Raw genomic sequence first — 230,686 nt, forward strand, 5'->3', positions numbered from 1 at the left:
TGCTTTAGTATATCATTACTTATTTTAATTTAGCTTTTATGTCACAAACTTGGTCACAATGTTTAAACACTCTTAGAGACAGTATTCCCCTTTCTCAATATAGTGTATGGATACAACCCTTAAAAGCACTTGAAAACAACAACACCTTATCTTTATTAGCACCCAATTCACAAGTTCTTAATTACATTAATAAACACCTAAAAGCTCAAATCAAAAATGCGGTTGCACAACACAACAAAAATTTAAAAATTTTTATAAGTATTGCATCTAATCAAAATACCCAACAGCATATCACTCCTTTATTTGAAGACTATACATTTGATAATTTAATACTGGGCAATGCCAATCAAATGGCCTATGGCGCAACTAAACAAATTGCTGAAAATATAAAAACCTCGCCCTATAATCCTTTTATTATCTATGGAGGCTCAGGACTTGGAAAAACACACTTAATGCAAGCCGCTGGACATTTATCAAAAGAAAAAAATCAAAATATTAAAGTGATTTACGTACCCTTGATGGATTTTGTTAGAAATATTACCTCTAGCCTGAGGCACAATACTATTGAAAATATTAAAACTTTTTATCAGTCTGCTGATTTATTATTGGTTGATGATATTCATTTAATTGCAGGAAAGGAAAAATCTCAAGAAGAGTTTTTTCATATTTTTAATTTCCTATTTAATGGTAAAAAGCAAATTATTTTTACCTGCGATCAATCGCCTAAAAACATAAAATCACTAGAAAATCGTTTAAAAACTCGATTTTCACAAGGTTTAAACCTACATTTAACTCCCCCAGAATTAGAGATGCGTGCTGCTATTTTGCTTAAAAAATCACAAAATAAAAGAATTAACATCAACTTAACAGAAGACACTGCTTTATTTATTGCTACTCATATTGCTTCTAATGTTAGAGACCTTGAAGGGGCTCTTCTTAAACTCAAAGCTTTTGTTGATTTTTCAAAAATAAATCATGATTTTATTTCTAAAGAGATTGTCGAAACAGCCTTAGGTGATTTAATCAAACCCCAAATTAAAAACATTGATATTAATGATATACAAAAAGAGGTGGCTAAACATTATGCTTTAACCATCTCTGATTTAAGTTCAAAATCTCGTAAACAACACATGGTACTTGCCAGACAAATGGCAATATTCATTTGCCATGAATTAAGTTCTTTATCACTAAGTAAAATTGGAAAACATTTTGGAAATCGAGATCATTCCACCGTTTTACATGCAATTAAAAAAATCAAAGAAAAACACCTAGAAAACATTGAAATAAAAAATGATTACGAGTTAATAAAATTAAAACTAGCTAACTTATAAACATATATACAACCAACTTATCTAACTAACTATGAACAACACTAATAACTTAAACACTTTACAAAATTTATACACATATCCACATTTTTTTACATAAAATACTTAAATTTTATCAATAGATTAAAACTTTATTTTTAAAAGAAAAATAACCATTATCAACATAAAATAACTACACTAATAATAATAATAACTTTCTAAAAAGGATTTTTTGATGAACATACAACTCACCGTTAAAGAACTACTTACCCCATTGCAAATAGTTATTAGTGTAGTTGAAAAAAAACAAAAATTACCTATTCTTTCTCATGTCCTTATCCAACTTAAAGATAATTTACTAACTTTAACTACAACCGACATGGAAATTGAAATAAGAGCCTCTCAAATTATAAAAAACCAAGAAGAAATTTCTTTTACTATTTATGCAAAAGACCTAATTGATATTATAAAAAAATTATCAGAAGATATAATCATTGAATTTATCATTGAAAGTTCTAAAATTTACATCAAAGTTAATAAAAATTCATTTGAACTCAACACATCCAATCATCAAGATTTTCCGTCATTACCAAAAATAAAAAACAGCGATATTATTAAAATAAAACGACATGTTTTAAAAGATTTAATTGAAAATACTAGTTTTTCAATGGGTAGCCAAGATATTAGAACTTACTTAAATGGTTTATATCTCGAAATTGACAAAAATAGCATTGTTGTTGTTGCAACTGATGGTCATCGACTTTCTATTGGAAAAGTAAAACAAACCCATAACTTATCCAATAAAAAATCAGTCATTTTACCAAGAAAAGCAGTGTTCGAATTAACCAAACTACTTAACAAAAATGGATATAAAGAAATTGACATTCATTTATCAGATAATTATTTTTATCTTATTAGTAATAACACGACTATTATTAGTCGATTAATTGATGGCAATTTTCCTAACTATTTACAAGTACTTCCAACAAATTTTAACAATATTATCATTATTAACCGCCTAGCTTTTCTAAACTCATTACAACAAGCCTCAATTTTTGTTGAAGAACGAACTAAAGGAGTTAAATTAGTATTTAAAAACTCTAAATTACATATTTTTTCACATTCTGAAAGAGGACAAGCAAAAACGCAAATTAATATTAAAAATTTTGATAAAGAAATTGAAATTGCATTTAATATTAATTACTTAATTTCAATTTTAGAAAAATTACACACCAATGAAATTAATATGATAGTTCCGGATGGAAAAAGCCAATCCTGCTTATTAAGTAGTATGAATGATGATATTTACCAATATGTTGTCATGCCTATGCGTATTTAATATTTGAATTATGATTGAAAAAACTAATGAATTAGTACACGAAAAACAAAATACCATATCTTTTTATATAAATTATTTTATTTAATTAAAATCAGATTAAACCAAAAAGTTTATACATTATATTATCCAAATTTTTAAATTAAAGCCATCATAAAAACAGTTTTAAATTTTTATTTAATTTAAAAGAAATATTTTGATAATATACTACTTTGTCCATGTTAAACATAACAGTATAAACCATAAGCAAACAGGATCTATCTGTTTGCATGGTATAATTATTTTATTTATTTACAGCGCTTATGTCGGAAAAACAATCACAAGAATATCAAGCTTCTAGTATTAAAATTTTAAAAGGATTGGATGCAGTTCGAAAACGTCCTGGCATGTACATTGGTGATACAGATGATGGTACTGGATTGCATCACATGATATTTGAAGTTGTTGATAATGCTATTGATGAAGCTTTAGCTGGATTTTGTTCAAAAATTAATATTACTCTTCACGAAGATCTATCAATTTCTGTTAACGATAATGGTCGTGGTATTCCTGTTGATATTCATCCTAAAGAGGGAATATCTGCAGCAGAAGTAATTATGACTATGCTCCATGCAGGAGGTAAATTTGATGACAACTCTTATAAAATATCAGGTGGATTACATGGCGTGGGTATATCTGTTGTTAATGCACTGAGTGAATGGGTTGAATTAACTGTGTACCGTAATGGTAAAATTTATTTTCAACATTATAATATTGGTGTACCTAATGAACCTATAAAAGTAATTGGAAAATCAGACAAAACAGGTACAACCATTCACTTTAAACCCAATGTTGATATTTTTTCAATTACTGAATTTAAATATGATATTTTAGTAAATCGTATTCGTGAATTATCTTTCTTAAACTTAGGTGTTCATATTCAAGTTAAAGAATTATCAACAGGAAAGAAAGATTTTTTTAAATATAAAGGTGGTATTAAAGAATTTGTAAGATATCTTAACAAAGCAAAAAATCCAATTTTTAATAATATTATTACAATCAATGCACAACGTGATGATATTGAAATTAATGTAGCATTACAATGGTCTGATTCTTATCAAGAAAATATTTATTGTTTTACAAACAACATTCCACAAAAATATGGGGGTGGTCACTTGGCTGGTTTTAGAGGTGCATTAACCAGAACATTTAATAATTATATTAATAATTCCAGCATTGCTAAAAAAGAAAAAATTTCAATTACAGGTGAAGATACTCGTGAAGGCTTAACAGCGATTATTAGTATTAAAATACCTAATCCAAAATTTTCATCACAAACCAAAGATAAATTAGTATCAAGTGAAGTTAGAGCACCTGTTGAATCAGCACTGAATGAAAAATTAAGTGACTATTTATTAGAAAATCCAATAGAAGCAAAAATTATTATTAGAAAAATTTTAGACGCTTCACATGCGCGTAATGCAGCTCGAAAAGCAAGAGAAATAATCCGTCGTAAAGGTATGCTCAATATCGCTGATTTACCTGGAAAATTAAGCGATTGCCAAACAAAAGATCCTACTAAAAGTGAAATTTTTTTAGTTGAGGGTGATTCTGCAGGTGGCTCTGCTAAACAAGGCCGTGATCGGCATACACAAGCTATTTTACCTTTAAAGGGAAAAATATTAAATGTTGAGAAAGTTCGCTTTGAAAAAATATTATCTTCAATAGAAGTGGGCACTTTAATTACTGCACTAGGTTGTGGTATCGGAAAAGAAGAGTACGATATTACTAAGTTGCGTTATCATAAAATTGTAATTATGACAGATGCGGATGTAGATGGTGCACATATTCGCACTCTATTATTAACCTTTTTCTATCGTTATTTACCAGAATTAATTGAAAATGGATATTTGTATATTGCACAACCACCTTTATACAAAATCAAAAAAGGTAAGCAAGAATGCTATTTAAAGGATAATCAAGAATTAAATGATTATTTATTACAAGAAGCAATTAATGATGCATATTTCTTTTTATCAAAAGAAACGCCTGCTATTTCAGGCATGGCATTAGAATCTTTAGTAAAAGAATATTACAAAATAAATACCATTATTGATAAATTGTATAAACGTTATAATTTAGCTCTACTCAAAGTAATTGCAAGTTCAACACCTATTGATGATTTAACCAATCAAAAAAATATGAACACTTGGTGTGCAAATTTAACTGAAAAATTAAACAAAGATATAACGCCAGCACAAAAACATATAGTTACTTTTAATGCTATTTCTAATGAAGTTGAGCATACATTATGCGTGTATGGAGTTAATACTGAACATAAAACACTAAATGCAGCATTCTTCAGTTCTCTTGATTATCAGGCCATTAAAGATTTTTCTAAAAAAATTGAAAGTATGATTACTCAAGAATCTTATATTGAAAAGAAAAATAAACAAGTCAAAGTTGATCGTTTTAGTCATGTAGTTGATTTTTTGATTAAAGATGCTAAAAAAGGTCAAAGTTTCCAAAGATACAAAGGTTTAGGTGAAATGAATCCTGAACAACTTTGGGAAACTACCATGGATCCTGAACAAAGAACCCTACTTAAAGTTAAAATTGAAGATTCTATTGTTGCTAATGAAGTTTTCTCAACCCTAATGGGTGATAAAGTCGAACCTAGAAGAAACTTTATTGAGAACAATGCCTTGTTAGTTGATAACTTATATTTTTAAAAAAAATAAAATACAAATAAGGAGACAAATATGTCAAAAAAACACCCAGTTATTGTAGTAATAGGCTCATCAGGTGCTGGAACAACCTTTATTAAACGTGCCTTTGAGCATATTTTTAGAAAAGAAAGTATCAATCCTTTGATTCTAGAGGGGGATAGTTTTCACAAATATGATCGAACCTCAATGAAGGAAAATGTTAAAAAACAAGAAGATTTAGGTAATAATTTCTTTTCTCATTTTGGTCCAGATGCTAATTTATTTGAAAAAATAGAACAAACTTTCAAAGATTATGGAAAAACAGGTAAATGTGACCGTCGTTATTATTTACACTCTGAAGAAGAAGCTGTCGAATACAACCAACGTTTAAGTACCTATTTAAGCCCTGGAGAGTTTACCCCCTGGAAAAAAGTAGATGATACTACGGATTTATTATTTTATGAAGGTTTACATGGTGCAGTAGTTACAGATGATATAGATATGGCACAACATGGTGACTTAAAAATTGGCGTTGTTCCCAGTGTGAATCTTGAATGGATTCAGAAAATTCATCGTGATAATGCAGAAAGGGGCTATTCAGAAGAAGAAATAGTTGATACCATTTTACGTAGAATGCCAGACTATATTAACTATATAACACCACAATTCTCTCAGACAGATATTAATTTTCAACGTGTTGCAACGGTAGATACGTCCAATCCTTTTATTGCTAGAGACATTCCAACACCAGATGAAAGTTTTGTGGTGATTCGCTTTAATGATTTAAACAAAACACCAGTTGATTTTGTATACTTATGTAGTATGATTAACAACTCATTTATGTCCAGACGCAATACTATCGTTGTTCCAGGTGGAAAAATGAGCATAGCAATGGAAATTATTCTTTATCCGATTATCAAAAAAATGATTAAAAATAAGTAAATTTTTCTTTTAAGCAGATACAAACAACATGAATCCATTTGAAACTAAATTTTAGTGATACTTTTAGAAAAATATCTTACTGTTAATATTTATTTCAAACTTCATTATAAATTAATTTTTCCTTATATTTTTTAGATCTGCTTAGACACACAATACTTTAAAAAAGTTCTATATAATATAGCTAGGTTTTTATAAAAGAGACACTCAGTGCTTATTATCCATAACTATCTATATTTATCAAGGTGCAACAATTAAGTAAATTTTGAGTGCGCAGATTCAAGTTTTTCTGGAACTTTAGTGATAATTTTTTCACATTTTTAACGCCATTTATGATTATAAATTTAGCTTTGTTCTTGCTAATATTATGTCAGATTGAATTTTTCTTTCTATTACTACACTATTTCTCTTAAAAGCAGAATTATAAGCGTTATAACAGTCAATATAAGTGAATAAATATTCAATGATGTTTATAGTTGTGGATAAAAAGAACTTGTTCAATATTACAATTTTCTACAGAAAGAAAAACCATATTAAAACCTTAGTCACGAACTTTCTTACAACTGAGAATTTAAACATAAAACACTTCTACTTTTTAAAGTAAGTCCTTGTTTTATATGTATTCAATAAAGACTTATTTAACAACAATATTAACTAATTTATTAGGCACGATAATCACTTTAACGATAATTTTACCTTTAGTAAATTTGGTAATATTCTCATTTGCCAATGTTTGTGCTTCAATTTGTGCATTATCTACATCAGTACTGAACATTAATTTAGTACGTAATTTTCCATTGACTTGAACAATGATTTGCATTTTATCTTGAACTAGTGCTGATTTATCAACATTTGGCCATGGTTCATTGATAATTGCTTTTATATTGCCTAATTTTTTCCATAAATAATGGCAAAGATGAGGTGCAATTGGACTTAAAGTTTTAAGTAGAATGTGGATAGATTCTTGACGGATCGCCATAGAAGTTTTGCTGGTATCATTAAATTTTGATAAGGTGTTACACAGTTTCATGAGTGCGGCAATAACGGTATTAAATAAATATCTACGGCTCATATTATCGGTAATTTTACTAAGTGTTTGATGGGTTTTTAGGCGTATGTCCTTTTGAGCTTTGTCAAAATTATTCAAAGTACCAATAGCATGACTTTTATGATCTTGGATAAAATCCATAATCAAGCGGTAAACCTTATTAATAAATCGATGTACACCTTCTAAGCCTGAATCACTCCATTCTAGGTTTTGGGTTGGTGGTGCGGCAAATAAGATGAATAAGCGCACTGTATCAGCACCATATTTTTCAATCATTTGTGCAGGATCAACAGTATTACCCTTGGATTTACTCATTTTAGCACCATCTTTGAGCACCATCCCCTGGGTGAGTAAATTTTTAAAAGGTTCGTCATTTTTAATAAAACCTTCATCACGCAATAATTTATTAAAAAATCGAGCATATAGTAAGTGTAAAATAGCGTGCTCAATGCCACCAATATACTGATCTACACCACCATTTGCTAGCCAATAATTAGCACGCTTATCTAACATTTTATCGTTATTATCTTTGCAAGTGTAGCGGGCAAAATACCAAGATGATTCAAAGAAAGTATCTAAAGTATCAGTTTCTTGTTGTGCCATCTTGCCACATTTTGGGCAAGTAGTTTGATAAAATTCTGGCATTTTTTTGATGAGCGAGCCAACACTATCAAAACTCATTACCTCAGGTAAGACAACTGGTAAGTCAGCTTCAGGCACTACCACTATTCCACAATTTTGGCAGTTAATAATGGGGATTGGACAGCCCCAATAACGTTGACGTGATATACCCCAGTCCTGTAGGCGGTAGTTTGTTTTTTTCCTACCTAAATTTTTATCTGTTAAGGTCTTAGCAATTTCGTTAAAGGCTTGGTCAAAATTCAAGCCGTTAAATTCACCTGAATTAAACAATACACCTTTATCTGTCATAGCATTTTTATCAATACTTATATTTTCATTAATAACTTTTTTTATGGCAATACCATATTTTTTTGCAAATTCATAATCCCTTTTATCGTGTGCAGGAACACTCATAACTGCACCCGTACCGTAGCCAATTAAAACAAAATTAGCAATCCAAATAGGCACATCATCGCTTGTAATTGGATGTATACATTTTACTCCTAAGTCAATACCTTTTTTATCTATGGTTTTCATTGTTTCTTTGGTGATTTGTATGGTTTTGCATTCGTCAATAAAAGCTTGAACTTGTGGATTATTTTTGCCAGCCTCAAGCGCAATAGGATGTTCACTAGAGATAACTAGGTAGGTAACACCCATGAGTGTGTCTGGACGAGTGGTGTAAACTTTAATCGAATCGGCATTATGTCTAGGAAAGTCAACCTCTAGGCCAACAGATTTACCAATCCAATTTTTTTGCATAGTTTTAACCGCATCTGGCCAACCATCGAGTTTATCTAAACCATAAATTAATTCATCGGCATAATTTGTGATACGCATAAACCATTGTGAGATTTTTTTTTTCTCAATCAGTGCATTAGAACGCCATCCACGCCCATCAATCACTTGTTCATTTGCTAATACGGTTTGATCAACAGGGTCCCAATTAACAATAGCATTTTTCTTATACACCAAGTCTTTTTCAAATAATTTAATGAATAACCATTGTTCCCAGCGATAATATTTTTGGTGACAAGTAGCAATTTCTCGTGACCAATCATAGCCAAAACCTAGTTTACTTAACTGATCTCTCATATAATCTATATTTTCATAAGTCCATTTGGCTGGAGAAACTTTATTCTCTAATGCAGCATTTTCAGCCGGTAGACCAAACCCATCCCAGCCAATCGGTTGCATGACATTTTTGCCTTGCATTTTTTGATAGCGAGAAATAACATCGCCAATACTATAATTACGCACATGACCCATGTGCAAGCTCCCAGATGGGTATGGAAACATACTCAAGCAGTAATATTTTTCCTTTGAAGTGTCTTCACTAACTTCAAAAGATTTATTTTCTTGCCAATATTTTTGCGCTTGCGCCTCAATTTTTTGAGCGTTATATTCTGAGTTCATAAGGTATTTTTGTTCATATTAGGATCACAGACTTATATGGATGAATTGAGCTCTAATATACCAACTAAATCACCAATATTGTTTAAGTTATTTTCGTTTAAATATTCACTAATACCATCATTGATTTTATGACACACTAATGGATCATAAAACAGTGCTGTACCTATGCCAATAGTTGCTGCACCTGCGATGATAAATTCTATTGCATCGTTAGCAGTGGTAATGCCACCTTGACCAATTATGGGCACATTGTAATGTTTACTAACTTGATAAACTTGATGTACTTTTAACAGAGCGATTGGTTTAATAGCAGGGCCAGATAAACCACCTTGATTATTACCAATGATTGGTTTTTTGGTTTTAGTATCAATACTCATACCCATAAGTGTGTTAATCACTGCTAAAGCATCAGTACCTGCATCAATACAACGTTGAGCGTTTAAAGCAATATCAGTTTGGTTGGGTGATAATTTAGTGATAATTGGCTTTGAGGTATTTTTCCGACAAATATCAACAACTCGATAAGAGATATCTGGGTCATTACCAAATGTTACGCCGCCTTCTCTAACATTTGGACAAGAGATGTTAATTTCAATTGCGTCAATATTTGTGTTATCAAAGCGTTTAGTAATTTCGCCATATTCCTCAATGGATGAACCAGAAATATTAATAATAAAATGTGTTTCAGTTTTATCTAAATTCGGTATAATATCGTTAATCACCACATCCGTACCTGGATTTTGCAAACCAATAGCGTTTATCATACCACTAGGCGTTTCACATACTCTATGAGGGATATTGCCAAGTCTTGGCTCTAGAGTTGTACTTTTAAGACATATAGCACCTACATCGGTATTAGAAAATCCATCAATTCGTGTATACTCTTCACCAAAGCCAACACAGCCTGATAAAAGGACAATGGGTGAGTTTAATGAAAGTCCGCAGAACAGGGTTTTTAAGTTATTTAGCATGGGTGGTATTATACATTTTTGCTGTTAAAATTATTATTCATGAAAGGATTATTCATTAGTGGTAGTGGTACCAATGTTGGTAAAACATTTGTTGCCCAATATTTAATTAGATTATTGTCAAACACTCTTAAGGTTAGTGCTAGAAAGCCAGTTGAAAGTGATTGTGAAAATAAGAATGGGCGGCTAATTCCAAAGGATGCCTTGTTATTATCCAAGGCTTGTAATATTAATGAGCCAATTGACAAGGTGTGCCGATATAAGTTAGAATCGTGTAGTAGTGCGCAAATGGCAAGCCAAGACTCGGGATTAAAACTTACTTTAGATGATTTAGTTGATGCTTGTATGTCAGATGAATTTGTTATTGTTGAAGGGACGGGTGGATTACTTTCTCCAATAGCGAGACAAGCATTAAACAGTGATTTAATTCAAGCACTTGATATGCCAGTAGTGCTAGTGATTAAAGATGAGTTAGGTGCAGTTAATCAAGCGTTACTTAGCATTAACTCTGCGCAGAGTTGCGGGCTTAGTATAAGCATGTTGGTGTTGAATCAGATTCAACCTAATTTTTTGAAAAATGCACAAGCAATCAAGCAACATACGGATATTGATATCAATGTGTTTAATCAAAATCATTTAGCGTCATTTGAAAGAAAAGTTAAAAAAATCCTATTAGTGATTTAATCAAACAGTTTTAAGTTTGGTTTCAATTTAAAAAAATATACCTTCGTCATTTTTTACCTGTATAAATGATAGCAATCGCATTGATAGGCATAAAGTGTTAACTTATTTTTTAGAAAATATTACTTTAAAGCTAAGATTATAATTATTATAGGTTATAGATTGTGTTTCTAGTAATATTTAGAATAATCTGGTTGTGTTAAAATTTCTTTAACACAACCAGTAAAAAATAGGTGATGGAGTTGCGTGATAAGCTTTAAGTAGAACACAATACAGACATGTTTTTTAGTTGTATTCTCTTTCACAATCGGTTAGACTTATTTTGAAGCTTTCTCTAGAAAAAAGTCTATTTGCATAATTTGTAACGGCTTTTCCTGGTGTGCCTAGCACAATATCAAGTTTTTTTAAACGCCATAATAAAGCGCCTAGACAAGCATCAACAATAGTCATATTGTCACTCTTAAAGAAGGCTTTATAAGCAAATAAAGGCACCAATTCAATTAGATTATTTTTTAGAATTTTACGTGCTTTGTTGGCGTCTTTTTTGATGCCTAATTCAATGTTGTTTACCAATTCAAACAAACAACCAGGTGCTCTGGTAAATCTAAAGATAAGCAATCTTTTCTCTGATTTTTCAATAGGGTCCACAGGTAGTAATGGTGGGAACGGAAAACGTTCATCAAGATATTCCATCACCACTGAAAGGTCGTATAAAACAATACCTCTATCAAACAAAGTAGGCAATGATTGATATGGATTAAGCTCTAGAATTTCTTCAGGAATTTCTTCAAGCTTTAAATTTAATACCCCTCTTTCAATATTTTTTTCAGCCATGATGAAGCGTACTGCATGAGACTGTATATCTTGTGGTGAAGAATAAAGCGTTGTTGAAGATGGATTAGGTTTTGTTAACATAATAATTATTATTAAAAAATAATAATAACAGTGTTTTTTAAGACGCTGTTATAGAGTGAACTTTACTTGTATTAGAAATTAATTTTTAGTACGCCATTTGCCGTACTTAATATCTTTCCAATATTCTTTTTTCATTAAATAGGAGAAAATGAACAAGATAAACAAAAAGCCCAATACTTTAATACCAAGGTCAAATCGTACTAGTTTAGCTGGCTCACCAACATAGTCTAGAAAATTGCTAATATCTCTGATATCTTGTTCAAATTCTTTGCTAGATTTGTTTTGTTTCAATTGCCATAGAACATCTGGCATGGAGGCGTTTTCTAGTATATGGTTGTTTACACCAAACACACGTGAATCGTCTTTATAAAATCCACGTAAATAGGAATATATCCAATCTACGTCTTTTGAACGTGACACTAAAGACAAGTCTGGATTACTGCCAAACCATTGTTTTGCATTAGAAATAGACATGGCTGAAGTAATTAGTGAACCCACTTTTTCGTTGGTAAATATTAGATTTTTTTCAACCTCTTTATCAGTGGCTTTCATTAAGTTTTCTTCAATTTCTTCTTTAGAAATTTTTTTTAAAAAACTTTTAGCTTGGTCGGGGCTAGTAATTTCACTATCAAGTGCTCTTGAAAGAGCCACAAAATCATCATGTTTTAGTGATTGATTATTTAACACAGCTATTTTTGCTTTCTCATAAGCAGCAATGACATCATCTAAGAATAAGTCCTTTCCAATACGATTGTAGCGCATAAATTGGATTGAATGACAACCAGAGCAGTAATTCATAAATAACTTTACACCTCTTTGTAACGATTTTTTATCATTTATGTCAGTATTAGCATGATCTAAATGAACTTCAGTTGATGCTAAGACATTAAAATAGAAGGTTATAATCGATATTATAAGTATTACATGTAATTGTTTTTTCATCATTTACTCCGTTACTCTTGTTGGCACTATTTTTGTTTTTCCAATGGAGGTAAACCAAGGCATTAAGATAAAGAATCCAAAATAAGTGACTGTAAATATTCTTGCTAATAGTGCATTAATTGGTGTTACTGGCTGCATGCCTAAGTAACCAAGTATGACAAAACTGATAACAAAAATTCCTAGAGCGACTTTATAAGGCCATGAGCGATAACGGATTGATTTCACGCTAGATTTATCCAACCACGGAAGTGCAATTAAAATTAATAATGCTGAAAACATGCCAACAACACCTGGGAATTGTGAACTAAACATAGGCGGAATGGCTCTTAATACTGAGTAAAAAGGTGTCAAGTACCAAAGTGGTGCAATATGACTAGGTGTTTTAAGTGGGTTTGCTTCAACAAAATTAGCATTTTCTAAAAAATAGCCATTCATTGCTGGGGCGAAAAATACAACAGCTGAGAAAATCATTAAAAATACTATCACGCCAACAATATCTTTAACACTGTAATATGGATGAAATGGAATGCCATCTTTAGGAATGCCATCTTTGTTTTTATTTTTCTTGATTTCTATCCCGTCTGGATTATTTGAGCCCACTGTGTGTAATGCCACAATGTGCAAAAACACCAAAATAACTAAAATTAACGGTAAAGTAATCACGTGTAATGAAAAGAATCGATTTAAAACAGGGTCGCCAACTGCATAGTCACCTAAGATAAAGGTTAGAATGTCTGGGCCAAATACGGGCACAGAGCCAAATAGTGAGATAATCACTTGTGCGCCCCAATATGACATTTGTCCCCATGGTAATACGTAGCCCATAAAGGCTTCTGCCATTAATGCAATATATAGTACCATACCTAAAATCCAAATCAATTCACGCGGGGCTTTGTATGAGCCATAAAGTAAACCACGATACATGTGCAAATAAATAACAATAAAAAAAGCAGAGGCGCCTGTTGAGTGTAGATAGCGAATGAGCCAACCCCAGTTAACATCACGCATAATGTATTCAACTGAAGCAAAGGCATGTATTGCATCAGGTTTAAAGTGCATAGTTAAAAAAATGCCTGTTACAATCTGCATGACCAATACTAACATAGCCAATGAACCAAAAAAATACCAAAAATTAAAATTTCTAGGAGTGTAATATTCTGCTAAATGCTCGTTCCAAACTTTGGTTAGTGGGAATCTTTGATTAATCCAGTTTTTATTGTTATTCATCCTATTCTCCTGATTATGCTTTTGGGTTAATGCCAATTCTAATGAGAGAATCTGCGACAAAATAATAAGGTGGAATAACCAAATTTGTTGGTGCTGGAACGCCAGCATAAACTCTACCTGCTAAGTCAAACTTAGAGCCATGGCAGGGACAGTAAAAACCACCTTTCCATGTATCTCCACCAAGATCGGCAGAGCCTAGTTTAGGTCGATAGGTTGGCGAACAGCCTAAATGGGTACAAACACCAACAATAACGGCAATATTAGGATTAATTGAGCGATAAATATTTTTAGCGTATTCTGGTTGTTGAGAGAGTTTATTACTGTCAGGGTCGGTTAAGATACTATTCAACGTACTTAAATTTTCAATGGTTGTTTTATCACGTTTAAAAATCCAAACGGGCTTTTTTCGCCATAGAACCCTAACTAATTGTCCATTATCCAACTTACTAATATCAACATCAACTGGTGCGCCAGCAGCTTTTTCTCTTGCTGAAGGCATCCATGATGATAAAAATGGCACCAACACAAAACCAACACCTACTGCACCAATTACGCTTGTAGCGCCCGTTAAAAAACGTCTTTTTTTTAAGTCTATCTCTTGTTTTGACATAGGGTTACAATCCTTTATTTTGAAAAATCGAAATAAAATCTAATTTTAGACCCAAATCATTATAATGTATATCAGCTTTATATAATAGATAATTGTTATGAGAGCTATTTGTTGATATTAATTTTGATTTCTACGTGTGTTATAGACACAAGCGCTGGTATTTGTATCAAAAGTTCTAGCAATGTCACTAATTGCTTTTGAGCTCTAAAGGCAATGGCTTGGTTATGAGTTATTAATGTTGCTGTGTTATCCCTAATTAAACATAATTCAAGTGGTTTTAATGTATCTTGTAAAAGCTTAGCCAACTCAATGTTGATTTGATTATAGGTCTTTGCTTGGGCAAATAGTTGCCCAAGTTGGCCACTAGGCATAAAACTTGCAAGATTTGTTAGGGCTTTATACTGACACATTTGTATATCTATGAGAAAATGGGTTATTTAAATTAATTTAAACATATCCTATATGAGTATTTTAAATAAAGTTTTATCAAAAATTATTGGTTCTAGAAACGATCGATTCATTAAGGTATTGTACAAAACTGTTGATAAAATTACTGAATTGGAGTCAAAAATGCAAGCACTTAGTGACGAACAACTCAAATCTAAAACCCAAGAATTTAAAGATAGAATTAACAATAAAGAGACCCTAGATTCAATTCTTGTTGAGGCGTTTGCCGTGATTCGTGAGACATCAACACGAGTATTAGATCTTAGACACCATGATGTGCAACTCATTGGTGGCATGGTACTTAATGATGGTAATATCGCAGAGATGGGCACAGGCGAAGGTAAAACTTTAGTGGCAACTCTACCTGCCTATCTTAATGCGCTTAGCGGTAAAGGCGTACACATAGTCACTGTGAATGACTACTTAGCAACTCGTGATGCACAATGGATGGGCAAAGTATTTGATTTTTTAGGCATGAGTGTGGGTGTTATTGTCTCAAATATGGCACATGAAGACAAGCAATCAGCCTATCTGTGTGACATTGCTTATGCAACTAATAATGAGTTGGGTTTTGATTATCTTCGTGACAATATGGCATTTACTTCTGAGCAAAAAGTGCAACGTATACTTAATTTTGCCATTGTGGATGAGGTGGATTCTATTTTAATTGATGAGGCTAGAACGCCTTTGATTATTTCTGGTCCAGTGGATGATTATGCACAAATTTATCAGACTATTAACCATATGATTCCTAATTTTACAAAGCAAATAGAAAATGGAGAAGGCAAAGAAATAGTCATTGAAGTGGCGGGTGATTATACCGTTGATGAAAAGCACAAGCAAGTGTTTTTGACTGATGATGGTCATGGTAAAGCTGAGCACTTATTAATTGATGCTGAAGCCTTACCAGAGGGTGTTAGTCTTTATGATGCGAGCAATATTTTACTAATGCAACATATTAATTCAGCATTACGTGCGCATATTTTATTCCAAAAAGATGTGGACTATATTGTGCAAGATGACGAGGTTGTGATTGTTGACGAATTTACTGGCAGGACTATGCCAGGTCGTCGTTGGTCAGAAGGGCTACATCAGGCTATTGAAGCTAAAGAAGGAGTGAGCATTAAAAAGGAAAACCAGACGCTTGCCTCAATTACTTTTCAAAACTATTTTAGACTTTACACAACACTTTCAGGTATGACAGGTACTGCCGATACTGAAGCTGTGGAATTTCAAGATATTTATGGTCTGGAAACCTTAGTTGTTCCACCTAATAAACCGTCAGCACGTGCAGATAAATCAGACAAAATTTATTTAACAACACAAGAAAAATTTGAAGCTATTGCATTTGATGTTGCCAATTGCCAGCAAATTGGACAGCCAGTTTTGGTAGGTACTAGCAGTATTGAAAATTCAGAATTAATTTCAACCCTATTAGAAAAAAACAATATCAAACACGAAGTTTTAAATGCTAAACAGCATGAGAGAGAGGCAATTATTATTGCTAATGCCGGTAGTATCGGTGCAGTGACCATTGCGACTAATATGGCAGGTCGAGGTACGGATATTGTACTTGGTGGTAAATTGTCTGAAGAGGCAACTGATAAGCAAAAAGTTGATTGGAAAATTCAGCATGACGACGTTATTAAAGCAGGTGGCTTACATATTGTGGGCACAGAACGTAATGAGTCACGTCGAGTGGATAATCAATTACGTGGTCGTGCTGCCCGTCAGGGAGATGTTGGTTCAACGCGTTTTTATTTGTCATTAGAAGATAATTTAATGCGCATTTTTGCCAGCAAAAAAATGGCATCTATGATGCAAAAATTGGGCATGGAAAAAGGCGAGGCGATTGAGCATAAAATGGTCAATCGAGCTATTGAAAACGCCCAAAGAAAGGTAGAAGGTATGAACTACGATGCACGTAAACACCTTTTAGAATATGATGATGTTGCCAGTGATCAAAGAAAAGTTATCTATCAATTACGTGATGATTTGATGAGTGTCAGCGATGTTCAAGATCGTTTTATTAGTATTAGAGTAAAAGTCATTGAGCAGTTTTTTGCAGACTATATTTCAGCTGAATTGATGGAAGAGGATTGGGATGTTGAAGGCTTACATAATGCACTAAAATTAGACTATTCAGCTGATTTTCCATTAAAACAATGGCTTGATGAGGGTATTGATATTGATGAATTACAATTAAGAATTATTCAAGGACTCAGTACAATTTGTGACCATAAAGAAAAAATCGTTGGTACTAAACCTATGCGTGAATTTGAAAAATCAGTTATGTTGCAGACTCTTGATCACTATTGGAAAGAGCATTTAGCAGCTATGGATTATTTACGCAAAAGTGTTAATTTACGTGGTTATGTGCAAAAAAATCCAACGCAAGAATATAAGCACGAATCGTTTGCTATGTTTACCTCGATGCTAGACACCATTAATATTGAAATTGTTAAATCTCTATCAAGCGTTACTATTAATGAAAATACCAATGTATCAGATGTTGAACAGGAAAATAATGAAGGTGTGCAGGTTCAGCATGAAGAAGTTGAAACCTTGGGTGTTAATGACGCTGAATTAGAAATTGCGAAACAAAATAAATTTCAAAAAAGAAAGAAAAAAGTAGGGCGAAATGATCCTTGTTCTTGTGGTTCAGGAAAAAAATATAAAAAATGTCATGGCTAACTACATCGGCTTAATGTCTGGTACTAGTCTTGATGGTGTTGATGGAGTTATTATCAATGGAATGGGTAGGAAAGTACTAACACAAGCTTATTTACCCTATTCTGACAAGCTAAAGAAAAGCCTATTAGAACTTACCCAAAATTCAAAAACTTTATTAGAAAATCTGGCTAATATTGACATTCAAGTGGCGAATTGTTTTTCTGATACAGTATATTTATTATTGCAACAAGCAGGGCTTAAGGTAAAGAATATCAAAGCAATTGGCTCACATGGTCAAAGTATTTTCCATAAGGGTGGTAAGTATTCAATGCAAATTGGACATGGTGCATTGATTGCCGAACAAACAAGTATTACCACAGTGGCTGATTTTCGTATGCAAGATGTAGCCGCTGGTGGGCAAGGCGCACCACTCACACCGCTTTATCATCAGCATATACTTAATGGCAAAGACGGCGTAATTATTAATCTGGGTGGTATTGCTAATATCACTCATAGTTTTAATGGTGGAGTAGTCGGGTTTGATACAGGTCCTGCTAATACATTACTAGATAACTGGATAAAAAAGAACAAAGGATTGGATTATGATCAGGACGGTGTTTGGTCGCGTTCTGGACTAGTGAATGAATCCTTATTAAATTCAATGCTTGCAGATGATTATTTTTATCAAGGCTACCCTAAAAGCACAGGTCCAGAATATTTTAATTTAGACTGGCTCTCGCAACATCTAAATGGCACTGAGCAACCTGAAGATGTACAAAGAACGCTAATAGAGCTCTCAGTGATGAGTATTTCTGCAAACATTCCCTTAGGTGCAGATACGTATTTATGTGGTGGTGGTGTACACAATTTATTTTTATTTGAGCGTTTGGTTTATCAAAACCCTGATAGCAAAGTTACATTAACTAATGATTTGGGTGTATTTGTGGATTATGTAGAAGCTGCTGCATTTGGTTTTTTTGCTCAACGAACTTTAGCAGGTTTACCGTCAAATTTACCGTCGGTAACAGGCGCTAAGAGCGAAAGGGTATTAGGAGCAATTTATGCAATTTAAAATGATTCAACCGGATGATTGGCATTTGCATGTGCGTTCAGGTGCAGCATTAAAATCAATTATTGGTATGACAGCAGCGCAAATGGGTAGAGCAATTATTATGCCTAATTTAAACCCACCTGTGACTAACGCTCTTCAGGCATGCACTTATAAAGAGGAAATTTTATCTGCTCTGCCAAAGGGCAGCAAATTTAACCCATTGATGGTTTTATATTTGACTGACAATACCACACCTAAAGACATTCAAGAAGCGATTGATAATAGCGTTGTAGCAGCTAAGTTGTATCCTGCAGGGGTAACGACTAACTCTGATAGTGGTGTGACCAATATTGCCAAACTGTATCCGACACTGGAGAGTATGCAAAAATTAGACATACCACTTTTGGTGCACGGTGAAGTAACGCGTGCTGAAGTGGATATTTTCGACTGCGAGGCAGTTTTTATTGATGAGGTCTTGAATCAAGTGGTGAGTGATTTTCCTGAGTTGAAAATTGTATTTGAACATATTACCACTAAAGACGCCGTTGATTTTGTTTTGGCAAGTCATCATAAAATAGCAGCAACTATTACACCACATCATCTTTTGCTCAATAGAAATGATATGTTGATGGGTGGTATCAAGCCACATTATTTTTGTTTGCCAGTTTTAAAGCGTAAGAATCCTCATCAATTAGCACTATTAGACGTTGTAACTAGTGGCAATTCTAAATTTTTCTTAGGTACAGATTCTGCACCACACACTAAGGCGAATAAAGAGTCTGCTTGTGGTTGTGCTGGTATTTTTACCGCACATTGTGCCATTGAACTTTATGCGATGGTTTTTGAATGCCAAAATTCAATAGATAAGTTAGAAGGATTTGCCTCAAAATTCGGTGCAGATTTTTATAATTTACCCTATAATATACAAACCATTACACTTAAAAAACAAGATTGGACTGTTCCAGAAAGCTATCCTTTTGCATATAGCGATATTGTGCCATTTATGGCAACTAAAACACTTAGCTGGAAACTTATAGGATCGTGAATAATACCAGTACCAGTTAGATAGGCCAATCACCATTAGTGGATTATTCTTATGTGTTTTCATTTTTATTGCCTGCTCTTAAAATAGGTGCAATGAAATATGTTAAGTTTAGATAATTAATTCATATACCACTTTGTGTAAGTTTTGACTTGAATAAAAAAAATAAATTAGATTTATCTCAAAGAGCTTTAGCGAAAAAACTGTAAGTAGCACCTACGTTTATTTTAAAAATTAAAATAGTTGTATATTTAGATATTATAAAGCTTTAAGACTTAACTCTTATCAAGTTATTGATTTATTTTCTCAACTTGATAAAAAAATTCTTAAAGAAGGCTACTCAGAGTCCAAAAAAGTTTTTGGCATCTTTAACGTCTGACTTTATTTGTCGTTTTAGTGCTGAAAAAGAATCAAATTTTTGTTCATCACGAATTTTATATTTGAATACAGTCTTGGCATTTTCACCATAAATCTGGCTGTTAAAATCAAATAAAAAAGCTTCTAATAAAATTATTTCGCCCCCAATTGTGGGGCGTTTACCAAGATTGCATACACCGTTATAAATCTTACCATTTAATTCTACATTAACGGCAAACACGCCTAATAATGGGCTTATTTTTCTTTTAATGAGAATATTAATGGTGGGAAAATCGATAGCTCTGCCTTGTTTTTGGCCATGAATGATTTTTCCTGAGATTGAAAATTCTCGTCCTAATAGCTGATTTGCTAAGTTAAAATCACCTTTTTTAAGTGATTGTCTGATTTTTGAACTACTAACTCTGTGAAAGTTGTGAAGCACGGTAGGTGTTTTTTCTACTTCAAAATCAAAAGTTTGTAGTAAAGAAAAATCACCTGTTCGGTTGGCGCCAAAACGAAAATCATCGCCAACTATACAGTGTTTAATATTGAGTTTTTTTAGCAGAATCTGCTGAATGAAGGCATCAGCAGAAAGTTGTGAGAATGGCGTATTAAAGTTAATTAACAAGTATTCCTCTAGTCCAAGATTTGTAAGCAAGGCGTGTTTTTGTTTAAAACTACTTAATGTGGCTTGCATATGTCCAAAAAAGTGTTGTGGCGTTGGTGAAAATGAAATAAGCACTGATGGTAAATTCATGATTTGTGCTTTTTTAACCAAAGTTTTGATAATTTTTTGATGTCCTATATGAACACCATCAAAGTTGCCAATGGTAACGACACTGCCAAAATGAGATTTTAAATTTTGTAAGCCACGAATGAGTTTCATAAACGTTTATTTTAGTTTAATTGGCAGATGATGTTATCAACTGGTTTTGGTACGCCAATATTTAACCGAGATAAAGATTTGAATTCACCTTTGACATCCTGGCAGTGAATGAGTAAATGATAGTGGGTGAATCTGTGTTTAAAAGTGATTAGATTTTTTTTTACCATAGCTGATGGGTGAAGATCAGCTATGGTTTGCTGAATGTCTTTGTCATTATCTGCGCATTCTACAAAGCTCCATAACCCACCACAAATGCCATTGTTTGGGCGTTTTTGTAGATAGATATTGTGTTCATCTTTAAAAATTAGCATGGCAATTGAGCGTGTGGCTTTGTTTTTCTTTGGCTTTTTCTTTGGGTATTTATTTTGAGTGTTAGTTTGTTGTGCCAAGCAATCAGATCGGATTGGGCACTGTTCACAATCTGGTTTACGTTGGGTGCACAGGGTTGCGCCTAGATCCATGATGGCTTGTGTATAGTCTGCATTGTGTTCATTAGGCGTATGATATTTGGCTAAGTGTCAAAGTTCTTTAAGTGTTTTGCTTTGTCCGTAATGACCTTTAACTTGATGGTATCTTGAAAGTACACGTTTAACATTGCCATCAAGTATGGCATAGTTTTGATTAAAGCTAATGGATAAAATAGCACCTGCTGTGGATTCGCCCACACCATGCAAGTCAATTATTTGTTTAAATTTAGTTGTAAAATTGCCTTGGTATTGGTTCATGATAATATTGTCAGTTGTGTGTATGTTTCTTGCTTTGGAGTAATATCCTAAGCCTGCCCATTGAGCTAATACTGAATCTTCAGAAGCTCTGGCTAAGGAGACCAATGTTGGAAAATGCTGAATAAAATTATTAAAATAATCAATAACCGTTGTTACTTGAGTTTGTTGCAACATGATTTCACTCAGCCAAACATGATAAGTATTGTTTGGCGTGTCTTGTTCCGTTTGCCAAGGTAGGTAATGACGACCAAATTTATCAAACCATTTCAGTAGTGGCCTTGAGATTGGGCGCACTATTTTAAATTAAGCGGGTCGTGTGGATTAATACCATCCATAAATGGCTTATCAATGTCTTCATGAGTTACTTGATAAACGCAACCAATCCAATTATTGATGATAACATTAGTGGCGTTACTCCAAGTATTATTTAGGGTTTTACTAATTAGTTGCTCAGGAAAATCTGTAATGCTAAATTCTGAGGATAAAAGTTTGGTTTTGTACTCATTGAGAATAGCTTTACTTTGTTCGGTTAAATAGTGTTCAGGAAAAGGTGGATAGTCATCTCGTGTTTTTTTTAAAAAGGCAATAATATCACGTTTGTATTCTTTTAATAAGCTAATAGTGTCGTATTCTGGATGGCCTTGGAAAAATACAATTCTTAATAAATCTTCGCTAACTCCTAAGTGTACACCAATTTTACTTTCAACCAAAATTTTAACCCCAGTAGTATCAAATTGTGTTTTTGAAATTTCATTAAAGCGAGAATGTGGAACATCAAAGCGTGTATTCACGCCATTCATTAAAGGGTGTTGTCGGTCTAGTACTTGGTGTGGAAATACACCCCAACACTTTTCACCAATGGCTTGACGTTTTTGTCCATATCTAAACTCCAAGACGGCATGCGTCGCTAAACACGAGCATAATGTTGAAGTAACGTGGTTATACGACCAATCAACTACTTCTTTTAATTCTTCATAGAAAGGTGCTTTTTGTAAATCTTCTTGTTCAATATGTGCGCCTGTAATAATCAGCGCATCAAGTCCTTGGGTTTTAATATCTACGAAAGTTTGATAATGTTGTTTGACGTGTTTACTTGTTGTTTTTCCGTGCTTGATTGACAATAGTGTAAATGGATGTAGATAAAATTGTGCAATTTGGTTAGAATGCCCAACAAGGCGAAAAAATTGGCGTTCGGTTGTTTCAAGTGCAGCATCTGGCATCATGTTTAATAAGCCAATATGTAATTCACGAATGACTTGGTTGTTTGCCCTGTCTTTTGATAGAATGGTTTCACCTTCATCTTTAAGGCGTGAAAAAGCAGGCAAGTTTGAATGTGCAATTAGTGGCATTAGTTCATTGCTCCATAAATAAGCTCAAAGACTTCATCAGCATTCTTGCACCGATACAGGCCCTCACTATCAATGGTGTAACCATATTTTTTAGCAATGGCTTCATATTTTGGCTTGCGGTGTTCAAGCAAGCGTGGAAATACCCAGCGTACAAACTCGTTTGGATCTATTTGTGCGACATAAATTAACTGGTTTTTTTGTAGGTAAATACTCAATTGTTGTTTCAGAAAATTAGCCTGATAATACAAAGGTTTTGGATGTGTTTGTGCACATTCAACCAAAGCGGTTTCGTTGGTTTTGCTGGCTCTAATGTAGAGAATTACTGTGTTGTTAGCTAGGGTTTGATATACCTGCTCATTGTCTAATTCACACAGGCTGCCACCTGCATCATTAATAAAATGATTAAATCCTTGTGTTTTTGCTTTTTGTATAAATTGTGGTACGTCAAGCATGGCCTTTGTTTCTGCGTTTAAGTGCATCGTTTGACGGGCAATAAAAGTGCCAATTGGTGTACCACCTAACTCAGGATTACCAGCTTTACCTAAAAAAGCAGATACTGATGATAAATTATCAAAGGTAATGTGATTTTGAATGCTGATAGATTCGTTATCCAGCAGGTCTTTTAGCCATTTGTCTTGTCGGATGTAGTTCTTTATGTTGTCTAAAATTTTATCATTCAAATATTCAGCGCCAATGCGATAATCTCCAGAATAATGAAAGTATTTATCTTGATAGCTAAGGAGTTTTGCTAAGTGTGTTTTACCCACGCCTGACATACCTAATAGCGTTAAGCATTTATGACTAGAGTTTTTGAATTTAATGGCTGATAGTTTCATGATTTTGAATTTGCATCAAATTCGTTTTTATAGCAAGCCATCTTGTCTAAACATTTCGCGAATGCCTCGGATTGCTTGGCGGGTTCGATGTTCATTTTCAATCAGTCCAAAACGTACGTATTGATCGCCATAACTTCCAAAACCGATGCCAGGTGATACGCCAACTTTTGCGATTTTTAGCAGTTTTTTGGTAAATTCTAATGAGCCCATGTATTGATAAAATTCAGGAATTTTTGCCCAAACAAACATCGTGGCTTTAGGCGGTGTCACCACCCAACCAACTGATCTCAAACCACCACAAAGAACATCACGTCTGTCTTGGTACATATTAGATATTTCTTTTACACAGCTTTGATCTCCTTCTAGCGCTTCAATAGCGGCGATTTGAATGGGAGTGAACATGCCATAATCTAAGTAAGATTTAATTTTTGCAAGCGCATCCACTAAGGTTAGGTTGCCCACCATAAAGCCCACACGCCAACCTGGCATGTTATAGCTTTTTGACAACGAGAAAAACTCAACAGCAATCTTTTTAGCGCCTTCTACTTGTAAAATACTAGGCGCTATGTAATCATCAAATACAATGTCTGCATAGGCCAAATCCTGAACCACCCAAATTTTATGTTCTTTGGCAATTTTTATAACTTTTTTTAAAAAGTCCAATTCAGCACATTGTGTGGTTGGATTGGAAGGATAATTTAAAACCATAATTTTTGGCTTTGGCCAAGTGTTTTTAATAGAACGTTCTAATTCTGTTAAGAAATCATCATCCGGACCACAAGGAACATGCTGAATATCTGCACCTGCAATCACAAATCCATACGGATGAATAGGATATGCAGGATTAGGCACTAATACCGTATCGCCACTACCCACAACTGCCTGTGCTAGATTAGACAGCCCTTCTTTAGAGCCAATAGTAACAATGGCTTCAGTTTCTGGATCAATATCAACATCAAAGCGTCTTTTATACCAATTGGCAATGGCTTTTCGTAATCGTGGAATACCGCGGGAAGTAGAATAACGATGAGTGTCTTTACGACGTGCTGCTTCTACCAGTTTTTCAACAATATGATCAGGTGTTGGCTGATCTGGATTGCCCATGCCAAAGTCAATAATATCTTCACCACGAGCTCTAGCCTTGGTCTTTAGTTCGTTAGTAACTGCAAAAACATAAGAAGGTAGTCTTTTTATTCGTGGGAAATCATCGTTCATTGTTGTTTGGTTTGTATTAGTTAGGATGAATTATTGAATGGCTAATAATTTAACTTCAAAAACTAGTGTAGCATTTGGTGGAATAAGATCGCCTGTACCCTATTATCTCTCCATAAGCTAGTTTTGAAGGAATGGTGAGTTTACGCTTACCACTAACGCGCATACCATTAATACTTTGGTCCCAGCCAGCAATGACTTGTATAACACCAAGTTTAAAATCAAAAGGCTTGTTTCTATCAATACTAGAGTCAAACTTTTTGCTATTGGTGAGCCAGCCAGTGTAATGCATTGAGACAGAATCGCCAACTTTGCAAATAGCACCTGTACCAGTTTCTAAATTTTGTATTTTTAAATTAGCCATGTTTATTTTCCTAATAAATTAATGTAATATGATATGAGCTAAATTTTCTAATGTTTAACACACCCGTATCAAGCAATAAGTATTGTCCTTTAATGCCTTGCAAAATACCTTCAATTTTAGGGGTTTTATCAAAATTTAATGAGCTAATTTTGCTAGGGTATTTTACCACAGGGTAGTTAATTTCTAGAGCTTCATTATCTAGCATGATTGCGCTCAAAGTATCAATTAAGTGAGATATTGTTTTGAACAAATCATCGCGTTTTGTACTTAAATTGGTGTGTTCCACCTCGTTTTTTAGCATTTTTCTCCAGTTGGTTTTATCATTGACATAATCTTTAAGTGCCATTTCAATTTTGCCTGATTTGAGTCGATTATTCATCTCAAGTATTGGCAGTGCAGTAATTGCTCCTTGATCAATCCAACGGCTAGGAATGTTGCTTTTACGAGTAATACCAACCTTTATCCCAGATGAATTGGCTAAATAAACAATATGCGGATTAAAGCAATTATTTAACCCCCATTGTGGTTCACGGCACGTACCAAGGTGATGATGGCAAGTTTCAGGTTTCATAATACACAAATCACATCTGGCTAAACGTTGACAACAAGGATAGCAAAATCCTTGAGAGTAACTTTTATTGGTACGTTCTTTGCAATTTGAGCAAACAATTTCACCATTAAATTCAAGGCTAATTGATTGATTGATTAAATCATTCATATTTAGCAATTTATCACCCATTGGCAGTTGATACTGTACTACACCACTATTTAAGTGGGTATGCATTTTTGCAATAAGTCCATTAATTTGCATGGTTTTTAATCTTGCATCAATCGTTGCTGAACTTCTTTGTATTTGTTAGCGATTTGTTGAATAATGGATTGTGGTAGTGTTGATGCAGGCGGGCTCTTGTTCCAATCTAGTGTTTCTAGATAATCACGCACAATTTGCTTGTCAAAACTTTTTTGGCTAGTGCCTACTTGATAATCAATCTTTGACCAAAAGCGTGATGAATCAGGTGTTAGTACTTCGTCCATTAAGGTTAATTGATTGTGTTCATCCAAACCAAATTCAAATTTGGTGTCAGCGATAATAATGTCACGCTCTAAAGCATAATTAGTAGCAAATTGATAAATTTTAAGACTTACTTGCTTGACTTGTTCAGCTAGGCCTTGACCTAAAATTTTAACCGTTTTATCAAAATCAATATTAGCATCATGTTCGCCTAAATTTGCTTTTGTGGAAGGGGTGTAGAATGCTTTAGGTAACTTTTCGGCTAGTTGTAGATTGGTGGGTAGTTTTATGCCACAAACCTTGCCTGTTTGTTGATAGTCTTTCCAACTAGAGCCAATAATGTAGCCACGAACAATAGCCTCAATAGCAAGTGGGTTGAGTTTTTTGACAATAATACCACGACCTTTGATTAGAGTTGCTTCTTTGGTATTTAGAATACTATCAAGTGGCTCAAGGGTTAAGTGGTTAGGTATGATATGCCTGGTTTTTTCAAACCAAAAATTTGCTATCTCGGTTAAGATGATACCTTTATTGGTAATAGGATCGTCAAAAATAACATCAAAGGCACTGAGTCGGTCGGTGGTAACAATTAGCATGCGTTTATCATCAATGTCATAAATATCTCTAACTTTGCCTTTTTGAATTAGTGGTAGGCTTAGGTTTGTGTTAAATAGTGTTCCCATGGTTTACGTGTGCGTAAGTTGCTTAATTTAAGTATCATTTTAATCAAATATATGGCTAGGTTTGCAAATTCTTATTATTTGCGTATACAGCCTTCAGTAATTGCCTTAACGTTGTTATAAGGTGTATTACGATTTATTAAAATTGACCATGAAATTGGTTCGAGCAATGCAGCAAGGGGACAGTCTTTTTTGTTTTAAGGTTCTTTTAATTTAGGTGATTTCTATGCCATGTATGAGTATGTCTTAAATTTGTTTGATGGCAATGATGGTTTTATTAAAAATGAGTTTTTGGTATCAAATTTTTTGAAGAGTCTTTTGAAGTGCATGACAATGCAAAATCTGCATTAATAACAACTATTATTCGTAATAAATTGTTTGTATTTTGCACTAAAAAATATAATATTAAACCGTATTGCAGAGACCGTAGATATATCAAAAAGTAATATATAAAGCTAGATTATTTATCTGACCTTAATCCACCTATCTGGCGTGTTTGAATTTATATTCAAACTATAAACTAGATAAAATCTTATTAACTTTGATTTTAAAGTCCTGTAGATTGGCACGGCTAATACCTTTTTGTGCGGGTAGTTTATAAGTGAGAGGGTTTCTTCTTTTACCTTTGTAATGTAACTCATAATGAAGGTGTGGACCTGTTGAGCGTCCTGTTGAGCCTACATAGCCAATTATTTGACCTTTTTTAACCTTTTTATCTTTGTACAGGTTATTGGCATATTTTGATAAATGTGCATAAACAGTGACGTAATCAAAACCATGTTGAATAATGACGACCTTGCCAAGTGCACCTTTTTTATCTTTAGTGGTGATTATGCCATTGGCAGTAGAATAAACAGGCGTACCATAGTTGGCTGCATAATCAACGGCCCGATGGGGACGCCAAGTTTTTAAGATTGGGTGGTAACGTCTGAGTTGAAATTTAGAGCTGATACGCTTGTATTTTAAAGGTGCTTTTAAAAAAGATGAACTCAGGGAGTGGCCAAAACGATCAAAATAACCGGTATGTCCATGTTTATTTTTATAAGCAAATGCCTCAATGGATTTATTTTTGATAATACTTTGGTAAATGATAGCCACTGGTTTGATATTATCATTATTAACAATGATAAATCGGTCGCCCTTTTTAAGGTCTGTATTAAAGTTTAGTTGCCGTGAAAGCGCTTTAACAATGAGATTGATAGTGCTAAAACCAATCCCTTCTTTTTGCGCATCAACACCAAAGGAGTGGTTAATTCTAACCACTGTTATGGACAAATTAATAGGTATTTGTTTAGATTGTTTTTTGAGAATAGTGGAAAAATAATTGTTGTTAAGTATAACATTTAGGTTCGTTTTACGATTTAACTGATAAGTTAGGGATTTAAACTGTCGATTATTACTCAGCCTAATGGTTAGCTTATGACCAATAGTAAGCTGGTTAAGCTTTTTATTGTTTTTATTGGCAAAAAGCAGATTAGCTAGCAACCGACTAGACAGTCCAAGCTTGGAAAAATATTGGCTTAGCGAGTCACCACGCTTAATAGTAAAGTGATATGCGTTGTTGTTAGCATAAGCAGATGCTATGCTAAAAGATATCAATATTAGTAATATATTTGTATAGAGCTTACCCATATTGCTTGATTATTTCACGGGTCATTTCACGAGCAACAAGGTCGTTATTGACAACCTCCTCTAAAGAGTTTGGTGTTGTGTGTTTCATGGCACTTAGTGTTTGGTCAATAATTTTTGGTATATCTAGAAAGTTGATTTGATGATTAAGAAAATATTCAACTGCAATTTCATTGGCTGCATTCATGGTAATCATAGCGTTGCCACCCTTATTTAGCGTTTCAAAGGCTAGTTTTAGGCAAGTAAATTTTTCAAAATCTGGCTGATAAAACTCTAAGGCAGGAGTATTAGTCAAGTCAAGCGCAGTAACACCAGAGTTAATACGTTGTGGATAACTCATGGCATATGAGATAACTGTACGCATATCTGGTTTACCTAATTGAGATAATGTTGAGCCGTCTTTATAATAGACTGATGAGTGCACAATGCTTTGCGGGTGTACCACCACATCAATTTGTTCTGGTGTAAGTGAAAATAAGTAATAGGCCTCAATCACTTCCAGCCCTTTGTTCATCATAGTGGCAGAATCAACCGAAATCTTACGCCCCATTGACCAGTTTGGATGTGCACAGGCCTGATTTGGGGTGATGTATTTAAATTTGCTAATCGGTGTATGCAAAAATGGGCCACCACTGGCAGTTAACTGGATTTTGTTTAAGCCTGATCTACCACTTTGTAGACATTGGAAAATTGCGCTATGCTCTGAATCAACAGGAATCAGTTCGGCATTAAATTCTTCTACTGCTTTCATAAAAATATCACCTGCCAATATTAACGATTCTTTATTTGCAAGCATAATGCGCTTACCTGCTTTAACGGCGCAAAGTGCTGAGGACATGCCAGCAGTGCCCACAATAGCAGCCATAACAAAGTCGGTATCTTGATGAGCAACAACTTTATCTAGCGCTTGAGTACCACTAAGTATTTGTGTATCAGTCGTAATGATGGTTGATAATTTTTCAGCAGACGACTCGTCTACCATGATTGCATAATTAGGTTGATATTTGTTACACAGTTCAAGCATTAATTGCCAGTTGGTATTGGCACTTAGAGTAAAAATGTTAAATTTATCAGAGTGTAAATCTACCACCGACAAAGTGCTTTTACCGATAGATCCAGTCGCACCAAGCAGGGTTATATTTTTCATATTAAGTCAAGTCCCAGTAGAAAGAATGGTGCCGCCGCTGTGAGCGAGTCAATTCGGTCTAGAATGCCACCATGTCCAGGCAGAATTTGTCCACTGTCTTTAATATTTGAGATACGTTTAAATAAGCTTTCAAATAAATCACTTAATACTGACACACTAGCAACTATAATGGTTAATAGTAAATAACTCAAATATTGTTTGGTAGCTATATTTTGATATTGTAAAAACATAACCATCACCACTAAGGCAACACCAATGCCACCAATCATGCCCTCGATTGATTTTCCTGGACTTACTTTTGGTGCTAGTTTCCGTTTACCAATTGCTTTTCCGACAAAATAAGCGCCAGAATCAGCACCCCAAATAATTAGCATGAGTAACAAGAAATATTTAGCGCCATATTGTTGTTGTAAAGTAATTAATGCAACCCACATAGGTACTAATAACAATACGCCACTTATGACACGAACAATAAACGGATTAAACCACAGATTGGTTTTATTGGGATAGCTTAATATCCAGTATAAATTAACTATCCACCATAAAATAGATAAGTAAAGCACAAACTCAATAATTTGTACGTTGTTTTGGATGATGAGAGCGCATGCAATAATACCAACCACCAATAATAGTCTAGCAATTAAGCGCTTAAATTTAATTAAATATGAGAATTCCCATGCGCCAAGTGCAACAAAAATTAAAAGCAATTGTGTAAAGTAATGACTGGACATGGAGAATATTGCCCAAACAAATAATGGCGCTAAAATGAAAGCGGTAATGATTCTTTGTTTTAGCATGATTTTTCTTTAAGTCTTATGCCAAAACGTCGATTACGATTATTAAAGTTGTTGATGGCTTTGTTTAATTCAAATTCATTAAAATCTGGCCATAGTGTTTCTGTGAAATAAAACTCACTATAAGCAATATCCCACAGTAAAAAATTACTAATCCTAAGTTCTCCACTGGTGCGAATTAACAAATCAACATTTGGTTCATCGGCTAATGACAGATATTGTGAAAAGCTATCTATATTAATATTGCTAGCTTTTATGTCGCCATCAATAGCTGCTTTTGCTATTTTAGCTGCTGCCTGAGCAATATCCCATTGACCACCATAATTAGCTGCAATTACTAGCGTTAAGCCAATATTGCTAGCGAGTAGTGCCTGTGCATCAAGTGCCGTTTGTTGTATTTTGGCAGGAAATAAGGACATATCACCAATTATTTTTAGTCTAATATTGTGCTCATTGAGTTTTTTAACCTCTTGTTTAAGCACGCCAAGAAATAGCTTAAACAACAAAGAGACTTCTTCAGTCGAACGATTTTTATTCTCACTGCTAAAAGCAAATAAAGTAAGTGTTTTAATACCACGTATTACACAAGCTTTAACAACACCATGCACCGCTTTAATCCCTTGTTGATGTCCTAGAATACGAGGCAAAGAGTGTTTTGATGCCCAACGACCGTTGCCGTCCATAATAATTGCGATGTGTTTAAGCGTGCTCATAACAAGCTGAATTATACCTATACAGAGCATAACAGTCCAAAACCTACTTTGGAAAAAGAAAATACTTTTTAAAAAATATAATCTACTGCTAATTGTTAAAAACACTTACAAATACAAGAAAAATATCCAATGTTACAAAATCTAGTAACAAGCACTTTCAAAAATACCTACAAGCTTCTAACACATATTTTTTTAATTTAGTTCCATAATCTTCAGTGTTTTTACTTACTATTGAAACACAATCCCTTGATAAATTTACCTACTTAGACTTAAATACACAATATACTTATAACCTCAACAGTACAGTCATTGTTTAAAAAAAGACAACAAAACAATAGTACCATAATGTGTAGTGCTCTAGATTCTACAGACTCAGATAATGTCAATCTAAAAAATAAAGCCGAAAGTTTAATTAACGATAAAGCTAATAAATTTTTCAATTAGTCTAGTTCTGGTAGCATGTAAATCAGCATTTAAGAACTTAATTCAAAAGAGATAGATTATCATATTAAAATCCATTAATTTAAGTATTGGTAAGCGTTACATAGTCCAAGGCTATGATATGTTTATCGATTTTGAAATCAAATCTGTACATATGTTTAAGCATCGGCTTAGAGTATCAATGTACCAATTTTAGTAGCGATATTAATATTTATGATCCGTTTTCAGATAAAAATTCATTGGCGATTGCTTTGAGTAAACCTTGACAGGTTATGATATTCAGCTCACTGTACAAACCCATTGCTCTCCTTAGGAAAAAATCAAAGGCACGTATTACTTTTGGATGTTAAAGCTGGAGACAACATCCAATGTATGGAGATTGAGCTTACCCTTTCAATTAGTTTTTAATTTTGGCAAGAAGATTCTAATACTACCCGGAGTGTAAACTATGACAAGTTAAATTTTAAATTGTCCTTTAATGACAACGAGTAGTTCATCAATTTTGCGATTACTGATAAGCCCTTGAAAACCAGTAGTAAGATGAATTTTCTTAGATTGAGTCCTAACAAAATTCATATTTATAAATACTAGTACTACTGATAGTGATGACAATGTTTGCTGTATATTACTGGATTGATTATTATAACTTGTACAGGCGGATATTTATATAGATGAAGCAACAGAGGTTACAATGAATGTTTCTGTGCTATGTGTTGCAGTTGATTATTAAGGTTCAGGAGAACTTAAGATAAGTGCCATATCTTTTATCAGGTGTTGCTTATCGATTAGCAAGTGGCGCTTAAGGCAGAAAATAGCAAACCTATTGTAAACATTGTCAAGTACGTCTGTCATGACGACTAAGAACACACGAGTGATTAAGTGGTGTTGAATTTAGCAGTATCATTCCAATTGATTTGAACACTCAGAAGTATGTCAATACCCCAAGATAATATTGGTTTGATGTTGATAATAAGTTCACTTTTTGAAAAAAATTCAGGCGATGTCACATTGTACACCATTAATATTTTAGTGGTTGATATGACTGATATTGATGGACGTGGTAATATCAGCATTCAAAATACTATTGAGGTATTTCAAGTAGGCATAATAGTAGCTACTATTCATACGACTAAAAGACTTTGGAAGACGTACTGGGTGAGTACAGCAGGGCAAAACAATTGAGGACTAGGTACACACAAGCCAAAGTACGCAATTTAAGGTAGAAGAGGAAGTAGTGGTTGAGACGTGTTTAGTGGGCAGCATGGTACACCTTTTCCGGTCAAGATATGCGTGTTTTTGTGGAATTCTGCTGAGAATGGGGCACCATAATCTGTCTACGGTTATACTCAAATGCGGAGCTACTCATTAAGAATTACGGCTTTAATGTTAGGCTTCTAAAAGACTAGGCGTCTCTTGAAGGTGTTAATTTGATTATTTTTTACTTAAACGAATTTTAAAGGTGTTTGTTTACTTTGTTTTTGGGTAATGCCTAGTTATTGATGATTCAGAGAAATTGTAAATAAGGTCAGAGTGTAATTTATTCAATATTTTTCTTTGGTTTTCTTAAAAAATACAGGAATAAGCTAAATTAAATGCAGAAATCTGTATAAGTTCAGAAGTTATTACCTTTTCTTCATTTTTGATAAAAGTAAAATGAACGGGGACAAATTATAGGTAAAAGTGCAATCATTATAGACGGATACAATGGAGAGTCTTTGGTTTTAGAATCAGTTATAATTTAAGATATTTTTACAATGGATAAGAAAAATGAATAACAATGAGATTTTAAACAAGGCGTTGCATTTAAGTGTAATTGATAAGTTTGTGTGGTTAATGTATTATTAAAAGCTTAAATTCGTATTGCTCATATAAGCGCTTAAATTCTTCTTGGTTGGCAAAAAAGCATCGTATAAAGCAGGACGTAGCAGTTAGAGATGCTTGTAAAAAAGTTAATACAAGGTTGGAATCTTGTAAGGTAGATCAGATGGAAGTTGCGTTTGAAGAATTTTTTTACTGATGAGTATTAAATATTTGAAACAAGAAAAAATAAAATTAGATGGTTCAGTAAAGTATTATGAAGCGCAGCAAGCTAGATTAGTCCTGTCTGTTCTAGACAGGTATTGAAGTATATAATATAGTATTAATACCAATTTTTAACATAAAATTTTGCATATTATTTTAGAAAAAATAGATATATTAATTGTTGCTATTGGGTATCAACATAAAACACCTGATTTTTGGCAAAATAGAATTTAAAAATGCCTTTAGCAAAAAGAATTATCCCTTGTCTTGATGTGTGTAACGGTCGCGTGGTTAAAGGCACTAAGTTTGTTGATATTAAAGATGCAGGCGATCCAGTTGAGGTGGCTAAGCGTTATGACTTTGAGTGTGCTGATGAGATTACTTTTTTAGACATTACTGCATCAATTGAAGGTAGAGATACTATGATACATATGGTTGAGGCGATTGCTGAGCAAGTATTTATTCCACTGACTGTGGGTGGTGGCATTCGTAAGGCGGTGGATGTTCGTGCGATGTTAAATGCTGGAGCAGACAAAGTTGCCATTAATTCTGCTGCTATTTTTAATCCCAATCTAATCAATCAGTTGAGTGAAGAATTTGGCTCACAATGCATTGTGATTGCGATTGATGCAAAAAAAGTTTCTGACAATAAATGGGAAATATTTACTCATGGTGGACGAAAATCTACAGGTATTGATGCTATTGAGTGGGCGGTTAAAATGACGAAAGGTGACAATGGTGCTGGTGAGGTGCTGCTTACTTCAATGGATTGTGATGGCGTCAAGACAGGCTTTGATTTGTTACTCACTAAGGCAGCTTCTGATGCGGTGGATGTGCCTATTATTGCCTCTGGTGGTGTGGGTAATTTAGAACATTTGTCTGAGGGTGTGTTACAAGGTGGTGCTGATGCAGTGTTGGCAGCTAGTATTTTTCATTTTGGTGAGTATACGATACAACAAGCCAAACAAGCCATGCAAGAAAATGGTATAGAAGTCAGACTATAATACTTGGTTTTTTAGTTTCTCAGTATTTTTAAGTGTATTATTAAGCGTTTTATACGCATAAGATTTTTATGAACTCTAAGAAAGAATTGTGGATATTGTTGGCATCCTTTGTATTGCCAATTGCTTTTGGAACGGCTTTCTTTTACTTAAGTCCTACTTTTTTTACTCAACATACGGTTAATTATGGTGAGTTTGTTAATCCTATTATTACCACTACAAAACAAGATATTACTTTTATTGACACCCAAAGTGGCTTGCAAGGTTTATGGACATTGACCTACACAACTAAAAAATGTGACAATATTTGTATAAAAGTATTACAAGATATGAGGACTGTTCGTATTTTGATGAATGAAGACATGCGCCGTATTCAAAATTTGCTGTTAATAACAAACAAAGCCAAAACGCAACAAGTAGATATATTAGTTGGATATGCTAGTGAGGTGTTTAATCGACAACTGAATCAGTTTCCAGAAAATAGTTTATTTTTGATTGATCCACTTGGTAATATGATGCTGCGTTACAATTCTAAAAATTTAGATATTAAGCGTGTTATTAAAGATTTAAAACGCCTATTTAAGTATTCACGTATTGGCTAATAAGAGATGATAATACCTTTAATCAGTGACTTACTAGCTCTGTGTAAACTTAAAGTAGTGGCATTGATATTGTTGACGGCAGAGGTGGGTATGTTTTTAGCTGTACCTGCGCCGTATTTACCTAATGGATTGTTGGTGCTGAGTGCTTCAATTGGTATTAGTATGGCAGCTGCTTCAGCTGCAGTGTTTAATCATGTGGTTGATGAACAGATTGACGCTCAAATGTCTCGAACTAACAAACGTCCTTTGCCACAAGGAAAAGTAAGCAGAAACCAAGCATTAATGTGGGGCGTATTTTTGGGACTTGTTGGTCTTGGTATTTTACAATTGTTTGTTAATACTATTACCATGGTGCTTACATTCGTTTCATTGATTGGCTATGCTATTATTTATACCTTGTATCTTAAACGCGCAACACCGCAAAATATTGTTATCGGTGGTGCAGCAGGTGCAGCACCTCCGGTACTAGGTTGGACAGCGGTATCTGGCACCCAAGGTATTGAGTATGCTTGTTTGTTGTTTTTAATTGTTTTTATTTGGACGCCACCACACTTTTGGGCATTGGCCATTCATCGGGTTGAGGAATATAAAAAAGTTGACGTGCCAATGTTACCAGTAACACATGGACTGGCCTATACTAGAACACAGATTTTATTATACACAGTGTTATTGTTGTTAGTTAGTTTGTTGCCTTATTTGGCGAGTATGTCAGGGCTTATTTATTTAGTAGTAGCAATAGCGTTAGGTATTAGATTTTTGATGTATGCGATTAAGATTTATAACAATCCAGATGATAAAAGAATTGCTTGGTGTACTTTTGTGTATTCAATTAATTATTTAATGTTGTTATTTGTTACACTATTATTTGATCATTATTGGCTAATATTGCCTTTGGAAGTTTTTTAAATGAAAGGTTTTGGGCAAGTATTTAAAGCGGTAACATTTGCCATGATTGGCGTGGGTAAAAAAGAAGACTTGGCTAAGGACTTTGCGCGTACTGAAAAACAAGGCCCATGGGCCTACATTATTGTTGGACTAATTATGACCTTTGTTTTTATTGGTTTAATAATAACGGCTGTTAAGTTGGTATTGCTTTAGTTAAGCTTGTTCAATAATGATATCAAGCGTAATTGCCATTTCTTTAGCGTGGTCCTGGTGTGGATTGATTAATAATCTAGTTAACAAAATTAGTATTGTCCACTTGTTTTTCCTTACCTATTTTCAGATATTTTTGGCTTAAATATAAAGAAATCCTAGGAGAAATTTATTCTTGTAAGTCTGTTAGTAATTGAGCGAGGAAAGTAAAAAATAAGCCAAGATAAGCATAATGACACTTAGTCCAAGGAGCAAATTACGTGTTCTTTTAATTTTCGTGCAGTCCAATTTGTCACTATAAGTGATAAATTGTTTGTTATTGTGATTTATTAAGTTTTTCATAAATATACCTTTTGATAGTTATTTATGTCGGCACTTTAAAGGTTTTATGCACAAGTTTAACAATACTAAGTAACAATAATAATGCCACTATATTATGCAAAACCGCTATTATTATTGGTAATAAAAGGACGACATTAAAAATACCAAGTGTGATTTGTATTGTTAATAAAATAGTAATTAATATTAAATTTGACCTTAAGTGAGTGTAATTTCTAAATAAATAAATAAGTAGCAGTATGAATATGGTAGTTATTAGGGCGCCAATACGGTGAATCATTTGAATGGCAGAACGTGCCGGGTTTTCTAATATACCGTATTCATAATTGATCTCAAATGGACCCCAGTACAATGCACCAGAAAAATCCATATCGGGCCACCAGACATTCAAGCATTTTGGAAAGTATTCGCCACAAGACAGTGCTGCATAGTTGGTACTAGTCCAACCACCGAGGGCAATTTGCAAACTCAGTGCACCCAGGGTAATTAATAGTATAAATTTATGTTTTTTTAGGGTGTGTTGGTAGATTGCCGGTGGTTTGCTTTGGTTAAGTAGCATCCAAATTAGCAATGTAGTTGTTACAAAGCCACCCATTAAATGTAAAGTGACAATGACAGGATGCACCAATAGGGTAACGGTCCAGATGCCAAATACGCCTTGCAGTATAACAAAAAATGCATTAAATCCAGGTAGTTTTAATGACTGATGGCGTTGTTGCTTGCCTTTTAGTACTAGGAAAAATAGGATAAGTATTATCAGACCAAGTGTGGAAGCAGTATAACGATGCAGCATTTCTTTCCAGCCTTTTGCAACCTCTAATGGGCGTGAAAACCCTTGAATGGTAGTACCATCTTTAACATCAGGAACACTTAATTGACCATAACACCCTGGCCAGTCTGGGCAACCTAATCCAGCGTCACTTAAACGTGTGTAGGCACCTAGAATAACAACAATAAATGCTAAGATAATTGATACTTGCAGTATTTTTCTAAACATTTATTACCGTAAAAACCATCTTGTATATTTTATAAAATAGGATTTTTGTAAAAGTGTTTCTAAAAAGAAATACGGAGCGTTTTTAATTGGTTGTTACTCTATTTTTCCAATCATAGATTTATAGGCATGCCAAGTGGCGTGAGCCAATATTGGGACAGCAACCACCATGCCTATAAAATATGGCGTTAATAAACCGGCTAAAACAATAACACCAACAATTGGCACCCATATTAACATTACAATTTTATTGGCTAATGCAGTTCTAATGCTGGCATTAGCAGCTGTGAATGGATCAACATCTTGATCCAATACCATAGGAAAAGAAAACCAACTAATCATGAAAGATATCCAAGCAATAGCAATAGTGAAAATGCCATAAACAATTAAAAATAATGGGTTATTAAAATTACTAATATCAGCCAAAATAGCTTCTATAATTGTCTGGCTTTGGTTAACAAAAGTGTCGGTGTTAAGCACTGCATAAATAAGTGGTGTAAACACCATCCATATAATTGCTAATACAATCAAAATTACAGATAAAAATAGTGAAGGACAAGAGCCATTAGCCTTGAAAGCGGACTTTATAACCATTAGTATAGAACCAAGAGAAAGATTTTCTCCAGCAGATAAACGTTTTGAGGCGTCATACATGGCCATGGCGGAAATAGGGCCAAATATAATAACTACAATAGCTAATAAAGGAGCTGAAAGGTCACCAAGTGTCGGTGAGTTTGATAAAAAATTCCAGTAAGAATAGGTAAATGAAGTAAATAGTGCGCCATAAAATAATGCCAATGTTGGACACTTTATAAAATCTTCTACACCTTGTTTTAGCCACACAAAAGGCGCACCATAACTAACTTGTTTAATATGAGCTTTTTTATTTAGGCCTTTAGCCATCCGCTGTGTTTGTAGCATTTTTTAACTTCCTCAATAGATCCAATGTCATCTACATTAAAACAGACCTTTTTATACCTGTCAAGAAAATAGTTAAATAATTGACTCAAATCAAGGAAGTTTACTATTATTTGTGAATGAGAAAAATAATTGTGTATCATATGGTAACAGTTTTCAGTACAACAATGCATAGATAATCTGTGATATTTGTTTATTTTTTAGGGAGAGATTTATGAGCAAATTGACGTCTCGATTGGGCGGGTTGATTGCGATAATGTCAGCAAATGTATTTGCTGAGTATGATTTTAACATGACGCAAGGGGTTACCTCAATTAGTCGTGATATTTATGGCTTGCACATGATGGTGTTTTGGATTTGTGTTGCTATTGCCGTTATTGTGTTTGGTGTTATGATTTATTCGCTGGTTGTACATCGTAAATCTCAAGGTGCAGTGGCTGCAAATTTTCACGAAAGTACAAAGGCTGAACTACTTTGGACGGGTATTCCTATTATCATCTTAATATCAATGGCAATTCCTGCTTCGACTGTACTGATTGATTTAGAAGATACTGCTAAAGCAGAAATGACCATTAAAATTACAGGGCATCAGTGGAAATGGCAATACGATTATCCTAAGGAAGGCATTAGTTTTATTTCTAACCTTAAACAAGACTCTAAAGATGTAATCTATTCTGGAAATAGGCGTAAAAATTATTTATTAGAAGTAGACAATAACTTGGTATTGCCAGTAGATACTTCTATTCGTTTTTTAATTACCTCAAATGATGTTATTCACAATTGGTGGGTGCCTGATTTTGGTGTGAAGCAGGATGCTAACCCAGGTTTTATTAATGATGCATGGGCGCAAATTGATGAGGTTGGCACCTATCGTGGCCAGTGTGCTGAGCTTTGTGGTAAAGACCACGGTTTTATGCCAATTGTGGTTGATGTGGTTTCAAAATTAGACTACGCTAAGTGGGTATTAAAGCAACAGGCAGCTAAAGCAGCAACACTTGCTAAGTCAAACAAAACTTGGCGTGAAGAAGAGTTAATAAGCCTAGGTCAAAAAGTTTATAATACAAACTGTTCTAGTTGTCACGGTATTACCGGCAAAGGTATTCCTGGTGTTTTTCCAGCACTTAAAGGTAGTTCTATTGCAACTGGTGATATCAAAAAACATATTAATATTGTTTTACATGGAAAAGCTGGAACAGCAATGGCTAGTTATAAAAACATACTAGGAGATGCTGATATTGCGGCGGTAATTACTTTTGAAAGAACTGCTTTTGGCAATCAAATGGGTGATTTAATTCAACCAGCACAAATTAAAGCGGCTCGATAACTAAAGAACATAGGAGAATATCATGACAACAGCAATAGCAACAGCAACAACTTACACTAACGACCATCACGGTCCTGAAAAAGGCTTAATGAGGTGGATTAAAACGACCAATCACAAGGATATTGGTTCACTATATTTATGGTTTGCATTTACTATGGTGCTTATTGGTGGTGCTATGGCAATGGTCATTCGTATGGAGTTGTTCCAACCAGGCATGCAACTGATTGAGCCACAATTTTTTAATCAGATGACAACCATGCATGGTTTGATTATGGTATTTGGTGCAATTATGCCAGCGTTTGTTGGTTTGGGTAATTGGCTCATTCCAATGATGATAGGCGCGCCTGATATGGCATTACCACGGATGAATAATTGGTCTTTTTGGATTCTACCATTTGCTGGTGGCATTTTATTAAGTACGTTTTTTATGGAAGGTGGCGCACCTGCATTTGGTTGGACGTTTTATGCACCATTATCAACAACGTTTGCACCAAATAGCACCGATTTCTTTATTTTTGCGGTGCATTTATTAGGCTTTTCATCTATTATGGGCGCGATTAATATTATTGCAACTGTGCTTAATATGCGTGCACTAGAAATGAAACTCATGGACATGCCACTGTTTGTATGGACATGGTTAATTACCTCATTTTTGTTGATTGGTGCGATGCCAGTACTTGCGGGTGCAGTTACTATGATGTTGACAGATCGTAACTTTGGTACGGCATTTTTTGATGCAACAGGTGGTGGTGATCCAGTATTGTTTCAACATATCTTTTGGTTTTTTGGCCATCCTGAGGTTTATATTATGATTTTACCAGCGTTTGGTGTGATTTCACATATTGTTCCAGCCTTTGCGCGTAAGCCTTTATTTGGTTATTCATCGATGGTTTATGCTACTGCGTCGATTGCATTTTTATCCTATATTGTGTGGGCGCACCATATGTTTTTAACTGGTATGCCAGTTGCAGGTGAGTTGTATTTTATGTACGCAACCATGTTGATTGCTGTACCAACGGGTGTTAAGATATTTAACTGGGTGTCAACTATGTGGCGTGGATCTATGACCTTTGAAGCACCAATGTTATGGGCGATTTCATTTGTATTCTTATTCACGATTGGCGGTTTTTCTGGTTTAATGCTGGGTATTGCACCGGCTGATATTCAGTATCACGATACTTATTTTGTGGTTGCGCATTTTCATTACGTATTGGTGACAGGTGCATTATGGTCTATTATTGCAGCAACATTCTATTGGTTGCCTAAATGGACAGGAAAAATGTACAATGAAACTTTAGCAAAGGTGCATTTTTGGTGGGCGGTTATTTCAGTGAATATATTGTTCTTCCCTCAGCATTTTTTAGGTTTGGCGGGCATGCCAAGGCGTATTCCTGATTATTCATTGCAGTTTGCTGATTTTAATATGATTTCTTCTATTGGTGGTTTTGCGTTTGGCACGTCATTTATTCTATTCACTTATATTGTGATTGATTGTATTCGTAATGGTAAACCAGCAGATTCTCGCCCTTGGGAAGGCGCTAAAGGTTTAGAATGGACTTTAGAGCCTAAGGCACAGTATCATAGTTTTAATACGCCACCAACAAGAACATTAATTGAGCAAGAATCTCAGCACTCTTAATGGCAAATAAAAATAATCAAGGTGTGGCAATTACTGTGGCAATTACTAGTGCTATTGTAATAATCGTGTTTGTAGCAACCATTGTATTATATGGCTGAAATGGAAAGCAGGCAAAAGATAACAAAAAAGTTTTGGATAAAATTAGTTATAGCTCCAATACTGATGTTTTTCTTTGCTTATGCAATGGTTCCTATTTATGATGTATTTTGTGAAATTACTGGATTTAATGGCACAACAGGCAGAGTGGATAGTGAACAAAAGTATGTTGTAGATGAGACGCGGAAGATTGAGGTTAGTTTTTTTGCTATGACAATGAGCGGCTTTCCAATCCAGTTTGGGCCTAAAGTAAGCTCAATGGAGGTAGTGCCTGGTAGGTTTTATACCACCAGCTATATTGCTAAAAATAATACTGATGAGGTTGTTGTCGGACAAGCAATTCCTAGTGTTGCACCGACAGATGCTGCATTGTATTTTAAAAAATTAGAGTGTTTTTGTTTTAATAAACAAGTATTTAAACCGCATGAGCAAGTTGAGATGACATTGCGATTTGTAATTGAGCCAGAATTGGACGAACGTATTAAAGATGTGAGTCTATCTTATAATTTTTTTAAACTTAAGAGCTAAAAAAGTGGGGAAAAAATATGAACGAACAAGATTATTATGTGCCAAGTGGCACTTATTGGCCCATTATTGGTTCAATTGGTATCGTTACTTTATTTGTAGGTTTTGCTAATCAAATGCATGGTGCTAGTTGGGGTGGGCCAATCATGGCTTTGGGGCTTGCTATTTTAGTGTTTATGTTGTTTGGCTGGTTTGGTCAAGTTGTGAAAGAAAGTACCAATGGAATATACAACAGCCAAGTTGATCGCTCGTTTCGTTGGGGTATGAGTTGGTTTATTTTTTCTGAGGTGATGTTTTTTGGCGCATTTTTTGGCGCGTTATTTTATGCAAGGCAATTATCAGTCCCCTGGTTAGGTGGTGCAGATAATAATATTTTCACTCCAGAGTTATGGAATAGTTTTAGTGCAACGTGGCGGCAAATTGCCTTCAACACGCCGGGTGCAATTTTACAATCAGGTATAACGATTTCTATACCAACACAACTGGTTGATGCTTGGGACTTGCCAGCACTTAACACTGCATTATTATTATTATCAGGCGCTACTTTAACGTTTGCACACCATGCATTGCGCTCAGATCATCGTAATAAAATTATTGGCTGGCTGATTGCCACCATTGTGTTAGGTGTTTTATTTTTAGGTTTTCAAATTACTGAGTATGGACATGCATATCATGATGGTCTAAAATTGACCTCTGGTATTTATGGATCAACGTTTTATATGCTAACTGGCTTTCATGGTTTTCATGTAACGGTGGGCGTGCTTATGTTAACGGTTATTCTTTATCGTGTACAAAAAGGGCACTTTAGTTCGAACAGTCATTTTGGTTTTGAAGGTGTTGCTTGGTATTGGCATTTTGTAGATGTGGTTTGGCTGGGTTTGTTTATCTTTGTATACTGGTTATAATTAGTTATAGAATCGAAAACAAAATTCAGTTTAGGGTCTTTTGTTTATCGTGTAGGAAGTTTAATGACACAAATTATTATTATCACCATTATTGTTACTATTTTTATAGCACTAGGTTTAGGTTTATGGGGTATGCTTAGAGGTGGGTCAGCCGGTTCAGATAAAATGTTTAAATCATTAGTGATACGTGTGGTCTTGTCCTTATTCTTGTTTATCTTAGTTATGTTTTCTGCATTTATGGGTTGGATAGAACCAAATGTGGTTATGATGGACGCATCCACACTTTAGTGACTAAACGTACCATTATACCTGCAGTTTTAATACTTTTAAGTATTTATGGGCTAGTATCGTTAGGATTTTGGCAACTTGAGCGTGCTGATGAAAAATGGGCAATTGAGCATGAGATTGTCTTGGCACAACAAAGTCCAGTACAATTGGTAACAAACGTAGATGAACTATTAAATAAAGAATATTATCAAGTTTTACTAAAAGGTCATTATGACGCCAATAAACAGTTTATTTATGACAATCAAATTGTTAAAGGTAATGCTGGTTATTATGTGCTTACGCCATTTGTGTTAAGTGATAAAACTGCTATTTTAGTAAATCGAGGCTTTGTATCTTGGCATGGAAAGCGCGAACAATTGACTGATATCAAGCTAGACAATTTGCCAAGAATTGTTAAAGTGGAGTTGATTAAGCCTGTTGAACGTATTAAACTCAAAAAACAACCAATCAAGTCAAATTTTCCGATATTAATTCAATCTTTGAACTTGGACGAACTATCCACGCTGTCTAATTATAAAATTATTGCCATGTTGGCACGTCTTGATATTAAAGCCAGTGATGGTTTTTTCAGGCAATGGCAGCCTTTTTACGGCAGTGCTGATAAGCATTTAGGCTATGCACTACAATGGTTTTTAATGGCCTCGGTGTTGAGTATTATTGCTTTAAGATTGTTGATAAAAAAAATAAAAAAAATTGATTGATATTAAGTAACTATGATATGGTTGACTGTATCATGAGCGTTAGTGTAGAATTCAGACCCCATTTCTTGTATTAAGGAACTAGGAATATTAACTAAAAATAAAGAGGGCTATTGATGAATTTAACAGAAAAGTATGATTTGGGTGTTGTTAAATGGTTTGCTATTATGGCATCTGTTTATTTAGTAGTAGGCACACTACTTGGAGTATACATTGCCTCTGAATTAGCCTTTCCGTTTCTTAATCATTTGGGTACAGATTTACCTTATTTTCAATTTGGTCGATTGAGACCTTTGCACACTAATACTGTTATTTTTGCTTTTGGTGGTTCGGTGCTGATGGCATCCGCTTTTTATATTGTACAGCGTACAAATCAAACTCGACTTTGGTCCAATAAAATGGCTTGGTTTACGTTTTGGTCATGGAATACTGTGATTGTTTTAGCGGTCATTACGCTGCCTTTAGGCTTGACCCAATCTAAGGAGTATGCAGAATTAGAATGGCCGATTGATATTTTAATTACTTTGTCATGGATCACTTATTTATATAACTTTATTATGACCATTCATATTCGTAATAGCAATAAAGTGCCACACGTTTATGTGGCTAATTGGTTTTTTATGGGCATGATGGTCATGGTTACTTATCTTCATGTGGTTAATAATTTATCCATTCCAGTTGGTGCCTTTAAATCCTATTCAATTTTTTCTGGTGTACAAGATGCAATGATTCAGTGGTGGTGGGGCCATAATGCTGTTGGCTTTTTCTTAACAGCAGGTTTCTTAGGTATTATGTATTATTTTGTACCAAAACAAGCCCAACGTCCTATATACTCTTATCGCTTGTCAGTGATTCATTTTTGGGCACTAATGTTTGGTTATGTTTGGTTAGGTGCGCACCATCTTCAGTATACAGCATTACCAGATTGGGCAGGTTCATTGGGCGCAACAATTTCACTCGCCATGATTATTCCATCATGGGGCGGCGCGCTTAATGGCATCTTGACGTTATCAGGCGCTTGGGATCGTTTACGTGAAGACTATATCTTACGTTTTTTGATTATGTCTTTAGCATTCTATGCCATGAGCACATTTGAAGGTCCAGTGATGGCGGCGAAGACGGTTAATGCATTATCGCATTACACAGATTGGACGATTGGTCATGTGCATTCTGGCGCATTGGGTTGGAATATTATGGTGGCAGCAGGCGCGATGTATCATATGATTGAAAAAATCTATAACATAAAAATGTCACAAAAACTCTTAGGTATCCACTTTTGGGTGCATACAATTGGCACGGTGGTTTATATTGTGGCAATGTGGGTATCTGGCATCATGCAAGGCTTGATGTGGAGGGCCTATGATGAGTACGGCACATTGGCTTATACGTTTGCCGAGTCAGTATCAGCCATGCATCCTTATTATGTCATGAGAGCTGCAGGTGGTACATTAGTATTAGTAGGTGCAATTATCATGTTAATTAATATTGTGACAACCATTCGTAGATCAGGCGCCGATCAAACATCTAACGTATAAATAGGGGCGGACTATGGTAAATAAAAACGTAAAAGAAAGTTTACAAGTCAAGCTAGAAAAGAATATTTTTGGCATGTATTTGTTTATGGCGCTATCAGTGTCACTAGCAGGCATTGTGGAAATTGTTCCTTTGTTTACTAATCCTGAAGCGGTCAAAGATAAAGTGATTGCAATTGATGGCAGTACAAAGAGTTTATTATGGCCTCGTTCTGAAGGTCAAACACTCTCTAATTGGGCTCCTGGTGATGGTGTAAGGCCTTTAACTGCTTTAGAATTAGCAGGTCGTGATATTTATCAGCGTGAAGGTTGTTATTTATGCCATTCACAAATGATACGTCCATTTAGAGATGAGAAAGAGCGCTATGGCCATTTTTCTTTAGCGGTGGAGTCAAAGTATGACCATCCGTTTCAGTGGGGCTCTAAAAGAACAGGTCCAGATTTGGCACGCGTTGGCGGTAAATATTCTGATGAATGGCATATTTTACATTTACGCCATCCACAAGAGGTTGTGCCAGAGTCGGTCATGCCAAAATATCGCTTCTTAGAAAGTGCTTTGGTTGATGGCGAAACAATCGCCACACACATGAGTGGTTTGTCTAAAGTTGGTGTGCCTTATACGCAAGCAGATATTGCACAAGCACCAGCTATGGTTGAAGGTAAAAATGAAATGGATGCAATGGTGGCTTATATGCAATCATTAGGCAGTATGATTAAATTTGAAGATGGCGTTGTTTACAGAGAGTAATGACCCTAGCCCTAGTTGACAAAATTGGCGTCATTGTGACGATTATTATATTTGTATTATTAACGATTGCTTATTTTTATACCTTTAGACCAAAAAATAAGAAAAAATTTGAAGACTTACGCAATTTTGTGAACGACAAAGACTGAGCTAAGAGGGGAAAATAATGAGTGAACATAAAAATCCACTCCCAGGTGAGAATAATACAGGGCATTTTTGGGATGAAGAAAATGACATTAGAGAGTTAAATAATCGCCCACCAAGATGGTATATGCTGTCCTTATATATTGGCATATTTGCTATTGTGGCTTATACACTCTACTACCCAACTATTCCTTGGTTTGGTGGGCATAATAAAGGCTTTGCTAGTTGGACGCAAATTAGCGAAATGAATGAAAGTATTACTCAATTAGAGGCTTATCGTGAAAAAAGATTTGCTGATACTGAAAAATCTATTGCTGAAAAATCATTAGAAGAAATTGTACTTGATGATGAGTTAAGAGCTTACGCCATAAAAACAGCTAAGGTTCTATTTGGTGATAATTGTGCAGCTTGTCATGGCTCTGCTGGTCAGGGAAATGTAGGCTTTCCAGTTCTGGCTGATGATGATTGGCTATATGGCGGTAAGTTGTCACAAATTAGCACAACCATTGCTAATGGCCGCAAAGGGAATATGCCAGCGCGTATGTTAGGTATTTCAGATGCTGATGCAAACACATTAGCTACTTTTTTAATTGAAACAGGCAAGGGTAAAAACGGTAATCCAGATCCAGCTTCTAAGGCTTTATATATGAGCAAAGGTTGTATTGCTTGTCATGGCCCTAATATGAAGGGTAATCAATTATTAGGCAGCGCTAATTTAAGTGATAGTATTTATCGTTTTAAAGCAGATAATCAACATGCATCAGTCGTGCGTACAATATTACATGGTGTAGGTCAAGTAAGTGATCCATTAACACAAGATGCTGTTATGCCAGCATTTGGTCATTCAAATGTTATTGATGCTGTTCAAATTAAAAAACTTACTGTTTATGTGCATCAATTAGGTGACGGTATTGTTGTTAAATAAAGTGCTTAATGCTTCTATTATGAGATTTTATTAAAATATTTATTAGCTTTGTAGGTATAATTCTCCATCTAATGCCGAAGTAGCACAGTTGGTAGTGCAACTGATTTGTAATCAGTAGGTCGCCAGTTCGAGTCCGGCCTTCGGCATCAAATTTTTTAAGATTATCACTTAGATAGCTATTTTTAACCTATACACAAGGTGTTTTATCAGCATTTACTCTTTTTAATATACTAAGTTATACTGAAAAAAATAGTAATATGAGTAAAAATATTTCTACCTACTTTTTAGACATACTTAATAAATTATTAGAATTTTTTACATTCATGATGATGGTTATTGTAGGCAGTTACGCTTTTTTGGTTTTCAAGATTTTTGCTCATCTTTTAGTAAGGATTAACAAAATGCGTAATATGATGAATGTGATTGGCAGATTAAGAAGGGTTATATTGGTGAGTCTTGGCAAAGCCAACCGCATTACTGTGTTCAATATTACCTGTACAAGTAGTAACTTGCCCACTAGAATCATTTTGATGATGAAGCTGAAATAATTATGCCTATACCGTATCCAAATAGTATCAATATCTATTCGTGTACCCTTTGTATGGGCTAATAAGCCTGTTTGGTTTATTTAGTAGTAGTTTAGAGAATAGTACTTATAATCAAACATTTATCTTTAGAGCTTTTTAGTATTATCTGCATTTGTGTTATGATTTTTAATCTCATCTTATACGGCAATACTGACTAACTAAAAATAGGATTAGTTTTTTTATTGGTGTACATATCGATTGATTTTAAAAGACGAGTAATTTTATCCAAATGTCATCCTTTTTAAGCTCTACTAGCACTTTTGAAAAAATTTTTGAATAGGGATATTCAAATATATTGTTAATTTTGTTGTGTATCAAGTACCGGTCTATTTTTTATTTAGTGGTTTTTAGTTGCAACACTTAGGCACTTAACTAAGCTGGTTGTACGTTATCAGTCAAAAATTGAATGAAAATTGATGATTTTTTGCCATTAAATTAGCTACTACTTTTCTGGAAAATACAACATGGTTGTTTTTAACAAAATTTGTAGATACATCGTAGTTATGGGAGGGGATATTGTCGAAACTACATCTTTTTTGCTGATAATATGCTACGATCTCATCGTCTCTTTCGTCAATTTTGGTTAATTTAAATAGCCCCTTATTATTAATATAAAGTTTAGAATATTCAGTTGCATTAAAAGCCATCATCTTATTTTTGTAAAATTACTCAACTTGTACGGTAGGCAGAAGTCTACTTTTATTATATCATCATATTCTATTTTGTGGTACTGTGTGTTTTTATTGTGGTATTATTTGCTTGAGGCTTGCAATATGGGTGGTGGCTTTTCTAAGAATGAAAAAACATTGGGCGTTGAGTAGCTTGTTTGAGTTGAGTGAGAATGTCTTGCTTAAAATAACAAAACCGTAATAGATAAAGATCAATTATTGATTCGTAACATTTGCATAATGTTTGATGCATATGTTGCTTTGAGCAAAACTCAATTTCCAAAAACTATCTAAGTACATCAAATTCTGGTGCAAGGTTTAGCTCAAAGGCGTTTATTTTAATGTTTGGGTTGATGGATATTGAATCAAAGTTGACTAAAATTGTTTGATCTAGTTTATTGTTAAACGTAATTGCTTGTAACACATCATCTTTAAAGCCAAAACTCAATTGGTTGGCTTGCTGAGTGCTATACCAATCAATCTTATCTTTTGTGTGTGTATATTGTGGCGTATGACTGATATCGCTAGGTTGACTAATCAGCCAATATAATGGTGTTTGTGTTAAGTTGGTTGCTTGTATTAAGCTGGCTTGTTCTAATTCAATATCGATTAGCCACAATTCAGTATTATTTAACAGTAGTATTCGCTCGTTTGGTATTAGTGTATGCCAAATAAGTTGTTGTGGGCGTTTAAATAGTAAAGTTCCAGAAGAACTGGCTAACAGTGTGCCTGTGTTGCTATAGGTGATTTGTGTAAAATTGGCACTTAAACGTTCAAATGAGTTGAAAAAATTAGAAAACCCGTGATTACTGTTAGCAAAGCTAAAATTAGAAAATATAAGTATTAGAGTGCTTAAAAAATTAGTCATTAGTCATTAGTTTAGGCGCTAATACTTGACGATTACCAGACTTGTTCATACTACTCACCACGCCACTATTCTCCATATCTTCAATAATACGTGCTGCACGGTTATAGCCAATACGCATGCGACGTTGTAGACTAGAGATTGAAGCACGACCTGATGAGGTTACAATTTGTACTGCTTCATCATACAAAGCATCAAGTTCACTTGAGGTGTCTAAAGTGCTGTTTGAGTCTTGTAAATTATCCGATTCACTATGTGTGTTGAGAATGTCATCTAGATAATTAGTTTCAGAGTTTTCTTTTAAGAAACTAACTACGCGCTCAATCTCGCCGTCATCAACAAAGGCGCCGTGTACACGAGTAAGGTGTGACATGCCTGGTGTCATATATAACATATCACCCATACCGAGTAATTGTTCAGCGCCACCTTGATCAAGAATGGTACGCGAATCAACTTTTGAAGATACTTTAAAGGCAATACGCGTGGGTATGTTAGATTTAATCAGACCAGTAATGACATCCACACTTGGGCGTTGCGTGGCAATAATAATGTGAACACCTGAAGCTCGAGCTTTTTGTGCTAAGCGCACAATGAGCATCTCAACACGTTTAGCCTTGGCGCGATCCTCTTGGGCAAGGGCGCCAAGCATATCGGCATATTCGTCAATCACCAGCATAATCAGCGGTAGTACTTCTAACTCAGGCACTGTTTCATCTTCATCGGCGGTGCTTGAATTAAATGATGAATCAAGCAGAGGCTTACCTTCATCCTTATATTTTTTGACCTTCTCATTAAAGCCTTCAATATTACGTACGCCAAACTTAGCCAATAATGAATAACGACGTTCCATTTCATTAACACACCACCACAATGCAGAAGCAGCTTGGTTCATATCTGTTATAACAGGCGTAAGTAAGTGTGGAATATCAGCATAACAAGCCAGTTCAACAATCTTAGGGTCAATCATAATAATGCGCACTTCTTCTGGCTTGGCTTTAAAAAGCACACTTAAAATCATTGCATTTAGCCCAACTGATTTACCCATACCAGTTGCACCAGCAACAAGCAAGTGCGGCATTTTTGATAGATTAGCAGTAATGGGAATGCCATTAATATTCTTACCCAGACCCATGGTTAAAATAGAACTAGATTTGATAAAATTTTCAGAAGCAAGAATTTCTTTAAGGCTGATAATTTCACGTTGTGTATTTGGAATTTCCAAGCCAATAACAGGCTTTCCAGGGATAACATCAACAATACGCACACTTTTAACCAATAGAGCACGAGCCAAGTCTTTGTTAAGATTCATAATTTGACTGACCTTAACACCAGGTGCAAGCGATATTTCAAATTGAGTAACTACAGGGCCAGGAGTAACTGTAGTAACTGACACATAAAAACCAAAATCTTTAAGCTTGATTTCAACTTGCTGTGACATCTCTTTTAGTGCTTGTTTAGAATAACCCATAGTATGTTCAGTTGGCTCGTCAAGTAAATCTAGGCTTGGTAAACCAGTAACGATTGTCGTGTTAAATAGATTATAAGAGGTACTTTTTTTAATGTTCTTATTTGATCTTTCCTTTCCTTTTTTTATTTTAGTAAGCGTGCTGGACTTGGAGGTGACAGAAGTTTTTATAGCTTTTTTAGTTTTAGACTGTGTTCTAATATCGAGTATTTTTGTAAAAATACGATTCAATATATCGCGAATAGAGGAGAAAATATTAATCCATGAAGTGCTACTAGCAATGCTAAAGCTAATCATCATAATACTAAGATAAATAATGAGTGCTGCAGAGCCAAATAAAATACCAAAGTAACGATGCATGGTAATACCAATATAACCACCAGATGTGCTCGTATCTACGAAGTTTTGAGTTAAAAATGCTGTGCTAAAGACAATCAACGTGACAAGTGCGATAAAACGAAGGGTGGTTACTGAATATTTTGGCTTTTCTTGATCGGTACGTTTGTGGATATTCCAGCCTAGCCATATTAATGAGATTGGTATTAAATAGGCACCATAACCCAAAATAGATAAAGAAATATCACTTAAATAAGCACCAAATACACCTGAAAGATTAGCAACTGGCGCAACCAGAGCAACATCTCCAGAATAAGGATTTTCGTTAGCAGAATAGGTAAATAAGGCAGATAAAAAAATAAGACCCACGGCACTTAAAAAGATAAATAGTATTTCACTGACTATTTTGGTACGAGGTTTTTTTGAGTATCTTTTTGTGCTTATTTTGTTAATTTTTTTCAAAGTGGTTTATAATGCTTGGAATGTGTTCACAAAGTATAAAGTATTTATATGAGCGAAAATAAACATTGTAAAGTATTGATTATTGGCTCAGGCCCTGCGGGTTATTCTGCTGCAGTTTATGCGGCTAGAGCTAATCTTAACCCTATTATTGTAAGTGGCATGGAGCAAGGTGGTCAACTAATGAGCACCATGGGTGTAGATAATTGGCCCGGAGATGTTGCTGGCGTTCAGGGTCCAGATTTAATGGCACGTATGAAAAAACATGCCGAGCGTTTTGACACACAAATCCTTAACGACACAATTACATCAGTTAATTTTACCAAGCGTCCTTTTGTTTTAAAAGGTGAGACAACCACTTACACAGCAGATGCAGTGATTATTGCAACGGGCTCAAGTGCACATTATTTAGGTTTAGAGTCAGAAGAAAAATTTAAAGGCAAGGGTGTGTCTGCTTGTGCAACGTGCGATGGATTTTTCTATCGTGGGCAAAAGGTGGCAGTGATTGGTGGCGGTAATACCGCAGTTGAAGAAGCGTTATTTTTGTCAAATATTGCCGATCACGTTACTATTATCCATCGTAAGGATAAATTTTCTTCTGAAAAGATTTTATCTAACCAGTTAATTGAAAAGGCAAAAATAGGTAATATTACGATCGAATATAATCATAACCTTGATAAGGTATTGGGTGATACCATGGGTGTAACAGGGCTTCGTTTAAAAGATAATGATGGCAAGACAAAAAACATTGATGTACATGGTGTGTTTATTGCCATTGGTCATACGCCTAATACAGCTATTTTTGAAGGACATTTAGAAATGTCTCATGGTTATATTAAAGTACAAAGTGGTACACAAGGTAATGCAATGCAGACTAGTGTAGAGGGTATATTTGCAGCAGGTGATGTGACAGACCATATTTATCGTCAGGCGATTACCTCAGCTGGGTCTGGCTGTATGTCAGCATTAGATGCTGAGCGATTTTTAGGCGAATAAACTTTTTAAAGGTATAATTCTCTTTTTGCCAAAAAAGAACATAAAGGCCACATAGCTCAGTTGGTAGAGCAAGGGACTGAAAATCCCTGTGTCCCTAGTTCAATTCTAGGTGTGGCCACCATATTCAATTAAGTGCACTAAAATGTGTTTTTTGTTAAAGCCAGTCAGAAGGCTATGTTTTACGTAAGTCATTATTTTATCAATTGTGTAGTTTAAAAAGTATCAAAGAAATGACGATGTTTTAGTGTATTAATTTATATTATAGTTTTATAATATAATATATTTGCAATATTATTATTTTATGATAAAATACTTGCATGTTGCCACTCTCCCCTATGAACCCTCTCCTCAAGAGACAAGGTGGCGACATATTCATTTAGAATATGTTTGTGAAAATAAAACGTATACTTCTATTAATCAAGTACAATTTAACAGGTCTAACCTAAGCCTTCTGTTAATAAATTGCATTTTTAGACTAGTGTAGTATTTCAGAGCTAATATAGTTTTATTTGTAGAGTTGGAGAATTTTTTGAATCAGTGATACGCTTCTATAAATTTAATAATTTCACTAAGATTTTGAGCGTTTTTTCATTGTCAAGTAAATTAGTAATCATTTCTAAGACGGTCTTTATCTATGGTTGATACTTTTATAAAGCATAAGCCTATTATAATAACCCTGACACACTATTAACATGCTGGATTGTGCGCCTAATTTCTCCTTTTCATTAGCAGTTAGCAATTGAAAATATAGAGTTTATTAAAAATTTATGTCAATGTTTCAAGGGCAAACTTTCATGAAGATTATTTAAATAAATATTCTCAAATACTTCATTTAACTAGTCATTAAGTTTACGCAAGCAAAATAAGCCTAAAACGTCATGTGCTAGAGATAACATCGTCTGTATTTAGATGATGTAACGTGGTTTTAATTGATCAAATAAGTTTTTTACTCATGATTTGTTAACAAGAATTTGCATGACTGCCATACGTACTGCAATGCCATTAGTGACTTGTTGTAAGATGATTGATTGATTGCCATCAGCCACATTTGAATCAATCTCAACACCACGATTAGTTGGGCCTGGGTGCATTACAATAGCATCTGGTTTTGCTAATGCTAGGCGTTTTGGCGTGAGTCCAAAATTATCAAAATATTCTTGTTCATTGGGAATATCGGCTTCAATCATACGTTCTTTTTGTAATCTTAATACAATCACCACATCGCAATTTTTAAGCCCTGGCTCAATATCATCAAAATGTTTAACTACTGAACAAGGTGCCAAATTATATTGTAAGACTTTTGGGGCAATGAGGCGAATATCAGTCGTACCTAGTGTTTTAAGTGCTTGAATATCAGAGTGAGCAACACGTGAATGAGTGATATCGCCCACAATAGCGACTGATAAATTCTCAAATGTTTTTTTGTGTTGGCGAATGCTAAGCATATCAAGTAGTGCTTGGGTTGGGTGTGCATTAATGCCATCACCTGCGTTTAGAATAGAGACATCTTTTAAATGTTGTACCACGTGGTGTGGTAGGCCATTTTGTTTATGGCGAATCACAAACATATCAATTTGCATAGCCTTAAGTGTGCGCATAGTGTTAAGCAAATCTTCATTTTTTTTGAGTGCTGAGTTTGCAAGGTCAACGTTAATGACATTGGCACTGCTGCGCATTGCGGCAATCTCGAATGTGTTACGCGTACGCGTTGATGGTTCAAAAAATAAATTAGCAACAAAAATATCATCTAGTGCTTTGGATTTTTTTAAATTACCAGAGACGTCAATCAGGCTATCGGCCGTATCAAGAATGTGAATTAAATATTGTTTAGAAAGACCCTCAAGACCTAGTAGATGAATTAATTTACCGGAGTCATCTAGTTGAATGTGGTTACTAATCAAATCTTTTTTCATTGAGCCATGTTTGTAATATTAACTGTGATGATTGTTTGTCGACATCGTCACGTTGCGCGTTGTGATGATGATGATTGTATTTTAAAAGTTTTTTGGCCTCATTTGAGGATAAATATTCATCGATAAACTCAACCTCAATTTGGTAGCGATTTTTTAACTTATTGCCAAACGATTTGGCAATAAAAGTCATTGTCTGCTCTTTACCTTGTTGGTTAAATGGCAAGCCAACGACGAACTTGTTAATATTATGAGCACTAATAACTTCATTAAATGCCACCCAATTGGTTGAGCCATTTTTATGGTGCTTAATTACCTTGATACCCGTTGCTTGCATGGTTAAACTATTGGCGATTGCAATACCAGTGCGCTTAGTGCCAACATCAAATCCCAAATAAGCGCTAATATTCACTGAAGTTGTTGTAATAATTGATAGCCAACGTAGCCATCAATCGGTAAGTCGTTTTCTTTTTGGTAGGCTCGCGCTGCATGACGGGTCCTGGGGCCTGGAATGCCATCAGGTTCACCTGTATCAAAGCCAAGTTGGTTTAGTGTGGTTTGAATTTGTTTAATATTATTCCGACTCAGTGAAGGCTCGGTAATAGATTTTGCAAATAATTGATTTGCACCGATTAAACGATCAGACAAATGTCCCACAGATAATGCATATAAAATTGAATGATTCCACCTAAGAATGGCGTGAAAGTTTTGATAAACTAAAAACGCTGGACCATTATAGCCCATAGGCAATATGAGCGAAGCTTGCATGGTTGAATTGGGTAAATTGGTGTTATAAATTGTACGTATACCTAATGTTTGCCATTCATTGACTGTTTTTTTAGTGCTTAAATTTGCCAGATGATAATTAAAAGCTTTAGGAATGTTAACCTCACGCCCCCAACGTTCACCTTGGTGCCAACCATTTTTTTTTAGAAAATGTGCTGCACTTGCAAGAATGTCTGCTTGTGTGTGCCACAAATCAATTTTTCCGTCAGTGTTAGCATCTATAGCGTAAGCGGCGACATTGGTGGGTATAAATTGCATATTTCCCATTGCTCCTGCCCAAGAGCCTTGGGCATTTAAAGGCAGTTTTTTTTCATCAATCAATTTGAGTAAAGTTAATAATTCATGTGTAAAAAACTCACGTCGGCGCTTGTCAAAACTTAATGTGGCAAGCGAACGAATTAGATGCATTTTGCCAACATTTTTACCATAATTGGTTTCTAAACCCCAAAAAGCCACAACAATTTGTGATGGTACGCCGTATTTTTTATAATTTTCTTGTAGGTATTTTTGGTATTGTTGAAGCTTTTCCATGCCTTTGTCAAGCCTATTTTGATTCACTCTTAAGTTTAGGTAACGCCAAAAATTAAGATTAAATTCTGCTTGGTTACGGTCATATTCTAATACTTTTGGATTTGGCGTTAAATCATTAAAAGCGTTATTAAGTGTGGTTTGCGAGATGCCTAATTTTGTAGCTTGAAAACGAATATTGCTTAAGAATTGTTCAAAACTATACGTATTAGATAAACCTTGGGTATCATCTGCATATACAAGAGATGTCATCAGTAAAAAATAAATAAATCTTAACATACCAAAATTATAATGCCTACATTATTGATAATTTTTATTTTTTTATTTTTAAGTGCTTGTAGTGCTGATGAAACAAGACAAACTATCACTGGTACTACAATGGGTACTAGTTATAGTATCAAAATCAACAATAACTATGTTTCACAATTAATGATTGATAGACGTCTTGATGAAATTGAGCAGATATTTTCTACTTGGAATGAAACTTCTGAACTTTCACAATTGAATAAAGCACCGATTAATCAATGGATAAAGGTATCAGATGAATTGTTTTTTGTTTTAAGTCAAGCAAAAAAAATACACAAGCAGACGCAAGGTTTTTTTGATTCTGGCATGGGTCGGTTGATTAATATTTGGGGTTTTGGTACTATCAAAGTACAGGAAAAGCCCAGTCTAGAGAAGATAGGCCAAGCACTAGCAATTTCATCTATTGAGTATTTACGTTTGGATAATTCACGGGTTAAAAAACTTAAAGATGTGCATATTAATTTATCTGCCATTGCCAAGGGTTATGGTGTGGATGTGGTGACAAATATCCTAATCAAGAAAGGACTTAAAAATTTTATGGTGGAAATTGGTGGTGAGGTAATGGTTCAAGGGCAGTGGACAATTGGCATTGAAAAGCCAAATCATAGCATGCCGATTGCCATTGAATTACAAAATCAAGCTGTTGCCACCTCAGGGGATTATCGCAATTATCTAAAATGGCAAGGTAAAAAATATCAACACATTATAAACCCCCATACTGGATTGCCTGCTAGTACTAACCTAAGTTCTGTTAGTGTGATTCACAATAGTGCTATGATAGCAGATGCCTATGCAACTGCTATGATGGCAATGGGTAGCCAAAAGGCTCAAATATTAGCACAACAACTTAATCTATCAGTGGTGCTTATTTTGAGCCAGCAGTATGATTTTAAAGTGTTGAAAATTCGTTGAAATAAAGCTTGAATATTTACACTGAACATGTCAGTGTTTTATTTAAAATAAAAACATGCCTAACCATAGATCACTTGCTGAAATCTTAAGACTAAAGGGCCTAGATGATTTTTTGGTCAATCATGTTAAACACTAGGCATCCATTTCGTCAAGAGATTGATAACCAACGATTACACTCAATAATTTTATGGGGGTCATCAGATACGGGTAAAAGCACTTTAGCAAGGATTATTGTCAGTCAAGTCAAAGGATATTTTGAACAATTAAGTGCCGTGATGGGGCGAAAGAATTACGATCAGTAGTTGAAAATACTAAAAAACTCTAGAAAATAGGAAAACAAACACTGCTATTTGTAGATGAGATTCATCGTTTTAATAAAGTCTAGTAAGATGGCTTTTACTACATATTGAGTCAGGTTTATTAGTGCTGACTGGTGCAATGACTGAAAATCCTTCTTTTGAAATTAATAAAGCGCTATTTTCACGTTTAAGTGTTTATACACTAAATGTGTTGAACGTACAGGAACTTGAACAAATATTACAAAGAGCGTTCAAGCATGAATCATTAACTTTACTGGATGAGACGCTTAGAATGCAAATTATTAGTGCAAACAACGGTGATACGTGCAGATTGATTAATATTGTAGAGCAAATTTCTTTATCAGAATTAACCTCATTAAATTCTGAATCAATTAATCAGCTGCTACAAGATAAAATTAGTACCTTTGATAAAGGTGGTGATATTTTTTATCAACAATTATCTACTTTTCTAAATCAGTACGTAGTTCGTCTCCTGATGGGGCTTTGTATTGGATGGCAAGAATGTTGGTTTCTGGATGCGATGCAAAAACGATTGCTAGACGTTTATTGGCAATTGCCTCAGAAGACATTGGCAATGCTGATCCATGTGTGCTAGAAATTACACTTAATACTTGGGATATATTTACGCGTATGGGCGCTAAAGAAGGCAATCGAGCGGGGCCAGCTGTGGTGTATGTGCAGTTGCACCAAAGTCTAATACCGTGTAAAGTATTTAACTGAGCGATGGCTGAAGTCAAAAAACGCCAGATTTGCTTGTGCAAAAATATTTGTGCAATACGCCGACTCAGTTGATGAATGAATTGAGTTATGGAAAAGAGTATCGCTATGCACATGATGAGTCTGATGCATTTGCACGTGGGAAGACATATTTTCCAAACGAATTTGGTGGGCAGGTTTATCAGCCTAGCAATCGAGGTTTAGAGATTAAAATTGGTGAAAAATTGAAACAACTAAGAGGTTTGTAATGAGTGTTTTGCTCACAATTCTATTAATTGGTGTCGGTGCAACTATTGGTGCTAGTATGCGTTATTATTTAATCCAATTAATGAACACTACACTTGGCTCAGGTTTTCCTTATGGCACTTTAGGCGTGAATGTCTTGGGCTCGTTTTTGGCAGGCATGTTGGTGGTGATTGTGCTTGAAAAAGCTGCCTTACGTGAAGCATACCGGTTGATGCTGCTGATCGGCTTAACTGGATCATTAACAACCATGTCAACCCTATCTTGGGAATCTATTGAAATGATTAGTCTTGGGCATTATGGACAAGCAGGGCTTAATATATTACTTAACGTTGTCCTATCTCTGTCTGCTGTTGGTATAGGCACAGCATTGACCCGATATTTATTGATTTCTTAGTAGCGATTAGTGCTAATTTTTTGTTCAATAACATTAAGTAATTCACCTGCAATATTAAGGTTAAATTGCGTATCTAGCTCGCGAATGCAAGTTGGACTGGTAACGTTAATCTCAGTAATATAATCACCAATGACATCTAACCCAACAAATATTAAGCCTTTGGTTTTAAGTGTAGGTGCGATTTGTTCGCATAGATATCTATCTCTATCACTTAATAGCTGTCCAACGCCTTTAGCACCAGCGGCAAGGTTGCCCTTAAAATTACCTTTGGCAGGAATACGGGCAAGTGCATAATCAACTGGTTTACCATTAATCAACAAAATACGTTTATCACCTTTGTCAATGTCGGGCAAAAACGCTTGAGCCATGATTGGGTGTTTACCGTTGTTTGTTAGGCGTTTTAATACGGCATCTATCGTTATATCATATGATTCAAGTTTGAAAATATCATATCCCCCCATGCCATCAAGTGGTTTAATGACAGCAGTATTTTGTGTTTTAATAAAGGCTTTAATCTTGTTTTGATTAGCACTGACCAGCGTTTTTGGCATACAATGTGGAAAATTAAGGGCAAATAATTTTTCATTGGCATCGCGTAAGGATTGGGGCTTATTAACGACTAATACACCTTTATTTTCAGCTTGCTCCAATAAATAAGTGCTATAAATATAGGTCATATCAAATGGGGGATCCTTGCGCATTAAAATGACGTCAAATTCATCAAGTGTCATAACTACATTAGTTTTTCTTTCAAACCAATGATCAAGATTATTACTAACTGTGGTTTTTGCACAATCGGCAAATACTAGGCCATCTTGAGCAAATAAATCAGTGGTATCAAAGGTGTAAATCTCCCAACCTCGTTTTGATGCTTCTAACATCATGGCTAAGGAAGAATCTTTTTTTGGATTAATAGTGCTAATATCATTCATTAATACGGCAATTTTTATTTTTTTCATATTGAAATATTATAGTGTATAATTTATACATTTTAGTGCGGGGTGGAGCAGTTCGGTAGCTCGTCGGGCTCATAACCCGAAGGTCATAGGTTCAAATCCTGTCCCCGCTACCAGTTAAGTTGCTTTTTTTATTATTTTATTAATGAAAGAGTTGATTAAGACCCCCTTTCCAGGGGGTTTTTGTTATGCGTAGAAAGGTGAATGAGTAGGAATAATATGGCAAGAGTGACTGACAAAATTACCCATTTAATTGAGCTTGTTATTAAGGACATGTGCTATGAATTGGTGGGTATTGAATACGTTGCTAGCGGCAAACATAGTATCTTGAGGGTTTTTATTGATACAGATAAAAAAGGCGTTGGTGTTAACGATTGTGAAAAAGTCTCTCGTCAATTGAGTAGTATTTTTGACGTGGAGGAACCGATTAGTGGCCAATACACCTTGGAGGTTTCATCACCTGGTATTGAGCGCCCATTGTTCCATAAGGAGCATTATCAGCGTTTTTTAGGCGCTAATGTTAAGTTACGCATGGTTAGGCCGATTGATGGGCGGCGCAATTTTTTTGGTGTGATTGGTTGTGTTAATGAGGCTGATAATACGTTTGAGTTGGTTGGTGAATTGGATCTGGTTATTTTGGATATTGATCTGATTGAAAAAGCAAATTTAGTGGTTGATTTTTAAGCCCAATTGGGTGATTTAGGAGAATAAAGACATGGACGGCAAAGAATTATTTTTGATGGTTGAGGCAATTTCAAACGAGAAAAACATTTCTAAAGAAGAGGTGCTTGAGTCGTTAGAAGAAGCATTGGCTATTGCTACAAAAAAACGTAATAATATTGATGCATATGTTGAAATTAACAGACAGACGGGCGAATTTTTAACCTTTAGGCAGTGGATGGTTGTGGCAGATGGTGAGACATTTGTTGATGATGATGGCACTGAGTTTGATTCAGAATTACATGTTTATGCAAAAGATGCGAGTGGTGTAGCGGTTGATGATTATGTACGTAAGCCAATTGAAACACAAAAGTTTGGTCGTATTGCAGCGCAAATTGTTAAGCAAGTGATTGTCCAAAAGGTTCGTGAGGCAGAAAGAGAGGTGATTGTTAATGATTATTCCTCTCGTATTGGCGAGGTGGTTATGGTCACGGTTAAACGTGTTGATAGAGGCAATGTTTATGTGGATACGGGTGGTGGCGTTGATGGCATGATTCCTAAATTTGACCTCATTCCTAATGAATCAGTGCGTAAAAATGACCGTTTAAGGGCCTATATTAAAGAGGTGAAACCCTCTGTTCGTGGTGCGCAAATTTTCCTATCACGTAGTATGCCTGAAATGATGATTGAGCTGTTTAAAATGGAAGTGCCTGAAATTTCTGAAGGCGTGATTGAAATCATGGGCGGTAGTAGAGACCCGGGTTTGCGCTCGAAACTAGCAGTTAGAGCTAAAGATAGACGTATAGACCCCATTGGTTCTTGCATTGGTATGCGTGGCGCACGTGTTCAGGCGGTGTCAAATGAGCTGAATGCTGAGCGTGTTGATATCATTCTTTGGGACGAAGATCATGCACAATTTGTGATTAATGCAATGGCGCCTGCGCAGGTGAGTTCAATTATTGTTGATGAAGATAAGCACTCAATGGACATCGCAGTTGAGGATGATCAGTTAGCATTAGCCATTGGTCGTGGTGGTCAAAACATTAAGCTTGCCTCTCGTTTAACTGGTTGGAGATTAAATGTGATGTCAACAACTCAAGCTGATGAAAAACAAGCACAGGAAACGTTAAAAATTAGCGATAAACTTGCCGACCAATTAGGCGTTGATTCTGAAGTGGCAGGCGTGTTAATTGAAGAAGGGTTTGGTAGTGTGGGTGAGTTGGTTGATGCAGATGCACAAGTATTAGAAAACATAGAAGAGTTTGACGCATCAATGGTTGAAGAACTTCAAGAGCGCGCATCAGATGCACAATTAGTGCAGGCTTTGGGAGATGCTGAGGCTTCTGAGCTACTAATGAGTGTTGAAGGAGTTGGTGAGGACTTGGCAAGTGCATTAATTGAAGCAGATATTGTTACTGTTGATGACTTGGCAGAGTTGTCTATTGATGACTTGCTCGATATTCAAAACATGGATACTGAAATAGCATCTAGTGTTATCATGATTGCAAGAGAAAATGAAGGATGGTTTTAATTTAGAGTTAGAATTTATTTTAAGTTAATAATTTTAAAAAAATATAGGCAAAGCTTATGGCACATACAGTTCAAACACTCTCTAAATTATTGAAAAAGACGCCTGATGAGGTAATCACAATTCTGGCTAATGCTGGTGTTGATGGTAAAAATTCAGATTCTGCCATTTCAGCAGAAGAAAGAAAAATTTTGATGAGTAGCCTTTCAAAACGTTCAAGTAGTAAATCTAGTATGTTTTCCTTTTCTAAGACTGGCATTAAGTCTAGTGCCAATTCAGCAAGTGGTGCCAAGGTGCAAGTTAAGAAAAAACGTCTTACAAAGTCAGCTACAGCGACTGATGAACAGCCTGAAATCGCTGTTAATGAAGTCGCTCAAGCCGTTCAAGTTGCCTTGGATGCTGGTCGTGATGCAGATAAAAAATTATTAGCCCAAGATGCTAAACGCTTGGAGATGGTACGTTTGCAAAAAACTCAAGCAGAAGTGCTAAAAGCCCAGAAAAAAACTGTTAAACAGGCGCAAGCGCAAGAAATTGAGAAAAAAGCTGAAAAACCAAAAATGATAGATAAGTTCAAAGAAGATAAGAAACCTAAACGCTTACGCAATACACTTAATGGCAATAATACTCGCAGGCAACTTCACGTTGCTAGACATAATCCAAATCGTAAACTAAAGAAAAAAGACAGAACACGCCTGTCACAAAAAGTACAAGAAGAGCAGGCGCAACACGCTTTCCAAAAACCTATTGAAAAAGTGGTTCACGAAATTGCTATTGCTGAAAATATTAAAGTAACCGAACTTGCACAAAAGATGGCTACTAAAGCTGGCGAAGTTCTTAAGGTGTTGATGGGTATGGGCGTTATGGCAACACTGAATGATGTGATTGACCAAGATACTGCCATGTTAGTTGTAGAAGAAATGGGACATAAAAGCATTGCTAGTGTTGAAGAAACCGTTGAAGATGTATTAATTGAGCAGTTAAAATCTAGTGGTAATGAAAAGGCCAGACCACCTGTTGTAACCATTATGGGACATGTTGATCATGGAAAAACCTCACTGCTTGATTATATTCGTCAAGCCAAAGTAACGCACGGTGAAGCTGGCGGTATTACGCAACACATTGGCGCTTATCAAGTTCAGTCAAATGGTAATACCATTACTTTTATTGATACACCAGGGCATGCAGCGTTTTCTAAAATGCGCTCTCGTAGCGCTAATGCGACTGATATTGTTATTTTGGTGGTGGCTGCTGATGATGGTGTGATGCCACAAACGATTGAGTCTATCAAGCATGTACAAACCGCAGGTGTGCCAATGATTGTTGCAATTAATAAGATAGATAAAGAAGGAATTGATATTGATAAAATTAAGCAAGTACTTTCAACGCATAATGTTATCTCTGAAGATTGGGGTGGCGATGTAATGATGATACCAGTATCAGCGTATACTGGAGAAGGCGTAGATGCTTTATTAGACGCAATCTCATTAACTGCTGAGGTTTTAGAATTTTCAGCTGTGATTAAAGCGTTAGCACGCGGTACTGTACTGGAAGCGCGTCTTGAAAAAGGCCGCGGCAAGGTTACTACTATTTTGGTACAATCTGGCACGTTGAATAAAGGTGATATCATGATTGCTGGGTTTGAATATGGAAAAGTGAAGCAAATTGTGGATGATAAAGGTAAAGTACTCAAATCAGCTACGCCGTCAATGCCTGTAGAGGTATTAGGTTTGTCTGGCGTTCCCAATTCTGGTGATGAAGTGTTAGTGGTGGATAGTGAACGTAAGGCTCGTGAAGTGGCTGATTTTAGAAAAGCTAAAAATCGTGAAGCGCAATTGCAAAAACAACAAGCATCGAAGATGGAAAACTTCCTAATGAAAATGGAGGAAAGCAATGTTTCAACCGTTAATGTATTGCTTAAAGCGGATGTTAGAGGTTCAGCGCAGGCATTGATTGAAGCCTTGGAAGGGTTGTCAACGGATGAAGCTAAAGTGAAAGTGGTGTCAAGTGGTGTTGGTGGCATTAACAATACTGACATTACATTAGCAGCAACTTCTAACGCTTTGGTACTTGGTTTTAATGTGCGTGCTGATGCTGTTGCACGTAAAACAGCTGACAATGAAGGTGTTCGTATTGAATACTATTCAATTATTTATAACTTAATTGATGATGTTAAAACGATTATGAGTGGTTTACTTAGCCCTGAACTTAGTGAAAATATTATTGGTATTGCCTCTGTTAAGAGTGTGTTCAGATCTCAAAAAATGGGTGATATTGCAGGGTGTATGGTTGAAGAGGGCGTGGTTAGACGTGACAGCCTAATCCGGGTATTGCGTGATAGTGTGGTTATTTTTGAAGGCTGGCTAGAATCACTAAGACGTTTTAAGGACAATGTTAATGAAGTGAAATCAGGTACTGAATGTGGTATTGGCGTCCTTAATTACACAGACATTCAACCGGGTGATCAAATAGAAGTTTTTGAACGTATTGAAAGAATACGTACACTTTAATTGAGCTTTTGATACAAGTGTTAGAACAGACCTCTTATAGAGTTGAAAGAATTAGTGAACTAATTCGTCGTGAGTTAACGTTATTATTAAAAACCACTACCAAAGATCCAAGGTTAAGTGGTGTGATGATTACTGATGTATTGGCAAGTCGTGATTTAAGCAGTGCTAAGGTTTTTTATACAGTCACTAAAGAAGATAGGACGGTAGTTGAACCTATACTTAGTAAAGCTAGTGGTTTTTTTCGTTCGCGTTTGTCAAAAACGTTAGACCTTCGCCACACACCTGCACTTGGATTTATCTTTGACTCTGCGTCTAATACAGGTGCAAGAATTGAACAACTACTGTCTAAACTTTAATGGACTATTGCGTTAGCTCATTTCATGTCGAGACGTAATCCAAAAGGTAGAGACATTAATGGTATTGTTTTATTAGATAAAGATGTTGGTCTAAGCTCTAATGCCGCTCTACAAAAAGTAAAACGACTTTTTTTTGCAAAAAAGGCTGGGCATACAGGCGCCCTAGACCCTTTAGCAAGTGGTATTTTGCCAATTTGTTTAGGCCAAGCGACTAAGATTGCACAATTTTTACTAGAGAATGATAAGAGTTATTTTGTGCGTAGTAAGCTGGGGCAAATGACTGATACAGGTGATTGCGAAGGCAGTATTATCAAAACCCAATCTTTTGAGCATTTAAATGAGCGTGAGATTGTTAATACGGCTATAAGTTTTATAGGTGATATTTTGCAAATTCCACCTATGTATTCAGCACTCAAAAGAGACGGACATCCATTGTATAAACTTGCCAGACAAGGTGTGGAGGTAAAAAGAGAATCGCGCCCAGTTACTATTCATAAAATGACTTATCTTGGTTATGCAAATGGCATACTTTCGCTTGAAATAACCTGCTCTAAAGGCACTTATATTCGTACTTTAATAGAAGATATTGGTAAAAAACTAGGTTGTGGTGCACATGTTGTTGAACTCAGACGCACAGGCTTTGCACATATTGACATCAGCCAAACTTTTAAATTTTCTGATCTTGAGGCACTAGCATTGGATAATTATCAAACACTGGATGATAAAATTCTTGCTAGTGAAGCTATGCTACCAAATCTTGAAAACGTTTATTTGAGTGAAGCTCAAAGTGTGAATATCAAGTTTGGTAGAGAGATTCAAACAGATAAGCAAGGATTGTTTAAAGTGAAATTATTTGATGAGAAAAAACAATTTTTTGGTATTGGAGAGTGTCAAGAAAATGGGACAATTGTACCAAAAAGGTTATTTATATGAGAAAAAAGCACCAGTTGTTATTTTTATAACAATTTAATGCGCTCTATTAAGGACAATAAAAGCTTGCGTGAAAGTGTTTATAATCACGAACGAGTTTTTAATATTGTAGATGAGTACTTGATAAGCTGTCGATGTTTGGCTATTTTTGCTACTTAAAATGGGTGCGTATCGTTTTGTTATAGGATTCAATAATGAAGAGTTGAGTGTTACATCAATATCAGTATTTGACCTGTTTAATACTGAGAATCATTTAGTAGATTATTTGTTAAAGCTTGACTATATTGATTTTAATAAAATTAACCTTTATGAAAAAGATAAGACCTTTGTCCTATTTTCAAAGGATTGGCAGTAGTTCTATATTGGATAGAAATCAAAAAATTCAGCAGCTAATTCATGAGGATGACTTGCATTTTATCTTGCAAAATATTTTATAATTACGCCTCTTGAGGGTTGTTATTTACACTCAATTATTATTAATTTGTTTAATTCAATCGTATTAATGTCGATTAATTACGATGGCATCGTGAGTTTTATCACATAAAAAATTTATTACGGAGTGCTTATGAAAGTTTTAGTTATTGGTAGTGGTGGTCGTGAACATGCTTTTGCTTGGCAGTGTGCTAAATTTGATACAGTCAGTCAAGTATTTGTTGCCCCTGGTAATGCTGGTACACAGTTAGAAAATAAGTTGACTAATGTTGGTATTGCTGCAGAGGATATGGAAGGTTTAATTGCTTTTGTAAAAGTCAATAAAATTGATTTAACCATTGTTGGTCCTGAAGCGCCATTGGTAATAGGCGTGGTTGATCGTTTCCAAGAAGAGGATTTGGTAATTTTTGGACCAACTAAAGCGGCTTCACAACTTGAGGGTTCTAAGGCATTTTGTAAGTATTTTTTAGAACGTAATAATATTCCAACAGCGTATTACGGCGTATTTACCAACGTAGATTCTGCCATTCAGTATGTTAAAAATAAAGGCACACCTATCGTCATTAAAGCTGATGGTTTGGCTACAGGTAAAGGTGTGATTATTGCTCATACGCAAGCTGAAGCCGAAGGTGTAATTATTAATATGTTACAAGACAATCGTTTTGGTGAAGCGGGTTCACGTGTAGTTATTGAAGAGTTTTTGAGTGGCGAAGAAGCAAGTTTTATTGTGATGTGTGATGGTAAAAATGTTTTGCCAATGGCAACCTCACAAGACCATAAAACCCGTGATAATGGCGATAAAGGCCCAAACACTGGTGGTATGGGTGCTTATTCTCCAGCGCCTATTGTTACCGATGAGATTTTTCAGACAATCATGACTAAAGTTATTTACCCAACTGTTGATGCAATGGCAGCAGAAGGAAATATCTACACAGGATTTTTATATGCAGGATTGATGATTGATCAAGATAATAATTTTAAAGTATTAGAATATAATTGTCGTTTTGGTGACCCTGAAACTCAGCCGATTATGATGCGTCTTAGATCTAATTTGGCAGACTTATGTTTATTAGCAACACAACAAAAATTAGACCAAGCAAGCATTGAGTGGGATGAACGCATTTGCCTTGGTGTAGTTTTAGCTGCAAAAGGCTATCCAAATGCTTACAATACTAGTGAATCAATTATTCTGCCAGAAAATAGTCAAGACGCTAAAGTTTTCCATGCAGGAACAAAGCTAGAAAATGGCAAGATCCTATCCAGTGGTGGGCGTGTTTTATGTGCGACAGCTTTGGGTGAAAGTATCTTAGATGCTAAAACTAAAGCCTACCAACTGGTGAAAAAAATCAATTGGAAGGGTGCTTATTATCGGGATGATATCGGTTTTAAAGCTGTTGATGGTTAGTAGAAAAATAAATGTTATTAAGCATAACATTTATTTTTTATTTGAATTCTTTTTAAGTGTGGAAGTTATCCTTTGAACACGTCTATGTTAGATTGAAGAGAGTGTTAATAATTATTGTGGGTGTAGTTATTTTGTCAAATAATTTTGATTTGCCTGAATTGACCGATTCAAAAAATCTTAGTGAGAAAAAGTGTGAGATTTTGTGTATGCGTTGATTGTTTATTAATGCTAATGGGCGGTGTGTGAAGTAAGTGTGATTGAAATTGATAAAATTAATACTTTGCAAACCACTATGTTGGTTATGCATCGTACTGTTGAGTGTCTAAATATCAAGTATGGGTGGAAGGTTATGGTATTAGAATGCATATTCTGGTGAAAAATTTGTCGCTGTAGTATTGCTACTTAATGCTCTAATTTGTCGCTGTAAGTCAGCTTTTTTTGTCTCAAGGTCGACTTGTTGTTTTTCAAATTCAGCTTTACGTTTATCTTCAAGTTCTTTAAGCTTATCACGTTCTATTTCAGCCTTTGGACGAGTTTTTAGATAATCAAATAACTTCACAACCTTGTAAGCACCTTTGGCTTTAGCAGCAGTTTTAGCAGCCATATTCGCTTCGCGCTTAGTTAAAGCGCCCATTAAATAAACCACCTGGTTTTCGGTCATTACCCGAACATGGATTGGATGAAACACTTCTTGGTTTTGAAATAGAAACTCTACTTGTATGGTGATAGCTGAATCTTTGACTCGACTGATTAACCCGCTTGAAGGTCCGAGTTTGATTTCATTAAATATTTGTGAAATATTTGGTACTTGAAGTTGTGCTTGTTTGCTAGCATAAATGCGTATTTCTGGTGTTGACACTTCTCCAGTAATGAGCACTGTTTTGTTATAAACCATAAAATTAAGATGCACATCACTTAGTGTTGGATCTTCACTGTACCAGATTAATAGCCTAGAAGCAATAGTCTTATCATCTAGTATTTTTCCAATACTGCGTCTATCATTACTTATTGAAATTACTGAACTAACGGTTGAGGCGCCTTGAATGACTGGTGCACAACCTATTAGAAATAAAGAGTTTACTATTAGAGATATTGATAGAATGATTTTTTTCATGATGTTTAGTTTTCGAAAGCGTCTTTTATTCAAAAAATCTTAGGGTATTTTAAATTAGATTCTAATACTTGAGCAGATAATCTTAATATTTTTTTTGGTGTCTTTGTAAATATAATTTAGCAAATGTGAATTATATTTTCTTGCTTTTGAAAGCGGCCGTTTCTATCGCAGTACTAAAACGAATATTAGTACGATAACGAACTTCAGTTAAAAATTAGTGTTTGACCGATTTTATCAAGCATAATGATACCTGTTTTACCCAACGGGGTTAAATAATTTTTTTCAATGAGCTTAAGATGCTATGTTGGACAAATATGCCAATGCAATACTTTTTGTCTGATTAGCAATTTTTCTTTTAAAACCGAATATGAACGGAACGCTTTATATTGTTGCCACACCAATTGGAAACCTAGATGATATCACTTTTAGGGCGATTGAAACGCTAAAAATAGTTGATATTATTTTGGCAGAGGATACACGTCATTCCAAACACTTGCTTAATCATTATGATATTACAACGTCTATGCGTGCTTTTCATGAGCATAATGAAAAACGTAAAACACCAGATGTAATCAATGAATTATTAGCAGGCAAACATATTGCATTGATTAGCGATGCAGGTACGCCACTTATTAGTGATCCAGGCTATATATTAGTGAGCGAGGCGAAAAAAGCAGACATTAACGTATCGCCAATTCCTGGTTCTAACGCAATGATTAGCGCAATTAGCGCATCAGGAATTGCCAGCGATAAATTTAGTTTTTTTGGTTTTTTACCCAGTAAGCAATCAGCACGTCTTAAGGTAATTCGCTCAATCGCCCATATCAATGAAGTGGCTATTTTTTATGAATCGCCCAAACGTATTCTTTCCTGTGCGCAAGATTTACAAGTAATACTAGGTAATGAACGTATTGTTTGCTTTGCCAAAGAGCTCACCAAGTTGTTTGAGACAATCAACACAAACACATTGCCAAAGTTGATTGATTATTTACAAGCGGATGATGCACATCAAAAAGGTGAATTTGTGATTCTTATTTCAGCAATGGATAAGGGTAATAAAATATCAGAAGAGGAGATATTGGACAAAATATTACCTATTTTGCTCGCTGAAATGGGTGCGGCAAAAGCTGCTAAACTTGTAGCTAAAATAACCGGTTTTGATAAAAAATACTGCTATCAGCGTGCTATTGATTTTTAAAGATTTTTTTGATAAACCTTTATATGCGGCATATTTTCTTTTGTAACAATATTTGTAAAAATGGTAAAACGTATTGTATAGCTTAAATCTGAAGCGATACATAGTTACGTTAAGAATGAATGTCACCAAGAAGGCAATCTAGGTGAGAGTAAAATTAGTGTCAGTAAGTCGTGCCGCTTGAGACGTTGTGAATATGGTTGTATGGTGGCTGTTTACCCTGATAATGTTATTGATGAAGGGGATGTTAATAACACTATCACAGAACACCTAATCAATCGTAATATTATTTAAAGATTACAAATTGGTTAGTTTTTTATACAATTGGTTAGTTTTTTGGGTTAAGTCAGCAATATCTAGGTTATTTTCAATAATATCAATAGGTGTTTTGTTACATAATTCTAAGCGTAGTAAATGATTAATTTGCGTAGAAATCATACTTTTTGCTTCTTTTAGACTAATATCGTTACGAGCAATTAATCTTTTTAATTGTTCTTCTTCATTACAACCAACAATGATTATCCTATCAAATAAATGAGTAAGGTTTTTTTCAGCTAATAACGGTATTTCAACCACTACTAGTTTACTTTCTAGTTTTTTAATTTCAGTTTGCATACGCATTAATATTTCTGGATGCAACATTGTTTCAATCAATTGTTGATTAGATTTACTTTCTAATAAAAGCTCACGTAAAGCGCTACGATCAAGACTTTTATCAGCATTAAGAATGTCATTGCCAAAGTGTTTTATTAGCTTTTTAAGTACAAGCGTGTCAGGTTTGACAGCTTGGCGTGCAAGTTTGTCAAGGTTAATAACATCCACACCCAAGCCACTTAAGATTTGACTTACCCTTGACTTACCACAAGCAATACCACCCGTTAGTGCTATTTTAATAATTGACATAGTAATTGATTTTATTAATATTACGTCTTATCTGTTGACATTTACGTTAAATCTTTCGATAATACTCCCTTCTTATTGGTTATGTAGCTCAGTTGGTTAGAGCACAGCATTCATAATGCTGGGGTCGGTGGTTCAAGTCCACCCATAACCACCCATACAATATTACGTATCTTGCTTTGTTTGTTATAAAAAACTAGCTTCATAATCGAGTCAGTGTTCCTATTGTGTGATTACTTGTTTTTATAAAACAATCATTTGAGAGCGCCTTGATTAAGGGTAATTTTTACGTATAATTATTCAATTTTTGAGCAAGGAATTTTATATGCCATCACGCAGAGATTTAGCAAATGCCATTCGTGCTTTAAGCATGGATGCAGTTCAAAAGGCAAACTCAGGTCATCCAGGTGCGCCAATGGGTATGGCAGATATTGCTCAGGTACTTTGGAATGATCATTTGAAGTATAACCCAATACACGCTAAGTGGGCTGATCGTGACCGTTTTGTATTATCAAATGGACATGGATCGATGCTAATTTATTCATTGCTACATTTATCAGGTTATGATCTTAGCATGAATGATATTAAAAACTTTCGTCAATTGCATGCTAAAACAGCAGGTCATCCTGAATATGGATATGCAGATGGTATTGAGACAACAACAGGACCATTAGGACAAGGCGTTACCAATGCAGTTGGTATGGCAATTGCCGAGCGTACATTAGGGGCACAATTTAACAAGCCAGGTCATGATATTGTTGATCATAACACCTATGTATTTATGGGTGATGGTTGCTTAATGGAGGGCTTGTCTCATGAGTCTTGCGCTATGGCTGGTACGTTGGGGCTTGGCAAATTGATTGCGTTTTGGGACGATAATGATATTTCTATTGATGGCCATATTTCTGACTGGATGGAAAAAGATGCAGCGGGTCGTTTTGAGTCTTATGGTTGGCATGTTGTTCGTGATGTTGATGGGCATGATGCTGATGCCATTAATGCAGCTATTAATGCAGCCAAAGCTGAAACTGCTAAACCTTCGCTTATTTGTACACGAACAACCATTGGCTTTGGTTCGCCTAATTTATGCGGTACACATAATTGTCATGGCGCCCCATTGGGTGATGATGAAATTGCTGCAACTCGTAAAGAGTTGGGCTGGGACTTTGCGCCATTTAAAATTCCTGCAGATATTTATAAAGGCTGGGATCATAAAGAAAAAGGTACTATTGATGAATCAGCTTGGGATGTTAAATTTGCAGCTTATAAGGCTGAGTTTCCAGCAGATGCTGCTGAGTTTGAGCGCCGTATGTCGGGTGATTTGCCTGATAATTTTGTAATTGAAATGGATAAATTCATTGCTAAAACGCAAGAAGAAATGCCAAGCATCGCTTCTCGTCAAGCCTCTCAACGTACGATTGAAACCATGGCTCCTTTATTGCCAGAAATGTTTGGAGGCTCTGCTGATTTGACCGGATCTAACCTAACTAATTGGTCAGGTACTGTTAAAGTGAATGCACAAAACGCGAATGGTAATTATATTTCATGGGGTGTTCGTGAATTTGGTATGGCACACATGATGAATGGTATGGTGCTTCATGGTGCTTTTAAGGTTTATGGTGCAACATTTTTTATGTTTATGGAATTTATGCGTAATGCATTGCGTATGTCAGCACTGATGAAAATTGGTACAATTTATGTTTATACTCATGATTCTATCGGTCTAGGCGAAGATGGTCCTACGCATCAGCCAATTGAGCAGTTAGCAACCATGCGCATGATTCCTAATTTCCAGTCTTGGAGAGGATGCGATGCAGTGGAATCAGCGGTATCTTGGAAAATGGCGATACTTAGAAATAATGCGCCAACAGGACTGGTTTTTTCACGCCAAACTTTAACGGCAATGGAGCGAACTTCTGAGCAAGTGGCAAATATTGAAAAAGGCGGTTATATTCTTAAAGATTGTGAAGGTACGGCTGATATTATCTTTATTGCAACGGGTTCTGAAGTGGGCTTAGCAGTTGAAGCAGCAGCAGCAATGGATGTCAAAGTGCGTGTTGTTTCAATGCCTTGTACAAATGCTTATGATGATCAAGGCCAAGCTTATAAAGATTCAGTTTTAACACCTGGTGTAAAGCGCCTTGCAATTGAGGCAGGTGTTGGTGATGGATGGTATAAATACGTAGGTCTAGATGGTGATGTGGTTTGTATGACAACCTTCGGTGAGTCTGCACCAGCGGATCAATTATTTAAAGCATTTGGTTTTACAATAAATAACGTCATTGCAAAAGCAATAGCTGTTATTGGTTAAAATAATAAATTTAAACATGGTAAAAGTTATTGATAATCTTTTTAGTGTTTTTAATGAGATTTATGCCTAAATGGTATAATGTAATTGGAGTAAAAAAGGAGTAAGAAAATGGCAATAAAAGTGGGTATTAATGGTTTTGGTCGTATTGGTCGCATGGTATTTCGTGCAATTGCAAAGAATTTTTCAGAACTAGAAGTAGTTGGTATTAACGACTTATTAGACAATGATTACTTGGCATATATGCTAAAGTATGATACAGTTCACGGTCGTTTTGATGGCGATATTGTAGTTGATGGTGATAATTTTGTCATCAATGGCAAAAAAATTCGCTTGTCAGCTGAACGTAATCCTGCTGATCTTGCATGGGGTGATATTGATGTAGATGTGGCAATTGATTGCACAGGTTTTTTCTTAACTGAAGAATTTTGTCAAGCGCACATTGATGCGGGTGCAAAAAAAGTGGTTCAATCAGCACCTTCTAAAGACAACACACCAATGTTTGTATATGGTGTAAATCACACTAAATATACAGGTCAGGCCATTATTTCAGCAGCATCTTGTACCACTAATTGTCTTGCACCAATCGCTAAAGTGATTAATGATAATTGGGGCTTAAAGCGCGGTTTAATGACGACAGTTCATGCATCAACAGCAGCACAAAAAACGGTTGACGGTCCTTCAATGAAAGATTGGAGAGGTGGTCGTTCGGTGTTTGAGAATATCATTCCTTCATCAACAGGTGCTGCTAAAGCAGTAGGTGTTGTATTGCCAGAGCTTAATGGTAAATTAACAGGTATGGCATTTCGTATTCCATCGGTTGATGTTTCAGTGGTTGATTTAACTTGCGAGTTAAACAAGAATGTAACTTATGAGCAAATTTGTGATGCTATGAAAGAAGCCTCAAAAAGCTCAATGAAGGGCACATTAGCCTACACCGAAGACTCAGTTGTATCAAGTGACTTCCGTGGTTTTAGCGCTTCTTCTATTTTTGATTCTAGCGCAGGTATTGCGCTGGATGATACGTTTGTTAAAGTTGTATCTTGGTATGATAACGAGTATGGTTATACTTGTAATATGCTTCGTTTAGTTGAGCATATTGCTTAAACTATTAAAAATACGGCTCGTATTACGAAGCTGTTCTTTTATGTCAGGTTTATATATTAAAAGCTCACAACTAAGTGTTAGTGGGGTAATTAAAAGACTTAAGAAAGCTGTTATAGACAACCGGTTTGATATTTTGCATATTTTTGATATTAAACAAACATTGGCTGACAGAGGAATGCCAGATATTCGAAATTTGTAATCCAAAAGTTGCAAAAGATATTCTTGAAAAGGATATTAATTTAGCCACAATGTTACCGTGTCGAATTTCAGTGTATACTCAGGATAATGTTACTAAAGTTGGTTTGGTATTGCTCTCTAAGCAAATTGTTCAACTGTTAAATGCTAATGAGCTATTATCATTGGTTGAGCCTGATTAAAATTGTTAATCAGTCTATTGCATAAAATAAATAGGAGAATTATTATGTCAGTTATTAATTTATTAGATTTGGATTTAAGTTCAAAACGAGTGTTAATTCGTCAAGACCTTAATGTGTCGATTTCTAATTGGATTGTTACCAGTGATAAGCGTATTAAAGCCTCTCTACCAACCATTAAAATTGCTTTAAAACAAGGCGCTAAAGTCATGCTGATGTCACACCGTGGTCGTCCAATTGAAGGTGAGCCAAGTGATGAATTTAGCCTGCAACCTGTTGCTGATCGTTTGAGTGAATTATTAAATACCACAGTGCGTTTAGAAAAAGACTGGCTGAATGGTGTTCAAATGAACAATGGTGAGGTGGTGCTTTGTGAAAACGTACGCTTTAATGCTGGTGAAATGGCTAATGACGATAACTTATCTAAGCGTATGGCTTTGATGTGTGATATTTTTGTGATGGACGCGTTTGGTACTGCGCATCGCGCTCAGGCTTCTACTCATGGTGTTGCTAAATATGCGCCCATTGCTTGTTCAGGTCCATTATTATCGGGTGAGCTTGATGCGCTTGGAAAGGTATTAGATAATCCTAAGCGCCCAATGGTTGCGATTGTTGGCGGCTCTAAGGTTTCAACAAAGTTAACCGTACTTGAGTCTTTATCTAAAATAGTAGATCAACTAGTTGTAGGTGGCGGTATTGCCAATACTTTTATTGCAGCTCAGGGTTTTAACGTGGGCAAATCTTTGTGTGAACATGATTTAATCCCAATGGCTAAAAAACTAATGGAAGATTGTGAAATCCCAGTGCCAACAGATGTGGTTTGTGGCAAGGAGTTTTCAGAGACTGCAGAAGCGCAAACCAAGGCTTCAACAGAAGTTTCTGATGATGATATGATTTTTGATATTGGGCCTGAGTCTATTAAGCAGCTAGCTAAAATTATGGAAAACGCAGGTACTATTGTATGGAATGGGCCAGTTGGTGTGTTTGAATTTGAGCAATTTGCTAGTGGTACCAAAACACTAGGTAAGGCAATTGCTGAATCTGATGCATTTTCAATTGCTGGTGGTGGTGATACATTGGCAGCTGTTGATAAATACGGCATTGAAGACAAGATAAACTATATTTCAACAGGTGGTGGTGCATTTTTAGAATTTTTAGAAGGCAAAATATTACCAGCAGTAGAAATTTTAGAACAAAGAGCTTCGGGTGTAGATTTTGCCTAGAAGAACTAAAATATTAGCCACGCTTGGCCCTGCAACGGACAAAGAAGGTGTACTAGATAGCATTCTTGAGGCAGGCGTTAATGTTGTGCGTATTAATTTCTCACACGGCTCAAAACAAGAACATTTAAACAGAGTTAAGGCAGTGCGTGCTTGGGCGCAAGTAAATCAGACTTATGTGGGTGTGTTGATGGATCTTCAAGGTCCTAAAATTCGTATTACTACTTTCAAAGATGGCATGAAAATTCAACTGAATAATGGTGATATTTTTGCACTTGATGCTGATTTGGATGAGAATTCAGGCAATCAATATTCGGTGGGTATTGTGTATAAAAAATTACCACAAGAGGTGCGAGTTGGTAATGTTTTATTATTAGATGACGGAAAAATAGTACTAGAGGTTATTGGTATTAAAGGCAATAAAATTAATACTATTGTGACACAAGGTGGTATCTTGTCAGATAAAAAGGGTATCAACCTTCGTGGTGGTGGTTTGTCTGCTAATGCATTGACTGAAAAAGATAAAAAAGATATCTTAATTGCAGCAAAAGCTAAAGCAGATTATGTGGCTTTATCGTTTCCAATTAGCGGTGATGATGTGCGTAAAACTAAGCAATTATTAAAACAAATGGGTTGTGATGCTGGTGTAATTTCAAAAATTGAACGTGCCGAGTCTTTGGTAGAGAGTGTTATTTTAGACATCATCAAAGAGTCGGCAGGCATTATGGTGGCACGTGGTGATTTAGGTGTTGAAATTGGTGATGCACAATTGCCTGCACAACAAAAACGCTTAATTAAGTTGGCTAGATCGAATAATCGAATTGTTATTACTGCAACGCAAATGCTGGAATCAATGATTACCAGTCCAATCCCGACTCGTGCTGAGGTTTTTGATGTCGCTAATGCAGTATTAGATGGCACTGACGCAGTGATGCTTTCAGCTGAAACAGCAGTAGGTAATTTTCCTGAAAACGCTGTTAAAACTATGCATGATGTTTGTATTGAAACTGAAAAAAATCCTATTGCTAAAATATCCCATCATCGTCTTGATGAAACATTTACTTATATTGACGAAACTATTGCTATGAGTGCAATGTATGCTGCTAATCATATGGGTACTAGGGTGATTGTGACCTTAACAGAAAGTGGTAAAACCGCCATATGGATGTCAAGAATTAGTTCAGGTATTCCTATTGTAGCGATGTCTGATAAAGTATCAACTTTGCAAAAAGCTACACTCTATAGGGGGGTTCATCCTTGTTTTTTGTCAACTAAAAAAGATTGGATAGAGATAAATAAGGCTGTCATTAAACGTTTACAAGTTGGTAATTTTGTTTATGATGGTGACAGCGTTATACTAACCAAGGGTATGTATAAAAATAAGTCAGGCGGTACAAATTTGATGAAAATTTTGACAGTTGGCGATTCAGAATATTAAAATAAATATAAATAGTTATAATCATTAAATAATAAGACACTAAACCTTAATTATCAAGAAAAAACTTAAAAAAGGAGAAAAATATGTTAATTTCATTAAGAGAATTATTAGATCATGCGGCAGAAAATGACTATGGCATGCCAGCATTCAATGTTAACAATATGGAGCAAGTTCATGCTATTATGCGAGCTGCAGATAAAACCAATAGTCCTGTTATTATGCAAGGCTCTGCTGGTGCAAGAGGTTATGCAGGTGAGCCGTTTTTACGTCATTTAATTTTAGCAGCAACCGAAATGTATCCACACATTCCAGTGGTTATGCATCAAGACCATGGTTCTGAGCCATCTGTTTGTTTGCGTTCAATTCAATCTGGTTTTTCATCAGTGATGATGGATGGTTCATTAAAAACGGATATGAAAACACCAGCCTCATTTGAATATAATGTTAATGTGACTGCTGAAGTTGTAAAAATGGCACACGCAGGTGGCGTTTCTGTTGAAGGTGAGTTAGGTTGTTTGGGCTCATTAGAAACTGGCATGATGGGCGAAGAGGATGGCCATGGTGCTGAAAGTAAATTAGATTTAGATATGTTGTTAACTTCAGTTGAAGAAGCCGCTGATTTTGTTAAAGCAACTAACGTTGATGCACTGGCCATTGCTATTGGTACCTCGCATGGTGCTTATAAATTTACCCAAGAGCCAACAGGTGATGTGTTACGTATTGACAGAATTAAAGAAATTTATACGCGCATTCCAGATACGCATTTAGTGATGCACGGCTCTTCTTCAGTGCCACAAGATTGGTTGAAGATTATTAACGATTTTGGGGGTGATATGGGTCAAACTTATGGAGTTCCTGTTGAAGAAATTCAAGAAGGTATTAAACATGGCGTACGTAAAGTTAATATTGATACCGATTTACGCATGGCGTCAACAGGAGCGGTTCGTAGATACTTGGTCGAAAATGCATCAAACTTTGATCCACGTAAATTCTTAAAAGAAGCAACTAATGCAATGAGTGATATTTGTGCAGCACGTTTTGAAGCGTTTGGCTCAGCAGGTAATGCTGATAAAATCACCGTGTCTTCATTAGATACTATGAGTCAAAGATATCTCTCTGGTGAATTGGACGTTCAAGTAAAGTAGATGCCTAATAATTAAGAATCAAAAAAGGCTCGTTTTAACAACGGGTCTTTTTATTTTAAGTTAATGAACATGGGACAAGCTAAGAGCTATTCAGTGATTGTTATTGGTGGTGGTCATGCTGGCACAGAAGCGGCACTTTCAAGTGCTCGTATGGGTGTTTGTACGTTGCTTATTTCTCATAACATTGAAACACTTGGGCAAATGAGTTGTAACCCTGCAATTGGCGGGATTGGTAAAGGACATTTGGTTAAAGAGATTGATGCGATGGGTGGTATTATGGCACGCGCGATTGATAAGTCTGGGATACAATTTCGTACACTAAATGCTTCAAAAGGTCCAGCAGTACGTGCGACCCGTGCGCAGGCTGATCGTATTTTGTATAAGGCACAGATTCGTTACACTTTAGAAAATCAAGACAATCTATCTTTATTTCAACAGGCAGTTGATGATTTAATCATTGAGCATGATCAAATTAAAGGTGTTGTGACTCAGATGGGGCTTGCTTTTATGGCGGATAAGGTGATTCTAACATCAGGTACTTTTTTAGGTGGTGTTATCCACATTGGACAGCGTAATTTTCAAGGCGGTCGTGCAGGTGATGCGCCATCAAACGCTTTGTCAGGAAAATTGCGTTCTTACGATTTACGTGTTAGTCGACTAAAAACAGGTACACCACCAAGATTAGATAATAGAACATTGAATTATTCCCTCATGCAAGTACAACCAGGAGACACACCATTGCCGACGTTTTCATTCATGGGTGTTAAAGAAGACCATCCAAGGCAAATCCCTTGCTATATCACGCATACTAACGAAAAAACTCATGATCTTATTCGTGATGGATTAAAAGACTCGCCCATGTTTACTGGCAATATCGAAGGTATTAGTCCCAGATATTGTCCGTCAATTGAAGACAAAGTGGTACGCTTTAGTGAGCGTGATTCACATCAAATTTTTGTTGAGCCTGAAGGGCTAACTACCAATGAGGTTTATCCAAATGGGGTGTCTACATCGTTATCTTATGAAGTGCAATTAAATTTTATTCGTTCAATTAAGGGTTTTGAAAAAGCGCATATTATACGCCCAGGTTATGCGATTGAGTATGATTTTTTTGATCCCAGAGGATTAAAACAGACACTAGAAGTTAAGAAAATCTCAGGGCTATATTTTGCTGGGCAAATTAATGGCACTACGGGCTATGAAGAAGCGGCAGCCCAAGGGTTGTTGGCAGGTGTTAATGCGGCATGTGCTATATTAGAAAGAGATGCTTGGCTACCAAAACGTAACGAGTCCTACATTGGCGTTATGGTGGATGATTTGATTACTAAAGGCGCTAATGAACCTTATCGGATGTTTACCTCACGCGCTGAATATCGCTTGTTATTAAGAGAGGATAATGCAGACGAGCGCCTTACGCCCAAGGCTAGAGATCTTGGATTGATTAGTGAGGTATGCTGGCAGTCTTTTCAAGTTAAATATGAAGCTATTACACAAGAAAAAAACCGTCTTAAAAATACTTGGATACAAGCGAGCGACACTCAAGCTGGTGTAGTTTTAAATCAAAATTTAAATCATGAATATTCTTTACTTGAACTACTTAAACGACCTAAAATTGATTATCAAATATTAAGTCAAATCGAATCTGGAAAACCGTTTCTAACGGATGCTACTTTAATTAATTCGATTGAAAATCAAATTAAATACGCAGGTTACATTAAACGTCAATTAGAGGAAATTGAAAAATATCGTAAGAATGAAAATACAATATTATCTGTAAATATAGATTATGACTCAATTAAAGCGCTCTCTTCTGAGGTCAGACAAAAACTTGAACTACATAAGCCAGAAACCATTGGTCAAGCAAGCCGTATCCAAGGCGTCACCCCTGCTTCTATTTCCATTTTATTAGTTTATTTAAAAACGTATCAGTCAAAATGAACTCTGAAGTATTGTTAATAGAAGGTGCCAGCTTGATGAATATTAAGCTTGAAAGTGAACAAATTAGCAAATTGATGAATTACCTTAAGCTAATTATTAAGTGGAATAAGAGCTACAATCTAAGCGCTATCAGAACCATGGAGAAAGGCGTTTACAAGCACTTATTAGATAGCTTATCAGTTATTGCGTATATTAAAGATAAGTCCTTATTAGATGTCGGTTCTGGTGCGGGCCTGCCAGGTATTGTGATTAGTATTATGAGGCCAGAACTTTTAGTTACTGTGCTTGATACAGTTGGTAAAAAATGTCGTTTTATGCAATTTGCTAAAACCCAACTACAATTGAAAAATCTTAATGTTATTAAGAATAGGGTAGAAAATTATCAAATTGAGTTTTGCTTTGAACAGATTATTTCAAGAGCTTTTTCAAAGGTTGAAAAAATATTGAAATTGACACAACATTTATTATGTAATAATGGCGAATACTTGCTGATGAAAGGAGCAGGTTTTCAACAAGAGACATTACCTTATGGTGTAGACATTCAGTCGTTATGCGTTCCAGAAATTTTGGGTAAGCGATATTTATTAATTTTTAGGAGAGAAAAATGAAAAAAATAGGGTATTTTTTAATAGGTTTAATCGTTATTTTAGCCCTTATTGTGACAGTTGCATTTGATCCGATGGGTAAAAAATATGCACAACAATATGCACAAAATTTACTCAAAATACCAGTAACTATTAGCCAATTTAGCACCAGTTTTTTAGATAAGCGTCTAAATATTGATTTTATTAAAGTGAAAAACCCCCCAAATTTTAACAATAAATATGCCTTTTCTTTGGACCACTTTGTATTAAAAATAAGTGATGAAAGCATCTCAGATTTGATTGTCATTGATGAGCTGTCTTTTGATGGAATAAGTTTTGTTTTGGAACAAAATAAGACCAATGTGAATTTAGTTACACTAATTGATAATCTAGATAAAACGAGTAGTGGCACTACTTTTTCTTTATCTGAAGAGATCCAAAATATCGGTAATAAAAGAATTAAAATTAATCAATTTTATGTCACTAATATCACATTAAAAATTGACACGAAGTGGCTTAAAGAAACCATCAAAGTACCTAATATTAACCTTCAAAAATTTGGCGGTGGTAGTGGTATTGCACTTAGTCAGGTTGGTCAAGAATTGATGACAGTTGTACTTAAAAATATAAAAGACGCTCTAGAGAAAAAAGGCATTGAGTTGGGTAAGAAAGAAATTAAAGAAACCCTAATGCATAAACTGAGAGTTGATAGTATTAAAGAAAAATTTAATTTAGATAAAATTAAAGACTCATTGAATTTTAGTGGCACAGAAGAGCTACAAAACAAAGCTAAAGATTTATTTAAGCAACTTGGCTTTTAATTAATCGTGCAAATAGTTGACTCGCATTGTCATATTGATAGAATAGATTTATCTGCTTTTGGTGGTAATGTTGAGCGTATGCTTGCTCATGCTAAAGAATTATCGGTAACGCAATTTTTATGTGTATGTATTGATTTAGAGCATTTTGATGAGGTATTTTCTTTGGCGAAAAATTACCCGCAAATTTATGCCTCAGTAGGCGTGCATCCTTGTGAACTAGAGGGCAAAGACCCAAGTGTGAAAGAATTATTAGTATTAGCAGAACATGATAAAATTATTGCCATTGGTGAAACTGGGTTGGATTATTTTCATGTTGAAAAGATAGCAGCTGATTGGCAAAGAGATCGTTTTAGGCGGCATATTAAAGCCTCAAATCAATCGGGTAAGCCGATGATTATTCATACACGCAATGCCAAAAAAGATACTATTGCAATTATGCAAACTGAAAAAGCCGAACAAGGTGTCATGCATTGCTTTTCTGAAAACTGGGAAACTGCCAAGGTAGTGCTAGATTTAGGTTTTTATATTTCTTTTTCTGGTGTTATTACCTTTAAAAGTGCTAAAGATTTGCGCGAAGTAGCAAAAAAAGTACCTAGCGATAGATTGTTGGTTGAGACTGATTCACCCTATTTAACGCCCGTACCTTATAGAGGCAAGCCTAATTCACCAGCTTATAGCTATTATGTCGCTGAAAAGTTAGCTGAAATTCGCGGCGTGAGTATTAATAATATTGCCAATACAACCACCAATAATTTTAAACAACTTTTTTTAGCATGAGTATAAGTTTTCAAATCGTTGATGAATTTTCAGAAGGCCAGCGTTTGGATAATTATTTGCTTAAAATACTTAAAGGTGTTCCTAAGTCGCACATCTGTAGGGTCATTCGCAAAGGCTGGGTGCGCGTTAATAAAGGTAGAAAAAAAGTAAGCTATAAACTTATTTTAAATGATATTGTACGTATTCCGCCAATTAAAGTGTCTATTATTAAGTCTATATATATTTCAGATAGCTTAAAAAAATTATTAATCGATGCTAAGTTGTATGAGGACAAAGGTCTGCTTATTATCAACAAGCCAAGTGGTTTGTCAGTGCATAGTGGTTCTGGAGTTGATGTTGGTATTATTGAAGCTCTTAGGCAAATATATAAAAAACCTATTGAATTGGTGCACCGATTAGATCGAGCCACTTCTGGGGTGCTTTTAATTGCCAAGAAGCGTAGCGTATTAAAAAACTTGCACGAGCAGCTAAGTCAACACACCGTTGAAAAACGTTATACAGCCTTGGTTAAAGGAGTTTGGTCAAAAAAATGTCATACTATTGATGCGCCACTTTATCAAAACTCAAGGTATATTATGGTGGATGCTAAAGGTAAATATGCAATTAGTCATTTTCAGCCACTTAAAAATTTTTCCGATGGAGGTTTTTCTGCTTCATTGGTTGAGATTAGCATTGAAACTGGACGCACTCACCAAATTCGTGTACACGCAAAGTATGCTGGACATGCGTTGGCTTGTGATGACAAATATGGTGACAAAGAATTTGATAGACAAGTTAAATTTAAAGGCTTAAAAAGATTATTTTTGCATGCACATCAGTTTATTTTTACAAATCCATTAACCAATGATATTCAGAAAGTGAATGCATCTTTACCAGTCGAATTAGAAGAATTTTTAGCTAAACTATGAGTAGCTTACAAACCAAGACTATTTCCTTCTGGAGGTATTTACGCCTGATGCGTTTGGACAAGCCAATTGGTATTTATTTGTTATTATGGCCAACATTATGGGCATTATTTTTGGCGGCAGAAGGAGTGCCTGATTTAAAATTATTATTGATTTTTGTTTTGGGTGTTATTTTAATGCGATCAGCAGGTTGTGTGATTAATGACTACGCAGATAGACATGTTGATAAACTCATAAAACGCACCAAACAAAGGCCTATTACTTCAGGCGAGATTAATCATAAATCTGCACTTAAATTATTTGTATTACTAATCATGTTGGCATTTATATTAGTGCTATTAACCAACTGGTTAACTATTCAACTTGCAATGATTGCAGCATTATTAGCAATCTTGTATCCATTTACTAAACGTTGGACTCACTTTCCACAATTTGTACTAGGGTTGGCATTTGCCATGAGTGTGCCAATGGCTTTTTCAGCAACTCTTAATACTATACCAACTACTGCTCTGTATGTATTCGCAGCAACGGTAATTTGGACAGTAATCTATGACACGATGTACGCCATGGCTGACCGAGAAGAAGATTTAAAAATTGGTGTTAAATCAACCGCTATTTTATTTGCTAAATTTGACCGATTAATTATTGGAATTTTCCAAATTGGACTGTTGTTAATTCTAATAAAAATATCAGACGTTTTTAATCTGACTATCCTTTATGATATTTCATTAGCCTTAGTTGCGTTGTTAATGATTTATCACCAATATTTTATTAGGCATCGTAAGAAGAGCGCCTGTTTTCAGATATTCTTACATAATAAATATATAGGCGTAGTCATTTTTGCAGGCATTGCGCTGTCTGTTGTTTTATAAGTATTTTGATGTATCAAAGTTTTTATTTTTTAATGAATTAGGTAATACTAAATAACATCCAAGAATTTGTGAATGAAAATCTGTGAACGCAGTAATTTGGGCTTATACGAATAGTATCATGGCTTTAGGCGTGTATGATACTGAAGTAACAAAATGCAAAAAATTTATCATGATAATTTAGCAAATACTACCTTTTCTTTAGTGTCTTTTGGTTGTATATTAATGATTAATGCCTGTAACTTTAGTAATATTTTCATTGATTTGTACATTGATTGTTAGGTTGCTTGAGTTTCCATAACCAGTAAAAATAATCTCTAAATTAGAATTGTTGATGATCTTAAAGATGCGGATACCCTCTCTAGCTCTTTTTAAACTAGTGTTGCCAATTTAGCTAAACAATGGCCAGATCAACATCTAAAGCATGAATGTATTCAATATTATTACTAACGTTATATTTTTGGTGAGTATTCCCTAGTTATTTTATTAAATTATTAGCAACTGATTGGTAGCTAAAAAATAACAAATAAGAAGAGAGAGACGCTTAAAAAGCTTTAGCTTTTGTGTAACAAGAGCTATATAAGACAAGTACCAAAGGTTAATATTAACTTAACAAAAAAAGTAATGAGCTTTTTGCTAAGAAAAGAAAGCTTATTTGTTGTTTAAATACCTCGTAAAAGTTCGTTGATTCCAACTTTAGAGCGTGTCTTAGTATTAACTTGTTTGACAATCACCGCACAATAAAGTGAATAAGCACCATCCTTGCTTGGTAAATTACCAGGCACGACTACTGAACCAGCAGGAATGCGTCCATACGTAATTTCTTTTGTTTTACGATTGAAAATTTTGGTGGATTGTCCAATATAAACACCCATTGAAATAACAGCACCTTGTTCAACAATCACGCCTTCTACCACTTCTGACCTAGCACCAATAAAACAGTTATCTTCAATAATCGTTGGACTAGCCTGTAATGGCTCTAATACACCGCCAATACCAGCACCACCTGAAAGGTGAACGTTTTTACCGATTTGTGCGCATGAACCAACCGTTGCCCAAGTATCCACCATCGTGCCTGAGTCTACATAAGCACCAATATTGATATAGCTTGGCATCAATACGGTGTCTTTAGCAATAAAAGAGCCTCGGCGTGCACTTGCTGGTGGTACTACACGAACACCTGTTGCATTAAATTCATCTGCTGACATATCAGCAAATTTAGAGGAGACTTTGTCAAAGTATTGAGTAAAACCACCTTGCATAACAACATTATCTTCTAATCTAAAAGATAACAGGACTGCTTTTTTCAACCATTCGTTAACAACCCAATCGCCTACACCTTTTTGCTCGGCAACACGCGCCTGTCCTGAATCAAGAAAATGGATAGCTTCAGCAACGGCTTGTTTAATTTCCATACTAGCTGATTGTGGGTTAATATTAACCCTGTCTTCAAAGGCCTGTTCAATAATATCTTTCATGTTAAATCCTGTCCAAAAAATTAAGAATTATATCAGTAAATACGTTTTGTTGATAAATGACGGGTTTAAATTGTTGTATTTTTTGATGCAAATCAAGAAAAAAATTAGGATTGGTGATATGATACGTAAGGTTAACAATCCCCCATTAAAGATGCGAGTATGACAGACAAGAAAATTCAAGTGGAAGGCCTATATGAAGAGGGTGAGCAATGGGTGCAAAATCTAGGAGATGAAACCATTCATGCAAAACGTATGAAGGGAAAATTTCGCAACTTCAAATGGCTGGCTATTATTGGTTGGTTACCATTTTTTGTTGGTCCATACTTTACTTGGAATGATAAGCAAGCCATTTTATTTGATATAGATAAAAGACAGTATCATTTGTTTAATATTACCATTTTCCCGCAAGATATTTGGATGCTTACCATGGTGTTGCTATTTTTAGCGATTCTATTAGCGGTAATGACCACTATTCTGGGTCGAGTGTTTTGCGGTTATTTTTGTTTTCAAACGATTTGGACGGATATTTTTACCAAAATAGAACAATGGATTGAGGGTACGCCAGTCCAGCAACGAAAGCTAGATAAAGCACCAATGAGTGTCAATAAATTTAAACTTAAACTAGCTAAACATGCTATTTGGATAGTAATCGCATTTTTCTCTGGTATTACTTGGATGTTATATTTTGGGGTGTCCTGGGCTGATTATTTTAAGGGCGATGTTACCTCCACAACGATAGCCATTACTGCCATTATTGCACTTGGTGCTTATGTATTTGCTGGGTTTATGAGAGAGCAAACTTGTTTGTGGATTTGTCCATATGCGCGCATTCAAGGGGCAATGGTTGATGATCAAAGCATTCTGCCAACTTATGACCATTATCGTGGTGAACAGCGTGGTAGGCTTAAAAGAGGTGAGTTTGTTGAAGGGTTTGGTGACTGTATTGATTGTCATCAATGCGTTGCTGTTTGTCCAACAGGTGTTGATATCCGTAAAGGTCAGGAGTATGGCTGTATTACTTGTGGGCTGTGTATTGATGCCTGTGATTCAGTGATGAAAAAGGTTGGCAAACCTAAAGGCTTAATTCGTTATACTTCCTTAGCTGAAATGAAATTTAACAAACCAATTAAAGCTCTTTATAAACGTCCAAGGGTTGTTATTTATATGTCAATATTATTAGTAGCATTATCAGTATTGACGTGTGGTATTTTAAATCTTGACCAAATGGATTTAAAAGTATTGCACGATAGACAGCCACTATTTGTACAGCTTTCTGATGGCTCAATTCGCAATAAATATAAACTAAAAATCATGAATAAAACAGATAAAGTTATGCCAATTAATATTAGTTTTAGCAGTAAAATTGAAAATCTAAAATCTAAAAAAGCATTCAAAACAGTAATGATTCCAAGTGGTAATATTAAATCTATTTATGTTTATTTAACCGCCTTTGAAAGTGACGTAGGTGCTGATAACGATGTTGTGTTTATGGTTAAAAGCGAACAGGCCACTTTAGAATATAAGACTTCATTTTTCACATCTAAAAGCATGTAATGAGCATTTATAAAAGCCCAATCATGATATCCATGTTAGTACTGTTTATCACTTTAGTGAGCGCAACTGCCTATCGAATTATGATCGCACTTGAAACCCATCCTGGGCTAGTGGTTGAAGATGCGTATTCGAGTGGCAAACGATACGTAAAAACACTAAACCATAAAAACCAATTAGCACGGCTTGGTTGGATATTAAACCTTGCTACTCCTAAGGTTGTAATTCATAATATTAAACAAACCTATACGGCTAATAGTGCACAGAACGATAAAACTTTAGCAAATGCTTTTGTTACAGCATACTTTTATCGCCCTTTAGAAAAAGCACATGATTTTTCCATCAATATGGCATTTAACCAAGAAATAAACCAATATCAAGCACAAGTAACATTACCCTTAAAAGGGCGCTGGGATGTCGTAGTTGAAGTGGTTAAAAGGGGTTTTGTACAAAGAACTTCTAGAAAGTTATTTGCTCAATAGTTATTGATTTCTTATAAAAGCTATTACAAGGCTTGTCTCTTTTTAATAATATAATTATATTATTAGTCGTTACTTAGTAACTATCAATCCTAGATTAGCAAGACTAACATAGTTGAAATTAGAATAGAATGTATTATATTCTTAAGTAAATTCATTAGTTGTTATTTTGTTAAGCAACCACCACCACTTAAGATTTTACATAAAATTAATGTGTATGCTAATGAATTTTTTACAGAGGTCATTTATTTCATTTTTGGAAGTTTTCTAACGTAAATGAAAAGGAAATTAATAGTTTTTATAAGAAGACTTCTAAGAATGTAAAACTAATTTTAGTTAGTTGAGACTAACAATAGATGCTGAGATAGGCATTGATACTTTTTATTCTTATTTATGAATCATTTTAATTTAGAGCGTCTTTATAAGGTCTTTAAGGTTTAAAAGGTTGACAGGAGTTAACATGAATAATAATGAGACCAACAAGTGAGCCAGACAGTAGCTCAATGTTAGGATACAAAACATGCTACTGAAAGGATTACTAGTAAAAACAGAAGGAAAAATAACAGGTAAACAGAAAAAAATAATGGAAAAACCAAAATTCTAGAAGAGCCAAGACTAACAGGAAGCAAAGCAGACATAGAAGAAAAAGAAAATGAATGGCGGGGAATGCTAAAGCGCTAAATATAGGTACAAGAGTATTAGGAATATTAAAAGTAACAAAAGCAGCAAAAGGATTAAAATGGAATAACAAGAAATTACAAAAAAGAAGTAAACAAAAATAAAAAACTAACGTACTAAGAAAAACATGGAAAAAATAATTAAAAACCTGTTAACAAAACTAAAAGAAATAAAAACATACTTAATAGTAATGGGAACAATAATAGGTGTAATATACACAGACGCACTAAAACTCTTATAAGAAGGAAAAGAAATTAAGAAAGAAATACAAGAAATACAAGAAATAATAAAAGATATAAAAGATATAGAAGGACCGAATAAAAAATAAATGCTAATATAGTAAAAATGAATATAAATGTAAAAAAACTACCAAAAGAAGTTACAACATCATATTTACATGATAAAACATATCGCCTATATCGAAGCATGGACGGAAGAATAAAAGGTATGGAAAGACAGATAAGAATGAACAATGAAATGTAGAACCAGAAATAGGCGAAATTAAAGATGTATTTTACAGGAACTTAAAAAATAAAGTATGGGAAGCAGATCTAAAAAGTATAAAAAACTATAAAAAGGTGGAACAAATTGGTGTTTATCAAGTCGAACGCAAACACAGAAATCGAGTATAAAAAACTCATAAAAAAATATAATAGAGAGATCCAAAAAATTACAAAAGAACATTGCAATATGTGTAAATTCTTTGTTTAAAACATAATTACCAAAATTCACTATCTTTTAGTAAAATGGTTATTAGTATAATTGTACTAACTGTTATTTAATAATTGATGGAGCTGTTACAGCAAGGACAACGGCTAAAATTAAAATAGGATGTGTTACTTTTTTTATTAAATTAGAAGCAATTAGTTTGAATATTTTATACAAAAACCTTCTCTAGAATTTTTAAGAATTAATTTAGCATATTCTTTTAAGCTTTAATAACAATGCCATATGTTGAATTCAAGTCAAAATTTTCATTTGAAAACTTTTCAAAATATAAAATGAATTAAAAAACAGAAAGGTATTACACAGTTAAACCTTGTCATTGTAATAGATATTAATTCATGAGACTCTTATTTAGATTACGAGAATATTAAGAATAATAAAAAACTTAATTTAGACCATTTGTATAAAATTGAAAAAGTTTTAAAGATTATTGATGGTTGTGTATTTTTTATTTAATGGTTAATAATCAATGTTTATGTTTATAAGTAGCCATAAGTTCATCCATTTGGTCGGCGAATAAATGATTAAATTGAGCATTTTTTAAAATTGTCTCAGGCTGTCCCATGCAGCAAATATGGTGATATAAACATAAAACCTGAGTTGATTCTTTCATGACTCTATGAAGGTCATGCGATACCATGAGCACAGCACAATTTTGTTGGTTATGAATATCTTGAATGAGTTTATATAGATGCATTTGGCCATTTACATCAAGGTTTTGTACGGGCTCATCAAGAATTAAGACATTGGGCTTTGCAAGAAAGGCACGAGTTAATAATACACGTTGTATTTCACCACCAGATAAATTTTTTAATGATAAGTGTAACAATGTTTCGATGCCTGTGAGTGTAGTAGTATTTATTAAAGATTGTGTATTAATTTTTTGATTGAGTTTTAGAAAATCAATGACTGAAATGGGGATAAATTCATTGGGGATAAATTTTTGTGGTGTGTAGCCTAGCCTAATATACTTAGATTTTTTAATCTTACCATCGTCAGGAGCAATAAGTTCAAGTAGAATTTTAATCAACGAACTTTTTCCAGCGCCATTTGGGCCAATTAAGGTAATGAATTCGCCCGTTCTTAATTCAAAGCTAACGTCATCAAGCACTTTTTTGCCATGATGACTAAAACTAACATGATTTGCACTAATAAGGACTTCTGACATAGGCTAAACAATGATGAATGACTAGTTTGTATTTTATACGTATAATTTATATGTCTTGGCTTATCTTATATTCGTGTTGACGTTCAAAAATTGGTAAAATTTAACCCATGTCACATAAACTAATTTTAATGGATGGATCGGCTTTTTTATTCCGAGCTTATTTTTCTACACTAAAACAAAACTTAACTAATCAAGACGGTTTTCCAACAGGCGCTATATTTGGTGTTATTAGTGCCATTAAACGTCTTCAAAAGCAGTATCCAGAGGCTAAGATAATCACTATATTTGACGCTAAAGGTAAAAATTTTAGACACGATATTTATCCGCAATACAAAGCACATAGAAAACCAGCTGATAGTGAACTAGTGGTTCAAATTGAACCTTTGTATGAGATTATTAGAGCCATGGGGCTTCATTTTATGTGTGTGCCTGATGTTGAAGCGGATGATGTGATTGCCACCTTGAGTTGTTACGCTAATCAAAATAATATTAAGACCATTATTGCTAGTGGCGATAAAGATTTAATGCAATTAGTGAGTGCTAATATTTCTCAATTAGACATGAAAGGCACTGTGTATGATCGTCAAGGTGTGATTGAAAAAATGGGTGTTGCACCGGAAATTTTTTTAGATCTCTTAGCCTTAACTGGTGATAGTGCAGATAACGTTCCCGGTGTGCCTAGTGTTGGCCCTAAAACAGCCATTAAATGGTTACAAACTTATAATGACATTGCGGGTATTAAAGAAAATGCAACGCAAATTAAGGGCAAAGTAGGTGAAAAGTTACGTAATAATTTTTATTTGTTGGATTTGTCCCGACGATTAGTCATGCTTAAATTTGATGTTGCCTTGCCTTGTAATATTTCTGATGACGAGTCAGAACAAGATGTTGTCAAACTGGCTGATTTATATCAGCAGTATGGCTTTTCTATGTGGTTAAAGCAGCTGGATAATATGCCTATGCTAGAGCAAGAAGGCATCCAAGCTACTGAAGTGACTGAAAGTACTAGCAATATGGTTGATGTTCTTGAGGATTATTCACAGACATTGGTACTAGATTCGGATGTATTTAATGCAATGGTTAATCGGCTTAAAACCTCAAAGACATTTGTGTTTGATTTAGAAACCACGTCGCTAGATTATATGAATGCTACCATTGTCGGCTGGGTATTTTTAGTTGATAAGAATAGTTTTTATGTGCCTGTTGGTCATGATTATTTAAATGCACCAAAGCAGTTAGATTTTAAGGACGTACTTGATCAATTAAAACTAATTTTAGAAGATGTGTCTATTGGAAAAGTTGGGCAAAATCTAAAATATGATGCACATATCTTAGCTAATTACCAAATTGATTTGCAAGGCATTAGTGATGACACTATGGTGAAATCTTATTGTTTAAATTCAGTTGCCACAAGACATAATATAGATGATTTGAGTGAATATTATTTGAACCATAAAACCATCCATTTTGATGATATTGCAGGCAAAGGTAAAAAACAAATTACTTTTAATCAAGTAGATTTAGAAACTGCCTTTCCTTATGCTTGTGAATACGTGATAGTGACGGATTTGTTAAATCACGTGTTAGATGAGGAGATTGTCCAATACCCTAAATTGGTTAAGTTGTATCAAAACCTAGAATTGCCATTGATTAAAGTCTTGTTGTGCATGGAACGTAATGGTATTGAATTAGACATGAACGAACTAAGCACTCAACAAATAGACATTGTTCAACAAATGAAGGATATTCAGGCTCAAGTATTTGAGCTGGCAGGTGATATATTTAATCTTGAGTCGCCTAAGCAAATTCAACAAATTTTATTTGAACCTGAAGGTTTAGGGCTGACTCCTTTGAAAAAAACTCCCAAAGGCGCACCTTCTACGAACGAAGAAGCATTAAAACTTTTAGACCATCCATTGGTTGATTTAATATTAAGTTATCGTACATTAACTAAACTTAATTCCACGTATCTTGAAGCATTGCCCAAGCAAATTGATTTAAACACACATAGACTTCATACTTCCTATCATCAGGCAGTAACTGTCACAGGTCGGCTATCATCAAGCAACCCAAATTTACAAAATATTCCCATCCGCTCTAAACAAGGTGCGCGTATTCGTGGTGCGTTTGTTGCAGGTAAAGATAACGTTATTATTGCTGCTGATTACTCGCAAATTGAACTGCGAATTATGGCGCAATTATCCCAAGATAAAAATCTATTAGATGCTTTTAATCATGATAAAGATGTGCACAGTGTAACAGCATCAACCATGTTTAATATGCCAATCAATGAGGTGACAAAAAAACATCGTAGGCGATCCAAGGCAATTAATTTTGGCTTGATTTATGGTATGAGTGCTTTTGGACTGACAAAACAAATTGATGTTTCCATAATTGAAGCAAAACAATATATTGATACTTACTTTGATAATTATCCTGGTGTGTTACACTACATGGATAGCATTAAAGAAAGCGCAAAAGTATGGGGCTATGTTGAAACCGTCATGGGTAGACGTTTGTATTTGCCACAAATTAATTCCAAGAATAAAATATTACAACAACACGCGCTTAGAACTGCTATTAATGCGCCTATGCAAGGCTCTTCAGCAGATATCATTAAAAAATCTATGCTAGATATTCACGCATGGATTGGAGAAAATAACCCAGATATTAGAATGATTATGCAAGTACACGATGAGTTGGTATTTGAAGTAAGTGAATCAAAAGCCGATGAATTCGCCCATAAAATACAAGGTCTAATGGCAAACGTCTACTTATTAGACATTCCTCTTAAAGTGAATGTGGGGATTGGCACTTCTTGGCAATAAGTACATCAAATTATTATGAAAGAACAATTACAAAAAATATTAAAGCAATCTCTAAACTTATTAGAGAATGAAGGTGTGCTTGAGAGTGCACCTGAGAATATTCGTATTGACCATACCAAAGACAAAACTCAAGGAGACTTTGCCTCAAACATTGCCATGGTTTTGGCAAAGCGATCAGGACTGATTCCAAAAGTATTAGCACAAAAAATTATTGACAACTTGGGTGATAATACGCAGATTGATAAAGTGCAAATTGCAGATCCTGGATTTATTAACTTTTTTATTTCTCAAGGTGAAAGCGTACAAATAATTGAGCAAATTATTAATCAAGCGGAACATTATGGAAAAGCAGATGTAGGTAAAGGTCAGCGCATATTATTGGAGTTTGTATCTGCCAATCCAACTGGTCCACTTCATGTGGGGCATGGCCGTGTAGCGGCGTATGGAGCAACAGTTGCTAGTCTTTTGCGTGCAGTAGGATTTGAAGTTGACAATGAATATTATGTGAATGATGCAGGTCGGCAGATGGATATTTTGGCGATCTCGGTTTACTTGCGTTATGTTGAAACTGAGCAATTTCCAGATAATGGCTACAAGGGTGATTATATCTTTGATATTGCTAAAAAAATTAGTGGTGTAAAAAAGCTTGATATTTTTATCTCTCAAAGGAGTGTTAAAAAAAACGCTGGTAACAAGGAAAAGCATATTGATAGGTTGATTGCTAATTGCAAGTTTCAATTAGGACATGATTATAAAAAAATCCTTGATTTGGCGATTAATAATATTTTAAGTGGCATTAAAATTGATTTGGTTGAGTTCGGTGTTAAGTATCAGCAGTGGTTTTCTGAACAGTCTCTAATGGATAGTGGCTTGAGTAAAGAAATCGTGAAAAAACTGCAGGACTCAGGATATATTTATGAAAAAGAAGGTGCACTTTGGTTTAAAACTACTGATTTTGGTGATGATTTAGACCGTGTAGTGGTTCGTAAAAATGGGAAGTACACTTATTTTGCTTCTGATATTGCCTATCATCTTGAGAAGTTTGAACGTGGTTATGACAAAATTATTAACATTTGGGGTGTTGATCACCATGGTTATATTGCTAGGATTAAGGCGTCGATTAAAGCGCTTAATCACAATTCTAATAAGTTAGAAATCTTGTTAGTGCAATTTGTTAACCTTTTTAGAAATGGTAAGAAAGCTTCCATGTCAACCCGTAGTGGTTCGTTTATTACTTTAGAAGAATTGCGTGAAGAGGTAGGCAATGATGCGGCACGTTTTTTCTATATTTTGAGCAAATCAGGACAGCACATGAATTTTGACCTAGATTTAGCCAAATCAAAAAGTAATGAGAATCCAGTATTCTATATTCAATATGCTCATGCGCGTATTTGCTCGGTCTTAAAACAAGCCAAGTCGCCCTCTATGGTAGATATTGATCTGTCGGTATTAAATAATGAATCAGAAGCCTTATTAATTAAAGAGCTTAATCGCTATAAAGACATCTTGCAATCATCCGCACTTAATTATGAACCACACGTGTTGGCTTGTTACTTGCGTGAATTAGCTGGCCATTTTCACAGTTATTATAATAATAGCAAGTTTTTAGTGGATGATGATAAATTGCGAAACGCAAGATTGTTTCTCATTATAGCAGTGAAGCAAATATTGGTAAATGGTTTAAATTTATTGGGCGTTAGCGCACCTGATTCAATGTGAATGATCAAACACAAAGGCGACAAGCATTAGATGTTAGTCAATCTTTTATTGTTCAAGCGCCTGCGGGTTCTGGGAAAACAGAGTTATTAACGCAACGTTATTTGAAATTATTATCAGTTAGTGCTTCACCTGAGAGTGTGATTGCAATGACTTTTACTAAAAAGGCGGTGAGCGAGTTGACCACTCGAGTGATTGAGTCTTTAAAATTAGCCCAAGGTAATCGACCAAAAGAATCGTATAAACAAACTACTTATGACTTGGCTCTTAAAGTATTAGAAAAATCCAAAACACTTGATTGGCAATTATTAAATATGTATGAACGGTTTAAAATCTTAACGATTGACGGTTTATCAGGTTTGATTGCCAGTCGTTATCCAAGTAAGAATCAATTAGTGCCCAAGCAAATCATAGCGCAAAATTGTGTAAGAAATGATATTTATCTTAAAGCCGCTAAGCAAACCTTATTAGCAATTGATGAGTCTGAATATCAAAATAGTATTGAGTCGGTACTCCTATATTTGGATAATAATGTTAATAAATTTTATCGTTTGATTATAGATATGCTGGCTAAACGTGACCAGTGGCTTTTGAAGCTGTATCAGCATGGAGTGCTTAATATTGAAACTTTGAGGTTAAGCTCTAAAAAGATTATTATCCAACATTTGTTGCTGTTAAAAAATGAGGTTGAGCGCTATTTTAATGTTACTTTTTTTAAACTGTTAAAAGATAACACTAAACCGGAATTTGCACAAATTCAAGGTGTACCAGATGCCACTGTTGAATCGTTAGAGGTCTGGAAAAACTTATGTCAGCTATGTTTGACTACGCAAGGTAAGTGGCGTACATCATTGAATAAAAATAACGGTTTTCCCGTAGAATTAAAAACACAAAAACAAGCTGTTATTAAAATTTTTCAAGACTTATCTAGCCATCAGCAATTAAGGAAATTATTAGCAGGAGTTGAGCAATTACCTGATGTGAACTTTTCAACCAATCAAATTAATATCCTTCAAGATATTGCACAAGTATTAAAGTTGGCTGTTATTCAATTAAATATTTTGTTTGATGTTAATCAAACGTATGATTTCATCCAGGTTGCTTTAGATGCAAATCAGGCACTAGATGAGCATCAAGTGGGTGATGTTGCACTGTTCTTGGATAATAAAGTTCAGCATATTTTGATTGATGAGTTTCAAGACACCTCAGCTACTCAATTTGTTTTATTAGAAAAGTTGATTATTAATTGGCAAGTAGGTGATGGTAAGACATTGTTTTTAGTGGGTGACCCCATGCAGTCTATTTATTTATTCAGGCAATCTCAAGTGGGCTTATTTTTGCAAGTTCGAGTACAAGGCATTGCTAATATTAAGCCTAAATTTTTACAACTAAGTACTAATTTTCGTTCCTCTGAATCTGTTGTTGAAGGTAATAATAAAATATTTTCAAAGATATTTCCTCAGCAGGAAGATGCTTTTAAGGGCGCGATTAAGTATGAACATTCACAGGCTAATTTTGTTGATGAAAATGAAAACGCCATTAGATTTTATCCATTTGCGTATAAACGCTATGATTTTGAGGCACAGAAAGTGCTTGAAATTATTCAAAATAATCCAACAAAAGAGATCGTTATTTTGGTGAGAAGTCGTTCACATCTAGATGATATTGTATCCATTCTGAAGCGTGCTAATATTGAATTTGAGGCATTAAAAATACTTCCATTAAAGGAAGATTTATTTACTCGTGACTTGCTGAGTTTGACTCGAGCGCTCAAACATTTGGGTGATAAACTTGCTTGGCTAGCTATCTTAAGAGCGCCATGGTGCGGGCTATTATTAGAAGATTTACTTGTATTGTCACAACAGGATGAGCGTGTTATTTTTGATTTAATTCAAGATGAGCAAGTTTTACAAGGTTTGAGCGAAAATGGACAATTACGTATACGAAATTTTGTCCATGTTTTTTGTGATATTGTTAATCAACAATCTAGATTTAGTTTTACGAAGGTGCTTGCATTTGCGATTAATCAGTTAGCACCTCAGAGTTCTTTATCCGTTAAGCGATCTATGATTAAAATCCAATTCTTGCAAATTATTCATGATTGTGAGTCTGTGCAACAACTTGATATTGAAACCATTAATCAAATGTTAGATGGGTTGTATGCACCTAGTGTAAATGCACGAATTAAGCTAATGACCATTCATGAGGCTAAAGGCTTGGAATTTGAGTTGGTTATTATTCCTGGGTTGGGTAGAATGCCACAAAATAACATACCATCCATCATTCACTTGCAAGAATTTAGCAATCAATCATTATTATTAGCGCCGATAAGATCTTATACGCAATTAGATGACAGTCATACTTATACCTACTTGAAGCATATTAAATCACAACAAAATAAGTTTGAAACGATGCGTTTATTGTACGTAGCAATGACACGTGCTAAGCTTGAAATTCATTTATTAGGAACGCTAAATCAAAGCAATCAAGCTAGTAGTAATACTTTTTTAAAACTATTGGCGCCCATATTTCAGCATCAATTTGACAAGCTTAAACTATCAACCACTGAGGACAATCAACCACTCGTTCAAGCGCCAGAGTTTGTGCGTTATATTAAGCCCTTAGAATATGATAATTTGCCTGATGAAAGTAAGAAAAAAATGGATTTTCAACTTAGTGTTGATTTGCAATACAAAAGCTTACTTGGCACTTTATTGCATCAATATTATGAAGACAGTTTGTTCTCACCAGATAAACAAAGTATAAGAGCAAGACTAATGGAGTGTGGTGTTGGTAATATGGATATTGACAGTCATATCAATTTTATTGTCAATATGCTTAATTTAACGAAACAAGACAAACACTTTTCTTGGTTGTTTAAGCAAAGAACATCAACTCAAGTTGAGGTAGAATTTATAAATGACAAGCATAGTGTTATTATTGATCGATTATTTATTGATGAAGACACTTTGTGGATTATTGATTTTAAAACTGCAACGAAATCGAATAATGAATCAATAGCGCAATTTATACAAAGACAAAAAATCAAATATACTCAACAATTGTTGTCTTATAAGGTAGCTTTATCAGAGTATTATTCAATGGAAATAAAATGTGCTTTATATTGTTCATCAGTACAAGAGTTAATTGAAATTTACTAAATATTTGTTTTCAGGTGCTATTAAGTTGATAAGAAATTCATTTTATGTTTGTCAATTAAGTCCACTACCACGAGTAGTATAATTTAACTGTTCTTGTACTGATGTGCAATGAATCTGCATAGACAATATCATTCAAAGACATAATTGCAATCTCGGTTGTTGCCAACATCAATGATTATGTGTCCAGACGATTGCTCAATTTTTATGCTAGCATCAAGTGCTACTGCGATAGACTCTTCAATTAAAAATACATTTTTTACACCAGCATCAATTTTTCTTTAATTGTATGACTGTTTACTTGTATGGCACCACAAGGCACACAAATTGAAACATTAGTACTAAGTGAGAAAATTTTAGTGTCTAATACTTGATGAATAAAATGTTGCAATATTTTTTTGATAATAGTGAAATCAACAATCCACAGTCTCTTAATGATTTTTTGTCATTAAGAGCTACTACAACCGATGACTCATTTAGAACTAACTTATTATTTAGGTAAATAAGTTTATTAACTGTATTCAAGTCAATTGAAAGGCTCTTTGGCTTAAATAGTTTAAGCATGGAAGCTCAAGCTAAGTTGTGCTTGTGTTCGTTTTTAGTTGTTTAAGATTTAAACTTAATTTCCATTTAAGAAAATGGAGTAACAAAAAATTAAATTGGTGATATTAAACTAGACTTTAAATTTAGGATTGTATACTAACCTAGATGCATACGAAAGAAGTGGTAATTTCTAGTGATGTTTTTTAAACAAAGTGTTAATCATTGCAACTGCATCACAGCCAGCATCAAATGCTTGTTGTTGGTTATGAAGGTCAATGCCACCAATGCCAACAATAGGTATATTCAATATTTTTTTGACTTTTGTGATTAAACTAAATGGACAATATGGTGCGTTAGGTTTGGTGTTGGAATCAAATAGTGCACCAAAGGCTACATAACTAGCGCCTTGATTTTGGGCTTGAAGTGCTAAATCGATATTATCATAGCAAGACATGCCAATAATAGCTGCATCGCCTAATTGCTGTCTTGCTTGTTGTATTGAGTCATCATCTTTGCCCAAATGCACGCCATCAGCATGGATTTTTTCTGCTAGGTTAATGTCATCATTAATGATAAATAAAGTATTATATTCCAAACATAAAAGACGTAATGCATATGCTTCTTTGAGTTTAATATTGTCATCGTTAATTTTATGTCGATATTGGAGTATACTAATTTGATGTTCAATAATGACCCGTTTTATTAAAGCAGAATTAAGAAAAGTATTGGGTGTTACGGCATAAATATTTGATATTTTTTTATTAAACACCATGGCTAGTTTTCAGTTAAGGCTTAATTTATTAAGTACAATTTCCATTATAGTGATTATTGGTGTTATATGGCTTTTGATAGAGTTATTATTGTCTTCATTTTTCATACCAGAGAATAAAAAAAAAATCTCGTTAATACAAAATAAAACCACCTATAAAGGAAAGGTTTATCTTGAAAAAATTCATAATTTTTCCTTGCAAGAGTTTGATGCTAAAGTACAATTATCACATTTTGTTAAAGCCAAAAGCTATTTTAGTTTTAAAAATTCTCCAGCATTGTTAATAGAACCAGAAGTAATATTTTATGATGAAAATGGCCTTAAAGACTATGTGCTAAAATCTAAATGCGCTCACTATACTGATAGAGGTGAGATTAAATTTAAAGGTGAAGTGAGTATCCAATCTAGCAATGGACTTAGTCATAAAGTAAATACAGAAGAATTATTGGTAGGTATTAAAACAAGTGACTTGATAAGCAAAAAACAAGTGACTTATTTGGGTAAAAATGTCAAGATCATTGCTCAAGGCATGCGTATGTATGCTAAGGATGATACAATGAGATTAATAGGTCGTACTAAAATTAATCAAGGTAACGGACAACAAATATTAACCAAAGATTTGTATATCAACCAATCTAAAGGTCAGAAACATTACTATTCAAATAATAAAACCACTTATCTAGCTAAGAAAAATATAATCTATGCCAATGGCGTTGATATGATGAATAGACAAAAGCAAGTGATACAATTATTAGGCAAGGTGAAAATTGTACAAGATTCTGGCTCTAAAATTTTTACTAAAAATTTAACTATTGATCAGTCAGATGGTTTAGAAGTTTACCGAACCAAGGAAAAAATACATTATCAATCTAAAATTGTCGATATTCATGCTTTTGGTATGAATTATGATGTGATTGAGCAAAAAATTAGATTGACTGGTGGTGTGGTTGGGCGCTATGAGTAAAGTTCTTTTAATATGTTTATTAGCGCTGTCTGGTTATGCAATCGCTTTAGTAATTGACAATTATAAGCCTATCGAAGTTAGTGCCAGTATGGTTGTGATTGATGAAAAAAAGAAAATAAGTACTTACGTGGGCAAGGCTAGTATTACTCAAGGCTCTTTTATGTTAAATGCTGAAATCATACAATTATTTAGCAATCAACAAGAGGTTATTAAAATTATTGCCAAAGGCACCTATAAACAACCTGCGCATTACCAACAAAATCAATCAAACCAGTCTCGCTTTATAGAAGCACAAGCACTTAATATAACTTATTTAACCAAACAAGAACTTGTACATCTTAAAGGCAAAGCGCACCTAGTTCAAGGGGTTGATTTTTTCAGTGGTGATACGCTTGATTATGATATTAAGAATGATAAAATAATTACTAGTATGTCAAAAGACGGCACACAAAGAGTTCGATTTAAAATTAAACTTTAAATGTAGTTATTCTTCATTACTTCTATATAGATATTTTTAACCCATATATCTATATGGATATATATGAATATCCCCATAGAACAATATGGTCAAAAATGACAGTGTGTATAATTTTTGGTTTTATGTTTAAAATAGGATTAAAACATGACAAAATTGGTCCCACCACATGGAAGTGACACATTAAAGTCTCTAGCACTAGAGGGTAATGCTTTAACAGTTGAGTTAGAAAGAGCAAAATTACTACCAAAAATTAACTGCTCTTCAAGGGAAGAGGGTGATATCATTATGATGGGGGTTGGCGGTTTTACACCGTTAGAAGGCTTTATGGGTAAGGCAGATTGGCAGAGTGTTTGTGATAATATGACCATAGAAAGTGGTTTATTTTGGCCAATTCCTATTACATTATCTACTGATAATGAAGGAGTTAACCAGGGGGATGAAGTTGCCTTGGTCAATGGTGAAACGGATGAAATTATCGCAACCATGGTCATCAGTGAAAAGTATTCAATTGATAAGACCCATGAGTGCAATACCGTTTATAAAACAACTGAAATAGAGCATCCAGGGGTTGTCATGGTAATGGCTCAAGGCAAATATAATCTTGCTGGATCTATTAAAGTATTGTCAGATGGTGGTTTTCCTGAAAAGTATAGTAGTTTATACATGACGCCTATGGAGACTCGTGCTTATTTTGATGACAAAGGCTGGAAAACAGTTGCAGCATTTCAAACACGTAATCCAATGCATCGTTCACATGAATACTTGGTTAAGATTGCAGTGGAGGTTTGTGATGGCGTTATGATTCACTCAGTATTAGGTAATCTTAAAGCCGGTGATATTCCTGCTAATGTGCGTTCAGAAGCAATTTCAGTATTAATCGAAAACTATTTTGTAGATAATACTATTCTACAATCTGGCTACCCATTAGACATGCGTTATGCAGGTCCTCGTGAGGCATTATTACATGCATTATTCAGACAAAACTATGGTTGTTCACACCTGATTGTTGGTCGTGACCATGCTGGTATTGATGATTATTACGGCCCATTTGATGCGCATAACATCTTTGATGAAATTGCTGATGATGCGCTGATGACAAAAGCGCTAAAGATTGATTGGACATTTTGGTGTCATAAATGTGGTGGCATGTCTTCAATGAAAACCTGTCCTCATAGTGCAGAAGATCGTGCACTGCTTTCAGGCACTAAAGTTCGTAAGATGCTTTCTGATAGTGAAGATTTGCCAGAGACTTTTTCTCGACCTGAAGTGGCTAAAGTTTTACAAGCTTATTATGCGGGTATTAAGGATGAAGATAAAGTAGAAATTAAGCTGAACGGACACTCAGCAAAATAATAAATTATTCCTATAATCAAGATATCTTGAGAAATTAAGGATTTTTTGATTGTCACAAAAGTTTTATGTAAGTATAATGAGTCGGATTTTGACGAAACTTCATCGAGCGTTAAGGCAAAAAATATTTGTAAGGTTGCTAATTGAAGAAAATTGGCAAATTTAGAATGAGAGTGATTTAACTTAAGGAGAGAAACCAATGATCGACATCAATTCAACACCAATTACTAGTTTATTAGTAGAAGGTATTTCATACGTAGACATGCAAATATATGTCATCATCATGATTGCCCTAGTGGTTGTTATGACGGCATTAGATTTGCTACATAAGAAAAGTGCAACTTACTTTTTCAATACAGCGGCAAAGGCTGACAAAGATTTAGCTGCAGGTGATGCGCCATGTTCATTGGGCAAAGAAGAAGACAGACTTAAGGTATTAAGCGCTGGCGATAAAGTAAATATATTAGCAAGTACAGTTGTAGTGGACGTTGTAACAGCTGGTGAATTTAGCAATGGGCTTCGTAGATTTGTACATATTTTAACTATGTGGGGTTTCATTTTCTTTAATGCCTCAACTGCAATCATTATTTTTGGTACACAAGAAACTCAGGTATTAGCGCAAGTATGGAATGTTGGCGCAATCATGTTATTTATTGGTACATTTTGGTATTGGTTTGGCTTCAAAGTAGATAGCCAAGCAGAAGGTTATTCGTGGACAAAAATTATTCTTAAAAGAGATATGTTTAGTTTATCATTAATGGCAACTTCAGTAACTGCACTAGGTTGGAATATCTACGGTGGTGGTATTGGTGTGTGGTTTATCTTAGTTCTTTTTTCTACTACGTTTCTATTTGGTGGCGTATATTGGTCTAAATTTTCTCATATGTTCTTCAAACCTGCTGCTGCATACAATAGGCGTATTATCAAAGCTAATGGTACAAACGAGAACTTGCCTCACGAGACAAGAGACGACGTATGGCAACAAAATAGACATTCTATGGGGCTTCTAAAAGATGCACCGATGAATATGGGTCTTGGTATTAAGCGTGAAGCGCCTAAGCACTACTAAATTAATTAAATAAGAAGAGAGGAAAATAAATATGCCAACTTTTGTATATATGACTCGTTGTGATGGTTGTGGACATTGTGTAGATATCTGCCCATCTAACATTATGCACATTGATGATAAATATCGTCGTGCTTATAATATTGAACCAAACATGTGTTGGGAGTGTTATTCGTGTGTTAAGGCATGTCCACATCAGGCAATTGATGTTCGTGGTTATGCAGATTTTGCACCACTAGGACACAGCGTTCGCGTTATTCGTGATGAAGAGAAGGGCACCATTGCATGGAGAGTTAAGTTTCGTGACGGTCGTGTCAAGAACTTTTTATCGCCAATTACGACTCAACCATGGGGAACCAAGATTCCTGATTTTAGAAATGAGCCTGAGCCTAGTGACGACATGCGTAACTCGCAGTTATTGGCATTTGAGCCTAAATATATTCGTATGGATGATGGTGATATTCATACGTTAGAATCTAACGGTTTGAAATTTAAAGAAGGAGTGTACTACTAATGGGTATTAAAACAATTGTAGAAGACAATATTGATATTTTAGTTGTTGGTGCTGGTTTAGGTGGTACAGGTGCCGCTTATGAGGCTAGATATTGGGGTCGTAATAAAAAAATTATCATTGCAGAAAAAGCAAATATTAACCGTTCAGGTGCTGTTGCTCAAGGTTTATACGCGATTAACTGTTATATGGGCACTCGTTTCGGTGAGAATAATCCTGAAGACCACGTGCGTTATGCGCGTATGGATTTAATGGGTATAGTTCGTGAAGACTTGCTGTTTGACATGGCTCGCCATGTTGACTCTGCAGTGCATAAGTTTGAAGAATGGGGCCTTCCATTGATGAAGGATCCTAAAAGAGAAGACATTGGTGCTTACATGCGTGAAGGTCGTTGGCAGATTATGATTCACGGTGAATCATATAAGCCTATTGTTGCTGAAGCTGCAACTAAGCAAGTTGATAAAGTTTACAACCGTATTATGGTTACCCATTTGCTAATGGATGACGCACAAGAAAATCGTATTGCTGGCGCTGTTGGTTTTAACGTTCGTACTGGTAATTATCATGTATTTAAGTCTAAGACTACTATTGTTGGTGCTGGTGGTGCGTCTAATATCTTTAAGCCTCGTTCAGTGGGCGAAGGTATGGGTCGTGTATGGTATGCGCCATGGTCTTCTGGGTCTGCATATGGCTTACTAATTGAAGCTGGTGCGAAGATGACACAAATGGAGAACCGTATCGTTCTTGCTAGGTTTAAAGATGGTTATGGCCCTGTTGGCGCATATTTCTTACATCTTAAAACCTATACTCAAAATGGCTATGGTGACGAGTATGAATCTAAATGGTTCCCAGCACTATCGAAAATGGTAGGTAAAGAATATCTAGATACAGAGGGTCAGCATTTGTCTCATAAGCCAATTCCAACTTGTTTGCGTAATCATGCATTTATCAGTGAGGTAAATGCTGGTCGTGGTCCAATTCACATGGTAACAATGGAGGCATTTCAAGACCCTCATTTAGAAGAAGTTGGTTGGGAAAACTTCTTAGGTATGACGGTTGGTCAAGCAGTACTCTGGGCGGCAACAGACGTTGATCCTAAATACGAAAATCCTGAATTAACAACGTCTGAGCCATATGTAATGGGCTCACATGCCACTGGTTGCGGTGCATGGTGTTCAGGTCCTGAGGACGTCTCTCCTGATGAATATTTTTGGGGTTATAATCGTATGACAACAGTAGACGGTTTGTTTGGTGCAGGTGATACTGTTGGTGGTACGCCACATGCATTCTCATCAGGCTCATTTACCGAGGGTCGTTTGGCCGCTAAAGCGGCTTGTAAGTACATTGATGACGGTAAAGCAGAAGGGATTAGAGTATCTGACAAGCAAATTGCTGAGCGTAAAGAACAAATCTTTAAACCTTTAGAAAATTATACAATTGGTCGTAATGAAATTGTTGCTGGCACAGTATCGCCAAGTTACATTTTGCCAATGAGTGGATTACAACGTTTGCAAAAGCTTATGGATGAATATTGTGGTGGTGTTACTGTTTCTTATGTAACTAACGACAAATTGCTTAATATAGGCTTGAAGAAATTAGCTATTTTAGAAGAAGATTTAGAGCACATTGGTGCAGAAGATTTTCATCAGTTGATGCGTGGGTGGGAGTTAAGACACCGCCATCGCACTTCTGAATGTGTGACTCAGCATACCTTGTTCCGTAAAGAAACTCGCTGGCCTGGTTACTATTATCGTGGTGACGCTATGAAATTAGATGATAAAAACTGGCATGTATTGACAGTGTCTCATCGTGATCGTGTTACTGGTAAATATACATTAGAGAAGGCGCCTTGTTACCATTTAGTTGGTGAAAAAGATGAAAAATAGAGATTTAGTTTAAATTTTTATCTATTGTATATTTTAAGAAAAAACGTTTTATTGGAGTATTGGTGGATAAATGAATATTATTGATAAAACAGATGAGGAGATTTTAGCAATTGCGAGCCCAATGTGGGATGACTTAGTTAAATATTCTAATAATAGTAATTACGGCGCTTTTAGTCGTCATTTTTCAGAGGATTTTTTGCGTGGTGCCAATGAAATTGAAATGGGAAAACAATTTGCTCGTAGTGAACTAACTAAGGGTCTTGAGAAAAATGCAGGATATTTGGGTATGATCCGTCGTGGTCAGTATGTGACTGTATTGTATAAGCAAACTCACTCTAAAAAAGAAGGTGAATACTTAGGAAGGCTTGTACTTGGTTATGAAGATGATGTGGTTAAGATTTTTGGCACAACAATTTTTTAAAAGTTGTGAATAATGTTATTCAAGAAGCTAAATATGTTGAGCTTATCTATAAAGTTATTGATAAAAAAACAGGCAATGTCTTTTCAGAAATTGAGTATCCAGTCGGCTATGTGCACGGTGTTAATGATACACTAGGTAAACAAGTTATTTCTGAGCTAGAAGGCAGAAAGCAAGGCGATATCCTTGAAGTTAACATTGATGTAGAAAAAATCTATGGATCTCGTGACGAAACTTTAGTTTTTATTGATAAAATTGAAAACGTTCCACTAGAATATCAAAAAATCGGTGCCAAAGTTGTTATGGAAAATTCCAAGGGAGACTCTAAGGAATTTTTAGTAACTAAGGTAGATGATAAAACAGTCACCATTGATGGTAATAATCTGCTTTGTGGCCGTGAAGTTAAGTTTTTGCTTGAAATTCTTTTAGTGCGTGATGCAACGGATGAAGAAATAGAAGCGGGCGGCATGATAGAGAAGCAATCAGATATAGAACAATTATTAACAGTGCATTAATTATGAGTATTGACTTTACAGAATTAGAAATAAAGACCATTCAAAGTGCGGTTGATCGTCGTTGGAGAAAAGAGAAAATTGAGGCTAATTTAGCTAATATTGAAATTACCAAAGAAGGTGAAGACGAATCAACGTTTACCCCAGCGGTTGTTTGGGAAGATGAAAACTCAACTTTTATTATTTTAAAAATTGGTGTATTTTCCTACAAAAGTTTCTTTTATTATTTGACTGATCAGCGTTTTGACACTGGCGTTCCTGAATATAACGATTTGTACGAATGTGCGAATAAATTATTAAAAGTACAAGCGGATTTTATGCTAAGTAAAAATATCAAAGATTTAGGTTTACATATTCAAAAATAATGCTTATAAAAAAGTATAATGGATTTCCCTTTTGGTTATTTATATTGCTTCAGACGTAGAAAAAGAATCAATCATTCTCAATTTTAATGGATCAATTGATTGTTACAGAAAAGGAATAATCATAATTGCAACAATGTTAATAATCTTAATTAATGGATTAATAGCAGGACCTGCTGTATCTTTGTATGGGTCGCCCACTGTATCACCAGTAACAGCAGCTTTATGAGTATCTGAGCCTTTACCACCAAAGTGACCGTCTTCGATATATTTTTTAGCGTTGTCCCATGCGCCACCACCCGTGGTCATTGAGATTGCAACAAAAATACCCGTTACGATAGAACCGATTAGTAACCCGCCTAGTGCTTCAGCGCCTAATAGCAAGCCAACGATAACTGGAAATGCAATTGGTAGAATAGAAGGTAATATCATTTCTTTAATGGCAGATTTGGTCAGCATATCAACCGCTTTAGAATAATCAGGTTTTTGTGTGTAATTCATAATATCTGGAATTTCTCTAAATTGACGACGAACTTCATTGACAATATCGCCTGCAGCACGACCAACAGCCTCCATTGCCATTGCACCAAATAAATAAGGCACTAAACCACCTAAGAATAAACCAATGATTACTTTATGGTTAGATAAGTCAAATGCAATATCTTTGAATTGCTCAATAGTACGTAATTCATTAGTAAAGTCAGCAAACAATACCAATGTCGCTAAGCCGGCAGAAGCAATTGCATAACCTTTGGTTACCGCCTTAGTGGTGTTGCCAACGGCATCTAGAGGATCAGTAATTTTACGAATTTTTTCTGGAAGTTCGGCCATTTCCGCGATACCACCTGCATTGTCCGTAATTGGGCCGTAAGCATCAAGTGCGACAATAACACCTGTCATTGATAGCATAGCCGTTGCTGCAATTGCAATGGCGTATAAGCCACCCAGTTCATACGCACCCCAAATACTTGAGCATACTGCAAGTACAGGAAGGGAGGTAGATTTCATACTCAAGCCAATACCGGCAATAACGTTAGTACCATCACCTGTGAGTGATGCTTCGGCAACATGTTGCACAGGGCTATATTCAGTTGATGTGTAATATTCTGTTATCACAACCATAACAGCTGTTAGCACTAAACCAATGAGTGATGCGTAGAATAAATTTATTTCCATATTCATGTGATTGGTGATAAAATAAAAAGCAATCGCAGCCATGCCTGCTGAGGCGATTAAGCCTTTATATAGAGCGCCCATGATAGAACCATTATCGGAGACTTTAACAAAAAAAGTACCTACAATAGAGGTAATAATTGAAGCTGCACCTAAAGCCAGTGGATACAAAATAGCATTATCGCCCAAGCCTAGAACGCCTGCAAGCATCATAGTTGCAACAATAGTCACCGCGTAAGTTTCAAATAAGTCAGCAGCCATGCCTGCACAATCACCAACGTTGTCACCAACGTTGTCAGCTATAACTGCAGGATTGCGCGGATCGTCTTCTGGAATTCCAGCTTCAACTTTACCAACAATGTCAGCACCAACATCAGCACCTTTAGTGAATATGCCACCACCTAAACGTGCGAAAATTGAAATGAGTGAGCCGCCAAATGCAAGACCAATAAGAGCGTGCAATGCGTCTTTTTGTGCAACACCATATTCAATCATACCGGCGTAGTAACCAGAAACACCCAATAGTGCCAAACCAACAACCAACATACCTGTAACAGCGCCACCTTTAAAAGCAACTTGAAAAGCAGTATTCATGCCGTTATTGGCTGCTTGCGCTGTGCGAGAATTAGATTTAACTGATACGTTCATGCCGATGTAGCCTGTTACACCTGACAATACTGCACCAACTAAAAATCCAAGACCAATGGTAACGCCTAAAAAGTAAGTAATGATGATAAGCAAAACAACACCTACTATGGCAATGGTTGAATATTGACGATTTAGGTAAGCATTTGCACCTTGTGTAATTGCATCTGAAATTTCTTTCATTTTGTCACTACCTGCAGGTTGTTTGTTAATCCAAATAATTGTAAATAGACCGTATAAAACAGCGATAATTGATGCCGAAATGGCAAGGATAAGAATTGTATCCATTATTTTATTTTCTCCTTTTGGTTGTGTGCAAATTTTCTTCAGGATTGATTATAGTTAATAATTGCCTGTATAGTAAGGGGATAATCTAATAATTTAATAGAATCGGTTTATGTCAATTATTGAGTGCTAGTTCTTGTTCCAATATTTGGTTTTAATACCATGACCTAAATCTATTTCAATTAAGCGAGATCTAAGTTTAAGTAGTTTTTTAATGAGGGAGTGGTTGGCTTTCATAAGCTTAAAACGTCTTGGATATGGTTAATTACGACGGTTAAAAGTTGTTACCAATTGAATTTTGTAAAAATGGTAACAATGAGTCTATTTTCATCATTGCGATAAGTAGGCTGCTTAAATGTGGGTTTACTAGCAACAAATGACTGGAACATTAGAGTTTCTTCTTAACATTTGGATAAAAACTGCAATAATTAATTATACTCTTTCCAAAAATGAATATTCTTTTCTTTATTGTTTGCTTAATAGCCGTTATTTTGAGTTAAATCTTGAAGATTTTCAGGCGAGTTTAAAAAAATTGTTAGGTTTTATTTCCTATGACACATCTAAAAGAATGGGACGAAAGGGAATGTTAATTTCTCTTGTACTAAATTTATTCAAAGAGATTAAATTGCTTAATTTAGTTGTGCGTAAACACGATCTCTAACTTCGTCAAGAGTGCCTACGCCAACAACTGCGCCATATTTAGGGGCATCACTATTTTTATTCATCCAAGATTGATAATAATCAACCAATGGTTTGGTTTGCTTATGATAGATGTTTAGACGTGCACGCACCGTATCTTCAGCATCGTCCGTACGTTGTATTAGTTCTTCGCCAGTAATATCATCAATGCCTTCAACCTTGGGTGGATTATAGACAATGTGATAAGTGCGACCTGATGTTAAGTGAGCACGACGACCAGACATGCGGGCAATAATATCTTCATATGGAACTTGAATTTCAACCACAAAGTCAATTTTAACACCATCCGTTTTCAAAGCTTCTGCTTGAACGATTGTGCGTGGAAAGCCATCAAATAAAAAGCCATTTTTACAATCATTTTCCTGGATTCTTTCTTTAACCAAACCGATAATAATATCATCAGAAATTAAACCACCTACATCCATAACTTTTTTGGCTTCAATGCCTAATGGTGTGTCTGCTTTAACAGCTTCACGCAGCATATCGCCAGTTGATATTTGGGGGATTGAATACTTTTGACAAATGTTAGTTGCTTGAGTGCCTTTGCCTGCGCCCGGAGGGCCTAATAAAATTATGTTCATTTTTTCTCCTTGTCTGTTTTATTTAATATTTTTTTGTTAAAAAAGAGACCTTGGCTCCTTGTAGTAATACCTAAATTTCGAATGTGGGTAATTTTTTATCCGTCATTATTTTTTTCATCACCACATAATCAGGCAAGCCATTTTTGTATGGTGGATAGTCTTCACCTTCGATAAGTGGTTGTAAATATTCACGGCAAGCGTCAGTAATACCAAAACCATCGTTAGAAATGTAATTCATGGGCATCATTTTTTCAACGTTAGCGACATCTTTTAACTCACCTGAGCCAATCTCCCAAGTGTAGGGATTATTTGAAGTTCGAATAATGGTAGGCATGACTGAATTTTTACCTTCAAGTGCCATGTTAACAGCTGCTACACCTAATGCATAAGCTTGTTCAACATCGGATTTTGAGGCTAAGTGACGAGCAGCACGTTGCAAGTAATCTGCAACTGCCCAGTGGTATTTATAACCCAAGGTATCTTTGATTAAATTAGCAACAACAGGTGCTGCACCACCAAGTTGTGCATTACCAAAGTCATCATGAGTGCCTTGTTCTGCCAGGAAACAGCCATCTGGCCATTTTGCACCTTCGGATACAACGATTGTGCAGTAATTAAATTCTTTGACGTTTTTGTTAACTTTAGCTAAAAATTTCTTTTCATCAAAATCAACTTCTGGGAATAAAATCACCACAGGAATTGAATTATCAACCAATCCCCCTGCTGCTGCAATCCAACCCGCATGACGACCCATGACTTCAAGGACAAAAATTTTAGTTGAAGTTGCTGCCATTGAGGCGACGTCAAAACTGGCTTCCATAATAGAAACAGCAATATATTTAGCAACCGAGCCAAAGCCAGGGCAATTATCTGTAATTGGCAAATCATTATCCACTGTTTTAGGCACATGAATCGCCTGAATTGGGTAGCCCATTGATTTAGATAATTGAGATACCTTTAAGCAAGTATCTGCTGAATCACCACCGCCATTGTAAAAGAAATAACCAACATCATATTCTTTAAAGACTTCGATCAATCTTTCGTATTCAGCTTTGTTTGTCTCTAAAGATTTCATCTTATAACGACAAGAGCCAAAGCCACCAGAAGGGGTATGTTTTAAGGCTTTAATATCAGCATTAGATTCTTTAGAAGTATCAATTAAATTTTCAGTTAACGCGCCAATAATACCATTTTGACCTGCATATATCGTGCCGATTTTATCTGGATGTTTACGTACTGTTTCAATCACGCCACAAGCTGATGCATTAATTACAGCAGTTACACCACCTGATTGTGCATAAAAAGCATTTTTCATAAAAAATGTTTCCTACAATAAAAAACTAATGATTATACTTTATAAACTAACAATTTTCTTAAATATGTTTAAGGTTTGTAAAACTTTGACTTAATTCAAAAAAATTCTTTATTTAGAAACAAGTGGATAAGTAATTGTGTGGTATTATCTACATATTCGTGTACCAATTTATTACGCAATGGTTACGTATCTATCCAATTGTCAGTATTAATAGCTCTAATCGATGTAAATTATCAATTGCAGTTTTTTGGATTTCGCCAGATTACTTGAGGAAAATTAGTAATAATTTATCCATAAACGTACCCTCAGTATGAAAATTTAAACATAAAAGATTCTAAATCTATCCATGCCTTCAGGCGCTTGTAAGGTATTTTTTTATCACTTAGTATTTAAATTTTCTTGAGAGAATAAGCCTACAACTAGGCTTTTTACCAGCAAATCCTCTTTGTTAAAAAAAACATAATTTGGTTAATTTTATCATTTGAATCACTCATAATTCTACCCCTATTTTAAGCACTTGTTGTTAAATGACATTTGGTATTTGATGTGGGTCTAGGATAATAATGTCGATTTTTTAAGCACCCAATTGTTTTATAAAAGCGTATTACTTTACACGTTAAATGTGTAGTTTCTCTAAATTCTAGTAATAAATTAATATCACCCTTTTTAAGGTTATCATCTATTTTTTAGCTAAATAGTTTAACTGTTGCTTGATGGTTAAATTGTTTTCCGGTAGTTTCTTTAATGGTATTTTTTGTAAATTAGTTAATCTTATATGCTAAATTTATTAATTAGTTATGGACATATACTTCGATAAGCATTATTGCTATTTTCAACATAAATAACAATTGTAAGTCCTTACGAGTCACCACTAATAACTACGTTGCTAGCTCGAATTTACCCAATTTCTCCTTCTGACGATTAAATTACGACACTGATGGACGTGTTATCATTCCAAATATCGATTTTAAATGACGAACAACTGACTTCAATTTTTTTGAGATAACTAAAATTGCATTAGCATCAATACCGCTTAAATTCATAGAAGAGCCTGCATAAACCTCAATTTTTGCTTATTAATATTGATCGTGTTGTTTTTGCCTTGTAAAGATACTGAGGTATTGCCAAACACAATTAAATTAGAGTCTTTAGTAGAATTGTTAGTATCATTTTGGGTGATATTTAGCGTATTATCTGATTTTAAAATCATATTGGAATTAGCACTGGTAACAATGCTTGAGCCACAAATCGTTGCTTTACAATTATTTAAAACATAACCATCAGTAATACATTGGTATCCTTTAACGTAATGATTGAATTATTAAAAATTAAAATGTCATAATTGCGGCCATTCAGAACGATGTCTTTTAAATAACCTCTATTAGTAACCTTTTGAGTATGATAACGGGGTCGTGTTAATGATTAAATTTTATAAAATTAATGCTCTATCGTTAACCTCAATGGTTGCGTAAATGTATTTGTCGAATTATTTTTGTAGCTAACTAGACTAGTTACGTTGAAGTTATAACTTTCGTTTGTTACACTGCTAAATCCAGTTACATTTAGATCATTATGGGTTTGCCTTGAATGGTGAGACTTTTACGTAGATAGATATTGTCAGTATAGATGTCAGAGATTTCAATAATAACCTTGCCATGCAAGAGTACTATTCAATGGCTTGTTGTAAAAAGTCAGCACTAGAGTCAATACTAATGATTTAGTTGTCTGCTATATTATCTGCTGGGGCTGAATCACCACCAGAGCCATTACTATTTTCTAAAGTATTTGCAACTACCATAATCTGGTGAGTGCATTGTTAATATTGTCAAAATTTGTTACAATGCCGCCATTATCCTCTAAGTTTTTAACACTTGTTTCTAAAGTGATAAGATGACCATCATTAGTATTCACTGCAACTTTAATGGCTATGAAGTTGGTATTAACCAACCACATCACTTGATAAAAAAGTATTGGGCATGGTAATGGTGTTTGCCAAGTAATACCTGTTAATAAATCTGATACTATGGTTAAAACCTCCACCAATATTACTTTCTATTGGTGTGCCATTTAATGTACCAGTTGCAGTATTAAAAGCTGACCAACTGGGTTTATATTGAATACTGAAGTTTAAACTATCACTCTCGATATCATTAGCCGTTGTACTTGACTCGAGCTGCAAGTAATGGTGGGTGTATTATTTACAAACTCAATGGTAATATTAATAGCAATTGTGTCATTACCGTCGTTGCCATCATTTATATGAGCCTCGAAATTACCATTGTAATTAGTACTTGGTGTGGTGTTTCTACTGACTAAAGCTGTACCATTTTTGTAGCATTAAAGATAAGTGTCCAAATTAGCGTATCGTTATCATCATAAGTGGCGTCAATATTTACTACGCTAAAGGTAATTGGCATACTATTTTCCTAATGATTATTGAAATATTCTAATTTTTGGTAAGTTACTGGCGTATCATCGATGTTGATAACTGTAATGACAAAGGATTATTCAATATCGGCATTTTTACCATTATTAATACCAGTGTTGCTATTGGTTGGCGTGTCACTTAGTTGTTTTGTACTCTCATTTAGTGTTAGCTAAAAAACGGTTGTATCGTCTATTTTATCGTTATCAGTAAAGATAATTTGATATCTGTAACTGGTCTTCGGTTGCTTAGACCGATACTTCTGAGGTGAAAATTAGTGTAAGTTAAGGATTGGTTTGGGGTTTTAGTCAGTAGTATAAAATACACCACCAGCATCTGTATCAATATTATTATCTACATTCTATCAGTATCAAGTTGTCCAGTGTTGTCTAATGAGAAGGCATCATTGGCATTGAGCGTACCATAACCGTCTAAATCGGAATTAGTTTATGCAAGTAATCGTAACCTCTATCATTGTTAAATTTTCTATATCTATGGTGGGTAGGTTCATCTAATAAAATTTGCTTGATTTATCCATGTAGTTAGTCCTTCCAAGACTGAGTGGTATTAAAGTACTTTGGTTTGTTCTTCTTTAGTGTTAGTTGTATTGTCAATTAGTGGTGAGGCTTGAAAGATGCTCATTAAGTCATTCAAGCAAAAACTAAGGGTAAATTTTACCTGTATCTAATACAGTTACAAATTTTGCTGAACTTGCACTTGCTTTTTAGATGATAATATCAACCACCTTTGAAATTAGCTTTACTGGTATCAAGCGTGTAAATCTTAACTACTAAGGACTATTTAACATAAACCCATAAGCACATTGAATAATAGCTTTAACAAAATATTAAGTCAATAGAGGGGTTTATTAGCATTGTTACTTAAGCAAACATATAAAAGGGGTGACTTTTCATTCTTGAGAGTGACTAACTTCAAGAATGAAGTGTTTGACACTGCCATGATTATGCATTTTCCAAGAAGAGTCTAGATTGATAATCCAAGGTTTTTCTTAATCGATGGCTTGTTTATTGGTGTTGTCCATAAATGATAATTTTTGCATTTAAATAGGCTTAATTTTTTACTAAATTTAAATATTATTACCCTAAATAACAATTAATTTTTACCTGTGCTTGAGTGTTTAAAAGGTTTGTGCATCAATAATATCACCAGCATGGATGATAATATTACATTGATTCATTTGTTTAACAATTTTTAGATGAATAAAGCCGCGTGTTTATCTTTTATAAATGTGTCTTAATGGGTAACGTTTGTTCGAAAGTTTCGATGTTAATAAACCCTCTATTGATTTCATACTCATTTTAGAACTGGGTTTGTTAATGGCAATGATGGTATCAATGCCGTATTGTTTGGCGGCACTTAGTACAGAAAAAGAATCGTCAAAAAAGATACTTTTTTGTTTGTTCAAATGAATCGTTTTGTTTAGTTGGTGCCAAAAATCTTGTTCTTCTTTAACCACGTTATAGTTATGTGATGAAATAATGGCATTAAAATACTGTGATAAAATTAGTGACCAGAATTTTTAATTGAATGGTTTTTATATGAGCGTTAGTGACTAAATAAATACGCTTTTTATGTTGTTTTGCTTATTCTAAAAAGTCTAGTACAAACGGGTGTATTTGGATTAAATGAGCCATATTTTCTTTGAGTTTGGCGATATCCAGTTTGAACACTTTTTACCAATAATCCAAACAATACCAATGTAGCCTTCCCTCTTACGCTCGAAGAATAGGATAGATTTTATCTTTTGATTGTTGGTGTGTCAGGTTGTGCTTATTGGCAAAGATCAAGGGCATTATATTCCATTCAAAAATGTAAATCAAAATGCAAGTCTAGTAAAGTATACCGTCCATGTCTAATAAAATGGTATCTATTAAAGACCAGTCAATGTTATTTTCTACGCCAAGTAGTGTCATTAGCATTATCCTCTAGTACAATGCCAAGCTCGGCTAACTTGTCTCTAATTTGATCACTTAGTGCAAAATTTTTATCGGCTCTGGCTTCATTTCTGCTAGTAATTTTTACATCAACCTCGCTATTCGATAAAGAAATACCTTGTTTTAAGAATTTATCTGCGTCCATTTGCAAAATGCCAATATAATCACCGAGTTTTTTTAATAATTGTGCTAAAGCATTGGCTTGATCAACGTCCTTTTTGCGTTGTAAATTGACTGTTTTTGCCAGTTCAAATAAAATGCTTAAAGCGATGGGTGTGTTAAAGTCATTATCAAGCGCTTCATTAAATCGTACTGAATAGTCAAAATACATAGGCACTTTCTCAGTTACCGTGCTAGAAGTATTTAGACCACGAATGGCAGTGTATAAACGAGATAATGACGACTTGGCTTTATTAAGATTATCATCTGAAAAATTAAGTGGACTGCGATAATGAGAACTCATGATGAAATAACGCAAGGTTTCGCAATTATAGCTTTCTAATATGCTACGAATGGTAAAAAAATTATTCAATGATTTGCTCATTTTTTCATCATCAATATTGACAAAACCTATGTGCATCCAAGTATTAACAAAAGTGCAATTATTCGCACCTTCAGATTGAGCGATCTCGTTTTCATGATGTGGAAAGGATAAATCCATACCACCGCCATGAATGTCAAAATGATTGCCTAAGTGATGCGTGGACATGGCAGAGCATTCAATATGCCAACCAGGACGGCCTTGTCCCCAAGGGGAGTCCCAGCTTGGTTCGTTGGGTTTAGACATTTTCCAAAGAACAAAATCTAGCGGGTTTTTTTTGGCACTTTCTATCTCAATTCGAGCGCCCGCTTCAAGTTTATCAATATTTTTCCTTGAAAGTTTTCCATAATTTTTAAAATGGCGTACTGAATAATAGACATCACCATTATGAGCTTGATAAGCAAAGCCTTTTTCAATCAGTGACTTTATCATATAAAATATTTGCTTCATTGCATTAGTTGCGCGTGGTTCAACATCAGGTGGTAACACTCCAAGAGCACGCTCATCTTCGTGCATGGCATCAATAAAACGATTAGTCAATGCATATATATCTTCTTTATTTTCAATAGCGCGTTTGATAATTTTGTCATCAATGTCAGTAATATTACGTACATATTCAACATTTGGAAAATATCGTCTAAGATGGCGAATGATGACATCAAATATTACCAAAATTCGTGCATGACCCATATGGCAATAATCATAAACCGTCATTCCACAAACGTATATACCCACTTTATCAGCATTAATTGGACGAAAAACTTCCTTTTGTTTACTTAATGTATTGTAAATTTTTAGCATAAAACGCTATTTTACGTGAGTATCTGTACGATTTTGTCTTGTTAATAACAAAGCTCTTGCTTTTTATATAATTTATCAGTATAAAGTAGCTGTATAATCAAGATATTTAATTATATACAGGAGAAATACATGAGCGTTTTAGTTACACAACAAGCTCCAGATTTTACGGCTGCTGCCGTTTTAGCGGATGGTTCGATTGTTGATAATTTTCAACTTTCTAATCTTAAAGGTAAGAAAATTGTGTTGTTCTTTTATCCACTAGATTTTACTTTTGTCTGTCCTTCAGAGATTCTGGCATGTCACCACAGAATGATGCAGTTTAATGACAAAGGTGTTGAAGTGATTGGTGTTTCAGTAGATTCACAATTTACGCATAACGCATGGCGCAACACTGCACCAGCAGATGGTGGTTTGGGTGTTATTGATTTTCCGTTAGTGGCTGATACTGACCATTCTATTATGGAGGCTTATGGTATTGTACATCCAGCAGGTATTGCACTTCGTGCATCGTTCTTAATTGATGAGAATTTTGAGGTACGTCATCAAGTAGTGAACGATTTACCATTAGGCAGAAATATTGATGAAATGTTGCGTATGGTTGATGCGCTTGATTTCCATACTGAGCATGGTGAAGTTTGTCCTGCGGGTTGGAATAAAGGTGACGAAGGTATGAAAGACACACCTGCAGGTGTGTCTGATTATTTGTCAAAACATGCCGATGAATTGTAATTAAATTAAATGGGATTTAAGCTCCTTTTTTATGGATTATTATAGGGAAAATAGGTAATAAAAATGAAAAAATATAGGTGTATTGTGTTCGATTTTTGGTGTACGATGAATATTTAAGCGTCCAAAAGAGTGGATTGAACTAGATACAAAATGGAAGGGTATTTCTGAGGATTGGGCTGGATTGTTAGACTAGTGAGTAAATGGTTGAAATCTAGTAAAATAACTTTTTTAACGCCGATGTATAAGGTAAGAAAAATGTTAAAAGTATTAATATTGCCAGGCGATGGTATTGGCCAAGAAATTACAACGCAAGCACTTAAAGTGATTGATTGTTTGAATGCAGATTTTAATCTTGGCATGATGCTTGAACATGGTCTAGTTGGTGGCAATGCTTATGATGAAACCGGTTCTCCTTTGCCACAAGCTACACTGGATGCTGCACGTCAGTGCGATTCTATTTTATTAGGCGCTGTAGGTGGCTATCAATGGGAGTTTTTAGAGCGTGATTTGCGACCAGAACGAGGCTTGTTAGAGCTACGTGCAGAAATGGATTTGTTTTCTAATTTACGTCCTGCGATTTTATATCCCCAACTTGTTAACGTTTCTACGTTAAAAGAGGAAGTGGTGTCAGGGCTTGATTTAATGATTGTTCGTGAGCTGGTTGCGGGCATTTATTTTGGTAAACCACGAGGCGTTGAAATCCGTGATGGGCAAAAATATGGGTTTAATACAGCTGCTTATTATGAGTTAGAAATCAGACGTATTGGACGCTCAGCTTTTAAAATTGCACAACTGCGTAATAAGCGTGTTTGCTCGATAGATAAAGCAAATGTGTTAGAAGTATGTGAATTGTGGCGCGAAGTGATGACGGATGTGGCTAAAGATTATCCAAATGTTGAACTTACTCATATGTATGTGGACAATGCTGCAATGCAATTAGTCAAAGCGCCTAAGCAATTTGATGTAATGGTAACTTCAAATTTATTTGGTGATGTGTTGAGTGATTGTGCAGCAATGTTGACCGGTTCAATCGGTATGCTGCCGTCAGCCTCTCTTAATCAAGACGGGTTTGGTATGTATGAGCCTATTCATGGTTCAGCGCCTGATATTGCGGGCAAAGATATTGCCAATCCTTTGGCAGCTATTTTATCGGTTGCTATGATGTTGCGTTATTCGCTCAACCAAGCGAGCTTGGCGTGCAAAATTGAAGCGGCAGTTAATACTGTATTAAATAAAGGTTATCGTACGCAAGATATTGCAATAGAAAGTGACTTGGTTGTTGGTACGAATAAAATGGGTGATTTAGTGGTAGAGGCATTGGTATAAAGATTGTGTATTTATGACAGAGTTTTCAAAAGCGACTAACGATGCTAGCATGGTATCATAAATTATCATTGACGATAAACGTATCGATGGATTTAGCGATTTAATTGAGTTATATATGAATGGATTTTTTGGCTAATCATCCTGGGTTATCATTCAAGGTTTATAAATCTAACACTTTCAATCTCAAGTAGCATTTTGCCGATATGTTTGTCAAATTACTCATCAAATTTGTGTTAATTTTTATAAGCAGTTTACTGTTTAACGGTGATAGGGTTAATTTCATAGTCAGTCAAATTTTTCTCATAGTTTTTTTAGCCTCATATTCGATGATTGGCAAGTGTATTGCCTGACGAGCTATGACCAAGTACTAGACTAAAATCTGTTGCATATTGTAATATTTTAATGTTATTGTTATTAAAACGATCCATACGATTAACAAAGCTATTACCTCCTAAAGAATAAAGTTTTATTGTTGACATGTTCAATCATAATATTTGTATTAGTGTATGCTCTGATGTGGTAAGGCTGTGAATTTTAAATTGCTCTGAGCCTAAGTTGATGATTTGTAAATGCTAGGTGGTGTCAGTTATAAGTTGTAATTGTGTCTTTTATTAAGTTATTAGTTAGAGTTTCCATTGGATTAAACTAGTTATCGCTTTCGCCGTTTTTTAGCCTTAATAATCATTTATGGCTGAGCATAAATTTTGGCATGGGGTATTTCGATAATAGCCTGATTACTCAACTAATGGTAATCATAAATGTACGTATTAAAGACAATAATAATACCATGGTTGTTCATAAATCCTTGATTTTGTGTACTTGTCTTACTAGATGGAGCATGAATGACCGATAAGTTATTGCTGAGCTTTTCAGGCGAAAATTCGCCGATATCTTAAGTTGTCCAAGTGTTTGACAAAAGTGATAAAGTAAATAAAAAATAGATTGTTTTCATTGCTCTTCAAAAAATTCATTGTGTTTTATTAGGCTTTAGGAGTACGCTCAGTTAGGATATAAAATAAATCAAGGGTTTATTCTTTGATTGTATCAGGATAAAGTATGTAATAGTTAGAGGATATTTAATTATGTCAATACAAGAGATGCAGCATGGTATACTTGAGAATAAATTACAAATTATTCTTCAACTAATGCAAGTTTGTAGTAGGCCTGCCTTATGATTGGTATGACAAGGGTGGTTATGCCTAATTTGGCAAACACAAAATTTAATTTAGGTAAGCAGCAGTTTTTATTGTTAATTTTCTTTGTTGTATTTGGTTAAAGCTGTTATGAATTTATTAGTGGGTCGTTTGAGTCATCAATATGGTCGTAAACATGTACTAATTGTTGGGTGGATTGTTGCAATCCCTATGCCATTTATGATTCTATATGCGTCTAATTGGAATTGGATTATAGGATCAACCTTATTATTAGGTATTAACCAAGGCTTGTGCTGGTCAATGGCATTAACGAATTTTCTGGTTATGCTGCCGTTGCTATTGCTGGCGTAGTAACTGCTTATATTGTTAATTTAATTGGCGCAAGACAAGGTTTGTTCATATTTGGTATTGTGGTGATGACACTTGGGTTACTCTCGTCTATCTTTTATGTCAAGGAAACCACATACCATGCGCTAAGTTGCATCAAAGAGACAATCCTACAATAGAACAACAAGGTTTTATCAAGTTGTTTGTTCAAACAAAGTTGGCATGATAAGATCTTGCTGTCGTTAAACCAAGCAGGATTGATGGAAAAATTTACTGACGCCATAGTTTGGATATTTTTACCTATTTTTTTTATCTAAGACGTTAACGTTAATAGAAGGTGGTGCTATTGTTTCAGTGTATGCGCTTGTATGGGGTGGTTTTCAGTTGATTACGGGGCCTTTATCTGACAAAGTTGGACGCAGTAATTGTTGGTGGTATGTGGTTATACGGGCTTGGTTTGTTAAGTATTCCATATACGAATAATGTATTTTTATGGATATTGGAAGCTGGAATAATGGGCTTAGGTATGGCAATGTTATATCCAACATTGGGCGCTACTATTGCTGATTTTGCATCGGTAGAAACACGAGGAACGCTACTAGGTATTTATCGATTTTGGTGTGATTTTGGTTATGCTGTGGCGGCATTAACATTAGGTGTATCTGTACAAATGACACAAGCATTAATAGCACCATTTTTATTAGCATCTGTTGTTATGATTGTATCTGGTCTATATGTTTTAATAAGGTTACCAAATCGTAAAAATTAGCTTTATATTTTGTGGTTTGGCGTCAATCCAATGGCATAATATCAACCATGCGTAAGAGACCCATAGTATTAAATATTAAAACCATTGCCACAACCAGTTTTTTTAATATTGAGGAAATGGACATTGAGTTTTCAAATGGTTCAAAAAGAATATACGAGCGTTTAAAACCACCAGGTAATGGTGCAGTATTGGTTATACCGATGTTAGATATTGAAACTGTGTTAATGATTTATGAGTATTCTGGTGGTACAGATCGATATGAACTCACATTAACCAAGGGAAAAATTGATGGTGGTGAAACACTTATTGAGGCTGCTAATAGAGAGTTAATTGAGGAAATTGGCTATGGTTCTAATAAATTAACTTTTATCAAAGAAATGACCATTGCACCTGGCTATCAATCTAGTATTACCTATATTGTACTAGCGCAAGATTTATATAAAGCGAGTGCACAAGGTGATGAACCGGAGCCATTAGAGATAGCAGCATTTAAGATGTCTGATTTAGAAAATTTGGTTTACAATGAAGATTTAACTGAAGCCAGGAGTATTGCAGCTTTATACATGGCAAGAGATGTGATTAACAACCAGTAACACAATAGTCAGTGATTACATTAGGTGATGAATTAACAATATATTGGCTTTTAAAAGTGTATTGACGAGGAATTTTCCCTAAGTTCTTTGGTATTCTTCAGACCCAAGAATGATGATTATTTTAGAGTGGCTTCATATTTAAAAAATCCTTAATAAAACGATTTGTTTTGGTAAGTTTGAGATTAAAGTCGATACAAACTTTGAGCGTGTGATTCGCTATTGTGAAATCATTTTGCGTAAAAATCAAAACAGCATTTGGATTGGTAATGGCATGGTATATGCTTATACTGAACTTCACTTATAATAATTTGCATATTCGGTTGAGGTATAGATTCTAAATTAGTAGGCGGCCTTTATTATGTTGTCTTAAGACGGGTGTTTTTAGTGAGTCTATGTTTTCATTATAGTGCGAAATGCTTCTAAAATTATTTTTGTGTATTTACTCATAAATATACCTTATAAATTGGTTGATTGCTAAGTTGAGAATCAGCATTTAAAAAGTCTGTATGCTTTTATATATAGCGTTGTATGTTCAACAAACCATTAAAAGAATTACTGTAAAATAGTCTGCGATTTAAATAGAAAATAGCTCAAGAAACGGTATGGAAAAAATAACCAAATTTATAGTATTAGCCTTTATTGTTGTTGGTGTTTCTGCTTGTGGTAGGATGGGTGAATTGGAGCGTGTTAAATCGTCATTATTGGTCATGTCAAACATCATTCAAACGGCATAATAAATCTTGGGTTTTTCTTATAAAAATCACATACTATATGCTGAATCTGTTGCTATAACAGATTTAATAGATGCTTATGAGTCACCACTTTATGTTTATTCTCGTACTGATATTGAGAATAACTGGTATGAATTTGACCAAGCATTTGGCACACATCCACATTTAGTTTGCTATGCGGTTAAAGCCAACTCTAATTTAGCAGTACTTAATGTTTTGTCTAAAATAGGCTCTGGTTTTGATATTGTATCCATTGGTGAATTAGAGCGTGTTTTATTTGCTGGAGCAGATGCATCTCGTTGTGTATTTTCAGGTGTAGCTAAAACAAAGTTTGAAATTAAACGTGCTTTAGAAGTGGGTATTTTTTGCTTTAATGTTGAGTCCATGGCGGAGATGAATCGTATTGAGCAAGTAGCAAAAGATATGGGCACGCAAGCACAAATTTCGCTACGTATTAATCCTAATGTTGATGCAAAAACACACCCGTATATTTCAACAGGACTTAAAGAAAATAAGTTTGGTGTTGATATTGATGACGTCGTTCCTATTTATCGAATGGCACATAATTCACCTTATTTAGCTGTTAAAGGGCTGAATTGTCATATTGGTTCACAATTAGTAGAAGTGTCTCCTTTTTTAGATGCGCTTGATAAAGTGCTTGAACTAGTTGCTAAGCTTGATAAGATTAATATTCGTATTACTCATTTGGATTTAGGTGGTGGTATTGGCATTAAATATAACAACGAACAAATAATTGACATTAATGCTTATATTGCCTCAATTCTTGACAAAGTGAAAATGAATGATTTAAAAATTATTTTAGAACCGGGTCGGGCAGTTGTTGGCAATGCCGGTGTATTTGTTACAAAAGTTGAATTTTTAAAGCAAAATTCAGACAAGTCATTTGCAATTATTGACGGTGCAATGAATGATTTATTGAGGCCTGCTTTTTATCAAACTTATCATCAAGTATTGCCTGTTAATGAAAATGCTAAAGGTGTTGATGCCAATTGGGATTTGGTGGGACCAATTTGTGAAACGGGTGATTTTTTAGCTAAAAATAGAAAGCTTTCTTTATCTGAAGGGGACTATTTAGCACTAATGTCTACTGGTGCTTATGGCTTTACCATGAGCTCAAATTATAATTCTCGTCCTAGAGTAGCGGAAGTAATGGTATCAGGCAATCAACATACACTAGTGCGAGAACGCGAAACCATTCAAGATTTATTTAACAAAGAGCATATAATTAATGATTAAATTAACCAACAATCAAAAAAAATTTCTTAGATCAAAAGGCCATAGTCTAGAACCTATCGTAATGGTAGGACAACATGGATTAAGTGAGTCTGTTTTGGTAGAACTTAAGGCAACCATGGAAAAGCATGAATTATTAAAAATTAAAATACGCATTGACAAGAGAGAGGAAAAGCAAAAAATAATTGCTAAAATTATTAGTATTTATAATGCTTACTTGGTACAAGTAATTGGCAATATTGTGGTGATTTACCGCGGCTTTGATGAAGAACCACAAATTATCCTTCCAAGAAAGTAAGGGCCCAATAAAGATTGCAATTAGTGCGGCTGAAACCTCAGGTGATCTGATTGGTTCCAAGTTAATTAAATCCTTAAAAAAGCAAAAATCCAATGTTAGTATTGAAGGGTTAGCTGGGGATAAAATGATTGCTGCTGGATGTGTACAACGTTGGGATCAAAAGCAAATCAATGTGATGGGTTTTAGTGAAGTTTTAAAAAAATTGCCATTTTTATTACGTTTGCGAAAACTTATTATTGTCTATTTTTCTAATCAAAAACCAGATGTTTTTATTGGTGTTGATGCGCCAGATTTTAATTTTGTAATTGAAAGGAAGCTTAAATCTCAAGGTGTAAAAACTGTACATTTTATTTCGCCTTCGATTTGGGCTTGGCGCCAATTTCGGATTAAAAAAATTAAACAATCATCAGATTTAGTGTTGTGTTTATTTCCATTTGAAGTGGATTTTTATCAAGCGCATAATCAAAGAGCATTATTTGTTGGGCATCCTTTAGCGCAGAGTTTGCTACCTAGAAAATCACATATTAAGACAAAAAATATTCTTCTAATGCCGGGTTCTAGACAAAGTGAAGTTAAGAGATTACTACCTGAAATGTTGCTAGCAGCTAAAATAATGTTAGTGCAAGATCCAATGTTAACCTTTCACTTGGCTTTAGCGAATGATGAATTATTAAATTGGGCAACTACTCAAGTAGAGAATATTCCAGTTGAAATTTCACTTGGGCGTGCACATGCGTGCATGTTAAACGTAGACTTGGCATTAGTTGCATCGGGCACTGCGACGTTAGAGTTGGCACTGGTTGGTGTACCAATGGTGGTTGTTTATAAGTTGTCTAGTGTTAGTTATTTTATTGCTTTAATATTAGTTAAGAGTAAATATATTAGCCTGCCAAATATAATTGCCAATAAAAATTTAGTGCCAGAGCTGATTCAAAATAATGCCAATGGCAACAATATCGCCAAACATGCCATGGTAATTATGAGCCGTGATAATAAAACCTTAATCAAAGAATTTAATGCAATTCATCAACAACTAAATTTAGGCTCTAGTGATGAGTCAGCGCGTATTATTTATGAATTTATCAACGAGTAAATATATTCTTGATAGCGTAGCATTGGCATTGGCTGAGGACTTTGGTACTGGCGATGTTTCTGCTGATTTATTTTTAAACAAAACAATAATCTCAGCTGAGATTATATCAAGAGAATTTAGCGTTATTTGTGGCATAGAATATGCACAAAGTACATTTTTATTGCTTGATGATAAAATCAAACTAGATTGGAAAATTAAAGATGGTGAGTGTATTAGTTCAGGGCAGATTTTGTGTATTTTAATAGGCTCTTCCAAGGCTATTATTAGTGCTGAAAGGGTAGCGCTTAATTTTTTACAGATGCTAAGCTCTGTGGCGACAAAAACTCATGATTTAGTGAGTAAAATTAATCACACTAATGCACAATTGATAGACACTAGAAAGACTATTCCTGGGCTAAGATTGGCGCAAAAATACGCAGTAAAATGCGGCGGTGGTGTTAACCATCGTATGGGCTTGTATGATTGTGTTATGCTGAAAGAAAATCATATTATTGCTTTAGGTTCAATCACTTTAGCAGTTAAATTAGCAATAGAGCAATACCCAAATCTTCCTTTAATTGTTGAAGTTGAGGATTTGAGTCAATTACAAGAAGTGCTCATACTTAGTGGTGTAGCCAGAGTATTGTGTGATAATTTTTCCATAAGTGATTTAATACAAGCGGTTGGTTTAGCTAAAGGTAAATTACCCTTAGAGGCTTCTGGTAATATCAATGAAAACAATATTGTTGAAGTTGCTAATACTGGCGTTGATTTTATCTCTACAGGCAGTATCACTAAGAATATTCAAGCAATAGATTTATCTTTAAGATTTATTTGAGGCAAAGAAAATTGGGCTGGTTAAATTGTCTTTAGTATTGTAACTTAGAGGCTTTCCATCTTGATTAACAACACTGCCACCTGCGCCTTGTAAAATGCATACCCCAGCAGCAGTATCCCATTCAGAACAAGGGCCAAATTTTGGATAATAGTCATACCTACCTTCTGCAATAGCGCAAAATTTTAGTGCGCTACCCAGTTGAGACACCTTATAAGCGCTGTATTTTCCTAAGTGTTCTTGCAATTGTTTGTTGTGTGACGACCAATGACCAATAACAATTTTTAAGGGGTGATGGTTTGTGTGTGCATTTAATGTCTGAATAACGCCTTCTTGTTTGAAGGTGTTGTTTGCATCTGTTGTATAGTAGTGTGTTTTACTTAGTGGCGCATAAATCATGCCAAATATTGGTTTATGTTGTTTAATATAAGCAATACAAATACAAAATTCACCTGTTTGTTCAAGAAAGTCACGGGTGCCATCAAGTGGGTCAATTAACCAGTATTCATGCCATTTAGAACGTTCAGAAAATTCAATTACTTCAGATTCTTCTGAAAGAATAGGTGTGTTTGGCGTGAGTTTTGAGAGTGTTTTAATAATTAGCTTATGTGCGTTTTTATCAGCAATGGTCAGTGGCGTTTCGTCTGATTTTATTTTAATATTAAGTTCACTTTTATAAAGTGACATAATCATATCACCAGCTTGAGTGGTTAACCTAATTAATGGTGGTATAAGTAAGTCAAACACTGTTATATTTACATGATAAGTATTGATGAAAATGGTGGGCCTACTTGGGCTTGAACCAAGGACTAATCGATTATGAGTCGATTGCTCTAACCAACTGAGCTATAGGCCCTAAAGAATTATTCTAGGAAACTTTGTAATTTATGTGCACGAGAAGGGTGTCTTAGCTTGCGTAGTGCTTTGGCCTCAATTTGACGAATGCGCTCACGGGTGACATCAAATTGACGACCAACTTCTTCTAAAGTGTGATCGGTATTCATATCAATACCAAAACGCATTTTTAATACTTTAGCCTCGCGAGGCGATAAGTTAGAAAGTAATTCGCTTGTGGTTTCTCTTAAACTTTCTTTGGTGGTTATCTCAACGGGTGAAGACAGATTAGTGTCTTCAATAAAATCACCAATATTAGAGTCTTCATCATCACCAACCGGGGTTTCCATTGACAAAGGCTCTTTGGAAATTTTTAGGATTTTTATAATTTTGTATTCTGGCAGTTCCATTTCAGTTGCTAACTCTTCAGGAGAAGCTTCGCGACCAAATTTCTGCAAGAGTTGGCGACGTACACGATTAAGTTTATTGATGGTTTCAATCATGTGAACTGGAATACGAATGGTACGTGCTTGGTCTGCAATAGAGCGAGTAATAGCCTGACGAATCCACCAAGTAGCGTAAGTAGAGAACTTGTAACCACGACGATATTCAAATTTATCAACTGCCTTCATTAAGCCAACATTGCCTTCTTGAATTAGGTCCAAGAATTGTAATCCGCGGTTGGCATATTTTTTCGCAATTGAAATTACCAATCTAAGGTTTGCTTCAATCATTTGCGATTTTGCTTTTTTAGCACGACGATCACCACGACGATACATTTTATTCAATGTTTTAAGCTCAGTAATAGTGAGTTGCATTTCTTCTTCAAATTGTTGGAGATTTTTTTGTGCATAATAAATTTCATCTTTACTGACTTTTAGTTTTTCTTCAGTTTTTTCATCTAGTTTGATGGCACTAAGCCAGTCAAAATTGGTTTCATTTTTAGAAAATGATTCAAAAAAATATAATCGATTCATGCCTGCATCTAAGCACTTGTTTTGAATGGTTTTTTCTTGTTTTTTGACTTGCTCCACGCGGTTACAAATAACCTCTATCATGGTATTGACTAGTTTGGGCGCTAGGCGTAAGTCTGACAAACTTTGGGATAATTGTTGGCGCATTTCAATTGTTTTTTTATGACGAAAACCGAGTTTTTCATTGGTTTCGTTGTAAGTTTTAGAACATTTTGATATGGTTTCAAAACGGTTATACACTTGATTTTCATCGGGCCCTGTGTATTCCATGTCCTCATGTTCTTCGTCGTTATCAAACTTGCCTGCATCAAAAGCGGCTTTTTTTACAGCAAAGTCTTCTGTATCGCCTTGATAGCCAATAATTACGTCGGTCATCTTACATTTTCCTTCTTCTAGGCGGGTGTGCGCTTTGAAGAAAAAGTCAGTAATCACAGGGTATAAAGTAATACCCTTCATGATTTCAAACACGCCAGCTTCAATTTCTTTAGCAATGCGGATTTCATCTTCTTGTTCTAGTAAATCAACAACGCCCATTTCACGCATGTACATTCTAACTGGGTCTGTTGTTCTGCCAAATTCTGAATCCAGTGCTGCAAGTGCTGCTATTGCAGCTTCTGCTGAAGTTGATTGTGCTTTAGCACCAGATTCAACCACCAAAGTATCTGCATCTGGAACAATATCAGAAACGGCAATATCTAACTCTTCAAGAATCGTAACAATAGGCTCTACTTGTTCTTGTGTTAACAAGTCTTCTGGCAGAATGTCGTTAATTTCAGAGTAGGTTAAGTAGCCTTTCTCTTTGCCAGCCATGATTAATTTTTGTAGTGATTGCTTGTGTGCTTTAGTTGTGGATTTCATAAATTAAAGTTAATGTGTTTGACAAAACAAAAGATGGATTATACCCAAAGTTATTGGTTAAAAATCATAGCCTTGTATTGTGGTATTTTTCTATTCGACTATTACGTAAAAATAGTACTAATAGATTGCTCTTCGCTAATTCGTTTGATAACCTCAGCCATCGTTGGTGCAATGGACAATTGTCTAATTTTAGAGCAGTTGGTAGCATCGGCATTAAGTGGAATGGTGTTGGTTGTTACCAACTTATTTAGCTCAGAGCTTCTAATATTATGAATTGCATTGCCAGAAAGAACGGCGTGTGTAGTGTAGGCCACTACTTTTTTAGCGCCCCGTTGTTTTAAAATGCCAGCGGCTTGACAAAGTGTACCAGCGGTATCAACCATGTCATCAATCAGAATGCAAGTTCTACCCTCAACATCACCAATAACATTCATGATTTTAACCATGTTGGGTGCTGGACGTCGTTTGTCAATAATGGCAAGGTCTGCATCAAATAGGCGCTTTGCAGCAGCACGTGCCCTTATTACGCCGCCTACATCAGGAGATACAACAACAATATCTTGGTAATTTTTAGATAAGATGTCTTCAATTAGAACGGGTTGAGCGTAAATATTATCAATTGGAATATTGAAAAATCCTTGAATTTGATCTGCGTGCAAATCAACGGTTAATATTCGATCTACACCTGCAGATTCAACCATTTTTGCAGCAAGTTTTGCTGTGATGGGTACGCGAGTTAGGCGCGATCTACGATCTTGTCTTGAATAGCCGAAATAAGGTACAACAGCAGTAATTCGTGTAGCTGACGAGCGTTTAAGCGCATCAACGATAACCAAAAGTTCCATTAAGGTTTCAGCTGGAGAAGGCCCACAAGTAGGCTGAATTATAAAGACATCACAACCACGTACATTTTCTAATATTTCAACTTGAGATTCACCATCGCTAAATCTACCCACCAGTGCTTTACCTTGTACAACATTTAAATTAGAAATGATTTCTCCAGAAAGTTCAGGATTAGCATTACCGCTAAAGATTTTAATTTTCTCAAGAGACATAGAGGATTAATCAATACTAAATAAAGTGGCCAAATTATACGCTGATAAGAAAGACAAGGCATAAAAAGAAGTTGGCTGGGCTGGCAGGATTTGAACCTGCGAATGACGGGATCAAAACCCGTTGCCTTACCGCTTGGCGACAGCCCAACTATGAATCGGAGAAGTGTTGATTGCACGTGTTACAAAACTCATCCATTTTTTTGGCACTTTTTTAGCCGCTGCCAAAGCGTCTTTCTCAGTTAAGAATTCATTAAAAACACAGCTACCTGTGCCGCTCATTCTAACTTGGCTAATATGATTAGCACAAGTATTAAGGTGTTTTAGTGCAACACCAATTTCTGCCTCCAATGCTATAGCTGCTTGTAAGCAGTCATTATGAGTATTTATAAGTTCAGAGAACTTGGCTATTTTCCCTTGAGGTTTGCTCATTGTCAATGCATAATGAGAAAAAATTTCTTTAGTTGAAGTATGTTTGTTAATAAAGACAACCAAATAATAATAATTAGGCATTTTAATAGGGCTTAGAATTTCTCCTATACCTTCCGCCCAAGCGCTTTTAGCAAAGATAAATACAGGTACATCTGCACCTAGATTCAATCCCAATTTCATGAGTTGTGGTTGGGTTAATTTTGTATCCCAAAGTTGATTAAGTGCCACTAACGTGGTTGCTGCATCTGAAGAGCCACCTCCTAAGCCACCACCAATTGGAATATTTTTAACGATTGAGAGGTTAGCACCCAACGTTGTGCCAGTGTATTCTTGAAGTACTTTGGCTGCCTTAACGATTAAATCTTGGCTTTGCTCTACATCTTCATTACCATTAATACGTTTAATAACGCCACCATTAGTGATAGAAAATTTTAATTCATCGTAATAATCAAGCATTTGAAAAATGGTTTGCAAATTATGATAACCATCCTCTCTTTTGTTGTTAATATGCAAAAATAAATTAATTTTTGCAGGGGCGAGCCAAGTACTAGACATTAATAAAAACGTTTCGGTAATGTTTTAACTCATCAATTGAGTCCTGTATATCAGAAAGCGCCAAATGTGCGGAATCTTTTTCAAATATCATTTTTGCATTAGGCTTCCAGCGTATAACCAGCTCTTTAAGAGTAGAAACATCAATATGACGGTAGTGAAAAAATCGCTCCAGTGTTGGCATGTAATTGTACAAAAAACGTCTATCTTGACAAATGGTATTGCCACACATTGGTGAGGCGCCTGTGTGTACATATTTTTTTAAAAATTCTAAGGTTTGGGCTTCTGCCTGTTTGCAAGAAAGGCTACTCTCTCTAACACGCCTAAGTAGCCCAGAACTAGTATGGTGTTCGGTATTCCACTGGTCCATATTACTTAGAATTTCATCGTTTTGATGAATGACTAAGGAGGGACCTTGCGCAATAATATGAAGTTGTACATTAGTGACAATGGTGGCAATTTCAATAATGACATCTTTTTCAGGTATAAGCCCTGTCATTTCTAAATCAATCCAAATGAGGTTGGTCTTTTTATTCATTATAAAGACCAATATTAACAATCTGTTGATTCACGGACAAAATCATCCAATTTTTGATGTGCTACATCGCTGTTTAAAATGTTAAGCGCTTTATTAACACCCTTTTGTAGTGAATTTGCAAGTCCACATACATAAATAGCTGCACCTGAATTAAGGGCGATGATATTTTTAGCCACTCCGTCTTTACCATCAAGTGCTTGTTGAATTAGTACTAATGAATAGTCCGCATTGTTGGCTTTTATGTCATTTAAATTACCTAGTGGTAGACTAAAATCAGCAGGGTTGATGGTGTAAGTGCTAACTTGACCATTTTTCAATTCAGCCACAAACGTGTCATCAGCAATTGAAATTTCATCTAAGCCATCTTTAGAATGTACAACAATGACATGTTTAGATCCTAAATTTTTTAAAACATAAGCAATGGGCTCAACTAAAGATTGAGCATAAACCCCCATGACCTGATTAGGTACTTTAGCAGGGTTAGTTAATGGACCTAAGACATTAAAAATAGTTTTAATGGCAAGGTCTTTGCGTGGCTCAATGACGTGTTTCATGGCAATGTGATGAAAAGGTGCAAACATAAACCCGATGCCAATTTTTTCAATACATTTGCTAATTTTTTCAACACTCATATCAAGATTAACACCTGCTGCCTTTAAAACATCAGCACTGCCTGATTTTGAAGAAATACTACTATTACCATGCTTGGCAACCGATCCGCCAGCAGCAGCTACAACAAAGGTACACGCAGTTGAAATGTTAAACAATCCCAGTCCATCACCACCTGTACCACAAGTGTCTACTAAGTGCTTGGTGTTTTTAATAGTGACACTTTTGACCAAAGAACGCATGGTTTTAGCAGCGGCAGTAATTTCATCAACACTTTCACCTTTTATCGCAAGGCCAACTAAAAAACCACCAATTTGTGCATCAGTAGTTTTGCCTGTCATAATGTCATTCATCACCTTATGCATCTCATTTTCACTAAGATCTTGTTTTTTAATAATTTGTTTAATTGCTTGTTGTATATTCATAATATTATTAGCTCATAAGTGATTCAATTTCGTTGATTTCTTTAGCGAGGGACTTAGTTAGTACTGTATTTCCTGATGTTGTTACTAATACATCATCTTCAATTCTGATACCAATATTATGATAAATTGGGCTGATTTTATCATTCTTACGAATATAAATGCCGGGTTCGACAGTGGTTATCATGCCAGCTACAAATTTTCTGTGATGATCGTCTTTTTTGTATTGACCCACATCATGTACATCAAGACCAAGCCAATGCCCTGTGCCATGCATATAAAACTGTGATAAGTCAGCACCAGTCTTTAATATACCAAGGTTGATTAAACCTTGTTTAATTATATTGGTGGCGACTTTATGAGGCTCATTAATTTTTACACCGGGTTTGATGACATTTATGGCATTAATTTGAGCATCAAGCACAATCTGATAAATTTGTTTCTGTGCACGGGAAAATTGACCGTTAACTGGAAAAGTTCGCGTAATATCTGAAGCGTAGCAATCCACTTCAGCACCAGCGTCAATTAAAATCAAGTCGTTTTTGTTGAGTTTTTTGTTATTTTCTATATAGTGTAGAATGCAAGCATTTTCCCCCCCTGCAATAATAGGCGTGTAAGCATGTTGGGCATTATTTTTAGTAAAATATCCGTCAAAAATACTTTGCACTTCAAATTCAAACATATTGGGCTGGATTGTTTGCATTGCTAATTGGTGTGCTTTAATTGAAATATTAGCAGCTTTTTGCATGATATTTATCTCAAGCATGTCTTTAATAAGACGCATCTCATGTAAAGTTGGGGCGAGTGATTTCAATTGATGGTTTGATAAAAGACGTGAAATATCGTTGTCTAATTGACAAGTTTTAGTATCAAAATAAACTTGATTATTAAGAATTATTTGGGGTAATTTTTCTTTTAATAAATCTATAGAAAAAGCATGATTTGATTTTAAAGTATTGGGCGCATCATCAATTCCTAAACGTTTTCCATCCCAAATTTCACGTATTTTGTCTTTAGGGCGCAAAAATATTGTATAGTTTTCTTTAGAAAAAACCGCCAGAGCTTCAGGCTCTTGAAAACCAGTTAGGTAGTAAAAATCACTATGTACGCGGAAAGGGTAATTAACATCACCAGAACGATTCTTCTCAGGGTTGGTGCTAACAAGCACAATTGCATTATCATCAAGCTCGTTTAGCAGCGCATGTCTTCTTTTTTGATGTATCATTTTTTATCAAAAATGGCTTAATTGTGTGAACATTTATATCTACTATATTACGTATAAAGATACCATGAAATACGTACGATTGTATCAAAATGCCTCTTGCAAATGAATAATAAATTGATACTTGGTGAATATGCATCACGTCATTTGTCAAAAATATTACGCTTTATACAAGCTCAAAATTTGCTATTAGGCTCAAGAGCGTTAAGGACTGAAAGCACTCCATTAGTAAAACCATTGCCAATATGCAATTATTATGGAGTGGTTAATACGTTTAAGGCTTTTTGAATAGGCTCTAATACATTGATAAGTTTTTTACGAATGGCAGAGCCTGTTAAATTGTGAGCTGAAATGGTGTTGACAACTCACACCTGCTAATAACATTCTGGCAAAGAGCTTTTCTTTTTCATATTTGACATTATGAGTTATGACATTAGCTTGATTAATAATATCGTCAATAGATTCTTTACAAGTCATTGATGGGAGATAGATACCGTCCAAGAGCGTCCAATGTACGATACAAAATAGTTTCTTGGTTGATTTTTTTTAAGATGTGAATCAAGGTTGCTAATAGCGATTGTGCCTGTTCGTTAGAAACGATTTGCAGATCTTGATGTTTAAAATAAAGCGGAATTATGTTAACTTTACTGGGTAGATTGTTTTTCATACGCTCAATAAAACCAACCAAAATTGCTGTTTTTTTGGCCTTGTTTCCATAATTTAGTCTTTTCTTCTTTGTTAATCAAATCTTTTTGTAATATCAAATTGGTGCTATCAATTAATTGTTCTATATTCTGTGTAAATGGTAAAAACTCTAGCAAATAGTGCGCGATATCTTTACCAACTTCGGCGTTAACACACAAATTTTTAGTAAGTAGAAACCGTCCAATTTCGGCTTGATTGTTAGTATTAGTAACACACCACCAAGCCAGTTTTATCAAAATTGGTTGTATTTGACACTGCAACAACTGCTTCAACCTCACCCAGTTTGAGTAATAATGCAAGGTTTGATGATGCCACTTCCACAATTCTTGACCAACGTTTTAAATACGATATATAACCACCCATTGCGCCTAGTATTTGATTAATTAGAAGTTTTTTAACTGCTTTAATATAGACGTCGCTATCACCCGTCGGGTTTAAATCAATCACTTGTTCTTTGAATTTTGCATTGAGTCCAACTACGACTAATTTATAAGTATCAATACGAATTGCAACTGAGGTGGCAATAAGAACATTTAATTTAAGAATATCTTCAGTGCTAAGCATTTAAAATCCTATTGAGTTGTGATAATGAGTGATTGGCAACAGAGTTTTGAAAAATTACGAATGATTATTTATTGTTTTAATTAAGCTTTTGGTAAGGGTTAATTTCTTTAATGGCATTGTTTGTTAGTAATAAAATACGCTTATTTAAATAATACTAATGTAGAATAAGAAATGCATTAAATAATATTAGTATATGAATTAAATACGTACTTTCAAACAGTAAACAGAGTTAATAGGTGTAATAGCGTTGATAATGATTCACTTATCATTACCTAATTCCATACCTATCTCATTTGCCCTATTAAAAGCAGCACGCATTGCATGGGCAATAATCACTTCAAAGTCCTGATCTTGGAAAGACTCAATTGCTGCTTGAGTTGTGCCATTTTTTGAAGTGACTTTATTTCGGAGTTGTTGAGGTGAATCTTCAGAACTACTTGCCACTATGCTTGCACCCAGTGCAGTTTGAATGCTTAATTTTTGTGCCACTGCCTCGTCCAGCCCTAATGCTGCACCAACTTTAGTCATTGATTCAAGCATTAAGAAAAAATACGCAGGGCCACTGCCAGAAACTGCTGTGATTACATCCAGCAAACCTTCATCGTTTACCCATAAGCATTCGCCTACAGAGTTGAGTATATTTTCTGCTAAGGATTTTTGTTTATCTGATACTTGTTTATTGGCAAACAAGCCTGTAATACCCTGATTGAGTAAGGCAGGCATATTAGGCATAGTACGTACAATAGCTTGGTTATCACCTAGCCAGCGTTCAATATCACGTGATCTAACACCAGCAGCAATAGATATAATGAGCGTATTGATTGCAAGTTTATTTTTTAAGTCTTTACAAACGCTAGATAATACCTGTGGTTTAACAGCAAGAACAATAACATTACACTGTATTGCAAGTTTAGTATTATCCGTAAAAACCTCAAGATTAAATTCAGTCTTTCGAAGAGATAATAATGCCTTATTGGTATCACTAATTTTGATTTGATTGTGCTTAATACCATTGTTAATAAGTCCAGAAATAATAGCATATGCCATGTTACCAGCGCCGATAAAGCCGATGAGTGAATTTTGCATAACGAATATTTGAAAAAATAATATAATATACATTTTATCAAAATAGTGTTGTTAAAAAATACAAGGATAACAATGAAAATTTTTAATCCAAAATTAATTATGATTGATGTAGATGGAACTTTGGTTGATAGCGCTCCAGATTTAGCTTATTGTATTGATGAATTGATGAAAGTGATGAATAGAACTCCATGGGGCGAGGCCAAGGTTCGCCATTGGGTTGGTAATGGCGTGCCAAAATTGGTAGAAAGGTCACTGACTGGCGAGTTTGAAGCAAACGTTAATAAACAAGATTTTAACAAGGCCTATCCAATTTTTTTAGAACTATATAGTGTTAATACTTCTACGCGTTCATGTTTATATAGTGGCGTAAAAGAGGGCTTGAATTATTTAAAACAACAAGGTTATATACTAGGCTGTGTGACCAATAAGGCTAAGCAATTCACTTTACCAATTTTGAAAGATTTGGATATTTTTAATTATTTTAGATTGGTGGTTTCTGGCGATACCTTGGCAAAGAAAAAGCCAGACCCGTTGCCACTATTACATAGTGCTGAATTTTTTAATATCAATCCACAAGATTGCTTAATGCTTGGTGATTCAATCAGCGATGTAGCCGCTTCGCGTGCTGCTGGATTTGAAATTATTTGTATGTCGTATGGGTATAATCATGGCGAGGATATCCAAAATGCTAATCCAGATTTGGTGATTGATTCAATGGCTGAACTTAAAGATTATTTATAACCAGTGTCAGTAAAATGTATCCACATGAATACATTTGATAACCAACATATTTGGCACCCATATGCCAAAATTCCTAACGAAGTTCCTGCCTATTTAGTTGAATCAGCTAAGGGTGTTTATTTAACTTTAGAAGGTGGTAAGCGTGTTATTGATGGCATGAGTTCATGGTGGTCAGCAATTCATGGTTACAACCATCCAGTTCTTAATAAAGCGATTGAAACTCAGCTAGGGAAAATGTCTCATGTGATGTTTGGTGGGTTGACTCATCAGCCTGTGATTGAGCTTACTAAAACGTTATTGAAGATTACACCTGATAATTTAACCAAAATATTTTTTACTGATTCTGGCTCAGTGTCAGTAGAAGTTGCCCTCAAAATGGCACTCCAATATTGGCACAATAAACGTCAAGCCAATAAGAAAAAATTTATCACGATTCTGGGTGGCTATCATGGCGATACATTTGGTGCGATGAGCGTGTGCGACCCAGACAATGGCATGCATCATTTGTTTTCAAGCGTATTGTCACAACATTTTTTTGTTAAAAGCCCATCTATCGTATCTATGGATGAGGCATTGGCAGATTTAGAAATTATTTTAGAACAAGATGCCAATTCAATTGCAGCTATGATTTTAGAACCTGTTGTACAAAATGCAGGAGGTATGCGAATATACAACCCCCAATATTTACTTAAAGCTAAAGCGCTTTGCAAGCAGTATCATGTTTTATTCATCTTAGATGAGATTGCTACTGGTTTTGGTCGTACTGGACAATTATTTGCACTTGAGCATGTCAATGTTAAGCCCGATATCTTATGTCTGGGTAAAGCATTAACAGGTGGCTATATGACACTAGCAGCCACACTAACAACTAATGGTGTTTCAAGTGTAGTAGGCACATTAATGCATGGTCCGACTTTTATGGCAAATCCCTTGGCTTGCGCTGTTGCTAATGCTAGTATTGAATTATTACTTAATTCTCCTTGGCAAAAGAACATTGCCAATATCGAGAAAATATTGAATGCAGAGTTGTTATCTCTTCAAAAACACACACAAGTTAAATATGTACGAATTCTAGGCGCTATTGGAGCGATAGAACTTATACATGAAATTGATATACAAATAATTCAAAAACATTTAATTACATTGGGTGTTTGGTTAAGACCGTATGGAAAGTTACTCTATACTATGCCACCATTTATAATTACTGATAGTGAGCTTTTAGTCATTACTAATGCTATTAAAACTATAGTAAGTGGACTATAACATCTAAATCTAGTTAATAAACTGTTAAATAAAATGATTTATTATTTATTATAGTTGTCTTTTTGGTCAGTTCTAATTTAGAAGCAGTTTTCATGTCTTTGATAAGTTCAAGTCCAGTACCTAGAAAAAATCAAATTTTATATATTGTCATATAAAGTAAAGTAATTCTGCTCTATTTTTGTTGTTATAACCAAATCATTTGACGAAAACTCCGATTTTGTAGATATGGCATGTTATTTATTGTCATCAATTTCTTCATAGAAAAATATACTTGGAGCTAACTCTCCAATACATTTGTCATTAGCCAAAATATCTTTTTTTAGAGAAGCGCCAACAAAAGAACCTCTCTAAATATGTAATTCATAATTTCCTTTTGATGGTTGCTTAAATTGCTTAGCTTTATTAGATTCTTTTATAGTTTTTAGAAGAGCTGCTGCACAATCTCTTGAAAACAAATAGTGTTGTTATTTTGAACATTTTTATTCCTCTTAGATTTGAATTAAAATTCAAAATAATATTGTAGGAACAATCTATTTTATACAAAAAAATATCATTTAATACTCAAACTCATCTAGTAATTTAAAGTGGAAAATTCTGAAGTTAGTAAAAAGACACCCAAGTGCAGATTATATTAATTTTTTCTTCCTTATATTCCTATTTTTTATTGAAATAATAAAGATATTATAGGTACAAACAACTGAAAATAATAATATTGCTTACTATTCTGACTTATTTTTCTAGTTTATTACTCTAAATTTTTATCTGTTTTTTGATGTACGGGTTAATATAATTTAGTGAGTCTATTTCATTAGACATTAACTAATATGCATATTCAGAATGTGTATTACACAGCTTCTTTTTAGCTTCATGTCTTTCTTATTGTTCTCCTTTCTAGAGCCTTCGTACAACTTATCATTTTTTTAAAAACCTACAATTCTAACTTATATGTAGCTCTCTATTTTCTAGTTAATTTTAATTTTTCGTTAAATTTAATAAAAGACTTGACACGACTATAGCGTTCATTTGTATAATTTGTAGTATGAGTGTATAGTTGTGTCTATACTGGTATGACTATTTAGTCTGTGTTTAAATTAAACCAAGAATATATATAAACGGTCATCAGAAGCCATGTTGATATATTTATCACCATGGTAGTAATTGAAATTTTGTCTGTAAAATATACTGATATGATTGATATTCCTCTCAAACGTGTTAAAGATTGGCGTTTACAAAGTGTCTTAACTTGTAGGCGATTGGATAACAATGATAAAGAGGTGCCAGATTGATCTAAAAATCTTAAATTAAATTATTGATATTTCAGAATGAATAGATGATGTTGAATTATAATAAATTATCTATTATTCAATTGGATCAATATCTAAATACCAACGTACTTTGTTTTTGAGTTTTAGTATGTTGATATGTTGATTGAAAGTAGATAGCATTTGGTGGAGTGTTACTCGATTGTTGGATTGTAGGTATAGATTAAAGTAGTAGTAGTCTGATTTTTTTTCAATGGTGTTGATCACTGGCCCCAAAATTTCTACTGAATTTATTTGTATATTTTTTAATAAAACGACTGCTTCATGTAAGAAATTTTCAGCATTTTGTTTATTTTTTGCATTGGCACATAATAATGCCTGGTGTGAAAAAGGTGGCATCATTGCGCTTAAGCGCTGTTTGAGGAGTTGGTTGGCAAATTGCGTGTAGTGGGATGATAAAATAAAGTTAAAGATTGGATGATCTGGATAGCGAGTTTGAATAACGACTTCGCCTTTTTCTTTATGCCTGCCTGCACGACCTGATACTTGGATGAGTAGTTGGGCTAAATATTCAGTTGCTCGGAAATTAAGAGATAAAAACCCAGTATCAATATCCAAAATACCAACCATTGCAAGATTGGAAAAATCATGCCCTTTAGCTAACATTTGCGTGCCAATAATAATACAAGATTTGCCAGCGTTAATTTGTTCTAAGTGTCGTGTAAAGGCTTTTTTGCGTCGTGTGGTATCGCGATCAATACGGATAATAGGGGTATCTGCAAAATATGAAGATAGTGTTTCTTCTAGTCTTTCTGTGCCATAGCCTAGCACTTTAAGGCTTTGCCTAAAGCAGTCTGGGCAGGTGTGTTCTGGCATTTTTTCACCACCGCAATGATGGCATTTAAGACGATTGATATGGCGGTGATAAACCATGGTTGAATCGCAATGGTCGCATTGTGCTTTCCAGCTGCACTGTGTGCAATAATAAACAGGTGCATAGCCTCGACGGTTAATAAATAACATGACTTGCTTGCCGGCTGATAAATATTGTTTGGTTTTTTCAATCAGCATTTTAGACAAAGCACCATCAGTATTACTGCGCATATCAATCAAACTGATTTTTGGCAGAGTGGCATTGCCTGTGCGTTTGGTGAGTGTGATACGTGTGATTTTTTGATCCATCACATTTTTTAACAATTCTAATGAAGGTGTTGCTGTACCTAAGACTATTGGAATATTGGCTTGTTTGGCACGTATAAAACTTAAATTTTTGGCACAATATCGAAAATTTGATTGTTGTTTAAATGAATTATCATGTTCTTCGTCAATAATGATTAAGCCTAGGTTTGGCATCGGTGAAAAAATAGCACTTCGTGTACCAATTACCACGCCAGCCTCACCATTTTTAGCCATAAGATAGGCATCTAGTTTTTTAGTTTCGTTGAGTTGTGAATGAATCGTTACTACGCGTGTTTTTAGGCGTGATTCAAAACGTGTAATCATTTGTGGTGTTAGCCCAATTTCTGGTACCAATACCAGCACTTGTTTTTTTTGATTAAGCATTGCTTGGGTGGTGTGTAAATATACCTCAGTTTTGCCACTACCAGTCACACCGTGGAGTAAAAAAGCGTGATATTGGTAGTTTGATTTTAAGATTTGTGTGATGGCAATATTTTGCTCATCTGAGAGCTTGAAGTTTGATTGCTTTGTTTGATTTGGCAAACCGGTAATTTTTTTAATGTTTGCTTTTTTACCTAAACGCAAGTTTTTAGGTAGTGCAGTTGAAATCACTTCACCAATTGGATGGTGGTAATAATTGGCCGACCAAAATAAGAGGCTTAAGGTTAGTTTGTCTAAAATTGGCGTTTTGTCTAACACTTCTTCAACAGATTTCAGTTTATAAAAATTACTTTTATCTCTAATAGCTAGCACTATACCGATTACTTTTTTACGTACAAAAGGCACTTTAACGCGCACACCAACAAGCACCTCATCATCACATAGATAGTCAAAAGTTTTATTTAGTGGTATGGGTATGGCAACTTCAACAATTAATGACAAGATAATAGACTTTTGATAAAATCAATAATTTTATCAAAAAATATCATTAAGCCCAAGATTAAGTATGGTAGTTATTCAAAATATTATTCATGATTCATCTATTAATGAGTATGATTTAAGCAACACTTTACAAGAAGTGATTAAAGAGTTAGACAGGGGTGAAAGCGAGTTATTGATTCGATTAGTCAATGAAACAGAAATTAAAAATCTTAATAAAGTTTATCGTCATCAAGATAAACTTACTAATGTATTATCATTCCAAAGTGATTTGCCGATTGAAATTGATGAGGCGGTTTTAGGGGATGTGGTGATTTGTACGCAGGTCGTTTTAAAAGAGTCTATTGAACAACATAAATCTTTTAATAACCACTTAACCCATATGGCAATTCATGGTATGTTGCATTTGTTGGGCTATGATCATATTGACACTAAAGATGCGCAGCAAATGGAAAACCTAGAGATAAAAATATTAGCAAAAATTGGGATTAATAATCCTTATTAAGCTAGCAATAAATACCACCATCCATTTGGAACAAGTAAGATTTACCCTAAATGTTAGATATTTTTCCGATACGTTCAATAGCGCATAATTTATTATCAATGTAATACATTTTTAATCGATTCCGTTCCCATGGCGGGATATTGGCTTCTTGTAAGACTTTTTTTAGTGATTGAGTGTGCGTTTTTCCTAGTAATTTAATACGTTGGCCTTCTTGTCGATAACGAATTGAAAAATTTTTAAAATTCTTAAGCTCTTTATAAAATGGACAAAACGCGTTTTTTCTTGGTAAGGTCTTATTGATGAAATATAATTCATTTTGGTAACGTCTAATCTCATACTTATCCCAACATACTAAAGGGTTGGTATTTTCTTTTGTGTATAGCAGTTCAATAATTTGATGCATTATTTTATCGCTAGGTGTTAAAAAGTTAAGCAAATTTAAATGATGACGAAGAACATTTTTAATTCTGTGGGTTTCAAGTTTGATAAGTCTATTTGTATCGATGCGATTGGCATTGTTGATAATGTGATATGTATTCATATCAATATCGGCTAATTCGCGTATTAGTTTTAAGGCTTCTGATTGGTGTTTTGCGCTTCTAGCAAGTGTTCTTGTTAAATTTTTATATGCACCAGATAATTTAGGTAGAATTTCTAAACGCAAGAAATTACGCATAAAATTAGTATTTTTGTTGCTATCATCTTCTATCCAGTTTAGTTTGTTATTTTTAGCATAATCAATAATTTGAAACTTACTAATTGTTAAAAAAGGACGATAGTGAATACCCATGCCTAAAGGTTTTTCTTTAGGCATGGCGGCTAATCCTTTGATGCCACTACCACGAAACAATTGTAAAAGTAGGGTTTCTGCTTGGTCGTTCTGATGGTGTGCTGTGCAAAGCACTTCATTTTTTTTTAATGAGTTAGATAAAGAATGATAGCGCTTTTTACGTGTATTTTCTTCGATATTAGATGTATTATTAAAATATAAATCAATACTTAAATAGGTGATATTAAGGCTTAAACATAGCTTTTCGCAAAACTTATTCCATTCGTTACAATATTGAGATAAATGATGGTTGTAATGAATGACTCTTGTTTTATTGGGATAGTGCGTGTTTAAATAATACAACAGTACAACAGAATCAATGCCACCACTAAGACCAAGGACAATTTGTTTATCCTTAAGAAATAAATCTTTAGTCTTTAAATTTTCCAAAATTTAAGAGTTTTTCTTGTCTGTTTTGTAACAATTGCTCTATTGGTAGTTGTTTAATTTCATTGAGTTGTTGTATTAATGCCTCTTTTAGTAGCACTTTTGCTTGCGAAGGGTCGCGGTGAATGCCACCTAACGGTTCATCAATAATGATGTCAATTAGCCCATTTTCTTTAAGATGGGCTGAGGTTAGTTTTAGAGATTCCGCCGCAAGATTAGCCTTGGTTGCATCTTTATACAAAATGGATGCACAGCCTTCTGGGGAAATCACGGAGTAAATACTATATTTAAACATCATGATTATATCTGCAACGCCAATTGCTAATGCACCACCAGAGCCGCCTTCACCAATAACTACCGAGATAATGGGTGTTGCAAGGGTTGACATTTCAAATAGATTTTTAGCAATGGCCTCACTTTGACCTCGTTCTTCAGCGCCAATACCTGGGTAAGCACCAGGAGTATCAATAAAAGTAATAATAGGCATTGAGAATTTTTCAGACAGCTTCATTAAACGTAAGGCCTTACGATAGCCTTCAGGCCTAGGCATGCCAAAATTGTATTTAAGTTTTTCTTGAGTGGTTCGTCCTTTTTGTTGGCCAATAAACATCACTGGCTGGGCATCTAATCTAGCAATGCCACCAATAATAGCATGGTCATCACCATAGATACGATCACCGTGTAATTCAGTAAACTCATCAAATACATGAGAAATATAATCAAGTGTATAAAGGCGTTTTGGATGGCGCGCTAGTTGAGATATTTGCCAGTCGCTTAAAGAGGAAAAGATTTTTTTGGTTAAAGCATTACTCTTGATTTTAAGCGCCCCCATTTCATCAACAATATCCGCTTTGTCTTTAATATTATCAAGCGCTTGTATTTTTTCCTCTAATTCGACAATGGGTTGTTCAAAATCAAGATAATCTAAGTTCATACTCTAGTTTAAAATTCGTTTATATGTCAATGTTTAAAATTATAGCAGAAACACTGACATTTTTATCTTTTACCACTTTTATATTTGTTGTTTGAATGTATTTGAGTTAGTTTTGTAATGAATTGATAGACATTTTTTACTAAAAAGCAACATTAATATGTTTTTTGTTTTATGAGAAAATTCTTATTTATGGTTAAAAAATAAAACATATTAATGTTGCTTTTTAGTAAAAAAAGGAAGGAAGATGAATGTAATTTGTTGGTTAATTCCCAGTATGATTTTTGTTGGCGTTGTTCTTGTTATTCTTTTAATGATAAGCGTTAAGAACGGTCAGTTTGATGATTTAGAAGGAGAGGGACAACGCATTTTATTTGACGAAGAGTAGACAAGCTTGGCATTTAAAAGAATAAGGTTGATAACTCATTTTTTTGATAGAAAATTTGTATCTAAAGATTTTAGAAAAAACAAGGCAAATGAAAAGAGGAAAAAGATGGCTAAAAATATAATTGACGGTCTATTTGGTAAATCACCCATTAGCCCATTACAAAAACATATGACACAAGTGCATTCATGCATTTTAGAACTCAACGGCTTTATGGTTGCTATCCATGTTCAAAATTGGGCACAAGCTGAAAAAATTAGAAGCGATATCGGTGCCAAAGAAGGTGAAGCGGATATTCTTAAAAAGAAGTTACGTTTGAGCTTGCCCTCAACATTTATGATGCCTTTTTCACGCAGAGATTTGCTTGATTTATTGCTGATTCAAGACTCTATTGCCAACATTACTAAGGATGTTTCTGGTTTGATGATTAATCGTAAGATGGCTTTGCCAGATGAGATTTTTGATGATGTGATAGAATTAACCAAGGTTTGTATCAAAACATCATCTATGGCGCTTAAAGCTGTTAATGAATTGGATGAGTTGTTAGAAACTGCATTTGGTAGTCGTGAACGTAAGGTTATTGGCTCTATTATTAAAGATGTGAATAAACTTGAAAGCAAATCTGATAAAATTCAGTATGAAATTCGTGCTAAATTATTTCCATTAGAGTCTAGTTTACCACCTGTTGATGTTATGTTTTATTATCGTGCTGTGGAATGGTTGGGTGAGCTTGCAGATGCTGCGCAAAAAGTTGGCTCAAGACTAGAAGTGCTACTAGCAAGATAAGGAGACTATCATGGATGTTGTTGTAAATTATGCTGATATTTTTATTATGCTGGCGATTGGATTTGGGTTATTTATGGCTTGGGGTATTGGTGCTAATGATGTTGCTAATGCCATGGGTACTTCGGTGGGCTCTGGTGCTATTACCTTTAGACAAGCAGTTGTTATTGCAATTGTTTTTGAATTTGCAGGTGCAATTCTTGCGGGTGGAGAGGTAACCGCCACTATTCGTAAAGGTATTTTGGACGCAGCATTATTTACCGATAGCCCACATTTATTAGTATATGGCATGCTTGCTTCGCTTTTAGCGGCAGGTACATGGTTATTGATTGCTTCATCTCTAGGCTGGCCAGTCTCTACAACGCATTCAATTGTTGGCGCCATTGTTGGTTTTGGTGCGGTAGGTGTGGGTGTTGATGCGGTTGCTTGGGATAAAGTGATTAAAATTATAATGAGTTGGGTGGCATCTCCAGTGCTTGCTGGTACGCTGGCTATTATTATCTTTAAAAGTTTACAATCTTTGGTGATTGACACAAAAGATCTGCTAGCAAATGCTAAAAAATATTTGCCATTTTATGTATTTTTTGTTGGTTTTATCATTGCATTGGTCACGCTGTTTAAAGGCCTTAAACATGTTGAGTCTTTAAAATATATCTCTAAAGATACCTCTTTAAGTATGATGATTGCAGTTACGGTTGGTATTTTGGCAGCTGTAATTGCTGCGTTTCTTATGAAACATATCAAGATAGACCCTAAGGACGATAAAGATTTTCATTATGCAAATATGGAAAAGCTTTTTGCTGTGCTTATGGTGATTACCGCATCTGCCATGGCATTTGCACATGGTTCTAACGATGTTGCCAATGCTATTGCACCACTGGCTGCAGTTTATAGTATTGTGGAAGTTGGTGGAGGTATTACCTCAAAAAGTGTTGTGCCTTCGTGGATTTTATTGGTTGGTGGTGGTGGCATTGTATTTGGTTTGGTGACTTATGGATTTAGAGTGATGAAAACTATCGGAAAAGGTATTACAGAACTTACTCCTTCTCGTGGCTTTGCTGCTGAATTGGCCGCTGCAACAACGGTAGTTTTAGCCTCATCAACAGGCATTCCTGTGTCAACCACGCAAGTTTTAGTAGGGGCAGTATTGGGTGTTGGTATTGCTAGGGGTGTGGCGGCACTTAACATGCGGGTTATTAATATGATTTTCTTATCTTGGTTAATTACCCTACCAGCAGGTGCAATCATGTCTATTTTATTTTTCTTTGCACTTAAAGGTGTGTTTGGAGCATAGGTAATGACGTTAGAAGAGATTCAAGCAAAAATTCAAATGGGTATAAAAAATTCAACAGTTACCATGGGGGGTGATGGTTGTAGTTGTTCAACAAAAGTGGTTTCATCAATTTTTGAGGGGATGCCACTATTAGCTAGGCAAAAAATGGTACTTGCTGTTATGAATGAAGAAATTACCAACGGTACACTTCATGCGCTTAGTATTAAAACACGTACGCCAGAAGAGGATGTTTAAATTTTTTTAAAGTCTATTCATTTTCATACGTCACTTGTAAAACGCACTTGTTGATTAAAGTCTATATCAATAATAATATTAATTGGATAACAATAAACTGAACAATCTTCTATATAGTCTTTGATTAGACTCAGAACAATCAATGTTTATCTAAATTAACTCACTACACAATAAGGGTTGGCATTCATTCATCGATATTTCGCTCTTTAAGATCCCTTTATAAGGGTTCAAACGTATCGTAGCTGAATAATTAACCCAATGTGTGATTTCATCACTATGACGCTTACAACCGACACAATAGTTAGATTAATTGTATTTACAAATTCCCATATAATGAATATGGAGCCCCTCAGACGGATTTTTGACAACCTGATATTTATTCATATATCTATTATAGGATGCTAATGTAAAATTCCTGTTTTTATTTAAAATATTCTCTTATGGATTTTTCAAAATTAGGCTTGTCTGATTCAATTCTTAAAGCCATAGAACAACAAGGATACAGAGAGCCATCATTAATACAAGCTCAAGCTATTCCAGCTATTTTAGAAGGCAAAGATGTCATGGCTGCCGCCCAAACTGGCACGGGTAAAACAGCAGGATTTATCCTGCCTATTCTTGAAATATTATCAAAATGTAGTCCTATAAAATTCAATCAGGTTCGTATGCTAATCCTAACTCCTACGCGTGAATTAGCCGCACAAGTCAGCGATAGTGTAACGATTTATGGTAAATATTTATCGTTTAAATCAAGCGTGGTGTTTGGAGGTGTAAAGATTAATCCACAAATGCGAAAGTTACGTGACGGCGTTGATATTTTAGTTGCTACACCAGGACGGTTATTAGATTTATATTCTAAAAATGCAGTGAAATTTGATACGTTAGAAATCATTGTATTTGATGAAGCAGATAGAATGCTAGATATGGGATTTATTCATGATATTAAACGAATTCTAAAGATTTTACCGCAAAAAAAACAAACACTCATGTTTTCAGCCACTTTTTCTAATGATATTCGAATACTAGCAAAGAGTCTGGTTAACAACCCCGTAGAAATATCAGTTACTCCGAGAAATTCCACTGTTAAAACTGTAAAGCAGTGGATTCATCCTGTTGATAAATTTAAAAAGCAAGCGCTATTAATATACCTTATTCAAGAACATAGTTGGTATCAGGTGCTGGTATTTAGCCGCACTAAACATGGTGCAAATCGAATTGCTACTCAATTAGAAAAGAAAAAAATTAGTGCAACTGTTATTCATGGCAACAAAAGTCAAGGTGCACGCACAAGAGCCTTGGCAGATTTTAAAAATGCTAAGGTGAACGTGTTAGTAGCAACTGATATTGCAGCAAGGGGTATTGATATTGACCAATTGCCACATGTCGTTAACTTTGACCTACCACGTGTGCCAGAAGATTATGTACATCGTATTGGTCGTACTGGTCGTGCTGGTTCAAAAGGTGAAGCAATTTCATTAGTTAGTGTTGATGAAGCTAAGCAATTATTTGATATTGAACGTCTCATTCAAAATAAATTAGATCGTATAATGGTAGAAGGATTTGTGCCAGAGTACAATTTGCCAGAATCTGGTAAAAAAATATTATCACCAAAAACCAAAAAAAATAAGAATTATAATAAGCTTAAATACGGTAAAAATAGGAATTCTAAAAAAAACAAATTAAACAATAAAAAAGGTTTTTTGGATAGTAAGTTCAATAAAAAATCCACAAGAAAAATAATATGAGAATTAAATTAACTGTATTTATTATTACACTACTTTCTCAGGATACACGCTGTATTGTTGGGAAAAATAACTACAATGAGCATTAAAATAGTCGTGCAAAACTTAGAATATTTAATTGAAACATCAGGCTAAAATATTCGAGTATTCGAGTATACGAATGTACACCCGCTGATAATCCCAATACGTGTTGCTTATTTGTAGTAGGTTTACAAAAAGGTAGTGTAGCTTGTGTTATTCGATTCACGATTAATTGACGTATTTTTAGCAAATAGCCAATAATAGCTTGATTTTGTGGAGATTCTGTCGGCCAACTGGAACCAATTATACGACTATATACTAGACTCCGCTAAGATACTAGAGTTAGAGCATCAAGCTGTCTAGCTATAGAATTGCACAATATTATTACGTGATAATCATTAAACCCCTTTTTAAGATGTATATTCTACTCACATGTAATTAATAGAACCAAGCACGGTTGTATTAATAAAAAAAGGCCTTAAAGTACACTTACCTTACTGAGGAGGGGGTTTCAAAAGTTGGCACAGATATTTTAATAAACTATCCCTTGTATATCAAGTAGGATTTTGATAATTACAACTTGTAACGCCATAATAACAGCTGGCTTTCTTTGACTAATTTTATATTAGTATTTATTTAAGTCTTACTTGCTTAAATATTTCCTCACTTGCTTTGAAACTCCAATGAGTATCATCACAATAATATACATCTGATATATTATTGTCTAACATCTCCTCTAATATCATTTTGGTATCAATAAAATTGTATTCTTTTTTTAGTGGCCTTAATATTTCAAAAAATGCGCTTTGCTGGTATTTGTTATGTTGAATATATTTTGAATAAAGGTTATATTTATCAACTGACGGCATAAAGTATAGGTTAATATTTTTTTCACTTAATATTTTTTGTAGTTTATTCAAATTCTTATTTAATAAATCAATTGACTTATTATTTGATTTTGATAAGCTCTCCAAATCCTTATAATAAAATAACAACCTATCTTTATCTTCACAACTAAATAAGTTCTTTATCAAGGGCGTTATATAAGTCTTTGAAAAAATAGCATTATCATCATATTTGTATAATAATGAATACAATAGAGCATTGTAGTTTAGATTGTTTATAAATGATGGGTTAGGCTTAGAATGACTATATTTTTTATCTAAAAATGATGTAGAGATATTTTTTAAGCCTATGTCCCAATCTATGATTTTTGCGTATCTATCAACAGCCCCATTTTCAACTGATTGTAAAATTATACTTTTGGGGTTTAATTTATCTAATATGCCATTACTACTTAATATTAATATCGTTTCAATATAGCCTTTACCGCTTGGTTGTATGTTCATTACTTTCAAATTTTGAGTAGTTGCGATATAGTCTTGATAATATTTGTTATTCCCTCCACCTTTGCCATATGAAAATGAATCGCCAATAGTAAGAATATCTATCTCTACATTGTCGTTATATTGAATATGTTTATTTGGTAAATTTTGCTTATTTTTTCTTAATGTCAATGATTTAGATAAGTAAGACATTCTTCCTAAGTCTCCTACATCTATATTCTCTTTATGTATAAAAAATTCTTTTGTAATGAGATTCCAGGTAATAAAATGAAATCCTATTAATAATATAATTAGTAAGCTGAAAATGTATAAATATTTTTTCTCTTTCATAAGTTTTACTAAAAATTAAAGTATAAAAATTCTGATACTGTATTAAGTGATGTTAACGCAGTAAATAGCACGATAACATGGATAAGTAGATGCCATATATTTGACTTGAATTTATTTGTTTTTTCCAGAGAATTTTTGAATACTAATATCAATATAAAGCCAAAAATTATCCACTTTATAACATCAGAGCCATCATTAGTCATCTTCATAACTTCACCAAATTGAATGTTATATTCAGATAAAAAATTTAATTTATTAGAAAATGTTTCTTTTATGACAATATTATCCAAACTAAACATTGACCCTAAAACCTTAACAGCATCATCCCATTCTCTTGCTCTAAAAAATACCCAAGCAATATTGACAAAATTAAAAGTAATTAACCAAGCCAACCAAATCCAAAGTTTGAAGCCTAACTTACTCCAAAATCTTTGAACCATTAGAGCTAGCCCATGCAGGAACCCCCAGAATATAAAAGTCCATCCTGCGCCATGCCAAAGTCCACCTATTACAAAGGTTGCCATTAGATTGTTATAGGTTCTAAATTTACCCTTTTTGTTGCCACCAAGAGGTATGTATACATAGTCTCGCATGAACCTGCTTAAGGTCATATGCCACCTTCTCCAAAAGTCCTGGATGTCGGTAGCCTTGTACGGACTGTTGAAGTTAACAGGAAGTCTGATATTAAACAATAAAGCCAAGCCGATTGCCATATCTGTATAACCACTAAAATCAAAATATAGTTGGAATGTGTACGATAAGGATGTTGCCCATGCTTCAAATAGGTTTAAAGTTGTTGCCACGTCAAAACCTTGAGTTGCCCACACTGCAAAAGTATCAGCAATAACAACCTTCTTGAATAAGCCAATTGAGAATATGAACAGCCCCATTGCAATGTTTCGGTAATTCTTTACTTTGTTTCTAGTATTCGCAAACTGCGGCATCATCTCTTTATGATGAACAATTGGACCTGCAATTAACTGCGGAAAGAATGTTACGAATAGTACGTAGTTTAAGAAGTCATATTCTTTAGTTTCTTGCCTGTAGCTATCAACTAAGTAGGCTATTTGTTGAGAGGTAAAGAATGAGATTGCCAACGGTAGCGCTAATTGTAAAAGTTCGGCGTTGGAGCCAAAAGCAAGATTAAAGTTTTCTATTAAAAAATCAGTATATTTAAAATAACCAAGCAATGAGAGATTGAAAACAATACCAAAAATTAGAATTGATTTTTTTGAAAACCCTTTACTCTTATTTTTACACGTCTTATTAAGGCTTCTACCAATAACATAGTTAAATACCATTGATGATAGTATGATTGGCAGGTAAGCGACATTCCACCAACTGTAGAAGAATAAGCTGCTACATACTAAAAATCCTTTTGAAGCCTCTGTGAGCCTTTTGTGATTTAGGTAGAAATATATAAAGAAGGTTATCGGTAAAAAAACAAAGATAAACTCATATGAGTTAAAAAGCATACTTGATTGAGTGTTTAATTAACATCAATTATAGTTAATTGTGAAACTCTAACGCCCTTTGATTGGGTGTTTTTCGATGCTTAAGTGCCCAGACTGAGCCTGACTAATGTACTTCATTTCATTCGTTACTACTTTAAATGATATTTGAAAGGGTGGCTTAATCACCTTTCCTTATGGTTTATTAAGAGCATTTATAATTAGTATTGACATTCTTCTGCAAACTATACATACATGTATGTTTTTAAATAATTATGAATAAAATAGATAAAGATTCTTGTAGGTTTATCAGGGGCGAATTTTCCATGGTAGAGTTGTACACACTTCTTTCTGTTATGGATAAGTAACCATCATTTAAGAATCATTTAGGGCGTCGAAGAGAGAAATATTTTTCTATAAAGGGTGTAGATATTAGTTATAGAGTTTTAAATCATTGGCGTGATAAAGGAATTATAGAATTGCGTCATTATGGGGTATCTCTTGATATTATCAAGAAAATTAGAGAAAAAAATGTCAAAGCCTATTATTGAAAATAACTACAGTCTAACTAATTTTGAGTATGCAGTTTATAGGTGTGAGCTAGTATCAAAAAGTCAAACACATCTTGTGGCATTTAAAAATGGATGCTCAGAAATAACATCAGAGTTAGATATGGAGGTAGCCTCTATTTTTGCCAATTTGGATTCGTATATTAATATTAATTTGAACAATATTTTGAGTAAATTCTTATCAGATAAAACGAAATCATTTGTCCTTGCAGATGATGAACTGAAACTACTAGCGGTTTTAAGGTTGGAGAATAACAGTGAAATTACCGCTAAAATGGATGAGTATGGAAAAAGAAAAGATTGTTAAAAGTAGCTGAAATTGAAGATTATGTATCAAGCAATATGAAGTTTGGTGAAAGTGTGCAGAAATTTAAAGACGGAAAATGCTACTTAATGGAAGTTATTGAGCAAGAAAAAATTTAAAAAACCCTGAATGTTATTGAATAAGTAAAAGCATTGGAGGTGATTGAAGCAAATAGTATGAATTATTGGATGAGCTAGAATTCTGTCATAAGGAGATTTTCTTATGGTGGTATCTTAAAAAGTGTCAAGAGTATTTGAAAGAGTACGATTTAAGCAATAGTGAAGTTGAAGAAATAGAGGCTAGGGGGAAAAGTATCACTAGATTTAATGTTAGAAAGCATGGAATTTTGTCAGACCTTATAAACAATGAAGAAAAAGCACTCATGAATTTTATGTTGAGCAAGTCTTTATATGCAGAAATAATTGAGTATTAAAAGTGGTGGATTGAGGCACTTCAAGGTCATTACGAAGCCTTAATCTCAAAGAAAACCTATTTTTAAGATACAGAATAAATTATCAAATAAAGTAAGGTATTACAAGCAAGACAAGCATATAGACTTTCCTCTTTGGGGTGTAAAATATTACGAATGTAATGAATATATGACAGCCAATTGCTCAACAGGTAGAAATATAAAAGCATCCATATTGTAGATGTAAGAATAATAACTGCTCCTGTGGGAATAAAAGTATTAAAAGAGAATCTATAGAGAGTGATTTTTCTGAATTATTGAAGAGTGCGACTGCAAAAGCCTTTAATAGAGCTTTTAAAGGCAATCACTCGAGAACTTTATAATGCTAGAGTTGGGAAGTTACAGATAGAGCGTAAGACTTATACAAAGGAAATATCAAAGTTAGATAAAGATATTTCTAATTTGGTTGATAGACTGAAGGAGTATTACAGAAAAGGAAGAATATAGAAATACTCTACAAAATAAACATTCATTAATGGATAAGAGAGATTAATTTTGGAATCGCATTGAATGGTGTGCTAGATTTTATTAGCAATCCTTATGAAGCCTGGATAAATGGAGATTTGATATAAAAGTTACGAATACAAAAACTTGTATTCGTTAGACCTCTGAAGTATAGCAAGTTAAAAGGATTTTGAACCGCCGAAATGTTCCTGCCGTTCAGTATTACAGGGGCTTCTAACGGGTCTAAATCAAGTTTGGTGGAGATGGCGGGAATTGAACCCGCGTCCGAAAACTTTCAAACAAGAAGTCTACATGCTTAGCTTGGTCTATTTTAGTTAGCTGCCTTACTGCCCGACCATCAGGGATGTAAGTAGCGATTTCCAACAAGTTTTAACCGAATTACGTGAAAAAAATAATTCTAGCGAGTCTGTGAGCGACCGTCATCCTAAAAGTACAGACAACTTTTAAGCGACGGTTAGCTATGCAGCTAAAGCGTAGTTGTTTTCGTTTGCAACTATTTTTTTAAAGCGTATTTTACGAGTTGTCTTTATCCTCGGCATGCGTCCTTGAGATCCAACTCCTCGTCGAAGCCATGTCATCCCCAAATGTGGAATTATAACACTTTTTATTGAATTGTCACTCTTGCGAATTTACGTTTGCCTACTTGATAAATATTTGTACCAGTTTCTAGTTCAAGGTTTTTGTCTGTGATTTTTTTACCATTGATTTTGGCACCACCTTGGTTAATCATTTGGTAGGCGTTTGAGGTGCTGGAGCAAAGTCCAGTATCTTTGAGTAAATTAGCAATTTTTATACCGGCTTTAAAACTGAATTTATCCATTTCATCAGGCATTTGATTTTTACTAAAGCGATCAATAAAATTTTGCTGCATTTGTTTGGCGGTATCAATATTATGAAAGCGGGTGATAATCTCATCAGCTAGGATAAATTTAATATCTCTTGGATTTTTACCTTGCATCATTGCTTGTTTTAAATCAGTAATTACCTTTAAACTTTGGAAGCTGAGTAACTCAAAATAACGCCACATTAACTCATCAGAAATTGACATAATTTTTCCAAACATCTCGTCAGGTGTATCGTCAATACCGATGTAGTTGTTTAAGGATTTTGACATTTTTTGCACGCCATCCAAACCTTCTAAAATCGGCATGGTGAGGATAACTTGTTGCTCTTGTCCTGCTTGTTTTTGTAATTCTCTGCCTACTAATAAGTTAAATTTTTGATCCGTACCACCGATTTCTACATCGCTTTTTAGTTCAACAGAATCATTGCCTTGAACCAATGGGTATAAGAATTCGTGGATAGAAATAGCTTGCCCTGATTTATAGCGTTTGGAAAAATTATCGTGTTCTAACATTTTAGCGACTGTTTGTTTACTAGCGAGTTGGATAAATTCCATTGATGTCATTTTGTCCATCCATTGTGAGTTAAACACAACTGTGGTTTTGTCTTTATCCAAGATTTTGAATACTTGTTTAGTGTAGCTTTTAGCGTTTTCTTGAATCTGTTCTCGTGAAAGTGGCGGGCGAGTTTTACTCTTGCCTGTTGGGTCGCCAATCATGGCGGTGAAATCGCCAATTAAAAACAATATTTCATGCCCTAAATCTTGTAATTGCTTGAGTTTGTTGATTAAAATTGTGTGTCCTAAATGTAAATCAGGCGCAGTTGGATCAAAGCCTGTTTTTATGCGCAGTGGCTTACTTTTTTTAAGTTTTTTCTTGAGTTCATCAAGTGGTAATGTCTCATCAGCGCCACGCGTAAAAATAGCCAGTGCTTGCTCTATTTCCATGTTTTTTATTGTCTAATATGCCCGTCACCTAAGACGATAAATTTTTGTGAAGTTAATCCTTCCAAGCCAACAGGACCACGTACGTGGAATTTGTCAGTACTGATACCAATTTCTGCACCTAAACCATATTCAAAGCCATCGGCAAAGCCAGTAGAAGCATTAATCATGACTGAAGCAGAATCTACTTCGGTGATAAAACGGCGCGAACGAGTGTAATTCTCACTCACGATTGATTCAGTGTGACCTGAACCATGCTTATCAATATGTTTAATGGCCTCACTCATTGAATTGACAATACGGATGGATAAAATTGCATCTAAATATTCTGTATTCCAATCTTTTTCTGTGGCTGCGATGATTTTATTTGATAGTTTTAGAGTCTCTTTACAGCCGCGTAATTCCACTCCTTTTGTTAAGTATTGTGCAATCAACTTGGGTAGTATTCTGCTTACTGCACAGGCGTGTACTAGTAAGGTTTCAGTGGCATTGCATACACCATAACGGCGCGTTTTAGCATTAAAGGCAATGCTGATGGCTTTTTTTTTATCGGCATCTTTATCAATGTAAGTGTGACAAATACCATTTAAATGCTTGATAACAGGTGTTTTGGCACTGTTACTAATGGCTTCAACCAAGCCTTTACCGCCTCTAGGGATAATAGCATCAACATAATCACTTGCTTTAACCAACTCAATAACAGCTTCATGATTTTGAGTGTTAATGAGTTGTGCGCAATTTTCATTAAGTCCTGCTTGTTTTATGCCTTGCCTGACACAGGTATAAAGCGCATAATTGGAGTGTATGGCTTCTGATCCGCCACGTAAAATGACACTATTGCCTGATTTTAAACAAAGTGCTGCAGCATCAATAGTGACATTAGGTCTAGATTCATAAATAATTCCTAATACACCAAGTGGTACGCGCATCTTGCCTACTTGAATACCACTCGGTTGATATTTTAAATCTGTAATTTCACCAATAGGGTCGGGTAGATTTATAATTTGATTCAAACTTTCAATAACGCCATTAAGACGTTCTTCATCAAGCATGAGCCTATCAAGTAGAGTCGTTTCCAACCCTTTATTTTTGCCATTGACAAGGTCTTGATTGTTAGCTTTAAATATGCTTGCTCTATTTTGGTCAATTTGACTAGCAATATTAATTAGTGTATTATTTTTAGCCACCGTTGTAGCGCAACGTAATGTTTTTGCAGCATTTTTTGCATTTTCACCTAGTGTAACGATTAAATTTTTTATTGAGTCCATTGTGTCTTTCCAGCCAAGCTTAGTAATAATGTGTGTAATTCATCAATGACATTAAGATTATCCATACCCTTGATTGAGCGATCAATACGTCCTAGTGATAATAATAATTTTTGCAAACGCTGATAAGAATGGCGTTTTAATATATTGGTAATAATAGGTTTTCTTTTATTCCAAACTCGATTATTTTGCAAGACTATATTAATATTTTTCACTTGTATAAGTTCAACTGACATCTCGATTATTGATTTAATTTCTAGGTATAAGGAATTACTTAGTTGAATTGGCATAATCGTATCAGAGATTAAGGTTTGATAAATTTTATTAACTTGATTACTATTGCCAAATAAAGCTGCATCAATTAAGCCATAAACAGTGTATTTAGATTGCTGATTAGCTTGTTCAAGATATTCTTGTGTGTTAATTTTACCATTTGGATAAGCCATTTTTAGTTTTTGAATTTCTTGCATAGAAGCAGTCAAATTGCCTTCTGTGCAAAAAGCAATACTTTGTGCAATTTCTGTATTGGCCTCAAGTCCTAATTCGGCCATATGATTTGCAATCCAATCAACCAAATGATTGCTTTGCATTTCGAAGTGCTGAACAACAGTACCAAGCTGTTCTAGTGTTTTGAACCATTTGCTCTTTTGCTGTGCCATGTCCAGTTTTCCAGTGGAAACAATCAATAAAATATCATCAGGCAGAGTGCTGGCAATTTCAGTCAATGCTTTAGCACCTTTAATGCCGATTTTCCCTGTCTTTAGTCGACATTTAATAATACATTTCGGTGAAAAAAGAGAAACGGCTGAGATTTCTCTAAAGATTTGATTCCAATCAAAATTAGCATCAATATCAAAACTTATCCGTTCGTCAAACCCAACTTTTTTTGCTGTTTTATTTATTTGCGCTAAACTTTGTTCAATGAGTAATATTTCCGCACCAAAAATAAAATAAATAGTATCAAGTTTGTTGACTAATTGAATATTAAGTTGCTGCGGTTTAATTTTCATTAAGTTTAAATAATTTTCTTAACAGTTGTTTGATAATTAAATGACGCAATTGCTGGTAACCCTCTTCAATTTGCAGTCTGTTTGCTTGGGATACGTTCATCTTATTCAGATATGTATTAGCATTGAAGGTTTGAGATAGTAATAGTTTTTTACGCTGATTAAAGACCTTAATAGGTATGCTTAAGCTTAGTGTATAACTGCTAGCTTCATTATTCGAAGTATATAAAGCCGTACGTTGATTTTGATTTTCAGTGCCCACTTGAACAACTAGAGTTTGAGGTATGTTTTGATTAAAGCGCTTTTGTAACTCATCAGCAAAAGCATTATTACGGCTGCTGGTAATAGAGGCGTTTATTTCTGAGTTTTTATATGGCGGATGAAATCCACAAGAACTAAGAAGTATTATAATAATGGCGGTGGTTAATAAGTTGATTTTTGACATGACTCAAAAGTATCTATTAATTAAGATGATAATTATGACAGAATTTGAATTTATTTGTAGATAAACCTTGAAAAAATGACATCAGACCATATATGAGTGCACAATAGGGTATAATTAACCCTCTTGTTTTTTGCAATATTTTTTACATTATGTTTAAGAATTTATTACTTTGGTTGGTTTTAGGCAGTGTCCTTACTTCGATTTTTAGTCAGTTCCAAGTGGGTGATCAAAAAGACGACATTACCTATTCTCAGTTTATTCAAAGTGTTAACCAAGGTGATGTATCCCAAGTAACGATTGCTGGTAGTAATATTACTGGCGTAGGTGTTGGTGGTGAACAATTTTCAACTTATAGTCCGGGTGATTTAGGCTTGATGGGCGATTTATTGAACAACGGCGTTAATGTGGTTGCTAAACCGCCTGAAAAAGACGGATTTTTTAAGCAATTAATCATTTCCTTAGCGCCAATTTTATTATTAATTGGTGTTGTTCTTTACACCATGAAGGGTGCTGGTGGCGCAATGGGTGGGAAAAATCCAATGAGTTTTGGTAAATCCAAGGCACGCTTGATTACTAAGGATGAATCTGACACTACTTTTGATGATGTGGCAGGTGTTGATGAGGCTAAAGACGATGTGAGTGAATTGGTAGATTTCTTGTCCAACCCTGGCAAATTCACTAAAGTAGGTGGAAAAATTCCTAAAGGTGTACTTTTGGTAGGCCCTCCAGGTACAGGAAAAACTTTATTAGCTAAGGCAATTGCGGGTGAAGCTGATGTGCCATTTTTCTTTATTTCAGGTTCTGATTTTGTAGAAATGTTTGTTGGTGTCGGCGCATCGCGTGTACGTGACATGTTTGAACAGGCAAAGAAAAATGCACCTTGTATTATCTTTATCGATGAAATTGATGCCGTTGGTCGTCAACGTGGTGCTGGCATGGGCGGCGGTCATGATGAACGTGAGCAAACGCTAAACCAAATGTTGGTTGAAATGGATGGTTTTGAAGGCTCTGAAGGCGTGATTGTGATTGCTGCAACCAATAGACCAGACGTGCTAGATCCTGCTTTATTAAGGCCAGGCCGTTTTGATCGTCAAGTTATGGTAGATTTGCCTGATATTAATGGTCGTGATGCGATTTTAAAAATCCACATGCGTAAATTACCCATTGCAAAAAATGTTAAATCAATCAATATTGCCAAAGGCACGCCAGGGTTTTCTGGTGCAGACCTTGCCAACTTGACCAATGAAGCTGCGTTAATTGCAGCAGGTAAAGGTAAAAAATTGGTCGGCATGCAAGAGTTTGAAAAAGCAAAAGATAAAATTATGATGGGTTCTGAACGTAAATCTATGGCAATGGATGAAACTGAAAAAGAAATGATCGCTTATCATGAAGCGGGCCACGCCATTGTAGGTCGGTTGGTACCTGAGCATGATCCTGTGTATAAAGTAAGTATTATCCCAAGGGGAAGGGCGTTAGGTGTGACGATGTTTTTGCCAGAAAAAGACAGTTATAGCATTTCTAAGCGTAAATTAAATTCTCAAGTAGCCTCACTTTTTGGTGGACGTATTGCAGAAGAGTTGATTTACGGCACAGATAACGTAACCACTGGCGCAAGTAATGACATTGAACGTGTAACAGAAATTGCACATAAGATGGTGAAACAATGGGGCATGTCTGAGACGCTAGGGCCTTTAGCGTATGGTGAAGAAGAGGGCGAAGTGTTTTTAGGTCGACAAGTTACTAAACATAAGCATGTTTCAGAAGATACCTTCAAAGTTATTGATGTTGAAATTCGTAAAATTATTGACAGCAATTATCAAATGGCTTCAAAGATTCTAAAAGATAATAAAGATATTTTAATCGAAATGAGCAAAGCCTTAATAGAGTTTGAAACTATTGATAAAGAACAAATTGACGATTTGATGGATAGAAAACCAATACGTGAATCAGCCGTGATTGTTGACTCTGATGTTGCTTCTATAGAGTTAGGTTCTGGTGTTGAGCTGAATAATGGCAATAAAGATTCTGATGAAAAACCATTAAGTGGAGGTACTACCGAACAAGTCGCTTAATTTTATTTTTTCTGTTTTTGAACATACCCTACTAGGTAACGATGCAGTCTACTAATGCAATGATTATGGGTGTGCTTAATATAACGCCAGATTCTTTTTCAGATGGTGGTCAATATCTTGCTATTGACAAAGCCATCAATCAAGCTCAATTAATGATTGAGCAGGGTGCTGATATGATTGATATTGGTGGCGAATCAAGCAGACCAAATGCACCGAAAGTGTCAACTGATGACGAAGCCAGCCGTGTTATTCCTGTCATTAAAGTATTATCTAAGCTAATCAGTGTGCCAATTTCCATTGACACTGCAAAAGCAAAAATTATGCAACTTGCCATTGAGGCAGGGGCAAGTATGATTAATGATGTACGTGCTTTGCAGGCCAAATCATCCCTTGAAGTGGCGGCATCAACTGGTAAGGACGTATGCCTTATGCACATGCAAGGTAATTCTAAAACAATGCAAAACAATCCTGTTTATATAAATGTCATCGATGAAATCAAATACTTTTTTGATCAAAGAGTTGAGGCTTGTATTAATGCTGGTATTAACCAAAATAAGATTATTCTAGACCCAGGTTTTGGTTTTGGTAAAACATTCAATCATAATCTTGAAATCCTACGAAGCCTTGACGAGTTTAAAAGTTTTGGTTTGAGGATTTTGGTTGGTATGTCACGCAAGTCAATGGTTGGTAGTATGCTTAATAGTAGAAACATAAATGGAAGAGTGATTGGTAGTGTAACAACCGCTATAATAGCATCTCAAAACGGTGCAGATATTGTACGTGTTCATGATGTTTTAGAAACTAAAGATGCATTTAAGGTTTTACAAAGCGTAGCAGGATAGTAAATTGGATAATTATTTTGGCACTGATGGTATGCGTGGCAAGGTGGGTGTTGAACCTATTACCGCTGATTTTTTCTTAAAATTAGGTTGGGCAGTTGGCTCAGTACTAGCTAAACGAGCTAAAGCTAGTGTCATTATTGGTAAAGATACTCGTGTATCTGGCTATTTATTTGAATCTGCACTTGAGGCGGGTTTTTTATCTGCTGGTGTTGATGTTGGTTTACTAGGTCCGATGCCAACACCTGCAGTTGCTTACCTAACACAAACTTATAATGCCAGTGCTGGTGTGGTAATTAGCGCTTCACATAATAATTTTCAAGACAATGGTGTTAAGTTTTTTTCGGCTAAAGGTCTTAAATTAAGCAGTCAATATCAAAGCGAAATTGAGAAAAAATTAGCCGAAACCATGATCAGCGTAGGTGCTGATAAAATTGGTAAAGCCTATAGGTATGAACAACCACTTGGGCGTTATATAGAATTTTGTAAATCAACTTTTGATAGAACACAAAGTCTTTTAGGTCTTAATATCGTTATTGATTGTGCAAATGGTGCTACTTATCATATTGCCCAAAGCGTGTTTTCAGAACTGGGTGCGAATATTAATATCATTAATAATACGCCAGATGGTTTTAATATTAATGAGCATTGTGGTGCAACTGACACTAAATATTTGCAACAAGTCGTATTAGAGTCAAAGGCAGATTTGGGCATTGCCTTTGATGGTGATGGTGACCGATTAATTATGATTGATGAAAATGGTGAGTTAGTTGATGGCGATGAGCTAGTATTTATTATCGCCAAGGCTTGGCAATCTCAAGGTAGGTTAGTTAATAATACAGTGGTCGGTACAAAAATGAGTAACTTAGGTATGCATCACGCACTAAGAGATTTAGACATTAAATTTATCGAAGCTGACGTGGGTGATCGATTTGTGATGGAAAAAATGCAAAAAAGTGGTTCAATATTAGGTGGCGAAGGTTCAGGACATATTATATGCTTGAATAAAACCACCTCTGGTGATGGTATTATTTCTGCCTTGCAAGTATTGGAGGTGCTCGTAAAAAGCCAATCCAGCCTTGCTAAGTTAAAGCAATCAATGGAAAAGTATCCACAGATTTTAATTAATGTCAAAACTCAAGCAAGAATTAACCTTAAAAATTATACTAAACTACAACGAACTCAACTTGCAGTTGAGCAAACACTTGGTGATGAGAGTCGAGTATTAATTCGTGTTTCAGGTACGGAGCCACTTATCAGAGTGATGGTTGAAGCCAAAGATAAAATTATTGCTCAGCAAGGTGCTGAAAAATTGTCAAATATTTTCAAATAGAATAGAAAAGCACAATCTATTCGCATATCATTTGTAAATGGCTTGTCTTGAATTGTTATTTTGTTCTAAATTTAACAAGTATTTTTTAACTTAAAATTTACTGCCATAACTAACTAGTTCTCCGTTACTGTGAATAATACGATGACAATAAATACTAATAAAGTTTGTTCCATTTACACTAGCAAATACCTGAACGATTTTTTATTATCAATATTTTTTGTTAATTGTAAGCAAGATAACTGTAAAGTTACTTTTTAGTTTTTATTAAAATTTTGTCATCATAAGAAGCAATGACTAGTTCGCTATTTTTTATTTTGTAATAATTAAATGTTGATTTGGTTTATTTTACATCCGGTGATTTTATAATGCTTAGAATAATGCGTTTTTATATAGGCTTTCTTGAGTTGTTGTAAATTACGGAGCATAAATATTTGTATTGAGTAAGGCTAGGATAAGCAAGAGTAAGTAACGTTCTACGATTTGGCACTGTCTTTTTGTGTTATCACGCTTTTTACAGTTTTAGTAATTAATAAAAAATTCATTTCCAATATCAAATAATTCATTGTAATCTACTATTACTCTTCTTTAAGCGAATTATTAACTGTAACAGTTAAGTTACATTCTGGTTTAAAATTCGGTAGTAAGAAAACTTTTACTCTATCTTCAATCATATTCCACAAGTTAAGCTTTGTCAGCGGGTTATATTGATTAACAATCACTAAAATACCATAATCACTGACATTAACCAGTCTGTGATTTATTTATCCATTTACCTGTTTTTCTTTTGCCTTACGCAGCACTCACAATAGAATCAAACTTTTTGTAGGTTACTTAAAAATTTCGCCTTAAATATGGGTTTACTTATTATTAGATAAATGACCTAAGGAATCTTTTATTTAGCTGTATTAAGGGTATTTATTGGTTAGATGTTAATATTATTCTTGACAAGAATTATACAGATACAATGATAGGTATGGAATATAGGGATAGGAGTTAGGATTTTTAGTTCTTTAATTTTTGAGTACATAAGGTGTAGTTTAACACTTTGTTATGTGGTTTTTTCTGTTTTGAGAATCATATTCCCAACTATACTAGATGTGAATGAACCAATATGTATTTTCTAATAGAAATATTGCAACTGACCCAGAGGAGGCGGGTTTGATAGGCGCTATCATATTGATTGCTTAGCAATGAGCAAAGCCATTAAAGTGGCGATTAAAAAAAGTATCAGTATACATATTTAGGTATTCGTTTGCTACGTACTTATTGTAAATAGGCACGGATATTAGCAATATTTATAAGGCAAGCGATATACAAATAACGATGATTTATATGCATGTATTGTGTACCCAAGCGGGCAAGACGTTGGATCGTCGTTGGATAGGCTAAATAATTAAGAGTATGGTTTTTCTAATACGGAGTTATTTTTAGATTGTTTTTGATTTGTTATTTTTCTCTTCATTGACTTTGTTTAAGCCTATTAAGTAAGTGGTTTGGCACTATATTTAGTGTTCACTTTTGTTATCTTTTGTAGCATTTAGCGTGATGATTGATTGGCAGAATAACTGCGGTTGGACATATTATTGGGCTTAAATTACACCAAATAATTATAGAGAATGACGATTTATTTAAGCACTGGGAAAAGTAGTTATGTAATTTTAATATTGCATTATAATATTCATAAGTGATTTGATAAAATAGGAGAATGTAATGATTCAGGCGAACATGGTAGGTATGCGTGAGTCGATTTGATTTTTTCCAAACTAACTAGTGATTAATAATAGTAAAGAATTAGAAAATTGACTATTTTGTGTCTAGTAAGTTCAAAGTTAATTTTGAACTTACGTAAATGGATGAAATTGAAAAATTAAGATTTACCGTTATTTTAAGTGACAATCAGGATCTGGCGCTATTTATAATTGTTGTGATTGTGTCCCGCTTTCAAGCTTAGTGATTAAGAATAATCGGCCTTATCGTTTTTTAGTAAAAAGACAGCAAACTCAAAAAAGGTTCAGATGTTTGTATTTATGAAATCCGTTCTTTATCAAAGGTCAGGGTGAGTGCTAAGATTAATAATATAATAAGTGGTGAATTAGATGGTATTCGTCATGCTTTGTGTGATTTATTATGAATGAGTATGTCTTAATCTTAGTGAGTACGATTTTGGTTAATAATTTTGTCTTGGTTAAGTTTTTGGGCTTGTGTCCGTTTATGGGGGTTTCAAAAAAGATTGATACTGCAATTGGTATGGGCTTTGCTACGACTTTTGTACTAACTTTGGCGAGTATTTTTAGTTATTTAATCAACACTTATATTTTGCTTCCATTTGAAATAGAATATCTAAGAACCATTTCTTTTATCGTGACTATTGCTGGTGTGGTTGGGTTTACTGAATTGGTAGTTAATAAAACATCCCCCATTTTACATCAGTCTTTAGGTGTATTTTTGCCCTTGATTACGACTAACTGTGCCGTTCTAGGTGTGGCATTGTTAAATGTTAATCAAGATAATGGATTTTTAGCATCGGGCGTTTATGGTTTTGGGGCTGCTATTGGATTTTCATTTGTGTTGGTGTTGTTTTCAGCCATGCGTGAACGGATTGATGTGGTAGATGTTCCAGAAGCTTTTAAAGGCACGCCTGTTGCGCTGATTACGGCAGGATTGATGTCAATGGCGTTTATGGGCTTTATTGGACTTGTCTGAGTTGTTTGATTCTGTCTTAATTCTTTCTATTTTGACATTAATATTGGGTTCGATACTGGGGTATGCTGGGATTAAATTTAAACTAAAGACCAATCCTTTGGTTGACCAGATAGATGCAATTTTGCCGCAAACCCAATGCGGCCAATGCGATTATCCTGGATGTCGTCCTTATGCACAAGCAATTTCTATTGGTGAGGCGAAAATTAATCAATGCCCACCAGGTGGTCAAGAAGGCGCTGATGCTCTGGCAGAGCTTTTAGGGGTTGAAACTTTGGTATTAAATGCCGAACATGGTGAGCTTAAGCCTAATCATGTGGTATTTGTTGATGAGGCTGTTTGTATTGGCTGTACTTTGTGTATTCAGGTCTGTCCTGTTGATGCATTTTTGGGTGCTTCTAAGATGATGACCCAAGTGATTATTGATGAATGCACAGGGTGTGATTTGTGCATCCCTGTGTGTCCTGTTGATTGTATTCACGTACAAGAAATAACTGTATCCAATATATTCAAGGTTAAACATGGATGATTATTCATTTAATGGCGGTATTGTGATTAGGAATCCTTATCCAGTGGATAAAATGGAGATTATCCAAGCACCATTACCAAAAAAAGTAATCATATCATTGCAACAGTGTATTGGTGAGCATGCTAAGCCTTGCGTGAGTGTTGGTGATTATGTGCTTACTGGGCAGGTAATTGCCAGTGCTGAAGGCAGTTTTGGTGTGTTTATTCATGCTTCAATCTCTGGTGTAGTTTTAAGTATTGATAAGCAAGTGATATCGCATAAATCAGGGGTTAAATTTGAGTGTATTACTATTGAATCTGATGATAAAGACAAATGGATAGATAATGAAGGCTGCGGTGTTGATTTTTTGCATTCTCCAGTACAGACCATGATTGATTGTATTCAAAAATCAGGCATTGTGGGTTTGGGTGGTGCAGGCTTTCCAACGCACGTTAAACTGGGTAAAATTAAACAATGTCATACCTTAATTATTAACGGTACTGAGTGTGAACCAGGGGTTATGTGTGATAATGCTTTGATGCAGTTTTATCCAAGAGAAATTATTCGTGGTGTTGAAATTTTGCTATATATTTGTGGCGCAGAGCGTGCGATTATTGCCATTGAGGATGATAAACAAGTAGCTTATCAAGCATTATTAATGTTTAATCATAATGACAGAATTAGTATTAATCAAATTTCAACTAAATACACCTCTGGTGCTGAAAAACTACTAATTAAGGCTTTACTTGGTGTTGAAATTTCAACAGGAGGTTTTGCTGTAGATAAGGGTATTGTTTGCCAAAACGTAGCCACTACTAAAGCGGTATTTGATGCAGTAGTTGATCATAAACCATTAGTATCACGTATTGTTACTGTTACAGGTAGTGGTGTTAAACCTAATAATTTTGAGGTGCGCTTGGGTGCGTCGTTTGAAAGCCTTATTTCAATAGCCAGCCCTAGTCAAAAAGCGCATGATTATCGTATGGGAGGTATGATGATGGGTGTTGATGTGACTGATATCCAAGCCCCTATTTGTAAAATTACCAATGCTATTTTTGTGAGTAATCATATACAAAAGCCCGCCATTCAAGAATGTATTCGTTGTGGTAAATGTTCAGAAGTTTGTCCTGTGAAACTACTTCCTCAGCAACTTTATTGGCATACTAAGAGTGAGAATATTGAGAAAGCTTTAAATTATAATTTAGCTGACTGTATTGAGTGTGCTTGTTGTGATTATGTATGTCCAAGCCACATATCACTAGCAAACTATTTTTCTTTTGCTAAGACACTTAACAAACAACAAACTCGTGAACAGGATAGAATTAACATTGCTAGAGAAAGATTTGAGTTTAGGGAATATCGTCTAGAGCGCAATAAGCTTGAGCGTGCTCAAATGATGGTAGATAAAAAAAAAGCCTTAAAAGAAAAAATGGTAAAAGATCAGTCTCAAAAACAAAAAATTGCTGAGGCAGTGCAGCGAGTACAACAAACAAAGAATAAAAAATGATGACACCAATATTTAGTTCAACTTCATGGATGATGCGTCAAGTAATTTATGCTTTAGTATTAGGTGTGATGGTAGCTTATTATTTCTTTGGTTGGGGTATTTTGTTGCAAATAGCGCTGGGAGCGGTAACAGCTATTGTAGTTGAATCAGTATTTATAGCACTTAGAAATCGTGATATTATCAACTCAATTAGTGATGGCTCGGCAGTACTCACAGGAATTTTACTAGCCATTTCTATTCCTAGTATTGCACCATGGTGGGTGATTGTGATGGGTGTGAGTTTTGCGATTATTTTTGGTAAGCAGTTGTATGGCGGGTTGGGTAATAATTTATTTAATCCTGCCATGCTAGGCTACGTATTTTTATTGATTTCTTATCCGCTACAAATGAGCACTTGGCAGGTTGATTTTTTAAGTTTTACTCAAGCTTTAAAAGTGATATTTGATTTAAGCAATATTGATGTAATTAGTGGTGCAACAAAATTGGATGAGGTAAAAAACGGTTTGTCACTCGTAGGCTCAATTCAACAATTGGAATTACATTCACCCTCTCAAGCATGGATTAATGTAGGGTTTTTATTTGGTGGTTTGTATTTATTTTTAAAAAAAGTTATTTTTTGGCAAATTCCAGTGGCTTTTTTAGTAGGCATTGTAATTAGTTCAATATTATTGTTTGTTGGCAATACTGATTTATACTTGCCCACTCAGAATCATCTTATGCTTGGTGGTACGATGTTAGGCGCATTTTTTATTGCAACCGATCCAGTGTCTGCCAGCACCACACCTAAAGGCAGAATAATTTATGGCTTTTTGATAGGCGTGTTAATTGTTATCATCCGTACTTTTGGCGGCTATCCTGATGGTGTCGCCTTTGCGGTATTATTAATAAACATGACTGTACCACTTATTGATAGCTTTACGCAACCCAAGGTGTTTGGACGATAATGTTACATGCTATTTTAAAATCAGGAGCTTTGTTGTTTGTATTTACGGTGGTGAGTGTATTTTTTGTCTCACTTACACAAACTAACACCAAAGATGTGATTACTTATAATGAAAAGCAATTATTAATTCAACGTTTGGGTGAGTTAGTTAGTGATTATAGTAATGATATATTGGCAGATCAATACACTAAAACGCTTAAATTACATAATGTAACACAAGTTGTTAATATTTATCCAGCAAAAAAGAATCATAAAATATTTTCCTATTTAATTGAACACACCTACCCAAATGGATATAATGGTGATATCCGTCTATTAACAGGCGTTGGTGTTGACAAAAAACTCCTAGGTGTTCGTGTTATAATACATAAAGAAACTCCAGGCTTGGGCGATAAAATTGAACTCAAAAAATCAAATTGGATTGAGCAATTTTTTGGGCTTTCGCTTTCAAATCCAAGCATGGAAAATTGGAAAGTGAAACGAGACGGGGGTGTATTTGATGCGTTTACTGGCGCAACTATTACCCCTCGTGCTATCGTTACGGCTACTTATCAAGTTTTAGAATTACTAAACGAGCCTTGCTTACTTAGCAAAACACCATGCAATTAAAGGGTTTTGATTTGTTCGTTTCTCTTATCGCCAAAAATTCACACAAAAATAAAACAGATTAATGAATAATACCGAAGTTATTCTAGCATGCTTATTTGGTTTGGTGTAAAAGTAATGAATTGAATGCCTTTTAGATGAAAATCTAGGATTGGTAATGATTAGAACCAGCAAAGTGTCTAAAGTCGATAGTTATATTATTTTAGAAAAAATATGGCATTCACATTAAATTTTAGCAAAAGAACAACAGTTTTATACGCTAATATTTGAAACAAATTTTTTACTTGATTTATTTTATAATATTCATATCTAATCCATTTATCGAAAGAGTAGATAAAGCCCAAGATTTAAACCTCTATCGTATCCTAAAATAGCGCAGTAGTAACTTCAACTTTATGGCTATATTTTTATAATGAACTTTTAAATTCTTTAAAAAATAAAGCATTGATTAATCATTTGTTACACTTCATGTTAATGTAGGTGCCAGGTGCACTTATTCCTGTCAAAACTGACAACATTAAAGTACTAGTAAATGTCTTTATAGAACGTACACAAATGATGGATATTTATCAACATGCCATTAATCAAAAATATCGATTTTTCTCTTATAGGTGTATGATGCTTCTGTAAAAAAATGATTTATTAAAATAAGTTAATCATCCTAGAGATTGAACCTATAGAAATTACTTTTACCAAATTATCAAGCTACAAATTAAGGCTAATTTTTCTAATGAAATCCAACAATTAATCCCTAGTTTAGCTTATGTTGATTGTGAACAATCATAAATCATTTGTGTACAACATGACGTATTCTCTCCTTGTGGTTCAAGTATTTTTTATGGAACAAAAATTTTTAGAAAAAGTTCGAGGTTCGAGATTTTAGTTTGCTAGCTTTAGAAAAAAAATTGGAAAGATTTTTACCAAGACGGCAGTTAAAAATATTTGCTTTCAATTTTTTCTAGTGTTGGTACAGATAAATTAAATACTTTTGCCAATTCAAGTGCACGCTTTAATCTTGCAGGTGCAGATCTGCCCATACAATTGTGTGTCAAATCACCTTCAAAGGCCTTAATCATGCCTTGCTCTAAATCTCTTTCATTAAAAGATTTACCTGTGAGTGCGCTTTGAAGTTTTAATACATCGCTTGATACATCACGCATTAAGTTTAAATATTGATTGTGTAAGTCATTAACCGTTGCGCCTTTTTCAATGGCTATCCCTGCAATGTTGGTGGTTAGAATGTAGAGATTTTTTAAAACTAATTCAAATAATAGCATTTTTTCAGAGTTAAGCGTATGGGCGGGAATATCAATCAAAGCTAAAGAATCAATTAGGATTTGTGCTTTTTTTCCATAGGTAGGGGATGAAATTAATACTTTAGAATCCATGCCTTTCTTTTTTTCAAACCAGACTGAAATCACAGTGGAATTTATAAAGTTGTGTGTTTGCCAATCACGAGGCAGGAGTTCATTTTGCATCATAACAACCCTATCTTTCCACTGTTTAGGAATAGATTGAAGTGCATTTTGTAAATCAGCTTCTGCTGTGCAAACTAAGATAAATTCTGGGCTTATAGTATTTACCAACTTATCAATATTGGTTTGTCTTGTGATGGGGTAAACAGGGTAATTATTTTTTAAAAAGGCACGAGAGAAAACACTTCCTAACTCACCAATACCTAATACAACAATGGGGTTTTTCATGCCAATATTTCAAGTAAGGTTTTGCCCATAGTTGCAGGCGTTGGAGCAATTGCGACACCGACTTTTTTTAAGGCGTTGATTTTATCGATGGCTTTACCAGTGCTAGCATTAATAACTGCACCTGCATGTCCCATACGTTTACCTTTTGGCGCACTCAGCCCTGCAATATAAGATACCACAGGTTTGGATACGTTAGATTGGATGTATTCTGCCGCTTCCTCTTCAGCTGAACCACCAATTTCACCCACCATAATAATAGACTGGGTTTGTGGGTCCATTTCAAATAGGGCTAGGCAATCAACAAAACTCATTCCTTGAATAGGGTCGCCGCCAATACCAATGCAGGTGCTTTGTCCAAGTCCAGACTGAGTGGTTTGATGTACGGCTTCGTAAGTGAGTGTACCTGAGCGTGATATGACGCCAACACTGCCATTTTGGTGAATGTTACCAGGCATAATACCTAATTTGCATTCATCGGGTGTAATGACTCCTGGGCAGTTAGGACCAATTAAAATTGAATCTGATGTTTTTAATATAGCTTTAATTTTAAGCATATCTTGTATAGGAATACCTTCGGTAATGCAAACAATCACGGGCATTTGTGCTTCAATAGCTTCAAGTATTGAGACATAAGCAAATTGAGGTGGTACGTAAATCATGCTTGCATTAGCATTTGTTGCATTCATCGCCTCTGCTACTGTGTTAAAAACAGGAAAATTTAGGTGCTTTTGCCCACCTTTGTTTGGTGTTACGCCACCGACAAATTGTGTACCATAGGTAATAGATTGTTCGGAGTGGAATGTGCCTTGTTTGCCTGTAAAGCCTTGGGTGATTACTCGTGTATTTTTATCAATTAGAACGCTCATTTAGTCAGCTTCACAATTTTTATAGCGGCTTTAGTTAAATCAGATTCTACATGAATATTAAATTTAGACTTATTAAGTAGATTTAATCCTTCTGGAGCATTAGTGCCTTCCAAACGCACTACAATTGGCAGAGTCAGGCCAACTGTTTTTATGGCTTGTAATATACCTTGTGCGATTAAATCACAGTGCACAATACCACCAAAAATATTCACCAAAATACTTTTAACATTTGTCTCAGTTTGAATTAGTTCAAAAGCTTTAGCAACCCTATCAGCAGTTGTTCCACCACCCACATCTAAAAAATTAGCAGGCGAGCCACCAAAATGCTCAATTAAATCCATTGTTGCCATTGCCAATCCTGCGCCATTCACCATGCAACCAATATTACCATCAAACAAAATGTAGTTAAGTTGATATTCACTGGCAAGTCTTTCTTTTTCATCTTCTTGTGAAATATCACGCAATTTGGCGATATCTTTATGGCGATACAGCGCATTATCATCAAAATCAATCTTGCCATCAAGTGCTAATAATTTATTTTCTTGAGTAATAATAAGTGGATTAATTTCAATCAAATTGACATCTTTTTGAGTAAAAATTTCATACAAGCTCAAAAGAGTATTGTTAAATTGTTTGGTGAGTTCAGTATTAAACCCTAGTTTTTTTGCCAAAAAGGTGCAATCTTGCACAGATAAACTGCCCAGTGGATCAATGCCAAATTTAATAATTTTATCAGGCGTTTTACTGGCAACTTTTTCAATATCCATGCCGCCCTTAGTAGAGCTCAAAACAGTAATTTTGTGTGTTTGCCTATCAATCAACAAACTAAGATATAATTCACGTTCAATATTTTGTTTCGCTTCAATTAATAACTGACCCACTGGCAATCCTTTAGCATCTGTTTGTGGCGTGATAAGTTTCGAGCCTAATAATTGATTACATACACGTTCAACTTTTTCAATACTATGGCAGAAAATAACACCACCACCCTTGCCGCGTCCCCCTGCATGGATTTGAGCTTTAACGACCCAAACATCACCCCCCAAAGCCTTGCAAACGTCGTTGATCTTGGTGGTATTATCAATAAGAATACCTTTGGGAATTTGAATGTCTCTACATCTAAATAATGTTTTAGCTTGGTATTCGTGTATGTGCATAAATAATGAGTAAAATAAAGCGTCTAACAATTTTACACACAAACTTTTTAAAAAATGGTAAATTACGCTATTAACCAATTCAAAAACGGTTTAAAACTCATTTTAGATGGTAATCCTTGTTCGATTGTGAATAATGAAATTGTTAAACCTGGTAAGGGACAAACGTTTAATCGAGTTAAATTTAAAGATTTAATTACTGGTAAAACACTGATTAAAACTTTTAAGTCTGGCGAGACTTTAGAAGGTGCTGATGTGATGGAGTTGGATTTACAATATCTTTATAATGATGGTAATACATGGAATTTTATGGATCTAGATTCATTTGAGCAATATACTATTGATAATGCTACTATGAATGATGCTAAAGGTTATTTGGTTGAGCAGGACATGTGCACGGTTACGCTTTGGAATGATAATCCTATTTCAGTTATCCCACCTAATCATGTTATTCTTGAAGTACTCAATACTGATCCAGGCTTAAAAGGCGATACTGCGGGGACAGGTGGTAAACCAGCTACAATGAACACAGGGGTTGTGGTGCAAGTGCCTCTTTTTGTTGATATTGGTGATAAAGTGAAAGTAGATACACGTACTAATGAATATGTAGGTCGTGCATAGTGGTAATTTTTTTCTTATAATATCTATGTTAGAAAATGGAATTTTTATTTAATGATTAAAGCATGCAAGGTAATATAGCGCTGATTAAAAGACAGCGAGTTATTCAAAAAATTAGACAGTTTTTTGAGCAACAAGCAGTATTAGAAGTTCAAACACCAACACTGATAAACACACCAACGAGTGATGCTTATATTGACAGTATTTCATTGAGTGTGAATGCTAATATTGGCATGCAAAACACTCAATATCTACACACTTCTCCAGAGTTAGAAATGAAAAAATTGCTGGTTCAAGGAAGCGGGGATATTTATCAAATTTGTCAAGTATTTCGTGATAACGAATACGGTGAGCATAATTCTAATGAATTTACTTTGCTTGAATACTACCGTCTTGGTTTTGATATTAATCAGTTAATGGCTGATATGGTTAATTTGTTACAAACATTAGGAATTCAAGACAAAGTGCATCAATTATCCTATGCTCAAGTTTTTAGTCAATATGCAGATATTGATGTTTTAAATACTGATTTTGATGTGCTTAAAGTAATCGCCTCGAAATTAGGCTTGAGTACTGATTTTGCATGGATTGAAGAGTTACAAATGTTGCTATTTGTGCATTTAGTTGAACCGAAATTAAAAAATATACCCCTATGTTTTATTTATGATTATCCTAAATCACAATCTGCATTTGCTAAAGTTAAAAATCAGGTAGCACACCGTTTTGAGTTGTATTTAAATGGGATTGAAGTGGCAAATGGCTATGATGAGTTGCAAACCAAGGATGAATACCAGCAAGTTTTTACGTGTGAAACTATCAAACGAAAGCAGCTTGGTAAGCCTATATCGCAGATTGGTGTGTCATTTTTATCTAAGCTTAACAAGTCTTTACCTCAATGCTCTGGTGTGGCGATAGGTATTAATCGATTATTAACACAAATTAGTTAAACTCAGATATAAAATATGGATGATTTTAATTAGTTAAAAACAAAAAACTCATGATTAAACTTATCTACCTTGTTCTTTTATTCTCTTTTCCAATACAGGCATTGCAAATTCTACAACCTATTAATGATAACCAAGCTGTCCAACAGCAATTAGAGGCACCTCAATTAAATGCACCATTGTCTGTTAAACAATTACTAACCCAATTAAAAAAATCAGCTAAGCTTGGTGATGCTAGATCACAATTTAGTTTAGCTAATATGTATCATAATGGTATTAATGTAATAGTAGACGATAAATTGGCTTTTTATTGGTATTTACAGGTGGCTGAACAAGGTTATGTAAGTGCACAATTTAATGTGGCTAATAGTTATTATTATGCTCTAGGGACTGATAAAGATTTAGAACAAGCATTGCATTGGTATAAAAAATCAGCATTATTGGGATATAGAGCAGCACAACTCAATCTTGCTAAGTTATACGATGTGGGTATTGGCGTTGATAGAGATTTAACATTAGCACAGCGTTGGTATGAAGCAGCAGCCAATCAATTTGACCCTGAAGCACAATTTTACTTAGCTGATTTTTATGAGCGTGAAGGAGATTCTAGTAAGGCGTTAGATTATTATAAAAAGTCTGCAAATCAAGGTTTTGTTAATGCACAAGTCAGATTGTCAGCATTGTATCGAATTGGTTATTTGGTCAAACAAAGTGATATTAAAGCTCTATATTGGACATTAATTGCAAGCAATCAAACAGTTAAATTGTTGAAAAAGTTATCATCCAAATCACAAAAAGTAGTGCAGAATAAGCAAGAAAAAAGTGTTATTCATCAAAGTATTATTAAGCCAATAGTTATTATTGAACCAATTATGGTAAAGACGCCACAACAGTCGACTATTAATTTAAACGAGCAACTATTTAGCAATATAGATCGTCTTATTCCCAGTCAAGATGAAATTTCTAAGTCGCTTAATTATAATACTAAATTAAATACTAATTTGGAAATATTGCTGACCAGTGTTGGGCAAAATAACCCTATTGTTCAATATAATTTAAGTGCACTTTATAGTAAGGATGGGATTGTGCGTAAAGATAATAGAGCGGCATTTATACTCATGCGCCAGTCTGCTAATCAAGGCATTATTCAATCGCAAAATATTTTAGCTATCATGTATATGAATGGTATTGGTGTACAGATAGATCACAACAAGGCTTATTATTGGGCAAACGTAACAGCACAAAAGGGCAGCCAACAAGGTAAACGTATTTTATTATATTTAATTGCTAATTTATAAATTTTTAATAATAAACAGTGTTTCAAATTTTTGCATTAGAAGATATGACACACAGTGAGGGTTCTTATGCGATAATTGTAGACATTGCTGCTTTCATAAGCTTGAAGATGAAGATACAGGTGATATTTTTTTACTGATATGATTTGGTTGCCATATAGACGAATAAAGTTGTCAATGCCTTCACTTGAGATATGTCAATAACTAGTACCAAATTGTTTAATCATTAGCCAAAATTGGGTTAATAAATTTAATTGGTTACCAAGCACGTATGTTTATCGACTTTTGTATGATTGGTACTCATTAGTGAAGATGTAGAAACTGTATATTTATTAGGTATTTCTGTACGTATCGGATGAAGATGAAATTGATTTGCATATAATTAACTGGATGAAATGATGGAAATATATACATTATTACTATTAGGATTTTTTGGCTAATGCTATCTTAGCAAGCTGGCTACATGGGTATATATTAAATACTATTTTTGTCAAATTAATTAAGGGTAAAGTATCTATTGAAGTAATTGTAGAAGCCAATGGATGCTTTAGGTAAAATTTACTTCTTTACTGATATCCGCAATTTAACAGACGATAAAATTACACATCGTTGGGGTTATAAGAATAAGGTTAAAGCTGAGATTAGTTTTAACATTAAAGGAAAACATGAACAAAATAAATATAAAAAAAGTGGTACTCGCCTATTCTGGCGGACTAGATACAAGCATTATCGTTAAATGGCTACAAGATACCTATCGGTGTGAAGTGGTTACCTTTACAGCTGATATTGGTCAAGGTGAGGAGGTAGAGCTTGCACGCACTAAGGCAAAAGCCGCGGGTGTCAAAGAGGTTTATATTGAAAATTTACGTGAAGAATTTGTACGTGATTTTGTATTTCCGATGTTTCGAGCTAATGCCATTTATGAAGGTGAATATTTATTAGGCACTTCCATTGCTCGTCCGCTTATCTCTAAGCGTTTAGTAGAAATTGCCCATCAGGAAGACGCAGATGCAATTAGCCACGGCGCAACAGGAAAAGGTAATGATCAAGTTCGTTTTGAGTTAAATGCTTATGCATTAGACGCAGATATACAAGTCATTGCGCCTTGGCGTGAATGGGATTTGTCCTCACGTGAAAGTTTAATGGACTATGCACAAAAGCACGGTATTGAAATTGATTATAAAAAACAATTAAAAAAATCCCCTTATTCAATGGATGCAAATTTATTGCATATTTCTTATGAAGGTGGTATTTTAGAAGACCCCTGGGCAGAGCCTGAAGAAGATATGTGGCGTTGGACAGTTTCACCTGAAAATGCACCTAATAAGGCAGAATATGTTGAGATTACTTTCAAAAAAGGCGGCATTATAGCCATCAATGGCAAAACAATGAGTCCCGCTTCAGTGATGGAAGATTTAAACAAACGTGCAGGTGCGCATGGCATTGGTCGTAATGATATTGTAGAAAATCGTTTTGTGGGTATGAAATCTCGTGGTTGTTATGAAACACCTGCAGGAACTGTCATGTTAAAGGCGCATCGCGCTATGGAATCACTCACCCTTGATCAAGCAGCAGCACATCTTAAGGATGAACTCATGCCCAAATATGCCGAAATGGTTTATAACGGCTTTTGGTTTGCACCAGAGCGCAAAATGCTACAAGCTGCCATTGATAATACTCAAGAAATAGTCAATGGTATTGTTCGTCTTAAGTTCTACAAAGGCAATGTCACTGTTGTAGGTCGACAATCTAAGGATAGTTTATTCAGTGAAAAAATCGCTACTTTTGAGGATGATGAAGGGGCATACAATCAAAAAGATGCAGCTGGATTTATCAAGCTTAATGCATTGCGCCTGCGACTTAAGGCATTAAAGTAGTATATGCTTTCTTGGGTTAAGAAGAATTGTATTCTAAATACTTGATTTAGAATACAAAAATTAAATATAAAGTTGGAGGCTGGGACCGGAATCGAACCGGTCTATAAGGCTTTGCAGGCCCCTGCATAACCGCTTTGCTACCCAGCCATGTTAAAACTTACAAAGGCGATAATAAAAAGACTTATATTAATCTTTTTTTGAAAACTTAATCTCTAAATTTAGAGCGGGAAACGAGATTCGAACTCGCGACATTCACGTTGGCAACGTGACGCTCTACCAGCTGAGCTATTCCCGCATAGGTGATGAATTATAGTGTTTTTTAGATAATAGTCAAGTCAGGCTTTGCATTAATTATTAAAAGTTTTACGCCCTTCTTTTAGATAGATAAACCCGGACCATAAGGTTAAAGAAGTTGCTATTAATAATAAAACAACACCGATTTTAAAACTTGGCAGTCCAAAAAAAGGTTGCTGATATAACAAAAATAAAATGGCAAATATTTGTACAAAAGTTTTCACTTTACCCATCCAAGAAACACTGACATTTGATCTTTGTCCAATAGCTCCCATCCATTCTCTAAGTGCTGAGACTAAAATTTCACGTGAAATAATAATAAGAGCACAAACGCTAATATACCAATGTGTGTCAGTTGGGTAAAAGTCCACTAAGAGGATGAGTGCAGTGGAAACCATAAGCTTATCCGCAACAGGATCTAAAAAAGCACCAAGTTGTGAGGTCATATTTAGCCTTCTTGCTAGGTAACCATCAAAATAATCAGTTGCACTAATAAGTACATAAGTACCCGTAAGCAAAAAATTAATCCAAGTAAACACAGGCATTATAGAGTAAGCAGGTTGGAAATAATATAAACTTACAAACACTGGAATTAGAAAAATTCTTGACAGGGTTAGAATGTTTGGAATCGTGGTCATAGATTGGTTGTTATGACAAGTGTTGAAAAATATATGGTGCGCTCGGCTGGAGTTGAACCTGCAACCGCTCGGTTCGTAGCCGAGTACTCTATCCAATTGAGCTACGAGCGCATCAAGGGCGTTATTATCGCTATATTTATATTAAAGGTCAAGGTGATTTGAGTTTATTTTTTTAGTAAATCAACCAGCTCATTCATCTTTACTGTTCTAGAACCTTTTATTAGTACAGTAGCGTGAACATGATTGGCTAACAGGTGGTTGGCTAATTGTTGTTTGCTGTCAAAGTGAATACCATAGTAGTGCTGTGTTAGCTTACCATAGCTATAAAAAGTATCAGCAGATTTTTTGGCTAATTGGCCGATTTTAAGGTGGAGTTCCTCTGAATCATTACCTAATTCTCTCATAGCGCCAAGTACGACAATTTTTTCTCCAGAAAAATCTTGTAATGCTTTAAGTGCAGTAGTCGTGGAATGTGGATTGGCATTGTAAGTGTCATCAATAATTCTAAATTTTTTTGTGTTGATAACCTCTAACCTGCCATGTTCTGCCTTCGTTACTTCCAAGCCTTGCTTGATTAGATTGATATCAATCCCTAGTGCATAAGCACAGGTACTAGCTGCCAAGGCATTTTCAATGTTATGCGTACCAATCAAATTAAGTGTGACTGATATTTTTTGCTTATAAATGTTTAAATCAAATTTATTATTAACAAGTTTGCTAGCAAAAATATCACCACCTTTTCCAAAACTAACGTCACCCGTAAAAGTGTCTTGAGTATTAACAATGTTATGCGAGTTATTTGAGTAAATCTCACCTTTAGCTTTGACTAAATTATCAAATCCTCCAAATTCACCAATGTGCGCATCAAGTGTATTGGTTACAATGGCAATATTAGGATTAACTAAGGAGCAAAGATGTGCAATTTCTCCCAAATGATTAGCCCCCATTTCAATCACTGCATATTGGTGTTGCTCTTCCAGTGTCAATAATGTCATTGGTACGCCCAGATGATTATTCAAATTACCCTGAGTTTTTAGCGTTGGTGCTTGCAAATTTAAGATATTTGCCAGCATGTTTTTAGTGGTAGTTTTGCCGTTACTACCCGTAATAGCAATAACGATAGGCTTGATGTTTTTAAGGTGCCAACTGGCAATTGTATTCAGTGCAATTTGTGTGTCGTCTACCACTAATGTTGGTAACTGATTATTTACAGGTTTGTTAGCAACAATTGCCACTGCACCCATTTGTTGTGCTTGATCAATGTAGTCATGCGCATCAAAGTTGTCGCCAGTCAAAGCTAAAAATAGTGCACCATTCATATGTTTGCGAGTGTCAGTACAAACGTCTTTAAATTCAACATTGGTAGTACAATCTGTTTTTAATATTTTGGCAATGGTGCTTGTGGTAGTTTGCAGCATGAGGGCCTATGATTAGTTTGTTCCATTATAAAACGTCTTCAAAGAGACAACAAACATCTATTTGCAAAATTTTAGAGATTTTTAATAAATGTTCAATATTAAAATGTTTATCTTTTGCACCAACTTTAAGCATAGAGAAAATACTAACAGATTCATATTCCATTTCTAATGCCAATGCTAATTGCGATGTTCCTTTTTCATACGTTGTTTTTAAACTGTATAACTCAAAAACTATTATAGTAAATATTACTATAATAGTTTTTTATCAATACAACAATAGGAGGAAAAAATAAAAATATTAGTATTTGGCAGATTTACTATCTTTGTCAGTATATACACAGAGTGATATATATTTTGATATTGTGGTTTAATAAAACAACATAAAAAATAGTATTAATATTAGCGGAACTTAAAGTACAAAAAAATAATTACAATGCGTTAATTGGAAAACGTTTGAATGATAGTATAGCTATTGAATTAAAATGCACTAAATGGTAAATAATGTTGTAACAGTAGTAGCAATTTCTGGTAGAAATATTGGTGTTAGTTTATTGTTTTGTTTTTTAAACAGGAAAAATTATTTCTAATCAGAGACTTTATTTGTTAATTTTCATTAGTAAGTAAGACTTTTCCAATTAAAGGTTAAATAGCTTTAGTGCTATTTTGTGCAATTTCTAAGTCATTTAGGTAGATTGTTTTATCAGAGAATTGTTGTATGGTTTCATGTCCTTTGCCAGCAATTAGTAAGCATTCATTTTCTTTGAGTGTTGTGATTGCCGTTTCGATAGCAAGCTGTCTATTTTCAATAATGTCTAATTTGTAACTATCGTCAATGCCACTTAAGATGTTTTCAATAATGGTTTTTGGATTTTCAGACCTAGGGTTGTCATTGGTTAAAATAATAGTATCCGCTAGATTTGAGGCAATTTTGCCCATTTCTGCGCGTTTATCTTTGTCTCGGTTACCGCCACAACCAAAGACAATACGAATTTTGAAGTTTGGATAGTGTTTTTTCAAAGTGGTGATGGCATTCCCGATGGCATCAGGTGTATGGGCATAATCTATCCAAGCAAGATGAGGCTCAATTCTTTGCATTCTACCAGGTGGTGGCAATAGTTGATAAAATAGCGGAATAATATCATCACGTTTAAATCCAAGCGCCTCAACACTGTTCAATGCTGCCAAAATGTTCAGTAAATTAAACTCACCTAAAAATGGGATTTCAAAAACATAATGGTCTAATTGCACTAAAAAGCCTTGTTCAATGGTTTTGATTGAGTCAAAATCACCTAGAGAGTAGCTGATTCGTTTTTTATCTTTAGTGATATTTAGAAAATGTTTGTAATGACTATCATCTTGGTTAAGAATAACAGATTCAACAGTATCAAGAACAAATAATTTTTCTTTGGTTGCTTGATATTTATCAAGTGTGTGATGATAATCAAGATGATCTTGAGTAAGATTGGTAAATATTGCTTGTTTAATATTCAATCCAGCAATTCTATCTTGAGTGAGTGCGTGTGAAGAAACCTCAAGTATGGCGTGATGAATATTGTTTTGATAGTAATTATCTAATACTTGGTAAAGCGTCAAAATATCTGGCGTTGTATTAAGGGATAACTGTTGACTATGAGTGATACCTAAAGTGCCAATTAAACCATTTTTAATCCCAAGTTTGGTTAGTAATTGCGAGATAAAGTAGGCAACAGAAGTTTTACCATTCGTACCTGTGATACTAATGATATTAACTTTTATAGCATTTTTATAAAAAGTATTTGCCAGTGTTTGTAAATATTGAGATAAGTTGTCAATACGAATAGATGGAATGACACATTCTATCTCTTTTGAGTCAACTAATATAGCAACGCAGCCTTTGTCGATTGCTTGGTTGATATAATCAGCACCGTGTGTTAATTTCCCTTGAAGTGCAATAAACAAATCTCCAGGTTGTGTGCTTTGAGCATTAAGACACAAGCCCTTTATCTCTATGTCTATCTTAGTTTGTACAATATTGGCTAAAAGCTGAGAAATATTCATAATAGGTATTATAAGATTTTTTACAAGTTATATAGCGAGACTGTAAATATTTTTTATAAAACTATCTTTAAATTGCCTACTTTTCGTTATACTCTGCACATAACTAATGTTTTTTCTTGATTTTGAACAAAGATGTTGTTTTTAGTATATCTTTCTAGGTGAAAAATCAGTTAAAATTTTGGTCATTTTTTTAACAAATAGTTTTCTGGGGAGAAAGTATATGGTGTTAACACGTAGAGACTTTATTAAAGTATTGGGCGCTGGTTCGGCAGCAGGTTTGATTAGTGGCTGTGGGAATGATGCAGATAAGTTGTCTTCTCAAGATAATAGATACGAAGTGGCAAAAACAGGCAATGCTCGTATTTTGCATATCACTGATACTCACGGTAACTTGCTTCCTAATTATTTTCGTGAGCCCAATGTTAATTTAGGCTTTGGCGCTACCTTTGGACAATTGCCACATGTTGTGGGTAACAAGTTACTTAAGCAAATTGGCGTTAAGGCAGGTTCAGCCGATGCATATGCTTTTACTTACAACAACTTTGAAGATTTAGTGGCTAAATACGGTAAGACAGGTGGTTTTAGTCAAATTAAAACCGTGCTAGACTCATTACGTGAAAGTGCAGATGGTGTACAAAACACACTAACCTTAGATGGTGGTGATACTTGGCAAGGCTCAGGCACTTCACTTTGGACGCGTGGTGCTGACATGGTTGAAGCTTGTAATATTTTAGGGGTAGATGTCATGGTTGGTCATTGGGAGTTTACTTATAAAGAAGAAGAAACACTAAAAAATATTAGCTTTTTTAAAGGTGATTTTTTAGGTCAAAATGTACGTATTATAGAAGACACATTAATGGGTGATGAGTACATCACCATGACTGAAAAGTATGGTGGCAATGGTCTATTTGATGAGAATGAAGGGCTGCCATTTAAGCCTTATGTGATCAAAAATGTTGGCGGTCATCGTATTGCAGTGATTGGTCAAGCCTTTCCAAGAACATCAAATGCTAATCCGCAAAAATATTTCTTTCCAGATTGGTCGTTTGGTTTACGTGAGGATGAAATGAGTGAATTAGTTTCTGATATTCGTAAAAATGAAAAACCAGATGCAGTTATTATAATTTCACATAATGGTATGGATGTTGATATCAAAATGGCATCGCGTATTAGCGGTATTGATGCAATTTTTGGTGGTCATACGCATGATGGCATGCCTAAGCCAGTTGAAGTTAAAAATGCAGGTGGCGTTACTGTTGTTACTAATGCAGGTTGTTCGGGTAAGTATATTGGCGTCATGGATTTGAATATTAAAGACCATAAAGTCATGGGTTATGAATACAAAATGCTGCCTATTTTGACTGACTTTATTAAGCCTGATACGGCTATGGTGTCGTTTATTGATAAAATTCGCACTACTAGATATGATAAAGATGTGGTTGAAGCGCGTAGTGCTAAGATGTTAAACAATCCTGATCGTATTGGTAAAACTTATGATGAAATTTTGACAGAAAAATTATGCACTACTGAGCAAACCCTATATCGTCGTGGTAATTTTATGGGTACTTGGGATCAAGTGTTAGTTAATTCTCTACGTGAAGAGCACGATGCAAATTTTGCCATGTCAGCAGGTGTGCGTTGGGGTACAAGTGTGCCAGCAGGATACAACGTAACGATGGAAGATTTAATGACCAACACTTCAATGACTTATGGTGAAACCTATGTGAGTGAGTTAAAAGGTGCGCAACTTAAAGAAATCTTAGAGGGTATTGCTGAGAACTTATTTGTACAAGATCCATATTTACAGTCAGGTGGCGACATGGTGCGTATGGGCGGTATGGATTATACGATTGATCCAGCTTTAGGCCTTGGTCAGCGTATTAGCAATATGAAAGATGATGAGGGTACACCTATTGATCTGAATAAATTTTATAAAGTATCAGGTTGGGCACAAGTAAGTAATGTTGGTAATGGTCGTTTAATGTGGGATGTGGCAGCAGACTATTTACGCAAACAAAAGCATCTTAATTTGACTAAAGTTAATCACCCAACTATTAAGGGCGTGAACAACAATCCTGGTATTGAAAATTATGATGGTAAGTTGATTTAATTTTTTTGATAAATATTACTCTGGTGTTGTTAGGTAAACTAAAAAAATACCATTAAAATCCTTTGATTTATCGATCTAGGCGAGGATCCTATACATATTGATGATGCTGTTGTGTGTGTTTATACAGGTATTTTATTGATTATCCTGATTTATATAATCTTCACTTTGATTGATGTGATATATCGTCTTTTTAAATCCAGACGTAGTTGTGCTTTGAATTTGTGCCTTTTGGTTGACGTTTAACTTAGTGTGGGTGTGTTTGTTATTTATGTGGCTAGAGGTAATTGTGGTTTTTATACAGGTTGTAAAATCTATGCGTTATTGGTCAAAATAGTCATTGTGAGAACGTTGATTGGGATAAGATTAAGTGCAAAACTAAGATAAGAAAAATAAATGTTGTATTTGATTAAGGCCATCACCTTATTTTGGTTGTTGATTGATGTGTCAATAGCAGATATGGTCAGGCCTGCTTTGGTGGAAATTTCAATTTATCCTGATAAAAAAGTCGACGTTGTGATTGATTTAAGTCTTGAAGCTTTAATGACTGGCATTAGCACTCAATATAAAAATACTACAGATGCACCAAATTCAGCACAATATGACACACTTCGTTCATTAATAGCGGATGATTTGAGAGAACAATTCAAGGCTTTTGAAACTGAGTTTTTAAATTATATTTTTTTAACAATCAATGAAAAACCTCAACAGTTAACACTCACTTCAGTAAAGATTGATATTGTGGGCTATAAGAAAAGATCCAGAAAAACTTTATTAACTTACTCAACCCAGCTAAGAAAATGGCCAAAAACTCTGTCATGGCAATACAATAAAGCCTATGGAGATAGTGCATTGCGTTATCAAGTATATAAGGAGGGTGAATATAATTGGAGTCAGTGGCGTTGGTTGCGTAATGGTGTTACAAGTGGTGTGATTGATATTAACGACCTAGAACCAATAACAACTATGCAAAGGATGCTACAATTTATAAGCATTGGTTTTGATCATGTTATTCCATTAGGTTGGGATCATATGCTATTTATTATTGGCATGGCATTGTCTTCATTAATGTGGCGACGATTGTTATTATTGGTCAGCGTTTTTACGTTAGCACATACTTTAACATTGGGCTTAGCAATGCTTGGTATTGTAGAAATATCAGAGCGAATTATTGAACCATTGATTGCTTTTTCAATTGCTTACGTGGTGATTGAAAATTTGTTACCTAATCAGTCCATCAAGCGAAAAAGTATTATCGTATTTTTATTTGGACTTGTGCATGGCCTAGGTTTTGCCAATATGCTAAAAAGTTTTGAAATGTCATCAGACAATTTTTTAATTACACTAATCAGTTTTAATATCGGTGTTGAATTGGCACAAATTTTGATTGTATTAAGCGTGGTATCACTCTTATTTTTTGTAAAATCACTCAATTTAGATTATAAAAAAATAGCTATTGTCCCAACCTCAATTGTCATTTCTTTAATTGGAATTTGGTGGGGTATAGATCGGCTAATAAATTAAAGATTTTTTAAATAATTTTTGCTTGCATTAGGGTATGAGTATTGATAGCGCCAACGACTTGGTTGTTGTCATCAACGACGGGTAATGAGTTTAGGTTAAATTCATCCATCATTTGCACTGCCGCCATGGCAGGCCTGTCTTTTGAGATTGATTGGCAATTAGGCGTCATAACCTTGCTAATGGTTAGACTTTGAATATTAGGATATGTTTCAAGTACACGTCTTAAATCACCATCTGTAAAAATACCTTTTAAAATGTTGTTGTTGTTGGTAATTAATACCATGCCTAAGGTTTTTTGACTCATTATTAATAAGGCGTCTAGCAATTTAGTATCAGCACTAACGATAGGTATATCATCCCCTATTTTCATAATGGTACTGACAAGGGTTAACAAGCGACGACCTAATGTACCTGATGGGTGTGAGCGGGCAAAATCATCTACACTAAAACCTTTATTGATTAATAAGCTAATTGCTAGTGTATCACCCATGACTAAAGCTACCGTGGTTGAAGAAGTTGGGGCTAAGTTATGTGGGCAGGCTTCTTTTTCAACACTGACATCAAGATGCACGTTACTGATCCTACCAATTGAGGAGTTTACATTTTTTGTCATGCCAATGATTAAAATACCGAGACGTTTAATGATTGGTATTAAGGTCATAATTTCATCAGATTCTCCAGAGTAGGAAATAGCAATCACCACATCTTCTTGTGTAATCATGCCTAAATCACCATGCCCTGCTTCACCAGGATGAACAGCAAAGGCAGGGGTGCCAGTAGAAGCAAATGTTGCAGCAATTTTGCCCGCAATGTGCCCAGATTTTCCCATGCCAATTAATACCACTTTGCCAGTGCAATTTTGGATTAATTGACAAGCATCGATAAAACTTTGATCAAGCCCATCGGCTAGCATCATTACAGCTTGTGCTTCAGTTAAAATGACTTTTTTTGCAGATTGTAACAGTGAGTTGGACATGGCTAATAAACACATTGGTATAATAAGTGTTAATTTTATCAATACATAAGACAGGTGAGTAAAGAAAAAACAAAAATTTTATTTGTATGTATGGGTAATATTTGTCGCTCGCCAACGGCAGAGGGTGCTTTTAAGTCACAAATGGAAAAGCGTGGTGTTGGGTGCTTGTTTGAAATAGATTCTGCAGGTACTCATGCTTATCATATCGGTGAGCAGCCAGATTCACGTTCGCAATTAGCTGCTAATAAATGTCATGTTGATTTATCTTATCAGCTGGCAAGACAAGTGCATAAGAGTGACTTTTATCATTATGATTATATTTTTTCTATGGACACTTCAAATTTGAGTGTTTTACAATCTATTTGTCCACGTGAATATCAAACTAAACTATCATTAATGTTGGATAATATTCCTAATAACCAAGTAAAAAGTGTGCCCGATCCTTATTTTGAAGGATGCTTTGATGAGGTATTTGAAATGCTAAATTGTGCCAGTGGTTTTTTATTGCAAAGCTTGTTAAAAAGATCTCTATAAATCTTGTTGACATAAGTACTCCTAACAAGGTATAATGCCTCGCTTTATCGTCTTTAGAGAAAAAACAAAAGAGGATTTAATAATTTGAATACATTATAAACTTTAGAGAAATTTGGAGAAATTGCAATATGTCAACGATTAATCAATTGGTGCGTAATCCGCGTAAAAAGAAAGTCATCAAAAGTGGTGTGCCAGCATTAGACAGCTGCCCTCAAAAGCGTGGTGTTTGTACTCGTGTGTACACCACAACTCCTAAAAAGCCTAATTCGGCACTTAGAAAAATTGCTCGTGTTCGACTTACCAATGCCAATGAAGTAACGACCTATATTGGTGGTGAAGGTCATAACTTACAAGAACACTCAGTGATTCTTATTCGTGGTGGTCGTGTGAAAGATTTACCTGGTGTTCGTTACCACACAGTTCGTGGTGCATTAGATACAACAGGCGTTGATGGTAGAATGCAAGGCCGTTCTAAATACGGCACTAAAAAGTCAAAAAAATAAAAAATTACAATAATTAAAACAAGAGAAATACAATGAGAAGAAGATCCGCGCCTAAAAGAAAAATTTTGCCAGATCCTAAATTTGGTGATTTGGTATTGGCTAAATTTGTTAATATTTTAATGCTTGATGGTAAAAAATCAGTGGCAGAAAAAATTGTATACGAAGCATTAGATATCATTGAAATTAGAGGGGGGGGTAATGAACAACCAATTGAGGTGTTTAAGCAAGCTTTGGATAATATTGGTCCTCAAGTTGAAATTAAATCTCGTCGTGTTGGTGGCTCTACTTATCAAGTGCCAATTGAAGTCAGAGCTGAACGCAAAATTGCTTTAGCAATGCGTTGGATTATTGAGGCGTCACGTAAGCGTGGTGAAAAAGGAATGAAGCTTAGACTGGCGGGTGAAGTTCTAGATGCTGTACAAAATCGTGGTAGTGCATTTAAAAAGAAAAAAGACACTCACAGAATGGCAGAAGCAAATAAAGCATTTGCTCATTTTCGCTGGTAGTAATACAAATAGGACATAAAAAAAATGGCAAGAATAACTCCGCTTGATCGTTATCGCAATGTTGGTATTATGGCGCACATTGATGCCGGTAAAACAACCACAACAGAGCGCATTTTATTGTACACAGGCCGTACTCACAAAATTGGCGAGGTACATGATGGTGGTGCAACCATGGACTGGATGGAGCAAGAACAAAAACGTGGTATTACCATTACTTCTGCAGCAACCACTTGTTTCTGGAAGGGTATGGATAAGCAATTCGAGGACCATCGTATTAATATTATTGACACACCTGGACACGTTGACTTTACCATTGAGGTTGAACGTTCATTAAAAGTATTAGATGGCGCTTGTGCTGTATTTTGTGCAGTTGGTGGTGTAGAACCTCAGTCAGAAACAGTCTGGCGTCAGGCGAATAAATACAATGTACCAAGAATTGGCTTTGTTAATAAAATGGACCGTGCTGGTGCAGACTTTTTACGTATTTGCGAGCAAATTAAAACACGCTTAGGTGGTAATCCAGTTCCCATGCAAATTGCCATTGGTGCTGAGGAAAATTTTGAAGGTGTGATAGACTTAATCAGTATGAGGGCTATCTTTTGGAATGAAGCTGATCAGGGTGCAACTTATGAAACAAGAGATATTCCTGCAGAATTACAAGAATTAGCAGAAAAAAAACGCGAGTTCATGATTGAATCTGCCGCTGAGGCAAATGATGAATTAATGGAAAAATATCTTGAAGAGGGCGAGCTTAGTCATGATGAAATTAAAGAGGGTATTCGCTCTCAAACTATTAAAAGTGAAATTATCCCAATGTTTTGCGGCTCTGCTTTTAAAAATAAAGGTGTACAAGTAGTGTTAGACGCCATGATTATGTATATGCCATCACCACTAGATGTAGATGCCATTGCAGGCATATTGAATGATAAGGATGAGGCAGTTGCTTCTAGAAATGTGGGTGATGATGAACCATTTGCCGCATTAGCATTTAAAATTGCAACTGACCCATTTGTGGGTAATTTGACTTTTTTCCGTGTATATTCAGGCGTATTAAAAGCAGGTGATTTTGTATATAACTCATCTCAAGGTAAGAAAGAACGTATTGGCCGTATGGTGCAAATGCATGCTAATGAACGTGAAGAAATTAAAGAAGTGCGTGCAGGTGATATTGCCGCAGCAATCGGTCTTAAAGATGTTACGACAGGCGATACTTTATGCGATCTTAAACAGAAAATTGTTTTAGAAAAAATGGAGTTTCCTGAGCCAGTAATTGCTTTGGCAGTTGAGCCTAAAACTAAGGAAGATCAAGAAAAAATGGGTATTGCACTTGGTAAATTGGCTGCTGAAGATCCTTCTTTTCGTGTGTCAACTGATGAAGAGTCAGGTCAAACTATTATTGCAGGTATGGGTGAGCTTCACTTAGATATTATTGTTGATCGCATGGTTCGCGAATTTGATGTTGAGTGTAATGTTGGTGCACCACAAGTTTCTTATCGTGAAGCCATCACAACCATGGTTGAGCATCAATATAAATTTGCCAAGCAATCTGGTGGCCGTGGTCAATATGGCCATGTATATTTACGAATTGAACCTCAAGAGCCAGGTGCTGGTTATGAATTTGTTGATGAAATTAAAGGTGGTGTTATTCCCAAAGAATATGTACCTGCAGTAAATAAAGGTATTCAGGAACAAATTAAAAATGGCGTATTAGCTGGGTTTCCTATAGTTGATATTAAAGTAACTGTTTATGATGGTTCTTATCATGATGTTGACTCAAATGAAATAGCATTTAAAATTGCAGCCAGTAAGTGTTTGAGTGAGGGCGTTAGAATGGCTAATCCTCAGTTGCTTGAGCCAATGATGGCGGTAGAAGTTTCAACGCCTGAAAATTATATGGGCGATGTAATAGGCGATATTAATAGGCGTCGTGGTATTGTTAGTGCGATGGAAGATACACCTACAGGTAAGCAAATTAAGGCAGAAGTCCCTTTAATAGAAATGTTTGGTTATGCTAATGATTTGCGTTCAATGACACAGGGCCGGGCAAGCTATTCAATGGAATTTAAAAAATATACAGCAGCGCCAAAAAACGTGGCTGATGAAGTGATTGAAAAATTAAATAAGTAAGGAGTATAAAATGTCAAAAGAAAAATTCGAAAGAACTAAGCCACACGTCAACGTTGGAACAATCGGTCACGTTGACCACGGTAAAACTACACTCACAGCCGCTATCACTAAAATCATGTCAGAAGCACGCGGTGGTGAGTTCAAAGATTATGCAGATATTGATAATGCGCCTGAAGAAAGAGAACGTGGTATTACTATTTCAACAGCCCACGTTGAGTATGAAAGTGAAGCTCGTCATTATGCACATGTTGACTGTCCAGGACATGCCGACTACATTAAAAACATGATCACAGGTGCTGCCCAAATGGACGGCGCTATTATTGTCATCGCTGCCACAGATGGTCCAATGGCTCAAACTCGTGAACACATCTTATTGTCTAAACAGGTAGGTGTACCTTACATCGTTGTTTACATGAATAAAGCTGATATGGTTGATGATGAAGAATTGGTTGAATTGGTTGAACTAGAAATCCGTGAGTTATTGGATGAATATGATTTCCCAGGTGATGACACTCCAATTATCTTTGGTTCAGCCCTTAAAGCTTTAGAAGGCGACATGTCAGATATTGGCATGTCTTCTATTATTAAATTAGTAAAAGCATTAGACACTTACATTCCAACCCCTAAACGTGATACAGACAAGTCATTCTTAATGCCAATTGAGGACGTATTCTCAATCTCAGGTCGTGGCACTGTAGTGACAGGCCGTATTGAAGCAGGTATTGTTTATGTCGGTGATGAGTTAGAAATCGTTGGTATTAAAGACACACAAACCACTACTTGTACAGGTGTTGAAATGTTTAGAAAGTTACTTGATTCAGGCGAAGCAGGTGACAACGTGGGTGTTTTACTTCGTGGTACCAAACGTGAAGAGGTTGAACGCGGTCAAGTATTAGCCAAGCCAGGTTCAATTAAGCCACATTCAAAGTTTGAAGCAGAAGTTTATATTTTAAGCAAAGATGAAGGTGGTCGTCATACCCCGTTCTTTAACAACTACCGTCCACAGTTCTATTTTAGAACAACAGATGTTACAGGTGCTTGTCAGCTACCTGATGGTGTAGAGATGGTTATGCCAGGTGATAACGTGAAAATGCAAGTAGAGTTATTATCACCAATTGCTATGGAAGATGGTTTAAGGTTTGCTATTAGAGAAGGCGGTCGCACAGTGGGTGCGGGTGTGGTTTCTAAGGTAACGGATTAAATTAGTTAATTAAGGCGTAAGGTTTATTGTATAATCTTTCGTTTTTCGTTTTAGAAATTTGCAACGTAAATAGACAGGATATAAAGGCACATGAGCAATCAAAATATTAGAATTAAATTAAAAGCGTTTGATCATCGTTTAATCGACAAGTCAGCGCTTGAAATTGTGGAAACAGCTAAGCGCACAGGTGCCAGTGTTAGAGGTCCAATTCCTCTACCTACTAAGAAGGAGCGTTTCACTGTATTGACCTCTCCTCACGTTAATAAGAAGGCAAGAGATCAATACGAATTAAGAACTTACGTTAGATTAATGGATGTTATTAGTCCAACAGATAAAACAGTAGATGCACTCATGAAGCTAGATTTAGCAGCTGGTGTTGATGTTGCAATTAAGCTTAATTAAACACAAAAGTAAGTAAATAATTTAGGAATAAGATCATGGCAATGGGTTTAGTAGGACAAAAAATAGGAATGACGCGCTTGATAAGCGATGACGGTTCTATCACGCCAGTGAGTGTAATTAAAATTGAACTTAATCGTATTGTTCAAACAAAAACGGTTGATACAAATGGCTATAGTGCTATCCAAGTAACAACAGGAGTGAAAGTAAATAAAAAAGGCGAAGCTAAAGTGCATCGCGTACCTGCTGCAATTAAAGGTCATTACGCTAAAACCTCTCAAGAAATTGGTTTGGGACTTTGGGAATTTAGAGTAGAGGCTGATGAAATAACCGATGCAACAAGTGTTGATATTTCATTATTTAGCGCTGGTCACTATGTTAATGTTGTTGGTAGATCTAAAGGAAAAGGGTTTCAAGGTGGTGTAAAACGCCATAATTTCCAAATGCAAGATGCCACTCATGGCAACTCAATTTCTCACCGTGCTATTGGTTCTACAGGACAATGTCAAGAACCGGGCCGTGTATTTAAAGGTAAGAAAATGGCTGGTCATATGGGTAATGAGCAAGTAACTCAAGAGTGCTTAAAGATTGTTAAAGTGGACAGTGAAAGAAATATCATTTTTGTTAAAGGTTCAATTCCTGGTGCAACTAAAGGCTTTGTTAAAATTTCTTTATCATCTAAGAAAAATAAAATTAATCAAGAAGTTAGTAAAAATATTCAAAATCAGGCAACTAATGAAGTTGTTTTAAACTGAACAAGCGTAAGGGCTTAAGATGAAATTTAAAGTATTAAATATAAGTACAAATAAGTCAAGTACCATTGAGGTGGCTGATACTGTTTTTGCAAGAGGTTTTAATCAAGCACTGGTTCACCAAGTGACTACGGCTTACATGTCTGGCGGTCGTCAAGGTTCCAAAGCACAAAAAAATCGTTCTACTGTTAGTGGCGGTAGTAAGAGACCTTGGGCGCAAAAAGGTACAGGTCGTGCTCGTGCTGGTACTACTCGTGGCCCTATTTGGCGTTCAGGTGGCGTGACATTTTCAGCTGCACCAAGAGGTTATGCGCAAAAGGTTAATAAAAAAATGTATAAGGGTGCAATTAGTGTTATTTTTTCTGAACTTGCTCGCTCTGAACGTTTAAAAGTGGTGTCAGAATTTAACATTAAAGAGATTAAAACTAAAAATATCACCGCATTACTCAAGGCACTTAATGTTAAAGATGTTTTACTAATGACTGATGAGCTAGATGAGAATTTATATTTATCTTCTCGTAATTTATATCATGTTGGTGTTTGTGATATACAAAGTATTGATCCAGTTAGCTTGATTGGTTATGATAATGTTGTGGTAACTGAAATAGCATTGAAGAAAATTGAGGCAATGTTATGAATCAAGAAAAAATATTAAAAATCTTATTGGCACCAATCGTTTCTGAAAAAACGACCATGCTATCAGCACATAATCAATATGCATTTAAAGTTCGTGTTGATTGTTCTAAAAGAGAAATTAAAGCTGCAGTTGAAATGTTGTTTAGCGTTAATGTTGAGAATGTGACAACCTCAATTGTTAAAGGTAAGAAAAAAATATTTAAAGGCAGGATTGGATCACGTCCAAATTGGAAGAAGGCAATGGTAAAAGTGTCTGAAGGCCAAATGATTGATGTGAGCAGAACTTAAAGAGATTATTATGGCGCAAGTAATTAAAAGAAAACCAACCTCACCAGGCAGAAGGTTTGTTGTTAGTATTGTAGATAAAGAGTTACATAAGGGCGCGTCTTATGCGCCATTAACACAAAGCAAAAATAGAATTAGCGGTCGTAATAACGTAGGTCGTATTACCACACGTCATAAGGGTGGTGGACATAAGCGTCGTTATCGTATTATTGACTTTAAGCGAAATAAAGACGATATTACTGCACGTGTTGAACGTTTAGAATATGATCCAAACCGTAGCGCTAATATTGCCTTAGTTTTATATACTGATGGTGAGCGTCGTTATATTATTGCACCTCATGGGCTGAGTGTTGGTTATACTATTGTGTCAGGTAATTCTGTTGCTATTCAAGCAGGCAATGTAATGCCATTAAGCAATATTCCATTGGGTGGTGTAGTTCATTGTATTGAATTAAAACCTATGAAAGGCGCGCAAATTGCTCGTAGTGCTGGTGCCTTTGCACAATTGATTGCTAAAGAAGGCAACTATGTTACTTTAAGACTTCGCTCTGGTGAGGTGCGCAAGGTTTTAGCAGATTGTCGTGCAACGATTGGTGAAGTTTCTAGATCTGAACATAGTTTAAAAAAATTAGGTAAAGCAGGTGCCACTCGTTGGCGAGGTGTTCGTCCAACTGTTCGTGGTGTTGTTATGAACCCAGTTGACCATCCACATGGTGGTGGTGAAGGTAAAACCAGTGGTGGCAGACACCCAGTTTCTCCTTGGGGTACACCAACCAAGGGTTATAAAACACGTAGTAATAAACGCACAGATAAGCTCATTTTGCGTCATAGGAATAAGGGTTAATTATGGCTAGATCATTAAGAAAAGGACCATTTATAGACGAGCACTTAATCAAAAAAGTATTAGTAGCTCAAGAAAAAAATGATAGAAAACCAATTAAAACATGGTCGCGTCGTAGTGTTGTTGTACCTGAAATGATTGGTCTTACGATTGCAGTTCATAATGGTAGAGTGCATGTTCCTGTGTCTATCAATGAAAATATGATTGGTCATAAATTGGGTGAATTTGCTATTACTAGAACTTTCAAAGGCCACTCTGGTGATCGCAAAGTTTAAATAGGTAGATGACAATGAAAGAAGTTAAAGCAATACATAAATATGCAAAAACATCCGCTTTTAAGGTAAGGTTGGTGGCGAATCAGATTCGTCTTAAATCGGTAGACGAAGCCTTAAATATTTTATCATTTAGTAATAAAAAGGCAGCAGTTTTAATTAAAAAAGTGTTGAACTCAGCTATTTCTAATGCTGAGCACAACGATGGACTAGATATTGATGAATTATTCGTTGCCAGTATTTGTATTGACGAAGGTTCAACCATGAAAAGAATTCGTCCAAGAGCAAAAGGTAAAGCGAATAGAATTTTAAAAAGAACAAGTCATATTACAGTTGGCGTAAGCAAGTAGGTTTAATATGGGTCAAAAAGTAAATCCAAAAGGTATTAGATTAGGTATTGTCAAAGATTGGGATTCTAAATGGTATGCCAATAGTCAAGATTATTCTAAGTATTTATTATCTGATATTAAGGTTAGAGATTATCTATTCGATAAATTAACGAACGCTTCTGTTAGTCGTATTCAGATTGAACGCTTGGCAAATAATGCTAAGATTACTATTCACACGGCACGTCCAGGTATTATTATTGGTAAGAAAGGTGCTGATATTGAACAGTTAAAATCAATTGTTTCAAAAATGATGGGCATCCCTGTTCATATTAACATTGAAGAAATTAAAAAACCTGAACTTGATGCGCGTTTGGTAGCTGAAAATATTGCTCAACAATTAGAAAAACGTGTGATGTATCGTCGTGCTGTTAAGCGTGTGTTAGGCAATACAACTCGTTTAGGTGCTAAAGGTATTAAAGTAATGGTCAATGGACGTTTAAATGGTGCAGAAATTGCACGTTCTGAGTGGTATCGTGAAGGCCGAGTTCCATTACATACTTTTAGGGCTGATGTTGATTACTCTTCTTATGGTGCAAACACACAGTACGGTGTTATTGGTATTAAGGTTTGGATTTTTAAAGGTGAGATTTTAAATCACAAAAAAGGTACACTAGATGAGGTTGCTCGTCGTGGTGCAACGAATCAGATTGCCCAAAAAATAAAGTGAAGGATTTGATAAATGTTACAACCTAAGAGAACAAAATTTAGGAAAATGATGAAAGGCCGTAATCGTGGTCTTGCAACGGGTTATAAGGTTAGTTTTGGTGAAATCGGACTTCAGGCTGTGAGCAGATGTCGCATGACTGCTAGACAAATTGAATCTGCACGTCGTGCAATGACGCGCCATGTTAAGCGTCAAGGAAAAATTTGGATTCGTGTATTTCCAGACAAGCCTATTACTAAAAAACCATTAGAAGTTAGAATGGGTAAAGGTAAAGGTAGTGTTGAATATTGGGTTGCACAAATCAAACCTGGTCAGATGTTATTTGAAATGCAAGGTGTTGATGAAATAATTATTAGAGAGGCGTTTGCGTTAGCGGCAGCAAAGTTGCCAGTCAAAACAACAATAATTAAACGGACGGTAATGTAATGAATGTTAAAGAGTTAAGAAATCAAGACGTTTCAACACTTAATGAAACCTTGATTAAACTTCTAAAGAAGCATTTTGAGTTGCGTATGCAACATAAAAGTGCACAATTGGATGATGCTTCAAAGTTGGGAAAAACTAAAAGATCTATTGCACAAGTTAAAACCATTATTAGGCAGAAACAAGTATGAGTGAAAAAAAAGTAGAACGTGTATTAACAGGCACGGTTGTGAGTAACAATCGTAACAAGACCATTGCTGTTTTAATTGAACGCAAAGTAAGACATCCTATTTACAAAAAATACATTAAACGCAGCACCAAAGTTCATGCGCATGATGAAAAAAATAAATGTGCACTTGGCGATTTAGTTCGAGTGGTTGAAGCAAAACCATTTTCAAAAACTAAACATTGGGCATTACTGGAAGTGGTTGAAAAATCAGTTTTTGTTGATTAATATTAAATTTATTTAAAGAGAGTAGATCATGATTCAAATGCAAACAAAACTTAAGGTCGCAGATAATAGTGGTGGTGTTAAAGCGATGTGTATTAAAGTACTGGGCGGTTCTAAGCGTCGTTATGCTAATATCGGTGATGTCATTAAGGTCAGTATTAAAGAAGCCGCATCGCGTGGTAAAGTTAAAAAAGGCGATGTGTATGATGCAGTTGTTGTACGTACTGCTCATGGTGTTCGCCGTAGTGATGGGTCTTGTATTCGTTTCGATAATAATGCAATTGTACTTCTAAATACAAAACTTGAGCCAATCGGTACTCGTATTTTTGGTCCAGTGACTCGTGAATTACGCAGTGCACAATTTATGAAAATTGTCTCACTTGCACCAGAGGTTTTATGATGAAAAAGATTAAATTAAACGATGAAGTTATTATTATTACTGGCAAAAATAAAGACTCTACAGGTGCAGTAATCAAGGTGTTAGATTCTAAGGTGTTAGTTGAGGGCTTAAATCTTGCAAAAAAACATGTAAGATCTAACCCAAATGCAGGTGTTACGGGTGGTATTACAGAGATAGAAGTTCCTCTAGCGGTTTCTAATGTTGCTATTTATAATTCAGCAACTAAAAAAGCTGATAGAGTGGGCATCCGAACTAATAAAGACGGCATTAAGGAAAGATTTTTTAAATCAAATAATGAAGTAATCGTTTGATTAAGTATAAGGAAATATAAGCGTGTCTAGATTACAAGAACAATACAAAAATGAAATTTTACCAGCTTTGCAAAAAGAACTAGATATGTCTAATCCTATGCAAGTGCCTAAAATTGAAAAAATTACAATCAATATGGGATTGGGTAGTGCATTGGGTGATAAAAAAGTACTGCAAAGTGCATTGAAAGAAATGAGCCTTATTTCTGGTCAAAAGCCATTAATTTGTAATGCACGTAAATCGGTGGCAAGTTTTAAGCTAAGAGAAGGAAATCCAATTGGTTGTAAGGTCACTTTACGTAAAGAAAGAATGTATGAATTTCTTGATCGGTTGATTAATATTGCCATTCCTCGTATTCGAGATTTTCGTGGTTTTAAGGCCACTGCATTTGACGGTCGCGGCAATTATAACATGGGTATTACTGAACAAATTACGTTTGCTGAAATTGATTTTGAAAAAGTAACAAGAATACTTGGGATGGATATTGCTATTACCACCACTGCAAAAAGTGATGAAGAGGCTAAGAAATTATTGGTAATGTTTAAATTCCCATTTAAAGGATAAGAAAAATGGCTAAAAAGTCTATGATAAATAGAGACATCAAGCGTACAAAACTGGTTGAAAAATACAAAGTAAAACGTCTTGAGCTTAAAAAAATTATTAAGAGTATTAACGTATCTGATGAAGAACGTTTTCAAGCAACCATTAAGTTACAGGCTCTGCCACGTGATGCTTCACCAACACGTCAGCGTAATCGTTGCGCTTTGACAGGTCGTCCACATGGTTTTTACCGTAAGTTTGGCCTTGCTAGAACTAAACTTAGAGAGCGTACTATGAATGGTGAAGCTCCAGGTCTATCTAAAGCAAGCTGGTAAGGGGAAATAATATGAGTATGTCCGATCCTATTGCTGATATGTTAACGCGCATTCGCAACGCACAAATGGTTGAGAAGAAAGAAGTTAACGTTCCAGCGTCAAATTTAAAATCTGCCATTGCAAGTGTGATGCAAGAAGAAGGCTATATTAAATCTTTTAGTGTTGATGGCATTGCTGCTAGTAAAACATTAAACATCAAATTAAAATATTATGACAATAAGTCAGTCATTGAAAAATTAAAGCGTATATCAAAGCCAAGTTTAAGAGTTTATGTGAGCAGTTCACAAATGCCAAGTGTTATGAATGGCTTAGGTATTGTTATTGTTTCTACGCCTAAAGGTGTGATGACTGGACAAACAGCATATGAGCAAAATATAGGTGGCGAAGTTTTATGCAGCGTTTATTAATATTGGAGAGTTAGAATGTCTAGAGTTGCAAAATCACCTATTACCATACCAACTGGTGTTGAAGTTACTATTACTAGTAATTTAATGTCTGTCAAGGGTAGGTTTGGTCAGTTGAATATGAGTATTCATCCTTGTATTGTAATTACAAATACTAATAATAAACTTAGCTTTGATATAACTATTACTGAAAAGAAAGAGCAAAAGAAAGCTTGGGCTCAAGCTGGCACAGCAAGGGCTAATACTGCAAATCTTATTCAAGGCGTAACAGAAGGTTGGGAAAAGAAGTTAACCCTAATTGGTGTTGGTTATCGCGCCAAAGTGATGGAGAGGGTGCTGAATCTTACGTTGGGCTTTTCACACCCAATTAATTACAAACTTCCAGAAGGTATTACCGTTGAAGCACCCTCTCAAACTGAAATTATTATCAAAGGTATGGATAAGCAAAAAGTAGGTCAAGTAGCTGCTGAAATTAGAGCTTATCATCCGCCAGAGCCCTATAAAGGTAAGGGCGTTTGCTACATTGATGAGCAGGTTGTTCGTAAAGAAGCTAAAAAGAAATAATTGACCAAGGTATTAATATGAAACTTTCTAAAAAACAAGCTCGTTTAAGAAGAGCGACCAAATTTAGAGCTAAACACGCACAAGGAAGTACTAAGCGCTTGTGTGTTCACAAAACTGCACAGCATATTTATGCTCAGATTATTAGTCCTTGTGGTACTAAAGTTTTGGCCTCAGCTTCAACATTGACAGCTAAACTTAAAAATGGTGGTAATGTAGATGCAGCAACTAAAGTTGGCAAAGAAATTGCTAAAGCTGCCACTAGTGTAAAAGTAATAAAGGTAGCTTTTGACCGTTCTGGATTTAAATATCATGGTCGTGTTAAAGCGTTGGCTGACGCGGCGAGAGAAGGTGGTTTAGACTTCTAAGTTATCAATAAGATTAATTAAAAAAATTTAAAAGGCGTAAATAATGGCTGAATATAAGAAAAATAACAACAACGATGATAAGGATTATATTGAAAAATTGGTTAATATTCGTCGTGTTGTAAAAGTAGTAAAAGGTGGCCGTATCTTTGGTTTTTCAGCGCTTGTTGTTGTTGGTGATGGTAACGGTAAAGTTGGCTATGGCACAGGAAAAGCGCGTGAAGTGCCTGTCGCTATTCAAAAAGCAATGGATAAAGCGCGCAAAAGAATGAAGTCTGTTTCACTGGTAAACGGTACGCTTCATTATCCAATTGTCTCAAGCGTTGGTGCGGCTAAAGTTTATATGCAGCCAGCCTCAGAAGGTACGGGTGTTATTGCTGGCGGTCCAATGCGTAGTGTATTGGAGGCAGTGGGTGTACATAATATTTTGGCAAAATGTAACGGTACTCGTAATCCAATTAGTGTGGTGCGTGCAACGGTTGAAGGGTTGACTTCTATGTCATCTCCACAATTAGTTGCTGCTAAGCGTGGCAAGACTGTTGATCAAATTACTAGGAAAGGATAATGGTTGAAGAAAATAAAATAGTTAAGAAAGTAATAGTAACTAAAAAACCGACTATCAAAAAAGCACCAGTTAAGGCAGCATTTAAAAAAGAAGTAGTAGTTAAGAATGCAACAGTAATTAAAAAGACACAAACATCTAGTAAACGCAACACAGTTAATATTACCCTAGTTAAAAGTTTTCATGGTCGCTTACCATCTCATCGTGCAACCATTGTAGGACTTGGTTTAAAGCGCATTAACCATATAAAAGAGCTTAAAGATACGCCTGAAATTAGAGGTATGATTAATAAAGTGGCTTACTTACTAAAAGTAGAGGATTAAGAAAATGAACGTTATGCAATTAAATACTTTGTCGCCCATTCAAGGCGAGAAACAATCAAGAAAACGTGTGGGTCGTGGTATTGGCAGTGGCTTTGGTAAAACTTGTGGTCGTGGTCATAAAGGTCAAAAAGCACGCTCTGGTGGTTTTAGAAAGGTTGGTTTTGAAGGTGGTCAAATGCCTTTGCAACGTCGTCTTCCAAAGGTTGGATTCTCATCAAGAGTATCCATTGTTACGTCACAAGTAACATTATCTGAAATTGATAGGCTGACTGAGACTGACATTACTATTGATGCTTTAAAAGCACACAATTTAATCACTAAAAATATTAAACGTGTTAAAGTCATACTTTCTGGTGAAATTATCAAAACAGTTACATTGACTGGCATCAAAACAACTAAAGGCGCAAAGTTGGCGATTGAAGCCGTTAAAGGCTTAGTGAACGAGTAGGTTATGAAGCAATCCTTAGGTCTCTCTCAAGATTTATCAAAGCGTATCCTTTTTTTACTGGGTGCGTTAATTGTTTTTAGGTTAGGCACACATATTACCATTCCATTTATCTCTAGTGCAGCACTTGCTTCACTTGTACAAGATCAGCAAGGTACGATTTTGGATATGTTTAATATGTTTTCAGGTGGCGCGCTAGAAAGATTGTCTATTTTTACTTTAGGCATTATGCCTTATATTTCAGCGTCAATTATTATTCAGTTGATGACTTCTATTGTGCCAAAGTTAGAGCAACTGAAGAAAGAGGGCGAAACAGGTAAACGTAAAATTACACAATACACACGCATAGGTACAGTGGTATTAGCAATATTTCAATCTTATGGTATCTCTATTGCTTTGCAATCACAAAGTTCTGGTGGTATTGCTTTGGTTACTCAAGGTGACTTTACTTTTAATATGGTGACTGTAGTGACATTAACTACGGGTACTTTATTTTTAATGTGGCTGGGTGAACAAATCACAGAAAAAGGCATTGGTAATGGTATTTCAATGATTATTTTTGCTGGTATTGTTTCAGGTTTGCCTTCGGCATTAGGCTCAACTTTATCATTAGTAGCCACAGGCGAGTTAACTATTATTTTGGTGGTAATTCTATTGATCATGACATTACTGGTTACAGCCTTTGTGGTCTTTATGGAGCGAGGACAACGCCGTATTACGGTTAATTATGCCAAGCGTCAACAAGGTCGTAAAATGGTTAGTGGGCAAAGTTCATATTTGCCGTTAAAAATTAATATGGCAGGTGTTATTCCACCAATTTTTGCCTCATCAATTATTTTATTTCCAGCAACTTTGGGAGGTTGGTTTTCGCAAAGTGAAGGCATGGATTGGTTGGCAGATCTAACTGCTAGTATTTCTCCAGGACAACCCTTATATGTGTTATTTTATGGGTTGGCCATTGTATTTTTTACCTTCTTCTATACAGCATTAACATTTGATTCAAAAGACACGGCTGATAATTTACGCAAGTCAGGTGGTTTTATTCCAGGTATTCGACCAGGCAAACACTCGGCAGATTACATTGATTTAGTTATGTCTAGGTTAACGGCATCTGGTGCGATTTATATTACTGCTGTTTGTTTGTTGCCAGAGTTTTTAATTTTATATTGGAATGTACCATTTTACTTTGGTGGCACAAGTTTGTTAATCATTGTTGTGGTGGTGATGGATTTTATTGCACAAGCTCAATCTCACTTAATGTCTAATCAGTATGAGTCATTAATGAAGAAGACAGGTTTAAACTAAAAAGGTCATTATTATGAAAGTAAGAGCATCAGTTAAGAAAATTTGTAACAATTGTAAAATTATTAAACGTCATGGTGTAGTTCGTGTTATTTGTAAAGAACCTCGTCATAAGCAAAGACAAGGTTAATTAGGATTGACATTGAAAAGTTGTAAGTGTAAAATCATGGGTTTTTTAAATTGTATGCTTTTTATTAAAATGAAAGCTTACGATACGTAATGATAGTAAAAGAATATAAGGAAATAAAGTCTACGAAACAAACACACGTTAGAGGTATAAGATAAATGGCTAGAATAGCAGGAATAAACATCCCGACACATAAACATATTGTGATTGGCTTGCAGTCAATTTTTGGTATTGGTGATACCAGAGCAAAAGCGACTTGCAAGATCCTTAAATTAGATCCAGCTACCAAAGTTGTTGATATTGCTGAAGATCAGTTGGAATTAATTCGTGCAGAAGTTGCTAAGTATGAAGTTGAAGGTGATCTTCGTCGTCAAGTTTCTATGGATATTAAACGTCTTAAAGATTTAGGTTGTTATCGTGGTGTTCGTCATAGAAAATCACTGCCATTACGTGGTCAAAGAACAAAAACAAACGCAAGAACTCGTAAGGGCCCTCGTCGTTTAATTAAATAATCATAGGTAGATATTATGGCTAAAACACCCACAAGAAAGAAGTCTAAAAAAGTAATTATTGATGGTATTGCGCACATTCATGCAACGTTTAATAATACCATTGTGATGATTACAGATCGTCATGGTAATGCAATTTGTTGGTCTGCCTCAGGTGGTTCTGGTTTTAGAGGCTCAAGAAAGTCTACACCATTTGCTGCACAAGTAACTGCAGGTAGTTGTGGTGAGAAGGCACTGGCTTTTGGTATGAAAAACTTAGAAGTTCGTGTTAAGGGTCCAGGTCCTGGCAGGGACTCAGCAATTCGTGGTCTTAATGCACAGGGTTTAAAAATTCAATCAATCACAGATGTGACACCAATTCCTCACAATGGTTGTCGTCCTTCTAAGAAACGTAGAGTATAAGGATAAATTATGGCTAGATATACTGGACCTACTTGTAAATTAGCACGTCGCGAAGGCACGGACTTATTTCTTAAAAGTGGCATTAGATCATTAGATTCTAAATGTAATGTGACTCAACTTCCTGGTATGCACGGTGCTAATGCGCGTCGTCAAAAGGGCACAGAGTATGGCTTACAATTACGTGAAAAACAAAAAGTAAGACGTATTTATGGTATTTTAGAAAAGCAATTTCGTCTATATTATAAAAAGGCTTCGCAAAAGAAAGGCTCTACAGGTGAAAATTTATTATCACTGCTTGAGTGTCGTTTGGATAATGTTGTTTATCGTATGGGTTTTGGCTCCACACGTGCCGAGGCGAGACAATTGGTTTCACATAAGTCTATTTTGATGAATGGCTTGGTTGTTAATATTCCTTCTTACCAAGTGAGTGTTAATGATGAAATTTCAATTAGAGAAAAAGCTAAAAAGCAAAGTCGTATTCAATTAGCACTTGAGTTGGCTGAGCAATCAACTCAACCACAGTGGCTTGATATTGATCACAAAGCACTTAAGGGTGTGTTTAAAAATGTTCCTGCTCGTGATGAGTTATCATCAGACATTCAAGAACATTTAATCGTTGAACTGTATTCTAAATAAGGAATTATAATTATGCAAGGTAGTGCAAGAAATTTTTTAAAACCAAAGCTAGTTGAGTCTTCTCAAACTGGTGTTAATGAATTCAAGGTAATCCTTGAGCCTCTTGAGCGAGGGTTTGGTCATACTTTGGGAAACGCCCTAAGAAGAACGCTGTTATCTTCTATGACAGGCTCTGCTGTAACTGAAGTTGCTATTGATGGGGTTATGCATGAGTTTTCTACAATTGAGGGCGTTCAAGAAGATGTATTAGATATTTTACTTAACCTTAAAGAGGTGTCAGTTATGTTAAATACAGCTGAAACTGCGCAAGTTGTTATTGAAAAAAAAGGTCCGTGTGAAATTACAGTGGCTGATATTGAGGCTAATGGTATTGATATTACGGCATTTAATCCTGATAAGGTGATAGCAACAATTAATGATGAAAGTCATATGCGTATGACACTTAAGATTAGTACTGGTATTGGTTATGATACTGCCACTTCACGTACTGACGAAGCATCAAGTATTGGTGGTATGCAGTTAGATGCAAGTTTTTCACCCATTAGACGTGTTAGTTTTACAGTGGATGCAGCGCGTGTTAAGCAGAAGGTTAATCTTGATAAGTTAAATATTACGATTGAGACTAATGGCTCGGTTAATGCAGAAGTTGCTATTAAACGTGCAGCAATAATCTTACAAGAACAATTATCTTCATTCGTTGAATTAGAGTTGGTAGAAGAAGAAGAAGCATTGCCAACATCAGAAGATTTTGATCCACAATTGTTAGCAGCAGTAGATGAGTTAGAATTAACTGTACGTAGTGCGAACTGCCTAAAGGCAGAACAAATTTACTATATTGGTGATTTGATTCAAAAATCTGAGCAAGATCTACTAAGAACGCCTAATTTAGGTCGAAAATCACTTAATGAAATTAAAGAAGTGCTAACTGAAAAAGGCCTTAACTTAGCCACCAGTATTGAAAATTGGCCACCAGTTGATTTAATGAGTGAATAAGGAGTAAGATATGAGGCATAGAAAATCAGGTAGACAATTAAATCGCAACTCATCCCACCGTAAAGCGATGTTTAAAAATATGGCAAATTCATTGTTTTTACATGAAACTATTCGAACAACTTTATCTAAAGCAAAAGAACTTAGACGTGTTGTTGAGCCATTAATTACTAAAGCCAAAATTGACAGTGTTGCTAATCGTCGTAATATATTTTCAAAATTACGTGATGACGCAATAGTTGCCAAATTATTCACTGAATTAGCACCATTTTATAAAGATCGTCCTGGTGGTTACATTCGTATTTTAAAGGCTGGTTTTCGTGCTGGAGATAAAGCATTAATGGCAATTGTCCAATTGGTTGACTTTGAAACCACGACAGATATAGTTGCTGAAACTACCGACTTTTCATAAAGGAAAATACATGCCTTCAATTAAAGTAAGAGAAAACGAACCTTTTGATATTGCACTTAGACGCTTTCGTCGTACCTGTGACAGAGCTGGTGTTATCACTGATGTAAGAAAGAAAGAATTCTATGAAAAGCCAACTTGGGTTAATAAGCGCATGAAAGCTGCTGCTGTTAAAAGAACACACAAAGAAATGGCTAAAAATCGTGTTCATCGTAAACGCATGTACTAGATAGACGTACATTCTAAGTATTTCGCTTATGTCTGAATTAAAAATTCGCAGAACTACTGGCTATGAAGACCAAAGACAAAGCTACCCTAAAGCGGTGGTACGTATAATTTTATGAACAATCAAATAAAGAGAAGTTGACGAATGCATTGAACTGGATGATATGCAGTTGCTTAGTGTTGTGTAGAAATGATTAAGCAGCGTAAAAAGATTTAATTTCACAATTTAAAGAAACGTGTGATATTGATTTAGTTGGCGTTGAAGAAGCAGAGTTGATTGTTATTAACAATTATATGTATATGCTAGAAGCAATTATCATATGTTGAAGTGAGTGTTGTTATTGATAAAGCGATTGTTGATAGCGGTGTGTTTTTTATGAAAGATATGGACAAACTCATGGAGTTGTTAAAAAGTAAATTAGATGGCAAAACTAATATGGGCGTTAATCTTGGCTTGTTTCGATCTAAACTCTCTTAAAATAAAATCTCGCCACATATTCTGTAATTCTGTATGGTTGAAATATCTAATTGATACAAACTGGTAATAATTTGTACTATTGCGCTTTATAATTCCTTGTAGGTGTATTAGAGAACATAATAAAATTATTTTAAATAAGGAGCGCCCTTTATTGACAGATGTATATCGTCATTATAATTCATTACTGTTCAACATTAGAGTTATTAATATGGCCTTAATCCCCATATTTAACCAAGCCTTCACTTTTCTCAATGTTGGCATTTATAGAATTAATAATATGATGTTGTCAATATTCTTTAAATATTTTTAAGGTAGGGTGAAACTGACTAGTTTGGTTATTTGTAAAACAATCTTTGTGCTTGTTTAAGATAAAAGAGACCAAGAATTTGTATCTTCTTTCCTTATTTCTAAAAAATTTCATGCGAAAGCCTACATTAGCTAATTTGATTATACTCATGTAGATATTACAATCTGATATGGGGAGGGATGGCCCTATTATTTTAAATAGGCTTAACAAGATAGAATCTCTTAGTCCAGTTGTATTTATTGCTAATATTAGCTCGATTGCCATTATAGTTGATGCAATCAAATTAGGTGTGCTTTATTTTATTGAAAAGTCATTGGTGGAAGAAAAACTTTTATAAAAAGTGATTGGTACTATTAATGAATTTCAAAAGAATATTAATGTATTACTCGTTATGAATTGTTAACCAATAAAGAAAAGCAAATATTTGCCTATTGTACTTGGTATTACTAATTAGTAGATGACTGAAAAACTATATATTTTACGATCAATCGTTGAAAAGTATAGGAGAGCTTTAGTGATTATGAAAAAGATGACTCTTGCCATATTTGATTAAAATATTGTGATAATGCATATTTATCATCTTTTACTTATTCTTTTAAGCCTCATTTTTTTGCTTTATGATATTGAGAAGGATTTATGAAGTTATTATTGATACTATCTATCGATACCTAATTATGCAAAAGAAACACGTTGAATAACATAAATTTAAGACGTGTTTATGGACGGAGATTTGGTTGAATGTTAATAATTATGAATTTTTATCAATTTTTACATCGAGTGAGCCTGATATTAAAAAATAGTGATTATAGTCCATGGTTTTAGGTATAAGACTAGGTTCAAATTATTGAACTATTGCGAGTTATGTTAACTGAAAAAAAGAGGGTTAATACTTTTCTATTTAAGTGTCTGTGTTGGCAAATTGGGTTGATGATGATCAATATGAGCCTTTAATTATTTAAAAGCATAAGGTTTTGAGATAAATACATTGGTTGCATATAGTTTAGGTAGTTCGATGAGCGTACATTGTTTAATTAATAATTATATCTATTTAAAGAATTTGTGTTAGATTTAGTAGTTGAATATTTGACAAAGATTGATATTCTCATGCTTGATTTATAGTATGGATGATATTGGGTTGGTATTAAGCTCTGTAGAGACGCGTAAAATAAAAATTACCATCAAAAAATGGTTAATGCAGATCACTTTTTAATTAATATGGTCAACACCTGGTTGAATTAGTTCAACTATTATTACTTAGAATATTTTCTGGGTTTGTAGTGGGTTTGTTGGGTGCTGGTTTAAGCCTTATTGTATGTGTTAGTAGCTGAAGTTCATGAAGTAGTTTTGATGCACACAGCAATTGGTACTGCACTTTTTGTGATTATTTTTTAATTTTATTGTTAATTAACCCTGCCATGTCTGGGTTAGATTGTGCTTATTTCTAAAATGTAGGGTTAGTATCTATAATTACTACATCAAGGTGTGAAAGTTTAAACATATTTTCTAAATGGATGATAGAATAAGGCATTTCTCTAGGTATTAATAAGTTTTTTTGTTCTTTAATCACCACATTAGTAACACGATCCATTGGTTTTTGAAAAATCTTAATCTAACTATTTTTTGTTTTTAAATATTTCATGAGGTTTTTCAATTGCATCGGTATCGGCACCTAAATTGAGATCAGTTTTTATGGTAATAATGGTATTGGCAGCACGATAAATAATGACATAAATTAATGATTTGGTTTTGACAGATTATTTGAGTAAGATTATAGTATATGATATATTAATATAATGGTAATAAGTTTCATAAATTGGATATTCATTTTATTAAAAATATCATCAAAACCACTATTTAACATCACCACAAAGTGACTAAATTAAGATGATTTACAACCTCATCAACAGAGTCAAATAAATAATCTGAGTGTTTGTTTTTAAATAAGATGTCTCTAATTGCAACTTGGATTGTAATATTAAGATCTGATTGATATTTTTTAGTACATACATAAAAGTTTGTTGAATTGTATTAAACCTTAACTCCAAAATAGCAAAGACTCTAACACCCATCGCCTCTCTAATTATTACAAAAAAGTAATGGACTTAGTTTGGTGTTTATCTCTAAGCGATGATTTACATCTTTAAAATTACTAAATACTTTACAAGCTACACCAACATTCATTGTGATGCATAACAAATAATTGTGCTCGTCTAATAAATATCACGATATTTGGTTATTCTCAGCATTAAATTTTGTATCTGCTTTGTATTTATTAGTGTTTAAGTCGGCAAGACTTACTCTTCAGGCCAAATACCTTGTTTAAATACCGCTTAATATTTGTATTATTTTGTGAATAAATAATCAAAGTCATTGCTAGATATGGTGAGAATCAAATGGTGGAATTATTTTTGAATATCTTTGTAAGTCAAAAAATCTGTATCGTATTTATCAGCCTTGATCACAAAAAAGTTAGCATCAGTTAAGCGTGACGACATCCAAAAATTTTGTGCAATCACAACAATGAAAAAACTAAGGATGGTAACTTGAAAATTCAAGTATCTAAGTTAGTATACTGGTTGTGATAGTTTTCCATGAATGACTGACATGTCAAATATCTATTTATCATGTAATATATTTTCACTTAACCACTGCAACTCTGGGATATACGGATATTGCTGGGTGAGCATGTCTTAGACATAAGCATTGTCACGAGAACAGGATATTGCCAATAATAAATAAATCTTCAGCTTTATAATTTTGTGTGTGTAGCTAATGTTTTGCTTATCAAGTTGGATACTCATTGACGAGTCACCCTTAATCCGTCCCAATGACTTGATACCTCATTTATTTGGTAATTAAAGTAAGCAAGCCTATAAATGTATCAGTAATACAAAGAATATGAATGTGTATTATGAGGGCTTAAAATCAAGTGAGGCAGAGTTGATACAATAACGATTACCACTTGAGGTAGGACCATCTGAGAAAACATGTCCAAGATGGGCATCGCAATTAGAGCACCTTGCTTCAACACGACTCATGCCGTGCGAGTTATCAGTAATTAACTTAACACTATCAGATTTTGAAGCATTAGAAAAACTAGGCCAGCCCATATTCGAATCAAATTTAGTATTGAATGAAAATAAGATCTGATGACAACAAACACAAAGATAGTTTCCTTGTTCTTGATAGTTGTAATACTTACCAGTAAACGGCGCTTCAGTGCCTGCTTGTTGTGTGACTCTAAACTGTTCTGGGGTTAGCTTCTTAACCAAATTCATTAGGGTATTATATAGATAATTAGTCTATTTTTTCATCATTATGAAGGTTTATTTAGTCGGTGGTGCAGTGCGCGATCAATTATTAGGTATTGCTGATGAGTTCACTGAAAAAGATTGGATGGTCGTTGGTTCATCTTCTAAACAAATGCTGGATCTTGGCTATCGTCAAGTGGGTAAAAATTTCCCTGTATTTTTACACCCAGGTACACAAGAAGAATATGCTTTAGCAAGGTTGGAGCGTAAAATAGGTACTGGATATAAAGGTTTTAAGTTTGATATATCAAGCCAAGTCACGCTAGAGCAGGATTTATTTCGTCGCGACTTAACAATTAATGCAATGGCACAAAAAGCAGGCGAACTATTTGACCCATTTAATGGCCAAGAAGACTTAAACAATGGTATTTTACGCCACGTGTCTAATGCTTTTAGTGAAGACCCAGTGCGGATATTACGTATAGCTCGATTTGCAGCACGCTTTAAAAAGTTTGGCTTTAAAGTAGCGCACCAAACCCACCAACTAATGAGTCAAATGGTTACCTCAGGCGAGGTAGATGCCCTTACCCCTGAACGCGTGTTTAAAGAACTCAACAAAGCTTTATCGTACGAAACACCATCGGCTTTTTTTAAAGTATTAACTGCTTGTGGTGCTTATCAAAAAGTTTTCTCCAGCCTTGATAACCAAGTACACCAAAATCACAGCAATTCATTTGTGTTTTTAGATAATCTTAATACTGACAAAGCGCATATTAAATTCTCCATTTGGCTTAAAGATGAGAATAGGCATAATATTAAAGCCTTATGTAACATAATTAAATGTCCTAAACAATATCAACAATTATCCGAACTTGTCAGTCAGTTTTATCAATTTTCACAGGATTTTACCAATCACTCAAGTAACGAAGTATTTGATTTTTTCGCTAAAACAGATATTCTTAGACACAAAGATAGATTCGAAGATTTACTCTCTACATTTAAATTACTAGAGATTGATATTGTACCCATCGAACACTTAAGAGATTTACTTAAAGATATTAATATATCTAAACTGGATAAATCAGACATTGCTAAAGCTATTCAAATAGAAAAAAGATTAATCATTGACTTGTTTTTTAAAACAGTAAAGAAATAATACTAATCAAACGACTTAATTTTTTCCTTACAAAATTGCTGGATTAAAGTTTGTAAGTAAGCGGCTACTTTTCACTAAAATAGCTTCTTCAGTAATTTTATAATATTTTGAATAACGTTTTTTAACATAGTCTTATTTGAGTGGTTGAAAATAACAACGCTTAAATTTGTTTTTTGTGGAAAGACATTAATTAACGATTTATTTTGATGAATTGCCATTGAACTAAGCTATTTTAAATTATGAGTATAAAACTTGTACTGAGCAAGCACTAAAGATAGGAAAGAGTAATAGTGTTCTGTAGTTTGATGGAGCAGAAAGGCGACTATTGTATTGTTGTCTTTCTTTTTTATCCAAAAAAATCATTTTTATTATTGAACTAACGCTCATAATCCTTAACTACTATTTTCTTGGGTTAAATTCCAAGGCGCAGCCAACCCCTTGCTGTAAAAACTATACAATTTCCATCTCTTGTTCTTTAATTTTAGCAAAGAAGTATTGTCCTTCTTTAGGTGCACTGTTTATCTTATCTGAACTATGCACAATTAAATTACACTCTGGCTTAAAAAGTGGCGACAAAAAGATTTTTACTCTATCCTCAAATCATATTTTGTGATAAGTCAAATTGATTAACAATAAAAATATCACAATCACTAATATAATCAGTATGTGACTTATTAACCCACTTACTCGTTGCATGCAGTCATAAAGAATAATTCTCAATAAACTCGCCTGTTTTTCTCTTACCCAAGAATCCCATCAAACTTCTCACGAATCACTTACCTTGTATGGGTTTCTTATTACTAAGTAAGTAACTTAAAGGGTCTTTCATTTAATTTACTTGAAAATATTCGTTAGTTAAGCAAGTGTTGAGTATTAATTTATTAATAAAAATTATACAGATACAATGATAATCATAAGACAAAGGATAGATTTTGTATTTTTTATTTGGGTACTTAAAATCTTATCACAATAATTTTTTGAGATATACTTAAACTCATTTAAGTATGACAATTTTTTTGATTTATAAGTCAAAATTTATTTTTAGAGTTAAGTTTATTGCTACTATTTTTAGTAAGTAATTTGCTTAATATTTGAACAGTTATTATTTTCTATTTCAATAATAGCTTCATTCTAGCATTGGCATAATGCTCACACAAACTGACCATTCAAAGTACTTTTTCCAGAAAAAGAACAAATTTTATATTTATATTTTTAAAATTACAATAATAAAATATACTTTTAAATCTTCATCTTTCTTAATAATCTAAATTTATATAATATCCTAATTTTTAATTATAGGTTTTTATGGATCCAATTGTAAAACACTTAACTATTATTATGAGAATTATTTCTTTATATTGCGATATTAAAAATATTTATGTACAATTTAGTTTAGAATTCACGTATTCTAACGGATGAAAGTTTTGTTATTTCAGTGAATATATAATCAAAGATGGAATAAGAGGTTAAGTAATTATTTCACAATACGACAAAGCAAGTCAAATTCACAAAAATTACAGGCATTTTTGTTGGGCAGGACAGTAGTAATACCATTTTGAAAATCAATACTGGCAATATTTAAGGTTTGTTGCCAAATTTTAAGTTGCTTGTTCCAATCTTGATATTTGTCTTTGTATTTGGATTGTTTGGGTAGAGAATCTGGGTTTTTTGAGAGCCCCTTGAAGTTAATTTTGTTTGAGGCTAGTTCAATAAAGGCTGCGCCTTGAACGTTGTTAGTGATGGCATAAATAGGGAGTTGTGGCTCACTGATGGCACTACCGTACCAGCTAGAGATTGAGGTGGTACTTGTTTTGTAATCGAAAATAATTTTGTCGCCATTACTCATTCGATCGAGTCTATCTAATCGAGTTTCGAATTCTAAATTAGCAATATTAGCGGTTATATTTTGTTCGGTTGTCAGTACATAAAAATCTTCTCTAAGTTTATCAGCTTCAATGAAAGTGTGGATAAGATGAGAGAGCCTGAGTTTTTCTATTTTTTTAAAACTGGAGTTTAGATGACGCTTGAGAACGGTATTTATTTTATTAAGAATAAGGTTATCAAGTTCTTTAGTATTAAGGGCTAGGAGTTGTTCTTTTGAGGTAATTTTTTGATAAATATATTGCAAAACGTTGTGGATAATATTGCCTTGTTCTAATCGGTTTATGCCAATGTGTGGCGCATCAAAACTTGTGGTATCGAGTCGATGTGCGAAGCCTTTAAAAGCGCAAGCCATTTGGTCTTTTAAAATGCGAACACCTAATTTTATTTGAGGTTTTTTTAAATAGCTTGTGTTGGTATCAAGAATAGACTCTAGTGGAATGGGGAATATTTTTTGAATATGGCTTGTGTTAATGGTTGGGTTAAATTCTACCAGTGGTGAGGGTAATTGCTCATTTCCAAGGTGTGTTAATGCATAGGAAAAAACGACTTTATTGGCAAGTGAGTTTAAACTTTCCAATGTGTTTTTAGCGTCAGTTGTAATCAGTTTGTAATCTGTATTTGGGATTTGGTGTGTTACGCTGATATCATGTGCAATAAAACGAGTTGAGTTGAGTCGTGTTGGTAGAAATTGGTTGGTCATGCCAAGTATCCAAGCCTCGTCAAAATATAAGCCTCGCGCTTCTAAAGCGTCTAGAATTTGGATATTGGTTTTGTTTGCTTGTTCTTGAAAAATAACTTGCGCGGTTAAATTGTTTAATTGCGTGATGGCAGATTGAGTACTAACTTTACCAAAGTAAAACGAGAGTTGATTAAGCCCCAAACTAGTTTGTAAGTACTTGTTAAATAGTTTATATTCTGTGTTACTTAGGTTTCTATCAGTGGCAAAACCCCAAGTTTTAAGCATGTTATTAAAGTTTAAAAGATGAGATTCAAGTGTATTATTGGTTGGCTTTTCACGCTTAATATTGTTGATAATGGCCTCTAGTATTGGACATTTCGATAAATCTTTGTCAATTCTATCTAAACTAAATTCATCAACAGATAAAGACAAAACTTGGTTCATTAATAGACTTCTGGATGATCTTTCTTGTTGATAGCCAGAGACATAAACGCAAGTAGCAACTTTGTTGAATAATGTACTTTGAATTTTGTTGCATTGCAATTGAATGGACAGTGTTAAAATGGACAATAAATCTTGAATTAGTGAGTATTGATTTAAGTGTAGTCTTAAGGATATATTGTAGGATTTTTGTTCAATTTCAGTGAGCAAATTATCAAACACCTGATCAAAAATAGAACTTAACTGGTGTTGTATATCGCTAAGCTGTGGACTAACGATGACGACTGATTTATCAGGATTAGTATCAAAATGTGCTTTTGCCCATTGAGCGGCTTTGAAAATTTCGCTTGTTGTGGTGTCAAAAGTGAAGGTTAATATATTGTGAGTGCTGATGGCGTTAATTTGTTGATATCCGATTGTATCGAATAAAAGTTTTTGTTGAGGGGTTAGAGTTTTAAAGCCGTATATATGAGGCTTAGTGATTGATGTGTTGGTTTTAATAATTAAACTTGGCAGGTCATGTAAATCAATCAAACCTAGGATTAATTTGGTGTTTTTATAGGCGTTAATCCAAGCACTAAACAATTCTGATGAGCGTATTTTTGAGTAAGTTAATTCGGATAAATCAATTAAATAATTGGCGCAATAATCATTATTTTTAACCACTTCATCTAGCAGACTCTGGTGTGTATTTTGCCCTAGTTTTTGCATGGATTGCTTGATAAGGTGTCTTGATTCAATCTGGTCAATAAAGCGCAAGTTTGAATTAGGGCTAATTTGATGCCAAGTGTAGCACAAGTATTGTCCCCAAGATAAGGCTTTTGGCAGTTGAGTATTGCCACGTTGAATGGCAAAAGTTTTTTTAAAAGCCAGTACTTGTCGATTATTGGCTAAAACAATGATATCTTTAGCGTTAAGCTCGGTTAGTTCGGCATTAATCAACATAGCCAAAAAATGTGTTTAATCGAGCCCCCAATATTTCTAAGCCCTGTTTTTTTAGGCTAGAGAATAACTGTACATCAACATAAGGGTACTTTTTAATTTGATTATGGACTTTAAGGTAAGTATTGCTGGCGGCGCCTTTTTTGAGTTTGTCGGATTTGGTGAGTATAATTTGTGTGGATAAATTAATACTATGACACCAGTTTAGCACCATTTGATCAAAAAGTTTAAATGGATGACGAATATCCATAACCAGTACTGTACCGCGAAGACAATCACGCTTATTAAAGTATTCATTTATGTCTTTGTGCCATTTAGTTTTGACACGTTTTGGTACTTTGGCGTAGCCATAACCAGGTAAATCAACCAGACGACGGTCTTTGTCAAGCTCGAAGAAAACAAAATGTTGAGTTTTACCAGGTGTACGTGATACTTTGGCAAGTTTATTTTGTAACGTGAGTGTATTAATGACACTTGACTTGCCCGCATTTGACCGACCAGCAAAAATAACCTCATATCCTTCGTCTGGTGGACAACCCTTTAAAGAGGGGCAAGAGAGCAAAAATTTGGCTTGGTGGTAGTGTTTGTGCATTGTTAAAAACGGTGTATAATCGAAAACTCATGGTTATTTATTGACTGTTAATTTTAATGATAAGGAGAGAGTAATGAAGAGAATTTTATTAGTAGTAACTGTCGCTACATTTACAATGAATTTTGCCCAAGCAGATGGTGCAGCAGATTATGCTGCTGGTGGTTGTGCTAATTGTCATGGCATTACAGGAGTATCAGTCATCCAAATTTATCCTAACCTTTCTGGACAAAATTCAGCTTATACCGTTAAGCAATTAAAAGATTTTCAAACAGGTGTACGTAAAGACCCAACTATGAATGCAATGTCTAAAATAGTTGCTGGTAAAGAACAATCAATTGCTGATTTCTTGGCAACACAAAAATAACCCTTGTTTTTGAGTTAAAAATCTCCTAATTTATTAGGAAGATTTTTAACAACATAATAATGCAAAAAATACTACACTACGTGTTAGCTATGATGACACTAAGTATTGCTTTGGGTGTACAAGCCTCTGGTAAATCTGTGTACAATTCATTAGGATGTTCGTCTTGTCATGGTATTGATGGCAAACCTTCCACATCTGCTTACCCTACTTTGGCTGGTAAAGACGCTGTGTGGCTTGTTAATCAATTAAAATATTTTCAATTTGGTGTGCGTAAAGATCCAACTATGAATGCAATGGTGCCAATAGTTGCTGGCTATGAGCAGATAATTGCTGATTATTTATCCAAGCAATAAAAACCCCACCTTTTATTTTAATGAACTAATGTATAATCCTAGTTCATTTGTTTTCAACAAAACACATCTTATGAATAAATTAGCCTCAATTTTTATTATTGTAATTACTTTTGCTTCAATCAATGTTTCTGCATCTGGTGATGTTGCCAAAGGGAAGGTTATTGCAGCAACTTGTGTTGTTTGTCATGGTGTTCAGGGTAATTCAGTAGTGGCTACATTTCCTAAATTAGCTGGACAGGGGGAAGGTTATTTACTAAAACAGTTACAAGATTTTAAATCAAATACTCGTAAAGATGTAATTATGAAAAATACTGTTGTATCATTAACTAAGGATGATATGGAGAATTTAGCTGCTTATTTTTCTAAGCAAACTATCACTCAAGGTGTTGTCAGTAAAAGTGCCAATATTGCTTTGGGTGAACAACTTTATAAAGGTGGTAATAAGGATAAGGGCGTAACGGCTTGCATTGCCTGTCATGGTCCTATAGGGGCTGGCATTCCTTCTGCTAAGTTTCCAGCTTTAGCCTCTCAGCATGTGACTTATATAATCAAACAACTCGTCGCTTTTCGTCAAGATGCGTATAATGTACAAACGGGTACTAATACGCCTGAACGTAATAATGACTATGAAGGTATGATGAGAAATATAACCAAATATTTAGATAATAAAGAGATTGAAGCGGTTTCTCAATATATTGCAGGGCTACATTAAATTAAAAAATGAGTCAAAGTTTGAACAGTTTTAATTAATAAAAAAAGACAGTTATACTATCTTTCTTATTAGTATAATTGGTTCTTTTCAAGTATAAAAATTGATTTGAACGCAATGAAAGCCTCATTAGAAATATTAAAAGGTCTAGACAGATCATTGACAGTAGACTTGCCTATTGATATTTTTAACCAAAAAACGGATAAAATTTTGCAAAAAATTGCATCGCAAGTGAATTTTGATGGCTTTAGAAAAGGTAAAGTTCCCGTTGCTGTTGTGCGTAAGCGTTTTGGCAATAATGTCAATTCAGATGCCATTAATGAAATTGTGAACGAAACTTTGACTGATGCATTGACACAAGTCAAAGCAACTCCTGTTTCACAACCAGTTATCAGCAAAATTGACTCAGAAGATGAGAAGAATTTTTCTTATACGGTGGATTTTGAAGTATTTCCTGAAATTAAAGTAGCTGATTTTTCAAAGCTTACTATTGAGCAAATTAAGGTAGAAATTACTAAAGCTGATGAGCAAAGAACACTAAATGGATTAAAAGAACAATTGACTGAATATAAAGCCGTTAAACGTAAATCTGAAATAGGTGATAGATTATCGATTGATTTTAAAGGCTTGATTGATGGAAAAACCTTTGATGGTGCTGAAGCTAAAGACTTCAAAATAGTACTTGGCAAAGGCTCAATGATTAAAGGCTTTGAAGAAGGGTTAATAGACGTAACTCCTAATAGTATGCTGATGTTGGACTTGGTATTTCCTAAAAATTATCATATGAATAAATTATCGGGCAAAGCTGTTACTTTTGAGATCAATATTAATGAAGTGGCTTTACCCAAAGAGCCAAAATTAAATGAAGTATTTGCCAAGAAGTTTGGTGAAAAAGACATGGATGCTTTAAAAGTTAGCATAAAGATGCAAATGAAGGTCGAAATTGATGGCCGTATCGGCTATTTAAATAAAAATGCTATTTTTGACGCACTTTCTGAAGCTAATCAATTTGACGTGCCACAATCTAGTATTGACAATGAAGCACAAAACTTACTCAAAGAGATGAAAGAACGTATACAACAGCAAGGCGGCTTGCCAGCACAAGGTGAAATACCTGCTTCTGCCTTTAATGATGAAGCACAACGTCGTGTTAAACTAGGTTTATTAGTTAATCAAATCTCTAATGATAATAAATTAAGTGCTAGTTTGGAACAAATTGATGCAAAATTACAAGAAATATCTCAGGCACATGGCAAGGATACCCAGAAAATTATTGATTCTTATAATCAAGATCCAACGAAAAAATTAAGTATCGAGTTATTAGTGATTGAAAAAATGGTGCAAGATTTAATTTTAGATAAGGCCAAAGTAACTTTTAAGCAGAAAAAATTTCAAGAAATTACATAGTAGCTAAATGGACATTGAAAACTTAAATCAAATCCCAATAGTGGTGGAACAATCTGCCAGAGGTGAAAGGGCTTATGATATTTATTCGCGTCTTTTAAAAGAACGTATTATTTTTTTAGTAGGTCCCATTGAAGACTATATGGCAAATGTGGTTGTGGCGCAATTACTTTTTTTAGAATCTGAAAATCCTGATCAAGACATTCATTTATATATTAACTCTCCTGGTGGTTTAGTTTCCGCTGGTTTGGCGATTTATGATACTATGCAATTTATCAAGCCTGATGTGTCTACTTTGTGTATTGGTCAAGCGGCAAGTATGGGCGCTTTATTGTTAACAGCAGGCGCTAAAGATAAACGTTTTGCATTACCTAATGTTCGGTGTATGATTCATCAACCTTTGGGTGGGTTTTCTGGTCAAGCGAGTGATATTGATATTCATGCGCAAGAAATTTTAAAAGTGAGAGAAAAGCTCAATCAAATTTTTAAACTTCATACGAGTCAAACGATTAAAACTATTCAAAAGGACACCGATAGAGATAATTTTATGTCAGCAAATGAGGCTACCAAATACGGCTTAATTGACAAAGTATTGGCAAAACGTTAAATTTGTGAAAGACGATAATCAAGAATTGGTTTGTTCATTTTGTGGTAAGGGCAAATCTGAAGTTGGGCGTTTAATCAAAGGCCCTGGGGTCTTTATTTGTAACAAATGTGTTGAATCGTGCCATGATTTAATTGAAGATCAGGCTTCTCAAGAAGGAGTTAATGAATTTGAAGATTGGAATTACACACCTAAACAATTAAACAACTTTTTAAACGATTATGTGATTGGTCAAGATCATGCCAAGAAGGTGCTATCTGTTGCAGTTTATAACCATTATAAACGCCTTCGAAGTGATTATATATCTAATAAGGTAGAATTAGATAAGTCTAATATTTTAATGGTTGGCCCTACAGGATCAGGCAAGACATTATTGGCACAAACATTAGCACGCATATTAGACGTTCCTTTCACAGTGGCTGATGCAACGACATTAACTGAAGCGGGCTATGTGGGTGATGACGTTGAAAATGTGATTAAAAATTTATTATCAAAATGTGATTTTGATCCAAAACGCGCTCAACGTGGTATTATTTTTATTGATGAAATTGATAAAATTTCTCGTCGTTCTGACTCACCTTCTATTACTCGTGATGTCTCGGGCGAGGGTGTACAACAAGCCATGCTTAAATTGATTGAAGGTACTGTGGCAAGTGTACCACCTCAAGGTGGGCGTAAGCACCCTAATCAAGAAACTATTGATGTAGACACTTCGAAGATTTTATTTATTTGTGGCGGAGCCTTTGATGGGTTGGATAAAATTATTAATAGACGTGTTGAAAAAGTAACAGGTATTGGTTTTGCTGCAGATGTAAAAGACCAAAAAGAAAAAAAAACATTGAGTGATTTATTTGCATTAATCCAACCAGAAGATTTAATTAAATTTGGCTTAATTCCAGAGTTTGTTGGGCGTTTACCAGTACAAACAGCACTGAGTGAGTTAGATGAAACTGCTTTAGTGAAAATTTTAATAGAGCCTAAAAATTCAGTTATTAAACAGTTTCAAGAAATATTTTTTATGGAGGGTGTTAAACTTATTTTTAGAAATCCATCCTTACTGGCAATTGCAAGATTAGCTATTAAACGTAAAATAGGCGCTAGAGGTTTGCGTTCTATTTTAGAAGATTTGTTATTAGACACGATGTTTGAATTACCATCACTTCTTGATGTGACCGAGGTGATTATTGACAAAGCAGTGGTGAAAAAGAAAAAAGCACCACTGATTATCTATCAATCTCAAAAACACTCCAATAAATCTAAAAGAGTTGATTAACATGAAGGCTTTAATTGGTATTATTTGAACAACAAAAAGATGCTATTGGCAAAGGTGAAAGAACGCTTTTGGTGTATGTTGAGTTGACAAGTAATAAACAGTCGCACAATGCTCAAGTTGAATTTAAAGAACTAGCTGAGTCTTCAGGTCTGAATATCGTTAAAACCATTAAAGTGAATTGTAACTCAGTATTAATTCGATTTTTTATTGGCACAGGCAAGGTTGAAGAAATCGCAAAAATAGTAGAGGATTCAGCATTGGATTTGGTGATTTTTTCTCCTGAATTATCACCCTCTCAAGAACGTAATTTAAAAAAATCTTTGAAGTGTCAAGTGATGGATAGAACGGGATTAATCTTAGATATCTTTGCTTTACGTGCCAGTTCTTTTGAAGGTAAGTTGCAAGTAGAGTTAGCACAACTTAAACACTTATCAACACGCTTAATTCGTGGTTGGACACATCTTGAGCGTCAAAAAGGCGGCATCGGGCTGCGTGGTCCTGGTGAAACTCAGTTAGAAACTGATAAGCGATTAATTGCTATACGTATTAAAAATATTACTAAGCGATTGTATAAAGTACATAAACAGCGTGATTTGGGTAGAAAATCACGCACTAAAAATGAATTACCTATGATTGCTTTAGCGGGCTATACTAATGCAGGTAAATCAACTTTGTTTAATGTCCTTACTAATGCAGAAGTATTTGCCAACGATCAACTTTTTGCAACCCTTAATTCAACCATTAGACGCGTGATACTGCCTGCATCTGGAGAAGCAGCAATTGTTGATACCGTGGGTTTTATTCAAGATTTACCTCATGACCTTGTTGATGCGTTTAAATCTACATTAGAGGAGACTAAATGCGCTAATGTTTTATTGCATATTGTTGACGCAGCTGATGAGTATAATATTGAGAAAATTGCTCAAGTTGAAGATATTATTTTTGAGATTGGTGCAAGTAATATACCAAGTATATTGGTGATGAATAAAATTGATTGTTTAGATAATTTTGTGCCACGCATGGATCGTGATGAAAATGGACATATTCATAGAGTTTGGCTTTCAGCACAAACAGGAAAAGGTATCGATTTTCTTCATCAAGCTCTAGCTGAACAGCTTAGTGGCATGATGACTCGTGCAAAAGTTCACCTGGATGTTGGTAGTGCATATATCCGTAGTAATATTCATGACATTGGACATATCCATCATGAAAAAGTGGATGATTTTGGGGCTTGGGTACTTGAAATCTTTGTTACTAAACACTATCTATCTAAATTACTAAACTTTAAAGGCGTTACATTGCTATGGGAACAGAGCTCACCAACGAACAAATTGATCTAAGTAAAAGTAATATTCCACTATTGCCTTTAAGAGATGTAGTGGTTTTTCCACATACGGTTATTCCATTATTTGTTGGTAGAAAAACCTCTGTTAATGCGATCACTCAAGCAATGGGGGCCAATAAATACATTTTTTTAGTGACCCAAAAAAATGACAAGGTAGAAGAACCTTTGGGCGATGATTTGCATCAAGTGGGCACGTTAGCAACTATTTTACAAATGCTAAAATTGCCCAATGGTACCATCAAAGTTTTGGTTGAAGGAGTCAGACGCGCTAAGATTGAAAAAATTGTACAAGTTGATGGTTTTTCTGAAGTGAGTTTGAGTGAATTTAGTTTAAAGTCAAATGACGATACTGAAATAAAAGCAATGATGCGCCTAGCATTAGACGGTTTTGAAAATTATATTAAGTTAAATAAAAGAGTACCAGAAGAGGCGCTTAAAGTGTTACAAGAGGTTAGCGATGTTGAGCGTTTTAGTGATATTATTATTGCTAATTTGAATCTTAAAGTATCTGAAAAGCAAGCTTTATTAGGTGATGATAATGCTCAAGATAGACTTAATAAAATCTTATCGATCATTCAAGGTGAGATTGATGTGTTAGGCACTGAGAAGAAAATTCAATCACGCGTGCGCAAGCAAATGGAGTCTAATCAGCGTGATTATTATTTGAATGAGCAAATGAAGTCTATTCAAAAAGAATTGGGCCAAGCTGAAGATGAAAATGAAATTGAAGAATTACAAGCCAGTATTTATAAAGCTAAAATGTCAAAAGAGGCTAAGGAAAAAGCACAAAGCGAGCTAAAGAAGCTTTCGCGTATGTCGTCACACTCATCTGATGCTTCTATTATTCGCACTTATATTGAAAACTTATGTGATATGCCATGGAAAAAGAAAACTGTTATTAACAAGGATCTTAATAAGGCGCAAAAAATTCTTGATGATGATCACTATGGCTTGGATAAAGTTAAAGAGCGTATTTTAGAGCATTTAGCAGTACAAACACGTGTCACTCATAATAAGGCTAATATTTTGTGTTTAGTAGGTCCTCCAGGTGTGGGCAAAACATCTTTAGGCGAATCCATTGCTAGAGCGGTTAATCGTAAATACGTTCGTATGGCACTTGGTGGTGTTCGAGATGAGGCAGAAATTCGTGGTCATAGGCGTACTTATATTGGTGCCATGCCAGGATCAATCATACAAAAAATGCAAAAAGCGAAGGTCAAAAACCCACTTTTCTTGTTGGATGAGATTGAAAAAATGGCAAGTGATTATCGTGGTGATCCTTCTTCGGCTATGTTAGAAGTGTTAGACCCAGAACAAAATCATACTTTTAATGATCATTATTTAGAAGTCGATTATGATTTATCACAAGTCATGTTTGTGGCAACTGCCAACTCACTTGATTTACCACAGCCGCTTTTAGATAGAATGGAAATTATTGAATTGTCTGGCTATACTGAAGATGAAAAGGTTGAAATTGCCAAGCGCCATTTAACTAAAAAAGCAATGGATAGCAATGGTATTAAGAATAGTGAAATTAAGTTCCAAGATGGCGCTATTTTAGACATTATTCGTTATTACACACGCGAAGCAGGTGTGCGTGGTTTGAGTAGAACGATTAGTACCATTTGTCGAAAGGTAGTTAAAGAAGTGGTTTTAAAAAAACGTAAAACCAAAGCTAATATTGATGTTAAAAGTTTGGCAAAATATTTAGGTGTTAGGAAATTTCGTTTTGGACTAGCTGAACAAAATAATCAAGTGGGTGAAGTAACAGGGCTTGCTTGGACTTCGGTGGGCGGGGATTTATTAACCATTGAGGCGACAGCTTATAAAGGTAAAGGCAAACTCAACTATACAGGCCAATTAGGTGATGTTATGCAAGAATCAATTCAAGCAGCAAAATCTGTAGTTAGAAGTAGAGCCAAGAAATTTGGTATTGATGAGAATTTTGATGAAAAACTAGATATTCACATTCATGTTCCTGATGGTGCAACGCCAAAAGATGGACCTAGTGCAGGTGCAGCGATGATTACGGCACTAGTATCAGTACTTACGGGTAGAAAAGTTAAATCTGATGTTGCTATGACGGGGGAGATTACACTTCGAGGTGAGGTTACTCCAATTGGCGGGCTGAAGGAAAAAATGTTAGCCGCATTGCGTGGTGGTATTAAAACAGTGATTATCCCTGATAATAACGAGCGTGAATTGTCTGAAGTGCCTGATAAAATCAAAGGAAAACTTAAAGTTATTCAAGTAAAATGGATCGATGAAGTTCTGGATATTGCTTTAGAAAAATAATATTTAATCTATAAAAAGCACTCAATAAGTACCCTTTTAAAACTTAAGGGCGAATGTAAAAATAGTTTTGTTATTGTAACTCCCCATACGAGCCACCAGAGGGTACGGTATTAACCTCCTGTTAGTGTTGTAAACTTGCCTTTTGCACTTAACGCTTTTCATTGTATTGTGATAAGCGCTGCTATGGGTTCAACACGATCAGCGTTTTATTGATTTTGGTTAATATGCTTAAATCAGGGCTGTAGACTAGAATATTAACATTAACATTAACATTGTCAATACCGTAGTGTTTTTGTAAATTAACGACGTTATTTAAAATAATTTTTTGTATTCTAGTATGATCTGTGTTAATTTGAATTACGTATTTCTGATTTGGATGGTTAGCGTTAATAATACAATTATTTTAATTCTGAGTAATATTTTTTTTATTTCTCTCTAGCTCTCTATGGTATAAAAAATACCCATAAATTTCTTTGGTTTTTAAACCACCACTCGTGTGCTCCTAAGTTTTAAAATTCTTAAACTCAGTAACGTTCTTGTATTCACTTTTCTATATTTTTATTTTTCATTGGCGTACAAGTCATTGATATTTTTGATAAATCCGTTTATCTAGATTTAAACACTGAGTACAATCAAATCTCTGTTGATAAAAAAGACAGTAAAACAAATACCAACTCAAAGAAGTTGGTAGTACATTTATGTAACGCTCTACTCTGCAGACTTAGATAATACTAACAAGTTAAACAATAAAATTTCTTCAGGATTAAAAACTCGAGTTATTAAGTTTTTTAATCAGTTTGGTTCTGGTCGTACTGAACATTAGCATTCATGAACTTAGTTCAAAAAAGCTAGACTACAGTATTAAAATTATTCAACCAATCTCTGAGTTAAACGATAATAGTAAAGACTTTAATCTTCTTCCAAGATTAGCTTACTTCTCTCAGATAAAAAAAGACAATCGTTGATAATACTAAAAAGGTCTTATCAGGTTATGACATTCAACTCACTTACACCTGCCTTGAGCAAAAATTAAAGGCGATATTCTTGGTATAGAGGTTGAACCAACTTCCTCTGATTAGTTTTGAATTTTGACAAGAAGATAACAACACCATAAAAATAACAAGTTATGATAAATTAAGCTTTAAATTATCCTTTAATGACAATGAGTAACTTACAAAATTTATCATTGTTGACAAACCTTTTAAAGCTAGTAGAAAAAATGAACTTAGATAAATTTACTTTATGTTAGTTTTATTATTTTGGCGTAATAAAAGCCATCAAAATTATCAGTGGGTAGTTGTTGTCTGCCTACGGTAGTATTAATGCCCCAATCTAGCTCTATTTTGATTTCTTTAGCGTCATAGTGAGTGTTTAAAAAATATTTGATTTGTTGTTCATTTTCAACCTTTAAAATTGAACAAGTAGCATATAGCAGTATGCCACTTGGTTTTAGCATTTGCCATAGGTTTTCAAGAATATTTTTTTGTAGAACAACTAAAGTGGTGATGTCTTTAGGCTTGCGTAGAAGCTTAATGTCAGGGTGACGGCGAATAACTCCTGTGGCTGAACAAGGTGCGTCAAATAAAATTTTATCAAATAGTTGGCTATCCCACCAATCTTGGTTTTGTGCACTACCTAGTATTGTTTGGATATTTGTTATTTTAAGACGTTGTGCATTTTGGCTTATTTTTATGAGTCGCTTATTATCATTATCAAGCGCAATAACTTTGCATTGTGGTGCTAATTCGCACAGATGCGTAGCTTTACCACCTGGTGCGCTGCAAGCATCTAAGATTAAGTCAGTATTTTTTGGATTTAATAGTGGTACAGACAACTGGGCTGATGCATCTTGGACGTAACAAGCTCCTTGTTCAAACTTTACTAAGTTAAATACTGTAGTGGCTTTATCTAACACCAAGGCTTGTGGCGTTATGGCGAGTTTTTGAGACGAGATACCTTCTTGTTGTAGTTGTTGTTGATAATGGTCTAAATTAAGCGAGGTGTGTACGCGAATAGTCATAGGTGCTTGGGTGTTGTTTTGTTTAAAAATTGTTTCAAAATCATTTGGATAGTCGCGCTTAATTTTTTTAACTAACCAGCTTGGGTGCGAGTAATGCACTTGTTGTTGAAGTATTTTTTTATCTCGATCAATTTTCCTAAGTATAGCGTTCACCAAAGCTTTTGCCCAAGGTTTATTGAGCGCATTAACAACATTAACGGTTTCAAAAATACTGGCATGTATAGCAATTTTTGAATAAAGTAATTGATAAGCACCCAAAAGCATCAAACAGTGAACATCAAGGTCTTCTTTTTTAAATGAGTGTTTAAGTCGTTTGGAAACAATATCATTCAGTTGATGATAAAAGCGAATCGTACCAAAAACCAAAGATTTGATTAAGGGTGTGTCATTATCTTTTGGGTAGTTAAAAGCACTGAGCGATTTTTTGTTGATAATGACGGAATAAATCGCCTCTAGTGCAATAAACCTAGTGATATTATTTGCCAATTGTTGCTTTAATTTTTTGTAACAAAATGGCGGGTGTCATATAACCAAGTAAATGCGTACCATCTTCTAAGAAGATGGTAGGTACACCATTTACACCTAGTTGCTTAGAAATTGCTAATTGGTTAGCTACTGGATTATGACAAGTTTTTAAGTTGAGTATAATTTTATTTTTCTTATAATCATCCATCGCTTTGACTGGGTCATCAGCGCACCAAATTCTTTCCATTTTTCCTTGCGCTGCTGGGTGTAAGGATGCAAGTGGCGAAGCGAGATATTTAACAGTAATACCTAAATCATTCATCTGCTTCATACCATTATGAAGTTTTTTACAAAATGGACAGTCAACATCAGTAAATACATGGATAATATATTTTTCATTTTTTGCTGGGTAAATGATTTTGTCGTGATCATCAATTGTGTTAATTAAGGCCTGTTTAATCAATTTAACATTACCATTCATTGGTATAAGTTGTCTAGCGGTAGTGGTTAAATCAACAACATTATTTTGGATTAAATAACGATCATTTTTAGATACTAAAAGAGAATCAATGAGATTACGGAGAGTTATCTCAAAAATATCGCTTAATGGTGTGTTGATAATATATTGTTTGTCAATCGTGCCAAAAAATGGATACAGAGTGTTAATAATTGCGTTTTTGTCTGCAAAAGCATTATTAGAAAATAAGACGGTTGTGATGAATAGTAATTTAAGCATGATGAAATCATTGGCTGAATAAACTTATTAATTTTACCTTTTTGAGTAGAAAAACAGGTATTATATTTTTTAACGAGGTTTTAAGATGAAATTTTCACTGATTAATGAAACAGTTCAATGCTTTGAAGGTGATAGTGTAGTTGTCTTTTGTAATTCTAATACGGTTTTTGATGATAAAAATATTCAAAAATTGATAACACTTAATCATTTCGAGCCTAAATCTGAAAGAGTGCTATTATTGAGCTTGGTTTCTGGTTTTAAATCTAAACAAGTGATTGTTGCTGGTCTTGGCGATACGCCTGTAGATGCTAAAGCCTATGTTAAAACATTGAACACTGTGAGTGTTGTACTTGCTGAAATTAAGGCAAAAAATTTGATGATTCAAAGTGTTAAAATTATAGGTTTTAATGAGTCATGGGTGCATAAAATAACTGCCAAGGTAATGCATAATGCGACTTATAAAGTTCAAAAAATAGGTGATGATAAGCAAGGCAGTGATATTGAGCATATTGCTATTCAATCTACTATGGATAATACTAGTGCCTTAATGCAAGGCCAGGCAATTGCTGATGGTATGTCTTTAACACGCTATTTAGGGGATTTACCACCTAATGTCTGTACACCTAGTTATTTGGCAGATACGGCCATGTCCTTAGCTGAAGAGTTTAACCTTGAATATGAAATCTTGGAAGAAGCGGACATGAATAAACTTGGTATGGGGTCGTTATTATCAGTTTCTAAAGGCTCAATTGAGCCGCCAAAACTCATTAGTTTAAGTTACCAAGGTAATGGCAATGAAAAGCCGATTGTACTAGTGGGCAAAGGCGTTACTTTTGATAGTGGCGGTATTTCGATTAAACCTGGCGCAGGTATGGATGAGATGAAATATGATATGTGTGGTGCAGCTTCTGTATTAGGAACAATGCGTACTATTGCGAAAATTAAGCTAAATATTAATTTGGTTGTTGTGGTTCCAGCAGTTGAGAATATGCCAGCACATAATGCTTCTAAGCCTGGTGATGTTGTTAAGTCTATGTCAGGGCAAACGATTGAAATTTTGAATACAGATGCAGAAGGGCGTCTTATTTTGTGCGATGCACTTACTTATGTTAAGAAATTTAACCCAAACGTGGTGATTGATGTTGCTACGCTTACAGGTGCAGTAATTATTGCACTAGGTAAGCATAATTCTGGGCTTATGAGTAATGACCAAGATTTGGCTAATGATATTATCTGCGCTTCTAAAATTTCACTTGATGGCGTGTGGCAATTACCCATTGAAGATGAGTATGATGAATTGTTGAAATCAAATTTTGCCGATATGGCAAATATTGGTGGGCATGAAGCAAGCTCTATTACTGCCGGTTGTTTTTTATCCAGATTTACCCAAGATTATCGCTGGGCACATTTAGACATTGCTGGTACAGCATGGGTAAGTGGTGAAAAAAAAGGTGCAACAGGCCGTCCAGTATCGCTATTAACGCAATTTATTATGAATCAAGTTTAAGATTATAATATTTATTTTGATAGTAAGGTAAGTAGTTTGCATTATACAATTTGCTGATGATAGCAAGAAAACTCTGGGCATCATAATGTAGGGTGATATTGATGTAAATTCAAGAAGGTGAGGTGGACGTGTTATTGTCGAATGAATCTGAATGGTAAATATTCACCAAAGGTGGTTATTTGGTTTCCTAAATAGTCAACATTTCAACTTTAAGTTGAAAGTAATTGAATTTATTATTAAGTGTCTTTATCTAGCCAAACATCAATATCTTCGGCGCAAATTTCTAAATCACTTTTAGTTTATTGGCATATTGGCAAAGTAGTTATAAGGTTGAGAAGGATTTCTTTAATAGCCTTAATACGATTTATGTTATATTTTTTAGGTGTTGATAATAATTCAATCCATTATATGTTCAATGAGCATACAATGGATTGAATTTTGATTAAAATAAATGCAGCTAAAGTGTGTTAAATAAGTGAATTTTAGTTTAAAATTCATTGACTAATTTATGGTTTTTCCACATTTTTGGGTCAAATTATATATGGGCAATTTGTGGGGAAATGAGTTTACTTTGGTTAGTATCAAGCTATCGATAAATCTTAATATCCGCTTTTCCAAACGTTATTTCATCATTATTTTTGGCAATGATGATACGTTATTTTTATATGGGGATTAAATCACCTAAAAATTGTTTAAAAAATAATTCACCATAGGTTTGAAAAACACCTGCACGTAATTTTGATGGGTCAATTAAATGCTTGTAACCATATTCGTGGACAAAAACCCATGGCTTTAGGTAGATATGTTTGATAAGTTCATTTGTATTCACACCTGCATAGTCTAGGTGAATGTGGGTTAATAGAATATAGTTGATACTTTTACGGCTAATATTTTTTGCATTTAGTGTGGTTAAAAGGTTTGGTATTGAAAGATGGCACCTGTATTAATAAAAGCAATTTATCCATTATTTTCAATTAAATAACTAGCCACAAGGTCTTTACGTGTGTATTGTATCAATCGTAACATTAAAATCTAATTCGTGATGAATGGATTTAATTTTCTGTATGTTTAAATTTTTATTCTGACATAAAAAACCGGTCTAAAAGACGATTTTTGAATATAACGATAGTTTTTTTTCTAAAAATCACCCTCTGCACCACCATTTTGAATAGCAATTATCATTTTTTGAACAGCCAATGCCTTTTTAAGCAAAAAATCTGGTAATGGTGCACCACCGTAAATCATGGCATTCATATCCAATGTATAGATCCATCTTTGCCCTTGCTTGTCTTCAATTAATGCGAGTCTACAAGGTAGGTAGGCTGAAAATGCATCTGAATGGTCAACCATAGTCATAGCTATACGTGGTGAGCAGTATTGATAAATTTTTAAAAATCTTTGTTTTTTACCAGTCTGTAATTCAACCATTTCTGATAAGGGTAACATACCCACAGAACGTATACCTTCAGCAATTGCAATACTCTCCATTGCTTCCTCAACGTCAGAATTTGAAACATCGTCAGCTACTTTTACACGTACAATAGAGGCCATGGCAGTATCACCTGTATCAAGTAAAGTGTTGGTCATTGGCATATAAACTTTTGCCATAGACTCTGGATGTAGTTTTGGTGAAATTATTTCACTAATAATCTTTCCAGTCACACCATCGTATTTGATTTGTAGTGATACGGCATAATAAGTTGTAATGGTGCCGATGATAATTAATAGCCATTTAACTAGATTGACAATTCCACTCATTTCTCTTTCCTGTTGTTAAAATTAAAATAATTCAGCATTCTATCAGGTTAAAATAAAATAGTAAATGTATCACTATATGCTAATTTTCTAATATTTTTTTACTATACAACTCGTAAACCATTAAAAACAATATTGGTTAAACCAACCACGCCAATAATTTTTCCATTATCCAAAACTGGACAACGAGATAAGCTAAAATTTGTCAATAACCTTGCACAATAAAGAATATCCATATCAGGTCGAACTGAGATGACAGGTTTATTCATAATTTCATATACATTGACTCGGTCAAGAGCTCGGTCTTTAGCAATGACTTTAGAGGCAATGTCAGCAATCAGTACTACGCCGTATTCGTCATATTCATGAGATTTATCAACCAAAAGCATTTTAGTTTTTTTATGTTGCATGTTATTAAGTGCATTTTGCACGGTACATTTTGAATCAACAATATCGACTTGTGTCCACATAACATCTTTTACTAGGATTGGTGTTGTATTGTTAGTCATTATATTTTCTTCTCTATAGTGTGTTCTAGTGCATGAATTTGATGCATGACGCCAACAGCATCCTCTACATCGATTTGAAACGCAATCCCTTCTTGTGGACTGGATTCAAAGTGACCTGTATCAGAAATTGTTTCTAGTATACCTCTAGAAA

230 protein-coding genes, 9 tRNA genes, 1 other RNA gene and 2 pseudogenes (1 of these 242 cut by a window edge) are annotated in these 230,686 nt (G+C 34.8%); 156 read left to right on the forward strand and 86 right to left on the reverse strand.

The features are described 5' to 3' along the window. Positions 1-38: 38 nt before the first annotated feature. From dnaA to RMAG_RS00030, 4 genes are all read left to right on the forward strand, one after another. Positions 39-1,331 carry a chromosomal replication initiator protein DnaA gene (gene dnaA / locus RMAG_RS00015; protein WP_011737431.1) on the forward strand — a complete coding sequence of 431 codons (1,293 nt, stop codon included), beginning with the start codon at positions 39-41 and terminating at the stop codon, positions 1,329-1,331. A gap of 211 nt (positions 1,332-1,542) precedes the next feature. Next, a complete protein-coding gene (dnaN, locus tag RMAG_RS00020; protein WP_011737432.1) occupies positions 1,543-2,646 on the forward strand; it encodes a DNA polymerase III subunit beta in 1,104 nt (367 codons plus the stop codon). Between the two features lie 299 nt (positions 2,647-2,945). Beyond that, positions 2,946-5,354, forward strand: a complete 2,409-nt coding sequence (gene gyrB, locus RMAG_RS00025; protein ID WP_011737433.1) for a DNA topoisomerase (ATP-hydrolyzing) subunit B — start codon at positions 2,946-2,948, stop codon at positions 5,352-5,354. Between the two features lie 30 nt (positions 5,355-5,384). Next, the gene (locus RMAG_RS00030) at positions 5,385-6,272 is read left to right on the forward strand and encodes a phosphoribulokinase (protein WP_011737434.1); all 888 of its coding nucleotides are present in this window, start codon (positions 5,385-5,387) and stop codon (positions 6,270-6,272) included. A 631-nt stretch (positions 6,273-6,903) separates the two neighbouring features. On the opposite strand, the gene leuS is transcribed toward RMAG_RS00030, so the two are convergent. Further along, complete coding sequence (gene leuS, locus RMAG_RS00035) at positions 6,904-9,354, reverse strand: leucine--tRNA ligase (RefSeq protein WP_011737435.1); 2,451 nt, start codon at positions 9,352-9,354, stop codon at positions 6,904-6,906. A 32-nt stretch (positions 9,355-9,386) separates the two neighbouring features. Next, positions 9,387-10,325 (reverse strand): dihydroorotate dehydrogenase, encoded by a 939-nt coding sequence (locus tag RMAG_RS00040; protein WP_011737436.1) that lies wholly within the window; start codon positions 10,323-10,325, stop codon positions 9,387-9,389. 39 nt (positions 10,326-10,364) lie between these two features. Here RMAG_RS00040 and bioD point away from each other — a divergent pair, with 39 nt between their 5' ends. After that, a complete protein-coding gene (gene bioD, locus RMAG_RS00045) occupies positions 10,365-11,006 on the forward strand; it encodes a dethiobiotin synthase (protein ID WP_011737437.1) in 642 nt (213 codons plus the stop codon). Between the two features lie 282 nt (positions 11,007-11,288). Here the strand turns inward: bioD and RMAG_RS00050 are convergent, their stop codons facing one another. The 5 genes from RMAG_RS00050 to RMAG_RS00070 form a co-directional block, all read right to left on the reverse strand. Continuing rightward, the gene (locus tag RMAG_RS00050) at positions 11,289-11,918 is read right to left on the reverse strand and encodes a glutathione S-transferase N-terminal domain-containing protein (protein WP_011737438.1); all 630 of its coding nucleotides are present in this window, start codon (positions 11,916-11,918) and stop codon (positions 11,289-11,291) included. A gap of 78 nt (positions 11,919-11,996) precedes the next feature. Then, on the reverse strand, positions 11,997-12,860 hold the full coding sequence (locus RMAG_RS00055) for a cytochrome c1 (RefSeq protein ID WP_011737439.1): 864 nt from the start codon (positions 12,858-12,860) through the stop codon (positions 11,997-11,999). 3 nt (positions 12,861-12,863) lie between these two features. Then, positions 12,864-14,087 carry a cytochrome b gene (locus RMAG_RS00060; protein ID WP_011737440.1) on the reverse strand — a complete coding sequence of 408 codons (1,224 nt, stop codon included), beginning with the start codon at positions 14,085-14,087 and terminating at the stop codon, positions 12,864-12,866. Positions 14,088-14,100: 13 nt separating this feature from the next. Beyond that, positions 14,101-14,697 (reverse strand): ubiquinol-cytochrome c reductase iron-sulfur subunit, encoded by a 597-nt coding sequence (petA, locus tag RMAG_RS00065; protein WP_011737441.1) that lies wholly within the window; start codon positions 14,695-14,697, stop codon positions 14,101-14,103. A gap of 104 nt (positions 14,698-14,801) precedes the next feature. Next, a complete protein-coding gene (locus RMAG_RS00070; protein ID WP_011737442.1) occupies positions 14,802-15,107 on the reverse strand; it encodes a hypothetical protein in 306 nt (101 codons plus the stop codon). A 52-nt stretch (positions 15,108-15,159) separates the two neighbouring features. On the opposite strand from RMAG_RS00070, the gene secA reads away from it, so the two are divergent. Genes secA through pyrC form a run of 3 tightly spaced genes read left to right on the forward strand, consistent with a single transcriptional unit; the run spans position 15,160 to position 19,913 of the window. Further along, the gene (secA, locus tag RMAG_RS00075) at positions 15,160-17,838 is read left to right on the forward strand and encodes a preprotein translocase subunit SecA (RefSeq protein WP_011737443.1); all 2,679 of its coding nucleotides are present in this window, start codon (positions 15,160-15,162) and stop codon (positions 17,836-17,838) included. Further along, a complete protein-coding gene (locus tag RMAG_RS00080) occupies positions 17,831-18,889 on the forward strand; it encodes an anhydro-N-acetylmuramic acid kinase (RefSeq protein ID WP_011737444.1) in 1,059 nt (352 codons plus the stop codon). Before secA ends, RMAG_RS00080 begins: the two co-directional genes overlap by 8 nt. Next, entirely contained in the window at positions 18,879-19,913 is a 1,035-nt protein-coding gene (gene pyrC, locus RMAG_RS00085) for a dihydroorotase (protein ID WP_011737445.1), read from the forward strand. Before RMAG_RS00080 ends, pyrC begins: the two co-directional genes overlap by 11 nt. 337 nt (positions 19,914-20,250) lie before the next feature. Here the strand turns inward: pyrC and ribF are convergent, their stop codons facing one another. The 13 genes and pseudogenes from ribF to uppS all read right to left on the reverse strand — a co-directional run bounded on the left by ribF (position 20,251) and on the right by uppS (position 31,614). After that, positions 20,251-21,153, reverse strand: a complete 903-nt coding sequence (ribF, locus tag RMAG_RS00090; protein ID WP_011737446.1) for a bifunctional riboflavin kinase/FAD synthetase — start codon at positions 21,151-21,153, stop codon at positions 20,251-20,253. An 11-nt stretch (positions 21,154-21,164) separates the two neighbouring features. Beyond that, positions 21,165-21,614 carry an NUDIX domain-containing protein gene (locus tag RMAG_RS05930; RefSeq protein WP_235093629.1) on the reverse strand — a complete coding sequence of 150 codons (450 nt, stop codon included), beginning with the start codon at positions 21,612-21,614 and terminating at the stop codon, positions 21,165-21,167. Between the two features lie 57 nt (positions 21,615-21,671). After that, positions 21,672-22,172: an HhH-GPD family protein gene (locus RMAG_RS05935; protein WP_235093625.1), complete on the reverse strand. Its 501-nt coding sequence runs from the start codon at positions 22,170-22,172 to the stop codon at positions 21,672-21,674. After that, entirely contained in the window at positions 22,172-23,227 is a 1,056-nt protein-coding gene (gene metA, locus RMAG_RS00100; RefSeq protein WP_011737447.1) for a homoserine O-succinyltransferase MetA, read from the reverse strand. The genes RMAG_RS05935 and metA overlap by 1 nt, the downstream gene beginning before the upstream one ends. Then, positions 23,227-24,063 (reverse strand): hypothetical protein, encoded by an 837-nt coding sequence (locus tag RMAG_RS00105; protein WP_011737448.1) that lies wholly within the window; start codon positions 24,061-24,063, stop codon positions 23,227-23,229. Before RMAG_RS00105 ends, metA begins: the two co-directional genes overlap by 1 nt. A 27-nt stretch (positions 24,064-24,090) precedes the next feature. Continuing rightward, on the reverse strand, positions 24,091-25,278 hold the full coding sequence (alaC, locus tag RMAG_RS00110; RefSeq protein ID WP_011737449.1) for an alanine transaminase: 1,188 nt from the start codon (positions 25,276-25,278) through the stop codon (positions 24,091-24,093). Between the two features lie 30 nt (positions 25,279-25,308). Further along, positions 25,309-25,639, reverse strand: a pseudogene (locus RMAG_RS00115) (FKBP-type peptidyl-prolyl cis-trans isomerase). A 10-nt stretch (positions 25,640-25,649) separates the two neighbouring features. Continuing rightward, complete coding sequence (locus RMAG_RS00120) at positions 25,650-26,450, reverse strand: DUF2797 domain-containing protein (RefSeq protein ID WP_024792084.1); 801 nt, start codon at positions 26,448-26,450, stop codon at positions 25,650-25,652. A 5-nt stretch (positions 26,451-26,455) separates the two neighbouring features. After that, positions 26,456-27,334, reverse strand: a complete 879-nt coding sequence (locus RMAG_RS00125; protein WP_011737452.1) for a phosphoribosylaminoimidazolesuccinocarboxamide synthase — start codon at positions 27,332-27,334, stop codon at positions 26,456-26,458. Positions 27,335-27,844: 510 nt separating this feature from the next. Further along, positions 27,845-28,963 carry a M23 family metallopeptidase gene (locus RMAG_RS00130; protein ID WP_011737453.1) on the reverse strand — a complete coding sequence of 373 codons (1,119 nt, stop codon included), beginning with the start codon at positions 28,961-28,963 and terminating at the stop codon, positions 27,845-27,847. Then, positions 28,956-30,107: a 1-deoxy-D-xylulose-5-phosphate reductoisomerase gene (ispC, locus tag RMAG_RS00135; protein WP_011737454.1), complete on the reverse strand. Its 1,152-nt coding sequence runs from the start codon at positions 30,105-30,107 to the stop codon at positions 28,956-28,958. Before ispC ends, RMAG_RS00130 begins: the two co-directional genes overlap by 8 nt. Beyond that, a complete protein-coding gene (locus tag RMAG_RS00140; RefSeq protein WP_011737455.1) occupies positions 30,104-30,904 on the reverse strand; it encodes a phosphatidate cytidylyltransferase in 801 nt (266 codons plus the stop codon). Before RMAG_RS00140 ends, ispC begins: the two co-directional genes overlap by 4 nt. Then, positions 30,898-31,614 (reverse strand): polyprenyl diphosphate synthase, encoded by a 717-nt coding sequence (uppS, locus tag RMAG_RS00145; RefSeq protein ID WP_034415696.1) that lies wholly within the window; start codon positions 31,612-31,614, stop codon positions 30,898-30,900. The genes RMAG_RS00140 and uppS overlap by 7 nt, the downstream gene beginning before the upstream one ends. 1,371 nt (positions 31,615-32,985) lie before the next feature. Between uppS and RMAG_RS00150 the strand changes: the two genes are divergently transcribed. From RMAG_RS00150 to RMAG_RS00170, 5 genes are all read left to right on the forward strand, one after another. Next, positions 32,986-33,237 (forward strand): hypothetical protein, encoded by a 252-nt coding sequence (locus RMAG_RS00150; protein WP_041194912.1) that lies wholly within the window; start codon positions 32,986-32,988, stop codon positions 33,235-33,237. Positions 33,238-34,313: 1,076 nt separating this feature from the next. Continuing rightward, complete coding sequence (gene hisF / locus RMAG_RS00155; RefSeq protein WP_011737457.1) at positions 34,314-35,081, forward strand: imidazole glycerol phosphate synthase subunit HisF; 768 nt, start codon at positions 34,314-34,316, stop codon at positions 35,079-35,081. Positions 35,082-35,149: 68 nt separating this feature from the next. Beyond that, positions 35,150-35,680 (forward strand): hypothetical protein, encoded by a 531-nt coding sequence (locus RMAG_RS00160; protein ID WP_011737458.1) that lies wholly within the window; start codon positions 35,150-35,152, stop codon positions 35,678-35,680. A gap of 6 nt (positions 35,681-35,686) precedes the next feature. Further along, entirely contained in the window at positions 35,687-36,586 is a 900-nt protein-coding gene (gene cyoE / locus RMAG_RS00165) for a heme o synthase (protein ID WP_011737459.1), read from the forward strand. Further along, positions 36,587-36,778, forward strand: a complete 192-nt coding sequence (locus RMAG_RS00170) for a DUF2970 domain-containing protein (protein WP_011737460.1) — start codon at positions 36,587-36,589, stop codon at positions 36,776-36,778. Positions 36,779-37,139: 361 nt separating this feature from the next. On the opposite strand, the gene RMAG_RS00175 is transcribed toward RMAG_RS00170, so the two are convergent. Next, the gene (locus tag RMAG_RS00175) at positions 37,140-38,111 is read right to left on the reverse strand and encodes a COX15/CtaA family protein (RefSeq protein ID WP_011737461.1); all 972 of its coding nucleotides are present in this window, start codon (positions 38,109-38,111) and stop codon (positions 37,140-37,142) included. 93 nt (positions 38,112-38,204) lie between these two features. Continuing rightward, entirely contained in the window at positions 38,205-39,029 is an 825-nt protein-coding gene (locus RMAG_RS00180) for a DUF2189 domain-containing protein (RefSeq protein WP_011737462.1), read from the reverse strand. 211 nt (positions 39,030-39,240) lie between these two features. Between RMAG_RS00180 and coxB the strand changes: the two genes are divergently transcribed. The 12 genes from coxB to RMAG_RS05745 all read left to right on the forward strand — a co-directional run bounded on the left by coxB (position 39,241) and on the right by RMAG_RS05745 (position 48,395). Beyond that, a complete protein-coding gene (gene coxB / locus RMAG_RS00185; RefSeq protein WP_024792080.1) occupies positions 39,241-40,350 on the forward strand; it encodes a cytochrome c oxidase subunit II in 1,110 nt (369 codons plus the stop codon). Between the two features lie 22 nt (positions 40,351-40,372). Next, complete coding sequence (gene ctaD / locus RMAG_RS00190) at positions 40,373-41,989, forward strand: cytochrome c oxidase subunit I (RefSeq protein WP_011737464.1); 1,617 nt, start codon at positions 40,373-40,375, stop codon at positions 41,987-41,989. Positions 41,990-42,088: 99 nt separating this feature from the next. Further along, positions 42,089-42,613, forward strand: a complete 525-nt coding sequence (locus RMAG_RS00195) for a cytochrome c oxidase assembly protein (protein WP_034415726.1) — start codon at positions 42,089-42,091, stop codon at positions 42,611-42,613. A 17-nt stretch (positions 42,614-42,630) separates the two neighbouring features. Continuing rightward, positions 42,631-43,515 carry a cytochrome c oxidase subunit 3 gene (locus RMAG_RS00200; RefSeq protein WP_011737466.1) on the forward strand — a complete coding sequence of 295 codons (885 nt, stop codon included), beginning with the start codon at positions 42,631-42,633 and terminating at the stop codon, positions 43,513-43,515. Between the two features lie 63 nt (positions 43,516-43,578). Further along, positions 43,579-43,803, forward strand: a complete 225-nt coding sequence (locus RMAG_RS00205) for a DUF2909 family protein (protein WP_024792079.1) — start codon at positions 43,579-43,581, stop codon at positions 43,801-43,803. Beyond that, on the forward strand, positions 43,758-44,504 hold the full coding sequence (locus RMAG_RS00210; protein ID WP_011737467.1) for an SURF1 family protein: 747 nt from the start codon (positions 43,758-43,760) through the stop codon (positions 44,502-44,504). The genes RMAG_RS00205 and RMAG_RS00210 overlap by 46 nt, the downstream gene beginning before the upstream one ends. A 113-nt stretch (positions 44,505-44,617) precedes the next feature. Further along, positions 44,618-46,036, forward strand: coding sequence for a cytochrome-c oxidase, cbb3-type subunit I (gene ccoN / locus RMAG_RS00215; RefSeq protein ID WP_011737468.1), 1,419 nt, complete (start codon positions 44,618-44,620; stop codon positions 46,034-46,036). A 13-nt stretch (positions 46,037-46,049) separates the two neighbouring features. After that, positions 46,050-46,781, forward strand: a complete 732-nt coding sequence (gene ccoO / locus RMAG_RS00220; protein WP_011737469.1) for a cytochrome-c oxidase, cbb3-type subunit II — start codon at positions 46,050-46,052, stop codon at positions 46,779-46,781. Further along, positions 46,781-46,927 carry a cbb3-type cytochrome c oxidase subunit 3 gene (locus tag RMAG_RS05475; protein ID WP_081425160.1) on the forward strand — a complete coding sequence of 49 codons (147 nt, stop codon included), beginning with the start codon at positions 46,781-46,783 and terminating at the stop codon, positions 46,925-46,927. Before ccoO ends, RMAG_RS05475 begins: the two co-directional genes overlap by 1 nt. 17 nt (positions 46,928-46,944) lie before the next feature. Further along, a complete protein-coding gene (gene ccoP, locus RMAG_RS00225; RefSeq protein ID WP_011737470.1) occupies positions 46,945-47,847 on the forward strand; it encodes a cytochrome-c oxidase, cbb3-type subunit III in 903 nt (300 codons plus the stop codon). Between the two features lie 73 nt (positions 47,848-47,920). After that, positions 47,921-47,993 (forward strand) — tRNA-Thr (locus tag RMAG_RS00230). A gap of 111 nt (positions 47,994-48,104) precedes the next feature. Further along, positions 48,105-48,395, forward strand: a complete 291-nt coding sequence (locus RMAG_RS05745) for a hypothetical protein (protein WP_041194913.1) — start codon at positions 48,105-48,107, stop codon at positions 48,393-48,395. 993 nt (positions 48,396-49,388) lie between these two features. Here RMAG_RS05745 and RMAG_RS00245 read toward each other — a convergent pair. Beyond that, positions 49,389-49,970 carry an outer-membrane lipoprotein carrier protein LolA gene (locus RMAG_RS00245; RefSeq protein ID WP_011737471.1) on the reverse strand — a complete coding sequence of 194 codons (582 nt, stop codon included), beginning with the start codon at positions 49,968-49,970 and terminating at the stop codon, positions 49,389-49,391. Continuing rightward, positions 49,963-52,230: a DNA translocase FtsK gene (locus tag RMAG_RS00250; RefSeq protein WP_011737472.1), complete on the reverse strand. Its 2,268-nt coding sequence runs from the start codon at positions 52,228-52,230 to the stop codon at positions 49,963-49,965. Before RMAG_RS00250 ends, RMAG_RS00245 begins: the two co-directional genes overlap by 8 nt. A 48-nt stretch (positions 52,231-52,278) precedes the next feature. Here RMAG_RS00250 and trxB point away from each other — a divergent pair, with 48 nt between their 5' ends. Next, positions 52,279-53,223, forward strand: coding sequence for a thioredoxin-disulfide reductase (gene trxB, locus RMAG_RS00255; RefSeq protein ID WP_011737473.1), 945 nt, complete (start codon positions 52,279-52,281; stop codon positions 53,221-53,223). A gap of 45 nt (positions 53,224-53,268) precedes the next feature. Further along, positions 53,269-53,344, forward strand: a tRNA-Phe gene (locus RMAG_RS00260). A gap of 829 nt (positions 53,345-54,173) precedes the next feature. Here the strand turns inward: RMAG_RS00260 and RMAG_RS00265 are convergent. The 3 genes from RMAG_RS00265 to RMAG_RS00275 are packed head-to-tail and all read right to left on the reverse strand — an operon-like array spanning position 54,174 to position 56,726. Next, the gene (locus RMAG_RS00265; RefSeq protein WP_011737474.1) at positions 54,174-55,136 is read right to left on the reverse strand and encodes an aspartate carbamoyltransferase catalytic subunit; all 963 of its coding nucleotides are present in this window, start codon (positions 55,134-55,136) and stop codon (positions 54,174-54,176) included. Continuing rightward, a complete protein-coding gene (gene ruvX, locus RMAG_RS00270; protein ID WP_011737475.1) occupies positions 55,117-55,545 on the reverse strand; it encodes a Holliday junction resolvase RuvX in 429 nt (142 codons plus the stop codon). The genes RMAG_RS00265 and ruvX overlap by 20 nt, the downstream gene beginning before the upstream one ends. Then, positions 55,542-56,726 carry a lytic murein transglycosylase gene (locus RMAG_RS00275; RefSeq protein WP_011737476.1) on the reverse strand — a complete coding sequence of 395 codons (1,185 nt, stop codon included), beginning with the start codon at positions 56,724-56,726 and terminating at the stop codon, positions 55,542-55,544. Before RMAG_RS00275 ends, ruvX begins: the two co-directional genes overlap by 4 nt. A 12-nt stretch (positions 56,727-56,738) precedes the next feature. On the opposite strand from RMAG_RS00275, the gene RMAG_RS00280 reads away from it, so the two are divergent. The 6 genes from RMAG_RS00280 to crcB all read left to right on the forward strand — a co-directional run bounded on the left by RMAG_RS00280 (position 56,739) and on the right by crcB (position 59,342). Next, the gene (locus RMAG_RS00280) at positions 56,739-57,665 is read left to right on the forward strand and encodes an FAD:protein FMN transferase (protein WP_011737477.1); all 927 of its coding nucleotides are present in this window, start codon (positions 56,739-56,741) and stop codon (positions 57,663-57,665) included. A 104-nt stretch (positions 57,666-57,769) separates the two neighbouring features. Beyond that, positions 57,770-57,967 (forward strand): hypothetical protein, encoded by a 198-nt coding sequence (locus RMAG_RS05940; RefSeq protein WP_236608569.1) that lies wholly within the window; start codon positions 57,770-57,772, stop codon positions 57,965-57,967. Positions 57,968-58,256: 289 nt separating this feature from the next. Next, positions 58,257-58,580, forward strand: coding sequence for a hypothetical protein (locus tag RMAG_RS06180; protein ID WP_340616161.1), 324 nt, complete (start codon positions 58,257-58,259; stop codon positions 58,578-58,580). Continuing rightward, positions 58,478-58,705, forward strand: a complete 228-nt coding sequence (locus RMAG_RS06080; protein WP_269077362.1) for an AAA family ATPase — start codon at positions 58,478-58,480, stop codon at positions 58,703-58,705. Before RMAG_RS06180 ends, RMAG_RS06080 begins: the two co-directional genes overlap by 103 nt. A gap of 29 nt (positions 58,706-58,734) precedes the next feature. Next, complete coding sequence (locus RMAG_RS06085) at positions 58,735-58,950, forward strand: AAA family ATPase (RefSeq protein ID WP_340615887.1); 216 nt, start codon at positions 58,735-58,737, stop codon at positions 58,948-58,950. After that, positions 58,950-59,342 carry a fluoride efflux transporter CrcB gene (gene crcB / locus RMAG_RS00290; protein ID WP_011737478.1) on the forward strand — a complete coding sequence of 131 codons (393 nt, stop codon included), beginning with the start codon at positions 58,950-58,952 and terminating at the stop codon, positions 59,340-59,342. Before RMAG_RS06085 ends, crcB begins: the two co-directional genes overlap by 1 nt. Here crcB and gshB read toward each other — a convergent pair. Continuing rightward, positions 59,339-60,301 (reverse strand): glutathione synthase, encoded by a 963-nt coding sequence (gene gshB / locus RMAG_RS00295; protein WP_011737479.1) that lies wholly within the window; start codon positions 60,299-60,301, stop codon positions 59,339-59,341. The genes crcB and gshB overlap by 4 nt on opposite strands. A gap of 36 nt (positions 60,302-60,337) precedes the next feature. Between gshB and RMAG_RS00300 the strand changes: the two genes are divergently transcribed. The 7 genes from RMAG_RS00300 to purD all read left to right on the forward strand — a co-directional run bounded on the left by RMAG_RS00300 (position 60,338) and on the right by purD (position 68,116). Beyond that, positions 60,338-60,414 (forward strand) — tRNA-Met (locus tag RMAG_RS00300). A 103-nt stretch (positions 60,415-60,517) separates the two neighbouring features. Next, positions 60,518-60,982, forward strand: a complete 465-nt coding sequence (gene rimP, locus RMAG_RS00305; protein WP_011737480.1) for a ribosome maturation factor RimP — start codon at positions 60,518-60,520, stop codon at positions 60,980-60,982. Between the two features lie 31 nt (positions 60,983-61,013). Beyond that, positions 61,014-62,489, forward strand: coding sequence for a transcription termination factor NusA (gene nusA / locus RMAG_RS00310; RefSeq protein ID WP_011737481.1), 1,476 nt, complete (start codon positions 61,014-61,016; stop codon positions 62,487-62,489). Between the two features lie 56 nt (positions 62,490-62,545). Beyond that, the gene (gene infB, locus RMAG_RS00315; RefSeq protein WP_011737482.1) at positions 62,546-64,993 is read left to right on the forward strand and encodes a translation initiation factor IF-2; all 2,448 of its coding nucleotides are present in this window, start codon (positions 62,546-62,548) and stop codon (positions 64,991-64,993) included. A gap of 17 nt (positions 64,994-65,010) precedes the next feature. After that, entirely contained in the window at positions 65,011-65,349 is a 339-nt protein-coding gene (rbfA, locus tag RMAG_RS00320) for a 30S ribosome-binding factor RbfA (RefSeq protein ID WP_011737483.1), read from the forward strand. Positions 65,350-65,373: 24 nt separating this feature from the next. Further along, positions 65,374-66,282: a tRNA pseudouridine(55) synthase TruB gene (gene truB / locus RMAG_RS00325; RefSeq protein ID WP_011737484.1), complete on the forward strand. Its 909-nt coding sequence runs from the start codon at positions 65,374-65,376 to the stop codon at positions 66,280-66,282. Positions 66,283-66,844: 562 nt separating this feature from the next. Then, complete coding sequence (gene purD, locus RMAG_RS00335; RefSeq protein WP_011737485.1) at positions 66,845-68,116, forward strand: phosphoribosylamine--glycine ligase; 1,272 nt, start codon at positions 66,845-66,847, stop codon at positions 68,114-68,116. A 355-nt stretch (positions 68,117-68,471) separates the two neighbouring features. Here the strand turns inward: purD and RMAG_RS00340 are convergent, their stop codons facing one another. Next, a complete protein-coding gene (locus tag RMAG_RS00340; protein ID WP_011737486.1) occupies positions 68,472-69,230 on the reverse strand; it encodes a BON domain-containing protein in 759 nt (252 codons plus the stop codon). 367 nt (positions 69,231-69,597) lie between these two features. Here RMAG_RS00340 and rsmI point away from each other — a divergent pair, with 367 nt between their 5' ends. Further along, the gene (rsmI, locus tag RMAG_RS00345) at positions 69,598-70,428 is read left to right on the forward strand and encodes a 16S rRNA (cytidine(1402)-2'-O)-methyltransferase (protein WP_011737487.1); all 831 of its coding nucleotides are present in this window, start codon (positions 69,598-69,600) and stop codon (positions 70,426-70,428) included. A 294-nt stretch (positions 70,429-70,722) separates the two neighbouring features. Here the strand turns inward: rsmI and coaE are convergent, their stop codons facing one another. Next, a complete protein-coding gene (coaE, locus tag RMAG_RS00350; protein ID WP_011737488.1) occupies positions 70,723-71,328 on the reverse strand; it encodes a dephospho-CoA kinase in 606 nt (201 codons plus the stop codon). A gap of 77 nt (positions 71,329-71,405) precedes the next feature. On the opposite strand from coaE, the gene RMAG_RS00355 reads away from it, so the two are divergent. From RMAG_RS00355 to ubiA, 14 genes are all read left to right on the forward strand, one after another. Beyond that, positions 71,406-71,479, forward strand: a tRNA-Met gene (locus RMAG_RS00355). Positions 71,480-71,650: 171 nt separating this feature from the next. Further along, complete coding sequence (tkt, locus tag RMAG_RS00360; RefSeq protein ID WP_011737489.1) at positions 71,651-73,636, forward strand: transketolase; 1,986 nt, start codon at positions 71,651-71,653, stop codon at positions 73,634-73,636. A gap of 108 nt (positions 73,637-73,744) precedes the next feature. Next, positions 73,745-74,740 (forward strand): type I glyceraldehyde-3-phosphate dehydrogenase, encoded by a 996-nt coding sequence (gene gap, locus RMAG_RS00365; protein ID WP_011737490.1) that lies wholly within the window; start codon positions 73,745-73,747, stop codon positions 74,738-74,740. A gap of 40 nt (positions 74,741-74,780) precedes the next feature. Beyond that, entirely contained in the window at positions 74,781-74,939 is a 159-nt protein-coding gene (locus tag RMAG_RS05750; protein ID WP_187145688.1) for a DUF302 domain-containing protein, read from the forward strand. 49 nt (positions 74,940-74,988) lie between these two features. Continuing rightward, positions 74,989-75,117: a DUF302 domain-containing protein gene (locus RMAG_RS06090; RefSeq protein WP_268745583.1), complete on the forward strand. Its 129-nt coding sequence runs from the start codon at positions 74,989-74,991 to the stop codon at positions 75,115-75,117. Between the two features lie 44 nt (positions 75,118-75,161). Beyond that, positions 75,162-76,337, forward strand: coding sequence for a phosphoglycerate kinase (locus tag RMAG_RS00370; protein WP_011737491.1), 1,176 nt, complete (start codon positions 75,162-75,164; stop codon positions 76,335-76,337). Further along, the gene (gene pyk / locus RMAG_RS00375) at positions 76,330-77,772 is read left to right on the forward strand and encodes a pyruvate kinase (protein WP_011737492.1); all 1,443 of its coding nucleotides are present in this window, start codon (positions 76,330-76,332) and stop codon (positions 77,770-77,772) included. Before RMAG_RS00370 ends, pyk begins: the two co-directional genes overlap by 8 nt. A gap of 83 nt (positions 77,773-77,855) precedes the next feature. Then, positions 77,856-78,917 (forward strand): class II fructose-bisphosphate aldolase, encoded by a 1,062-nt coding sequence (fba, locus tag RMAG_RS00380; RefSeq protein ID WP_011737493.1) that lies wholly within the window; start codon positions 77,856-77,858, stop codon positions 78,915-78,917. A 69-nt stretch (positions 78,918-78,986) separates the two neighbouring features. Next, positions 78,987-80,855 (forward strand): tRNA uridine-5-carboxymethylaminomethyl(34) synthesis enzyme MnmG, encoded by a 1,869-nt coding sequence (mnmG, locus tag RMAG_RS00385; RefSeq protein WP_041194914.1) that lies wholly within the window; start codon positions 78,987-78,989, stop codon positions 80,853-80,855. Beyond that, entirely contained in the window at positions 80,852-81,463 is a 612-nt protein-coding gene (gene rsmG / locus RMAG_RS00390; protein WP_024792069.1) for a 16S rRNA (guanine(527)-N(7))-methyltransferase RsmG, read from the forward strand. The genes mnmG and rsmG overlap by 4 nt, the downstream gene beginning before the upstream one ends. Further along, on the forward strand, positions 81,460-82,260 hold the full coding sequence (locus RMAG_RS00395; protein WP_011737496.1) for an AsmA family protein: 801 nt from the start codon (positions 81,460-81,462) through the stop codon (positions 82,258-82,260). Before rsmG ends, RMAG_RS00395 begins: the two co-directional genes overlap by 4 nt. Before the next feature lie 6 nt (positions 82,261-82,266). Beyond that, complete coding sequence (locus RMAG_RS00400) at positions 82,267-83,037, forward strand: TatD family hydrolase (RefSeq protein WP_011737497.1); 771 nt, start codon at positions 82,267-82,269, stop codon at positions 83,035-83,037. Beyond that, a complete protein-coding gene (locus tag RMAG_RS00405) occupies positions 83,034-83,945 on the forward strand; it encodes an RluA family pseudouridine synthase (protein ID WP_011737498.1) in 912 nt (303 codons plus the stop codon). Before RMAG_RS00400 ends, RMAG_RS00405 begins: the two co-directional genes overlap by 4 nt. Beyond that, positions 83,942-84,814, forward strand: coding sequence for a 4-hydroxybenzoate octaprenyltransferase (ubiA, locus tag RMAG_RS00410; protein ID WP_024792067.1), 873 nt, complete (start codon positions 83,942-83,944; stop codon positions 84,812-84,814). The genes RMAG_RS00405 and ubiA overlap by 4 nt, the downstream gene beginning before the upstream one ends. A gap of 659 nt (positions 84,815-85,473) precedes the next feature. Here the strand turns inward: ubiA and dapD are convergent. Continuing rightward, positions 85,474-86,289 (reverse strand): 2,3,4,5-tetrahydropyridine-2,6-dicarboxylate N-succinyltransferase, encoded by an 816-nt coding sequence (gene dapD / locus RMAG_RS00415; protein WP_011737500.1) that lies wholly within the window; start codon positions 86,287-86,289, stop codon positions 85,474-85,476. Between the two features lie 159 nt (positions 86,290-86,448). Between dapD and ccoG the strand changes: the two genes are divergently transcribed. The 3 genes from ccoG (at position 86,449) to RMAG_RS06095 (ending at position 89,101) form a co-directional block, all read left to right on the forward strand. Continuing rightward, positions 86,449-87,843: a cytochrome c oxidase accessory protein CcoG gene (ccoG, locus tag RMAG_RS00420; protein ID WP_011737501.1), complete on the forward strand. Its 1,395-nt coding sequence runs from the start codon at positions 86,449-86,451 to the stop codon at positions 87,841-87,843. Continuing rightward, positions 87,843-88,322: a FixH family protein gene (locus RMAG_RS00425; protein ID WP_011737502.1), complete on the forward strand. Its 480-nt coding sequence runs from the start codon at positions 87,843-87,845 to the stop codon at positions 88,320-88,322. Before ccoG ends, RMAG_RS00425 begins: the two co-directional genes overlap by 1 nt. A 653-nt stretch (positions 88,323-88,975) precedes the next feature. Then, positions 88,976-89,101: a hypothetical protein gene (locus RMAG_RS06095; protein ID WP_268745582.1), complete on the forward strand. Its 126-nt coding sequence runs from the start codon at positions 88,976-88,978 to the stop codon at positions 89,099-89,101. Positions 89,102-90,189: 1,088 nt separating this feature from the next. Here the strand turns inward: RMAG_RS06095 and RMAG_RS00430 are convergent. Beyond that, positions 90,190-90,891, reverse strand: a complete 702-nt coding sequence (locus RMAG_RS00430; protein ID WP_011737503.1) for an ATP-binding cassette domain-containing protein — start codon at positions 90,889-90,891, stop codon at positions 90,190-90,192. Positions 90,892-90,998: 107 nt separating this feature from the next. On the opposite strand from RMAG_RS00430, the gene polA reads away from it, so the two are divergent. From polA to RMAG_RS00445, 3 genes are read left to right on the forward strand one after another with little or no spacing between them, the layout of a single operon-like run. Then, positions 90,999-93,719, forward strand: coding sequence for a DNA polymerase I (polA, locus tag RMAG_RS00435; RefSeq protein WP_011737504.1), 2,721 nt, complete (start codon positions 90,999-91,001; stop codon positions 93,717-93,719). 15 nt (positions 93,720-93,734) lie between these two features. Next, positions 93,735-95,438 carry an arginine--tRNA ligase gene (argS, locus tag RMAG_RS00440; protein ID WP_011737505.1) on the forward strand — a complete coding sequence of 568 codons (1,704 nt, stop codon included), beginning with the start codon at positions 93,735-93,737 and terminating at the stop codon, positions 95,436-95,438. After that, on the forward strand, positions 95,435-98,596 hold the full coding sequence (locus RMAG_RS00445) for a UvrD-helicase domain-containing protein (RefSeq protein WP_011737506.1): 3,162 nt from the start codon (positions 95,435-95,437) through the stop codon (positions 98,594-98,596). The genes argS and RMAG_RS00445 overlap by 4 nt, the downstream gene beginning before the upstream one ends. A gap of 128 nt (positions 98,597-98,724) precedes the next feature. Here the strand turns inward: RMAG_RS00445 and RMAG_RS06195 are convergent, their stop codons facing one another. Together RMAG_RS06195 and thiE are read right to left on the reverse strand one after the other, a co-directional pair. Next, on the reverse strand, positions 98,725-98,868 hold the full coding sequence (locus RMAG_RS06195; protein WP_148196312.1) for a rod shape-determining protein: 144 nt from the start codon (positions 98,866-98,868) through the stop codon (positions 98,725-98,727). A gap of 458 nt (positions 98,869-99,326) precedes the next feature. After that, positions 99,327-99,908: a thiamine phosphate synthase gene (thiE, locus tag RMAG_RS00450; RefSeq protein WP_011737507.1), complete on the reverse strand. Its 582-nt coding sequence runs from the start codon at positions 99,906-99,908 to the stop codon at positions 99,327-99,329. On the opposite strand from thiE, the gene lptC reads away from it, so the two are divergent. The 9 genes from lptC (at position 99,907) to RMAG_RS00495 (ending at position 107,455) form a co-directional block, all read left to right on the forward strand. Continuing rightward, entirely contained in the window at positions 99,907-100,869 is a 963-nt protein-coding gene (gene lptC, locus RMAG_RS00455) for an LPS export ABC transporter periplasmic protein LptC (protein WP_011737508.1), read from the forward strand. The genes thiE and lptC overlap by 2 nt on opposite strands. Then, positions 100,862-101,347, forward strand: a complete 486-nt coding sequence (lptA, locus tag RMAG_RS00460; protein WP_011737509.1) for a lipopolysaccharide transport periplasmic protein LptA — start codon at positions 100,862-100,864, stop codon at positions 101,345-101,347. Before lptC ends, lptA begins: the two co-directional genes overlap by 8 nt. 144 nt (positions 101,348-101,491) lie before the next feature. Further along, positions 101,492-102,700, forward strand: a complete 1,209-nt coding sequence (gene sat / locus RMAG_RS00465) for a sulfate adenylyltransferase (RefSeq protein WP_011737510.1) — start codon at positions 101,492-101,494, stop codon at positions 102,698-102,700. 196 nt (positions 102,701-102,896) lie between these two features. Then, entirely contained in the window at positions 102,897-103,766 is an 870-nt protein-coding gene (locus RMAG_RS00470) for a hypothetical protein (RefSeq protein ID WP_011737511.1), read from the forward strand. Between the two features lie 31 nt (positions 103,767-103,797). After that, on the forward strand, positions 103,798-104,277 hold the full coding sequence (gene aprB / locus RMAG_RS00475; RefSeq protein WP_011737512.1) for an adenylyl-sulfate reductase subunit beta: 480 nt from the start codon (positions 103,798-103,800) through the stop codon (positions 104,275-104,277). After that, positions 104,277-106,160 carry an adenylyl-sulfate reductase subunit alpha gene (gene aprA / locus RMAG_RS00480; RefSeq protein ID WP_011737513.1) on the forward strand — a complete coding sequence of 628 codons (1,884 nt, stop codon included), beginning with the start codon at positions 104,277-104,279 and terminating at the stop codon, positions 106,158-106,160. Before aprB ends, aprA begins: the two co-directional genes overlap by 1 nt. A gap of 70 nt (positions 106,161-106,230) precedes the next feature. Then, a complete protein-coding gene (locus RMAG_RS00485) occupies positions 106,231-106,581 on the forward strand; it encodes a hypothetical protein (RefSeq protein ID WP_011737514.1) in 351 nt (116 codons plus the stop codon). 5 nt (positions 106,582-106,586) lie between these two features. Beyond that, on the forward strand, positions 106,587-107,093 hold the full coding sequence (locus tag RMAG_RS00490) for an FKBP-type peptidyl-prolyl cis-trans isomerase (RefSeq protein WP_011737515.1): 507 nt from the start codon (positions 106,587-106,589) through the stop codon (positions 107,091-107,093). 2 nt (positions 107,094-107,095) lie between these two features. Beyond that, the gene (locus RMAG_RS00495) at positions 107,096-107,455 is read left to right on the forward strand and encodes a hypothetical protein (RefSeq protein WP_011737516.1); all 360 of its coding nucleotides are present in this window, start codon (positions 107,096-107,098) and stop codon (positions 107,453-107,455) included. A gap of 102 nt (positions 107,456-107,557) precedes the next feature. Here RMAG_RS00495 and RMAG_RS00500 read toward each other — a convergent pair whose 3' ends face one another. The 3 genes from RMAG_RS00500 to RMAG_RS00515 all read right to left on the reverse strand — a co-directional run bounded on the left by RMAG_RS00500 (position 107,558) and on the right by RMAG_RS00515 (position 112,150). After that, positions 107,558-109,558 carry a sodium-translocating pyrophosphatase gene (locus RMAG_RS00500; protein ID WP_011737517.1) on the reverse strand — a complete coding sequence of 667 codons (2,001 nt, stop codon included), beginning with the start codon at positions 109,556-109,558 and terminating at the stop codon, positions 107,558-107,560. Between the two features lie 626 nt (positions 109,559-110,184). After that, positions 110,185-110,835 (reverse strand): adenylate kinase, encoded by a 651-nt coding sequence (gene adk / locus RMAG_RS00510; RefSeq protein ID WP_011737518.1) that lies wholly within the window; start codon positions 110,833-110,835, stop codon positions 110,185-110,187. Positions 110,836-110,905: 70 nt separating this feature from the next. Continuing rightward, positions 110,906-112,150: a 6-phosphofructokinase gene (locus tag RMAG_RS00515; RefSeq protein WP_011737519.1), complete on the reverse strand. Its 1,245-nt coding sequence runs from the start codon at positions 112,148-112,150 to the stop codon at positions 110,906-110,908. 1,088 nt (positions 112,151-113,238) lie between these two features. Between RMAG_RS00515 and RMAG_RS00520 the strand changes: the two genes are divergently transcribed. Continuing rightward, entirely contained in the window at positions 113,239-113,427 is a 189-nt protein-coding gene (locus RMAG_RS00520) for a hypothetical protein (protein WP_024792063.1), read from the forward strand. A 514-nt stretch (positions 113,428-113,941) separates the two neighbouring features. Here the strand turns inward: RMAG_RS00520 and RMAG_RS00525 are convergent. The 3 genes from RMAG_RS00525 to cysS all read right to left on the reverse strand — a co-directional run bounded on the left by RMAG_RS00525 (position 113,942) and on the right by cysS (position 117,872). Beyond that, entirely contained in the window at positions 113,942-114,190 is a 249-nt protein-coding gene (locus RMAG_RS00525; protein WP_024792062.1) for a hypothetical protein, read from the reverse strand. Positions 114,191-115,809: 1,619 nt separating this feature from the next. Next, positions 115,810-116,052 carry an HAD-IA family hydrolase gene (locus tag RMAG_RS05950; RefSeq protein WP_024792061.1) on the reverse strand — a complete coding sequence of 81 codons (243 nt, stop codon included), beginning with the start codon at positions 116,050-116,052 and terminating at the stop codon, positions 115,810-115,812. Between the two features lie 431 nt (positions 116,053-116,483). Next, complete coding sequence (gene cysS / locus RMAG_RS00535; RefSeq protein ID WP_011737521.1) at positions 116,484-117,872, reverse strand: cysteine--tRNA ligase; 1,389 nt, start codon at positions 117,870-117,872, stop codon at positions 116,484-116,486. A 129-nt stretch (positions 117,873-118,001) separates the two neighbouring features. On the opposite strand from cysS, the gene RMAG_RS00540 reads away from it, so the two are divergent. Continuing rightward, positions 118,002-118,601 (forward strand): peroxiredoxin, encoded by a 600-nt coding sequence (locus RMAG_RS00540; RefSeq protein ID WP_011737522.1) that lies wholly within the window; start codon positions 118,002-118,004, stop codon positions 118,599-118,601. A 255-nt stretch (positions 118,602-118,856) separates the two neighbouring features. Beyond that, positions 118,857-119,927, forward strand: a complete 1,071-nt coding sequence (gene leuB / locus RMAG_RS00545; RefSeq protein WP_011737523.1) for a 3-isopropylmalate dehydrogenase — start codon at positions 118,857-118,859, stop codon at positions 119,925-119,927. Between the two features lie 317 nt (positions 119,928-120,244). Here the strand turns inward: leuB and RMAG_RS05755 are convergent, their stop codons facing one another. Beyond that, entirely contained in the window at positions 120,245-120,406 is a 162-nt protein-coding gene (locus RMAG_RS05755; protein WP_157834476.1) for a hypothetical protein, read from the reverse strand. A gap of 804 nt (positions 120,407-121,210) precedes the next feature. On the opposite strand from RMAG_RS05755, the gene RMAG_RS06185 reads away from it, so the two are divergent. From RMAG_RS06185 to nadC, 10 genes are all read left to right on the forward strand, one after another. After that, the gene (locus tag RMAG_RS06185) at positions 121,211-121,432 is read left to right on the forward strand and encodes a hypothetical protein (protein WP_340616164.1); all 222 of its coding nucleotides are present in this window, start codon (positions 121,211-121,213) and stop codon (positions 121,430-121,432) included. Then, positions 121,372-121,587, forward strand: a complete 216-nt coding sequence (locus RMAG_RS05955) for a hypothetical protein (RefSeq protein ID WP_235093619.1) — start codon at positions 121,372-121,374, stop codon at positions 121,585-121,587. The genes RMAG_RS06185 and RMAG_RS05955 overlap by 61 nt, the downstream gene beginning before the upstream one ends. 233 nt (positions 121,588-121,820) lie before the next feature. After that, a complete protein-coding gene (locus RMAG_RS05960) occupies positions 121,821-122,177 on the forward strand; it encodes an MFS transporter (protein WP_024792059.1) in 357 nt (118 codons plus the stop codon). 47 nt (positions 122,178-122,224) lie between these two features. Continuing rightward, complete coding sequence (gene nudE / locus RMAG_RS00555; RefSeq protein WP_011737524.1) at positions 122,225-122,770, forward strand: ADP compounds hydrolase NudE; 546 nt, start codon at positions 122,225-122,227, stop codon at positions 122,768-122,770. A 145-nt stretch (positions 122,771-122,915) separates the two neighbouring features. Further along, a complete protein-coding gene (locus tag RMAG_RS06200) occupies positions 122,916-123,074 on the forward strand; it encodes a hypothetical protein (protein WP_081425162.1) in 159 nt (52 codons plus the stop codon). 298 nt (positions 123,075-123,372) lie between these two features. Then, positions 123,373-123,504, forward strand: coding sequence for a hypothetical protein (locus tag RMAG_RS06100; RefSeq protein WP_268745581.1), 132 nt, complete (start codon positions 123,373-123,375; stop codon positions 123,502-123,504). A 6-nt stretch (positions 123,505-123,510) separates the two neighbouring features. Beyond that, a complete protein-coding gene (gene lysA, locus RMAG_RS00560; RefSeq protein WP_011737525.1) occupies positions 123,511-124,758 on the forward strand; it encodes a diaminopimelate decarboxylase in 1,248 nt (415 codons plus the stop codon). Beyond that, entirely contained in the window at positions 124,751-125,053 is a 303-nt protein-coding gene (yhbY, locus tag RMAG_RS00565; protein WP_011737526.1) for a ribosome assembly RNA-binding protein YhbY, read from the forward strand. Before lysA ends, yhbY begins: the two co-directional genes overlap by 8 nt. After that, entirely contained in the window at positions 125,019-126,146 is a 1,128-nt protein-coding gene (lpxB, locus tag RMAG_RS00570) for a lipid-A-disaccharide synthase (RefSeq protein ID WP_011737527.1), read from the forward strand. Before yhbY ends, lpxB begins: the two co-directional genes overlap by 35 nt. Continuing rightward, a complete protein-coding gene (nadC, locus tag RMAG_RS00575; protein ID WP_011737528.1) occupies positions 126,127-126,963 on the forward strand; it encodes a carboxylating nicotinate-nucleotide diphosphorylase in 837 nt (278 codons plus the stop codon). The genes lpxB and nadC overlap by 20 nt, the downstream gene beginning before the upstream one ends. Here the strand turns inward: nadC and cysQ are convergent. The 9 genes from cysQ to RMAG_RS00615 form a co-directional block, all read right to left on the reverse strand. Further along, entirely contained in the window at positions 126,949-127,707 is a 759-nt protein-coding gene (gene cysQ / locus RMAG_RS00580) for a 3'(2'),5'-bisphosphate nucleotidase CysQ (RefSeq protein ID WP_011737529.1), read from the reverse strand. The genes nadC and cysQ overlap by 15 nt on opposite strands. 32 nt (positions 127,708-127,739) lie before the next feature. Continuing rightward, a tRNA-Ile gene (locus tag RMAG_RS00585) sits at positions 127,740-127,816 on the reverse strand. Positions 127,817-127,823: 7 nt separating this feature from the next. Further along, entirely contained in the window at positions 127,824-129,626 is a 1,803-nt protein-coding gene (gene rpoD, locus RMAG_RS00590; RefSeq protein WP_011737530.1) for an RNA polymerase sigma factor RpoD, read from the reverse strand. A 101-nt stretch (positions 129,627-129,727) separates the two neighbouring features. Then, positions 129,728-130,681 (reverse strand): ribose-phosphate pyrophosphokinase, encoded by a 954-nt coding sequence (locus RMAG_RS00595; RefSeq protein WP_011737531.1) that lies wholly within the window; start codon positions 130,679-130,681, stop codon positions 129,728-129,730. 72 nt (positions 130,682-130,753) lie between these two features. Continuing rightward, positions 130,754-130,828: transfer RNA gene (locus RMAG_RS00600), tRNA-Gln, on the reverse strand. Then, positions 130,808-131,665, reverse strand: coding sequence for a 4-(cytidine 5'-diphospho)-2-C-methyl-D-erythritol kinase (gene ispE / locus RMAG_RS05495; protein ID WP_011737532.1), 858 nt, complete (start codon positions 131,663-131,665; stop codon positions 130,808-130,810). Before ispE ends, RMAG_RS00600 begins: the two co-directional genes overlap by 21 nt. Further along, positions 131,658-132,200 (reverse strand): oligoribonuclease, encoded by a 543-nt coding sequence (gene orn, locus RMAG_RS00605; RefSeq protein WP_011737533.1) that lies wholly within the window; start codon positions 132,198-132,200, stop codon positions 131,658-131,660. The genes ispE and orn overlap by 8 nt, the downstream gene beginning before the upstream one ends. Before the next feature lie 14 nt (positions 132,201-132,214). Beyond that, positions 132,215-133,234, reverse strand: coding sequence for an anthranilate phosphoribosyltransferase (trpD, locus tag RMAG_RS00610; RefSeq protein ID WP_011737534.1), 1,020 nt, complete (start codon positions 133,232-133,234; stop codon positions 132,215-132,217). A 7-nt stretch (positions 133,235-133,241) separates the two neighbouring features. Then, positions 133,242-134,456, reverse strand: coding sequence for an aminopeptidase P N-terminal domain-containing protein (locus RMAG_RS00615; RefSeq protein WP_011737535.1), 1,215 nt, complete (start codon positions 134,454-134,456; stop codon positions 133,242-133,244). Positions 134,457-134,558: 102 nt separating this feature from the next. Here RMAG_RS00615 and RMAG_RS05760 point away from each other — a divergent pair, with 102 nt between their 5' ends. Next, the gene (locus RMAG_RS05760; RefSeq protein WP_187145679.1) at positions 134,559-134,741 is read left to right on the forward strand and encodes a hypothetical protein; all 183 of its coding nucleotides are present in this window, start codon (positions 134,559-134,561) and stop codon (positions 134,739-134,741) included. A gap of 178 nt (positions 134,742-134,919) precedes the next feature. On the opposite strand, the gene RMAG_RS05965 is transcribed toward RMAG_RS05760, so the two are convergent. The 3 genes from RMAG_RS05965 to proC all read right to left on the reverse strand — a co-directional run bounded on the left by RMAG_RS05965 (position 134,920) and on the right by proC (position 136,808). Continuing rightward, the gene (locus RMAG_RS05965; RefSeq protein ID WP_236608570.1) at positions 134,920-135,141 is read right to left on the reverse strand and encodes a hypothetical protein; all 222 of its coding nucleotides are present in this window, start codon (positions 135,139-135,141) and stop codon (positions 134,920-134,922) included. A 221-nt stretch (positions 135,142-135,362) separates the two neighbouring features. Further along, entirely contained in the window at positions 135,363-135,722 is a 360-nt protein-coding gene (locus RMAG_RS05970) for a hypothetical protein (protein WP_011737537.1), read from the reverse strand. A gap of 258 nt (positions 135,723-135,980) precedes the next feature. Further along, positions 135,981-136,808, reverse strand: coding sequence for a pyrroline-5-carboxylate reductase (gene proC, locus RMAG_RS00625; RefSeq protein WP_024792053.1), 828 nt, complete (start codon positions 136,806-136,808; stop codon positions 135,981-135,983). Between the two features lie 72 nt (positions 136,809-136,880). On the opposite strand from proC, the gene RMAG_RS00630 reads away from it, so the two are divergent. Beyond that, complete coding sequence (locus RMAG_RS00630; RefSeq protein ID WP_011737539.1) at positions 136,881-137,549, forward strand: phosphoglycolate phosphatase; 669 nt, start codon at positions 136,881-136,883, stop codon at positions 137,547-137,549. 24 nt (positions 137,550-137,573) lie between these two features. Beyond that, entirely contained in the window at positions 137,574-138,812 is a 1,239-nt protein-coding gene (gene bioA / locus RMAG_RS00635) for an adenosylmethionine--8-amino-7-oxononanoate transaminase (RefSeq protein WP_011737540.1), read from the forward strand. A 1,358-nt stretch (positions 138,813-140,170) separates the two neighbouring features. Here bioA and priA read toward each other — a convergent pair. Continuing rightward, the gene (gene priA / locus RMAG_RS00640) at positions 140,171-142,135 is read right to left on the reverse strand and encodes a replication restart helicase PriA (RefSeq protein WP_011737541.1); all 1,965 of its coding nucleotides are present in this window, start codon (positions 142,133-142,135) and stop codon (positions 140,171-140,173) included. Between the two features lie 64 nt (positions 142,136-142,199). Here priA and ybeY point away from each other — a divergent pair, with 64 nt between their 5' ends. Continuing rightward, positions 142,200-142,637, forward strand: a complete 438-nt coding sequence (ybeY, locus tag RMAG_RS00645) for an rRNA maturation RNase YbeY (RefSeq protein ID WP_011737542.1) — start codon at positions 142,200-142,202, stop codon at positions 142,635-142,637. A gap of 46 nt (positions 142,638-142,683) precedes the next feature. Here the strand turns inward: ybeY and tilS are convergent, their stop codons facing one another. Both tilS and RMAG_RS00655 read right to left on the reverse strand, forming a co-directional pair. Then, entirely contained in the window at positions 142,684-143,856 is a 1,173-nt protein-coding gene (gene tilS, locus RMAG_RS00650; RefSeq protein WP_011737543.1) for a tRNA lysidine(34) synthetase TilS, read from the reverse strand. Beyond that, positions 143,837-144,787: an acetyl-CoA carboxylase carboxyltransferase subunit alpha gene (locus RMAG_RS00655; RefSeq protein ID WP_011737544.1), complete on the reverse strand. Its 951-nt coding sequence runs from the start codon at positions 144,785-144,787 to the stop codon at positions 143,837-143,839. The genes tilS and RMAG_RS00655 overlap by 20 nt, the downstream gene beginning before the upstream one ends. A gap of 244 nt (positions 144,788-145,031) precedes the next feature. Here RMAG_RS00655 and ccoS point away from each other — a divergent pair, with 244 nt between their 5' ends. The 4 genes from ccoS (at position 145,032) to RMAG_RS00675 (ending at position 147,480) form a co-directional block, all read left to right on the forward strand. Continuing rightward, positions 145,032-145,172, forward strand: coding sequence for a cbb3-type cytochrome oxidase assembly protein CcoS (ccoS, locus tag RMAG_RS00660; protein ID WP_024792051.1), 141 nt, complete (start codon positions 145,032-145,034; stop codon positions 145,170-145,172). 105 nt (positions 145,173-145,277) lie between these two features. After that, positions 145,278-145,955 carry a TIGR00153 family protein gene (locus tag RMAG_RS00665; RefSeq protein WP_011737545.1) on the forward strand — a complete coding sequence of 226 codons (678 nt, stop codon included), beginning with the start codon at positions 145,278-145,280 and terminating at the stop codon, positions 145,953-145,955. A 10-nt stretch (positions 145,956-145,965) separates the two neighbouring features. After that, a complete protein-coding gene (locus RMAG_RS00670; protein WP_011737546.1) occupies positions 145,966-147,246 on the forward strand; it encodes an inorganic phosphate transporter in 1,281 nt (426 codons plus the stop codon). 3 nt (positions 147,247-147,249) lie between these two features. Next, the gene (locus tag RMAG_RS00675; protein WP_011737547.1) at positions 147,250-147,480 is read left to right on the forward strand and encodes a BolA family protein; all 231 of its coding nucleotides are present in this window, start codon (positions 147,250-147,252) and stop codon (positions 147,478-147,480) included. Positions 147,481-147,503: 23 nt separating this feature from the next. Here RMAG_RS00675 and RMAG_RS06205 read toward each other — a convergent pair whose 3' ends face one another. Further along, on the reverse strand, positions 147,504-147,623 hold the full coding sequence (locus tag RMAG_RS06205) for a zinc ribbon domain-containing protein (protein WP_148196273.1): 120 nt from the start codon (positions 147,621-147,623) through the stop codon (positions 147,504-147,506). A gap of 7 nt (positions 147,624-147,630) precedes the next feature. Continuing rightward, positions 147,631-147,774, reverse strand: a pseudogene (locus RMAG_RS06210) (hypothetical protein); the annotation flags it as partial. 146 nt (positions 147,775-147,920) lie between these two features. Between RMAG_RS06210 and RMAG_RS00680 the strand changes: the two are divergent. Continuing rightward, entirely contained in the window at positions 147,921-149,225 is a 1,305-nt protein-coding gene (locus RMAG_RS00680; RefSeq protein ID WP_011737548.1) for a DEAD/DEAH box helicase, read from the forward strand. 650 nt (positions 149,226-149,875) lie between these two features. Here the strand turns inward: RMAG_RS00680 and RMAG_RS00685 are convergent. Next, entirely contained in the window at positions 149,876-150,919 is a 1,044-nt protein-coding gene (locus tag RMAG_RS00685) for a hypothetical protein (RefSeq protein WP_011737549.1), read from the reverse strand. Between the two features lie 8 nt (positions 150,920-150,927). Then, positions 150,928-152,394 (reverse strand): MBOAT family O-acyltransferase, encoded by a 1,467-nt coding sequence (locus tag RMAG_RS00690; protein WP_011737550.1) that lies wholly within the window; start codon positions 152,392-152,394, stop codon positions 150,928-150,930. A 507-nt stretch (positions 152,395-152,901) separates the two neighbouring features. Between RMAG_RS00690 and RMAG_RS00695 the strand changes: the two genes are divergently transcribed. From RMAG_RS00695 to RMAG_RS00700, 3 genes are all read left to right on the forward strand, one after another. After that, a complete protein-coding gene (locus tag RMAG_RS00695) occupies positions 152,902-153,246 on the forward strand; it encodes a hypothetical protein (protein ID WP_148196275.1) in 345 nt (114 codons plus the stop codon). Further along, positions 153,240-153,362 (forward strand): hypothetical protein, encoded by a 123-nt coding sequence (locus RMAG_RS06105; RefSeq protein WP_268745580.1) that lies wholly within the window; start codon positions 153,240-153,242, stop codon positions 153,360-153,362. Before RMAG_RS00695 ends, RMAG_RS06105 begins: the two co-directional genes overlap by 7 nt. 65 nt (positions 153,363-153,427) lie before the next feature. Continuing rightward, on the forward strand, positions 153,428-153,676 hold the full coding sequence (locus RMAG_RS00700) for a hypothetical protein (RefSeq protein ID WP_024792048.1): 249 nt from the start codon (positions 153,428-153,430) through the stop codon (positions 153,674-153,676). 735 nt (positions 153,677-154,411) lie between these two features. On the opposite strand, the gene ssrA is transcribed toward RMAG_RS00700, so the two are convergent. The 5 genes from ssrA to RMAG_RS00725 all read right to left on the reverse strand — a co-directional run bounded on the left by ssrA (position 154,412) and on the right by RMAG_RS00725 (position 158,680). Beyond that, positions 154,412-154,759, reverse strand: a transfer-messenger RNA (tmRNA) gene (gene ssrA / locus RMAG_RS05510). 22 nt (positions 154,760-154,781) lie between these two features. Continuing rightward, complete coding sequence (gene tyrS / locus RMAG_RS00710; RefSeq protein WP_011737552.1) at positions 154,782-155,966, reverse strand: tyrosine--tRNA ligase; 1,185 nt, start codon at positions 155,964-155,966, stop codon at positions 154,782-154,784. A 5-nt stretch (positions 155,967-155,971) separates the two neighbouring features. Next, the gene (locus RMAG_RS00715) at positions 155,972-157,231 is read right to left on the reverse strand and encodes a glutamate-5-semialdehyde dehydrogenase (RefSeq protein WP_011737553.1); all 1,260 of its coding nucleotides are present in this window, start codon (positions 157,229-157,231) and stop codon (positions 155,972-155,974) included. After that, complete coding sequence (gene holA / locus RMAG_RS00720; RefSeq protein ID WP_011737554.1) at positions 157,219-158,238, reverse strand: DNA polymerase III subunit delta; 1,020 nt, start codon at positions 158,236-158,238, stop codon at positions 157,219-157,221. The genes RMAG_RS00715 and holA overlap by 13 nt, the downstream gene beginning before the upstream one ends. Further along, positions 158,228-158,680 (reverse strand): LPS-assembly lipoprotein LptE, encoded by a 453-nt coding sequence (locus RMAG_RS00725; RefSeq protein ID WP_011737555.1) that lies wholly within the window; start codon positions 158,678-158,680, stop codon positions 158,228-158,230. Before RMAG_RS00725 ends, holA begins: the two co-directional genes overlap by 11 nt. Positions 158,681-158,829: 149 nt before the next feature. On the opposite strand from RMAG_RS00725, the gene ftsH reads away from it, so the two are divergent. The 9 genes from ftsH (at position 158,830) to RMAG_RS06215 (ending at position 169,818) form a co-directional block, all read left to right on the forward strand. Continuing rightward, complete coding sequence (gene ftsH / locus RMAG_RS00730) at positions 158,830-160,752, forward strand: ATP-dependent zinc metalloprotease FtsH (RefSeq protein WP_011737556.1); 1,923 nt, start codon at positions 158,830-158,832, stop codon at positions 160,750-160,752. 41 nt (positions 160,753-160,793) lie between these two features. Continuing rightward, positions 160,794-161,594, forward strand: coding sequence for a dihydropteroate synthase (gene folP / locus RMAG_RS00735; RefSeq protein WP_011737557.1), 801 nt, complete (start codon positions 160,794-160,796; stop codon positions 161,592-161,594). 4 nt (positions 161,595-161,598) lie between these two features. Further along, positions 161,599-162,924 (forward strand): phosphoglucosamine mutase, encoded by a 1,326-nt coding sequence (gene glmM / locus RMAG_RS00740; RefSeq protein ID WP_011737558.1) that lies wholly within the window; start codon positions 161,599-161,601, stop codon positions 162,922-162,924. A 2,127-nt stretch (positions 162,925-165,051) separates the two neighbouring features. Beyond that, a complete protein-coding gene (gene rsxA / locus RMAG_RS00745) occupies positions 165,052-165,627 on the forward strand; it encodes an electron transport complex subunit RsxA (RefSeq protein WP_011737559.1) in 576 nt (191 codons plus the stop codon). 1 nt (position 165,628) lies between these two features. After that, positions 165,629-166,153, forward strand: coding sequence for an electron transport complex subunit RsxB (rsxB, locus tag RMAG_RS00750; RefSeq protein WP_024792042.1), 525 nt, complete (start codon positions 165,629-165,631; stop codon positions 166,151-166,153). Next, a complete protein-coding gene (rsxC, locus tag RMAG_RS00755) occupies positions 166,146-167,639 on the forward strand; it encodes an electron transport complex subunit RsxC (protein ID WP_011737561.1) in 1,494 nt (497 codons plus the stop codon). The genes rsxB and rsxC overlap by 8 nt, the downstream gene beginning before the upstream one ends. Continuing rightward, positions 167,639-168,583: an RnfABCDGE type electron transport complex subunit D gene (locus tag RMAG_RS00760; protein ID WP_024792041.1), complete on the forward strand. Its 945-nt coding sequence runs from the start codon at positions 167,639-167,641 to the stop codon at positions 168,581-168,583. The genes rsxC and RMAG_RS00760 overlap by 1 nt, the downstream gene beginning before the upstream one ends. Beyond that, positions 168,583-169,191 carry an electron transport complex subunit RsxG gene (gene rsxG, locus RMAG_RS00765; protein ID WP_011737563.1) on the forward strand — a complete coding sequence of 203 codons (609 nt, stop codon included), beginning with the start codon at positions 168,583-168,585 and terminating at the stop codon, positions 169,189-169,191. The genes RMAG_RS00760 and rsxG overlap by 1 nt, the downstream gene beginning before the upstream one ends. Positions 169,192-169,668: 477 nt before the next feature. Continuing rightward, positions 169,669-169,818, forward strand: a complete 150-nt coding sequence (locus RMAG_RS06215) for an S-adenosylmethionine:tRNA ribosyltransferase-isomerase (RefSeq protein ID WP_148196277.1) — start codon at positions 169,669-169,671, stop codon at positions 169,816-169,818. A gap of 302 nt (positions 169,819-170,120) precedes the next feature. Here the strand turns inward: RMAG_RS06215 and RMAG_RS00770 are convergent, their stop codons facing one another. The 3 genes from RMAG_RS00770 to sucC are packed head-to-tail and all read right to left on the reverse strand — an operon-like array spanning position 170,121 to position 172,914. Further along, positions 170,121-170,891 (reverse strand): hypothetical protein, encoded by a 771-nt coding sequence (locus tag RMAG_RS00770; protein WP_011737564.1) that lies wholly within the window; start codon positions 170,889-170,891, stop codon positions 170,121-170,123. After that, a complete protein-coding gene (gene sucD / locus RMAG_RS00775) occupies positions 170,888-171,757 on the reverse strand; it encodes a succinate--CoA ligase subunit alpha (protein WP_011737565.1) in 870 nt (289 codons plus the stop codon). The genes RMAG_RS00770 and sucD overlap by 4 nt, the downstream gene beginning before the upstream one ends. Next, positions 171,754-172,914, reverse strand: coding sequence for an ADP-forming succinate--CoA ligase subunit beta (sucC, locus tag RMAG_RS00780; RefSeq protein ID WP_011737566.1), 1,161 nt, complete (start codon positions 172,912-172,914; stop codon positions 171,754-171,756). The genes sucD and sucC overlap by 4 nt, the downstream gene beginning before the upstream one ends. A 54-nt stretch (positions 172,915-172,968) precedes the next feature. On the opposite strand from sucC, the gene efp reads away from it, so the two are divergent. The 4 genes from efp (at position 172,969) to RMAG_RS00800 (ending at position 177,645) form a co-directional block, all read left to right on the forward strand. Further along, entirely contained in the window at positions 172,969-173,532 is a 564-nt protein-coding gene (efp, locus tag RMAG_RS00785) for an elongation factor P (protein WP_011737567.1), read from the forward strand. Positions 173,533-173,594: 62 nt separating this feature from the next. Beyond that, positions 173,595-174,476 (forward strand): EF-P lysine aminoacylase EpmA, encoded by an 882-nt coding sequence (epmA, locus tag RMAG_RS00790; protein ID WP_011737568.1) that lies wholly within the window; start codon positions 173,595-173,597, stop codon positions 174,474-174,476. Positions 174,477-174,526: 50 nt separating this feature from the next. After that, a complete protein-coding gene (locus RMAG_RS05420; RefSeq protein WP_011737569.1) occupies positions 174,527-175,771 on the forward strand; it encodes a tetratricopeptide repeat protein in 1,245 nt (414 codons plus the stop codon). A gap of 662 nt (positions 175,772-176,433) precedes the next feature. Then, positions 176,434-177,645 carry an argininosuccinate synthase gene (locus tag RMAG_RS00800; RefSeq protein WP_011737570.1) on the forward strand — a complete coding sequence of 404 codons (1,212 nt, stop codon included), beginning with the start codon at positions 176,434-176,436 and terminating at the stop codon, positions 177,643-177,645. 73 nt (positions 177,646-177,718) lie between these two features. Here the strand turns inward: RMAG_RS00800 and RMAG_RS00805 are convergent. From RMAG_RS00805 to RMAG_RS00830, 7 genes are all read right to left on the reverse strand, one after another. Next, positions 177,719-177,792 (reverse strand) — tRNA-Cys (locus RMAG_RS00805). A 75-nt stretch (positions 177,793-177,867) separates the two neighbouring features. Next, positions 177,868-177,940: transfer RNA gene (locus RMAG_RS00810), tRNA-Gly, on the reverse strand. A 52-nt stretch (positions 177,941-177,992) separates the two neighbouring features. Beyond that, complete coding sequence (gene pgsA / locus RMAG_RS00815) at positions 177,993-178,577, reverse strand: CDP-diacylglycerol--glycerol-3-phosphate 3-phosphatidyltransferase (protein WP_011737571.1); 585 nt, start codon at positions 178,575-178,577, stop codon at positions 177,993-177,995. A gap of 34 nt (positions 178,578-178,611) precedes the next feature. After that, positions 178,612-178,688, reverse strand: a tRNA-Arg gene (locus RMAG_RS00820). A 53-nt stretch (positions 178,689-178,741) separates the two neighbouring features. Further along, positions 178,742-179,995 (reverse strand): UDP-N-acetylmuramoyl-tripeptide--D-alanyl-D-alanine ligase, encoded by a 1,254-nt coding sequence (locus RMAG_RS00825; protein WP_011737572.1) that lies wholly within the window; start codon positions 179,993-179,995, stop codon positions 178,742-178,744. Positions 179,996-180,020: 25 nt separating this feature from the next. Continuing rightward, a complete protein-coding gene (locus tag RMAG_RS05765) occupies positions 180,021-180,158 on the reverse strand; it encodes a hypothetical protein (protein WP_162146611.1) in 138 nt (45 codons plus the stop codon). 479 nt (positions 180,159-180,637) lie between these two features. Next, complete coding sequence (locus RMAG_RS00830; protein ID WP_011737573.1) at positions 180,638-182,032, reverse strand: UDP-N-acetylmuramoyl-L-alanyl-D-glutamate--2,6-diaminopimelate ligase; 1,395 nt, start codon at positions 182,030-182,032, stop codon at positions 180,638-180,640. 220 nt (positions 182,033-182,252) lie between these two features. Between RMAG_RS00830 and RMAG_RS00835 the strand changes: the two genes are divergently transcribed. Both RMAG_RS00835 and RMAG_RS00840 read left to right on the forward strand, forming a co-directional pair. Continuing rightward, positions 182,253-184,142: a 5'-nucleotidase C-terminal domain-containing protein gene (locus tag RMAG_RS00835; RefSeq protein WP_011737574.1), complete on the forward strand. Its 1,890-nt coding sequence runs from the start codon at positions 182,253-182,255 to the stop codon at positions 184,140-184,142. Between the two features lie 393 nt (positions 184,143-184,535). Then, positions 184,536-185,663: a HupE/UreJ family protein gene (locus RMAG_RS00840; protein WP_011737575.1), complete on the forward strand. Its 1,128-nt coding sequence runs from the start codon at positions 184,536-184,538 to the stop codon at positions 185,661-185,663. A 7-nt stretch (positions 185,664-185,670) separates the two neighbouring features. On the opposite strand, the gene RMAG_RS00845 is transcribed toward RMAG_RS00840, so the two are convergent. Then, positions 185,671-186,654 (reverse strand): KpsF/GutQ family sugar-phosphate isomerase, encoded by a 984-nt coding sequence (locus tag RMAG_RS00845; RefSeq protein ID WP_011737576.1) that lies wholly within the window; start codon positions 186,652-186,654, stop codon positions 185,671-185,673. Between the two features lie 39 nt (positions 186,655-186,693). Between RMAG_RS00845 and RMAG_RS00850 the strand changes: the two genes are divergently transcribed. The 36 genes from RMAG_RS00850 to RMAG_RS05770 all read left to right on the forward strand — a co-directional run bounded on the left by RMAG_RS00850 (position 186,694) and on the right by RMAG_RS05770 (position 206,588). Beyond that, complete coding sequence (locus tag RMAG_RS00850) at positions 186,694-187,173, forward strand: low molecular weight protein-tyrosine-phosphatase (RefSeq protein ID WP_235093613.1); 480 nt, start codon at positions 186,694-186,696, stop codon at positions 187,171-187,173. Positions 187,174-187,301: 128 nt separating this feature from the next. Continuing rightward, positions 187,302-187,676, forward strand: coding sequence for a 30S ribosomal protein S12 (gene rpsL, locus RMAG_RS00855; protein WP_011737578.1), 375 nt, complete (start codon positions 187,302-187,304; stop codon positions 187,674-187,676). A 32-nt stretch (positions 187,677-187,708) separates the two neighbouring features. Then, a complete protein-coding gene (rpsG, locus tag RMAG_RS00860; RefSeq protein ID WP_011737579.1) occupies positions 187,709-188,182 on the forward strand; it encodes a 30S ribosomal protein S7 in 474 nt (157 codons plus the stop codon). Positions 188,183-188,206: 24 nt separating this feature from the next. Continuing rightward, positions 188,207-190,309 (forward strand): elongation factor G, encoded by a 2,103-nt coding sequence (fusA, locus tag RMAG_RS00865; protein WP_011737580.1) that lies wholly within the window; start codon positions 188,207-188,209, stop codon positions 190,307-190,309. 10 nt (positions 190,310-190,319) lie between these two features. Then, on the forward strand, positions 190,320-191,510 hold the full coding sequence (gene tuf, locus RMAG_RS00870) for an elongation factor Tu (protein WP_011737581.1): 1,191 nt from the start codon (positions 190,320-190,322) through the stop codon (positions 191,508-191,510). 90 nt (positions 191,511-191,600) lie between these two features. After that, positions 191,601-191,912 (forward strand): 30S ribosomal protein S10, encoded by a 312-nt coding sequence (gene rpsJ / locus RMAG_RS00875; protein WP_011737582.1) that lies wholly within the window; start codon positions 191,601-191,603, stop codon positions 191,910-191,912. 35 nt (positions 191,913-191,947) lie between these two features. Further along, on the forward strand, positions 191,948-192,664 hold the full coding sequence (gene rplC / locus RMAG_RS00880) for a 50S ribosomal protein L3 (protein ID WP_011737583.1): 717 nt from the start codon (positions 191,948-191,950) through the stop codon (positions 192,662-192,664). 19 nt (positions 192,665-192,683) lie between these two features. Continuing rightward, positions 192,684-193,298 (forward strand): 50S ribosomal protein L4, encoded by a 615-nt coding sequence (rplD, locus tag RMAG_RS00885; protein ID WP_011737584.1) that lies wholly within the window; start codon positions 192,684-192,686, stop codon positions 193,296-193,298. After that, complete coding sequence (rplW, locus tag RMAG_RS00890; protein ID WP_011737585.1) at positions 193,295-193,585, forward strand: 50S ribosomal protein L23; 291 nt, start codon at positions 193,295-193,297, stop codon at positions 193,583-193,585. The genes rplD and rplW overlap by 4 nt, the downstream gene beginning before the upstream one ends. Before the next feature lie 10 nt (positions 193,586-193,595). After that, on the forward strand, positions 193,596-194,426 hold the full coding sequence (gene rplB / locus RMAG_RS00895) for a 50S ribosomal protein L2 (protein ID WP_011737586.1): 831 nt from the start codon (positions 193,596-193,598) through the stop codon (positions 194,424-194,426). Between the two features lie 2 nt (positions 194,427-194,428). Beyond that, positions 194,429-194,698 carry a 30S ribosomal protein S19 gene (gene rpsS / locus RMAG_RS00900; protein WP_011737587.1) on the forward strand — a complete coding sequence of 90 codons (270 nt, stop codon included), beginning with the start codon at positions 194,429-194,431 and terminating at the stop codon, positions 194,696-194,698. Positions 194,699-194,712: 14 nt separating this feature from the next. Further along, positions 194,713-195,045, forward strand: coding sequence for a 50S ribosomal protein L22 (gene rplV / locus RMAG_RS00905; RefSeq protein ID WP_011737588.1), 333 nt, complete (start codon positions 194,713-194,715; stop codon positions 195,043-195,045). Positions 195,046-195,052: 7 nt separating this feature from the next. Further along, on the forward strand, positions 195,053-195,751 hold the full coding sequence (gene rpsC, locus RMAG_RS00910) for a 30S ribosomal protein S3 (RefSeq protein WP_011737589.1): 699 nt from the start codon (positions 195,053-195,055) through the stop codon (positions 195,749-195,751). 12 nt (positions 195,752-195,763) lie between these two features. Further along, entirely contained in the window at positions 195,764-196,174 is a 411-nt protein-coding gene (rplP, locus tag RMAG_RS00915; RefSeq protein WP_011737590.1) for a 50S ribosomal protein L16, read from the forward strand. After that, a complete protein-coding gene (gene rpmC, locus RMAG_RS00920; protein ID WP_011737591.1) occupies positions 196,174-196,362 on the forward strand; it encodes a 50S ribosomal protein L29 in 189 nt (62 codons plus the stop codon). The genes rplP and rpmC overlap by 1 nt, the downstream gene beginning before the upstream one ends. Continuing rightward, positions 196,359-196,625: a 30S ribosomal protein S17 gene (gene rpsQ, locus RMAG_RS00925; protein WP_011737592.1), complete on the forward strand. Its 267-nt coding sequence runs from the start codon at positions 196,359-196,361 to the stop codon at positions 196,623-196,625. Before rpmC ends, rpsQ begins: the two co-directional genes overlap by 4 nt. Before the next feature lie 28 nt (positions 196,626-196,653). Continuing rightward, the gene (gene rplN, locus RMAG_RS00930; RefSeq protein WP_011737593.1) at positions 196,654-197,022 is read left to right on the forward strand and encodes a 50S ribosomal protein L14; all 369 of its coding nucleotides are present in this window, start codon (positions 196,654-196,656) and stop codon (positions 197,020-197,022) included. Then, positions 197,022-197,333 carry a 50S ribosomal protein L24 gene (gene rplX, locus RMAG_RS00935; RefSeq protein WP_011737594.1) on the forward strand — a complete coding sequence of 104 codons (312 nt, stop codon included), beginning with the start codon at positions 197,022-197,024 and terminating at the stop codon, positions 197,331-197,333. The genes rplN and rplX overlap by 1 nt, the downstream gene beginning before the upstream one ends. A gap of 22 nt (positions 197,334-197,355) precedes the next feature. Beyond that, positions 197,356-197,895, forward strand: coding sequence for a 50S ribosomal protein L5 (gene rplE, locus RMAG_RS00940; RefSeq protein ID WP_011737595.1), 540 nt, complete (start codon positions 197,356-197,358; stop codon positions 197,893-197,895). Between the two features lie 5 nt (positions 197,896-197,900). Then, on the forward strand, positions 197,901-198,206 hold the full coding sequence (rpsN, locus tag RMAG_RS00945) for a 30S ribosomal protein S14 (protein ID WP_011737596.1): 306 nt from the start codon (positions 197,901-197,903) through the stop codon (positions 198,204-198,206). A gap of 11 nt (positions 198,207-198,217) precedes the next feature. Next, positions 198,218-198,613, forward strand: coding sequence for a 30S ribosomal protein S8 (gene rpsH, locus RMAG_RS00950; protein ID WP_011737597.1), 396 nt, complete (start codon positions 198,218-198,220; stop codon positions 198,611-198,613). Positions 198,614-198,628: 15 nt separating this feature from the next. Beyond that, on the forward strand, positions 198,629-199,174 hold the full coding sequence (gene rplF, locus RMAG_RS00955) for a 50S ribosomal protein L6 (RefSeq protein WP_011737598.1): 546 nt from the start codon (positions 198,629-198,631) through the stop codon (positions 199,172-199,174). A gap of 17 nt (positions 199,175-199,191) precedes the next feature. After that, positions 199,192-199,539 (forward strand): 50S ribosomal protein L18, encoded by a 348-nt coding sequence (gene rplR, locus RMAG_RS00960; protein ID WP_011737599.1) that lies wholly within the window; start codon positions 199,192-199,194, stop codon positions 199,537-199,539. A gap of 43 nt (positions 199,540-199,582) precedes the next feature. After that, on the forward strand, positions 199,583-200,101 hold the full coding sequence (rpsE, locus tag RMAG_RS00965) for a 30S ribosomal protein S5 (RefSeq protein ID WP_011737600.1): 519 nt from the start codon (positions 199,583-199,585) through the stop codon (positions 200,099-200,101). After that, positions 200,101-200,421 carry a 50S ribosomal protein L30 gene (gene rpmD, locus RMAG_RS00970; protein WP_011737601.1) on the forward strand — a complete coding sequence of 107 codons (321 nt, stop codon included), beginning with the start codon at positions 200,101-200,103 and terminating at the stop codon, positions 200,419-200,421. The genes rpsE and rpmD overlap by 1 nt, the downstream gene beginning before the upstream one ends. 13 nt (positions 200,422-200,434) lie before the next feature. Continuing rightward, positions 200,435-200,869 (forward strand): 50S ribosomal protein L15, encoded by a 435-nt coding sequence (gene rplO / locus RMAG_RS00975; protein WP_024792036.1) that lies wholly within the window; start codon positions 200,435-200,437, stop codon positions 200,867-200,869. Between the two features lie 3 nt (positions 200,870-200,872). Beyond that, on the forward strand, positions 200,873-202,171 hold the full coding sequence (secY, locus tag RMAG_RS00980) for a preprotein translocase subunit SecY (RefSeq protein ID WP_011737603.1): 1,299 nt from the start codon (positions 200,873-200,875) through the stop codon (positions 202,169-202,171). A 13-nt stretch (positions 202,172-202,184) separates the two neighbouring features. Then, positions 202,185-202,298, forward strand: coding sequence for a 50S ribosomal protein L36 (gene rpmJ / locus RMAG_RS00985; RefSeq protein WP_010646235.1), 114 nt, complete (start codon positions 202,185-202,187; stop codon positions 202,296-202,298). A 155-nt stretch (positions 202,299-202,453) separates the two neighbouring features. Further along, positions 202,454-202,807, forward strand: coding sequence for a 30S ribosomal protein S13 (rpsM, locus tag RMAG_RS00990; protein ID WP_011737604.1), 354 nt, complete (start codon positions 202,454-202,456; stop codon positions 202,805-202,807). 15 nt (positions 202,808-202,822) lie between these two features. Next, positions 202,823-203,206 carry a 30S ribosomal protein S11 gene (rpsK, locus tag RMAG_RS00995; RefSeq protein ID WP_011737605.1) on the forward strand — a complete coding sequence of 128 codons (384 nt, stop codon included), beginning with the start codon at positions 202,823-202,825 and terminating at the stop codon, positions 203,204-203,206. 9 nt (positions 203,207-203,215) lie between these two features. Next, complete coding sequence (gene rpsD / locus RMAG_RS01000; RefSeq protein ID WP_011737606.1) at positions 203,216-203,842, forward strand: 30S ribosomal protein S4; 627 nt, start codon at positions 203,216-203,218, stop codon at positions 203,840-203,842. Positions 203,843-203,854: 12 nt separating this feature from the next. Beyond that, positions 203,855-204,835 (forward strand): DNA-directed RNA polymerase subunit alpha, encoded by a 981-nt coding sequence (locus RMAG_RS01005; RefSeq protein ID WP_011737607.1) that lies wholly within the window; start codon positions 203,855-203,857, stop codon positions 204,833-204,835. Between the two features lie 10 nt (positions 204,836-204,845). Beyond that, positions 204,846-205,244 (forward strand): 50S ribosomal protein L17, encoded by a 399-nt coding sequence (gene rplQ, locus RMAG_RS01010; RefSeq protein ID WP_011737608.1) that lies wholly within the window; start codon positions 204,846-204,848, stop codon positions 205,242-205,244. A 10-nt stretch (positions 205,245-205,254) separates the two neighbouring features. Beyond that, entirely contained in the window at positions 205,255-205,470 is a 216-nt protein-coding gene (gene rpsU, locus RMAG_RS01015; protein WP_011737609.1) for a 30S ribosomal protein S21, read from the forward strand. 324 nt (positions 205,471-205,794) lie between these two features. Continuing rightward, the gene (locus RMAG_RS05975; protein ID WP_235093611.1) at positions 205,795-205,944 is read left to right on the forward strand and encodes a GatB/YqeY domain-containing protein; all 150 of its coding nucleotides are present in this window, start codon (positions 205,795-205,797) and stop codon (positions 205,942-205,944) included. A 476-nt stretch (positions 205,945-206,420) separates the two neighbouring features. Continuing rightward, entirely contained in the window at positions 206,421-206,588 is a 168-nt protein-coding gene (locus RMAG_RS05770) for a response regulator transcription factor FixJ (RefSeq protein WP_157834472.1), read from the forward strand. A 1,104-nt stretch (positions 206,589-207,692) separates the two neighbouring features. Here RMAG_RS05770 and RMAG_RS05775 read toward each other — a convergent pair. Both RMAG_RS05775 and msrB read right to left on the reverse strand, forming a co-directional pair. Next, positions 207,693-207,839 carry an HFCD family protein gene (locus tag RMAG_RS05775; RefSeq protein ID WP_162146610.1) on the reverse strand — a complete coding sequence of 49 codons (147 nt, stop codon included), beginning with the start codon at positions 207,837-207,839 and terminating at the stop codon, positions 207,693-207,695. 1,321 nt (positions 207,840-209,160) lie between these two features. Further along, positions 209,161-209,529 (reverse strand): peptide-methionine (R)-S-oxide reductase MsrB, encoded by a 369-nt coding sequence (gene msrB / locus RMAG_RS01025; RefSeq protein ID WP_011737610.1) that lies wholly within the window; start codon positions 209,527-209,529, stop codon positions 209,161-209,163. Between the two features lie 40 nt (positions 209,530-209,569). Here msrB and RMAG_RS01030 point away from each other — a divergent pair, with 40 nt between their 5' ends. After that, the gene (locus RMAG_RS01030) at positions 209,570-210,658 is read left to right on the forward strand and encodes a tRNA nucleotidyltransferase/poly(A) polymerase-related protein (RefSeq protein WP_011737611.1); all 1,089 of its coding nucleotides are present in this window, start codon (positions 209,570-209,572) and stop codon (positions 210,656-210,658) included. Positions 210,659-212,132: 1,474 nt separating this feature from the next. Here the strand turns inward: RMAG_RS01030 and RMAG_RS01035 are convergent. Both RMAG_RS01035 and yihA read right to left on the reverse strand, forming a co-directional pair. Next, on the reverse strand, positions 212,133-214,607 hold the full coding sequence (locus RMAG_RS01035) for a PD-(D/E)XK nuclease family protein (protein ID WP_011737612.1): 2,475 nt from the start codon (positions 214,605-214,607) through the stop codon (positions 212,133-212,135). Further along, the gene (gene yihA, locus RMAG_RS01040; RefSeq protein ID WP_011737613.1) at positions 214,597-215,196 is read right to left on the reverse strand and encodes a ribosome biogenesis GTP-binding protein YihA/YsxC; all 600 of its coding nucleotides are present in this window, start codon (positions 215,194-215,196) and stop codon (positions 214,597-214,599) included. Before yihA ends, RMAG_RS01035 begins: the two co-directional genes overlap by 11 nt. 73 nt (positions 215,197-215,269) lie before the next feature. Between yihA and RMAG_RS01045 the strand changes: the two genes are divergently transcribed. From RMAG_RS01045 to lon, 8 genes are all read left to right on the forward strand, one after another. Further along, the gene (locus tag RMAG_RS01045; RefSeq protein WP_011737614.1) at positions 215,270-215,560 is read left to right on the forward strand and encodes a c-type cytochrome; all 291 of its coding nucleotides are present in this window, start codon (positions 215,270-215,272) and stop codon (positions 215,558-215,560) included. Between the two features lie 59 nt (positions 215,561-215,619). Beyond that, entirely contained in the window at positions 215,620-215,913 is a 294-nt protein-coding gene (locus RMAG_RS01050) for a c-type cytochrome (RefSeq protein ID WP_011737615.1), read from the forward strand. A gap of 70 nt (positions 215,914-215,983) precedes the next feature. Further along, positions 215,984-216,625 carry a c-type cytochrome gene (locus RMAG_RS01055; RefSeq protein ID WP_024792096.1) on the forward strand — a complete coding sequence of 214 codons (642 nt, stop codon included), beginning with the start codon at positions 215,984-215,986 and terminating at the stop codon, positions 216,623-216,625. Positions 216,626-216,739: 114 nt separating this feature from the next. Then, positions 216,740-218,029 (forward strand): trigger factor, encoded by a 1,290-nt coding sequence (gene tig / locus RMAG_RS01060; protein WP_011737617.1) that lies wholly within the window; start codon positions 216,740-216,742, stop codon positions 218,027-218,029. Between the two features lie 7 nt (positions 218,030-218,036). Continuing rightward, positions 218,037-218,633 (forward strand): ATP-dependent Clp endopeptidase proteolytic subunit ClpP, encoded by a 597-nt coding sequence (gene clpP / locus RMAG_RS01065; RefSeq protein WP_011737618.1) that lies wholly within the window; start codon positions 218,037-218,039, stop codon positions 218,631-218,633. Positions 218,634-218,637: 4 nt separating this feature from the next. After that, entirely contained in the window at positions 218,638-219,903 is a 1,266-nt protein-coding gene (clpX, locus tag RMAG_RS01070; protein WP_011737619.1) for an ATP-dependent Clp protease ATP-binding subunit ClpX, read from the forward strand. Positions 219,904-219,917: 14 nt separating this feature from the next. Further along, positions 219,918-221,243: a ribosome rescue GTPase HflX gene (hflX, locus tag RMAG_RS01075; RefSeq protein WP_011737620.1), complete on the forward strand. Its 1,326-nt coding sequence runs from the start codon at positions 219,918-219,920 to the stop codon at positions 221,241-221,243. Continuing rightward, positions 221,207-223,543: an endopeptidase La gene (lon, locus tag RMAG_RS01080; RefSeq protein WP_011737621.1), complete on the forward strand. Its 2,337-nt coding sequence runs from the start codon at positions 221,207-221,209 to the stop codon at positions 223,541-223,543. The genes hflX and lon overlap by 37 nt, the downstream gene beginning before the upstream one ends. Positions 223,544-224,783: 1,240 nt before the next feature. Here lon and rsmB read toward each other — a convergent pair. Both rsmB and RMAG_RS01090 read right to left on the reverse strand, forming a co-directional pair. Beyond that, positions 224,784-226,049: a 16S rRNA (cytosine(967)-C(5))-methyltransferase RsmB gene (rsmB, locus tag RMAG_RS01085; RefSeq protein ID WP_011737622.1), complete on the reverse strand. Its 1,266-nt coding sequence runs from the start codon at positions 226,047-226,049 to the stop codon at positions 224,784-224,786. Continuing rightward, entirely contained in the window at positions 226,039-226,764 is a 726-nt protein-coding gene (locus tag RMAG_RS01090; protein WP_011737623.1) for a DsbC family protein, read from the reverse strand. Before RMAG_RS01090 ends, rsmB begins: the two co-directional genes overlap by 11 nt. An 85-nt stretch (positions 226,765-226,849) precedes the next feature. Here RMAG_RS01090 and RMAG_RS01095 point away from each other — a divergent pair, with 85 nt between their 5' ends. Then, the gene (locus RMAG_RS01095) at positions 226,850-228,271 is read left to right on the forward strand and encodes a leucyl aminopeptidase (RefSeq protein ID WP_011737624.1); all 1,422 of its coding nucleotides are present in this window, start codon (positions 226,850-226,852) and stop codon (positions 228,269-228,271) included. Positions 228,272-228,932: 661 nt separating this feature from the next. Here RMAG_RS01095 and RMAG_RS05780 read toward each other — a convergent pair. From RMAG_RS05780 to RMAG_RS01115, 4 genes are all read right to left on the reverse strand, one after another. Beyond that, positions 228,933-229,100, reverse strand: coding sequence for a hypothetical protein (locus RMAG_RS05780; protein WP_157834482.1), 168 nt, complete (start codon positions 229,098-229,100; stop codon positions 228,933-228,935). Positions 229,101-229,408: 308 nt separating this feature from the next. Continuing rightward, positions 229,409-230,029: a DUF302 domain-containing protein gene (locus RMAG_RS01105; RefSeq protein WP_011737625.1), complete on the reverse strand. Its 621-nt coding sequence runs from the start codon at positions 230,027-230,029 to the stop codon at positions 229,409-229,411. Positions 230,030-230,130: 101 nt separating this feature from the next. Further along, a complete protein-coding gene (locus RMAG_RS01110; protein ID WP_011737626.1) occupies positions 230,131-230,535 on the reverse strand; it encodes a CBS domain-containing protein in 405 nt (134 codons plus the stop codon). Next, a protein-coding gene (locus RMAG_RS01115; protein ID WP_011737627.1) for a P-II family nitrogen regulator crosses the window boundary here: on the reverse strand, positions 230,535-230,686 show its 3' end. It continues 199 nt past the right edge of the window; the window shows 152 of its 351 coding nt (coding positions 200-351); the start codon falls outside the window, past its right edge; its stop codon occupies positions 230,535-230,537. Before RMAG_RS01115 ends, RMAG_RS01110 begins: the two co-directional genes overlap by 1 nt.

The sequence above is a fragment of the Candidatus Ruthia magnifica str. Cm (Calyptogena magnifica) genome, from assembly GCF_000015105.1.
Classification (GTDB): Bacteria; Pseudomonadota; Gammaproteobacteria; order PS1; family Pseudothioglobaceae; genus Ruthia; species Ruthia magnifica.

Coding starts and splice junctions, on each gene's coding strand:
- RMAG_RS00540 (WP_011737522.1), top strand. CDS start 118,002: ATGAGCGTTTTAGTTACACAACAAGCTCCAGATTTTACGGCTGCTGCC.
- rsxC (WP_011737561.1), top strand. CDS start 166,146: ATGGATGATTATTCATTTAATGGCGGTATTGTGATTAGGAATCCTTAT.
- clpP (WP_011737618.1), top strand. CDS start 218,037: ATGGACATTGAAAACTTAAATCAAATCCCAATAGTGGTGGAACAATCT.
- mnmG (WP_041194914.1), top strand. CDS start 78,987: ATGGGACAAGCTAAGAGCTATTCAGTGATTGTTATTGGTGGTGGTCAT.
- RMAG_RS00055 (WP_011737439.1), bottom strand. CDS start 12,860: ATGAAAAAACAATTACATGTAATACTTATAATATCGATTATAACCTTC.
- RMAG_RS00060 (WP_011737440.1), bottom strand. CDS start 14,087: ATGAATAACAATAAAAACTGGATTAATCAAAGATTCCCACTAACCAAA.
- ybeY (WP_011737542.1), top strand. CDS start 142,200: ATGGTAGTTATTCAAAATATTATTCATGATTCATCTATTAATGAGTAT.
- RMAG_RS00725 (WP_011737555.1), bottom strand. CDS start 158,680: ATGTCAAAAATCAACTTATTAACCACCGCCATTATTATAATACTTCTT.
- polA (WP_011737504.1), top strand. CDS start 90,999: ATGTCACATAAACTAATTTTAATGGATGGATCGGCTTTTTTATTCCGA.
- nadC (WP_011737528.1), top strand. CDS start 126,127: ATGAATTTATCAACGAGTAAATATATTCTTGATAGCGTAGCATTGGCA.
- RMAG_RS00830 (WP_011737573.1), bottom strand. CDS start 182,032: ATGAATATTTCTCAGCTTTTAGCCAATATTGTACAAACTAAGATAGAC.
- trxB (WP_011737473.1), top strand. CDS start 52,279: ATGAGCGAAAATAAACATTGTAAAGTATTGATTATTGGCTCAGGCCCT.
- aprB (WP_011737512.1), top strand. CDS start 103,798: ATGCCAACTTTTGTATATATGACTCGTTGTGATGGTTGTGGACATTGT.
- RMAG_RS00265 (WP_011737474.1), bottom strand. CDS start 55,136: ATGAAAAAAGATTTGATTAGTAACCACATTCAACTAGATGACTCCGGT.
- dnaN (WP_011737432.1), top strand. CDS start 1,543: ATGAACATACAACTCACCGTTAAAGAACTACTTACCCCATTGCAAATA.
- RMAG_RS01105 (WP_011737625.1), bottom strand. CDS start 230,029: ATGAGTGGAATTGTCAATCTAGTTAAATGGCTATTAATTATCATCGGC.
- rplR (WP_011737599.1), top strand. CDS start 199,192: ATGAAACTTTCTAAAAAACAAGCTCGTTTAAGAAGAGCGACCAAATTT.
- RMAG_RS00160 (WP_011737458.1), top strand. CDS start 35,150: ATGAACTCTAAGAAAGAATTGTGGATATTGTTGGCATCCTTTGTATTG.
- ccoO (WP_011737469.1), top strand. CDS start 46,050: ATGGTAAATAAAAACGTAAAAGAAAGTTTACAAGTCAAGCTAGAAAAG.
- RMAG_RS00180 (WP_011737462.1), bottom strand. CDS start 39,029: ATGCTACAAACACAGCGGATGGCTAAAGGCCTAAATAAAAAAGCTCAT.
- ispE (WP_011737532.1), bottom strand. CDS start 131,665: ATGTCTAGTACTTGGCTCGCCCCTGCAAAAATTAATTTATTTTTGCAT.
- rplB (WP_011737586.1), top strand. CDS start 193,596: ATGGCGCAAGTAATTAAAAGAAAACCAACCTCACCAGGCAGAAGGTTT.
- rpsN (WP_011737596.1), top strand. CDS start 197,901: ATGGCTAAAAAGTCTATGATAAATAGAGACATCAAGCGTACAAAACTG.
- RMAG_RS00680 (WP_011737548.1), top strand. CDS start 147,921: ATGGATTTTTCAAAATTAGGCTTGTCTGATTCAATTCTTAAAGCCATA.
- RMAG_RS00170 (WP_011737460.1), top strand. CDS start 36,587: ATGAAAGGTTTTGGGCAAGTATTTAAAGCGGTAACATTTGCCATGATT.
- rpoD (WP_011737530.1), bottom strand. CDS start 129,626: ATGAAATCCACAACTAAAGCACACAAGCAATCACTACAAAAATTAATC.
- rplV (WP_011737588.1), top strand. CDS start 194,713: ATGAAAGAAGTTAAAGCAATACATAAATATGCAAAAACATCCGCTTTT.
- RMAG_RS05940 (WP_236608569.1), top strand. CDS start 57,770: ATGATTTTTTGGTCAATCATGTTAAACACTAGGCATCCATTTCGTCAA.
- lpxB (WP_011737527.1), top strand. CDS start 125,019: ATGAAGAACCACAAATTATCCTTCCAAGAAAGTAAGGGCCCAATAAAG.
- cyoE (WP_011737459.1), top strand. CDS start 35,687: ATGATAATACCTTTAATCAGTGACTTACTAGCTCTGTGTAAACTTAAA.
- ribF (WP_011737446.1), bottom strand. CDS start 21,153: ATGAAACTCATTCGTGGCTTACAAAATTTAAAATCTCATTTTGGCAGT.
- rpsK (WP_011737605.1), top strand. CDS start 202,823: ATGGCTAAAACACCCACAAGAAAGAAGTCTAAAAAAGTAATTATTGAT.
- efp (WP_011737567.1), top strand. CDS start 172,969: ATGGTAAATTACGCTATTAACCAATTCAAAAACGGTTTAAAACTCATT.
- RMAG_RS00770 (WP_011737564.1), bottom strand. CDS start 170,891: ATGAAAAACCCCATTGTTGTATTAGGTATTGGTGAGTTAGGAAGTGTT.
- lptC (WP_011737508.1), top strand. CDS start 99,907: ATGGCTAGTTTTCAGTTAAGGCTTAATTTATTAAGTACAATTTCCATT.
- pyrC (WP_011737445.1), top strand. CDS start 18,879: ATGCAATTTAAAATGATTCAACCGGATGATTGGCATTTGCATGTGCGT.
- trpD (WP_011737534.1), bottom strand. CDS start 133,234: ATGAATATACAACAAGCAATTAAACAAATTATTAAAAAACAAGATCTT.
- msrB (WP_011737610.1), bottom strand. CDS start 209,529: ATGAATTTGGTTAAGAAGCTAACCCCAGAACAGTTTAGAGTCACACAA.
- RMAG_RS00695 (WP_148196275.1), top strand. CDS start 152,902: ATGTCAAAGCCTATTATTGAAAATAACTACAGTCTAACTAATTTTGAG.
- rpsL (WP_011737578.1), top strand. CDS start 187,302: ATGTCAACGATTAATCAATTGGTGCGTAATCCGCGTAAAAAGAAAGTC.
- RMAG_RS00845 (WP_011737576.1), bottom strand. CDS start 186,654: ATGTGTTTATTAGCCATGTCCAACTCACTGTTACAATCTGCAAAAAAA.
- gshB (WP_011737479.1), bottom strand. CDS start 60,301: ATGAAAAAAATAAAAATTGCCGTATTAATGAATGATATTAGCACTATT.
- rplW (WP_011737585.1), top strand. CDS start 193,295: ATGAATCAAGAAAAAATATTAAAAATCTTATTGGCACCAATCGTTTCT.
- RMAG_RS06185 (WP_340616164.1), top strand. CDS start 121,211: ATGAATTTATTAGTGGGTCGTTTGAGTCATCAATATGGTCGTAAACAT.
- RMAG_RS00070 (WP_011737442.1), bottom strand. CDS start 15,107: ATGTGTCAGTATAAAGCCCTAACAAATCTTGCAAGTTTTATGCCTAGT.
- RMAG_RS00405 (WP_011737498.1), top strand. CDS start 83,034: ATGAGTATAAGTTTTCAAATCGTTGATGAATTTTCAGAAGGCCAGCGT.
- RMAG_RS00140 (WP_011737455.1), bottom strand. CDS start 30,904: ATGCTAAAACAAAGAATCATTACCGCTTTCATTTTAGCGCCATTATTT.
- RMAG_RS00040 (WP_011737436.1), bottom strand. CDS start 10,325: ATGCTAAATAACTTAAAAACCCTGTTCTGCGGACTTTCATTAAACTCA.
- RMAG_RS00430 (WP_011737503.1), bottom strand. CDS start 90,891: ATGTCAGAAGTCCTTATTAGTGCAAATCATGTTAGTTTTAGTCATCAT.
- RMAG_RS01035 (WP_011737612.1), bottom strand. CDS start 214,607: ATGTTGATTAATGCCGAACTAACCGAGCTTAACGCTAAAGATATCATT.
- RMAG_RS00630 (WP_011737539.1), top strand. CDS start 136,881: ATGAAAATTTTTAATCCAAAATTAATTATGATTGATGTAGATGGAACT.
- lptA (WP_011737509.1), top strand. CDS start 100,862: ATGAGTAAAGTTCTTTTAATATGTTTATTAGCGCTGTCTGGTTATGCA.
- rsxG (WP_011737563.1), top strand. CDS start 168,583: ATGTTACATGCTATTTTAAAATCAGGAGCTTTGTTGTTTGTATTTACG.
- rpsJ (WP_011737582.1), top strand. CDS start 191,601: ATGAGCAATCAAAATATTAGAATTAAATTAAAAGCGTTTGATCATCGT.
- rpsQ (WP_011737592.1), top strand. CDS start 196,359: ATGAGTGAAAAAAAAGTAGAACGTGTATTAACAGGCACGGTTGTGAGT.
- RMAG_RS00800 (WP_011737570.1), top strand. CDS start 176,434: ATGAACAAAATAAATATAAAAAAAGTGGTACTCGCCTATTCTGGCGGA.
- adk (WP_011737518.1), bottom strand. CDS start 110,835: ATGAACATAATTTTATTAGGCCCTCCGGGCGCAGGCAAAGGCACTCAA.
- alaC (WP_011737449.1), bottom strand. CDS start 25,278: ATGAACGATGATTTCCCACGAATAAAAAGACTACCTTCTTATGTTTTT.
- proC (WP_024792053.1), bottom strand. CDS start 136,808: ATGCAAAATTCACTCATCGGCTTTATCGGCGCTGGTAACATGGCATAT.
- RMAG_RS00615 (WP_011737535.1), bottom strand. CDS start 134,456: ATGATACATCAAAAAAGAAGACATGCGCTGCTAAACGAGCTTGATGAT.
- RMAG_RS00500 (WP_011737517.1), bottom strand. CDS start 109,558: ATGGATACAATTCTTATCCTTGCCATTTCGGCATCAATTATCGCTGTT.
- RMAG_RS05475 (WP_081425160.1), top strand. CDS start 46,781: ATGACCCTAGCCCTAGTTGACAAAATTGGCGTCATTGTGACGATTATT.
- nusA (WP_011737481.1), top strand. CDS start 61,014: ATGGACGGCAAAGAATTATTTTTGATGGTTGAGGCAATTTCAAACGAG.
- rplN (WP_011737593.1), top strand. CDS start 196,654: ATGATTCAAATGCAAACAAAACTTAAGGTCGCAGATAATAGTGGTGGT.
- purD (WP_011737485.1), top strand. CDS start 66,845: ATGAAAGTTTTAGTTATTGGTAGTGGTGGTCGTGAACATGCTTTTGCT.
- aprA (WP_011737513.1), top strand. CDS start 104,277: ATGGGTATTAAAACAATTGTAGAAGACAATATTGATATTTTAGTTGTT.
- RMAG_RS05775 (WP_162146610.1), bottom strand. CDS start 207,839: ATGGATCGTGTTACTAATGTGGTGATTAAAGAACAAAAAAACTTATTA.
- rplQ (WP_011737608.1), top strand. CDS start 204,846: ATGAGGCATAGAAAATCAGGTAGACAATTAAATCGCAACTCATCCCAC.
- RMAG_RS00425 (WP_011737502.1), top strand. CDS start 87,843: ATGAGCATTTATAAAAGCCCAATCATGATATCCATGTTAGTACTGTTT.
- RMAG_RS06095 (WP_268745582.1), top strand. CDS start 88,976: ATGGCGGGGAATGCTAAAGCGCTAAATATAGGTACAAGAGTATTAGGA.
- secY (WP_011737603.1), top strand. CDS start 200,873: ATGAAGCAATCCTTAGGTCTCTCTCAAGATTTATCAAAGCGTATCCTT.
- ccoG (WP_011737501.1), top strand. CDS start 86,449: ATGACAGACAAGAAAATTCAAGTGGAAGGCCTATATGAAGAGGGTGAG.
- rpsE (WP_011737600.1), top strand. CDS start 199,583: ATGGCTGAATATAAGAAAAATAACAACAACGATGATAAGGATTATATT.
- folP (WP_011737557.1), top strand. CDS start 160,794: ATGCAGTCTACTAATGCAATGATTATGGGTGTGCTTAATATAACGCCA.
- RMAG_RS01110 (WP_011737626.1), bottom strand. CDS start 230,535: ATGACTAACAATACAACACCAATCCTAGTAAAAGATGTTATGTGGACA.
- rpmC (WP_011737591.1), top strand. CDS start 196,174: ATGAATGTTAAAGAGTTAAGAAATCAAGACGTTTCAACACTTAATGAA.
- RMAG_RS01005 (WP_011737607.1), top strand. CDS start 203,855: ATGCAAGGTAGTGCAAGAAATTTTTTAAAACCAAAGCTAGTTGAGTCT.
- rpsM (WP_011737604.1), top strand. CDS start 202,454: ATGGCTAGAATAGCAGGAATAAACATCCCGACACATAAACATATTGTG.
- epmA (WP_011737568.1), top strand. CDS start 173,595: ATGCAAGGTAATATAGCGCTGATTAAAAGACAGCGAGTTATTCAAAAA.
- RMAG_RS00340 (WP_011737486.1), bottom strand. CDS start 69,230: ATGAAAAAAATCATTCTATCAATATCTCTAATAGTAAACTCTTTATTT.
- nudE (WP_011737524.1), top strand. CDS start 122,225: ATGCGTAAGAGACCCATAGTATTAAATATTAAAACCATTGCCACAACC.
- tyrS (WP_011737552.1), bottom strand. CDS start 155,966: ATGGAAATAGAGCAAGCACTGGCTATTTTTACGCGTGGCGCTGATGAG.
- RMAG_RS06100 (WP_268745581.1), top strand. CDS start 123,373: ATGGAAAAAATAACCAAATTTATAGTATTAGCCTTTATTGTTGTTGGT.
- sucD (WP_011737565.1), bottom strand. CDS start 171,757: ATGAGCGTTCTAATTGATAAAAATACACGAGTAATCACCCAAGGCTTT.
- RMAG_RS06080 (WP_269077362.1), top strand. CDS start 58,478: ATGGCAAGAATGTTGGTTTCTGGATGCGATGCAAAAACGATTGCTAGA.
- RMAG_RS00495 (WP_011737516.1), top strand. CDS start 107,096: ATGAGTATTGACTTTACAGAATTAGAAATAAAGACCATTCAAAGTGCG.
- ftsH (WP_011737556.1), top strand. CDS start 158,830: ATGTTTAAGAATTTATTACTTTGGTTGGTTTTAGGCAGTGTCCTTACT.
- RMAG_RS00200 (WP_011737466.1), top strand. CDS start 42,631: ATGAACGAACAAGATTATTATGTGCCAAGTGGCACTTATTGGCCCATT.
- holA (WP_011737554.1), bottom strand. CDS start 158,238: ATGAAAATTAAACCGCAGCAACTTAATATTCAATTAGTCAACAAACTT.
- RMAG_RS00130 (WP_011737453.1), bottom strand. CDS start 28,963: ATGGGTAAGCTCTATACAAATATATTACTAATATTGATATCTTTTAGC.
- RMAG_RS00715 (WP_011737553.1), bottom strand. CDS start 157,231: ATGGACTCAATAAAAAATTTAATCGTTACACTAGGTGAAAATGCAAAA.
- RMAG_RS06180 (WP_340616161.1), top strand. CDS start 58,257: ATGCAAATTATTAGTGCAAACAACGGTGATACGTGCAGATTGATTAAT.
- RMAG_RS00395 (WP_011737496.1), top strand. CDS start 81,460: ATGAAAAAAATAGGGTATTTTTTAATAGGTTTAATCGTTATTTTAGCC.
- RMAG_RS00050 (WP_011737438.1), bottom strand. CDS start 11,918: ATGTTAACAAAACCTAATCCATCTTCAACAACGCTTTATTCTTCACCA.
- RMAG_RS05750 (WP_187145688.1), top strand. CDS start 74,781: ATGTCAGGTTTATATATTAAAAGCTCACAACTAAGTGTTAGTGGGGTA.
- RMAG_RS00120 (WP_024792084.1), bottom strand. CDS start 26,450: ATGCAAATTAATGGACTTATTGCAAAAATGCATACCCACTTAAATAGT.
- bioA (WP_011737540.1), top strand. CDS start 137,574: ATGAATACATTTGATAACCAACATATTTGGCACCCATATGCCAAAATT.
- dnaA (WP_011737431.1), top strand. CDS start 39: ATGTCACAAACTTGGTCACAATGTTTAAACACTCTTAGAGACAGTATT.
- tkt (WP_011737489.1), top strand. CDS start 71,651: ATGCCATCACGCAGAGATTTAGCAAATGCCATTCGTGCTTTAAGCATG.
- RMAG_RS01095 (WP_011737624.1), top strand. CDS start 226,850: ATGAAATTTTCACTGATTAATGAAACAGTTCAATGCTTTGAAGGTGAT.
- rpsD (WP_011737606.1), top strand. CDS start 203,216: ATGGCTAGATATACTGGACCTACTTGTAAATTAGCACGTCGCGAAGGC.
- ccoS (WP_024792051.1), top strand. CDS start 145,032: ATGAATGTAATTTGTTGGTTAATTCCCAGTATGATTTTTGTTGGCGTT.
- ccoP (WP_011737470.1), top strand. CDS start 46,945: ATGAGTGAACATAAAAATCCACTCCCAGGTGAGAATAATACAGGGCAT.
- RMAG_RS00840 (WP_011737575.1), top strand. CDS start 184,536: ATGTTGTATTTGATTAAGGCCATCACCTTATTTTGGTTGTTGATTGAT.
- yhbY (WP_011737526.1), top strand. CDS start 124,751: ATGATTAAATTAACCAACAATCAAAAAAAATTTCTTAGATCAAAAGGC.
- RMAG_RS00280 (WP_011737477.1), top strand. CDS start 56,739: ATGCCTACATTATTGATAATTTTTATTTTTTTATTTTTAAGTGCTTGT.
- RMAG_RS00760 (WP_024792041.1), top strand. CDS start 167,639: ATGACACCAATATTTAGTTCAACTTCATGGATGATGCGTCAAGTAATT.
- rpsS (WP_011737587.1), top strand. CDS start 194,429: ATGGCTAGATCATTAAGAAAAGGACCATTTATAGACGAGCACTTAATC.
- coaE (WP_011737488.1), bottom strand. CDS start 71,328: ATGTCAATTATTAAAATAGCACTAACGGGTGGTATTGCTTGTGGTAAG.
- rimP (WP_011737480.1), top strand. CDS start 60,518: ATGGCAAGAGTGACTGACAAAATTACCCATTTAATTGAGCTTGTTATT.
- RMAG_RS05930 (WP_235093629.1), bottom strand. CDS start 21,614: ATGGATCTAGGCGCAACCCTGTGCACCCAACGTAAACCAGATTGTGAA.
- crcB (WP_011737478.1), top strand. CDS start 58,950: ATGAGTGTTTTGCTCACAATTCTATTAATTGGTGTCGGTGCAACTATT.
- RMAG_RS00835 (WP_011737574.1), top strand. CDS start 182,253: ATGGTGTTAACACGTAGAGACTTTATTAAAGTATTGGGCGCTGGTTCG.
- ccoN (WP_011737468.1), top strand. CDS start 44,618: ATGAATTTAACAGAAAAGTATGATTTGGGTGTTGTTAAATGGTTTGCT.
- thiE (WP_011737507.1), bottom strand. CDS start 99,908: ATGGTGTTTAATAAAAAAATATCAAATATTTATGCCGTAACACCCAAT.
- tuf (WP_011737581.1), top strand. CDS start 190,320: ATGTCAAAAGAAAAATTCGAAAGAACTAAGCCACACGTCAACGTTGGA.
- rpsH (WP_011737597.1), top strand. CDS start 198,218: ATGAGTATGTCCGATCCTATTGCTGATATGTTAACGCGCATTCGCAAC.
- RMAG_RS06090 (WP_268745583.1), top strand. CDS start 74,989: ATGTTACCGTGTCGAATTTCAGTGTATACTCAGGATAATGTTACTAAA.
- RMAG_RS00370 (WP_011737491.1), top strand. CDS start 75,162: ATGTCAGTTATTAATTTATTAGATTTGGATTTAAGTTCAAAACGAGTG.
- RMAG_RS01045 (WP_011737614.1), top strand. CDS start 215,270: ATGAAGAGAATTTTATTAGTAGTAACTGTCGCTACATTTACAATGAAT.
- RMAG_RS05970 (WP_011737537.1), bottom strand. CDS start 135,722: ATGCTTAGCACTGAAGATATTCTTAAATTAAATGTTCTTATTGCCACC.
- RMAG_RS00670 (WP_011737546.1), top strand. CDS start 145,966: ATGGATGTTGTTGTAAATTATGCTGATATTTTTATTATGCTGGCGATT.
- metA (WP_011737447.1), bottom strand. CDS start 23,227: ATGCCACTAATTGCACATTCAAACTTGCCTGCTTTTTCACGCCTTAAA.
- RMAG_RS00665 (WP_011737545.1), top strand. CDS start 145,278: ATGGCTAAAAATATAATTGACGGTCTATTTGGTAAATCACCCATTAGC.
- rpsG (WP_011737579.1), top strand. CDS start 187,709: ATGAGAAGAAGATCCGCGCCTAAAAGAAAAATTTTGCCAGATCCTAAA.
- rpmJ (WP_010646235.1), top strand. CDS start 202,185: ATGAAAGTAAGAGCATCAGTTAAGAAAATTTGTAACAATTGTAAAATT.
- infB (WP_011737482.1), top strand. CDS start 62,546: ATGGCACATACAGTTCAAACACTCTCTAAATTATTGAAAAAGACGCCT.
- tig (WP_011737617.1), top strand. CDS start 216,740: ATGAAAGCCTCATTAGAAATATTAAAAGGTCTAGACAGATCATTGACA.
- cysS (WP_011737521.1), bottom strand. CDS start 117,872: ATGCTAAAAATTTACAATACATTAAGTAAACAAAAGGAAGTTTTTCGT.
- rplX (WP_011737594.1), top strand. CDS start 197,022: ATGAAAAAGATTAAATTAAACGATGAAGTTATTATTATTACTGGCAAA.
- sat (WP_011737510.1), top strand. CDS start 101,492: ATGACAAAATTGGTCCCACCACATGGAAGTGACACATTAAAGTCTCTA.
- RMAG_RS05745 (WP_041194913.1), top strand. CDS start 48,105: ATGAGTAAAAATATTTCTACCTACTTTTTAGACATACTTAATAAATTA.
- dapD (WP_011737500.1), bottom strand. CDS start 86,289: ATGAAAGATATTATTGAACAGGCCTTTGAAGACAGGGTTAATATTAAC.
- rpmD (WP_011737601.1), top strand. CDS start 200,101: ATGGTTGAAGAAAATAAAATAGTTAAGAAAGTAATAGTAACTAAAAAA.
- rplD (WP_011737584.1), top strand. CDS start 192,684: ATGAAATTTAAAGTATTAAATATAAGTACAAATAAGTCAAGTACCATT.
- rplC (WP_011737583.1), top strand. CDS start 191,948: ATGGCAATGGGTTTAGTAGGACAAAAAATAGGAATGACGCGCTTGATA.
- gap (WP_011737490.1), top strand. CDS start 73,745: ATGGCAATAAAAGTGGGTATTAATGGTTTTGGTCGTATTGGTCGCATG.
- sucC (WP_011737566.1), bottom strand. CDS start 172,914: ATGCACATACACGAATACCAAGCTAAAACATTATTTAGATGTAGAGAC.
- coxB (WP_024792080.1), top strand. CDS start 39,241: ATGAGCAAATTGACGTCTCGATTGGGCGGGTTGATTGCGATAATGTCA.
- ispC (WP_011737454.1), bottom strand. CDS start 30,107: ATGAAAAATATAACCCTGCTTGGTGCGACTGGATCTATCGGTAAAAGC.
- RMAG_RS01030 (WP_011737611.1), top strand. CDS start 209,570: ATGAAGGTTTATTTAGTCGGTGGTGCAGTGCGCGATCAATTATTAGGT.
- rpsU (WP_011737609.1), top strand. CDS start 205,255: ATGCCTTCAATTAAAGTAAGAGAAAACGAACCTTTTGATATTGCACTT.
- RMAG_RS05420 (WP_011737569.1), top strand. CDS start 174,527: ATGATTAAACTTATCTACCTTGTTCTTTTATTCTCTTTTCCAATACAG.
- RMAG_RS00685 (WP_011737549.1), bottom strand. CDS start 150,919: ATGAAAGAGAAAAAATATTTATACATTTTCAGCTTACTAATTATATTA.
- pgsA (WP_011737571.1), bottom strand. CDS start 178,577: ATGACCACGATTCCAAACATTCTAACCCTGTCAAGAATTTTTCTAATT.
- RMAG_RS00105 (WP_011737448.1), bottom strand. CDS start 24,063: ATGAAACTATCAGCCATTAAATTCAAAAACTCTAGTCATAAATGCTTA.
- RMAG_RS00125 (WP_011737452.1), bottom strand. CDS start 27,334: ATGGGAACACTATTTAACACAAACCTAAGCCTACCACTAATTCAAAAA.
- RMAG_RS05760 (WP_187145679.1), top strand. CDS start 134,559: ATGAATAATAAATTGATACTTGGTGAATATGCATCACGTCATTTGTCA.
- rsxA (WP_011737559.1), top strand. CDS start 165,052: ATGAATGAGTATGTCTTAATCTTAGTGAGTACGATTTTGGTTAATAAT.
- rsmI (WP_011737487.1), top strand. CDS start 69,598: ATGAACGGAACGCTTTATATTGTTGCCACACCAATTGGAAACCTAGAT.
- RMAG_RS00030 (WP_011737434.1), top strand. CDS start 5,385: ATGTCAAAAAAACACCCAGTTATTGTAGTAATAGGCTCATCAGGTGCT.
- rpsC (WP_011737589.1), top strand. CDS start 195,053: ATGGGTCAAAAAGTAAATCCAAAAGGTATTAGATTAGGTATTGTCAAA.
- orn (WP_011737533.1), bottom strand. CDS start 132,200: ATGAATAAAAAGACCAACCTCATTTGGATTGATTTAGAAATGACAGGG.
- RMAG_RS00655 (WP_011737544.1), bottom strand. CDS start 144,787: ATGAACTTAGATTATCTTGATTTTGAACAACCCATTGTCGAATTAGAG.
- rplP (WP_011737590.1), top strand. CDS start 195,764: ATGTTACAACCTAAGAGAACAAAATTTAGGAAAATGATGAAAGGCCGT.
- gyrB (WP_011737433.1), top strand. CDS start 2,946: ATGTCGGAAAAACAATCACAAGAATATCAAGCTTCTAGTATTAAAATT.
- RMAG_RS00825 (WP_011737572.1), bottom strand. CDS start 179,995: ATGCTGCAAACTACCACAAGCACCATTGCCAAAATATTAAAAACAGAT.
- truB (WP_011737484.1), top strand. CDS start 65,374: ATGTCGAGACGTAATCCAAAAGGTAGAGACATTAATGGTATTGTTTTA.
- RMAG_RS00080 (WP_011737444.1), top strand. CDS start 17,831: ATGGCTAACTACATCGGCTTAATGTCTGGTACTAGTCTTGATGGTGTT.
- RMAG_RS00595 (WP_011737531.1), bottom strand. CDS start 130,681: ATGTCTCTTGAGAAAATTAAAATCTTTAGCGGTAATGCTAATCCTGAA.
- uppS (WP_034415696.1), bottom strand. CDS start 31,614: ATGAGCACGCTTAAACACATCGCAATTATTATGGACGGCAACGGTCGT.
- RMAG_RS05765 (WP_162146611.1), bottom strand. CDS start 180,158: ATGGAATATGAATCTGTTAGTATTTTCTCTATGCTTAAAGTTGGTGCA.
- RMAG_RS00675 (WP_011737547.1), top strand. CDS start 147,250: ATGACGTTAGAAGAGATTCAAGCAAAAATTCAAATGGGTATAAAAAAT.
- rplO (WP_024792036.1), top strand. CDS start 200,435: ATGCAATTAAATACTTTGTCGCCCATTCAAGGCGAGAAACAATCAAGA.
- fusA (WP_011737580.1), top strand. CDS start 188,207: ATGGCAAGAATAACTCCGCTTGATCGTTATCGCAATGTTGGTATTATG.
- bioD (WP_011737437.1), top strand. CDS start 10,365: ATGAAAGGATTATTCATTAGTGGTAGTGGTACCAATGTTGGTAAAACA.
- yihA (WP_011737613.1), bottom strand. CDS start 215,196: ATGCACAAACACTACCACCAAGCCAAATTTTTGCTCTCTTGCCCCTCT.
- RMAG_RS00205 (WP_024792079.1), top strand. CDS start 43,579: ATGACACAAATTATTATTATCACCATTATTGTTACTATTTTTATAGCA.
- argS (WP_011737505.1), top strand. CDS start 93,735: ATGAAAGAACAATTACAAAAAATATTAAAGCAATCTCTAAACTTATTA.
- RMAG_RS05770 (WP_157834472.1), top strand. CDS start 206,421: ATGGGGAGGGATGGCCCTATTATTTTAAATAGGCTTAACAAGATAGAA.
- RMAG_RS00175 (WP_011737461.1), bottom strand. CDS start 38,111: ATGTTTAGAAAAATACTGCAAGTATCAATTATCTTAGCATTTATTGTT.
- RMAG_RS00150 (WP_041194912.1), top strand. CDS start 32,986: ATGTCAATACCCCAAGATAATATTGGTTTGATGTTGATAATAAGTTCA.
- RMAG_RS00690 (WP_011737550.1), bottom strand. CDS start 152,394: ATGCTTTTTAACTCATATGAGTTTATCTTTGTTTTTTTACCGATAACC.
- fba (WP_011737493.1), top strand. CDS start 77,856: ATGTTAATTTCATTAAGAGAATTATTAGATCATGCGGCAGAAAATGAC.
- RMAG_RS00470 (WP_011737511.1), top strand. CDS start 102,897: ATGATCGACATCAATTCAACACCAATTACTAGTTTATTAGTAGAAGGT.
- RMAG_RS01090 (WP_011737623.1), bottom strand. CDS start 226,764: ATGCTTAAATTACTATTCATCACAACCGTCTTATTTTCTAATAATGCT.
- leuB (WP_011737523.1), top strand. CDS start 118,857: ATGTTAAAAGTATTAATATTGCCAGGCGATGGTATTGGCCAAGAAATT.
- RMAG_RS00275 (WP_011737476.1), bottom strand. CDS start 56,726: ATGTTAAGATTTATTTATTTTTTACTGATGACATCTCTTGTATATGCA.
- ubiA (WP_024792067.1), top strand. CDS start 83,942: ATGAGTAGCTTACAAACCAAGACTATTTCCTTCTGGAGGTATTTACGC.
- rsmG (WP_024792069.1), top strand. CDS start 80,852: ATGAACTCTGAAGTATTGTTAATAGAAGGTGCCAGCTTGATGAATATT.
- petA (WP_011737441.1), bottom strand. CDS start 14,697: ATGTCAAAACAAGAGATAGACTTAAAAAAAAGACGTTTTTTAACGGGC.
- leuS (WP_011737435.1), bottom strand. CDS start 9,354: ATGAACTCAGAATATAACGCTCAAAAAATTGAGGCGCAAGCGCAAAAA.
- lon (WP_011737621.1), top strand. CDS start 221,207: ATGGGAACAGAGCTCACCAACGAACAAATTGATCTAAGTAAAAGTAAT.
- rplF (WP_011737598.1), top strand. CDS start 198,629: ATGTCTAGAGTTGCAAAATCACCTATTACCATACCAACTGGTGTTGAA.
- RMAG_RS05755 (WP_157834476.1), bottom strand. CDS start 120,406: ATGTCAACAATAAAACTTTATTCTTTAGGAGGTAATAGCTTTGTTAAT.
- RMAG_RS00515 (WP_011737519.1), bottom strand. CDS start 112,150: ATGAAAAATGCTTTTTATGCACAATCAGGTGGTGTAACTGCTGTAATT.
- RMAG_RS01055 (WP_024792096.1), top strand. CDS start 215,984: ATGAATAAATTAGCCTCAATTTTTATTATTGTAATTACTTTTGCTTCA.
- ctaD (WP_011737464.1), top strand. CDS start 40,373: ATGACAACAGCAATAGCAACAGCAACAACTTACACTAACGACCATCAC.
- hisF (WP_011737457.1), top strand. CDS start 34,314: ATGCCTTTAGCAAAAAGAATTATCCCTTGTCTTGATGTGTGTAACGGT.
- RMAG_RS01050 (WP_011737615.1), top strand. CDS start 215,620: ATGCAAAAAATACTACACTACGTGTTAGCTATGATGACACTAAGTATT.
- RMAG_RS00245 (WP_011737471.1), bottom strand. CDS start 49,970: ATGACTAATTTTTTAAGCACTCTAATACTTATATTTTCTAATTTTAGC.
- RMAG_RS00485 (WP_011737514.1), top strand. CDS start 106,231: ATGAATATTATTGATAAAACAGATGAGGAGATTTTAGCAATTGCGAGC.
- secA (WP_011737443.1), top strand. CDS start 15,160: ATGAGTATTTTAAATAAAGTTTTATCAAAAATTATTGGTTCTAGAAAC.
- RMAG_RS00195 (WP_034415726.1), top strand. CDS start 42,089: ATGGAAAGCAGGCAAAAGATAACAAAAAAGTTTTGGATAAAATTAGTT.